Genomic DNA, 228,906 nt, shown 5'->3' with positions numbered 1-228,906 from the left:
GCTCGGCGGCGCGGCGGCCGGCGACGCCGCCGCCTGCGCGCTCGGCGCCGGGGCCACCACCGGCGAGTACCTGATGTTCGTGCGCGGCGACGACGCGCTGCCCGGCTACGCCGTGGCCTACCTCCTCGACTCCCTGGAACGGAGCGGCTCCGACTTCGCGGCCGGCAACCTCTACCGGTTCAACGAGCTGGGCTCCCGGCCCTCCAGCGCCCACCGCAAGATCTTCGACCGGGTCCGCACCGCCACCCACGTGCGCGACACCCCGGCGCTGCTGGCCGACCGGCTGCTCGGCAACAAGCTGTGGCGCCGCTCCTTCTGGGAGAGCCTGCCGCCCGTCGCGGACGAGGCCGACGCCGACCTCGCCGTGCTGCGCGCGCACTTCGCGGCACGCGCCGTCGACGTGCTCCCCGCGCCCGTCTACCTGCGCCGCGACCGCGAGTCGGCCGACGACCTCAGCCGGATCGAGAACCTGAGCCGGCGCATCACCGCCATCGCGGCGCTCAGCTCCTCCCTCTCCGGAACCGACCGCGCCCTCTGGGACGACCACGCCCTGCGCCGCGACCTGCGCCGGGTGCTGCTCCGGCTGGACGACGCCGACCAGGCGGCCCGCGAGCGGTTCCTGGACCTGGTCAACGGCTACCTCGACAGCGTCGACCGCGCCGTCCTGGAGCGCATCGGCGTGCTGCACCGCCTCAACTACCACCTGGTGCGCAAGCGCCGGCTCGACCGCCTCATGGAGACCATCACCTTCCAGAAGAGCGTCGAGCTGAAGAAGGCCCCGGTGGTCCGCCGCGGGCTGCACTATTACATCCGCTACCCCTTCTTCGAGGACCCCGAGACCGGCGTCCCCCGGGAGCTGTACCGGCTGGACGGCGAGCTGAAGGCGCGCCAGAAGACGGAGCACATCGAGTGGCGCGACGGCCGCCTCGTCGTCAGCGGGCGGGTCGGCATCCGGCACCTGCGCGCCGGGCGGCGCTGGCAGCAGCAGCTGCTCGCGTTCGCCGTGAACGCCGACACCGGCCGGCGCGTCCCGGTCCCGGTCCGGGTCCGGCGGGCCGCCGAGTACCGGCTGCCCGATCTCCCCGACGCCGCCCGGCACGACTACGGCGGCTTCGAGATCACTCTCGACCCCGCAAAGCTCCGGCTCTCCGGCCAGTGGCGGGCCACCGACTGGCAGCTGGAACTCGTGGTGGTCAACCGCGGCCTGGTGCGCCGCCGCATCGTGGCCAACCCGGTCTCCGGCCCGCCGGAGCGGCCGCCCTACCACCAGGTCGCCGAAGACGTGTGGATCCGGCCGGCCTGGGACGAGGACCAGCAACTGCGCCTGCGGGTCGCGCCGGTGCGCGCCCGCGTCCTGGGGCACCGGATCGACGTCAACCCCGCCGTGCCCGAGCTGGAGATCAGCGGCGAGTTCGTGTCACCGCCCGCCGCCGAGGCCCGCGTGCTGCGGCTGACCCGCCTGCCCGGCACGGCGGCGCTGGAGTACCCGCTGCAGACGGTCGGCCACCGGTTCACGGCCCGCATCCCCGCCGCCGGGCTGCTCAGCCACATGGTGAACGAGGGCAACGGCGCGCTCCGCCAGGAACGGTGGCGGGCCGAGCTGCGCACCCCTGACGGCACCGCGGTCCCGCTCGTGCTGCCCGACGACGTCGAGCCGGCCACCCACCCCGTCGGCGACGGCTACCACGAAGTCGTCGTCCAGCGCACCAGCGACGGCCACCTGCGGCTGCGCGCCGGGTGGGCGCACCCGGTCGTGCGCGGCGCGGAGTGGGCCGGCCCCGAGGGCCGCGACCTCGTGCTGACCGGGCGGTACGCGGCCGACTCCCACCTGACACTGGTGTTCAAGGCGCGCGGACGTGACGAGGAGCACGAGTTCGGCGTGACCCGTGACGGCGACGCCTTTCGCGCCGTCTTCACCCCCGCGGCCATCGGCACGCTGTCCGGCACCCTCCCGCTGTCGGCCGGCTCCTACCAGCTCTGGGCGCGGGTCCGTCACGAGGACGGCGACGGGACCGACGTGCGCGCCGAACTCGACTCCGACTTCGTCCGCTCCCTGCCGCTGGAGATGCAGACCTCTGAGCGCGGCTACACCTTCGCCGACAGCGGGTTCGACACCCCGGTGCTGCGGGTGGGCAGCGACCTGCGCCCCGACGAGCGCGGCAGCTTCGCCCAGCGCCGGCTGCGTGAGGTGGCCTACCCGGCGATGCGCGAGCAGCAGCCGCGCGAGGAGATCCTGTTCGACAGCTACACCGGCCGGCAGTTCTCCGACAGCCCGCACAGCATCTACGCCGAGCTGCGCGCCCGCGGCGGGCGCTGGGCCGACTACCCGATGTCCTGGCTGGTGCGCGACGGTCAGGTCAACCTGCCGCCCGACCTCACCCGGGTGCGGCACAACGGCCACGACTTCTACGAGTCGCTGGCGCGCTCCCGCTACCTGGTGACCAACTCCCGCCAGCCCGCCTGGTTCGCGCGCCGGCCCGGCCAGACGGTGGTGCAGACCTGGCACGGCTCGATGCTCAAGCGGATCGGCTTCGACATCGAGAACATCCGCGGCAAGTCCCGCGACTACCACGAGAAACTGGCGTGGGAGACGCGGCAGTGGGACTACCTGGTCTCGCCGAGCCCGTGGGCCACCCCGATCCTGCGCCGGGCGTTCCGTTTCGAGGGCGAGATCCTGGAGACCGGCTACCCGCGCAACGACATCTTCTTCTCCGCCGAGCGGGAGGCCATCGCCGAGCGCACCCGGCGCCGGCTCGGCCTGCCGGAGGGCAAGAAGGTCATCCTGTACGCGCCGACCTGGCGGGACGACAAGTACTACACGCGGGGCAAGCACAAGCTCGACCTGCACCTCGACCTGCGCCGGATGTACGGCAAGCTGGGGGAGGACCACGTGCTCCTGGTCCGCCGGCACCCGCGCGTGGTCGACAGCGTGCCCATCGTCGGCGAGAACTTCGTCTACGACGTGTCGCTGTACCCGGAGATCATGGAGCTGTTCCTGATCACCGACATCCTCGTCACCGACTACTCGTCGATGATGTTCGACTTCGCCAACACCGGCCGCCCGATGCTCTTCTTCACCTACGACATCGAGAGCTACCGTGACAACCTGCGCGGGTTCTACTTCGACTTCGAGGAGACCGCGCCCGGCCCGCTGCTGGTGGAGTCCGACGACGTGATCGCGTCCGTGCTCGACGTCGACGAGGTGGCCGGCCGCTACGCCGGCCGCTACCGGAAGTTCGTCGAGCAGTTCTGCCCACTGGACGACGGCAACGCCGCCGCCCGCGTGGTGGACCGGGTCTTCGGCGAAGGCTGAGCCGCGCCGTGCGGAACCGCGGCGCCCGCGAAAGGCGGGCGCCGCACCCGCGCGGCATGCCACCATGGGGCCGTGATCGTCATCACCCGCTACACCGTGGCCCCCGAGGACTCCGACGACTTCGTGGCCCGCGCCGCAGGGGCGCTGGACGCGCTCGGCCAGCGGCCGGGCTACCGGTCCGGAACCGTGGCGCGCGCGGCCGACGAGCCGACCCTGTGGACGATCGTCACCGAGTGGGACGGTCCCGGCGCCTACCGCCGGGCGCTGTCGAACTTCGACGTACGGGTCGCCGCGGTCCCGCTGCTGTCCCTGGCCAAGGACGAGCCCAGCGCCTTCGAGGTGGTCGCACGGCACCCGGACGCCCCCGCCTGACCGGGGGCGCGCCGGGCGTGCCGCCCGTTCACACGCCACGGGAGGGGTCTTCCCGTTCACACGCCAGGGGAGAGGGGTCTTCCCGTTCACACGCCACGGGAGGCTTATCCGGTCGCTCCCGCGGGCCGACGGGCGTAGGGTCGTTGGTGCATGTCGGTGGCCACGCCTGCAATAGGCTGGGCACTTCCGCGAACAGATCCGCGGATTCCATGACACGAGCGTCGCGTTCCGCGATCCGCCGACCGCCAGCCGGATGGAGACTGAGAAGACTATGGCCGTGAAGTCAGAGGCAATGGACACCCTGGTCAATCTCGCCAAGCGCCGGGGTCTGGTCTACCCCTCCAGCGAGATCTACGGGGGCCTGCGCGCCTCGTGGGACTACGGCCCGCTGGGCGTGGAGCTGAAGAACAACGTCAAGCGCCAGTGGTGGCGCTCGATGGTCCAGGAGCGCGAGGACATCGTCGGCCTCGACTCCAGCGTCATCCTGGCCCGCGAGGTCTGGGAGGCCTCGGGCCACGTCAAGGAGTTCGTTGACCCGCTCACCGAGTGCCAGTCCTGCCACAAGCGTTTCCGGGCCGACCACCTGATCGAGGGCTACGCCGAGAAGCACGGCCGCGAGCCCGAGAAGGGCCTGGCCGACATCGCCTGCCCCAACTGCGGCGCGAAGAGCTCCCTGATGGAGCCGCGCATGTTCAACGGCCTGCTGCGCACCTACCTGGGCCCGGTGCAGGACGAGAGCGGTCTGGCGTTCCTGCGGCCCGAGACCGCGCAGGGCATCTTCATCAACTACCTGAACGTGCAGCAGTCGGCGCGCCGGAAGATCCCGTTCGGCATCGGCCAGATCGGCAAGTCCTTCCGCAACGAGATCACCCCGGGCAATTTCATCTTCCGGACCCGCGAGTTCGAGCAGATGGAGATGGAGTTCTTCGTCAAGCCCGGCGACGACGAGGACTGGCACCAGTACTGGATCGACACCCGCCTGCAGTGGTACGTCGACCTGGGCATCTCCAAGGACAACCTGCGGCTGTACGAGCACCCGCAGGAGAAGCTCTCGCACTATTCGAAGCGGACCGTCGACATCGAGTACCGGTTCAACTTCGTCGGCGCCGAGTGGGGCGAGCTGGAGGGCGTCGCCAACCGCACGGACTTCGACCTGAAGACCCACTCGGAGCACTCCGGCGCGGACCTGTCCTTCTTCGACCAGGAGAACAACGAGCGCTACACGCCCTACGTGATCGAGCCGGCGGCCGGTGTGGACCGCGCGCTGCTGACCTTCATGCTGGACGCCTACCACGAGGACGAGGCGCCCAACGCCAAGGGCAAGATGGAGAAGCGCGCCGTCATGCGCCTGGACCCGCGGCTCGCGCCGGTCAAGGCCGCGGTGCTGCCGCTGTCCCGCAACACCGACCTGTCGCCCAAGGCGCGCGAGCTCGCCGCGACGCTGCGCCGGCGGTGGAACGTGGAGTTCGACGACGCGGGCGCGATCGGCCGCCGCTACCGCCGCCAGGACGAGATCGGCACGCCGTTCTGCGTCACCGTCGACTTCGACACCCTGGAGGACGACGCGGTGACGGTGCGCGAGCGCGATTCGATGGGCCAGGAGCGGGTGTCCCTGGACCAGGTGGAGCGCTACCTGCTGGAGCGGCTGCCGGGCTGCTGAGCGGCCCCCGCCCCGCGACTCCGGCGCCGGCCCGGGCACCTCGTGCCCGGGCCGGCGCCGTTCAGCGTCCGGCGCGTCCGGTCAGCCCGCGACGGTGTAGACGACGAACGACACCGCGATGTAGTGGCAGACGTAGGCGGCGACGGTCAGCGAGTGGAAGACCTCGTGGAAACCGAACCAGCGCGGCGCGGGGTCCGGCCGTCGCAGGGCGTAGACCAGGCCGCCGACGCTGTACAGCACGCCGCCGACCAGGACCAGGATCCACGTGGCCGGGTGCGTGCCGCCGACCAGTTGCGGGATGAACAGCACCGCCACCCAGCCGACGGCGATGTACAGGGCGGTGGACAGCCAGCGCGGCGCGTTCAGCCAGCACACCTTGAAGACCACGCCGGCGATGGCGGCGCCCCAGATGAGGGAGATCATCGCCGTGCGCAGGGTGCCGTCCAGCACCAGCAGCACGAACGGCGTGTAGGTGCCGGCGATGATCAGATAGATGTTGGAATGGTCCAGCCGCCGCAGCACGGCGGTGACGCGGCCGGACCAGTGGCCGACGTGGTAGATCGCCGACGTGCCGAACAGCAGCACCGCGCTGGCCGCGTAGACGGCGCTGGCCAGCCGGGACAGGCCGGTGGGCGCCAGGACGACCAGGACGATCCCGGCCGCGAGGGCCACGGGGGCGGTGCCGAGGTGCAGCCAGCCCCGCAGCAGCGGTTTCACCACGCCGTGCAGGACCGCGGAGGTCGTGGTCGGCCGTTCCCCGGCGCCCGGGCTCGCGCCGCCGTCGGCGTGCCGCAGCGTGTCGTCCCTCTGCTCCACTGACACGTTCGCTCTTCTTTCCTCGGAACTCGCTCGGGGCCGGTCGTCCCGCGCATCGACTGTACCTACGCCACCGTAGGTTACTCGTGGGTTGGGCGTGTGTCGCTCGGCACATCACGGCCTCCGGTGGGCGGTCGCGGAGCCGGATTGGATCAGTGCGTGCGGCGGAGCCCGTCCGGGGAGTGTCATGATCCGCTCCGACCTGCGATGATGCCGGTCCAATGGCCCCGGGACGTCGTGGGTGTGACCTGGGTCGCGCCGGCCGATGAAGCAGACCAATGGACTATACCAATCCAGCGCATCTGATCTGCGGAAACGCGGGTATATAGGCGTCCTGAGGAGGTTTTCTTCCTCGGCTGTGTAGAGTCGCGCGCATTCGAGGTCGAGTGGCCGTGAAAAGGAGCTTGCGGTGCCCAAGTACGTCTACGAGTTCGCCGAGGGCAACAAGGACCTCAAGGACCTCCTGGGAGGCAAGGGGGCCAACCTCGCCGAGATGACCAATCTCGGCCTGCCCGTCCCGCCGGGGTTCACCATCACCACCGACGCCTGCCGGTACTACCTGGAGAACGGCCGAGTACCCGAGGGACTCGACACCGAGATCGACGAGAAGCTCGCCGCCCTGGAGGCGGCCATGGGCAAACGCCTGGGACAGGCCGACGACCCGCTGCTGGTCAGCGTACGCTCCGGCGCCAAGTTCTCGATGCCCGGCATGATGGAGACCGTCCTCAACATCGGCCTCAACGACGACTCCGTACGCGGGCTCGCGGCCCAGGCCGGCAACGAGCGGTTCGCCTGGGACTCCTACCGCCGGCTCATCCAGATGTTCGGCAAGACCGTCCAGGGCATCGACGGCGAGCTCTTCGAGGACGCCATCGACGCCATCAAGCAGCGCAAGGGCACCACCGACGACCTCGACCTGGACGCGGGCGACTTCAAGGAGCTCGTTCAGACCTTCAAGGACATCGTCGCCGAGCACACCGGCGAGGGCTTCCCCTCCGACCCGCGCGAGCAGATGCGCCAGGCCATCCAGGCCGTCTTCGACTCCTGGAACGCGCCGCGCGCCGTCCTCTACCGGCGCCAGGAGCGCATCCCGTCCGGCCTCGGCACCGCGGTCAACGTGTGCTCGATGGTCTTCGGCAACCTCGGCATGGACTCCGGCACGGGCGTCGCCTTCACCCGCGACCCCGCCTCCGGCCAGCAGGGCGTCTACGGCGACTACCTGCAGAACGCCCAGGGCGAGGACGTCGTCGCCGGTATCCGCAACACCGTCCCGCTCGCCGACCTGGAGCGCATCGACCCGGCCAGCTACCGTCGGCTCCTCGACATCATGGAGACGCTGGAGAACCACTACCGCGACCTGTGCGACATCGAGTTCACCATCGAGCGCGGCCGGCTGTGGATGCTGCAGACCCGGGTGGGCAAGCGCACCGCGGCCGCGGCCTTCCGGATCGCCAACCAGCTCGTCGACCAGGGCCTGATCACCCTGGACGAGGCGGTCGGCCGCGTCACCGGTGACCAGCTCGCCCAGCTCATGTTCCCGCGCTTCGACGAGACCGCCGAGCGCACCCGGCTCGGGCGCGGCATGAACGCCTCGCCCGGCGCCGCGGTCGGCAAGGCCGTGTTCGACTCCTACACCGCGATCAAGTGGTCGCGCAGCGGCGAGGACGTCATCCTGTGCCGCCGCGAGACCAATCCCGACGACCTCGAAGGCATGATCGCGGCGCGTGGCATCCTCACCAGCCGCGGCGGGAAGACCTCGCACGCCGCGGTGGTGGCCCGCGGCATGGGCAAGACCTGCGTGTGCGGCGCCGAGGAGCTGGACGTCGACACCAAGAACCGCCGGCTGGTCGCCCCCGGCGGCCAGGTGATCGAGGAGGGCGACGTCATCTCCATCGACGGCACCAGCGGCGAGGTCTTCCTCGGCGAGGTACCCGTCGTGGCCTCGCCGGTGGTCCGCTACTTCGAGGGCGAGATCGACCCCGCCTCGGACTCCTCCGACGACCTGGTGCGCGCCGTGCACCGGTTCATGCAGTACTCCGACGCCGCCCGGCGGATGAACGTGCGCGCCAACGCCGACAACGCCGAGGACGCCGCCCGCGCCCGCCGCATGGGCGCGCAGGGGGTGGGGCTGTGCCGCACCGAGCACATGTTCCTCGGCGACCGGCGCCAGCTCGTCGAGCGTCTCATCCTGGCCGACACCGACAAGGAACGCGAGGAATCGCTGGCGGCGCTGCTGCCGCTGCAGCGCGACGACTTCATCGGCATCTTCGAGGCCATGGACGGCCTGCCGGTGACCGTCCGGCTGCTCGACCCCCCGCTGCACGAGTTCCTGCCCGACATCACCGAGCTGTCGGTCCGGGTGGCGGTGGCCGAGTCGCGCGGCGAGAAGCACGAGAACGACCTGCGGCTGCTGCAGGCCGTGCACCGGCTGCACGAGCAGAACCCGATGCTCGGGCTGCGCGGCGTCCGGCTCGGCCTGGTGGTGCCCGGCCTGTTCACCATGCAGGTGCGCGCCATCGCCCAGGCCGCCGCCGAGCGGCTGCGGGCCGGCGGCCGGCCGTGCCCGGAGATCATGATCCCGCTGGTGGGCACCGTGCAGGAGCTGGAGATCATCCGCGAGGAGTCACTGCGGGTGCTGCGCGAGGTCGGCGAGGAGTACGGCGTCACGCTGAACTACCCGGTCGGCACGATGATCGAGCTGCCGCGCGCCGCGCTCACCGCCGGGCAGATCGCCGAGAACGCCGAGTTCTTCTCCTTCGGCACCAACGACCTCACCCAGACGGTGTGGGGTTTCTCCCGTGACGACGTCGAGGCGTCGTTCTTCTCCGCCTACCTGGAGAAGGGCGTGTTCGGCGTCTCGCCGTTCGAGTCGCTGGACGTCGACGGCGTCGGCCGGCTCATCCGGATCGCCGTCGAGGAGGGCCGCCGCGCCCGGCCGGGCATCAAGCTCGGCGTCTGCGGCGAGCACGGCGGCGACCCGGCGTCGGTGCACTTCTTCCACGAGGCCGGCCTGGACTACGTGTCCTGCTCGCCGTTCCGGGTCCCCGTCGCCCGGCTGGAGTCCGGCCGCGCGGCCGCCCGCGGCTGAGGCGGGGCACGACGGGCGTGCGGCGCACATCACGTGCGCCGCACGTTACTTTTCCCGGGGCGCGCGCGGCTGTGCCGCCTCCCGGTGGCCCCTTCTCGTACGATGAGCCCGGGCCGGCCCGAAAGGCCGGTGAGTCCCTTTCGGGGCGGCCCCCGGGACGGCGCCGTCCAGTACGCTGTGCCGGGTCGAGCCGGAAGGGCGGCGGCGTGGAGGGACGCACCCGCGGGTTCCGGCACGCCAGTTCGCAGCCGGGTCGACGGCTCCCGGGCGGCAGGGAAGTCCTCAGGAGGGGTGGGACGTGCGGGTAGCGGACGAAGGACGCGGCGACGAGCCGCGCGAGGGACCCCCGTTCGGCACCGCGCCGGATCTGGAGGCGACGCGCACGTTCGTCCGCGACACCCCGGCCGACGGCGGTTTCGCCGAGACCGGTGGCACCGGCGCGGCCGAGCGCACGCGCGTCTTCACCCGGACGGGGGAGGGGAGCGATGCCGCTTCCGAGCCTGCCGGTGCGGCGCCCGCCACGGCCGACCCGACCCGCACCCTGACCCGGCCGCGCCGCGATCCCGACACCGACCGCCCCGGCCCGGTGGCCGAGCCGTACCCGGAGCCCGCGTACCCCGCCGAGGAGCCTCCGCGCCGCCCGGCCCGCCGCTGGGGCAGACGCATCGCCTCCGCGATCGGGCTCCTCGTCGTGGCCGCCATCCTGGTCCCGTGCCTGACCTGGGCCTGGGTGTGGTACGTGGCCCGCCAGGACGAGCGCCCGCCGTCGGACGCCATCGTGGTGCTGGGCGCGAGCCAGTACAACGGCAGGCCGTCGCCCATCTTCGAGGCGCGGCTGCGGCACGCCGCCGACCTCTACGGGCAGGGCGTGGCCCCCGCCATCGTCACGGTCGGCGGCAACCAGCCCGGCGACGCCTACACCGAGGGCGGTGCCGGCCGCGACTGGCTGATCGCCGCGGGCGTGCCGGCGGAGAGCGTCGTGGCCATCGGCGAGGGCAGCGACACGCTGCAGAGCATCGAGGCGGTCTCGCAGATGTACCGGCAGCAGGACTGGACCTCCGCCGTGATCGTCACCGACCCGTGGCACTCGCTGCGGTCGCGGACCATGGCCGAGGACTTCGGCATCGAGGCGGCCACCTCGCCGGCGCGATCCGGCCCGGCCGTGCTCGAACGGGAGACCCAGCTCTGGTACATCACTCGTGAGACGGCCTCCGTCTGGTACTACTGGATCTTCGGTGACAGTTCGACACTGCACGTCGACGCGGCCTGAGCCGGGCACCGGCCGCCCGCGCGACCATCGCGGACGCGGGCCGGGACGCTATGCCGGCCATCACTGAGCCGCCCCCGCCGCCCTACACCGAGCGGGACCGGGAACGCTGGGCCGCGGAGCCGCCCAAGAGCCGGGCCCGCGGGCCGTTCGAACGCGACCGCGCTCGCGTGCTGCACAGCTACGCGCTGCGCCGCCTGGCCGCCAAGACCCAGGTCGTGCAGCCCGGCGCGAGCGACTTCCCGCGCACCCGGCTCACCCACTCGCTGGAGTGCGCGCAGATCGGCCGTGAGATGGGGCGCTCCCTCGGCTGCGACCCCGACCTGGTCGAGGCCGCCTGCCTCGCGCACGACCTCGGGCATCCGCCCTTCGGCCACAACGGGGAGAGCGCCCTGGACGCGGCGGCGGCCGCCTGCGGTGGGTTCGAGGGCAACGCGCAGAGCCTGCGGCTGCTCACCCGGCTGGAGGGCAAGGTCAGCACGCCCGGGCGGCGCAGCGCCGGGCTGAACCTGACCCGTGCCACCCTGGACGCCACGCTGAAGTACCCCTGGCAGCGGGGCGAAGGCGCCGGCCGCAAGTTCAACTGCTACCCGGACGACGTCGCGGTCTTCGCGTGGGTGCGCGCCGAGGCTCCGGACCAGCGGACCTGCTTCGAGGCCCAGGTCATGGACTGGGCCGACGACGTCGCCTACTCGGTGCACGACCTGGAGGACGGCCTGTTCGCCGGGCTGATCCGGTTCGAGGCGCTGCGCAGCCGGACCGAGCGGGCCGCGGTGTGCGAGCTGGCGGCCCGGGTCTACGCCGACGCCGCCCCGGACGAACTGGCCGAGGCCTTCGACCGGCTGCTCGCCGAACCGTTCTGGCCGCGTGGCTTCGACGGCGACCTGCGGTCGCTCGCCGACCTGAAGAACCTGACCAGCGAGCTGATCGGCCGGTTCTGCCGGTCGGCGGAGCGCGCCACCCGGGAACGGTTCGGCCCGGGCCCGCTCGCGCGCTACGCCGCGTCGCTGGTGGTGCCGCGCCGTTCGCTGCTGGAGTGCGCCCTGCTCAAGGCGGTGGCGGCGCACTACGTGATGGCCCGGACCGAGGCCCGCGACTATCAGGCGCGCGAGCGCGCCGTCATCGCCGACCTGGTGACCGCGGTCCGCCTCGGCGCGCCCGGCACGCTGGAGCCGCAGTTCCGCGCCGACTACCTGGCCGCCGGGGACGACGCGGCGGCGCTGCGGGTGGTCATCGACCAGGTCGCCTCGCTCACCGACACCTCGGCCATGGCCTGGCACCGCCGGCTGGCGGGGTAGCGGGCGAGGGCGATGCCGGTCGCCCATACGGCGCTGTGGCCGCGGCTCATCGGGACGGCGCGTCCCTGAAGCGGGCGGTGACGCGGTCCAGGGTGCGGACGACCACGCCGAGCTGCTCCGGAGGGAGATCGCCGAACAGTTCGCGCGCCAGCGCGTCGGCGTCCCGGTCCATCCGCTCGACCGCCGTCCGGCCGGTGCCGGTCAGCTCGACCGAAACGGCCCTGCGGTCGTCGGGGTGGGCGGTGCGCCGGAGGAAGCCGCCGGTTTCGAGCGCGTCGACGAGCGTCGTGACGTTGCGCGGCGTGACGCGGAGTGCGTCGGCGAGCTGACGCTGGGTCAGGGGGCCGCGGTGGGCCAGCTCGAACAGGACCGTGGCGCGCGTGGTGGTGAGACCGTCGGCCCGCAGCGCCGTGCGCATGTCCTCGGAGATCAGGCTCGCGGCGTCGAGCAGCCGGTCGAACGCGCCACGCGGAGACAGTGTATGTTGTTCATTATCTGGCATATTCATCAATTCTAGTCGCCGCTGAAGGGGAGCCCGCGATGGACACTTCGCCCGAAGGCAACATGGCGCGGCTGCGTGACGCCTACCACGCGTTGCAGGGCGGAGACCTCGACGCCTGTGTCGAGATGCTGTCGCCGGACTTCATCGCCAACATTCCGGGGCTGCCCGGGCCCGTGTACGGCACCGAGATCTGGCGGCAGGGCGCGCGGGCGATGCTGGCGGGCTTCCCGGACCTGCGCATCGACGTCGAGGACATGTTCGGCGCCGCCGACCGGGTGGCGGTGCGCGCCCGCTTCCACGGCACCCACCTGGGCGCCTTCCAGGGCGCGCGGCCCACGGGTGAGCGCGTCGCTTTCTGGAGTCTGGAGATGTACCGCTTCGAGGGCGGCAGGATCGCCGAGGAGTGGGTCGCCCCCGACATGGCGGGCCTCATGCGGCAGATCTCGGGGACCGGGAGCCCCGCCTAGCCCATAGCGGTCCCCGCCGTGACACGACCGGCGGCAGGCCCTCCCGGCTCGAATGCGCGTATCGGCCGGGAGGGCCTGCCGTGTCGGCGTGGTGTGCCACGCGCGGCGGCCGTCGCACGGCGAACGCTCCTCCCGGCCGTGGACCCGGCGGCGGACCCTTGACGCACCGCGATGTTAGCGCTAACAATGTAGCCCACGTCACAGACTTCCAGTGACGCTCACCACATGTGTTGGCGAGGTGGCGATCCCCCATGCCCTCCCCGAACGGCCGCGGACCGGTCATGGCGGACGTCGCCCGGCTCGCGGGAGTCTCCCACCAGACGGTCTCCCGGGTGCTGAACGGTCACCCCAACGTCCGGGACGCCACCCGGGAGCGGGTGCAGGCCGCCATCGAGGAGCTCGGCTACCGGCGCAACTCCTCCGCGCGCGCCCTCGTCACCCGGCGGACCAACGTGCTGGGCGTCATCGCCGTCCACACCACGCTGTACGGGCCGGCGAGCACGCTGTTCGGCCTGGAGCAGGCCGCGCGGGCGGCCGGGTACTTCGTCAGCATCGTCAGCCTCAAGTCGGTCGACACCGCCAGCCTGTCCGCCGCGATCAGGTACCTGGCCGAACAGTCCATCGAGGGGCTGGTGCTCCTCGCCCCCCAGCGGGTGACGGCGGAATCGCTCGCCGCACTGCCGGTGACGCTGCCGGTGGTGGCGGTCGAGGGCGGACAGGCCCCCGACATCCCGGTGGTCTGCGTCGACCAGTTCAGCGGGGCCCGCGCGGCGACCCGGCACCTGCTCGGCCTCGGTCACCGCACCGTGTGGCACGTCACCGGGCCGGACGGCTGGCCGGAGGCCGAGGGCCGGATCGACGGGTGGCGGTCGGCGCTGCGCGCCGCCGGTGCGGCCGCCCCCGTCCCCGTCCCCGGGGACTGGACGCCGCGCTCCGGGTACGCGGCCGGGCTGCGGCTCGCCCGCGATCCCGCGGTCACCGCCGTCTTCGTGGCCAACGACCAGATGGCCCTCGGCCTGCTGCGGGCGTTCAACGAGGCCGGGGTACGGGTGCCCGACGACGTCAGCGTGGTGGGCTTCGACGACATCCCTGAGGCGGAGTTCCTGACCCCGCCGCTGACCACGGTGTGGCAGGACTTCACGCAGGTGGGCGAGCGCAGCATCGAGGTGCTGCTCGCTCAGATCGACGGCCCGGCCCGGCACGGCGGCGAGCCCCCGCGCGTCGTCGTGCCGGCCCGGCTCGTCACCCGCGCCAGTACCGCGCGGGCGGCCGGACCCGCATGACCCGGACCACCAGGTGACAGGTTCGCGACAGGAAGGGATGTGGCAGTGACCGACGACCGGCCGGCGACGGCCCAGCGTGTGAGCGCTCACAACGACCCGGACGCGGTGGTCATCGGCGTGGACTTCGGCACGCTGTCGGGCCGGGCGGTGGTCGTCCGGGTCGCCGACGGCACCGAACTGGCCAGCGCGGTCCACCCGTACCGGCACGGGGTGGTCTCCGCCGCCCTGCCGGGCTCGGACATCCCGCTGCCCCCCGACACCGCGCTGCAGATCCCCGAGGACTACCGGGAGGTGCTGCGCCAGACGGTGCCCAAGGCGCTCGCCGCCAGCGGCGTGCCCGCCGAGCGCGTCATCGGCATCGGCACCGACTTCACCGCCTGCACCGTGCTGCCGGCCACCGCCGACGGTACCCCGCTGTGCGAGCTGCCCGGCCTCGCCGACCGCCCGCACGCCTACCCCAAGCTGTGGAAACACCATGCCGCCCAGCCCGAGGCCGACGACATCAACGCCACCGCGCACGAGCGCGGCGAACCATGGCTGGCCCGCTACGGGGGCCGGATCTCCTCGGAATGGGAGTTCGCCAAGGGCCTGCAGGTGCTCCGGGAAGACCCCGAGATCTACCGGCGCACCGAGCGCTGGATCGAGGCCGCCGACTGGATCATCTGGCAGCTGTGCGACCGCGAGACCCGCAACGTCTGCACCGCCGGCTACAAGGGCATTCACCAGGACGGCGAGTGGCCGTCGCGCGACTACCTGGCCGCACTGCACCCCGAGTTCGCCGGCTTCGCCGAGGAGAAGATCTCCCACCCGCTCGCCCAGCTCGGCGCGCGGGCCGGCGGTCTCGGCGCCCGCGCCGCCGCCTGGACCGGGCTGCCCGAGGGCATCGCGGTCGCCGTCGGCAACGTCGACGCGCACGTCACGGCCGCCGCGGCCCGCGCCGTCGAGCCCGGCCAGATGCTCGCCGTCATGGGCACCAGTACCTGCCACGTCATGAACTCCGACCACCTGGCCGACGTGCCCGGCATGTGCGGCGTGGTCCGCGACGGGATCGTGCCCGGCCTCTGGGGCTATGAGGCCGGGCAGAGCGGGGTCGGCGACATCTTCGGCTGGTTCGCCGACACGGGCGTTCCCGCCGACTACACCGCCGAGGCCGAAAGGCTCGGGATCGACGTCCACGAACTGCTGTCCCGCCGCGCCGCCGCGCAGCCGGTGGGCGCGCACGGCCTCGTGGCGCTCGACTGGCACAGCGGCAACCGGTCCGTCCTCGTCGACCACGACCTGTCCGGGGTGATCGCCGGGCTCACCCTCGCCACCCGGCCCGAGGAGGTGTACCGGGCGCTGGTCGAGGCCACCGCGTTCGGCACCCGCACGATCGTCGGCGCCTTCACCGACGCCGGGGTCCCGGTGCGCGAACTGACCGTCGCCGGCGGGCTGATCCGCAACACCTTCATCCTCCAGACCTACGCCGACGTGCTGCGGCGCCCCCTCAACGTCATCGGCTCCGACCAGGGGCCCGCCCTGGGCTCGGCCATCCACGCCGCCGTCGCCGCCGGCGCCTACCCCGACATCCGCGCGGCTTCGGCCGCCATGGGCAACGTCCACCGCGACGTCTACCGCCCCGACCCGCGGCGCGCCGACCGCTACGACGAACTGTTCGCCGTCTACACCGACCTGCACGACCACTTCGGCCGCGGCGGCAGCGACGCGCTGCACCGGCTGCGCCGGATCCGCAACGCGGCCGCCGCCCGGTGAGCCCGCGCCCCACCCCGGAACCCGCCCCCGCCGGGCCCCGCCCGGCACCCGACCACGGAAGGGACCGATGAGCGCCGACGCCGACCGCACCGTCCGCCCCGACATTCTGCGCCGACTCCGCCGCGAGGTCTGCGACCTGCACGCCGAACTCGTGCGCTGGGGCCTGGTCACCTGGACCAGCGGCAACATCTCCGCGCGGGTCCCCGGCGCCGACCTCATGGTGATCAAGCCCAGCGGAGTCGGCTACGACGACCTCACGCCCGAGTCCATGGTGGTCACCGACCTGCACGCCAACGTGGTCGAAGGCGTCCACGCCCCCTCCAGCGACACCGCCGCGCACGCCTACGTCTACCGGGCCATGGCGAACGTGGGCGGCGTGGTGCACACCCACAGCCCGTACGCCACCGCCTGGGCGGCCCGCGGCGAACCGATCCCGTGCGCCATCACCGCCATGGCCGACGAGTTCGGCGCCGACATCCCAGTCGGGCCGTTCGCGCTCATCGGCGGCGACGACATCGGCAAGGGCATCGTCGCCACCCTCACCGGCCACCGCTCGCCCGCCGTGCTCATGCGCGGCCACGGAGTCTTCACCATCGGTGGCACCGCCCGCGCCGCGGTCAAAGCCGCCGTGATGTGCGAGGACGTGGCCCGCACCGTGCACCTCGCCCGGGTGCACGGCCCGGTCGAGGCGCTGCCCGCCGAGCACATCGACGCCCTGTACGACCGCTACCAGAACGTCTACGGCCAGCGTGCCGCCGACCGTGAGAGAGGAACGGACTCGTGACCGACCGTCTGCCCCGAATCGGTGTCCTCGGCATCATGCAGGCCCTGTACGACCACATGATCCCGGGCATCACCGAACGCCAGGCCGGCTACGCCCAGGAGGTCGCCGACCGGCTCGCCGGTGTGGCCGACTTCGTCGTGGGGCCACCCGTCAAGAGCCGTGCCGACGCCGAGCGGGTCATGCGCGGTTTCGAGAACGACGACCTCGACGGCGTCCTCGTCATCATGCTCACCTACGGCCCGGCCATGCGGGTCGCCCGGCTGTTCAACGAGAACCGGCTGCCGGTCTGCCTGGCCAACATCCAGCCCGAGCCGGCCGTGACCGCCGCCTGGGACATGAGCGACATGACCTACAACCAGGGCATCCACGGCGCGCAGGACACCGCCAACGCCATGGTGCGGGCCGGCCGTGCCTTCGACGTCGTCACCGAGGAGTGGCAGAGCGCGGCCTTCGCCGAGCGGATCGGCCGCTGGGCGCGCGCCGCCCGCGCGGTCACCGCGTGGCGGCGGCTCAAGGTCGGCGTGTTCGGCTACGCCATGAACGACATGGGCGACATCCGGGTCGACGAGAACGCGCTGCTGCGCGCGCTCGGCCCCGAGATCAGCTACGTCGCCCCCGGCGACCTGTGGCGCGGCATGCAGGAGGTGACCGGCGACGCCGTGTCCGCGCTCGCCGCCTGGGAGGACGAGCGCTTCGACGTCGACCCCGCGCTCTCCAAGGAGGAGCGCGAGGACCACGCCCGCATGCAGATCGCCATCGAGCGCATCCTCACCGAGCGCGGGTACGCCGCCTACTCCACGCACTTCGACGCGATCGGGGAGGACGGCAGGTTCGCCCGGCTGCCGCTGGCCGCCGCCTCCACCCTGATGGCCAAGGGGTACGGCTATGGCGCCGAGGGCGACGCGCTCGCCGCCGCCATGGTGTACGCCGGCCACCAGCTCACCGGCGACGGCCACTTCACCGAGATGTACGCCATGGACTTCCCGTCCGACTCGATCCTGATGAGCCACATGGGCGAGGGCAACTGGCGGGTCGCCCGCGACGACGAGCCCGTCCGGCTCATCAAACGCTCGCTCGGGATCGGCCGGCTCGACGACCCGCCCACGTTCCTGTTCCGGGTGCGGCCGGGCGCCGCCACCCTCGCCTCCCTGGTCTCCCTCGGCGGCGAGCGGTTCCGCATGGTGGTCGCCGAGGGCGAGGTTTTGGACGCCCCAGTGCTGCCCGCCCTGGAGATGCCCTACGGCCAGTTCGCCCCCGCCTCCGGCGTGCGCTCCTGCATGGACGACTGGCTGCGGGCCGGCGGCACCCACCACATGGTGATGAACCTCGGCCACGTCGCCGCCGACTGGCGGGTGTTCTGCGACCTCGCCGGGATCGAGTTCCGCCAGGTCTGACCCGGCGGACGCGGGCCGTCCGGCCCGCGTCCGCCACCCCCACCGAGCCCGCGCGGTTCCCGACGACGACAGGGAGACCCCCATGCGCAGCCCCGAGCCCCGGCCCCCGGTGCCTTCCGCGGCGAGCGCCGCCTCCCCGGTCGGCCGGCGCGGCTTCCTCGCCGCCTCGCTCGCCGCGGCCGGCACCGCCGCCCTCGGCGGCTGCGCCGGCCCCGGCCAGGGCGGGCGGCTCCGGCTCAGCCAGTGGAACCTGTTCACCGGTGGCGACGGCGCGCGCATGGTCGAGATGCACGAGCGCTACCAGGCCGAGCACCCCGACGTGGACTTCCGGCCCACCACCTTCCTGTGGGGCAGCCCGTACTACACCAAGCTCGCCACCGGCGCGGCCGGCGGACGCGGCGCGCACGTCGCCACGCTGCACCTGTCCCGGCTGCGCAACCTCGCACCCGGACGGCTGCTCGACCCCATCCCCATGGACCGGCTCGCCGAGCACGGCGTCACCGCCGACGGCTTCCTCCCCAACGTCTGGGACAAGTGCCTGGTGGACGGGCGGCTGTACGCGGTGCCGCTGGACACCCACCCCTTCGTCACCTACTTCAACACCGACATCTGCGCCCGCGCCGGAGTGCTCGACGCCGACGGCCGGCTCGTCGAGACGCACGGCCGCGACGAGCTGTTCGACCTGCTCAGCGCGGTCCGGGACGTCACCGGGCGCTACGCCGTCTCGGTGGACGCCACCGGCGGGTGGCGGCTGTTCTGGACCCTGTACCGCCAGCAGGACGGCCGGATGACCTTCGACGGCGGCCGGGTCGGGCTCGACACCGACAAGGCGCTCACCGCGCTGGAGACCATCGCGCTGCTCTCGGAGCGCGGGCTCGCCCCGCGCACCTCCGACCCGCCCGCCTCGGCCGCCAACTTCGGCAACGCCGTGGCCGGGCTGCTGTGGACCGGCGCCTGGGAGGCCCCCACGTTCGCCGACGCCGGGCTGCCCTTCAGCATGACCCGCTTCCACGACGTGTACGGCAACCGCCGCACGCACGCCGACTCGCACGCGTTCGTGTTCCCGCACCAGCGCGACCCCGACCCCCGGGTCCGCGACGCCGCCGTGGAGTACGTCGCTTTCATGCTGCGCAACAGCGTGCTGTGGGCCGAGGGCGGGCACGTCCCCGCCTACCAGCCGGTCGCCGAGAGCCGGGAGTACCGCGACCTGTACCCGATGTCGGAGTACCGGGACGTCGCCGAGGACATCCAGTTCGACCCCGACATCTGGTTCAGCGGTTCGGCCGCGCAGATGCAACTGGAGGCCAACCAGGCGTTCGAGGCGCTGCACGCCGGAACCATCACCCCCGAGGCCGCGCTCGGCCAGTTCACCCGCGCCGCCCAGCGGCTGCTCGACACCCCGGCCCCGATGTGAGGGAGGCACCCGCCATGTCCACCGCCCCCGCACGCCGGCCGGCCTCCTGGTCCGGAGCGGGGTTCGTGCTGCCGTTCGCCCTCGTCTACGGGGTGTTCCTGGTGTGGCCGACCCTCGCCGGGCTGTGGTCGAGCTTCTTCGACCAGAGCCTCACCGGCCGGCCGGCGGCCTTCGTCGGGACGGCCAACTGGTCGGAGATGCTCTCCGACCCCGCGGTGTGGTCGTCGCTGTGGAACACGGTCGTGTTCACCGCGCTCAGCACCCCACCGCTGGTGCTCACCGGACTCGCCCTGGCCCTGCTCACCCAGCGCGTCCGGCGGCTGGGCTGGCTGCTGCGCTTCTCCTTCTTCGCCCCCTACCTGCTGCCGGTCGCCGTGGTCACCCTGATCTGGGTGTGGCTCTACCAGCCCGGGTTCGGGCTGTTCAACGCCGGGCTCGCCCGGATCGGGCTGCCCGAGGTGGGGTGGCTCAGCGACGAGCGCGTCGCCATGCTCGCCGTGGTCGTCACCACCACCTGGTGGACCGCCGGGTTCAACTACCTGCTCTACCTCGCGGCCCTGCAGGGCATCCCGCGCCCGGTGTACGAGGCCGCCGAGCTCGACGGCGCCGGCGCCTGGCAACGGCTCACCCGGATCACCCTGCCGATGCTGCGCCGGGTCACCGGCCTGGTGGTCGTGCTCCAGCTCGTGGCGTCCCTCAAGATCTTCGACCAGGTGTACCTGATGACGCGCGGCGGTCCGAACCTGGCCACCCGGCCGCTCATCCAGTACGTGTACGAGACCGGATTCGGGGTCTTCCGCACCGGCTACGCCTCGGCCGTGGCCTACATGTTCCTGGCGCTGCTCATCCTCGTCTCCCTCGTGCAGTTCCGCCTCACCGCGACCAAGGAGGACCGGCCGTGACCGCCGCGATCCCCGCCCGGCCGCGCCGCGCCGCCCGCCCCGGCCCGCGGCCCACGACGAAGCGGCGCCGCGTGCGGCTCAGCCCGGCCGGCGTCGCATGGACGCTGGCCGCCCTCGCGGTCGCCGTGCTCTGGCTGGTACCCCTGCTGTGGGCGTTCACCACCTCGCTGAAGCCCGAGGCCGAGACCACGGCGCTGCCGGTCCGCTGGCTGCCCGACGCCCCCACCCTCGCCGCCTACGCCGAGGTGCTGGGCCGCGGCGACATCCTGCGCTGGCTCCTCAACAGCACCGTGGTGGCCACCCTCGTCACCGCGCTCACCCTGGTCTGCTGCGCCCTCGCCGCGTTCGGGTTCTCCCGCACCGACTTCCCGGGCCGCCGGTGGTGCTACGCCGCGTTCCTCGCCGGCATCCTGGTGCCGCCGCAGGTGCTCGTCGTCCCGCTGTTCAACCAGATGAGCGCGCTCGGCCTGGTCGACACCTACTGGGGCGTGGCGCTGCCGCAGGTGGCGGCGCCGGTGATGGTGTTCGTCCTCAAGCGCTTCTTCGACGGCATCCCGCGCGAGTACGAGGAGGCCGCCCGGCTGGACGGCGCCGGCCACCTGCGGGTGCTCTGGTCGGTCGTGCTGCCGATGTCGGTGCCGATCCTCAGCGCGGTCGGGATCTTCACCTTCGTCGCCGCCTGGAACAACTTCCTGTGGCCGTTCATCGTCACCACCGACCCCGACCTGATGACGCTGCCCGTCGGCCTCGGCTCGGTGCAGGGCGCGTACGGCATCCAGTACGCCGAGAACATGGCCGCCGCGGTCCTGGGGGCCGTCCCGCTGCTCATCGTCTTCGCCGTCCTGCAGCGGCACGTCGTCCGCGGCGTCGGGGACGTGGGGCTGCGATGACCCCTCCGCCCGCCCACCGACCCTCCCGTTTCCCCCACCCGGAGGTGCCGAAATGAGAACCGACCGACCGAACCCCCGACCGCGGCGCCGCCGATCCGCGCCGGCCGGAGCGGCCCGGCGGATCGCCGCCGCGCTGGCGGCCCTGCTGCTCGGCGTGCCGCTGGCCGCGCCACCGGCCGCCGCCGAGGCCGCCCCGGCCGGAACCGCCGCCGCGCGCCAGGCCCCGGTCGACCTGACCGGCGACCTCGCCGTGCACGACCCCGCCCTGGTCGCCGGCGGCTCCGGCCGCGACTGGTACGTCTTCTCCACCGGCGACGCGCGGCGCGGCGACGGCAACATCCAGATCCGGGCGTCCGCCGACGGCCGGGACTGGCGCTACGTCGGGACGGTGTGGGACACCAAGCCCGCGTGGCTCGCCCAGGAGGTGCCCGGTGTCAGCAACCTCTGGGCCCCCGAGGTCTACCAGCACGACGGCACCTACTACCTGTACTACTCCGCCTCCACGTTCGGCCAGAACCGGTCCGTGATCGGGCTGGCCACCAACACCACGCTCGACCCCGCCGACCCCGGCTACCGGTGGGTCGACCAGGGCAAGGTCGCGGAGTCGCACACCACCGACGACTACAACGCCATCGACCCCGGCGTCGTCGAGGACGCGGCCGGTACGCCGTGGCTCGCCTTCGGGTCCTTCTGGAGCGGCATCCGCATGCTCCGGCTGGAGTGGCCCAGCGGCAAGCCCGCCGCCGGCCAGGGCGCGCCCCTGCGGATCGCCGACCGCGGGCAGCCGCCCAACGCGATCGAGGCGCCGTACATCCTGCGGCGCGGCGACCGGTACTACCTGTTCGTCTCCTTCGACACCTGCTGCCAGGGCGTCAACAGCACCTACCGCATCGCGGTCGGCCGGTCCACCTCGGTCACCGGCCCCTACGTCGACCGCTCCGGACGGCCGATGCTCGACGGCGGCGGAACCGTGCTGCTGGCCGGCTCCGGCGCGATGGCCGGGCCGGGCGGGCAGTCGGTGTCCGGCGGCCACCTCGCCCACCACTTCTACGACGCCGACGCCGACGGCGCCCCCTCCCTCGGCATCCGCACCATCACCTGGGACTCGGCCGGGTGGCCGGTGCTGTGACACCGCCCGCCCGCCACGCGCGACGAACCGACGCCTGCCTCCGTTCACTCGCCCCAGAGGCTCCGACCCGCAGGGAGAACGCCGCCCGATGCTCACCGCCTCGATCACCCTCGACCCCGCCTTCCGCGTCGCCCCGGTCAGCCGCCGCACCTTCGGATCCTTCGTCGAGCACCTCGGCAGATGCGTGTACACCGGCATCTACGAGCCCGGGCACCCCGCCGCGGACGCCGACGGCTTCCGCACCGACGTCCTCGACCTCGTCCGCGAACTCGGGGTGAGCGTCGTCCGCTACCCCGGCGGCAACTTCGTGTCGGGCTACCGGTGGGAGGACGGAATCGGCCCCCGCGAGTCGCGCCCCCGGCGCCTCGACCTCGCCTGGCACAGCACCGAGACCAACCAGTTCGGCCTGGACGAGTTCGCCCGGTGGACCGCCCGGGCCGGCGTCGAGCCCATGATGGCGGTCAACCTCGGCACCCGGGGCATCCAGGAAGCGCTGGACGTACTGGAGTACGCCAACCACCGCGGCGGCACCGCCTGGTCCGACCGGCGGATCGCCAACGGCACGCCCGAACCCCACGGCATCCGCATGTGGTGCCTGGGCAACGAGATGGACGGGCCCTGGCAGATCGGCCACAAGACGCCCCGCGAGTACGGCCGGCTCGCCGCCGAGACCGGCCGCGCCATGCGGATGATCCAGCCCGACCTGGAACTCGTCGCCTGCGGCAGCTCGCACCTGGGCATGCCGACCTTCGGCGAGTGGGAGGCCACCGTCCTGGAGGAGACCTACGACGTCGTCGACTACGTCTCCCTGCACGCCTACTACGAGGAGCGGGACGGCGACCTGCCCAGCTTCCTCGCCTCCGCGGTGGACATGGACCGGTTCATCGACGCGGTCGTGGCCGCCGCCGACCACGTCCGCTCCCGGCTGCGCAGTTCCAAACGGATGATGCTGTCGTTCGACGAGTGGAACGTCTGGTACCAGAGCGGTGAGGGGAGCCGGCCGCCCAGCGGCGACGACTGGCCGGTCGCGCCACCGCTGCTGGAGGACCGGTACAACGTCGCCGACGCCGTCGTCGTCGGCAACCTGCTGATCTCGCTGCTGCGGCACAGCGACCGGGTGACCACCGCCTGCCAGGCCCAGCTCGTCAACGTGATCGCCCCGATCATGACCGAGCCGGGCGGACGTGCCTGGCGGCAGACCAGCTTCCACCCGTTCGCGCTCACCTCCCGGATCGCGTCCGGCGAGGTGCTGCGCGTCGAGCCGGCCGGCCCGGTCCAGGACACCGCCCGATTCGGCCCGGTCCCCGTGGTCGACGCCGTGGCCACCCACGACGCCGAAGCCGGTACCACCGCGGTGTTCGCGGTGAACCGGTCCACCGGCCAGCGGGTCGAGCTCGACATCGACGCCCGCGCGCTCGGCGCCGGCCGCGTCGCCCGCTGCCTGACCGTCGCCGACGACGACCCGCGCGCCGTCAACACCCCCGACGACCCCGACCGGGTCGTCCCGTACCCCAACCCCGACGCCACCGTCGACGGCGCGCGCGTCCGCGTCGTGCTGCCGCCCGTGTCCTGGACCGTCATCGAGCTCACCGCCGCCCAGGACGAGTGAGACCCGCCGCCCACCCCTTCCATCCCCACCCCACCGAACCCACCAGTGAATCGGCGCCGGCCCGCGCGCACCGCCGGGCGGCCGGCGCCGGAGGGAGCAGACATGAGGACCCGACGACTCACCGCCGCGGCGATCGCCACCGCGGCGCTGCTGATGACCACGCTGACGGCGTGCGCGGTCGGCGACGCCGCCCGCGGCGAGAACGGCATGGTCGGCATCGCCATGCCCACCCAGTCCTCCGAGCGCTGGGTGCTGGACGGCGAGAGCATGGTCGAGCAGTTCGAGGAGATGGGCTACAGCACCGACCTGCAGTACGCCGAGGACGTGGTCGAGAACCAGATCTCGCAGATCGAGAACATGATCACCAAGGACGTGGACGCCCTGGTGATCGCGCCGATCGACGCCGCGGCCCTCACCGACGTCGTCCAGCAGGCCGCCGACCAGGACATCCCGGTCATCTCCTACGACCGGCTGATCCTCGGCAGCGAGCACGTCGACTACTACGCCAGCTTCGACAACTTCCAGGTGGGCGTGCTCCAGGGCGAGTACATCGAGGATCGCCTGGGGCTCGCCGACGGCGAGGGGCCGTTCAACATCGAACTGTTCGCCGGTTCGCCGGACGACAACAACGCCGCCTTCTTCCTCGACGGCGCGATGTCGGTGCTGCAGCCCTACATCGACTCCGGCGACCTGGTGATCCGCAGCGGGCAGACCTCCATGGAGCAGATCGGCACGCTGCGCTGGGACGGTGCCACCGCGCAGGCCCGCATGGACAACCTGCTCAGCGCCAACTACAGCGACGAGCACCTCGACGCCGTGCTGTCGCCCTACGACGGCATCAGCATCGGCATCATCTCCTCGCTGAAGAGCGTCGGCTACGGCACCGAGGACCGGCCGATGCCGGTCATCACCGGCCAGGACGCCGAGGTCGCCTCCCTCAAGTCGATCATCGCCGGCGAGCAGACCCAGACGGTGTTCAAGGACACCCGCGAACTCGCCGGGGTCGCGGCCGACATGGCCGACGCGGTGATCAACGGCCAGGAGCCCGAAGTCAACGACACCGAGAGCTACGACAACGGCGTCCGGGTCGTTCCGGCCTACCTCCTCGAACCGGTCTCGGTGGACCAGGACAACTACGAGGAGGTGGTGGTCGAGAGCGGCTACCACACCGCCGAACAGCTCGCCGACTAGCCGGCCGGAGGCCGCGATGACCGACACCATCCTCCAGATGCGCGCCATCAGCAAAGAGTTCCCCGGCGTGCTCGCGCTGGAGAACGTCGACCTGCGGGTCAGGCGCGGGGAGATCCACGCCCTGATGGGCGAGAACGGGGCCGGCAAGTCGACCCTGATGAAGGTGCTGAGCGGGGTGTACCCGCACGGCTCCTACGGCGGCGACATCCTCGTGGACGGCGAACCGCGGGCGTTCCGCGACATCCGGGACAGCGAGGCCGCGGGCATCGCCATCATCCACCAGGAGCTCGCGCTCATCCCACAGCTGAGCGTCGCCGAGAACATCTTCCTGGGGAACGAGCGTGTCCACCGCTCGGGCGTGCTCGACTGGGGGCGCACCATCGGCGACGCCCGCGCGCTGCTCGCGCGGGTCGGCCTGCGGGAGGACCCCACCGTGCCGGTGGGGTCGCTCAGCGTCGGCCGCCAGCAGCTCGTCGAGATCGCCAAGGCGCTGGCCAAGGACGTCCGGCTGCTGATCCTGGACGAGCCCACCTCCGCGCTCAACGAGACCGACAGCGCCAACCTGCTGCGGCTGCTGCGCGAGTTCCAGGCGGGCGGCCTCACCTCGATCCTCATCTCGCACAAGCTGAACGAGATCACCCAGGTGGCCGACAGCATCACCATCCTGCGGGACGGCCGCACCGTGGAGACGCTGCGCACCGCCGATGGCGAGGTGAGCGAGGAGCGCATCATTCGCGGCATGGTCGGGCGCGATCTCGACCACCGCTACCCGGAGCGGACCCCGAACATCGGGGACGTCCGGTTCGAGGTGCGCGGCTGGACGGTCGACCACCCCACCCGGCTGGACCGCCGCGTGGTGGACGGGGTCGACCTGACGGTGCGGGCCGGCGAGATCGTGGGGATGGCCGGGCTCATGGGGGCCGGGCGCACCGAGTTCGCCATGAGCCTGTTCGGCCGCAGCTACGGCCGTTACGTCTCCGGCACCCTGTACCGGGACGGCCGGGAGGTGCGGATCCGCACCGTCGGCGACGCCATCGCCAACGGCATCGCCTACGTGCCCGAGGACCGCAAGGAGCTCGGGCTCATCCTCGACGAGGACATCCGCCGCAACATGTCGCTGGCCGCCCTGAACCGGGTCAGCCGGCGCTGGGTCATCGACCCCGGGCAGGAGGCGCTGCGCGCCGGCGAGCTGAGCGAGCGGCTGCGGATCCGGAGCCGGGACGTGTTCCAGCGCACCGGCGACCTGTCCGGCGGCAACCAGCAGAAGGTCGTGCTCGGCAAGTGGATGTCCACCGAGCCCGACCTGCTCATCCTCGACGAGCCGACCCGCGGCATCGACGTCGGCGCCAAGTACGAGATCTACCAGATCATCCACCGCCTGGCCGGCCAGGGGAAGTGCGTGCTGCTCATCTCCTCCGAGCTGCCCGAACTGCTCGGAATGTGCGACCGCGTCTACGCCATGAGCGCGGGCCGCATCACCGGCGCGCTGCCCCGCGAGCAGGCCGACCAGGAATCCCTCATGCGGCTCATGACGGCGGATCGCCCCGCCGGGGCCGCTGCCCCCACCACCAGCGAGGCGCGCCACCCATGACAGCCATCCGCGACGCGATACGGAGCAACGCCCGGCAGTACGGGATGGTGATGGCGCTCGCCGTCATCGTCATCCTGTTCGAGATCCTCACCGGCGGCCTGTTGCTCCGGCCGCTCAACATCACCAACCTCATCATGCAGAACAGCTACGTCCTGATCCTGGCGATCGGGATGATGCTGGTCATCATCACCGGCCACATCGACCTCTCGGTCGGCTCGGTCGTGGCGTTCGTCGGCGCGACCTCCGCGGTCATGCTCACCGGCTGGGGGCTGCCGGTGCCCCTGGTCGTGGTGCTCGCACTGCTGACCGGCGCGCTGATCGGCGCCTGGCAGGGGTTCTGGATCGCCTACGTGCGCATCCCGGCGTTCATCGTCACCCTCGCCGGCATGCTGGTGTTCCGCGGGGCGACGATGGTCGTGCTCGGCGGCGAGTCCATCGGCCCGCTGCCGGAGTCGCTGCGCGCCTTGGGCACCGGCTTCGTCCCCGACCTCGCCGGCGGCGAGGTGCACGTGCTCACCCTGCTGCTCGGCGTGGCCGCGAGCGCCGCGCTGGTGGCCGTCCAGCTGCGGGCGCGCCGGCGCGCGCTGCGGTACGGGCTGCCGGCCGGATCCCGCAATCTGTTCGCCGCCAAGTGCGTCGCCCTGGTCGTGATGGTCATGCTGTTCGCCTACGTGCTCGCGATCCACAACGGCATCCCGATCGTCGGCCTGGTGCTCGTGGCGCTGATCGTCGCGTTCTCCTTCGTCATGAACTCCACGACCGTGGGGCGGCGCATCTACGCGGTCGGCGGCAGCGAGAAGGCCGCGATGCTCTCGGGTGTGAAGACGCAGCGCACCACGTTCTGGGTGTTCGTCACCATGGGCGTGCTCTCCGCGCTGGCCGGCCTGGTCTTCATGGCGCGGCTGAACGCCGCCACGCCGCGCGCCGGCACCATGTTCGAGCTCGACGCGATCGCCGCGGCGTTCATCGGCGGCGCGTCGGCCTCCGGCGGTGTGGGCACCGTCGTCGGCGCCGTGGTGGGTGCGCTGGTCATGGGCGTCATGAACAACGGCATGTCCCTCATCGGCCTGGGCGTGGACTGGCAGCAGGGCATCAAGGGCCTGGTGCTGCTCGCCGCCGTGGCCTTCGACATATACAACAAGAACCGCGTCGGCACCTCCAGCGCCGCCCGGCGGCGTGCGGCGGAGCGCCCGGTGCCGCCGCCCGGCGACGACGGTACCGAGACCGGGGCGTCGCCGCCGGCCGCCCGCGCGACCGGGTCCGGCCGGGGATGAGGCGCCGTGCCGTTGCGGGCGTCGGCGGAAAGGGGCGCGTGGCGCGGACCGCGAACGCTCCGGCGAAACCGGCACCGGAAGCGGAACCGAACCCGAAAACCGGAAACAAGGTGAAAAACCTCGGTGAATCGCCGTTTTCATCGACATTCGTAAGCGGTTCGTGATCTCTTTCCGGTGGGCAGCCGGGCGGACCAGCCGCTACGGTCCTGCGAATAACCGGGAACGACGATCGGGCGGTGCGGCGTACCGCCGCACCGCCCGAAAGTCCGGACCCGGTCGACCCCATCCACGACCGGTAAGAGAACGACACATCATGGCCACCTTCGCCAAATTCCATGTCGACGCCCATCCCGATGCCGCCCGAGAGGTGCTGCACACCACCCTGGCCCAGCAGGGGTACCGCTACACCTGGGAGAACCCGCAGCACGGACTCGCCGAGAAGGGCAGCAAGGTCAAGGCGATGCTGCTCGGCGCCTTCGCCATGCACTACCAGTACGCCCTGCGGCTGGACGCCAACCCGGACGGCAGCCACACCGTCGCGCTGGCGCTGAACAACACCGGCGTCTCCGGCGGTGCGCTGGGCATCACCAAGGTGCGCACCCAGCTCGACGAGCTGTACGGCGTGCTGCGGCAGGCGTACACGGCCGCCGGGACGCTGCGCAACTCCGAGGTGGGCTGACGCCGCCCGCCGCCCGGCCCGGAGTCCACAGCCGGCCGAGCGGGATGAAACCAGCGCTCCCGGCGACGTACGCTGAGGGACTGTGGCCGGTCGGATTCGAGACGAAGACGTCGCGCTCGTCCGCGAGCGCTCCCCCATCGCCGACGTCGTCGGTGAGTACCTCCAGCTCCGCAACGCGGGCGGCGGCTCCCTCAAGGGCCTGTGCCCGTTCCACGACGAGAAGTCGCCGTCCTTCAACGTGACGCCGAGCCGGGGGCTGTTCTACTGCTTCGGCTGCGCCGAGGGGGGCGACGTCATCGCCTTCGTGCAGAAGATCGAGCACCTCAGCTTCGTCGAGGCGGTCGAGAGCCTGGCCCAGCGGGCCGGCATCCGGCTCCAGTACGAGCAGGGCGGGTACACCCAGCGTGCCGACCAGGGGCAGCGCCAGCGGCTGCTCGACGCGCACAAGGCCGCGGCCGAGTTCTACGTCGAGCAGCTGCTCACCCCGCGCGCCCAGGAGGGGCGGCGCTTCCTCAGCGACCGCGGCTTCACGCGGGCCGACGCCGAGCGGTTCGGCGTCGGCTTCGCGCCGCCGGGCTGGGAGGCGCTGACCACGCACCTGCGCAAGAAGGGGTTCTCCGACAAGGAGATCATCCTCGCCGGCCTGGCCAGCCAGGGGCGGCGCGGACCCTACGACAAGTTCCGCAACCGGCTGGTCTGGCCGGTCCGCGAGGTCACCGGCGAGGTCGTCGGGTTCGGTGCGCGCAAGCTCGACCCCGAGGACGACGGCCCGAAGTACCTCAACACGCAGGAAACCCCGATCTTCAAGAAGAGCCACCTGCTGTACGGGCTCGACCTCGCCAAGCGCGACATCTCACGGGAACGGCAGGCCGTCGTCGTCGAGGGCTATACCGACGTCATGGCCTGCCACCTGTCCGGGGTCACCACGGCGGTGGCCACCTGTGGCACCTCCTTCGGCGAGGAGCATCTGAAGATCCTGCGGCGCATGCTGCTCGGGCGTTCGGAGTTCGGCGGCGAGGTGGTCTTCACCTTCGACGGCGACGCGGCCGGCCAGAAGGCGGCGCTGCGGGCGTTCGCCGAGGAGCACGGTTTCGTCACCGAGACCTTCGTCGCGGTGCAGCCCGACGGCCTCGACCCGTGCGATCTGCGGCTGAAGCACGGCGAGGCGGCCGTCCGCGACCTCGTGGCCACGAAGCGCCCGCTGTACGAGTTCGCCATCCGCAGCGAGATCGCCAACCACAACCTCGACACCTACGAGGGACGCATCGCCGCCTTCGAGGCCGCCGCCCCCATCGTCGCCGGCATCCGCAACGAGGGCATCCGCAAGTTCTACGGCGTCAGCCTCGACAAGTGGGTCGGCCTCATGGACGAGAGCTACGTACTGCGCCGGGTCGACGAACTCGCCCGCGGCGGCCGTTCCGCCCGGCGCGGCCGTCCCCAGCCGGTGCGCCCCGCACCCGGGCCGGACGGCGCCGGATACGACCGCCGCGACCCGCTGGTGCAGCGCGAACGCCAGGCGCTGAAGATCGCCGTACAGCATCCCGCGCTCGCCGCCGAGTTCGACCGGCTGGACGCCGACGCCTTCACCGTCCCCCAGCACCGCGCGGTCCACGAGCTGATCCGCGCCCAGGGAGGCACCGCGGCGGCCGACGACCCGGCGCGGTGGGCGGCCCGGCTGCGCGACGCAGCGCCCAACGACGCCCAGCGCGGCTTCGTCACCGAACTCGCGGTCGAGCCCATCGAGGTCTATGGAGAGCTCGACGAGCATTTCGCCACCGAAATTCTCGGCGCAATCACAATTCATTCCATCGATCGGCAGATCGCAAACCTCAAATCGCGACTCGGCCGTCTCGACGCGGTCGCCGACGCCGAGGAATACCAGCGGGTATTCGGGGAACTCATGGCCGTTGGCCAGCGCAAACGCCTCGTTCGTGAGCGTGTCACCGGCGGCGCGTAACACGAAGGTGACAATAATAGTTCTCTCCATGCCGCTGCCCGAGCGGGCACAATGTATTCGTGGCTCCTTCGGTGTTGCCCGGCGAGTTGCCGCCCATTCATCAGGTGGTGCGGCTGGTCGCGGGTGAAAAATCCGGTGAACCCGTCACCACCGCCGACGTCGCCGCCGCCCTCGACCGGCTGGACGCTCCGCCGGAGGTCCTCGACCAGGTCGTCAGCGGGCTGGCGCGCCAGGGGGTCGACGTCATCGACCCCGCCACGGACGACATCACCGCGGCCGCCGAGTCGGCCCGCCGGGCGCCGACCAGCGACCTCGTGCGCATCTACCTGCGGGAGATCGGCCGCGTCCCGCTGCTTTCGGCCGCCGAGGAGGTCGACCTCGCCAAGGCCATCGAGGCCGGCCTGTACGCCGACCGCAAGCTCGGCGCGGCCCGGCACCCGGGCGGGCAGCCGGCCGGAGTGGTGCCGCACAGCACGGTCGAACTCCGGGAGCTGGTCGAGGAGGGCGAACGCGCCAAGCGGCGGCTGATCGAGGCCAACCTCCGGCTGGTCGTCTCCATCGCCAAGCGCTACATCGGCCGCGGCCTGCTGCTCCTGGACCTCATCCAGGAGGGCAACCTCGGGCTGATCCGCGCGGTCGAGAAGTTCGACTACGCCAAGGGCTACAAGTTCTCCACCTACGCCACGTGGTGGATCCGCCAGGCCATCACCCGCGCCATCGCCGACCAGGCGCGCACCATCCGCATCCCGGTGCACATGGTCGAGACCATCAACAAGCTCATGCGGGTGCAGCGCCAGCTGCACCAGCAGCTCGGCCGGGAGCCCACCCCGGACGAACTGTCCAGCGAGATGGGGCTCGGCGACGAGCGGGTGCAGGAGATCCAGCGCATCGCCCAGGAGCCGGTCTCACTGCAGGCGCCCATCGGCGAGGAGGACTCCGACTTCGGCGACTTCATCGAGGATTCCGACGCCGTCGTCCCCGTCGAGGCGGCGGCGTTCGTCATGCTCCAGGAACAGCTCGGCTGCCTGCTGGACGCGCTGTCCGAGCGGGAGCAGCGCATCATCCAGCTCCGGTTCGGTCTGGTCGACGGCCACCCGCGCACCCTGGAGGAGGTGGGCCGGGAGTTCGGGGTCACCCGGGAGCGGATCCGGCAGATCGAGTCCAAGACGCTGGCGAAGCTGCGGCACCCCTCACGAGCCCGGATGCTGCGGGACTACCTGGACTGAGAACCGGACGCGCGGCCGGGCGATGGGGCCTGGAATGGCGGATCCAGGCCCCCGGTTGGGCGCGCTCGTGCGGTTGTCAGCCGCTCTGGATGCAGGACTTCATGAAATCGTCCGCCGGGATCTCCTTCACCTTCTCGCCCTTCCACCTGTTGTCGTCGGTGAATTCGACGTCGGCACTGCCGGTCGAGGCGTCGATCACGGCGGCGTCGGAGAATCCCGCCGTGACGATCGAGCCCTGCTGCAGCTTCACCGTCGCGAACAGCATGATGACCTGCTGAAGCGGCCGTATGACGCGGTGGAGATTGTTTTCAAGGTCGAACGCGCACATGGGAGAGGTCCGCGCCGATGCGCGCTGGCTGGGAATGACGTTCTGGTAGTTCTTCGCCCCGTAGTGCGGAACCTGCTCCAGGCCGACGGTGAACGTCCGGCCCGACCTGTTGCGGATGGTCATCCAGTCCGTGATGCCGTCATCGACGTCCCAGTCGTAGCCGGCCCCGACCGGGACGATCTTCCTGCCCTGGCCGAGGTCGATCCCGGTCCGGGTCTCGCCGGTGATGATCGCACCGGCCTGGAACTGCACGTCAGCGAAGTAGGCGTCGTAGTCCTGTTCCCAGCTGACCGTGCTCTGCTGGTAGAAGTTGGGGACGTCCAGCCAGACGGTGGGGCCCTGTTTCGGGGTCGGCTGGTCGGTCTTCACGGCTTTGAACGCGTAGAGGATGAATCCCTGCTTCAGGAGATCGCGGTGTTTCTGGTCGGACATCGACAGATTGACCGCGTACGTGGTCAGAGTGGGCACCGTCATTTCAATTCCCCTGTTGAATCGATGGATGGATGACAAAAAAATAAGCTCATCGAATTCGCCTGTGTCGCCTCTCGTCAACAGCATCTGTGTGGTGGGGTGGGTGGATCAACGATGTGCGGTCAAAATGCCGACCAAGGCGGCCAACTATTGTTTGCCGGTAATTCGGTGCGCGTTGGGCCCCTCGCCGGCCCGGCGCGGCCGGGCGGCCGGGGCGGCGCACGTTCGCGATGGTGGGCACCCTGTCCCGTCGCTTGACGATGTGAGTCGGCCTACGTACCGTCGAAGCGACATCAGACGTCTGACGTCACGGTCGCGAACACCCAAGGGTGTGGAAGGAGGCCCCGGTGGCCCTGTCGGACGAGATCGCTGAGGACCTGCTGACGGCGATCATCGACGGCCGCTACTCCGCCGGCAGCGCCCTGCCGGCCGAGGGGGAGCTGGCCGAGAAGTACGCGGTCAGCCGGCTCACCGTCCGCGAGGCCATCACCGCGCTGCGGGTGCAGAGCGTCGTGCGCATCCAGCGCGGCCGGGGCACCTACGTCAACCCGCCGGACCAGTGGACCGCACTGGAGCCCATGATCCGGGCCGCCGCCACGACCCCGCGCACCAGCGCCGCCATTTCCGACCGGCTCATCGAGGCCCGGCGGCTGATCGAGACCGGCGCCGCCCAGCTCGCCGCAGAGCGGCGCACCGACGACGACCTCGAACAGCTCGCCACCCTGATCGAGGACATGCGCGCCGCCGACGCCGCCGCCGACGTCGAACTGTTCGTGCAGGCCGACATCGCGTTCCACGACGCCGTCATGCGGGCCACCGGAAACGCGTTCGTGCCGCTGCTCTTCGAGCCGTTCGGCCGCCTGCTCGTGGAGGCGCGCCGCGAGACCTCGGCCGTGGCGCAGATCCGGGCGCACGCCATCGGCCACCACGCGGCCATCCTCGACGCCCTGCGGTCCGGCGACCCCGAGCGGGCCCGCGCCGCGATGACGGCGCACCTGGATCAGACCACCGACGACCTGCACACCCACGTGATGGCGCCCCGGGCCGCGGCGGACCCGGCCGCCCGCGACCGCTGACCGGCCGCCCGCGCCGCCGGGCGGACCACCCGTCAAACGGACGGTCAGACGGTCCGACGCCGCCGCTCGCTCCCACCGACAGAAGGAACACCGCCATGTCCCACCCCCCGAAGTCCACCGGGGCGCGCGGCACGGTCCCGCTGGACCGGCTGCTCACCGGCCAGCCGGCCGTCCGCCCGGTCCCGGCGTCCGAGGTCGCCGCCCGCGTGACCGGCGGCCCCCGGCTCGTCGTCCTGGACGACGACCCCACCGGCACCCAGAGCGTCACCGACGTCCCGGTGCTCACGCGGTGGGAGGTGGACGACCTGCGGTGGGGGCTCCGCCAGGACAGCACCGCCCTGTTCGTCCTGACCAACAGCCGCAGCCTCGGCCCGGCCGACGCCGCCGACCGCGCCCGCGCGGTGATCCGCGCCCTGCGCACGGCCGCCACCGCCGAGGGCGTCGACTTCGCCGTTGCCAGCCGCAGCGACTCCACGCTGCGCGGCCACTTCCCGCTGGAGACCGACGCCATCGCCGACGAACTGGCCGCCACCGGCGCCGCCCCGATCGACGGCGTGGTCATCGTCCCCGCCTACGTGGAACCGGGCCGCCTCACCATCGACTCCACGCACTGGATGCGCACCGACGGCGGCATGCTGCCGGTGGGGGAGAGCGAGTTCGCCCGCGACGCGACGTTCGGCTACCGCAGCTCCGACCTGCGCGACTGGGTCGCCGAGAAGATGAACGGCCGCGTGCGCGCCGCCGACGTGCTCGCCGTGACCCTCACCGATCTGCGGGTCCGCGGCCCCGAACACGTCGCCGGGCTACTCGCCGGCCTGCGTGACGGCCGTCCCGCCGTGGTGGACGCCGCCTGCGACGACGACCTTCGGGTCCTCGCCCTGGCCCTGGCCGACGCGGAGGCGCGCGGCACCCGGCTGCTCTACCGGGTCGGCCCGTCCTTCGTCCGCGCCCGCTCCGGCCAGGACGCCCGTCCCCCGCTCACCCGTGAGTCGCTGCACGCCCTCACCGCCGCCCCGGACGGCGACGCGCGGGTCCCGGCCGCCGCGCACGGCCTCATCGCGGTCGGCTCCCACGTCGGCCTCACCACCCGCCAACTCGACCGCCTGCGCAGCCTCGACGGCATCACCGAGTTCGAGCTGCACGTGCCGACACTGCTCGACGCCGACCGCCGCGCCGGCCACATCGCCGACACCGCGGCCGCCTGCGTCGCCGCGCTGGCCCACGGCGAGGTCGTGCTGCGCACCAGCCGCGACCTCGTCGTCGGCGGCGACGCCGACAGCAGCCTCGCCATCGCGCGCGAGGTCTCGGCCGCGCTGGTGGCCTCGGTCCGCGCCGTCACCGCCGAACTCCGCCCGGCCTTCGTCGTCGCCAAGGGCGGCATCACCTCCAGCGACATCGCCACCGAGGGCCTGGAGGTCCGCCGCGCGTGGGCCCGCGGCACGATGCTGCCCGGCATCGTCTCGCTGTGGCAGCCGGTCTCGGGGCCCGGCGCCGGGATTCCGTACGTGGTCTTTCCCGGCAACGTGGGGGACGACGACGCGCTGGCCGTCGTCGTCGACCATCTGCGGAACCTGTGATGCGGGTCCATGTCCGCGGCGTCCTCACCGGCACCGGCGCCGGACGCCACGGTGGGGGCGGGACGGAGCCGTCCGCCCCGAACGTCGGGCGGACACCGCCCTGACGGCGGCCCGGCTCCGATGCCGTCGCTTCCCTGAACCGCCGGACGTGCCACAACCCGGACAACGGAACTCCGGACGCCGCCCCGCCCGGACCCGCCCACACCCGTGCGACGCCCGCGCCGCACGTCCGACACCCGCACGACACAGAGGATCTGAGATGCCCGAACCCGCCCCCTCCGCACCCGCCGGCCCCCGCGTCGCGGTCATTGGCCTGGGCGCCATGGGACTGCCCATGGCCACCCACCTGGTGGCCGGCCTGCCGGTCACCGTCTTCGACGTCGCCGCCGACCGCCGCGCCCTCGTCACCGCGGCGGGCGCGGCCGACGCCGCCAGTCCCGCCGACGCCGCCCGCGCCGCCGACATCGTGCTCGTGGCGGTCCGGGATCAGGCGCAGGTGACGGCCGCCCTGTTCGGCGCCGACGGCGCCGCCACCACGCTGCGTCCGGGCGGGATCGTCGTCCTCACCAGCACCGTCGGGCCGGACGCCGCGCGCGACACCGCCGCCCGGCTCGCCGAGCGCGGCATCCGGCTCGTGGACGCCCCCGTCAGCGGCGGTCCCACCCGCGCCGGGACCGGCGACCTGCTCATCGTCGTGGGCGCCGACCCCGACGCACTGCGGGCGGCCCGCCCGGTGCTGGACCGGCTCGCCTCCACACTGACCGTTGTCGGCCCCGATCCCGGGGACGGCCAGGCGCTCAAGGCCATCAACCAGCTCCTCGCGGGCGTGCACATCGCCGCCGCCGCGGAAGCCGTCGCCCTCGCCCGCGGTCTCGGGCTGGACCCGGCCGTGGTGATCGACAGCCTCGCCCAGGGCGCGGCCGGATCGTTCATGCTCGCCGACCGCGGTCCCCGCATGCTGCAGGCGTACGGCGAGGGCGCCGAGGTCCGCTCGCGGCTGGACATCTTCGTCAAGGACATGGGGATCGTCACCGAGGTCGCCAAGGACGCCCACGTGCCCACCCCGCTGGCCGCGGCCGCCCAGCAGCTCTACCTGCTCGGCGAACGGGCCGGTCTCGGCGCGCAGGACGATTCCAGCGTGGTCACCGTGCTGTCGCCCCGCGACGGCGCCGGGGACCGGTGACGAGGCCCGCCGCGCGTTCACGATCGTGGTGGCCTGCGGGTTCAGGGGGCGGCCGTTCGCGGTGCCCGGCCGCCGCTAGGCTGGCGTTATGGCATGGCTGCGCCGGCACGGACGACCAAGGGACGTGGAGCTTCGGCTCCACCTGCCGTCCGGCGAACGGGCACTTGCGCGCGCCATGACCCCCGAGGGCGAACTCGTCGCCACCACCCGCGCCCTGCACCTGCCCGACGGCCGCGCCGTTCCATGGCAGGAGATCGACCAGATCCGCTGGACCGCCGCCGGCTTCACCTTCGTCGAGGAGGGCGCGGGCGAGCACACCTACGCCGTCACCGAGCCCGGCCGGCTCGCGGAGACCGTCTACGAGCGGGTGACCGCGAGCATCCTGTTCACCCAGCACGTTCCGCTCACCGGTGACCCCGACGACCCCAGGGGCGCCAGACTGGTGGCCCGCCGCCCGCCCGACGGCGAGGACGTGCTGTGGCGGGTCTACTACGACGAGGGCGTGGACCCCACCGACCCGGCGGTGCGCGAGCGCGCCGCCAGGGCGCTGACCGAGGTCCGCGACCAGATGGGGTTGTAGGCCGGTCACATCTTTCCGGTGCCGCGGCAGGCCGGCCAGTTCACCGTGTCCGAGCTCTGGCCGCCGGAGCCGTCGTGAGTCGACTCCACGACACCGGTGCCTCCGCAGACCGGACAGTCCGGTGCCTCTCCGTGCTTGCCCATTCACGTCCTCCGTTCAACAGGGCTGTCGGGCCGGTCCAGCCACACGCGCTGCCCGTCCGGGGTGACGGTCAGCCCGAACCGTTCCGCGCCCGGCTCGCCCCAGCTCACCCAGTCCAGGTACGCGGCGGCCAGCTCATCCCACAGATCACGCGGTCCGCGCTGGGCCACCCGCGCTTCGCCGCCATCGGCTGGCGCCACGGCGATGGCATGCGAGTCACTCGCCAGGTCACGTACGGCGAGCCGGAACGTGCCGTCCACGGGATTCCGCGCGCCGCCGCCCACGGTCACTCCAGGTAGCAGACCGGCCAGAGCGACGCGCAGTCCGGCGCCGCCCTTATCGAGACGGCGCGGGTCCACGGAGGCAGGCGACTCCCGCCGCTCACCGTGGATCGGAACGAGCGGGTCACGCTGGCCGCGCAGCAGCATGTACGTCGCACCACCGTGGAACCGGCCCACCGCGGTGCCGTCGGCCGCGATCACGAACCGGACTTTGAGCCGTGCGCCGGACGCCGACATCCAGGGAGCCACGACCACACCGCCCGGCCGCGTCTGGGCCACCCACGCGTACGGGACCTCCCGCACACCGCAGGTGACGTGTACCCGGTCATAGGGAGCGCGGTCGGCCCACCCCAGCGCGCCGTCGCCGACGATCAGGGTGGGCGCGAACCCGGCGAGTTCGAGGTTCGCGGCGGCCTGCTCGGCGAGCCGTGGGTCCACCTCGACCGAGGTGACATTCCGGTCCCCGACCCGTGCCGAGAGCAGCGCGGCCGTCCAGCCGGTCCCGGTGCCGATCTCCAGAGTCTGGCCCCCGGGGTCGGGCGCCAGCAGGCGGAGGAAGTCCAGGACCACGCCCGGGGCGGAGAGGGAGCAGGTGTAGTTCGCCGTCCGCACCACGGTTTCGGCGGTCAGTTCGGTGGCGCCGTCCTCGATCTGGGTGACGATGGCGGTGTCGCCGTACACCGTCGCCCACCAGGTCTCGGGATCGGTGACTCGGTCGATCCACCGGCGCCGGTCCGCGTCCCAGCCCACGTCCGGCGCGAAGATGTGCCGTGGGGCCGCCCGGAACACCTCCGCCCATTCCGGCGGGAGGGAGAGACCGGCGATCCGGCCACCGATGGGCGGGGGCATGGGGCGACCTTTCCGAGCGGGGGACGCGACGGCGAGGGTATACCGCGCTGCGGTTCCTATCAGCGAAAACGGCGGACTCCGGCCGTCAGGCGGGCGACGGGTCCGTGTCGGGCGGGGTGCGCGCCGGATGCGGCGGGAGGAAATAGAGCCGTCCCCGGTCGCGGCGGGGGAGCGGCGGCGCCTGGCGGGGCGGCCACTCCAGGCGGAACCAGACGACGGGTTCGCCGGGCATGCGGCCCCAGGCGTTCGCGAGGGCGTCCACGAGGAGGAGCCCGCGCCCGCTCTCGGCCATAAGGCCGGGGCTCTTGAGTGTGGGCGAGGTGTCGCCGATCCCCTCGTCGGTGACGTAGACGCGCAGCGCGTGCGGCCACAGGGCCAGTCCGACGCTGAAGGTGCCCGAGTCGCCGCTGGTGGTGTGGCGAAGAGCGTTGGTGGCGAGCTCGCTGGTGAGCAGGACGGTGTTGGCCTGGACATCGTCGGGGACGACGGGGCCGAAGGGGGAGGCGAGCGACCAGGTGAGCCAGGCACGGGCGGCGGCGACGCTTTTGGGGGTGCCCGGGAAGTGGGATACGTGGAGGCGGTGCATGGTCATGCCTGCCCCCGGGAAATGGAGCGGCGGGGCTGGAATCCACGCCGGTGAATTTCCGCCCGGTATGCGTGACAGTCTCGGACATATGTCGCGATAGCATTTGGCATTGCGTCCGCACCTGCTCCCGTCAGGTTGTGGGCCGTAGGCCCCACCGGGTGGCGTAACACCTGGTGGGGCCGTTCTTGTGCTGCGTTCTGGCAGCTCATTCATCCTGGGGGAGCGGTCCGGTCGAAAGCGATGCGGGGCCAGGGGAGGACGACAGATGAAGAGAAGAGTGTTAATAACGAAAGTTCTGTGGCGCAGCTGCGAGTGGCGTGATTTACTGAGGTTATGGTCAAAAACTCTAACGGCGTAGCGTTGAAATTTGGCCGCACACTCCACCAAACCCGACGTTTGGCGGGAATGACCCAGGAGCGACTTGCCCGCGAGGTCGGGGTGAGTTCCTCCCACCTTTCGAACATCGAATGCGGCCACAGGTTCCCGCCCCCTTACCTCGTGGTGTCCATGGATCAAGCCTTGGAGACCGGTGGGAGGCTGCTGCGACTGTGGGAGCAGCTATCCGACAGCGGACGCCCGGCGTGGTTGACGGCGCTGGCGGATCTGGAACGCGAAGCGACGACGATCCTGGATTGTCAGACAACCCTCTTCCCGGGCCTGTTGCAGACAGAGGAGTACGCGCAGACCGTACTCAAGGCTTCGGTCCCGTGGGCGAGTGGTGATCAGATCGTCAAGGGGGTGGAGAGTCGCTTGGAACGGGGGCGACGGTTCGCTGACTCGGAGTCGCCACGCCTCTGGACGGTCCTAGATGAGATGATTGTGAAGCGTTGCATCGGATCGCCCGAGATCATGCGAAATCAGATTGCCTGGGTGGTTGAGCTTGTGGAGCGAGGGAGGGTTACCGTCCAGATCATTCCTATGGCAACACCGAATCACCCCGGACTGAGTGGTCCCTTCAGGGTGATTTCAGCGCCAGCCAACCCGGACGTCGTGTACGCGGAGAGTCTGCACTCTGGGCAGATCATCGACGAGCCGACCCATGTGGCGAACTACCGGCTGCTGTACGGGGTGCTACAGGCTGTCGCGCTGTCTCCATCACAGTCCCTAAGTCTGCTGCGGAAAGAGTTGGAAGGTCTGCAAGATGACTCGTGAACCGAGCTCCCTCCGTGGGTGGCACAAGTCCAGCTACAGCGGCAACATCAACCAGGAGTGCGTTGAGGTGCGGGAGACGCCGACCGCCGCTCTCGTGCGTGACACGCAGAACCGGCGAGCTGGCCATCTGGCGTTTTCCATCCCTGAGTGGAGCGCGTTCATTGTGTCGGTGAAGCGGGACGAGATCTAGGCGCAAGGAGAGGTCTCATGTCGTTGACGTCGGAGTGGCACAAGTCCAGCTACAGCGGTAACAGCCAGCAAGCATGCGTTGAGGTGTGGGGGACGCCGATCGCCGCTCTCGTGCGTGATACGCAGAACCGGCGAGCTGGCCATCTGGCGTTTTCCATCCCTGAGTGGAGCGCGTTCATTGTGTCGGTGAAGCGGGACGAGATCTAGGCGCAAGGAGAGGTCTCATGTCGTTGACGTCGGAGTGGCACAAGTCGAGCTATAGCGGCAACCCGAGGCAGGCGTGCGTCGAGGTACGGGAGACGCCGACCGGCGCCTACGTCCGCGATACGCAGAACCGCCACCAGGGCCACCTCGCCTTCCCTCTGCCCGAGTGGTCCGCCTTTCTTCGTGGCGTGAAGCTCGACCGGCTTTGACGCGGCCCGCGTCCGACGACCCCGGTCCCTTCCGGGGTCGTCGTCTCTCCTCGTGAGCTGAGACAACGCCCGCGTGCCCCAGCTCTCCGGCTACCTGCGCTGAATCCGCCGCACCCCCTGCCCCGGCTTCCACAGCCGGACGACCAGGAACTCGTCGTTCTCCACGGTCGTCACCACCACGTCCTCAAGCAGCAGCCGGAACAGGTGGAACGGCCCCGGCGGCGTCCCCGGGGCGCGGTGGCGTTCGATCTCCTCCGGGTCGGTGACCTCGACCGCCCGCCCCGAGAGCTTGGCGTCGCCGTATTCGGTCATCCCGCTGCCGTCGCCCGGGTTGGCGTGCAGCGCGAACCTGCCGTCGCGCTGCAGGTCGCGCGCCTTGACCGCGCCGGGCATCGATCCCAGCAGCAGGTGGCCCGCACGGAAGTCCACCTCGGTGCCGCTGACGCGGGGCGAGCCGTCGGAGCGCAGGGTGGCCAGCACATGGTGCTTCTCGGCGGTGAAACGCGCGTGCACGGCCGTGGCCAGTTCGGGCTGCTCGTCGGCGAAGGTCTGCCAGCTTGTCATGCGCCCCAGTGTCGTCCGGATGCCTGACATCTCCTGTCAGGAAGCGGTGGGTAGGACGTAACCGACCGACGCGCCGAGGGGAGCGCCCGCCATGCCGACCCGTCCCACACTTCTCTACGACGGCGACTGCGGTTTCTGCACGCGCAGCGTGCGCGTCGCCCTTCGCCTGCCGGTGGCGGTCACCCCGCTTCCGTGGCAGGCGGCCGATCTCGCCGCGCTCGGCGTCGACGCGGCCCGTGCCCGCGGTCAGGTGCTGTTCATCGAGCCGTCCGGCCGCGTGCATGGTGGCGCGATGGCGGTGGCGGCGCTGCTGCGGCGGTCCCGCGGGTTGTGGCCGGTCGCCGGTGCGGTACTCGCGCTGCCCGTGGTCCGTACCGTGGCGGCGGCCGTGTACCGGACGGTGTCCGCCAACCGGCACCGGCTGCCCGGAGCGACCCCGGCGTGCCGGCTCCCGCGCGAACAGTGGCCCGCCCCACGCGAGTGACGCCCGGCCGAACGGGGCGGCGCGGCGCGTCCGCCCCGATCGACCGCCACGGCGCGATCCTGCGCGGCGGGCGGTACCGCCGGGCAGGATCAGCGGTACTCGTCGCCGAGCGCCCGCCCGTTCACTTCGGTGCGCCGCATCTCGGCCTCCTCCTCGGGCGTGGGCCGGGCCAGGAAGTCGCGCAGCGAGGACACCGGGACGCGCTCGCTGACCTTGGTGTAGACGGCCTTCGCCGCGTTGCTGACCTGTGCGCCCACCAGGCCGGCCGTCTCCTGGACGGCCGGGCTGTCCGCGATGCGCCGTGCCGTGCGCGCGATCTGCTCGTAGCGGGCCTTGCCCGCCCGGGCCCCCAGCACGTAACCGACGGCGAGCCCGGCGACGAAGGTGATCCGGTAACGCATGTGGTCCCTCTCGGCGTCGACGATCGATCCCACGCTGCACGTTACCGGTTGCAACTCCACCATCCCGGACGCCGCGCGCCGCCGATGGCGTGCCGCCGCACGCCCCGGGGAAAATCCGTCCCGAGCACTGTGAGTGGTGCGCTAACCTAGTGGATGTCGCCGCGAGCCAGCAGCCCGGAACGGCGGCAGAGCAAGCGATCCCGCGTAGCTCAATTGGCAGAGCAGCCGGCTGTTAACCGGCAGGTTATTGGTTCGAGTCCAATCGCGGGAGCCCGAAACGAACCCCACTGGCAGGCCAGTGGGGTTTCTTGCTGTCCGACCGGAGCGAATGCGATGACACCGCGTGAAAGTACGCTGCGTGTCCGTTAGACCGGTCATCTGCTCAAGGGGCTACCCAGTCCGGGGCCCACACGTCATCCGGGGTTCGCGGCCCTGAGGTGCGCAGATGTTCGCGTAGCGCGGTCAGCACAGGGTGCTGCACTCCGCTGCGGGACAGCAGCACGTGCGGGTAGACCGGGGTCGGATCACGCAACGGGATGCGCCGCAGGTCGTAGGTCTGGGGCCACAGGTACCGGTCCCCGCTGCCGACGAGGGTGGCCAGAGAAGCCGAGTCGGCCAGCGCGTCCATCAGGGCCTCGTCACCGAAGTTGGGGCCGAGCGCATCGATGCTCAGATCGAAGGATTTGGACAGCGCATGGTAGAACGCCGCCCACTCCGTGCCGGGCCTGATCCCGGGGATCCAGATGCGGTGGCCGGCCAGGTCCGCGGGTCTGGCCCGGGGCGCGTCCGCCAACGGGTGGGTGGGCCCGACCAGGAGCTCCAGGGGCACATCCAGGAGTCGTTCGGCGCTGATCCCGGCCGGGACCTGTTCTGCCGGAAGGGCGCGAAAAGACGCGTCGACGGTTCCTTCGAGCACCGCCTGGGCGGCTTGGGCGGCGTTCTCGTTGCTCAACGTGACCGCGTCCAGGTTCATCTCGGGGTGGGAGCGGTAGAACCGGTAGACGGCCTGAGCCGGAGCGATGCGCCGATTGAGGACGTCGACGCGAAAGGGCCGGCTGCCGGGGCGCACGGCCTGCTCGGCCCGTTCAAGGGCCGTAAGGACCTTCTTGGCATACGGCAGGAAAACCTGCCCGTCCAGGCTCAGCCTTGAGCCGCGGGAGGTCCGCACCAGGAGTGTGACATCGAGGTGTCTCTCCAGGGCCGCGATCCGCTTGGAGACCGCCTGCTGGCTGATCCCGAGTTCGTCCGCCGCGGCCTGGAACTGGCCGGTCTCGGTGACGGCCACGAACGTCCGCAGCGCTTCAACATCCACGACTTCAGCTTACTTTCACAACGGCCGGTTGTGCCTGGCGTTTCGTACAGTTGTTTGACCGTGAGTTCCGCGGGGTGGTGGGATCAGTGCATGTCAACCCGCACAGCGCACGTCATGTACGTCCAAACGCCCGAGTTCGCGAGCCACGCGGAGCGTATCGTGGAGGTGACCGACGCGACGTCGCGGCTGAACGTGCTGCCGTTCAGCGACAGCGAAGGTCGTGCCGAACTACTTTCTGTTGTGTTCGGTGGTCGGCTCCCGGAGTCGGTGACGATCTACCCGCCGTTCTTCACCGAGTACGGGCTGAACACGACGTTCGGCGAGAACGTCTTCGTCAACCAGGGATGCACGTTCATGGACAAGGGCGGGATCCACATCGGCAACGGTGTCATGATCGCACCGAAGGTCAGCCTCATCACCGGGGGACACCCGCTGTCCCTCGCCGAGCGCCGCGAGTACCTCTCCTTCGCCCCGATCGTCATCGAAGACGACGTCTGGATCGGAGCGGCTGCCGTGATCACGCAGGGAGTGACCATCGGTGCCGGTGCCGTGGTCGCTGCGGGCACGGTGGTCACTCGTGATGTTCCCGCCCGCACCCTGGTCGGGGGAGTCCCCGCCCGCGTGCTCAAGACGATCGACTGAGTTCGGTCGGGCGACCGGCCCGGGGGTGACGGACAGTCCCTCGTCCGGTTGCCGGGCGACGCCGGTCCTCGGTCCTGGTGTCCCCTCCCCGGGACACCGGGGCCGGCCCCATCCCTAACGCTGTTCGCCGGATGGCGGACACGGGGAGAACAGTCGTCGGCACCGCGCGCACGTTTTCTTGACGCGTGATCTACGGCGATCGGAGGGCGTGGTGCCGGTACTCGCGGGGTGGTGTGCCGTAGACGGTGCGGAAGGCGCGGCTGAAGGCGGCGGGGTGGCGGAAGCCCCAGCGTGCGGCGATGTCGGCGATGGGTTCGGTGGCGAGGGCGGGTTCGGTGAGGTCGCGGCGGGCGTGTTCGAGGCGTTGCCGTCGGATCCAGTCGGAGACGGTGGTGCCGTTGTCGTGGAAGAGCCGGTGCAGGTGGCTCGTTGAGATGTGGTGGGCGGCGGCGATGGTGGTGGGGTTCAGGTCGGGGTCGGGCAGGTGCCGCTGGATGAACGCCTGGACCTGCAGGAACAAGGTCCGCCGGCGCGTTTCCGGCTCAAGTGCGGACTCGTTCTCCAGTTCGTGGGCGAACAGCGCGGCGACCAGGTCGGCCACCGTTGCCTCCAGACGCGGACCGTCGGCCGGCGTGTAGCGGTCGGCGTCCGTCGAGACCTGGGTGAGCAGACCGGCCAGCAGGGCGGCGATGCCGTCGGTGCTCGGCACCGGGCGGCCGATGATCCGGGCTGCCATAGCCGACGGCAGCGGGACCTGGTCCTTCGGGATGACGGTCGACAGCACCCGCATCGGACCATTGCCGTGGTCGAGGTGCATCCGGAACGAGGTCGCCGAGTCGTTCGGGTGGAAGTGACCTGTGGGGAACACCGTCTCTCCGGTGTCACCGGTGTTCTCGGTGATGGCGAGGGTGCCGCGCTGGACCAGGTTGAGGAAGTATCTGTCGGGGTCGGACTGCCGGACCAGCCGGGGCGTCCGCACGATGGTCATCGGCTGGAAGAAGGTGGCGTACATCCTGGTCGTGCCCAGGTTCAGCCTCCGGTATCGCGCCCGATAGCCCGGTGCGTGCTCGCTGGTGGCCCGGAGCGGCGCGAAGGCGTCGACCAGCACCGCGTTCCAGTGGTCGAGCCGTTCGTCACGGGGCAGGTCGTCGGTGTCGATCCACGGTTCGTGCAATCGGGCCCCTGGGCGTCTCTCGATGAACGGTGGCCGTCCGCCGCTCACGCGGACGGTGCCTGCCGCTCCCGCCCGGACCGGTCGGGTGCCGTTCGTGGGAGGAACCACACCATACCGGGATGGATTGTCAGGCCGTCTCAATGGACGCAGGAGCACCGTGATCGGTTGCCGCTCATTTGCCGGACGAGGCCCCGGGAAGTCCGTATCCGGTGCGGAGGCGGAGGCCGCCCATGCACGGCCACGCCGCCCCCGCCGGAGCGGATCCGGTGAGAGCGGCGGGCACCTGAGTGCGGGTCGGGATCAGATCAGCAGGGGCGCAGCGAGGAGGCCTGGTCGTTCTCGCGCGGCGTCACGTTGACCCGGTATCCGGGCAGCATGTCGTGCACTTCGCCCTGGTAGTAGGCGTCGAAGTACCAGCAGTACCGCTGGCCGGAGTCGTTGGCCCACGACGACATCTGGTCGTTGAAGCCGATGTCGCCGAGGAAACCGATCGAGGTGCCGGAGCGGAAGCCGTAGCCGCCGCCCTGGTAGTTGTAGTCCCGGAACAGACAGACGTAGCCGTCGGGGCAGTAGGTCTGGCCGGCCGGGATGCGGATGATGTCGTCCTGCTGGGGGACCGCGGCATGACTGGCGGTGGCGCCTGCGGGGACGAGCGCGGCGACGGCGGCCATGAGCACAGCGAGACGAAGCTTCAACGCGACCTCTTTCAGCGCGGGGGCGGTCGGCTGACCACCCGTTCGTCACACAGTGTGGCAGTGTGATGGCGCTCCGCGCCGGAGGTCTGCGAAGATCGCGTACCCGCCCGCTTCGTGCCGACGATGGTGAAGTGTTGTCCACTTCACGTAGCTGGAAGCCGCGATCCCGGCCGGTGCTGCCCGGCCGGTTCGGACATCGGCTTCACCGGCCCGGCCGGTTGGAGCCGCCCGTGTGTTCGCGTGTGTCAGGCCACGACGTGGACGAGAGCGGCGTGGCGGGCCCGACCGCACCGAAACCGGCGCGCGTACGCAACCGCCGCGATGAGGGCGGTCGCCTGGCGAGATCATCTCCGCCGCCGCTGCCGCCGTGTTCGACGAGCGCGGCGATCCGCGGCTCCCCGAGGCCGGGCCGCAGGACCCCGCCGAAATCTACTGGTCCATGGTCGCTTCCCGGGACGGCGTCGGGCGAATCCAGCCCGAAGACATCCTCGGCTGAAAGGGGCGAACGGGCCGGTCCGGCGCCGATGATCGCCACGCGGGTGTGCGCAGGCCGTCCCCGATCAGCTCTCGTCCGGTTCGGCGAGGACCCGCTGGGCGACGCCGAACGCCGTGTTGGCGGCCGGCACCCCGCAGTAGACGGCCGCCTGGAGGAACACCTCCTGGATCTCCGGCGGAGTGCCCCCAGGGGGCGCCCGGCGATGGGCCGCACGGGCGCGCGTTCCGAACCGGCGCGTTCGGTTCGGCGGTGCCGCCCCGGCTGGGTGTCGTACCGGCCGGGACGTTCCGGACGTAGGTGATGGGTCGGTGTCGATCGGGGGTTCGGCGGCCGATGCATCCCGAGGAGCCGGACCGTCCTTGCGCCGCGCGGCCGGGGCCGCTTCGCCCGGCCGCGCGTCGCACGGCGCCGTCCGGCGGTCCGGCGCTCCCCGGCCAGAAGACCTGGAGCGCCGGTCCGGCGTTGCGTCGGCTCCCCGCTCGATGCCACGAATCCTCACCGTCAGGCGTGCAGCACCACCGCGAGTCCCTGCCCGACCCCGATGCACAGCGCCGCCAGCCCCCAGCCGCCGCCGCGGCGGTGCAGCTCGTGGGCGAGCGTGCCCAGCAGGCGGGCACCGGAGGCGCCGAGTGGGTGGCCGATGGCGATCGCGCCGCCGTTGGGGTTGACGATGCCGGGATCCAGCTCGGGCCACAGCCGCAGGCAGGCCAGGGCCTGCGCCGCGAACGCCTCGTTGAGCTCCACCACGGCGAGGTCGGACCAGCCGATCCCGGCGCGGCGCAGCGCCGTCTCGGCCGCCTCGACCGGCCCGATTCCGAACCGGTCCGGTGGTACCGCGGCAACGCCCCGGCTGACGATCCGCGCCAGCGGCTCCCGGCCGGTCGCCTGCGCACCGGCCGCGTCGCCGATCAGCAGCGCGGCGGCGCCGTCGTTGAGCGGAGAGGCGTTGCCCGCGGTGATGGTGCCGTCCGGGCGGAACGCGGGCTTCAACCGGGCCAGCTTCTCCAGCGAGGTCGCCCGGATGCTCTCGTCCCGCTCCAGCTCCACCTCCGGAACCGGCACGATCTCCGCGTCGAAGACTCCCTTCGCCCACGCGTCCGCCGCGTTGCCGTGGCTGCGCAGCGCGAACTCGTCCTGCTCGTCGCGGCCGATCCCGTACAGCTCGGCCACCTGCTCGGTGCTCTCGCCCAGCGACACCGTCCACTCCGCGGGCAGCGCCGGGTTCACCATCCGCCAGCCCAGCGTGGTCGAGTGCAGCGTCTCGGGCCCGGCCGGGAAGGCGCCCTCGGGCTTGAGCAGCACCCACGGCGCCCGGCTCATCGACTCCACGCCGCCGGCCACGATCAGCGAGGCGTCGCCCACGGCGACCGCCCGGTTCGCGGCGATCACCGCCTCCATGCCCGACCCGCAGAGCCGGTTGACCGTGGCACCGGGGACGCTGACCGGCAGGCCCGCCAGCAGCGCCGCCATGCGGGCCACGTTCCGGTTGTCCTCGCCGGCGCCGTTGGCGTCGCCGAGGTAGACGTCGTCCACGCGCGCGGGGTCGAGATCGGGTGAGCGGCCGACCAGCCCGCGGACCGCGTGAGCGGCGAGATCGTCGGGCCGCACGCCGGAGAGCGCTCCGCCGTACCGGCCGAACGGCGTGCGGACCGCGTCGAGGACGAACACGTCGGTCATTCGGTGTTCCCTCTCTCCCTTGATTCGGACCAGGCAGGGGTGACGGGCCGTCGAGGCTCACCTACCCGTGAGCGAGCGCAGTACCGCCAGCTCCTCGGCGGTGGGCTCCGGAGTGACGGCGAGGTCGGCGGAGACGGCGAGGTCCCAGCCGGTGGCCGCGCGCACGTCCTCCAGCTCGACGCCCGGGTGGACGCGGACCAGTGTCAGTTCGCAGGTGTCCGGATCCGGCTCCAGCACGCCCAGGTCGGTGATGACCCGGGACGGGCCGCCACCGCGCAGCCCCAGCCGTTCCCGCTCGCCCGGGCCCTTGCCGTAGCCGACCGAGGTGACGAAGTCGGCCTCCGCCACGAAGGTGCGCCGGTTCTGCCGCACGACCACCACCACCTCACGGCAGGACGCCGCGATCTCGGGCGCGCCGCCCGCTCCGGGAAGCCGGACCCGGGGCGCGTCGTAGTCGCCGACCACGGTGGTGTTGATGTTGGCGTACCGGTCGATCTGCGCGGCACCGAGGAACCCGACGTCGATCCGGCCGGGCTGCAGCCAGTAGTTGAAGACCTCGGGGACGGAGACGACCGCGTCGGCCGTCTCGGCGAGCACCCCGTCGCCGATGGACAGCGGCAGCGTGCCCGGTGCGGCCCCGAGCGTGCCGGACTCGTAGATGAGCCACAGGCCCGGCGCGTGCGTGCGGCGGGCCAGGTTGGCGGCCGTACTGGGCAGGCCGATCCCCACGAAGCAGGCCATGCCGTCGCCGAGGGAGCGGGCGGCGGTCACGGTCATCATCTCGTCCGCGGAGTAGGGGCGCGGGCTCATCGCTCGACCTCCTCCCGGCCGGCCGGGGTGCGGCCGAAGACCTCCGAGTCCAGCCAGCGCCCGAACGCCGCGCGGTCCCGGCTGACCGCGTCCCACGCCTGGTAGGCGGCGTTGTCGCGTGCGTAGTAGCCGTGCGCGTAGGAGGGGGTGGCACCACCCGGGACCGGGGCCACCGCCGTCACCACGCGGGAGGGCAGCACGACCTGGCCCGGGACCGGCTCCAGCTCGTCCACGATCTCCTCCACCGTCACCAGCGAGCGCCGCGCCGCGAGCACCGCCTCCTTCTGCACGCCCGTGATGCCCCACAGCTGCACGTTCCCGCGCCGGTCGGCGCGCTGGGCGTGCACGATCGTCACGTCCGGATTGATGGCGGGGACGGCGGTCAGCTGCTCGCCGGTGAACGGGCAGCTGACGGTCGCGATGTTCGAGGTCCGGCCGACAAGGTCGGTGCCGGTGTAGCCGCGCAGCACGGCGAACGGCAGCCCGGACGCGCCCGCGACGTAGCGGTTCGCCATGCCGGCGTGGCTGTGCTCCTCGATCTCCAGCGGCCGGGGCCACCCGTTCTCGACCGCGTCCCGGAACCGGTGCAGCGAACCCACGCCCGGGTTGCCGCCCCAGGAGAACACCAGCTTGCGGGCGCATCCGGCGCCGATGAGCTGGTCATAGACGATATCGGGGGTCATCCGGACGAGGGTGAGGTCCCGACGGCGCTGCCGGATGATCTCGTGACCGGCGGCGACGGGGATGAGGTGGGTGAAGCCTTCCAGCGCGACCGTGTCCCCGTCGTGGACGAGGGCGCGGACGGCCTCGTCCAGGGAGGTGATCACGGGCGGGCCGTTTCGTTCGGATAGCGAATGCTCGTTCTCAAAGCGCACAACACGCGTTCGACGGTAATCGCGGGTGTGATCCGGGTCAAGGGGGGGGGCGGCGGGCGGCGGGTGGCTGCGGGCGTCCGAGGGGATGCGACGAGTGCCGTTGTTGCGGCATGATGTCGGGGGCTGGGGCTCCGCTGTGGGACCCGGGACGATCGCGTTTTGGTAACGCCCTTGCTCCACCGCAGGTCGGCAAGGGTGCGCCCCACGTGCGTGGGGATGAACCGTGCGGGCCGCCCTCCCCGAGTACGAGGCCGTGGTGCGCCCCACGTGCGTGGGGATGAACCGCGCAGCGGGACCGGCGTCCGCGCACACGTGGGGTGCGCCCCACGTGTGTGGGGATGAACCGTCCCCGGAAGCGCCAACCTGCTTCCGGGGCGGGCGCCCCTCACCCGCGCGGGGCGCCCCCAGCCCTCCCGCCGCCCGCACGGGTGGCGATCTCCAGGTCCGCCTCGATGCGGGCCGTCGTCGCGAGCAGTGGCGGTAGCAGGTCCCGCCGGATGTCCTCGACCGATGTCCTACTGGCGTGCGCCGAAACGTTCGCCGCGGCGATGACCCGTCCCTCGCGGTCGCGGATGGGGGCGGCGACCGACCGCAACCCCTCCTCCAGTTCCTGGTCCACGATCGCCCAGCCCTGGCCGCGCGCCCGGTCGATCTCGGCGCGCAGCCGGGCCGGTGACGTGATCGTGTACGGCGTGAGCGGCGTGGGCCGCAGCCGCTCCAGGTACGCCGTCACCTCCTCCGGGGCACGCCCGGCCAGCAGGACGCGACCCATCGAAGTGGCGTGCGCGGGGAAGCGGGTGCCGACGTTGATCGATACCGCCATGATCCGTGAGGTGGCCACCCGGGCGACGTACACGACGTCGTCGCCGTCCAGGACCGACACCGACGACGACTCGCCGACCTCCGCCACCAGCCGTTCCAAGTGCGGCTGCGCCACCTCGGGCAGCCCCGCCGACGACAGGTAGGCGAAGCCCAGCTCCAGTACCCGCGGCGTCAGGGAGAACATCCGCCCGTCGGTGCGCACGTAGCCGAGGTCGGCCAGCGTGAGCAGGAACCGCCGCGCCGCCGCGCGGGTGAGCCCGGTGGCGCGGGCCACCTCGCTGAGGGTCATGGCCTGTGTGGACGGGGAGAAGGCCCGGATCACCGAGAGCCCGCGTTCCAGGGACTGCACGAAGTGGTCCGCACGCGGGTGCGCCTCCGCGATCGGGGCGGCGTCGTTCGGTTCGTTGGCCATGGCTGTGCTCCCCCGCCGGTGGTGCCGGTGCGCCGGGCCGCCACCCCGGTCTCGCGGGACGGCGCCCAGCCGTACGCGATGTTCCCATGCCGAACGCGCTGGCGCGGACGGACCATGCCGCCACCGCGCGGACGACGGGACGCGCCCGGCGCCCGGCCTGCCTGGTCGCCTGATCCCATTATCCGGGGAGTGCCGAGCCGAAAAGCGCCCGAAGGTCCGTGGCGGCACGGTCCGGGAACGAGAACGGGTCGGGAACCGTCTCTCGGGCATGGCATCTGCTGGGCGCGGGAATCGGCCGATGTGGTTCGCGGCCGGGTTGCTCCTGTCGGGCGCGGTGATCACCGCCATCGGCTGTTTCGGCCTGCGGGCGATGGCCTCCCCAGGCGATTCCTGGGTGACGCATCCCGTCGGTCCGGCGGTGCCGTGGACCATTGCCGTGGCCGCTCTCGTGACCGCGATCTATGTCTGCCTGGTGGCGACGGTCCGCAGAACGGCGGCGCGTCGCGTGCCGGCGAGTCGTCCACGGGCGCGTCCCCGCAACGCCGGAAGCCACGGTTCGGGGCCGTGCGCTCTTGGTCCGGGGCGTGCGCACTGGTCAGCGGCGTGGCGACGATCTCCGCATGGTCGACCGTGGGCCGGGGACTCGCCGAAGGCGTTTCTTCCCGCAACTGACGAGCTTCGCGCCGGGACGGGCCTCGTGGCGTTCGCGGCACTGTGGCTGAGATGGGCTTCGCCCGTCTCGGGGCCGCGGATCTCCGCGCGCGGAGGGCCGGCGCGGCCGTCGGCCTGGTGGCCGGTGGAGCGGCACTCGCGCTGGTCCTGCAACTCGTCACCACGCTGAGCGTCGACGCCACGACGGCCGGACCGTCCGATGAGCAGGCCGCCGTGCCCAGTGACTTCTCCCGCATCGGATGGACATGGGAGACGCCCGGCGGCCAGGCCGTCGTCGGGGGAGTCAGGGCCGGCGCCGGGGTGGTGGTGCGGTTCGGCGACGGGATCGCCGCCCTGGATTCCGCAACGGGCGCGGAGCGCTGGCACTACCGGCGCCCGGGCGCGACGTCCGGCGAAGTGTTCGCCTCCCCGGACGGATCCACCGTGCTGGCCACGTTCGAGTCGAGCGGCGCGGCCGGGATCGGCGCGTTGCCGGTCGTCGTCGACCCGCACAGCGGCGAGGTCCGTGCCGAGTACCCCCAGGGAGAGTACGTGGTGTCACAGGATCGGCTTGTCATGACCTCCCACTCCTTCCTCACCCTGACGTCCGAAGGCGAGGTGGCGGCCTTCGATCTGGATTCCGGCCGGCGCTCATGGACGTTTTCGGCCCCGAAGCGATGTCACCGTTTGGAGGGGGGCGAGAACCGGCCTACCTGTCCGTGGACGACGTGGTCGTGATGGCGGTGTACTGCCGCGACGGCGCGGCCGGGGCCGAACACGAGGAAGGAGCGCCGGAGGACGACGCGATCCCTCTGCGGGTGGTGACGTTCGGGCTCGATCCCCGCGACGGGACCGGGCTCTGGCGGCACGAACGCCGGGCGGCGATGCTGCGGCCCGGCGAGATGACCCGCGGTCTCGACGGCTCGACGTTCGCCATGAGCTGGCTGCGGGACGAGGAGACCGTGGAATACCTCGTCCTGGACGCGGCGGGGGAGGTCATCGGAGAAGGCGCCGACAGGTCATGGTCCACCGACGGCGTTCCGGTGGATCCGTACGCGTTCCAGAGGACGAGCGCGTCCACGTCACAGGGGCATCTCGTCGGCTCGCGCGCCGAAGACGCCCGGAGATTCGACTCAGTCCGGCGAGTGTCGTACTCGACGACGCGATCCTGGTCTCCTTCGCCACTCACCTGGGCACCGAAGGCCGCACGTTCACCTTGGTCAGCGGGCCTTGGGGCGGTGGGCCGGCGACCGAGATCCCGGTCGAGTTCCGCGCCGGCGTCGAGGCGGACGAACCGGCGTCGGACTCGGCGTCGCAGGAACGCCTGCCCATGGTCGCCCCCGGAGCCGTGGTCCTCGTGTGCAGCGGCGCGGATTCCGTGGTGAGCGTTGTCTGACGGCGGTCCTGAGTTTCGACCGGCACCCGGCAGGGCGGCGCCGCCGTGGACTGATCAGCGTCCCAGCCGGGGGGGCGGCGCCGGGCCTCGGGCCGCCCCCACTCCGCCCTTGTCTAGGGCAACTGCTCCAGGGCCTCCTCGAAGGCGCGGGCGTGTCCCGCCTCGTCCTCGGCGTTGTGCGAGAAGACCCTGGCCGCCTCGGCGTCGCCCGACTCCTCGGCGCGCTCGGCGAAGGCCGGGTACATGCTCTCGGACTCGTACCGCTCACCGGCGATGGCCTTCTCCAGGTTCTCCTCCGTCGTCCCGACGGTCCCCGCGAGCGTGGCCTCTTCCTTGAAGTGCTCGCCCAGCTCGGTGTCGGCCGTCCGGTCGAACAGGTCGGCGACCGACGGCAGCCCCTCCTGCCGGGCCTGCTCCGCGTACAGCCGGTAGGTGGCGTGCGCGAGCGCCTCCCCCCGCATCGACTCGTCGAGGTCGGCGCGGGTCTGCGGGCTCAGGTCCTCGGCGAACGCGCCGCTCACCGGAGTACTGAGAACGAGGCTGAACGCGCCGGTCAGCAGCGCCCGTGTCCAGAACGAAGCCATGAGTCGACCTCCCACTCGGCATGACACTCGGGTCCGTCCCAGCGTCGGCTACCCGGAGCGGCGCCGGTGAACGGCCGAACAGGTAAATCCGCGCACCGCTCACGGCAATGTGCGCGAATCCGGCCCCGCATGACGGAGCCGGACAACGGACGTCCGCACCGGACGGACGTCCGCCCTCGAAGGGCTAGCCCTTTTCCGCGCCCGCGGTCAGCCCCGAGATGAGCAGCCGCTGGGCCAGCAGGAACCCCGCCACCACCGGCACGGTGATCGCGATCGACCCGGCCATCAGGACCGGTGCGGGAATGCTGAAGTCGGCCAGGCGGGCGATCCCCAGCGACACGGTCCAGCGTTCGCGGTCGTCGACCAGGAACAGCAGCGCGAACAGGAACTCGTTCCACGCGATCACGAACACGTACAGCGCCGTGGCCGTGATCCCCGGCAGCGCCATCGGGAGCACCACCCGGGTGATGACCTGGAACCGGTTGCAGCCGTCGACCTCCGCCGCCTCCTCCACCGACGCCGGGACCGCGCGGAAGTAGCCGCGCAGCAGGTACAGCGACACCGGGACCGTCTGCGCCAGGTAGATGAGCACCAGCCCCGGGAGCGTGCCGGTGAGGCCGATCCGGCTGAACAGCACGAACAGCGGCACCGCGAGGACGATGCCCGGGAACAGGTACACGGCCAGGAACACCCCGTTGACCGCGTCCCGGCCGAAGAACCGCAGCCGCACCGCCGCGTAGGCGCCCAGCACGCTGCACGCCACGGCCAGCAGCGTGCTCGCGGTGGCCACCACCACCGAATTCCGCATGAACCGCCCGAGCCCGAACCCGCCGTCGGACTCGTCGCGCAGCGCCGTGCCGTAGGACGTGACGTCCACCTCGCCCGGGCCGGGCAGCGCCAGCGGGTCGGCGACGACATCGGCGAACGGCCGCACCGAGAGCACCACGCCGTACACCAGTGGCGCGACCGCCGCCACCGTCGCGGTCGCGATGACCAGCACCCGGAGCGCGGCCAGTACCGCGCCCTCGGCCGCGTGCCGGTCGAGCGGACGGCGAAACCGCCGCGTGGTGGCCGCCATCAGTCCGCCTCCCGCTCGCCCCGCGACAGCCGGACGTAGAGCGCCAGCGGCACCAGGAGCGCCACCGTCATCAGCACGCCCAGCGCCGACGCCGTCCCGATGTCCGCCCGCGTGACCAGCTCCTGGTACACCCGCACGCCGATGACCTCCGTGCCGCCGGCGCCACCGGTGAGCAGGTAGACGTCGGTGAAGTTCTGGAACGACCAGATGAACCGCAGCAGCGCCAGGAGCAGCAGCACCCCCGAAAGCTGGGGGAGCAGCACGTACCGGAACCGCTGCGTGGGCGATGCCCCGTCGATCACCGCCGCCTCCTCGACGTCGCGCGGCACCGCCTGCAGCCGCGCCGTGATGAACAGGAAGGCCAGCGGAAACGACTTCCACACCTCGAACAGCACCACCACGCCCAGCGCCGCCGGCACCGGCAGCCCCGCGACGTCCACCCCGCGCGTGGTGAGGAAGCTGATCGGTTCCGCCCAGCCGAGGAACCGCCGGCCCACCTCGTTGACCGCCCCGTACTGCGGGTTCAGCAGCGTGGTCCAGACCGTGGCCGCAGCGACGACCGGCAGCACGTAGGGCACCAGGACCAGCGCGCGCAGCAGCCCGCGCCCCCGGAAGGGGCGGCGCAGCGCGAGCGCCAGCGCCAGCCCGGCCAGCACCGACCCGAGCGTGCTGAGCGTCGCGTACACCAGCGTGGTGCGCGCCGCCGCCCAGAACCCTGGGCCGCCCAGGACCCGCGCGAAGTTCCGCAGAGTGAAGTCCAGGTCGGCCGGGGAGAGGAACCGGATGTCGATCAGCCGGACCTGCTGGAAGGCCAGCACGACGCCCGCCGCGAACGGGGCCAGCACCACCAGGCCGACGACGAGCAGCGTCGGCGAGATGAGCAGCCGTCCGTGCAGTTCCTCGCGCGCCCGCCGGGTCAGCCGGCCGGACGGCCGCCGGCCGCGGGACGGCCGTCGCCGGGCGGGCTCCCGCTCGCGGCGCGTCACCACGCTCATGGGGAGCCATCCCCGGCGGCGCCCGCCCCCGGACGGCGGCGTGCGGTGTCACAGGCGGCCGGCCGGTGGCGGCCACCCGGCGAATCGGTGGCGGATCTCAACGGGAACCTCCCGAGCACAACGATCGGCGGCGCGTCCGGGAGCCCCATGGCGCGAGCCGTGGTCCGCACGCGGGCGGGGGAGCGGCGGTCACCCGACATCGGCCCGCACGTCGGCCGCCGCCGTGGCCATGCCGCGGGCGTAGCGGTGCGCGTCGCCCGTAGCGAACAGCGTGCCGAGGTCGGCGACCAGCGTGTTCTGCGCCGAGAGCGCCCCCGCGAGCACGGCGTCCTCGGTGCCGTACCCCCACCTGCGGAAGCCCTGCGCGCCCGAGACGATCGCCGCCACGGTGTCCGCCCCGTAGACCTCCGCGAGCGGCGTGCGGGTGCGCGGGTCCTCGCCCGTGGGCAGCCGCCCCCACGCCTCGGCGAACGCGCCGGGCGACTCCGGCGTGCCGGTCCGCAGCGGCACCCGCCCCTCAGGGGAGACCGCCAGGGACTCCACGTAGCCGTCGCCGAGCAGGAACCGGACGAACCGCCCGGCCGCCTCGGCGTCCGCCCCGCGCGGCACGCCGAGGTTGAGGGTGAGGCCGTACTGGGCCCCGACGTCGTTGTCCGGGCCGGTCAGCGTGGTCACCACGCCGGAGTTCTCAGCCAGGAAACGCGGGTTCTCCCGGCACTCGGGGCAGGTCGGCGGGAAGTCGGGGGCCAGACCGGCGAGTTCGTCGAAGATGTGCGAGCCCCAGAACAGCATGGCCGCCTCCCCGGCCAGGTAGGCCGCGCGGGTCGTCTCGACGTCCTGGTCGCCGCGCACCGAGGCCGCCGCCATCTCCGCGTACAGCCGCAGCCCCTCCACGCACGCGGGCTCGGCCAGCGCGATGGCCCCCGATCGGTCGACCAGCCGGCAGCCGTTGGCGAGCAGCAGCGCCTCCAGCGTCTGCTCACTGAACGGGTCCCCCGGACGGGTCCCCAGCACGATGCCGGCCCGGCCGTCGGTGCGCAGCCTCCGCGCGGCCGAAGCCACCTCGTCCAGCGACTCCGGCGGATCCAGCCCGGCCGCCTCGAACAGGTCCGTCCGGTACACGAGCACCTGCCCCCACCCATCGCTGGGGACCGCCGCGAGCCGGCCGTCGAGGGTGACCATGTCCAGCGCGCGGGCGCTGAACGTCTCCCGGCCCAGGTCGGCGACGACCTGCTCGGCCGTCCCCGTGTCGAGCAGCCCCTGCCGGCTCCAGGTCGCCGCCTGGTCCGGCGCCAGCAGGATGACGTCGGGCACGTCACCGGAGGCCACCCCGGTGACCAGCGCCTGGTTCTGGTCCGCGGCCCCCATCGGGACGACGGTGACCTCGATCCCGGTCCGCTCGGTGAACCGCCGGGCGGTGGCCTCCTGCTGGGCGATCCGGTCCGGCGTGACGTGCGGCGTCCAGAAGGTGATGCCCGCTTCGTCGCGCTCCCGGCCGAACCGGCATCCGGTGGCCAGCAGCAGGGCCGCGACGACGGCCAGCACCGCAACGGCGCGCGGTACGCGGCCACCCCGCCGGTTCCGCGGGTCGTTCGGCACGGACATCGGTCCTCCAGACGGTTACGCCGCGGTTCGCGACTCCGGGACCCGGCGCCGGTGGTGATCGCGTGCGCGCGGTGCGTGATGGTCGCTGGACCCTCGATTGTCAGCCCACCGGGCCGGTTAGGCCAGAGTCCGCGCCGGGCCTGCTTCGGCCATCGCCCCCGGGCGCCGAGCCGATGGAGCGCCCCCCGCGCGCCGTCAGCGCCCACCAGAGGAACGCCGCGGCGCTGAACGCGCCACCGAGCAGGCAGACCGCCGGCCACCCGCCGGCCGCGTAGCCGGCGGTCGCGGCGAGGGCGCCGATGGCGCTGCCGATCGAGTAGCAGACCATGTGACCGGCGATCAGGCGGCTGCCCGCGTCGGGGCGCAGCGCGTAGATGACGCTCTGGCTCGTCACGTGCACGGCCTGCACCGCCAGGTCCAGGACGACCGCGCCGAGCGCGAGCGACCACGGCTAGTGCGGCGCAGCCGCTATGGGCCCCCAAGACGCCATGAGCAGCGGCAGCGCGACGCCGGTGGTCGCTGCTCATCGTCCGCGACGCCTTCGACGGCAGCAGGCGGTTCGGTGAGTTCCAGCGCAGCCTCGGAGTGCCAAGAACATCCTCGCGGCCCGGCTGCGCACGCTGGTCGCGGGCGCCGTCCTGGAGGCCGTGCCCGCGGCCGACGGCGGCGCTCACCGCGAGTACGTCCGCACCGCCAAGGGCCACGCGCTCCTCCCGGTGATCGTCGCGCTCCGGCAGTGGGGCGAGGCGCACTTCTTCGAGCCCGGCGAACCGCACTCCGAGATGGTCGACCACGAACATGGGCGCCCGCTCCGCGAACTGGAAGTGCGCGCCGCCGACGGGCGGACGCTCCGGCCCGAGGACGCGCGGGTGGTGAAGGTCGCGGAGCGAGCGGACACGGCCCCGGCAGAGTGCGCGCCGCCGACGGGCGGGGCGGGCGAGCCGGGGACCCGGCACGGATCTCGACCTCCAGCGTGGTCCAGGCACCGGACTCGGCGTGACCGCGCGCCGTCGGACCGGCGAATCACGACCACGGAACACGACGAGATCGCCGACATCGTGACGCGGTACCAGACCGCGTTCCACACCAACGACGCGAAGGCGCCGCACGCGCTGTTCTCCGATGACGCGATCGTCGTGAACCTCGGCGGCGACCGGTGTTCGGGGCCGAACCGCTGTACCGGGCGCGGGCCCACGTCTCCGCTTCCGGGGGAGCAACTGGCCAACGTCAGTCCGCTACGACGTCGAGAGCATCGTGTTCCGCACGCCCGGGGTGACCGTCGCCCACGCACGGCGGCGCTCGGCCCGCATCCCGCAGATGACGCTGATGCGCGACGCCGAGGACCGCCGGCGGATCCGGGGCGCGCGGAACACACCGGTCACCGCACCACCGATGCGGCCGGACGGCGGCCACCGATCCGGCCGCGCCCTCCTCGGCCGCCGACGTTCGCCCGTTCCACCGGGTGCCCCGAAAACCCGGGCGAAGGCGGGGGACGGGTCCCGCGACCGCTCCGGCACACCCCGACGGGATGCTTCGGCTTCCCGCCCCACCAGCGCCGAATGAAGCGTGTGGCGCCGCTCGTCCCACTCCAGTTGAAGCCGCGCCGGCCAGCGCGTTTCCCCGCTCCCTCCACCGGAGCGGCCGCCCGAGCGCGTGGCCTCACTCCGGTGGGATCGGCAGCGGTCGGCCGTCCAGCGCCGCCAGCGCGATCAGGACGCTCGCCGCCGTGATCGCCAGCGGTGCCACCGCGGCCGGGCGGCCCTCGGCGGTGACCTTCTCGGGCAGCGCGCCCAGCCGGGTCCGCCGCGCGTCCAGCCAGTCGAGCAGGCCGCGGGCCGTCTCCCCGTCTCCGGACGAGGCCGCCGCCATCGCGAACAGCGAGATCTGCGGCGTCCAGGCGGTCGCGGTGTCCGGCCACTCCTCGCCCGGGCGGAACCCCCCGTTGGCGAGCCGGAGCGCGTCCAGCGTCCGCCGCCACGCGGCCACCGTCCCGGGCGTCTGCCGGGCGAACGGCGGCAGCAGGAACGCCACGGACGCGTCCCGGCCGCCGCCACCCGGCCGCCGTGGAAAGTCGGCCGGCGCGAAGTACCGGTCCAGCCCCGTGCGCAGCCGCCGCGCGGCGGCCGCGCACACGCCGGCGGGCGCGACCTCGCCGAGCCGCCCGAGCAGGTCGGCTCCGGCGCGCGCGCCGAGCAGCAGCGGCGCGACGGTGCCCAGCGTCGGTTCCGCGACGTCCTGTTCCCAGTAGTCCTGAGTGGCACGCGGCAGGCCGGTCTCCGGGTCGACCACCGCGTCGATGGCCCGCGTGGCGGCCAGCAGCATCGGGCGAAACCCGGCCAGCGCCTCCTCGCCGCGCGATCGCGGCGCCGTGCGGACCCAGACCCAGGCCGCCCACAGCGTCCAGCCGATGCCGTCGAGCTGGATCCCCCGCTCGTCCGGCACCCGGCCCGACCCGTCCGGCAGGTAACGGGCCTGCCAGGTCCCGTCCGGCTCCTGCATGCGGGCGACATAGTGGATCGCGTCCAGTGCGGCGTCGTGGGCTCCGGCCAGGCTGAGCGCCAGGGCCGCGTACCCCGTGTCGCGCGGCCACACGTACCGCCAGTAGGGGCTGGCGGCGGCGACCAAGGCGCCGTTGGGGTGCCGCAGCGTCTGCAGGTCGAGCAGCGCGCAGTCCGCCATGTCGGCGTACCGCGTACCGCGCGCCGGCGGCCGGGTGGCCGCGAACGCGGTACGCGCCGCCGCGACGGCGTCGGGCGTGGCCTCGGCCGCCCCCTCCAGCGGAGCGCCGGACGGGTCGAGGAGAGCGGTGCCGCTGATGCGGCGCACCTGGGACCCGGGTGGCACCACCAGCGGCGTGCCGTCCGCGCCGACCACGACACCGTCGGAGTAGAGCCGCGTCTCCGGCCGCCACGCGGTGCCGCGGGTGCCCAGCACCCCCGGCGGGTGATGTTCCGGCCCGTCCAGCGTCACGACCCGCATCCCTGACCTCCCCCGGCGAATCGCGGCCCGCACCTGCGAGCCCGTCCCCTTCCAGCTACCCCGACGGCGCGCCCGGCGAACGGGCGGGTCCGGCCGGGCTTGGGCGTGGGAACGAGCGGCGCATACCGCCCGGCCCCGGGCGGCAACGTTCGTCGCAACACCTGACCATCGGGAAGGCGATGAGTGCGGACGGCCCCTGCCGCGATGGACAGGCGCGCGACCCGAGAGCGCCCGCTCTGCCTTGAGCTCGTGCGCTAAGGGGCGACCATCCGAAGTACCCGCCAGATCGCCGGTGTTCATCGCCGGACCGGACAGAGATGGCTGAACACGAACACCGTCGGGCGGTCATTCCAGGGGCGCCCCCATCCCAGAGGGGCGCCCAAGCCGAGTCCGGCCGCTTCCTCAGCGAAGAGAGGGGTCCGCGTCGCCGACCGTCGCCGCGGCCCATCACCGGCGGGCCCATTAGCGGGTTCACCGCCCCCCGCCGCCACCCCGACTACGCTGGCAGTCATGACGCGCCCCTACACGATCCTGAGTTGCGCGATGTCGGTGGACGGCTGCATCGACGACGGCAACCCGGAACGGTTGCGGCTGTCCAACGAGGCCGACTTCGACGAGGTCGACGCGCTGCGGGCCGAATGCGACGCCATCCTGGTCGGGGCGGAGACGATCCGGCGGGACGACCCACGGCTGCTCGTGCGCTCGGCCGCGCGCCGCTCGGCCCGGGCGGCGGCCGGGCGGGCGCCGAGCCTGACCAGGGTCGTGCTGAGCGGCACGGGGAAACTGGAGCCGACGGCCCGGGTCTTCGGCGGCGAAGCCGCGACGCTGCTGTACGTCGGCACCGCCGGCTACCTGACCGCGTCCCGGCGGCTCGCCGACGCCGAGCGGGTCGAGGTCGTGCCAGCCGGAGTGCAGCCGGACCTGCGGTGGATCACCGCCGACCTCGCGGGACGTGGAGTGCGCCGGCTGCTCGTGGAAGGCGGCGGGGCCGTGCACACCGCGTTCCTCACCGCGGGGCTGGCCGACGAGATCCGCCTCGCGGTGGCGCCGTTCTTCATCGGCGACGCCGAAGCGCCGCGGTTCGTCCGGTCCGGCCGCTTCCCGCACGGTCCCGGCCGCCCCATGCGGCTCGCCGAGGCGCGCACCGTCGGCGGCATGGTGGTGCTGCGCTACCTGCTGGACGGCACACCCACGGGGGAGGAGCCGTGACCGGGGCGGCCCTCACCGACGCCGACCGCCGGTGGCTGCGGGCCGCGGTGGACCTCTCGCGGCGGTGTCCCCCGTCGGTGACGGCCTTCTCCGTGGGGGCGATCGTGGTGGCCGCCGACGGCGCGATGCTCGCCGAGGGGTACTCGCGGCGGGACGACCCGCACGACCACGCCGAGGAGGCCGCGCTGCGGGACCTCGCCCCTGATGACCCGCGGCTGGCCGGCGCCACCCTCTACAGCTCGCTGGAGCCGTGCTCGACGCGGGCCTCCCGCCCCCGTCCGTGCACCCGGCTGATCCTGGACACCGCGATCCCCCGGGTCGTCTTCGCATGGCGGGAGCCCACGCTGTTCGTGGACTGTGAGGGCGCCGAACGCCTGCGCGCCGCCGGGCGCACGGTCGTGGAGGCGCCCGAGCTCGCGCACCTGGTCCGTGCGGTCAACGCCCATCTGCCGACCTGACGCGCCGGCGCCCGGACCGGATGGCCGGGGCACCGGCGCGCACTTTCGGCGGGATCCGCGCCGCGCCGTCCCCCCGCTAGGCGACCGACTCGTCCACCTCCAGCGCCTCCAGCAGGACGCGCCCCTGGGCGTCGGCGGGCGGCTCCACGCCGAGCAGGTGGCTGACGGTCGGCGCGACGTCCACCAGCTGCGGTGACTCCAGCGGCCGGCCGACCCCGATTCCGGCTCCGGCGAATCCCAGCGGCGCTCGGGCTTCGCGCGCGCTCGCGTGGCCGCCGCGCGGCAGGCCGTCCACCGCGGCGGGGTCGATGAACGCGTACGGCGGGACCGCCTCGATCGCGAAGTCGCCCTCGTCGGCGGACGCGCCCATGGCGTCGAGTTCGGTCCGGTTGTACACGTTCTCCAGCTCCGGCAGGCCGCGCAGCACCTGCTCCAGCCGGGCCCGCGCCGCCTCCTCGGCCGCCGCGCCGCGCAGGTAGACGTTCGCGGCGCGCGGGCTCGCCGTCAGCACGACCTCGGTGCCGGGGGCGGGCGACTGGCCCGAGTACAGCCGCTGCACCGGGTGCCCGGCCGCGGTGATGGCGCCGAGCACCTGGGGCTCCAGCGACTCGGTGTAGCCGGTCATGCCGTGGTCGGAGACGAACACGAAGGCGGTGCGATCGTGGATCCCGGCCGCGCGGACCGCGTCGACGAGCACGCCGATCCCGGCGTCCATCTCCGCGAGCCGCTCGGGGATGCGGGCGGAGTCGGGGCCCTCGCGGTGGCCGATGGAGTCGATGTCGGCGGCGTAGACGAAGATGCAGTCGGGGATGCGCGGCACGGTGACCTGGGTGCCGCCGGAGTCGACGGGTTCGCCGCGCAGCACCTTGGTGACGGCGCTCAGGTTGTCCTCCCAGGTGTCGCCTTGGGTGTAGAGGGCTTCGGGGTCGCCGTAGGCGGCGCCCTTGTCCTGCACGATGTACCAGCCGGCCGCCAGGAGGGTGCGGTCCTGGCGGCGCAGGCTCTGGGCGATCGTCTCGGCGTTGACGATGCGGGTCTGGCCGACCGCGCGCCCGGTGGCGGGGTCGAGCACGTAGGCGGAGTTGCCGTGCAGCGCCGGCCACGCGCCCGTGGCGAGGCTGGTCCGGTTGGGGTTGGACACCGCCTTGTAGGTGCATCCGGCCACCGCGTCGCTGCCCGACCTCAGCAGTTCCCGCAGGTTGGCCAGGCGCGGGGTATCGAGGTGCCGGTCGAGGTACTGCGGGTCGATGCCGTCCCAGTCGATGAGGACGACGTGATCGACCCGGGGACTCCGGGGGAGGGGCGACGAGGCGCCCCAGGCGGGGTGAGGGTGGCTGGCCGGTCCGAGTACGCCCACACCGATCGCGGAAACCGCGGTGGTGGCCAGAAAGGACCTTCTGCGCATGAGCCGATCGTCTCCTCGCATCCGTGCGAAGTTCACCAACGGGATCAAGCCTGGCGAATCACATCTCATCCGTCCGGACGCGACGTCGGGCTCGCCACAGGCAGTGAATATATCCTCTGAGAGGATTCTTCACCGGTATTGCACGCGGCGGAGGGTAAGCGACGCGGAATGGTTACAGAACGATTGGTTAATGATCGCGGGCGCGGGAATCGGGTTAGGGTTAACCTGCGGCATCGCTGTGCGGTGTCGATGGTTCCAGGAACGAGGCGGCCCTCCCATGGAAAACGACAGCATGAATTGGATGAAGCGTCAACCAAAAGCGGAGTGGGGAAAATTTCCGGAAATTGACACAACTCATCCGAGTGTTATCCGAGTGTACGATTTCCTCCTCGGTGGGAAGGATAATTTCGCCGTCGACCGGGAGGCGGGCCGGAAACTGAAGCAGGTGTCCCCGGAACTGGTGGAAATCGCCCAGGCCGGTCGCGGGTTCGTCCGGCGTGTCGTGCGGTTCCTCACCCGGGAGGCCGGCATCCGCCAGATCGTCGACGTCGGCTCCGGGCTCCCCTCCGCCCGCAAGGTGCACGAGGTCGCGCACGCCGAGGCCCCCGACACCCGGGTCGTCTACCTCGACAACGACCCCGTCGCCCTCGTGCACGGCCGCGCCCTGCTGGCCGACAACCACAACACGAGCTTCATCTACGCCAACCTGCTGCAACCCGGCGAGATGATGGCGGCACTGCGCGACCAGGAGCTCATCGACTTCGATGAACCGGTCGCCATGCTCGTGGCCGGAGCGCTGCACCGGGTCATGCCAGAGCACGACGCTCCCGGGATCGTCCGCGAGCTGCTCGCCCCGCTCCCCGTCGGCTCCTACCTCTGCCTGGCCACCCTGGTCAACGATGGCACGGGCAACGCAGCCAAGGCCGAGGTCGTCGGCAGCGAGACCCTGGGCGGGATGCACTTCCGGCGCAGCCAGGAGGTGCGGGCGCTGTTCGACGGGCTGGAACTCGTCCCGCCCGGTTTCGGGTGTGTGTCCGCGTGGCGGCCGGACGATCCCGAGGCGGTGTTCGACCCGGAGATGATCTGGTGCATGGGCGCGGTGGCGCGCAAGACCCGTCCTTGAGCGCCCGGCGGGGGCCGGTCGGGCGGGGCGGCGCCGAAGGCACGCCCCCGCGGCCGGCCGGCGGTCAGAGCCGGTTCACGTCCCGGATCCGCAGCACGGCCCGGCCCTCCTCGTCGGAAGCGGCGAGATCGACCTCCGCCGAGATACCCCAGTCGTGGTCGCCCGCCGGGTCGTCGAAGATCTGCCGCACCTCCCACACGTCCGCCCGCTCCTCCACGAGCAGCATCCGCGGCCCGCGTGCGTCCGGACCGGTGCCCAGCTCATCGTGCTCGGCGTAGTACCCGGCGAGTGCCTCTTCCCACTCGTCGGCGGTCCAGCCGTCCTCGGCGTCCAGCGCGCCCAGTTCGTCGTAGCGGCGCAGCGCGGCCAGCTCCACCCTCCGGAACAGCGCGTTGCGCACCAGCACCCGGAACGCCCGGAGGTTGCTGGTGACCGGCTTGGGCCGCTCCTCGACGGCGCGCTCGGCCGGATCGTCCGCGGGGTTGACCAGCTGCTCCCACTCGTCCAGCAGACTGGAGTCGACCTGGCGCACCAGCTCGCCCAGCCACTCGATCAGGTCCAGCAGCTCGCCGGTCTTGGCGTCCTCGGGAACCGTCTGGCTGACCGCCTTGTAGGCGCTCGCCAGGTAACGCAGCACCAGCCCCTCCGAGCGCGCCAGCTCGTAGAACCCGACGTACTCGGTGAACGTCATCGCGCGCTCGTACAGGTCGCGCGCCACCGACTTGGGCCGCAGCGGGTGGTCGCCCACCCACGGGTGGCCGCGCCGGTACGTCTGGTAGGCGTGGTCCAGCAGCTCCTCCAGCGGCTTGGGGTGGCTGATCTCCTCCAGCCGCTCCATCCGCTCCTCGTACTCGATCCCGTCGGCCTTCATCTGCGCGACCGCCTCGCCGCGGGCCTTGTTCTGCTGGGCGGCGAGGATCTGCCGGGGATCGTCCAGCGTCGACTCCACCACGGTGAGCACGTCGAGGGCGTAGCTCGGCGAGGTGGGGTCCAGCAGCTCCAGCGCGGCGAGCGCGAACGTCGAGAGCGGCTGGTTCAGCGCGAAGTCCGGCTGCAGGTCGACGGTGAGCCGCGCCGTGCGCCCATCGGCGTCGGGCTCCGGCAGCCGCTCCACGATTCCGCCGTCCAGCAGCGACCGGTAAATGGCGATCGCCTCCCGGATGTGCCGCCGCTGCCTCCGGCGGTCGTCGTGGTTGTCGGTCAGCAGGTGCCGCATCGCCGCGAAACAGTCTCCCGGGCGCGCGATCACGCTGAGCAGCATCGCGTTGCTCACCCGGAACCGCGAGGTGAGCGGCTCCGGCTCGGCCGCGATCAGCTTCTCGAACGCCGTCTCGTCCCACCCGACGAAACCCTCCGGCGCCTTCTTGCGCACCACCTTGCGCCGCTTCTTCGGGTCGTCGCCCGCCTTGGCCAGCGCCTTCTCGTTCTCCACGACGTGCTCCGGCGCCTGCACCACCACGTTGCCGACCGTGTCGAACCCGGCACGCCCGGCCCGGCCGGCGATCTGGTGGAACTCCCGCGCGCTCAGCCGCCGCACCCGGTTGCCGTCGTACTTGCTGAGCGCCGTGAACAGCACGGTGCGGATCGGCACGTTCACGCCGACGCCCAGGGTGTCGGTCCCGCAGATCACCTTGAGCAGCCCGGCCTGCGCCAGCCGCTCCACCAGACGGCGGTACTTGGGCAGCATCCCGGCGTGGTGCACACCGATGCCGTGCCGAACGTACCGGGAGAGGTTGCGGCCGAACCGCGTGGTGAAGCGGAAATTGCCGATCTCCCGGGCGATGGCGTCCTTCTCGGCGCGGGTGCACATGTTGATGCTGGTCAGCGACTGCGCCCGCTCCACGGCCTGGGCCTGGGTGAAGTGCACGATGTACACCGGCGACTCGCGGGTGCCGAGCAGTTCCTCCAGCGTCTCGTGCAGCGGGGTCGTGCGGTAGGAGTAGTAGAGCGGCACGGGACGCTCGACCGAGCGCACCACGGCGGTGCCGCGTCCGGTCCGCCGGTTGAGGTCCTCCTCGAACCGCGTCACGTCACCGAGGGTCGCCGACATCAGGATGAACTGCGCCCGCGGCAGCTCCAGGATCGGCACCTGCCACGCCCATCCGCGGTCCGGCTCGGCGTAGAAGTGGAACTCGTCCATCACCACCTGGCCGAGGTCGGCGTCCGCTCCGTCCCGCAACGCGATGTTGGCCAGCACCTCGGCGGTGCAGCAGATAATGGGCGCGCCGGCGTTCACGCTCGCGTCACCCGTCATCATGCCGACGTTGACGGTGCCGAAGATCTTGCACAGGTCGAAGAACTTCTCCGACACCAGCGCCTTGATCGGCGCCGTGTAGAAGCTGCGCTCGCCGCGCGCGAACGCCGCGAAGTGCGCACCGGCCGCGACCAGGCTCTTGCCGGAGCCGGTGGGGGTGTTCAGGATGACGTTCGACCCCGACACGACCTCGATGAGGGCTTCCTCCTGGTGGGGGTACAGCGTGAGTCCACGCTCGTCGGCCCACTCGGCGAACGCCTCGAACAGGGCATCGGGATCCGGGTCTGCGGGCAGCTGATCGATGAGACTCACGCCCTCCATACTGCCCGCTCCCGGACACCCCCCGATCCATCGGGCCACGGCGGACCGGCCGATCGGCGGCTTCGGGCGCTCGCCTTCTCGCTTCCTTCGCCGTCGACGGGGTGGGGCGTTCGGCGGTGGGCGTCGGCGGCTTCGGAAGCTCGGCGGCTCGCGCTCTGTGCTTGTGGTCGCGTTCGCCTTCTCGCTTCCTTCGCCGCCGACGCGGGTGCGGCCTTCGGCCATCGGCGTCGGCGGCTACGGAAGCTCGGCGGCTCACGCTCCGTGTATCAGCCGATTACGCCGGTCAGGAACTCCAGCCGTCGTTCGTGCCCGGCCACCTCGCCGCCCTCGTGGCCGTTGAACTCCCACAGCCGCATGTCCTTGGGGCCGGCGTAGGCGTTGTACACGGCGTAGCACGTGGAGGGCGGGGTCACCGTGTCCATCGCGGCGGCGCTGAACGCGGCCGGCACGGTGGCCCGGGGGGCGAAGTTCAGCGCGTCGACGTAGGAGAGGGTGCGGAAGACCCGGTCCACCTGGTCGCGGTGCACCCGTAGGTAGCGGGACAGCTCCAGATACGGCCCGTCGCACGCGATGTGCACGGCGCGCCGGAAGTGCGACAGGTACGGCACGTCGGCGACGATCCCCGCGAGATCCGGGACCAGCGCGCCCACCGCCACCGCGAGGCCGCCGCCCTGGCTGGCTCCCATGGCGACGACCCGGTGCGGGTCCACGTCATCGATCCGGCGGGCGGCGGCGACGGCGCGCACGGCGTCGGTGATCAGCCGGCGGTAATAGTAGTCGTGCGGATCGAGCACGCCCTTGGTCATCATGCCGGGGAACTGCGGGTTCGGCGAGGGCACCGGGTCGGGGGTGTCGCCGGTGCGGCCGGTACTGCCCTGCCCGCGCAGGTCCATGAGCAGGTGCGCGTAACCGGCCGATGCGTAGATCAGGGACTCCAGCGGCCTGCTCCGGCCGCCGCCGTAACCGGGGAACTCCACCACGCACGGCAGCCTGCCGGTGCGCGCGCGGGGCAGCAGCAGCCAGGCGCGGATCGGGTGGCCGCCGAAGCCGGGGTACTCCACGTCGAACACGTCGACCGTGGTCAGCGGGGTGGGGTGCGGTGTGACTTTCGGGGCGGCGTCGAAGCGGGCCGACTCCGCGAGGGTGGTCGCCCAGAAGTCGTCGAAGTCGTCAGGAGCGGTGCCCGGCGCGTGGAAGGCGCGAAGCTCGTCGGGGGGAAGGTCGCTGAGCGGCATGGCAGCAGACTACGTACGCCCCGCCCGGCGAAGTGCGGGCGGGGCGTACGAGGCGCTGCCGGAGCGGCCGGAGTGGCCGTCAGATCAGGCCGAGCTTGCGGACGGCGTCGCGCTCCTCGGTGAGCTCCTGCACCGAGGCGTCGATGCGCTCGCGCGAGAACGCGTCGATCTCCAGCCCCTGGACGATCTCCCACCGGCCGTCGCGCGAGACCACCGGGAAGGAGGAGATGAGCCCCTCGGGCACCCCGTAGGAGCCGTCGGAGACGATCGCCGCCGAGGTCCAGTCGCCCTCGGGCGTGCCGAGCACCCAGTCGTGCACGTGGTCGATGGCGGCGTTGGCGGCGGAGGCGGCCGAGGACGCGCCACGCGCCTCGATGATCGCCGCGCCGCGCTTGGCCACGGTCGGGATGAACGTGCCGCTCAGCCACGCCTCGTCGTTCACGGCCTCGGCGGCGTTCTTGCCGGCCACCTCGGCGTGGAAGATGTCGGGGTACTGGGTGGCGGAGTGGTTGCCCCAGATGGTGAGCTTGCTGATGTCGGTCACCGGCACGCCCAGCTTCGCGGCGAGTTGTGAGATGGCGCGGTTGTGGTCCAGCCGCGTCATCGCGGTGAACCGCTCGGCCGGCACGTCGGGCGCGTGCGCCTGCGCGATGAGGGCGTTGGTGTTCGCCGGGTTGCCCACGACGAGCACCCGGATGTCGTCGGCCGCGCCGGCGTTGATGGCCTCGCCCTGCGGCTTGAAGATCCCGCCGTTGGCCTCCAGCAGGTCGCCGCGCTCCATGCCCTTCGTCCGCGGCCGGGCGCCCACGAGCAGCGCGACGTTGGCGCCGTCGAACGCCTGGCGCGGGTCGTCGAAGATGTCGATGCCCCGCAGCAGCGGGAAGGCGCAGTCGTCGAGCTCCATGGCGGTCCCCTCGGCCGCCTTCACCGCCTGCGGGATCTCCAGCAGCCGCAGCTTCACCGGAGTGTCCGGCCCCAGCAACTGACCCGAGGCGATGCGGAACAGCAGCGCGTAACCGATCTGGCCGGCGGCGCCGGTGACAGTGACGTTGACGGGAACTTGAGCCATGACCTCTTCTCCTGACCACTCTCGATGCGACCCGCGATGCTACCTCGCAGCCCACGGCGCCGATCCTGCAGCCCGCCGGTACTCGTGTGTCGCGGAATCCCACCCTAGTGTTCGGCCCGCCGCGCCGCGGGAAGGGGCTCCCGCCGCCGGCGCGGGCGCCGGGGCGGTCCGTCGGCGTGCCAGCCCCGGGGCCGGGCCCCGAAACGGCGAAGCGCCCCGTCCAACCCGGCCAAGCTTGCCAGGGGGACGGGGCGCCGCCGTGGCCCCTACCGAGGAGGATGGGGAGGCAGCCCGGGAGCGCAGGCGGCTCGCCGCCCAGGGGCCACGGGCGACCGCGAAGCCTCGGTGGGGGCCGGGCTCACGCCCTCGTGACGATCCCCGCACTCACGCCGTCGGACTGAGGGGGGCAGTAGACGTAGGAGGTGACCCCGCTGCCCGCGTTTCTCCACACCGGCGCGTTACGTTGCACCAAGGGTCCGCCGCCCCAGGGGTCGCAGACCACAACGGCCCTGTACTGCCCGGAACCCGAATCACACCGTGCCGCGGCGCCCTGGCCTCTCAGCTCGTACCAGCAATCCCCCGGCCACGCCGCGGCCGGAGCCGTTTCCGCGGCAGCCGCCGGAGCGCCCGCGAAGATGCCGGCCGCCAGTGCTGCTCCACCGAAAAGCGAGAACAGTTTCTTCTTCACCATGAAACTCCCCACTGCTCTAATTCGGGGTGACCCGAGTCTGGATGGCGGCGCTCGTGACGCGGCTGTCGCCATTGCAATATGCGATCGAAAGCGCGCCGTCCCAGTTTCTCCACGGCCCGTATCCCCAGGTGACGTCTCCGTCGGACGGGCTGGTGCAGACGGCGACGGCGCGGTAGGAACCCCCGTTGGCGTTGTCGCACCGGGCGTGCGCTCCGTAAGGCTCCGCCACGTTGTAACGGCAGCCGCTCGGCCGGGCCATGGCCTCGATATCCGACGCCGCGCTCGCCGGGCCCGCGAAACCCAACGCGCACACGAACGTCACGCACAATAGCGCTACGAGTCGCTTGAACACAGTGATTCCCCACTCCTTTCTTGTTCGCTCAGAATGGATTACCGGCCTTTGGAATTCCGGCGTCACCAATAGTGGCCGCCCGTCTCTGAACGTGTCCATGACGATCCGTGCACAGAAGCTTGACGGTGCGTGTTCCGGAAATCCCATGGAATCCGGCGCCGGCCGTCGCCGACTGCGGCGAGGACGTCAGGACGCTGCGGTAGCCGATGGCCGCTGTTGCCACGATCGGTCCGTCACGCCGCGAGGTGGTCACGCTCGGCTTGCGTCCGTCGATCCGGAAACCACAGCGGACGCGGGCGTCGAGGTCGAGGCGCCAGGGCCCAGGTCGGCCGAGCACGGACGGAGGGCCGGGCATGGCGGGCGCTTCGCACAGTGGTCGTGTTCCGGGAATCCTCCGCTGTGCGGCCGTCGTGCTTCCCTCGCTAGAATCGGCTACGATCGCATATCCCCTGCTAGACGGGGATACCCGAAGGGGCGGTAGCTCAGCTGGTCAGAGCAGGGGACTCATAATCCCTGGGTCGCGGGTTCGAGCCCCGCCCGCCCTACTGCCCGTGAGCACGAAAAGAGCGCCACTGACCTGCGGTCCAGGCCAGTGGCGCTGACGTGCGGAGTCCGGCTGGTTACGCCTCGATCCGCTCTGTAGAAGGCTCGGGGAATGCCCGTTGAAGTTCCCCGGGTTCCAGCGCCCCGGCGGGGCCTCCGTCGCTAGGAGCGACCGGCTCGGGATGGGTGTTGAGCGCATCGGGCGCTGCGTCACCGTTCGGCCTAGCCCACTCGGTCAGCCGGCGCGCAGAATGCCGCCCGGTCGCGGACCTGCCGCGCGTGCGCCTCCGCTACCCGGCGCGGCCGGTGTCCTCCACGATCCGGGTGAGTTGGTCGGCGGCCGTCCCCCAGCCCTCGGTGAAGCCCAGTTCGGCATGGCGGTTCCTGGTGGCCGGGTCGCCGTGGCGGACGAGGATCCGGTAGTCGGTGCCTTCGGGGTGGTCGCGCAGCGTGACCTCGGCCGTAATCGAGACGGGGGCGGGGGCCGCGGGACGCCAGCCGCTGTCGACGGCGTTGGTGAACACGATGCGCTCGAACGCGTCCACCACCAGGAAGCACGCGTCGACGTGCGGGACGAAGGTGGCGCCGCCGTCACTGCTCATCCGGGTGACGAACGCGCCGCCGGGGCGTACCTCCAGACGTTCGACGCGGCACAGCGCCGGGGCGGGCAGCCACCACTGCGCCAGGGCCGCCGGGTCGGTCCACGCGTTCCACACCAGCTTGCGGGACGCGCGGATGACTCGTTCGATGCCGAGGTCGAGTTCGGGGTTCATGCCGGATGCTCCTTCTGGGAGTCGGTGACGAACTGTTCCAGCCGATCGGTGCGCCGGTCCCAGAGGCGCCGCTGCTCCGCCAGCCAATCGTCGACGACGGCGAGCCGTTCCCGGTTGAGTTCGCACGTGCGCACGCGGCCCGACTTCGCGGTGCGGATCAGCCCGCGGGATTCGAGTGTCCGTACGTGCTTCATGAACGAGGGAAGGGTCATCGTGGCATCGCGTGCCAGTTCCCCGACGCTCGCAGGTCCGCTCCCGAGCCGGTTGATCACGGCTCGTCTGGTCGGATCCGCGAGGGCGAGAAAGACGCCGTCGAGTACCGCCGAACGCTGTTCCATGCGGCTAAGTATTCACCGCGGCAAATACTTAGCGCAAGAGGAAAGTGTTGTGGGGCCGCCGGTCCGGTGCCGAGGTCATGGACGTACCACCGATCGCTGATCCACTCGCCCGTGCGCTCCGCGCCCGCCGAGTGCGGAACTCGGCGGCGCCCGGTCGGGACCCCTAGGCGGGGAACCGAAGACCGCCGTCCGGCGCCGCGGCGGTCCAGGCCGTGGCGTCGATGCCGTGGTGGTGAAGCGGTGGTGAAATGTGCCTTCGCCCGCTGCGCCGGCCCCGTTCCCGAGAGAGCCGCCCGGCGTGTCGCCGCTGTCCAAGGGGGCCTGTCACGTCCGTTCCGGACGGTAAAGGAGAGGAAAAATACTTCTCTCCACTCTCAACGTATAGCGCACCCCGGGGCTTGCGGCAAGACCCGGGTCGTGCCGCAGAATCGTCGGCCGTGGCCAGAGTCCAGGAGGCGGGGGCCGCGCGATGCGCCGGCCGTCGGCGCATGGGGCGCGCGGAGACGTCGAACCGTCGGCGGGACTCGTGGTGCGGAGGTGCGGGCGTGCGCACCGCCGGACCGTGCGGAGCGGCTGGCCGCGCTTCCTCTCGTTGAATGGGCGTTCTCATGATTGACGTGATCGTGGTCGGCGGCGGGCCGACCGGGTTGATGCTGGCCGGTGAACTGCGGCTGCACGGGGTGCACGTTGTCGTGCTGGAGAAGCTGACCGAGCCGACCCGGCAGTCTCGTGGGCAGGGCCTGCACGCGCGCAGTGTCGAGCTCATGGACCAGCGCGGGCTGCTCGACCGGTTCGCCGCGGTCAGCGAGAGGTTCCAGGCCGGTGGCCTCTTCGGCGGCATCATCAAGCCGTGGCCGGACCGGCTGGACACGGCGCACCCGTACGGCCTCGCCACCCCGCAGCCGGTCACCGAGCGGCTGCTCAACGAGCGTGCCCTCGAAGTCGGTGCCGAGATCCGGCGCGGCTGCGAACTGGTGGGGCTGAGCCAGGACGGGGACGGCGTGACCGCCGAGCTCGCGGACGGCACGCACCTGCGTTCCGGCTACCTCGTCGGCTGCGACGGCGGCCGCAGCACCGTGCGCAAGCGACTCGGCGTCGGGTTCCCCGGCGAGCCCAGCCGAGTCGAGACGCTGCTGGGCGAGATGGAGCTGACCGCGGACCCGGCGGAGATCGCCGCCGTCGGCGCGGAGGTGCGCAAGACCCACCTGCGGTTCGGCGCCGCGCCCGTCGGGGAGGGGGTGTACCGCGTGATCGTGCCGGCCGAGGGGGTGGCCGAGGACCGTACGGCCGCACCCACCCTGGAGGAGTTCCGGCAGCGGCTGCGCGCCCTGGGAGGCACCGACTTCGGCGCGCACTCGCCACGCTGGCTGTCCCGGTTCGGGGACGCCACCCGGCAGGCCGAGCGCTACCGGGTCGGCCGGGTGCTGCTGGCCGGCGACGCCGCGCACATCCACCCGCCGACCGGCGGGCAGGGACTCAACCTCGGCGTGCAGGACGCGGTCAACCTCGGCTGGAAGCTGGCCGCCGCGGTCAACGGCTGGGCGCCGGAGGGCCTGCTGGACAGCTACCACGCCGAACGGCACCCGGTGGGCGCCCGTGTGCTGGACAACACCCGCGCGCAGACCACGCTGATGGGGACGGACCCCGGGGCGATCGCACTGCGGGAGCTGTTCTCGACGTTGATGGATTTCGAGGAGGTGAACCGCTACATCACCGGGATGATCACCGCGGTCGACGTCCGCTACGACCTCGGAGAGGGGCATGAGCTGCTCGGCAGGCGGATGCGCGACATCGCCCTGAAACGGGGCCGCCTCTACGCGTTGCTGCACCGTGGCCGCGGGCTGCTCCTCGACCAGACCGGCCGGCTCTCGGTGGCGGGCTGGGCGGACCGGGTCGACCACGTCATCGACGTCAGCGAGGAACTCGATGTGCCGGCCGTGCTGGTCCGGCCGGACGGCCACGTGGCGTGGGCCGGTGAGGACCAGCAGGACCTGCTCGACCACCTGCCGAGGTGGTTCGGCGCCGCCGCCGGCTGAGTACGCGGTCGCGGCCTCGAAGAGCGCGGAGTGCGGGGCGGTACGTGCCGCCCCGCACGGCCGGCCGATGCTGCACGACGTGGCGGGGCCGGAGCGTCGGCGTGCGCTTCGTGCCACCACGTGGGACCCCGTGGGCGCCACAGGGGGAGCGCGAGGGAACCGGCCGTGCCTTCGCCGGGCGGTGCTTGCAGGCAGTGTTTCTTGAACGGGTGAGGTCGCATAGCCGGACGCGGATGGCGGCGAGCCGGACGGTCCCGTCATGGACCGCGGCTCTCTTGCCGTACCCGGCCGCGACCGCCCGGTTCCGCTTGGGCGGGTTGATCGCGCGCTCGACCGTGTTGCGGCCTCGGTAGGCGGCCCGGTCGAAGGCCGGAGCCCGCCGCTCCGGAATCCGTGCCCGCGGCTCTTCTCCCGCTGTCCGCGCGGCCGGGCGATGGCCGCCTTGATGTTGCGGGCTCGCGGTGGGCGCGGATCGCGGCCGAGGAGCAGGCCTTACCGCCGGTCCGCGGCTCGAACGTGAGCGTGTCGCCCCGCTGGCCCGGGCCGGTGGCGATGGCCAGGGGACGGCGGCGGGAGTCGGCGAGCGGGGCGGACCTTGGTGGTCAGCCCGCTCCGGGGACGTCCGAGTGCTTCGGATTCGTCCCTTTCCTGCCGGGGCGCGTTCCCTTTTTCGCGGCCCCGGCGGCGTGGTGGTGGGCGCGCACCATGGCGGAGTCCACCGACACCTCCGGGGGATGGCCGATGGCGGCATCGATGCGCAGGGCCTCGGCGATGCCGTTCCAGGTTCCGTCCAAGAAACAGCGGAGGTGCCGTCCGGCGGCGGTCTCCCAGGGGCCCCGTACCGTTCGGGCAGGTCCCGCCACGGGATACCGGTGCGGGTGCGGAACAGAAGGGCGTTGATGACTCGCCGGTGGTCGGCCCATCGCTTGCCTTTGCGGGGGTGGGCGGGCATGAGCGGGGCGAGCAGGTCCCACTCGGCGCCGGTGAATTCATGCTGCCGGACCCCGTCGAGACAGGGCTCCAGAACACCGGCCCACCCCGAAGACCTTTCAAAACAACAGGACCTATGCGCGCTCGCCTTTTCGCGTTTCTGTGCCGCTGACGCGGGTGGGGCCTTCGGCGGTGGGCGTTGGCGGCTTCGGGCGCTCGTTGGCTCGCCGCCCTGTGCTTGTGGTCGCGCTCGCCTTCTCGCTTCCCTCCGCCGCCAACACGGGTGGGGCCTTCGGCGGTCGGCGTTGACGGCTCCGGGCGCTCGTTGGCTCGCCGCCCTGTGCTTGTGGTCGCGCTCGCCTTCTCGCTTCCCTCCGCCGCCAACACGGGTGGGGCCTTCGGCGGTCGGCGTTGACGGCTCCGGACGCTCGTCGGCTCGCCGCTCCGCTTGTCCCCCGGGCGAGCCACGCGCAGGTGTCCGCCTTGGGGGGACGATTTCCGGACGCCGGATCCGTAGCGTTCAGAGGCGGACGCGGCGCTCCGGCAAGGAACGTGCATTCGGCGCCGAAGGCCTGCCGCGTCGCCCCGCGAACCTGTATCCCCCTCGCCGCCCTGGAAGGCGTTCCCATGAACCACTCGATCAGGACCATCGCCGCGGCCGGACTGTGCGCCACGGCCGTCGTGGGGCTCGCCGGCTGTTCGGCGGCGGGCGGGCCGGACCCGCTCTCCGGCATGGATCTGCCGACGGCCCCCGAGGACTGGTTCTCCGGAACCGAGGAGATCACCGTCGGCGGCCATTCCGTGAACGTCTCCTGCTCCGGCGTCCCGGTGCCGGGGGAACCGGTCATCGTCCTGCTGCACGGCGGGGGCGACGACCTGACCACCATGGCCGACCTACAGGAGACGCTGAGCGCCGACGCCCGTGTCTGCTCCTACGACCGGCTCGGCGCGGGCGCGAGCGACGGGCCGGACGGCCCCCAAGACTTCGAGGACATCGGCGAGACTCTGACCGGGGTGCTCGACGAGGTCGCCCTGGGCGGTCCGGTCGTGCTGGCCGGGCACTCGATGGGCGGGCTGATCGCCGCCCGGTACGCCCCCGACCACCAGGACAGGGTCCATGGCCTGGTCCTGCTGGACGCCACCTCGCCGACCGCGGTCGCCGACCTGGAGGACCGGATCCCCGAGTCCGCCACCGGCCCGGCCGGCGAACTGCGCGCCCAGACCCTCGCGATCTTCGCGGGGGAGAACCCGGAACGGCTCGTCTTCACCGACGGGGAGGTCCGCTCCGCCGGTGACATCCCGGTGCGGGTGATCCAGCACGGGCAGCAGTACCTCGCGGAGGTGCCCGAGTACGGTCCGGGTCTCGAAGAGGACTGGACCGCGGGCCAGCAGGCGTGGCTTGCTGTGTCCAGTGACAGCGAAGCGAGCACCGCCGAGAACAGCGGGCACTACATCCACGTCGACGAGCCCGAGGTCGCCGTCGAGGCCATTGAGCAGGTGGCCGCGCAGGCCGCCGACTGACGTAGGGCCCGGTGGAGCGGCGCCGCGATCACGGAGCAGCGAGCCGACGAGCGTTCGGAGCCGTCGACGCCGATCGCCGTAGGTCTCTCCTGTGTTGGTGGGGGAGGGAAGCGAGGGGGCGGGTGCGACCTTAAGCCCGGAGCGGTGAGTCGCCGAGCGTCTGGAGCCGCTGACGCCGACTGCCGTAGGTCTCTCCCGCGTCGGCGGCGGAGGGAAGCGAGGAGGTGAGTGCGACCTTAAGCGCGGAGCGGCGAGTCGACGAGCGTTCGGAGCCGTCGACGCCGACTGCCGTAGGTCTCTCCCGCGTCGGCGGCGGAGGGAAGCGAGAAGGCGAGCGCGACCACAAGCACAGGGCGGCGAGCCGACGAGCGTCCGGAGCCGTCCACCCCGATCGCCGTAGACCCTTGCGCGTCGGCGGCGATGGGAAGCGAGAAGACGGGCGCGACCAGAAACAATGATCTCAGCCGAAGACGCCGAACACCTGCGCGGCCGGGTCCGCCGCTCCTCCATCCCGGAGGTCGGCAGGACTCCGGGCGGTTCGCACCGGCGTGCGCGCGCTCGCTCGGAAGAACGTGCCGCCGACGCGGTCGGGGTCCCGGCCGTGCGTCAGGGCGTGGTCCACGACGGCCCGGACATCCCACGGAGCCGGGGGCCCGCCATCGGCCGTACCGCCCCACGGCACGACCGCCTTCGACGGCAGGCCGGCCCGGAGCGCGCGGTCGTTCCCGGCCGGCGACCCGGACGCGCAGGTGCGCGCACCTGTGTGGTGCGCGTTCGCCGGTGACGTGCGGGACCCGGCTCCCGCGCGGGCTCGCGTCCGTCCGCGTACGGCCTTCGCGCCCGCTCTGTGCCGCCGCCTCCTCCGCCGCGCGAGCCGGTGCGGGCCGGGCGCGTCCGGCACCGCTACGGCAGGACGGAGCGCACCGATTCCGGGGTCCGGCCGACCACCGCGCTGCCGTCGTCGGCGGTGATGATCGGCCGCTGGATCAGTACCGGGTGGGCGGCCAGGGCCTCGATCCACCGGGCGCGCACGGTCTCGTCCCGCGCCCACGCGTCCATCCCCAGCTCCGCCGCAACGGGCTCGCCGGTGCGGGTGATGTCCCACGGCTCCAGCCGCAGGCGCCGCAGCACGTCCACGAGCTCCTCGGCGGTCGGGGGCGTTTCCAGATACCGCCGCACCGTGTACCGGGCGCCTTCGGCATCCAGCAGCGACAGCGCGGAGCGGCATTTGGAACAGTCGGGATTGATCCAGATTTCCACGAGGCGGCCTTTCGGGTCGGGACGCGGGGTCAGCCGGCGGTGCCGGTGAGCGAGAGGAACTCCGCGCGGTAACGGGCGTCGGCGCGGAGTTCGCCCAGGAACGTGGAGGTCACGGTGGTGGTACCGGTCGCCTGGACGCCGCGCAGGGTCATGCAGGTGTGCTCGGCCTCGACGACGACACCGACACCCCTGGGCGCGAGGTTGCCGTCGAGCCAGTCGGCCACCTGCTTGGTGAGGCGTTCCTGAACCTGGGGACGGCAGGCGAAGTGCTCCAGGACGCGGGCGAGCTTGGACAGCCCCAGGATCCGCGCGCCGGGGAGGTAGCCGATGTGCGCCGTGCCGACGAAGGGCAGCAGGTGGTGCTCGCACACCGACCGCAGCGGGATGCCGCGGGCGAGAACGAGTTCCTCGTAGCCCTCATCGTTGGGGAAGGTCGTCAGGTCGAAGGGGCGCGGACTGAACAACTCGGCGTAGGCGCGTGCCATCCGGCCGGGGGTGCCTCGCAGGCTCTCGGAGTCGGTGCTGATGCCCAGCGCCTCCAGGAACCGCCCGGCGGCGAGTTCGGCGGCGGCCAGGTCCACCCCATCGGTCGGCCGGGCGACGCGGAGGGCGGTACGCCCGGGAAGCGCGGTGCCGTCATCACCGGCACGTTCGGACACGGCGACGGTCGGGGGGCGGGTCACGGCAGATACCGCCCGCCCCAAGCGCCCGCACGCCCGAACGGCTCCGCCTCGCACGCGGACCGGCGGGCGCGGTCGGCCGGCTGCCGCAACGGCGGTCCGGTCATCGCAAGCACCTCCTGCTTTTTCACCAACGTGTGTTGGTCTTATTGTGCCCGATCCGTGGATGTCACGGGACACGGAGGCCCTCGCGAGCGAATGGACCCATGCGATTGGGAGATATCGTTAGGAGGTGGCTTCCGAAACGCCCCGGCCGCCGTCCTCCGGCGACGCCGCCATCGACTCCGTCAGCGTCCTCGGCGAGGAACTGAGGCGGAAGATGTTCGCCTTCGTGCGCCGTGCCCGCCGGCCGGTGACCCGCGACGAGGCGGCCGCCAGCGTCGGGATCTCCCGCAAACTCGCCGCCTTCCACCTCGACAAACTCGTCGAGTCCGGCCTGCTGCGCGCCCACACGCACGGCCCGGACGCCGCCCGCAAGGTCGGCCGGCGGCCGAAGGTGTACGAGCCCGCGGACGCCCAGATCCACGTCAGCATCCCCGAGCGCCGTCACGAACTGCTGGCCGGACTGCTGCTGCAGGCCCTCCTGACCGAAGGCGAGGACGAGACCGGGGCCCAGGCCGCGGCCCGCGTCGCCGAGCAGCGTGGCCGGGAACAGGGCGAGGCGGAGCGTGCACGGGCCCGCCCCGGGCGGCTCGGCGCCGAGCGCGGCATCACCTTGTGCGAGCGCATGCTCGACGAGCAGGGCTTCGAACCGGTGCGCGAGGGGCCGACCCGGCTGCGGCTGCTCAACTGCCCCTTCCACCCCCTCGCCGCCGAAGCCCCCGGTCTCGTCTGCGGCATGAACCACGCCTACCTCACCGGCTACCTCCGGGGCCTCCGGGCCACCGGCGTCCAGGCCGTCCTCGCCCCCCGCCCGGGAGAGTGCTGCGTGGAACTGCGCCGGGCCGACGCCCCTTCCGGCTGACCCGCCCTCACCCGCCCGGCCCCGGCACCGGCCCGAACACCCCTCGCGTCCGCGCGCGCACCGCGCCCCCGCGGTCGTTCTCCGCCGGTCACCACTCGCGAAGCCCCAGGTCACACCGGTTCCACCGGGCCCGCGGCGAACGCGCGCGGCGATCGGTACGTGTCACCGGCCCGCTTCCGGGTTAGGGGGCACGCACCGGCCGTGGCGACGGTGGCCCGGCCGGTCCGGCGGGTCCGCCCGTGGCCGCCGGGCGGGAGGTGAACGCATGGGCGTCCGGCAGTGGCTCGACGCGTGGCCGGTCTACCGGCAGCTGACCGGCGACGATCCCCTCGGGCGGGGCGCCGCCGCCCAGTCCGCGCGCAGCCGCTCGCTGACGGCACGCACCGGGACCGCCGACCGGGTGGTCACCTCGGTGTGCCCCTACTGCGCGGTGGGCTGCTCGCAGAACGTGTACGTGCGCGACGAGAAGGTCGTCCAGATCGAGGGCAACCCGGACTCTCCCGTCAGCCGGGGCCGGCTCTGTCCCAAGGGCGCCGCCTCCCTCCAGCTCACCACCGGCCCCTCCCGCGAGCAGCAGGTGCTGTACCGGCCGCCGTACGCCCGCGACTGGCAGCCGCTCGACCTGGACACCGCCATGGAGATGGTCGCCGACCGTGTCATCGAGACCCGGCGCCGCACCTGGCAGTGGGAGGAGGACGGACGCCGGGTCGCCCGCACGCTCGGCATAGCCAGCCTCGGCGGTGCGACGCTGGACAACGAGGAGAACTACCTCATCAAGAAGCTGTTCACCGCGCTCGGCGTGATCCAGGTCGAGAACCAGGCGCGGGTCTGCCACAGCGCCACGGTCGCCGGGCTGGGCACGTCGTTCGGGCGCGGCGGCGCCACCACGTTCATGCAGGATCTCCAGCACGCCGACTGCATCGTCATCGAGGGCTCCAACTACGCCGAGGCCCACCCCGTCGGGTTCCAGTGGGTGATGGCGGCGAAGGCCCGCGGCGCCGTCGTCATCCACGTCGATCCGCGCTTCAGCCGGACCAGCGCGCACGCCGACCTGCACGTCCCCATCCGCGCCGGCACCGACGTCGCCTTCCTCGGCGGCATCATCAACCACGTCCTCTCCACCGGGAAGTACTTCCGCGACTACCTGCTCGCCTACACCAACGCGGCCACCATCGTCTGCGAGGACTTCCAGGACACCGAGGACCTCGACGGCCTCTTCTCCGGCTTCTCCCCGCAGGACCGGGACTACGACACCGACAGCTGGCAGTACGAGGGCGCGCAGGTGGCGGCGGCCGCCGGGCGGCGCGAGCAGATGTCGCGGCTGGAGTGGGCGCGGCGCGAGGAGAGCCGGCACCGGATCGGCGCCGCGGGACGGTCCGAGCAGCACGGCTCCGGCGGCGCCGCGATCGCCGGTGAAGCCACCTACGACGAGACGCTGGAGCATCCGCGGTGCGTGTTCCAGATCCTGCGCCGGCACTTCTCCCGCTACACCCCGGCGATGGTCCGCCAGGTGTGCGGCATCCCGGAGGAGACCTTCCTGGAGGTCTGCCGGCACCTGACGGAGAACTCCGGCCGCGACCGCACCAGCGCCTTCTGCTACGCGGTCGGCTGGACCCAGCACACCACCGGATCGCAGTTCATCCGCGCCGCGTCCATCCTGCAGCTGCTGCTCGGCAACATCGGCCGCCCCGGTGGTGGCATCCAGGCGCTGCGCGGGCACGCCAGCATCCAGGGGTCCAGCGACATCCCGACCCTGTTCAACCTGCTGCCCGGCTACATCCCGATGCCGCACGCCCACCAGCACTTCGGACTCGACGACTTCGTGCGCGCCGACGCCGCCCGCAAGGGCTACTGGGCGAACATGCGCGCCTACGCGGTCAGCCTGCTCAAGGCGTGGTTCGGCGACGCCGCCACCGCCGACAACGACTACGCGTTCGGCCACCTCCCGCGGCTGACCGGCTCGCACAGCACCTACGACACCGTCATGGCGCAGCTCGACGGCACCTGCCACGGCTACTTCCTCATGGGGGAGAACCCGGCCGTCGGATCGGCCAACGCCCGCGCGCAGCGGCTCGGCATGGCCAACCTCGACTGGCTCGTGGTGCGCGACTTCTCCCTCATCGAGAGCGCCACCTGGTGGAAGGACGGGCCGGAGATCGCGACCGGCGAACTGCGGACCGAGGACATCGGCACGGAGGTGTTCTTCTTCCCGGCCGCCGCGCACATCGAGAAGGACGGCAGCTTCACCAACACCAACCGCATGCTCCAGTGGCACGACGCCGCGGTCCGCCCGCCCGGGGACGCCCGCAGCGACCTGTGGTTCATGTACCACCTGGGCCGCATCATCCGGGAGAAGCTGGCCGGCTCCACCGACCCCATGGACCGCCCGCTGCTGGACCTCACGTGGGACTACCCGCTGGAGCACGGCGACGAGCCCAGCGCGGACGCCGTGCTCGCCGAGATCAACGGCCGCGACGCGCAGGGCCGGCCGCTGACCCGCTACCAGGAACTGCGCGACGACGGCTCCACCAGCTGCGGCTGCTGGATCTACTGCGGCGTGTACGCCGACGGCGTGAACCAGGCCCGCCGCCGCGAACCCGCCGGCCGGCAGGACTGGATCGCCGCCGAATGGGGGTGGGCCTGGCCCGCCAACCGGCGCATCCTGTACAACCGCGCCTCCGCCGACCCCGACGGCCGTCCGTGGAGCGAGCGCAAGGCCCTGCTGTGGTGGGACCCCGAGGAGGCGCGCTGGGCCGGTCACGACATCCCGGACTTCGACGCCACCCGGCCCCCGGACTACCGGCCGCCCGAGGGCGCCACCGGCCCGGACGCGCTCACCGGGACCGACGCCTTCATCATGCAGGCCGACGGCAAGGGCTGGCTGTACGCACCCGCCGGGCTCACCGACGGTCCACTGCCCACGCACTATGAGCCGCAGGACTCCCCGGTCGCCAACCCGCTCTACTCCCAGCAGCGCTGCCCGACCCGGCTCGTCTACCCGCACCCGCTGAACCGCTACCACCCGAGCGGTGACGCGGCGGGCGCGCTCGTCTACCCCTATGTCGTGACCACCTACCGGCTCACGGAGCACTTCACCGCCGGCGGCATGAGCCGGTGGACCCCGTACCTGGCCGAGCTGCAACCCGAGTTCTTCTGCGAGGTGTCGCCGGAACTCGCCGCCGAGCGCGGCCTGTGCCACGGCGAGTGGGCGACCATCATCAGCGCCCGTAACGCCATCGAGGCGCGGGTACTGGTCACCGACCGGATGGCCCCGCTGCGCGCGGGCGACCACGTCGTGCACCAGATCGGGCTGCCCTACCACTGGGGCCCCAACGGCCACAGCACCGGCGACGCCGCCAACGAGCTCTCCTCGATCTCGCTGGACTCCAACGTGCACATCCAGGAGGTCAAGGCGCTCACCGCCGACATCCGCCCGGGCCGCCGCCCGCGCGGCCCCGCCCTGCGTGAGCTGGTCGACGAGTACCAGCGGCGTGCGGGGGTCACCGACACGACCGGCACGGAGGTGTGAATGACCGGCAGCGAACCCGACGCGCACGGCGGCCCCCCGCCCGCGGACCCGGCCGGCGACGCCGGGCACCGCGACCATCCTCCCCGCATGGGATTCTTCACCGACACCAGCGTCTGCATCGGCTGCAAGGCGTGCGAGGTCGCCTGCAAGGAATGGAACGCCGTTCCCGAGGACGGCCTGAACTTCTCCGCGACCTCCTACGACAACAGCGGCGGCCTGGGCGCCGACACCTGGCGGCACGTCGCCTTCGTGGAGCAGCGCCGCCCCCTCGGCCGCCAGCACAGCGGTGTCGCCCGCGACGGAGCGGCGGGCACGGCCACCGCCGACGGCGGTCCGCCGACCGTCGACCTCGGCATGCCGTCCTTCGACCGTCCCGGTGACACCGCAGGCGCCGACGGGCGCACCGAGTTCCGGTGGCTCATGGCCTCCGACGTGTGCAAGCACTGCACGCACGCCGCCTGCCTGGACGTCTGCCCGACCGGCGCGCTGTTCCGCACCGAGTACGGAACCGTCGTCGTTCAGGAGGACGTGTGCAACGGCTGCGGCTACTGCGTGCCCGCCTGCCCGTACGGGGTGATCGACAAGCGCGCCGACGACGGCCGGGTGTGGAAGTGCACCCTGTGCTATGACCGGCTCGGCGCCGGCCAGGAGCCCGCCTGCGCCAAGGCGTGCCCCACCGACTCCATCCAGTTCGGGGAACTCGACGAGCTGCGGGAACGCGCCGGCCGTCGCGTGACCGAGCTCCAGCTCGCCGGAGTCGACTCGGCGCGGCTGTACGGCGAGGACCCCGGCGACGGGGTCGGCGGAGCCGGGGCGTTCTTCCTGCTGCTCGACGACCCCGAGGTCTACGGACTGCCGCCCGACCCGGTGGTCACCACCCGCGACCTGCCCGCCATGTGGCGGCACGCCGGGGCCGCCGCCGCGGTGCTGCTCGCCGGCCTGGCCGCGACGTTCCTGGGGAGGCGCCCGTGAGCACGTCCGACGTCACCCGCGCCGGAGTGCGCGGCGCCCGGCCCGACCGCGACGCGGTGACCGGGTCCGTGCACGCCCGGCCCGACCGCGACGCGGTGACCGGGTCCGTGCACGCCCGGCCCGAGACCCACCCGGCCGCCGGGCACGCCCGCGACGGCGAGTTCCGCTCCTACCACGGCCGCCCGGTGCTCAACCAGGTCCCGTGGGCGGCCCGCGACATCGCCGGCTACCTGTTCCTCGGCGGGCTCGCCGGCTCCTCGTCGGTGCTGGCCGCCGGGGCCCACCTGACCGGGCGGCGCGCCCTCGCCCGCACCGCCAAGGTCACCGCCCTCGGCGCCGTCACGCTGTCGCTCGCCGCGCTCGTCAACGACCTGGGCCGCCCGGCCCGGTTCCTCAACATGCTGCGGGTGTGCAAGCCGACCTCGCCGATGAGCGTGGGCTCGTGGCTGCTCGCCGGATACGCTCCGCTCGCCGGTGCCGCCGCCGTCACCGAGCTGACCGGCCGGCTGCGGGCGCCCGGCACCGCCGCGACGGTCGGTGCAGCGCTGGCCGGCCCGGCCGTTGCCGCCTACACGGCCCCGCTCATCTGCGACACGGCGGTGCCGGCCTGGCACGAGGGATACCGGGAGATGCCGTTCGTGTTCGTCGGCTCGGGCGCGGCGGCCGCCGCCGGGGCCGGTCTCCTCGCCGCGCCCACCGGCGAGACGGCCCCGGCCCGCCGCGCCGCCGTCCTCGGCGCGGTGCTGGAGACGGCCGCGCTGGCCCGGATGCGCCGCCGGTTCGGCCCGCAGCTCGCCGCCACCCACCGCCGGGGCCGCGCCGGGCCGCTGCTGCGTGCGGCCGAGGCGCTCACGGCCGCCGGAGCGCTCGGCGCGGCGACCCTGGGCGGGCGCAGCCGCTGGGCCGCCGCCCTTTCCGGCGCCGCACTGCTCGCCGGCTCCGCCGCCACCCGCTTCGGCGTCTTCCACGCGGGCCTGGCCTCGGCCGCCGACCCGCGGTACACGATCGTCCCGCAACGCCGGCGGGTCCGCGATCGGGCGGGGGCGGGGCTGTCCTGACGGCGCGGACACGAGCGGCCGGCCGGGAGGAGGCGCCGATGTAGGCGCCGCTACGGTGCGGTCATGACCGGTTCCACGCCGCCCCTGCTCTTCCTCGATGTCGACGGGCCGCTCATTCCCTTCGGGGCGACCCGCCACGAGCTTCCCGAGGGTTACCCGGCCTATACGGCCGCGCGCGTGCCGCGCGCGGCCGCGGCGAACCCCCTCATCACGCGGATCGATCCGGCGCTCGGGCCCCGGCTGCTGGCGCTGCCGTGCGCGCTGGTGTGGGCCACGACGTGGATGTCCGACGCGAACGACTGCATCGCGCCGTGGCTCGGCCTGCCGGAGTTGCCCGTGGTGGACTGGCCGGATTCCGCCGACGTCGATCAGGCGGACGGACTGCACTGGAAGACCCGTCCGCTCCTGGACTGGGCGGACGGACGCCCGTTCGCGTGGATCGACGACGAGATCACCGACCGGGACCGCGCCTGGCTGGCGGCCCGCCATCCCGGACGCGCGTTCCCGCACCGGATCGACCCGCGCTACGGCCTGACGGATCAGGACCTCGCCGCTCTCGACCGGTGGCTCCGGCGCCACCCGGGCTGATCGCCTCCCCGGCCGGAGGCGGGCGTCGCCGCCGACCGGGCGGGGAGGCGGGGGAGGACCGGGCGTCAGGCGAAGTGGAAGCCGCCGTTGACGACGATCCGCTGCCCGGAAATGAAACCGGCGTCCTCGGAGGTGAGGTAGGCGACCGCTCCCGCCACGTCATCGGGGGTGCCCCACCGGGGGACCGCCTGGCGGCCCAGCCACCGTTCCGCCACCTCCGGGGGGATGGCGCCGTGCCGCTCCACCGGGATCCAGCCCGGGGCGACCAGGTTGACGGTGATGCCGTCCGTGCCGAGCTCCAGCGCCCATCCGCGCGTGAGACCGAGCAGGGCACCCTTGGCGGCCATGTAGGCCGACCATCCCGGGTCCGCCCGGTCGAACAGGTCGCTGCCGATGTGGACGACGCGGCCCCACCTCGCGGCGCGCATGTCCGGTACCGCCGCGTGCAGCAGGGCGAGGGGGCTCTTGGTGAAGAACTCGAAGTGGCGGAGCATGTACGCCCACGAGAGCTCCTCGACGGGCACCTCGCCCTGGGGGCCGGAGGCGTTGGCGACGGTCACCAGGACCGGGCCGAAGTGCTCGCGAGCCCACTGGACCATGGTGGCCACCTGGGCGGGATCGGTGGCGTCGACGCCGACCGCCAGCGCGCGTCCCCCGGCTCGCGCGATGTCGTCGGCGAGTCCCTCGGCCGCCGCCTGGTCCAGGTCGTTGACGACCACCGGCCAGCCTTCGGCGGACAGCCGGCGGGCGATCGCCGCGCCCAGGCCGCGGCCGGCCCCGGTGACCAGTGCGGTTCCCTTTCTCATCTCTGCTCTCCTTGGCATCGGCCGAAGCCGCGTCGCGGGCGGCTCCGGCGGTTCACAGCAGGTTTCTGCGGCGCAGCGTCGGCAGCACCGGAACGAGGGCGACCAGCGCCGTGGTGAGGGCCGCGACTCCCAGGAACGCCTCTCGCACGCTGGAGGCGTCCGCGAGGAAGCCGACGTAGGCGGGACTGAGCAGGAAGCCGAGGTAGGCCACCGAGGTGATCGCGGACGTCGCGCGTCCCCGGGACCGCTCCGGAACGGACCGCAGCCCGTAGGACACCAGGGTCGGGAAGAGGACGGCGGTCCCCACGGCCGCCGCCGCGATGCCGAGCATCGCCGTCCACAGGGAGGGCGCGGCCACGACGACCACGCCGCCGACGGTCGCCAGCACCGCACCCAGGACCACGGTCGTCATCGGCCGGGTCCGGGCGGTCTCGGCCGCGAGGAAGCGTGTCAGCGCGGCCAGGGCCGCGAACGCCGCAGGCGCCAGCGAGGCCACGGCCGGGATGGCGAGGTACTCGTCGGTGAGCAGCACCGCGCCCCACGACTGGTAGGCGTTCTCGGAGGCGAACGCCAGGGCCCCGATGACGCCCACCGCCAGCAGCGGGACGACGCTGAGCGCCAGTGGGCCCGGGGCGGCGCTCTCCTTCGGGGACTCCGAGGGCGCCGGGCGGCCGCCGGCCCACGCGTGGACGGTGTACGCCAGTACCAGGCTGGCCACGGCGCCCGCGGTGAAGTTGACGAACAGGTTCTCGGTGAGGGTGCCGAGGCCGCCCGCTCCCAGGCTCACCGCGGCGACGGTGAGCGAGAACGCCGCGTGCGACCTGGACACGACCGGGCGCCCCGTGTTCCGCTCGACGGTCGCGGCGAGCGCGTTGATCGCGACGTCGGTGGCCCCGGAGGCGGCGCCGACCAGGAAGATGGCCGCGCACAGTGTGGCGAAGTCGGCCGCCGCGCCGGCCACGACCACGCCCGACAGCCCCAGGATCGCGAGCATCGCGCCCGCCACCCGGAGGCCGAGGACGTCGATGAGCCTCCCGCTGACGAGCATCGCGGGCAGCGCTCCCGCGCCGACGAACAGCAGGGCGGTGCCGAACTCGCCGTCGGTCACCCCGGCCTGACTCCGCAGCAGGGGGAGCGTGGCGCCCCAGATTCCCCAGAAGACGCCCAGACCCGCGAACGCCAGGTACGGCGTCACGTTCCGGGGAGGCGCTGAGCGCGCGTGCGATACCGGCATTGTGTAACGATACACAGATAGGGTCGGTCTGTGGCAAGCAATCGCAGACGCGCGACGCTGAAGGACGTGGCGAACCGGGCCGGGGTGTCGCCGATGACCGCGTCCTACACCTTCAGCAGACCGGACCGGGTCGCACCGGCCACCCGGGAGCTCGTGCGCGAGGCGGCGGCGGACCTGGGGTACCGGCCCGACGCCGTGGGCCGGGCGCTACGGTCCGGGCGCACCCAGCAGCTCGGCGTCGTCTTCGGCGAGCATCTGTCCTACGCCTTCGACGACCCGCAGGCGGCCCAGTTCCTGGCCGGTGTGGCCGAGGTGTGCGTGGCGGAGGTCTTCGGCGTCACGCTCATTCCCACGCGCGGCGACACCGCGGACGTCGACCGGGTCCTGTCCGCGGCGGTCGACGGATACGTGCTGTGGACCACGGCCGAGGACGACCCGGTGCTGGAGGCGGTCGGAGCCGACCCGCGCCCGGCGGTCATCCAGGGCGGGCCGCGGCGCGCCGGCATCGCCTGTGTCACGCAGGACGACTACCGGGCGGCCTTCGCGGTGGTCAGCCAGGCTCTCGGGGAGGAGGACCGCGTTCCGGCCGTGCTCTCCTTCCCCGCCGACCGGTCGCGCCACGATGCCGTCACCACCGGCGCGGATCTCTCCCCGGACGTGCCCTTCCCCGTGACGGCCGCACGGCTGCGCGGCTACCGCGACGCGATCGAAGCCAGCGGGCGGGCCTGGGCCGACACGCTCGTCGCCATCGCGCCGAGGAACACCAGGAGCGAGGGCGCCGCGCTGGCCCGCCGCCTCGCCCCCAGGCTGCCCGCCGACGCCCTGGTCATCGCCATGAGCGACGAACTCGCCCTCGGCGCCTACGAAGCGCTGCACACCACCCACCCGGACGCCGCCTACACCGGCTGGGACGGTTCCCGGCCCGCGCTGGAACTCGGCATGTGGTCGGTGACCAACCCGCTCCGCGAACAGGGGCGGCGCTGCGCCCGGATCGTCGTCGGGGGCGACACGGAGGAATCCGCGGGCGGCGGCGTCCCGTGGAGCGTGCGGCGGGGTGCACGGTCGCGCGAGCAGCGCTGACGGGCCGTTCGCGCCGGTCCGGCCGGCGCGCGTGCCCGTTCTGTGGTGCCGGCGCTCATTCCGGCCGCATTCCGCCGTTGCGAGACGGATTCGGCGGTCCGATTTTTTGATCGATCTCCGGTTCGTCCGTGAACCGCCCTGAAGACTTCGACGTCCCAATGAGGCATCACACGCCCGCGCCGCAGTTTTGAAAGGGATATGTCTGAAATGTCAAAGTTGATGGGTATTCGCGCTACTCAGGGACTCGCTATCGGAGCCACGGTGGCCTCCGCCCTGACCATGGCGGCCCCGGCGGCCTTCGCCGACGACACGTCCGCGGTCGGGACCATGAGCGTCGCGGACTGTACCGCGGCCGACGTGCGGGTCGTCGAGCTGAACCGCGAGGGCGCGGCCGGCAACGTCTACATCGACCTCCTCATCGTGAAGCTGCCGCCGCAGAACCCGTACGCCGACGAAGCGTGCGTGATGTACGGGGAACTGGCCCAGATGTACTGGGGAGACGACCAGGGCGACCGGATCGGCGGCACCGCCGAGCAGGACGGCGACGCCGTCACTCCGTTCGGCCTCTTCCCCGGGGACGAGGCCAGAGTGACCATCACCCGCCCCAACCCGGAGAACTTCAATGCGGCCGAGTGCGAGCCGACCGAGGTCGGGGGCGCGTACCTGTCCTTCGTGAACGACGACGAGACGGTGTACGTGCCCACCGACGGCCGGGACCGCGTGTGCGCCAACCCGGACCTGGGCGCGCCCCGGATCTCCGCGATCACCCCGGCCGGCGCCTGAACGGGCCGAGCCGCCGCTCACTGACCGGCCGGGCGCGCGCACGGGTGCCGCGCCCGGCCGGCTCATGTCGAAGGACGGCGGGACGGCGAGGGCGTCCGACGACCTCGGCGCCTGGCCGTCGAAGAACAATTCACGCGCGCGGCCGGGGATTCCCCCGCGCATTTACCTTCCGATTTCCCGGGGCGCTCCACTTCACCGCGGAATGCGGCCGTTCGCCGCGGTTGCCGCCCGAACTCGTGTGGCGCGCGAAAGAGGTGGGCCTGAGCGGCGGCATTTCGTGCTGGAGGACATCGCGCCGGTGCTGACGGCGAACGAGGGCACCCTGCCGAGCCGCCCGAGCCGTGGGCGGTCGCCCGCGGCGCTCCGCCGCTTCGGCCATCCTGTCGCTCCAGGCGGAACCCGTTGCGGCGCCGCTCTCCCGGGCCTGGTGATACGGCGCGGAGCATCGTGCGAGGGCGATGATGTACGGCATTTCAATGGCCCGCGGATTTCCATATAGAAAACTTCTATAGTTTACAATAAGTATTGATATACATTACATTTAACCGACTATTGAATTCGGTGGTCCCCTCAAGCAGTATCGGGCGATGTGTTGTTGGTTGCGGGAGTTAATTCCGCGACAACTGTGAATTGGACCACGATTTCCGGGGGTGAAAACGACAATTCCTACCCTTGAGAAAGTGTCCTAAACAAGAAAAATTCACAGTCGCCCGACTGTCCAGAGAGGTCCCACCCATGTACCTGCGACCACGCCGCGTTCTGGCAACGTCCCTCGCGGCGCTCAGCGCACTGACCGTCGCCGCGTGCAGCGAGCCCGAGGGAGGGTTCGGAGCCGCCGCCGGGAGCGACACCGAGATCACACTGGTGGAGCAGCCGTGGGAGGACCTGATGGTCGAGAACGCGATCGTCGGCAGGCTCCTGACCGAACTCGGATACGACGTCAGCGTCGAAGAACTCTCCGTTCCGCTCGGCGCCCAGGCGCTGAGCACCGGCGAGGCCGACGCCTACCTCGGCAACTGGTGGCCGAGCCAGGAGGACGTCTTCGCCGAGTACATCGACGCGGGCAGCGTGGAGGTCCTCGGCACGCTCGTCACGGGATCGTCCTTCGAACCCGCCGTCCCCCGCTACGTCGCCGAACGGCTCGACGTGACCTCACTCGCCGACCTGGCACCCAACGCGGCCGAGTTCGGCAACGAGATCCTCGGAATCGAGGCCGGGACGCCCGGGAACCAGAGCATCCAGAACGCCATCGACGGCGACGCCTACGGCCTCGGCGACTGGAACCTCGTCGAATCGAGCACCCCGGCCATGCTCGCCGAGGTCGAACAGCGTGTCGCCGCCGAGCAGCCGGTCGTCTTCCTCGCCTGGGAACCGCACTGGATGAACGTCGAATGGGACCTCGTCTACCTCGACGACCCCGAGGAAGCCTGGCCGGGCGCGGGGGAGATCCGGGTCGCCACCCGCGAGAACTTCGAGGCCGACAATCCCAACGTGGCGCGGCTGCTCTCGCAGATGACGGTGGACGGCGAGACCGCCTCCGACTGGGTGTACGCGGTCAGCCAGGAGAACACCCCGGCGGATGACGTCGCCCGCGCCTGGATCGCGGACAACCCCGACACGGTCGGTACGTGGCTGGAAGGCGTCGAGACCGTGGACGGCGAGCCCGCGGAGGTTCCCGGTGCTTGAGGCCCGCCATCTCACCAAGGTATTCGACCTCTCCCCGTCGCGGGCCCGCCGCGCACTCGGAGCCGGGGCCGACGGGGACCGTGCCCGCGCGGTGCGCGAAGCCGGCGGCGTGCTCGCCGTCGACGACGTCTCCTTCTCGGTGGAGCGCGGGGAACTCTTCGTGATCATGGGCCTGTCCGGTTCGGGGAAGTCCACGGTCATCCGGATGATCAACCGGCTGGTGACGCCGACCGCCGGGAACGTCGTGTACGACGGGACCGACGTCGGCGCCATGACGCCGCGGCAGCTCCGCGAACTGCGGAACCAGCGGATCGGCATGGTCTTCCAGCACTTCGCGCTCTTCCCGCATCGCACGGTGCGGGAGAACGCCGCCTACGGGCTGAAAGCGCGCGGCATGCCCAGACGCGAACGCCTGCGGCGTGCGGACCGTGCCCTGGAGCAGGTGGGGCTCGGCCGGCGGGGGGACGCCTACCCCGACGAGTTCAGCGGGGGCATGCAGCAGCGCGTCGGGCTGGCCCGCGCCCTGACCACGGACCCCGACGTCCTCATCATGGACGAACCGTTCAGCGCGCTCGACCCGCTCACCCGCCGCGCCATGCAGGAGCAACTGCTCGAACTGCAACGGGACTTCCGCAAGACCATCATCTTCGTCACGCACGACCTCAACGAGGCGATGCGCCTCGGCGACCGCATCATGGTGATGCGCGACGGCCGGATCGTCCAGCTCGGCACCGGGCCCGACATCATCTCGCGGCCGGCGGACGGCTACGTGCACGACTTCGTGTCCGACGTCGACCGCACCCGTGTCCTCACCGCGGGCACCGTCATGCAGCCCGCGTGGGTCACCGCCACCGTGGACGAGGATCCCGCCGCCGTGCTGGCCCGGGTGGCGGACTCGCGCGGCCAGGGCGTCTACGTCACCGCCCCTGACGGCGAGATCGCCGGTGTCGCCACCCCCGAGCTGCTGTCCCGGGCCGTCGCGGAACGCGCCGCCGACCTGCGCGACTGCCTCAGCGACGACTACACCGCGGTCCCCGACGACACCCCGCTGGTCGAGTTCTGCCATCTCACGGGCGGGCACGCCGTGCCGCTCGCGGTCGTGGACCGCGACAAGCACCTGGTCGGCGTCGCGCCCCGGGCCCGTGTCCTGGACGCCATCGCCTCCGCCCCCGAGGACGTGAACGCACATGCCTAGGATTCCGGTCGGCACGGTCATCGAGTCGGCGCTGCAGTGGCTGGTGGACAACGCCGGCGGCTTCTTCGACGGCCTCTCCGCGGTACTGCTGTGGGCCGTGAACGCCGTCTACACGGCGATCGCCACACCGCTGCCGTTCGTCCTCATCGCGGTCTTCGGCCTCGTGGCCGCCGTGGCCACCCGCAGCGTGGTCCTGACGGTGTTCACCGTGCTCGCGTTCCTGCTCGTCGACGGCATGCGGCTGTGGACGGAGACCCTGGAGACCCTCGCGGTCGTCATCATGGCCGCCGCCATCTCGGTCCTGGTCGGCGTTCCGATCGGGGTCCTCGCCGCGAACAGCGCGCGGGTGAGCGTCTGCGTCCGGCCGGTCCTCGACTTCATGCAGACCCTGCCGGTGTTCGTCTACCTCGTGCCCTCGGTCTTCTTCTTCGGCATCGGGGTCGTCCCGGGCATCGTCGCCACCACCGTGTTCGCGATACCGCCGGCCGTCCGCCTCACCGAACTCGGCATTCGCCAGGTGGACGCCGAGATCGTGGAGGCGGCCCGGGCGTTCGGTCCCCGCCCCGGGCAGGTGCTCCGCGAGGTCCAGCTCCCGCTGGCGCTGCCGTCCATCATGGCGGGCGTCAACCAGGTGATCATGCTCGCGCTGTCCATGGTGGTCGTCGCCGGCATGGTCGGGGCGGAAGGACTCGGCGGAGTCGTCGTGAGCGGCGTCACCCAGTTCAACATCGGCCTCGCGTTCGAGGGAGGCATCGCCGTCGTCGTCCTCGCCATCTTCCTCGACCGGGTCACGGGCGCCTTCGGCGGATCGCGAACGGTGGGCCGGCGCCTGCGCGCCGCCCTGGAGGCACGGCTCCGGCGGCGGCAGGACGACGAGCCCTCCCGGGAACCCGAGCACGCCGCCGTCTGACGGCCGCCCCCGTCCCGGCACCGTCCCGGCCCGGGACGGCCGTGCCGTCGCCCGCCCGGTGACGGCGAGGAACGAGCACCCGCCCGAGCAACCGCCGACCACGCAAGGCCGGGCGCGCCGCCACCGGCGCGCGGCCAGAAGGGGAGCCTCGATGACCGAACCGCACGTCAACCGGCACCACCTGCCGATCGGGGACCGGCCGCGCCAGCCGGTGACGTCGATCGACGTGCGCGACCAGGACCCGCCGCACACCCCTCCCGAACCGCTGCGGCCACCGAAGGACGCCCCCAACGTCGTGCTCGTCCTCCTTGACGACATGGGCTTCGGCGCGCCCAGCACGTTCGGCGGGCCGTGCCGGATGGCCGCCGCCGACCGGCTCGCCGCGGGCGGCCTCCGGTACACGCGCTTCCACGTCACCTCGCTGTGCTCGCCCACCCGGCAGGCGCTGCTCACCGGCCGCAACCACCACTCGGTGGGGATGGGCGTCACGACCGAGATGGCGAGCGCGGCACCCGGGTACTGCGGCATCCGGCCGCGCAGCGCCGCGACTCTGGCCCAGATCCTGCGCGCCAACGGCTACAACACGGCCGCGTTCGGCAAGTGGCACCAGACGCCCGCGCGCGAGGTGAGCCCGGTCGGCCCCTTCGACCGCTGGCCCACCGGGGAGGGGTTCGAGAAGTTCTACGGCTTCCTGTGCGCGGAGATGAACCACTGGTATCCCGTGCTGTTCGACGGGACCACGCCGGTCGAGCCCGAGCGGCGGCCGGAGGAGGGCTACCACCTCTCCGAGGACCTCGTCGACCGGGCGATCGCGTGGGTGACCGACCAGCGCAGCCTCAGCCCCGGCACGCCCTTCTTCCTCTACCTGCCGTTCGGCGCCACGCACGCCCCCTACCACGTGCCCCGGGAGTACCGGGACAGGTACCGGGGCAGGTTCGACCACGGGTGGGACCGCCAGCGGGAGATCACCCTGCGGCGCCAGAAGGAGCTCGGCGTCGTGCCGGAGGACGCCGAGCTGGCACCGTGGGCGGAGGGCGTACCGCACTGGGACGAACTCTCCGCGGCCGAGCGGCGGGCGGCGGCGTCGCTGATGGAACTGTACGCCGGGTTCGCCGAGCACACCGACGTCCAGGTGGGACGGCTGGTCGACGCGCTGAGCGCGGCCGGGGCCCTGGACGACACGCTGTTCGTCTACGTCCTCGGGGACAACGGGGCCTCGGCCGAGGGCGGTCTGGGCGGCACGCTCAACGAGCACCGCTTCGCCAGCGGCATCCCCGACTCCGCGGAGTTCATCAACGCCCACGCCGACGCCCTCGGCGACGCCACGACCCACGCCCACTACCCGGTCGGGTGGGCTCTCGCGATGAACACGCCCTACCCGTGGACCAAGCAGGTCGCCTCGCACCTCGGGGGGACCCGCGACGGCATGGTGGTGCACTGGCCGAACGGGATCGGCGAGCGCGGCGGGATCCGCCACCAGTACCACCACGTGATCGACGTGCTGCCCACCATCCTCGAAGCCGCCGGCATCCCCGCGCCCGCCATGGTGGACGGCATCGCCCAGCAGGCCGTCGAGGGCACCAGCATGCTGTACAGCTTCAACGACGCCGGGGCGCCGGACCGCCGGCGGCTGCAGTACTTCGAGATGGTCGGCAACCGCGGCATCTACCACGAGGGCTGGCTGGCGGTCACCCGGCACGGCACCCCGTGGGAGATGGTGCAGACCGGGCGCCGCTACTTCGACGACGACGTCTGGGAGCTGTACGACACCAACGTGGACTGGTCCCAGGCGCACGACGTCTCCGCCGAGCACCCCGGCCGGCTGCGCCAGCTTCAGCAGCTCTTCCTCGTCGAGGCCGCCAGGTACAACGTGTTCCCGCTGGACGACCGGATGACCGAGCGGGAGAACCCCAAGGAGGCGGGCCGGCTGGACCTGCACGGCGACCGCCGGACGGTGACGTTCCACGGCCCCGGGCTGCGCCTGACCGAGGAGACCGCGCCGAACGTGAAGAACCGCTCGCACACGATCACGGCCGGCGTCGACGTTCCCGTCGGCGGCGGCGACGGCGTGATCGTGGCCCAGGGCGGCCGCTTCGGCGGCTGGTCCCTGTACCTGCACCGGGGACGGCCCGCCTACGCCTACAACTACTTCGGCCTGCGGGTGGACAAGGTGTCCGGCGGCGACGCTCTGGCGGCCGGGCCGCACGAGGTGCGGCTGGAGTTCGGCTACGACGGTGGGGGAGTAGGCCAGGGCGGAACCGTCACGCTGTCGGTCGACGGAGCGGAGGTCGCCACCGGACGGCTGGCCGCCACCATCCCCTACTACTTCGCCTTCGACGAGACCTTCGACATCGGGGTCGACCGCGCCTCCCCGGTGACGGACGACTATCCCGTCGCCGACAACCGGTTCACCGGGCGGCTGCGGTGGGTGCGCCTCGATCTCGCCGACGACCTGTGCAGCGACGTCCAGAGCGAGGAAGCACGCGCACGGTTCCGGGCCGCCCATGACTGAGCACCACCGGCGCGGCGGGTGCTGTGTCCCATCGGCCGGGGCGCGGGGCGTGCGGCTCCAGGAGACCGTGGTCGCGCGCGCCCCCGGCGCGGGCGGCACCGGCGGGCTGGTCCGCATCCCCGGTGGCGACTTCCTCATGGGCAGCACCGACGAGTTCGCCTACCCGGAGGACGGGGAGGGGCCGGTCCGGCGGGTCGAGGTCGGCCCCTTCTGGATCAGCCCGACGGCGGTGACGAACGCGGAGTTCGCCGCGTTCGCCGACGCCACCGGGCACCGCACGGAGGCCGAACGGTTCGGATGGTCGTTCGTCTTCGCCGGGCTGCTTCCCGACGACTTCCCGCCCACCCGCGGCGTGGCGGCGGCGCCCTGGTGGCGTCAGGTCGAGAACGCGGACTGGCGCCACCCGGCCGGGCCGGGGTCGGACCTGGACGGCCTCGCCGACCATCCCGTCGTCCACGTGTCCTGGAACGACGCCGAAGCGTACTGCGCCTGGGCGGGCCTGCGGCTGCCCACCGAGGCCGAGTGGGAGTTCGCGGCCCGTGGCGGGCTCGCGGGACGCGCCTACCCGTGGGGCGACGAGCGCGAGCCGCACGGCGAGCACCGGATGAACGTGTGGCAGGGGACGTTCCCCCGGGAGAACACCCGCGACGACGGCTGGTACGGCACCTGCCCCGTGGGGGCGTTCCCGCCGAACGGCTTCGGGCTGCACAACATGACCGGGAACGTGTGGGAATGGTGCCGCGACCGCTTCTCGCCGGGCGGTCACCACGGCCCGGCGGCGGATACCCGCCGTAGCCTGCGGGGCGGCTCCTACCTCTGCCACGCGTCCTACTGCCGCCGGTACCGGGTCAGCGCGCGGCAGGGGCTCGCCCCCGATTCATCGATGGGGAACGCCGGCTTCCGCTGCGCCCGCGACGGGTAGGCCCTCCCCCGGGTCCGGGTCCGGGTCCCGGACCGCTTCCGGTTCGCCGCCGTCATGGGGCCAGGCCCGCACGAGGTCGATGAACGCCTGGGCCGTCGGCGAGAGCGCGCCCGGCGGCCAGACGAGGACGCCGCGGCGGGTCAGCGGCGGAGCGAGCGGCACCACCACGGCGCCCAGCCGGCCGGCCTCCCAGGCGAGCCTGCGCGGCAGCAGCGCCGCCCCGGCGCCGCCCAGCACCAGCGGCACGATCGCCGCGCGGTGGGTGGTCTCGACGGCGATCCGCGGCGCGGCCCCCGCGAGGTCCAGTGCGCTGTCGAGGGCGCTCCTGGTGCTGGTGCCGCTCGGAGTGGTGACGAAGTCGAGCCCGGCGAGCTCCTCCAGCCGGAGCGGGTCGCCGGGCACCGCAGCGGCCGGCGGGAACACCGCCAGCAGGTCCTGTTCCGGCAGGTCGAGCAGGCGCATCCCGGCCGCGGCGGTGCCGTGCTCGGTGAGGCCCACCTCGCACCGGCCGCGCCGGACGACGTCGACGACGGCGGCGGTGCTCTCCGCGTCCACGATGTTGAACGTCACCCCGGGGTGCCGGCGTCGGAAGGCCCCGACGAACGACGCGAGCGGATCGACGGCCAGGGTGGTGGTCGCCACGATGTCGAGCCGTCCCGTGACGAGCCCGAGCACCTGCCGGGCCGCCGTCCGCACGAGCGCGAAGTCGTTGATCACCTGCCGGGCGGGCGCGAGCAACGCCTCACCCAGCGGGGTCAGCACCACCCCGCGGCCGACGCGGCGGAAGAGCGGCGACCCCATCTCCCGCTCCAGGACGCTGATGGCGTAGGAGAGCGACGGCTGGGCGATCCGCAGCGAGCTGGCGGCGCTGGTGAAACTCCCGTGGTTCGCGATCGCGAGAAAGTACTCCAGGTGCTTGCGCTCCACATGACCTTCCTACGGTTGGGGGCAGCGGCGGCCGCTCGCCGTCCGCCGGACGCGCACCGCGCGGCGGCCGGCACCCTCCGGGCGCCATGTAGCAGGGTAGGCGGCCGGGGGGCGGCGTCACTCGGCCGGTCCCGCGCCGTGATACCCGCCGATGGGAGCATCAGCGGGTACCCCGGCGTGGGAGCGATGACGATCCGGCCGCGCGGACCGAACACGGTCCGCACCGTTTCGGGGTGACCCCTTCCTTGGGCGGGCCGCCGCGTGCAGTCGGCCGGCCGCAAGCGCGACGCGGTATCGGCGTAGCGCGGCCTGCGAGGTGGTACCCGACCTCGTTCGGCCACTTCGGCGGGCTGCACGCCGTGCGGGCGCAGCGCGCGCCGTGGCCGGCCACTGGCCGAGTCCGGACGCCGACCGGAAGGCCCGCGTGATGGTGCGGGGGCGCACGCCCAGCCGCGACGTTTAAGCGGCCGGCGTCGTCGAATCGGCCGGGTCGACGCGCACGCGGCGACGATGGGAGCCGGCAGTGGGGAGTCCGGTACCCGCAGCGGCGGTTCATGCCGGGCGGCTCAGCACGTCCGACACGATCGCCTCCGTCCTCGCACGCGCATCCGGGGGCGCGGTCCTCGCGGTCGAGCGGGAGGCGCACAAGCGCCCGCGCCGTCAGCCGGACGCGGGCGCCCAGCGGCGGATGGCGTCGATCGTCGTCTCCGGGGAGGTGTTGAAACACAACCGGATTCCGGGTGCCGCCTCGGTCAGGACGTTGACCAGCCGCTCGAAGAGCAGGGTGTGCTCGGGGTCCATCCGGATGCCGCCGCCGATCATGGCGATGCCGAAGCCGCCCGTGGACAGCCGTTCGCGCACGGTCCGCTCGGCCGCCACCGGGTCGGTGCCGACCAGGCACGTCTCCGCGTCGATGCCCGCGCCGCGCAGCGCCGCGTTCCCCTGCTCGATCCGCGCGGTCAGTGTCGCCTCGTCCAGCCCCGGATACCTGTCGTAGTCGATCGCACTCGGGTGCAGACCGATCGTCAGAACCTTCGCCATGTTCGTCGCTCCTGCCGGCCGGGACGGGTTCCGACGAACCCTACAACCGCCCGCCCGCGCCGCGCGGAAGGCGGCTCGGCGGCACTACCGGCGGATGCGGAAGGCCCGGGGCGGGCACGTCCACGACCGGCCCCTGCGATCCGCCTTCTCCTCCAGCCGCAGGGCGACCCCCAAGGCGAAGAAGGTCGGGGCCCATTCGCCCACGAAGATGCCCCACCGGTCGGCGCGCTCGGTGGACTCGGCGCGGGTGGAGGCGATCCAGGACAGGATGCTGAGCCCGATGGAGGCGGCTCCCGCCGTGTAGGCCATGGTCGAGGTGATCCCGATGTCGGAGAGCTTGCTGATCATGTGACCTCCTTGGTGACAGGGGGCCACTGACCCTGACCACGTCAACCGGACCTCCTGCGCGGTTCAGGAACACGAAAGGCGCGGGTCGGCGCGGACGCCGCGGCCGGCCGCTTCCGGTGCCCGGGGATTCGGCGGGGCGGTCGTTTTCGGCCGGGCGTCAGCCGGAGTGCGGAGCACGGTGCCCACGCCGCCAGGTGCGCGTGGGAGCGGGCGGGCGGCGATTCGACAGCAGGCCGGTGATCTCGTCGGCGGAGGAGAGCAGCGTGGGCAGGTGGTCCAGCAGTTCGTCGCCGTGTGCGCAGTGCTTGTTCTCGACCAGGGTCACCGAGCCGGCCGGGCGGCGGCCACCGAAGACGGGCACGGCGAGGGCGCGGGACGAGGCGTCGTACTCTCCCTGGGAGAGCGCGTACCCCTTGGCCAGGGTCTCGTCGAAGAGGGCCTCCACCTCGTGCTCGTCGTAGGGGGTGAGTTCGGAGTAGCGGGCGGAGGGGCGGCCGGCCAGCAGAGCGCGGCGTTCGGCCGGTTCGAGGAAGGCGAAGTGCGCCCGGGAGGTGGCGCCGACGTGGGCCGGGTAGAGCTCGTCGACGAACGGGTGCGACCGTCGCGGTCCCTCCGTGCCGCTGACCGCCGCGATGCAGCGGACATGGGCTCCGTCGGGCACGCAGAACAGGGCGGTGCGGCCGCTGCGCCGGGCGAGGTCGGCGAGCGTCGGCTCCGCGAGGGCGGAGAGTCCGCCGGACCGTTCCCACAGGGCGGCGATGCGCCACACGGCCGGTCCCATGCTGTAGCGCCGGGTGTCGGGGTCGGCGCGCAGGAAGCCCTTGCCCGCCAGGGACGCGAGCAGCCGCTGCGCGGTCGACTTCGACAGCCCGAACTCCGCGGCGAGTTCGAGCACACCCCAGCTGGAGCGGAACTCGTCGAAGCTGAGGAGCACGTCGAGGGCACGGTCGACGGTCTGCAGCGGGCCGGGTCCGTCGTGAGAGCCGGTGGTCATGGCCACTCCCTACGGTGTCCAGAATGTCCCCAGAAGTTAACTTCTGGATTGAAATCCGATCTTAACTCCCAGATAGTGGGAAACAGTTGCCGTCCCGGACTACCGGAATGCAGCCTGGGCAGCGTGCCCGGACGCGGCGGCCCGCGTTCCCCGGCCTCTCACCAGCAACGATCCGCCCGCCGTGGACACGGCCCCTCCCCAAGGACAGACATGGAACCGTCCGTTCGTGGTTCGGCGACCGAACCCCAGAGCCCGGATACCGAACGGCATCCGGGCGCGTTCGAGCCCCTCGTCGTGGTCGTCACCGTCCTGGTGAGCCTGCTCGGCGCCATCATCGGCATCCACATGATCACGACGCTGGGCGTCTCCCCGAACACGAGCGTCATCGGCGCGGTCATCGCCATGCTCATCGGCCGGGTCGGGATACTGGGGCTGCGCGCCTTCCGCAACACCAACCGGCAGAACCTCATCCAGTCGTCGATCTCCGGCGCGACGTTCTCCGCGGCCAACTCCCTCCTCACCCCGATCGCCATCCCGTTCCTCTTCGGCCGGTCCGACCTGGTGTGGCCGATGCTCCTGGGCGCCTCCCTGGGCCTGCTCATCGACGTGTTCGTCCTGTACCGCGCGTTCGGCTCCCGGTTCCTGCCCGCGGACGCCGCGTGGCCTCCGGGCGTCGCGGCGGCCGAGACCATCAAGGCGGGCGACCGGGGCGGCAAGCAAGCGGCCCTGCTGCTCGGCAGCGGCGTGTTCGGGGTCGGCGCGTCCTTCCTCGGGATGCCCATGTCCGCCGCTGGCATCGCGATGATCGGCAACATCTGGGCGCTGCTGATGTTCGCCGTCGGGCTGCTCGTCTCGCAGTACGCACCGGCCGTCATCGGCACCGATCTCAGCGAGCTCTACGTACCGCACGGTGTCATGATCGGCGCCGGTGTGGTCGCCCTCGGCCAGATCGCCGTCATTTTGGCCGGGCGGCAGAGCCGGCGGGAGGCCGACCGGGAGGCCAGGCGGGCGCGGGCCGCGGAGCAGGACCCCTCACTCGCCTACACGGTGAGCCGCAGACGGCTGGGCCGGACGCTGACCTCGGGCTACGTGCTGTTCGTCCTGGGCGCCCTCGTCCTCGCCGTCACCGGCGGCGTCTGGGCGGAAATGAGCTGGTGGGGCATCATCGGCTTCGTCCTCTTCGCAGGGGTCGCCGCCCTCGTCCACGAGCTGATCGTCGGGCTGGCCGCCATGCACGCGGGCTGGTTCCCCGCGTTCGCCGTCACCCTGATCTTCCTCATCCTCGGCCTGGCCATGGACATCCCGGCCGTGCCGCTGGCCCTGCTGGTCGGGTACTGCGCCGCCACCGGCCCGGCCTTCGCCGACATGGGCTACGACTTCAAGGCCGGGTGGATCCTGCGCCGCGACCGCCGCCCCTACACCGCCTTCGAACTCGACGGGCGCCGCCAGCAGCTCTTCTCCTCCATGATCGGCTTCGCCGTCGCCATCGGCATGGTCGCGCTGCTGTGGGAAGGGCTCTTCGAGGACGGCGCCCTCCCGCCGACGGCCGCCGTCTACGCCGACACCATCAAGGCGGGCCTGACCGACACATCGGTCCTCGTCCAGATGGCCCTGTGGGCCATCCCCGGCGCCCTCGTGCAGCTGCTCGGCGGCCCCCGCCGCCAGATGGGCGTCCTGCTCGCCACCGGCCTCCTCGTGGCGACGCCGAACGCGGGGTGGCTCGTGCTCGCCGGGCTCGCGATCCGCCTCGTGTGGGAGCGCCGCCGCGGCGCGAAGGGCGAGCAGGAGATCTCGCTGGTCGGCGCCGGTCTCATCGCCGGCGACTCCGTGCACTCCGTGGGCACCATCTTCAGCCGCTGACCGGAGGAACCATGACACGACTCGGCATCATCACCATCGGCCAGGCGCCGCGTCCCGACCTGACGCCGGAGATCGCCGCCCTGCTCCCGGGGATCGACCTCGTCGAACGCGGCGTGCTCGACGGCATGACGGCCGCCGACATCGCGGCGCGGGGGCCGCGCTCCGGCGAGCACGCGCTCACCACCCGGCTCGCGGACGGGTCCGCCGTCGTCATCGGCGAGTCCCTCGTGGTCGAGCGGCTGCCCGGGCTGCTCGCCGAGGTCGAGCGGGAGACCGACGCGGTGCTGCTGGCCTGCACCGGAAGCTTCCCCGAGCCGGCGCACACCAAGCCGCTGTTCGTCCCGGACCGGATGATCGCTTTCGGTGCCGCCGCCCTGACCGGCGACGGCGGGTGCGTCGGCGTCATCTGCCCGCTGCCCGAACAGCAGGCGGACACGGTCGCGAAGTTCGCCCGGCGGCTGCCGGCCGGCTCCCGGGTGATCACGGACGTGTGCTCGCCCTACACCGGGTCGCGCACCGACCTGGCCGGCGCCGCGCGCAGGCTCGCCGAAGCGGGCGCCGACGTCCTCGCCCTGGACTGCGTGGGCTACAGCGAGGCGATGCGCGCGCAGGTCGCCGCCGAGTCGGGGCTGCCGGTCGTGCTGGCGCGCTCGGTCTGCGTCCGCATCGCTTCGGAGGTCCTGGACTCGCTGCGGGCCGCGACGGCGGTGGCGTCGTGAGGATCGGAGTCATCCGGGTCGTCACCACCGACGACGACGCCTACCTGAACGCCCACGGCGACCTCATCCGGGCCGAGTACGGGGCGGACGTGGACACCGTCTCGCGGTGCATACCCGGCCAGCCGGACGGGGTCCACGACGACGCGACCTTCGCCCGCGCCTCCGTCAAGGTCGCCGACCTCGCCGCGCGGATGGAGCGCGAGGACGCGGTGGACGCCCTGCTCATCAGTTGCGCCGCCGACCCCGGACTCGCGCGGGCCCGCGAACGCGTCCGCGTCCCCGTCATCGGCGCCGGGTCGGCCGCCGCCCGGCGCGCACTGGAACTCGGCGAGCGGGTGGGCGTCCTGGACCTCACCCCCCGGACCCCGGAATCGGTCGCGTCCGTGCTCGGCGACCGCCGGGTCGCCGCGCTCGTGCCCGAGGGCGTGACGAGGACCCACGACCTGCTCGGCCGCGCGGGCGTCGAGGCATCGGTCCGGGCCGCCGGCCGCCTGGTGGAGATGGGGGCGGGGACCATCATGTTCGCCTGCACCGGGATGAGCACCATCGGCCTGGCCGCCGAGCTGGCCGGGCGGATCGACGTCCCGGTGGTCGACGCGGTCCGCGCCGGCGCGGAGGCCGCCCTGGCCGCCGCGGCACGCTGAGGCCGCGACCGGCCGCGCCACCGTCCCCGCGAGGGACGCCCGACCGCCGTCCGCCGCGAACCACGACGCGCCCGCGCGCGGACGGCGACCCACCGACCTATGGAAGGGGAACACCCATGTCCTGGAGCCACGTCATCGGGGCCTACGACCTGCTCGACACCCCGGCGGCCGACGGTGCCGCCGTGGCGGAGTACCTGCGCGCCCACGGGGCGAGCGCGGCGGAGATCGCGGTCGAGACGGTCACCGGCGAGCAGGGCTCGACCGACTTCGTCCGCGTGACCGTCCCCGGCGTGGAGGGGGCCACCGCCGGGGGAACGGCGCCCACCCTGGGCATCATCGGCCGGCTGGGCGGCCTGGGCGCCCGGCCCGAGCAGATCGGCTTCGTCAGCGACGGCGACGGCGCACTGACCACGGTCGCGGCCGCCGCGAAACTCCTGGACATGCGGCGCCGCGGCGACGTCCTGCCGGGCGACGTCGTCCTGGCGACGCACATCGACCCGGACGCGCCGACCCGCCCACACGACCCCGTTCCCTTCATGAGCTCGGTCGTGGACCAGCACGTCAGCAACGAGCACGAGGTCCTCGCCGGCATGGACGCGATCCTGTCGGTCGACACCACCAAGGGCAACCGGGTCTGCAACCACCACGGCATCGCGATCACGCCGACGGTCGTCGACGGCTGGATCGTGCGCGTTCCCGAGTCGCTGCTCGACGTCGTGTCCCGGACGACGGGCCGCCCGCCGGTCGTGATGCCGCTGACGATGCAGGACATCACCCCCTACGGCAACGGCGTGTACCACGTGAACTCGATCCTGCAGCCGTCCACCGCGACGACCGCCCCGGTGGTGGGCGTCGCCATCGTCACCGAGACCGCCGTGGCCGGCTCCGCGACCGGCGCCACGGACCTGGGCAGTGTGGAGACCGCCGTCCGGTTCGTCATCGAGACCGCCAAGGACTTCGGCCGGGGCATCGCCCGGTTCGTCGACGCCGACGAGGTGGGCCGCCTGCGCGAACTCTACGGGAGCATGTCGCACCTCCGGGGCACGGCGACCGCGCACGCCGGCTGAGCCGGGCCGGTGCGGTGGGCGGGCGCCGCCGCGTGCGGGTCCCTCAGCCCAGCTCGGCCAGCCGCCGCACGGCGGGTGCGGCGGTGTCCTCGATCCACCTGGCCGCCTCGTGGGCGGCGGCGGACACGATGACCGTCTCGATGCCGGCCGCCGCGTACTCGGCCATGACGGTGGTGAAGCCGTCGAGGTCGCCGTCGCGGAGGGTGTCCCCGGTGTAGAGGGCCGTCCTGCGGATCTCCGCATGGTCCCGGCCGACGTCGTCGCAGTGGCGGCGCAGGACGTCGAGCTTGTGGCGGAGTTCGGTGGGGGTGCCGACGACCAGGTTGCAGGCGTCCGCGTATTGGGCGACGAGCCGGAGGGTCTTCTTCTCCCCGGCCCCGCCGATCATGATCTCCGGGTGCGGGGTGCTGACCGGCGGCGGTACGCAGCGGGTCTCGGCCAGCCGGTAGTACCGGCCCTCGAACGGGCCGTTCTCCCGTGGGTCCCACATCTGCCGGCAGATCCGCAGCGTCTCCTCCAGGCGCTCGAACCGCTCGGCCGTCGGCGGGAACGGGATGCCCAGCCCGGTGTGCTCGCGTTCGTACCACGCCGCCCCGATGCCGAGGGTGGCCCGGCCGCCGGAGAGGACGTCGAGGGTGGTGACGATCTTGGCCAGCAGGCCGGGGTAGCGGTAGGTGACGCCGGTGACCAGCGCGCCGAGCCGCACGGTGGAGGTGTGGGCGGCGAGGTGGCCCAGGGTCGTGTACGCCTCCAGCATGGCGCTCTCGGGGCCGCCGGCCATCTCCATCTGGAAGTAATGGTCCATCACCGAGAGCCAGCCCACCCCGGCCGCTTCGGCGGCGGCGCCGGCCGCCGCCAGTTCGCCGCCCAGGGCGCCCGGCCCCTGCGGGTGGTCGAAGCCCATGATGTGGATGCCCAGCCGCATGTCCGCCTCCCAGCCGATGGAACAAGGAGCAGGACGTCGACGCGCCCGTCCCGGGACGACCGCACGCGCCCGCCGCGCCGCGTCATGCCCGCCGTCTCCGCACACTACCGCCGGGGCACCCGCCGCGCCCTGTACCGGCCACGGGCGCGTCACGGTGTCCTGGCGACCTCCGACGGCGCCGAGCCGCCGGTTCCCGGTCCGCCCGCAGCACTCCGCCGACGGCATCGACCCCTGGGGCGGCGCCGTCGGTCGCGGGTCGTGGCGGAAGTGCGCCCACGGCTCGGCGGCCGCGCGCCCGTGGCGTCCGTCGTCCCCACCTCACCCTCCTCGCCCTCGATACGCGTGTGGGAGTCCCAGATGCAGAACCGGTCGTCCGCCGCCTGGGTCGCGCTGAGGCCGTTGGCCGGCCGCGACCACACGCGGAGCGCGTAGATCGGATCGGTCGGCCGGTACCCCACCTCGGGGTCGCCGCCGCTGGATGCGATGTACCAGACCCCGGGGTCCCGGGCGAAAGCGGAGGGGACCGGGATGGTCGCCCGCACGTCGTCGTTCCGCTGCGCCGTCCGGCCGGCCGGACGCCCGGCCGGCCGCTCGTCGGTGCCCGGCATGGTCGCATCGCCATCGAGGCGCGGGGCGGCCGGGCTGAACGGGGCGAGCAATGTGGCGGCCGTGACCACCGTCCCGGCCACGAACGGGCGAGGCGACCATGCCGCCACCGCCCTTCGGATCAGGCGGCGCACGCCGGGCGCGGGTGGCCGCCACGGAGGCTACCCTCGGATGTACCCCCCGTTGCCGCACGTCACCGCAGGAGCAGCCCCTCATGAGCCCCGAGAAGCAGCAGACCCCCGCCGCCGCGAACGGGGCGGTCGTGTGCGAGGACGGCCTGGCCCGCCCGCAGTGGGCGGCGGCCGATCCGCTGCTGCGCGAGTACTACGACACCGAGTGGGGCATGCCGGTCCGCGACGAGCGGGGCATGTTCGAGCGCATCAGCCTGGAGGCGTTCCAGGCCGGGCTGTCGTGGGCCACCATCCTGCGCAAGCGTCCCGCCTTCCGGGCGGCCTTCCACGACTTCGACCCCGACACCGTGGCCGCCTACACCGAGGACGACGTGCGGCGCCTCATGGCCGACGCCGGCATCGTGCGGAACGAGCAGAAGATCCGCGCGACCATCGGCAACGCCCGGGCCACCGTGGCGCTGCGTCAGGAGGGCGGTCTGGTCGCGTTCGTCTGGTCGTTCCAGCCGGAGAAGACCCCCGAGCCGCGGACGGCCGCGGAGATCCCCACCCGTTCCGCGGAGTCGGCCGCGCTGTCCAAGGCGCTGCGCGCCAAGGGTTTCACGTTCACCGGCCCCACCACCATGTTCGCGCTGATGGAGGCCGTCGGCATCGTCGACACCCATCTGGTGGACAGCCACCGGCGTGGCAGCTCGGGCGTGTGGCCCACGGCGGGCGCCCGGCCGTGAGGCCGGCGCGGCTCCGGGGCGGGCCCGGCCGCGCCGGGCTCTCACTGCTCGCCGGGCCGACGGGCGGCGGTGACCGGAGGGAACGGCGTTCCGGCGGCGAAGCGGCCGGGACGGAAACCCGCCAGTAGCGCGGCGGGCCGGCCGGTGTCCAGTTCCTCGGCCGCGAGCGCGCCGAGGAGCGGGGCCAGAGTGACGCCGCTGTGGCTGACCAGCACGTAAACCGCCGGGTGGCCGTCCAGCGGCCCCGCGACGGTGAACCCGTCGGCCGGCAGCACCCGGCGGCCGGTGACGACGGTCTCGATTCCGGGCGCCGGACCTCCGGCGAGCACGGCGGCGAGCCGATCGTGGAACGCCGCACCGAGCGCCGGGTCCGGGGCCGCGTCCGGATCGGCGGCGGCGTCCAGCTCCAGCGCCTGGACGAGCAGCCGGCCGCCGGGCCACGGCCGCAGGTTGACCTCGTCGGTCGTGACGACGCCGCGCACACCCGAGTCCGTGGCAGCGGTGACCGCCAGCAGTCCCATGGCGGCGTTGCCGCGGGCCGGAGCGACCATCGGCACCGTGGCGCCGAGCCCGGCCAGCAGCGCCGGGGTGCCGTTGCCCGCGCAGCACACCACCCGGTCGGCGTGGAGGCGTTCCCCCGACGCCAGGACCGCCTCCGCGCCGTCCGTCCGCTCGGTGAGGCCGACGGCCCGCGCGCCGAACCGCACGTCCGCGCCCAGCGCGGCGGCCTCCGCCAGCAGCGCATCGGCCAGCGCGGCGGGGTCGCAGTGCGCCTCCTCCGGGAACAGCGCGACGTCGGCGTCCGCCGGGACCCGCAGCCGCGGCTCGCGGCTGCGGGCCTCGGCCGGGGTGAGCCACCGTACCGGGTAGCCGCGCTCCATCAATCGCCCGACCCGCGTGCGCAGCTCCGCACGGTGCCGCGGGTCCACCGCCCACTCCAGGTGGCCGAAGGGGTGGAACCATGCCGCGTCGCGCCCGTGATCACGGGCCCGGCGGGCCAGTTCGTGGTGCGCGGCCACACCGGCGGCGTTGAGGTCGTGATAGTCCGGGCGGGGTTTCCGGTTGGCGTTGACCCAGGCGAAGCTGGTGCCAGAGGTGCCGGACGCGGCCCGCGGCTCGGCCTCGACCAGGGTGACGCCGACGCCGCGGCGGGCGAGGGCCGCCGCAGTGGCGGCCCCCATGACCCCGGCGCCGATGACCAGGCACTGCATGTCGTCCTCCGCTTCTGACTCGGTGGCGCCGCGGTGGGCGGCGCCGGTCGTCACACGGCGCCGCCGTCGCCGGGGGAGGTGATCGGCGGGATGCCGACCCGCAGCCGGCGCGGTACGCGTCCGTCCGGTGGTGGGTGGTGGGTGGTGGGCTCAGGATCAGTGTGGCCGATCCCCGGTTCCATGGTCGGTTCTCTCGGGCCGGGCGCGGACTGCGGGGGCGGGATGTGTTCGCCGTCGCGGGCACGACGCCCGGGGAGTCGGCGACCGGGACCGGGCCGTGCCCGGGACGGCCCCGGCCGACGCGCGTCTCGTCTTGGTTCTGTCCGCGTACTGAGCGGCGTCCGGGGGGCTTCGGCCAATGACCTAGGGGCGGCGCGGGTGGTTCCACGGTGCTGTTGTCGCCCGGATAGTTGATTGGCGGCATGCCGGGTTCCGCGCCCGTCCGGTGGGGTGGCGGGGGTCAGGATCAGTGTTGCCGATCCCCGGTTCGACGGTCGATTCTCTCGGGCCGGGCGTGAACGGCGGCGCGGTCGGCGCGACGCGTTCCGCCGTTGCGGGCACGGTGCCGGGGGAGTCGGTGGCTGGGACCGTGCCGCGCCCCATGGATCGCGGGGACTGCCCGGGACGCGCCGGCCGACGCGGCGGTCCCGTCTGAGGTCTGCCCGGGTACTGAGCGGCGTCCGGGGTTCTGCGGTCGCTGACTTGGGGGCGCTGCGGTGGGCGGCGCGGGTGGTTCCACGGTGCTGCCGTCGCCGGGGGAGGTTCGGCGGGATGCCGGGTTCCGCGCCCGTCCGGTAGCGGGTGTCAGGACCAGCGTGGCGGATCACTGGTTCGGTGGTCGGTTCTCTCGGGCCGGGCGCGAACTGCGGGACGGTCGGCGCGACGCGTCCTGCTGTTTCGGGCACGGTGCCAAGGGAGTTGGTGACTGGGACCGGGCCGCGCCTGATGGATCGGGGAGTGCCCCGGCCGACGCGCGTCCCGTCTTGGGTCTGCTCTGTACTGAGCGGCGTCCGGGGGGCCTTCGGCCGCTGACTCGCGGGCGCTGCGGTGGGCGGCGCCGGTCGTCACATGGTGCTGCCGTCGCCGGGGGAGGTGATCGGCGGGATGCCGAACCCGCAGCCGGCGCGGTACGCACTCGTCCGGTGGTGGGTGGCGGGTGTCAGGACCAGTGTGGCGGATCACTGGTTCGGTGGTCGGTTCTCTCGGGTCGGGCGCGAACTGTGGGGGCGGGATGTGTTCACTGTTGCCGGCGCGGTGACGGGGGGCGGCGACTCGGGCCGCGGCTGATGGTTCGGGGAGTGTCCCGGCTGACGTGCGTCTCGTCTTGGGTCTGTGCGCGTATTGAGCGGCGTCCGGGGTTCTGCGGTCGCTGACTTGGGGGCGCTGCGGTGGGCGGCGCCGGTCGTCACACGGTGCTGCCGTCGCGGGGGAGGTGTTCGGCGGGATGCCGGGTTCCGCGCCCGTCCGGTGGCGGGCGTCAGGACCAGTGTGGCGGATCACCGGTTCCATGGTCGGTTCTCTCGGGTCGGGCGCGAACTGCGGGACGGTCGGCGCGACGCGTCCTGCTGTTTCGGGCACGGTGCCCGGCGAGTCGGTGACTGGGACCGGGCCGCGCCTGATGGATCGGGGAGTGCCCCGGCCGATGCGGCGGTCTCGTCTGAGGTCGGCCTGTCGGCTGAGCGGCGTCCGGAGCCTTGGGCCGTCTGCACCGGGACGAACTCGTGGGCCTCGGACTCCGATTGCACGGCGTCGCCGCTGCTGCGCGCGATGAGTGTCCCGGCTTTGACCGTGTGCTGTACGCCCGTGTGCAGGGATGACGCCCAGGCGGCCGGGGAGCGGGTGACTAGGACCGGGTCGCGCCTCATGGATCGGGGAGTGCCCCGGCCGACGCGCGTCTCGTCTCGGGTCTGCCCGCCTACTGCACGGCGTCGGGGAGCCTTCGGTCGCCTGCACCGGGACGAACTCCTGGGCCTCGGACTCCGATTGCACGGCCCCGCCGCTGCTGCGCCCGATGTGCGTCCCGGCTTTGACCGTGCGCCGTACGTCCGTGTGCAGGGGCGACGACCAGGCGACCGCGGAGTCGATCCGGTCGACATGAGCGGCACGGGCATGCCGTCGCACGCGATCGCGATTCCGCCCGTGTCCGGTGCACACCGTGCTGAACGGTCCCCCGGCGGCGATCCCCGCGCCTTCGACGTCACGGGGTGCAGAGGCGGACGGCACCGCGCTGGGCGACGGGATCGCCGTCGGAGGTCTCGGTGAGCGTCCCCGCCACCACCAGGTCGGTGGTCCCGGGCACTCGCACCACTGACGTGCGCTCCAGCGGATTGGGGGCGGCGTCGTGATGGACGCGGTCCGGTGGCGCCAGCGCGTCCACGTCGTAGGGGGCCGGCACGCCGTCGGCGCCGCGGTGCACGAGGGTGCCGTCGATGGCGGGGGGATACGGGAGCACTCCGCCATCGCCGCGGGTGATCCACAGGCCGCCGGTGCCGTCGCCGGTCACGCTGAGATAGGAACGGTCCGGATCGTCGAGGGTCACCCGCCACCGGGAGCCGTCCCAGTGTGCGAGGACGGCCCCGTGCACCGAAGAGAGCCCGTCGGGGTTGAGCAGCCGCCCCACCGCCCAGACGTCGTCGGTGGCCTCGGCGTGCACGTCGGTGAACTCGTAGCGGTCACGGTCGCCGGTGCCGGTGGGGAGCGGCTGCTCCGGTACCGGCATCGGCCGCCACTCCGTGCCGTCCCAGCGCTCGGCGGTGAGCTGCCGGCCGTCGGTGCCGACCGCGAAGACGTCGCGCGGGCCGACGGCCGCGAGTTCGTACCCGGTGGCCGGTGCCGCCGCCGCCACCCACTCCGTGCCGTCGAAGTGCAGCACCTCGCGGGTCGCGCCGGGGCCGCCGCGCCCTGACGTCTCGGCGCCGATCTCGGCGACCAGCCACACGTCATCGGGGGCGATGACCTCCAGGTCGGTCACGATGCGCGGCTCGGCGCCCTCGGCGGACCGCAGGGCGGGGTCCAGCAGGTCGGTCAGAACGTACCGGCGCCACCGTGAGCCGTCGTGGTGCATCGCCGTGTACTCGGCCGGATCCGCGATGAACCACTCGGCCCGCTCCACATCCGCGGCCTCCTCGCCGACGACCCACAGGTCGTCGGGGCCGGAAGCGGCGGCGGCCAGCGTCGCGCCCGGCCACGAGGCGGGGAGGTCGAGTTCGTGCCACGCCCGGCCGTCCCAGCGCAGGCCGCGCGGGACGGGATTCGCGTCGCCGCCGTACGGGTCTGTCCCGGCCGGATAGAAGGTTCCGAAGGCCCAGACGTGCCGCGGCCCGCCCGCTGCGACCGCGGTGAAACCGCCGTCGGCGTCCGCCGTCGGCGGCGGATCGATGCGGTCGCAGCGCGTACCCGCCGGGGGACCGGCGTCGGCGGCCAGCAGTGTGGCGACGGCGACCGCCGCCGTGACCGTCGCCGCCAGGCCGCCGGCCGTCCCCCGCCCGCTCAGGGCGCCGTTCCGGGTGCGATCGGTCATGCTCGACGTTCCTCCTGTCCCACCTGCCGTCCCCGCCCCCCGACGCCGCGGGCCGGGGCGGGCGTGCACGGAACCGTACCGGTGACTCCGGACGCTCCCTTCCCCGGGCGGGTCCGAACCTCGCCGGACTGTGTGAGGTGAGGCTATCCTTACTTCATGTCGGCTATGTTCTGGTCACTGACCCTGCTCTACGCGCTCGGGTTCGGCGGCGCTTTCGTCGTGCTCGTCCTCGCCGGGCAGCTCGTCGCCCGCGACGCCCTCCTGCACGACTATCCCCCGGCCATCCAGCAGCGGTACGGCCCGCAGAGCGCACGGGGGCGCCGCGTCGCGCGGTGGACGAGCGCCGGAACGGCGCTGCTCCTGGTGGCCACCCCACTGCTGGGGATGCTCTCCCTGGCGCACCACACCGGCGCCGTCCCGGGTTTCTGGGACGGCTTCGTGTTCGGCACCGTCCTCTTCGCGACCCTGACGGCGGCCGACCTCGTGATCATCGACTGGTGGCTGTTCTGCACGCCCCGATCCCGGCTGTTCGTGCTGCCGGGCACCGAGGGGATGCCCGAGTACACGGACCGGGCCTTCCACCTCAGGGTGCTCGTCCCGGCTCCGGTGCCGTGGCCGCTGCTGGCGATCCCCGGCTACGGACTGGCCGTCGGCGGCGCCGCCGCGCTGGCCGGCGTCCTCCTCTGAGCCCCGGCGGCGACCGTCGCCGACGCGACGCGTTCCCGCTCTGCGGGAGCCCCGGGACCGCCGCGGACGTCGAAGGCGACGCGCGGGCCGTTCCGCGCCGAAGAGCAGGAGTGTGCGACATGAGCTACCCCGGGCCGCCCCCGCCCCCGCCGCACCAGGGAGGCTGGGGGGCTCCTCCGCCCCCGCCGCCGGGCGGGCCCTACGGCGGGCCGCCCGATCCCCCCGCGAGCGCCGGCGGCGCCATCGGCGCGCTGGTCGCCAACGCGCTCGCCCTCTGCCTGTGCTGGGCGCTGGCGCTGCCCGGCGTGATCCTGGCGATCGTCGCCGTGACCCAGGTGAACGACAACCCCAAAGCGGCGCGCGTCTGCACCTTGATCGCCTGGATCCTCTTCGGCGTCGCCGCCGCGGTCGGTGTGCTCTACCTCCTGCTGTGGGGCGGCACCTTCATGTCCACCCTCGTGGACGGCCTCTGACCCGAACGACCCGGCCGCCCGGCACCGCGGCCCATTGGTGGAGGACATGGCGACGAACGAACCCCCCGGAACCCCGACCGCCGCCGAGCGGATCAGCGTGCTGCCCGGCGGCAGCTACGTCGCCCTGGGCGACAGCCTCAGCGCCGGGCTGGAGGACCGTTACGCCGACGGCACCTCGCCGCACTCCGCCACCCCGCAGGGCGGCTACCGCGGCTTCACCGACCTGCTCGCCCTGCGCATGACCGCCGAGCGTCCGGACCTGCGATACGCCAACCTCGCCATCCGGGGCCGGGCGGTGGCGCACATCCTCGGCGAGCAGGTCGACCAGGCCCTCGCCCTGCGGCCCGGAGTCGTCACCATCACGGCCGGTGGCAACGACATCATGGACACCGGATTCGACGCCGGTGCCGTGGCCGCCCGGTACGAGCGTGGCGTCCGGCGGCTGCGGTCCGCGGGTGCGGAGGTCGTCATGGTCGGCCTGCACGACATCGGCACGATGCCCGTCCTGCGGTGGGGGCGGGACAAGGTGCGCGCGCTGAACGAGCGGCTCGCCGAGGTCGCCGAGCGGAACGACTGCGTGTTCGTGGACCTGTACCGCCTGCCCGTGCTGCGCGACCCGCGCGCCTTCGACCCGGACCGGGTCCACTACAACGCGGCCGGTCACCTCATCGTCGCCGCGCACGTCGGCGAGCGGATCGGCCTGCCGTTCCCGCACTCGCCGCACTCCATGGGCTGGTCGGACCCGGCCGCGCTGCTGAACACGAACGGCGCGTGGGTGCGCCGGTACGTGCTGCCCGCGCTGTACCGGAACCTGACCGGCCGGACCACGGGCGACGGCGTGCCGCCCAAGCGCCCCACCGCCGCGCCGCTCGCGAACGCCGGGGAGGGAGCCCGCCTCACGCCGCCGCCCGACCGTCCGGGCCTGCTGCCGGCCGGTGACCCGGAACAGCGGCGGCTGGCGGGCTGGACGGCCCGCGACGTCCGTGCCCGGTCCATCGCGGAGGTGGCGCACCGCTTGCGGGACTCGCCCCGGACGCCGGGTCCGGCGGCGGCCCGATCGCAGACCGCTCGTCCCGCCGGTCCGCAGCGTCGCAGTGCGCGGAGGAGGTGAGGGGCCGCCCCCACCTCGACTACGTGCCGGTCTTTAGCGGGCCGTCAGGCGTTCGAACTCGGCGTCGTTGACCATGTCGAAGAGCTCGTCCGGATCCACTTCGAGCTCGGGCTCGTGCAGGGCGTCGTAGTCGCGGGTGCTCAGCGCAACGCCCAGTTCGGCGAGCCGGTCGGCCAGGCGGGCGAACTCCCCGGGCGGGTCGTCCGTGTAGTAGGCGACGTCCGCGGCGCACGCCTCCGCCAGGGTGCGGCCGCTCATGCGCCAGAAGGTGGACTCGGTGTCGATCTCGACGATCGGCGCGGGCCGGCCCCGCGGTTCGCCGGGATGGGTCCAGTAGCCGATCCAGCCCTTGCCGCCCCTGGCGACCACGTGCAGGTGGCGGCTGACCTCCCGGGCGGCGGCGAAGACGGCCTTCGTGCTGGGAGTGTCCCGTTCGTCCTCGCGGACATAGCTGTCGTCCAGCAGCGGGTGGACCTCGTCCGGTTCCAGCAGGGTGATGTGGAGCAGGTCGGAGAGGTCACTGCGCCCCTCCCAGTGCGCCCACAGCAGGGCACGGAGATCGTCGGGAACGGGGAGGCCGCCCAGTCTCGCGCGGGAGTAGTGCGTGATCCGGTCGTCGAACGTCGGCATGCCCGGAGAGTGCCATGTTCCGGTGACGATTCCGGCGCCCCGGGCCCGTCAAGCGTCATTCGATCGCCCTGCCCGGGCGGCGCGGCAGTCCCCCTGCGGGGGACTCACCGTGGCCACATTGCTCCGCTCCAGGCCGCCGGAGCGGCTGCTCCCGGGCACCGGGTCCCGGCACGTCGGCGACCTCGCGTGCCTCCCTCAGCCTGGACCGGGCCGCTGAGTGTCCGCCGGTGGTGTGGAAGGACGGCCGCCGCACTACGGCGTGGGCATGGCTGGAACGCCCCGGCTCCCTGAACGCCGCACGTGGACCCGGCCATCCCAGGACGGTCCGTTCCCGCTCTGCCCCGAACGCTGCCGGACGTCCCCGCCCTGCCGCTCGGCTACGCCATCCGCGCGCCGCCGGGCCCGGGCGGCGGCGCACCGGGAGCGCCTTCGGGCCGTCGCGGCTCACCGCGGAGCGCACGCCCGGATGCGCGGGTTCTGGCCATGCCGTTCCGCGTTCGAACCGCGCCGTGCCGCACGCCTTCACGGCCGTCGGCGCCGAGCGCGCGATCGTCTACGCCCGCGGCGACGACGCCTACCCCGTCCCGCGGCGGCTGTACGCGTCGATGGGATTCTCCGTCCGGCCCCGCTCTCACACCTACGCCCGGTAGCCGGGCGGCGCGCCCGTGCGCCCGGTGTCCGGGAGGCCGGCAGACCGGCCCCGGACACCGGGCGCGGGATCAGCGGTTCTTGAAGTAGCCGAACAGGTGCTTCTCACGGACCAGCAGCAGCGCGGCGACGGCCCCGGCCTGCGCGGCGCACGCCGCGGCGAGCGGTCCACGGATGCCGATCAGGTACACCTCCAGCCGGTCCGCCGGGTTTCCCACGGTCACGGCGAAGACGAGCGCCCCCGCCGCCAGGGCGAAGGCCGCCAGCGACCACGCCGCCGTCTCCACCACCGTGCTGCCGAGCAGCGCCCGCCGCGAGACCCCGACGTGCAGCGCACCGGCGTACTCCAGGCGGCGCAGCCGGACCGCCACGAAGCCGAGCACCAGCCCGGCCAGGGCGCACGCCGGCAGGCCGAACCGGGTGGCCCGCCCGGTGAACTCCGCGCGGCCGTCGAACGAGGCGCCGAACCGGTTGTTGAGCTGGCCGATGGTCATGTTCGACGTGGTCCCGGGCCGTACCTCGGCCGCGGCGTAGACGAGCGCGTCCGTCGACTCCGACAGCGGCCACACCTCCGCCCAGCACTCGTCGAACGTTCCGGCCGCCGGGCGCGGCACCAGCACCGCGTGCCGGAGTCGGCTGTCCCGGCCGTCCTCCGGGTAGCGGTAGGTGCCGGCCACGGTCAGCGGCCCCGTGGTGGTGGCGAGCGTCTCCCCGGCCCGCACGCCCAGCGTCCGCGCGAGGTCCGCCGGCAGCCACGCCCCGTCGGCGGACACCGAGTGGACGCCCAGCACGCCGGCCATCCCGGGGGTCACCTCGTAGGCGGGGAGCGGGTTGGCCGGCATGGCTTCCAGCACCAGCGGATCGGCGGCGGCCAGCGCCCCCGCGGCGCGCACCCCCTCCACCCCGCCGAGCCGTTCGCAGGACCGGCCGTCGGTCATGCCCTCGGCGACGAGGGTGCGCACGGACGCCCCCGACGCGACGAACTCCGCCGCCCGCTGCTCCAGGGCGACGACGGACCGCGCGTCGGCGACCGCCAGGCCGCCGGCGACGGCGAACAGGGCCAGTGCGAAGACCGCCGCCCGGGTGGTGCCCGACGCCAGATTCCGCCCCGCCTCCGAGAGCACGGCCCGCCAGTTCATGGCGCCGTCCGATCGTGCGCGGCGTAGTCCGCCATGTCGATGACCTGGGTACACGCCGCGCGGGTGTGCGGATCGTGGGTGGCGATGACCACGATCGTGCCCTCCTGGGCGATCGCGCCCAGCGTCGCGTTCACCGTCGCCGCCGTGTTCAGATCGAGCTGCGCGGTCGGCTCGTCCACGAGCAGCAGGTCGGGGGCCGAGCACACGGCTCGGGCCAGCATCAGCCGCTGCGCCTCACCACCCGACAGCGCACGGAACGGCCGGTCCGCCACCGCGGCCAGCCGGAACGTCGCCATGACCTCGCGCGCCCGTTGCTCGGCGTCCGCGCGGGTGAGGCCGCGGGCCAGCAGCGGCAGCGCGACGTGGTCGACGGCCGCGCGGGCGGGCACTCCGTACGGGTTCTGGAACACCCACCCGGTGCGATCGATGCCGGCCTTCTCGATCCGTCCGGCGACCGGATCCAGCCACCCGGCGAGGATGGACAGCAGCGTGGACTTCCCGCATCCCGACGGGCCGCAGATCCCGGTGATCCCGCCTGGGAGCAGCGTGAAGTCCAGGCCCGAGAAGAGGTCGTCGGTGCCGGTGAAGCGGTGGCCGAGCCCGGACGCGCGTACCAGTTTCGGGGTGGCGGTCATGGTTCCCGGCCGCACGTTTCCGCCGTGATCGCCGGTCCGAGATCCACCTCGGCGGGAGGGTCGCCGGCCAGCTCGACCAGCGTCGCGCCAAGGTTGGAACCGACGATCTGCACCGGGTACGCCGTCTCACCGGACTCCACGCATCCGCTACCGCCCTCGATGGCGAACACCGCCGCCGGCGGTACCTTGACGGCCCGCACCGGCGAGGCCAGCCGGATCTCGGCCGTCACCGGGTCGGCGTCCTCGCTCGCGGTGACCTCGCGGAACTCGTCCGTGGCCGCGAGTTCGGCCAGGAACTCCGGGTCGGTCGCCCGCCCGTCCTCGTCCATCGGGCCGGAGACGCCGAGCACCTCGATCGTCCGCTCACCGGGCAGCGCTCCGCCGGGCATCGAGGTCGCGCTGACCGCGGTGAGCTGGTTCGCCACCGTGCCATAGGTCTCCCCGGCGGCGAGGTTGCGGCCCAGCGCGGCCTCGCAGCCGTCCAGGGTGACCTCCTCGGCGGGCAGCCACATGAACCGGTCGACGTCGACCGCGCCGTCCGGGTCGCGGAACCCGGCCTCCTCCTGGAGCGCACGGACCGCCTCCGCCGTCTGCCGGCCGTACGTCCCGTCGGACGCGGCCGGGTGGCCGAGCCGGGACAGCGCGGTCTGCAGTGCGCGGACGTCGCTCCCCCGGTCGCCGCGCTCCAGATCACGGTAGAGCGGGACCGACGTCGCCAGGGCGACGAGCGGAATGTCGTCGATGCGCGCGACGACCTGGCCGGACCGGATCTCGGCGCCGTCCGCGCACCTCGTCGAGGTGACCCGGCCGGCGAAGCCGACCTCCAGTGCCAGCGCCGCCGGGATGTCGAACTCGACCTCCACGGTCCGCTCGTCGGCGAACTCCGCCACGCTCGTGGGGGCGGAGGTGGGGGCATCGGCCTCGGCGAGCTCGGTGGGCGGATCGGCCGGCCGGAGCAGGAAGCCGACGGCGCCGCCGCTGGTGAGCAGGACCAGGCCGGCGAGCAGCGCCGTCCCGCGCGACTCCACGCGCAGCCGCCTCACGACGCGGCTCCCCGCGGTGCGCGGCGGTCACGACCGTCGTGTCCGGCCTTGGGGAGCGTGCGAGCGGTCACGAGGACTCGTCCGTGATCTCGACGTTGTAGCCGCCCCGGACCAGGCACTCCTGCGCGGTGGGGTCCATGGGGTCGAACGGTGCGTCCTCGAACCCGGCCCGGAAGGATTCGTGCAGCTCCTCCACCGTGTAGTCGGCCGGCACGAGGCCCGCCTCGACCAGGCACTGCAGGGTCACCTCGCGGGTGTCCTCCAGCAGGCCGGGGTTGCTGATCTGCGTCCGGTACAGCGCCTCGATCCGCATCGTGGTGCCATCGGCGCACTCCAGGCTGAGGTCCTGGTACCGCTGGCTGGCCGCGTCGTCCTCGAACGGTGAGGGGGAGATCCGGTAGATGCCGTCCGCCTGGCGTTCGTAGGACTCCGCGAGCCCGGCGTCCTGCGCGCACCGCTGGTACCGGCTGAACGCCTCCTCATAGTCCTCGGCGCTGATCTCGCCGTTCTCGATCGCGCGATCGAGCACCTCGCGCTCGAAGTCCGACGTCGCGGTCTCCCGAGCCTGCTCGAACTGTTCCACGAGGGTGAGGTCCATGGTGGCGCCCTGGGCCTCCTCGCCCTCGGTCCGCTCGCCCTCCTGGCCGGAACATCCGGCCAGCAGCGCCACGGCCGCCACGAGTGCGGCGGTCCGCATTCCGGCCCGCACCGGTATTCCCCTTCGCATTTTCCCTCCGAATTCGTGCCGGCACCGATGACAGGCGCGGGGTGGACATCGAATGCCGGCCACAGCCGTTCCGATTTCGAATCCACGCCTTCCCTCGTGGCTCGAATCAGAAATGGCTATGGCCGGTCACCGGTCGGGATTACGAGCGGAACTGGTTCCAGGCGCTGTAGCTCGTGGAGACGCCCGAGTCGGCGCTGGCCCACGAATTACCCGTGTACCAGGCGGTCAGGTAGGACGCGCCGCCGTGCTGCGCGTAGGAGCGGACGTAGTTGTAGGAGGCGCAGGTGTCGACGTAGCCCTCGGCGTAGGAGTAGTAGTAGCCCGCGTCGACGTAGCCGTAGCAGGCGGCCTCGGCGGGCGCCGCGGCGGCGACGCCGGCGGCGAGCAGGCCCGCGGTCAGTACCGCCGCTGCCGCCCCCGAGGACAGCTTGGCGGGAGTGGTGGCCGAAGTGATCCCCATGATCATCCCCAATGATCGAGAAAAGCGACGAATGGGATTATTTTTTTGCCCCGGCCGGTTGGCCGGCCGGCGGGGCGCCGCGAAATCGTCCGGATCGGTTCCGCGTCCCTCCGGCGATCTTCCGGAATTCCGTCGGAGTACCGGAAACATATAGCGAAATTGCGGGCGGCGGTAGATTTCCATGGTGAGTCGGCGGTGACGCTGCGTGATGGTGCGGTCGTTCGTGCAGGTGTCACGCGAAAGCAAATATTTGATTATCGGTAATGGCCGCATCGGGCCAGCGCAGAGAAGTGGTTCCGGTTCGTTTTCTGAGGCGGGCGGGGCGCCTGTCGGGATAAATGGCATTTAGGGGGGATTGCTCAGCGTGAGGGGACGTGCACCGACCGGGCGTGGCCGCGGCACGGCCGACGGGGGAGGATGGAGCCGGAGAATGCCGCGGCAACGAGTGAGCCCGGCGTGACCTGGGCAGATCTGGCTTGAACGGATACGGCGCCCGACGCGGGAGGACAGGGGGCGGCATGAGACTCAGTGAGTTCGCGGTCGCGAAGACACCGCCGGGGGCGCGGCTGGCCGCATGGGCGGTGCGCTGGATCGGCCGGGAGGCGTTCTACGGCTCCAGCAGCCCCGTGGTCCGTGCCAAGGACGAGCTGACCGTGGAGCTGCGGGGGACCGCTCCGGGGGCGACGCTGATCTTCGCGGAGGGGGACCCCCGGGCCCTCGACCTGCTCGACGACGCGCCGGAGTCGGTGCGCCAGGCCGAGACCGGGGGGCGGGTCATCGTGGGAATCGCCTATGAGGCGGAGCGGGCCTGACGCGGCCATGGCCCTGGGATGTGCTGCGGGTCCCGCGCCGCCGTGGCGGGGCGGAGCGGGACCCGGCGGCCCCGGCACCTTCGGGAGAACCGGGGTGGAACCTGAGTCTCATCCGGACCATGGAAGGACACAGGATGACACCGGATCGATTTCGGGAACACTCCGGTGTCGGGCTGGATATCGTCCCCGTTGAGCCCTGTGTCCGACTTTTCGCCTTTTATGAGGCGAGGCGAACACGATATTGACCTTACCTGAACGCGGATGCACGCGGAACGTCTCTGGAGATATTTGAACGGCGGATTGCATCTGTCCGGATGCCCTGGTGAGCCCGTCGCGCACGGGTGACCTGCGCGTTGAGGTCGCGTCCGGCCGAACGAAATCGAACATGAAAGATACCGGCTGTCCCGACTCTTCCTGTTCTTTTCGGATTTCTTCTCCTCCGCGATGAAGTGTCGCGGAGCGGGGTAGTGTGAGGGAACTCCGCGGCCGCCACATGATGACATCGCCCCGGGCGGCTCCGCCTTACCCCGCAACCGCCAGTTGTGCCGGAAAGGCGACGGCACGCGGTGCTTCCCGAGAAAAAGCATCCGGACCACCTATGTCAGATATGCAATCAGATCGACACAGGAGCAGGAAAGAGGACGGCCATGGCGATATTCCCGCGACCGCTCCCCGGAACGACGCCCATCCCGGGCACCCCGAGCCCGGCCCCCACGGCGGCGCGGCCGACCACCCGCGGAGGCGGCCGATGATCCCCTCCGCCGGCCCGGCCACCGGCTTCCGCCCCGACGACCTGTACTTGGACCAGTTGGGGTACCGGCGGATCCGCGCGCTGTTCCGCGCGTCCCTGTACGCGCTCGCCCAATACCCGCAGGGCCGCGGCGACATCGAGGACACGCTGCGCCGTGTCGCCATGGTCGTCCGGGTGCGTCCCACCGGCGCCGAGCGGCTGGCGGACTTTCCCCGGCCCGAGCAGGCCGCCGACGTGGAGGGCTTCCGAGAACTGCTGAGACAGTTGCGGCTCGCCGCCGGGGAGCCCGCGTTCGCCACCCTCGCCGCGAAGCCGCCGGTCGGGTCCGCCTCGACCATGTGGAACGTCGCGGCCGGCACCGGCGCCCCCACCTGGCCGGCCACCCGCAAGTTCGTCCGCGGCTGTCTGGAGGAGGCCGGCATCGACCCCGCGAGCTCCGAGGGCGAAGCGTACCTCTACGACTGGGAGTGCGGCTGGCGCCGCATCCGCTCCCGGCCCGCCGGCGGCCGGCCGGAATCGGCCCCGTCGTCCGGCTAGTCACGTCCACCGATCCGTTGCGGGACCGCCCCGCCGTGCCGCACGGTGCGCGGCGGGGCGGTCCCGCGCCACGCCGTCCGGGCGGCCCGGTCCGCCGGATGACCCGAGCATGACCGCGATTTGGGGTGAATTGGCTGGTAGCTGGCATCCACTGGCCGATGCCCGGCCGCGTTCGCGGGTAGTAACACGCGAGACGGCCCCGGAGCGGCCGCCCCGCGTGCCGACGTGGTCCGGATTCCGGCGCGCGGGTGGGCACACGCGTGACCGTCGGTCGCGGACCGATCGGCGAGGGGGAGAGACACATGATCGACGCCTGGAAGAATCTGGTCCACAGAGGCGCGACCGGTGGAGGCGCGCCCCAGCCCCGCAGGGGCGACGGGGCGCAGAAGAAGGAAGCTGGTGCCGGGCAGCGCCGCGCGACGCTCACGGTCCCCATCATCGCCCCGGAGCTGCGGGTCCACCGGATCCACGTGCCGGCACCGACGGTCCCCAGGGTCAGCGGGGAGGACGTAGCGCGGGCGGGCCGCTCCGTCGCCGAGCATCTTCCGCCGCCGCAGCAGTGCGCCTACTACGCCGGACTCGGCCTGCTGGCCGCCTTCGAGGTCATCGAGTGGCCGGTGGCCGCCGCGATCGGCGTCGGAACGGCGATCGCGCGGCGGACCGGCATCGTCAAAGCGGCCCCGCCCGAAGCCGCGCAGGGCCGCGAGGAACCGGCCCCGCAGGGCCGCGAGGAACCGGCCGCGCAGAGCCGGGAGAAGCCCGCCGCGCAGAGCCGGGAGAAGCCCGCCGCGCAGAGCCGGGAGAAGCCCGCCGCGCAGAGCCGGCCGAAGCAGACCGCCCAGAGCCGCCAGAAAGCGGCCGGCAAGACCGCCGCGAAGCCTAAGAAGGAGACGGCGACGCAGGCCACCAAGCCGTCATAACCGCCGTGGAGGAGCTGCGACCGGGAGCGGTCGCAGCTCCTCCACGTGTGCCCCGTGCCCCCGCCCGATCCCGGAACAGAAAGCACGGTCCATGCTGCTCGGTCACCTGCTCGGTGTCACCATCCAGGTCACCAGGGAACTCTCCGCGATGCCCGCGCTCCGCACGGCGCGCCGCCTCACCCCCGCGCCGGTGCCCACGTCCCGCTGCACCGTCGTCGCACCCGGCCGCACCGACGTCCGGCTGCGCGGCGCGCACGAACCCGGGAACGAGGACGCCTGCCGGGATCTCGAACGCGAACTGCTCAGCATCGGCGGAGTGCACCGCGCCGAGGTCAACGCCGTGCTGGGGCGAGTGCGGATCGACCACGACCCGGAGATACCGGCGGGGGACCTGGTCTCCGCCGTCAAGGAACTGGAGCGCCGCAACGGTCTGCACTCCGCGGGCTTCCTGCCCCACCCGCACCCCGGAGACCTGGGCACCGTGCGCACCGAGGCGCGCAAGGTCGCCGCGAACCTCGCCGGCTGCGGGCTGGCGCTCGCGGCCAAGACTCTCCGGCTGCCCGCGCTGCCCCCGGCGAGCTCCACCGTGCTCATCCTCGCCGACATGACCCCCGCCATCCGCGAAGGCATACGGCGGGCCATCGGCGACCGGGCCACGGACCTGCTGTTCGGCCCGGGGATCACCGCCGCGCACTTGCTCGGCCAGGAGCCGGCGGACCTCGCGATCGACGCGCTGCAGGGGGTGGTGCGCTGCGCCGAGGCCCAGGCCCACAAGCGGGCGTGGGACCGCCGGGCGCCCGACCTCGACGCCGACCTCGACGACTTCCGGGCCCGGCCGCTGGAGCACGAGCGGCGGCCGGTCCCGCTGCCGCCCAGCCCCGTCGAGCGCGCCATGAAGATGGCGCCGGTCACGCTGGCCGCCGGCGGCGCCGCCTTCGCCATCACCCGCAACGCCCAGCGAGCCCAGAGCGTCCTGACCGCCGGGGTCCCGCGCGCAGCGTGGCTGGGCCGTGAGACGTTCTCCGCCTTGTTCGGCGCCGCCGCCGCCGAACAAGGCGTCGTCACCCGCGACATCCGCAGCCTGCGCCGACTGGACCGCCTCACCGCCGTGCTCATCGACGCCTCCGCGCTCACCACCGGCCAGTGGCGGATCGACGAGGTGATACCGGCCGCAGCGGGGGCCACGGCCGAGGAGTGCTACGCGCACGCGCTGGAGCTGATCGACGTCGCCCGGCCGGACCGCCGGCGGACCAGGAAGGGATGGGCGGTGACGCCGCTCGGCGCCGCAGCCGTCCCGCCGCCGGTGCGGGAGGCCGCCGAGCAGTGCCGGCGCCGGGGCGGGCGTCCGCTCGCGCTGCGCCGCCACGGCGAATTCGCCGGCTTCGTGTCCGTGCTGCCGGAGCTCGACCCGCTGGCGGCGGCCCTGGTCGCGGCGGGCCGGCGTGTCGGGCCGGTGGTGCTCGCCGGTCAGGGCACGGGGATCGAGGAGCGGCTTCCCGTGGACCGGGTGCTGCCCGGCGGCGCGGACCTGCGCGCGTCGGTGCGGAAACTCCAGAAGGACGGCCACGGCGTGGCGCTGGTCGGTGGCCGGAGCCCGGAGGCGCTGGCGGTCGCCGACGTGAGCATCGGTCTGCTCGGCGGACCGGACGGGCCGCCGTGGGCCGCCCACTTCCTGTGCGGGCCGGGCCTCGCCGGGGTCTACCTGCTGCTCGACGCGGTGCAGGCCGCGCGGGAGTCGAGCCTGCGCAGCGCCCGCATCTCCGTGGTCGGATCGGTCGCCGGGCTGCTGCTCGCCGCGGCCGGCCCGGCGTACGGGGCCTCCGCGCGGGCCGGCCTCGCGGTGCAGGCGGCGAAGGTCCTGGCCATGGCGGACGGCGCCTGGACCTCGGTCACGCTCGCCCGGCGCCCCGCCCCGGTGCCGGAGGAGCCCACCCCCTGGCACGCGTGGCCGGCCGACGCGGTGCTGAGCACGCTGGACTCCTCGGAGCAGGGGCTGGCCAGTGAGGAGGCGGCCCGGCGGCGCGCCGGCCGTGCGGCCGAGGAGGCGCCGCCACCGCCCGGCTTCGGGCGCATCCTCATCGAGGAGCTCGACAACCCGCTCACGCCCGCCCTGGCGGCCGGGGCGGGCATCTCCGCCGTGCTCGGCTCCGCCGTCGACGCCGCGCTCATCGCCGGGGTGCTCGGGGTGAACGCCGCCATGTCCGGCGTGCAGCGCCTGGGCGTCGACCGGGCGCTGCGCCGGCTGGTCGACCTGAGCGCGGTGCGGACCCGGGTGCGCCGTCCGGAGTCCGAAACGCCGGTGCCGGTCTCCGGGGAGGAACTGGTGCCGGGGGACGTCATCGCCGTCACGGCCGGGGACTCCGTTCCCGCGGACTGCCGGGTGCTGGCCGCCGAGGACCTGGAGGTCGACGAGTCCAGCCTCACCGGCGAGTCGCAGCTCGTCGCCAAGTCGCCCGCCTCCAGCACCGCCGGCGCCGTCGCCGAACGGTCCTCCATGCTGTACCAGGGCACCGTGGTCGCGGTGGGCGAGGCGATCGCGGTGGTGGTCGCCACCGGGGACCGCACCGAGATCGGCCGCACCACCCGGCTGGCGCCCGAGGAGGGCCGCGCCGGTGGTGTGCAGGCCCACCTGCGCCGGCTCACCGACGTCACGCTGCCGGTGTCACTGGGGGCCGGCGTCGTCCTCATGGTCGCCCAGCTGCTGCGCGGGCTGCCGCTGGGCGAGGCGCTGGGCCCGGCGGTCGCGCTCACGGTGGGCGCCGTGCCCGAGGGGCTGCCGTTCGTGGCGACCGCGGCTCAGCTCGCCACCGCGCGCCGGCTGTCCGCGCGCGGCGCACTGGTCCGCGATCCTTCGACGATCGAGCCGCTGGGCCGGGTCGACGTGCTGTGCTTCGACAAGACCGGCACGCTGACCGAGGGGCGGCTCCGGCTGCGCCAGGTGTCCGACGGGGTCACGTCCCGGCCGCTGGACGAGCTGACCCCGCGCATGCGCGACGCCGTCGCCGCGGCGCTGCGCGCCAACCCCGACCACAACGGCGGGCGGCTGCCGCACCCGACCGACCGCGCGATCATGCGCGGCGCCGAACAGCTGGAGATGGAGCCCACCGAGGACGTGGGGGAGTGGGAGCGGGTGGACGAGCTGCCCTTCGAGCCGAGTCGCGGCTACCATGCCGTGCTCGGCCAGACTCCGGCCGGGCAGCTGCTCAGCGTCAAGGGGGCGCCGGAGATCCTGCTGGACCGCTGCTCCCGGTGGATCACCGCGGACGGCGTCGCCGAGTTCGACGCCGCCGTGCGCGAGGCGGTGCACGAGGAGGTGGAGCGGCTGGCGCGCAAGGGGTACCGGGTGCTGGCCGTGGCCGAGCGCCCGGCCTCGGACCGCGCCGACCTGACCGAGTCGCGCATCCGCGACCTGTGCTTCATGGGGCTGCTCGGCATCGCCGACCCGATCCGGCCGACGGCGGCCGAGGCCGTGCGGCGGCTCGCCTCGGCCGGCGCACAGGTCATCGTCGTCACCGGTGACCATCCGAGCACCGCGGAGGCGGTCGCCGCGGAGCTGGGGGTGCTCGACGGCCGGGTGGCGACCGGCGCCGAGCTGGACGCGGTCGATGACGACCGGCTGGCCGAGGAGATCGCGAACGTCGTGGTGTTCGCCCGGATGAGCCCCGAGCAGAAGGCGCGCGTGGTGCGGGCGCTGCGCGGGGCCGGGCGGGTGGTCGCGGTCACCGGCGACGGCGCCAACGACGTGCCGGCGATCCGGCTGGCCGACGTGGGCATCGCGCTGGGCAAGCGCGCCACCTCGGCGGCCCGCGAGGCCGCCGACGTGGTCGTCACCGACAACCGGATCGAGACGATCGCCGAGGCGATCGCCGAGAGCCGCGCCATGTGGAAGTCGACCCGCAACGCGCTGGCGGTGCTGCTCGGCGGCAACCTCGGCGAGGTGGCGTTCACCGTGGGGGCCAGCCTGATCAGCGGGCGCAGCCCGCTGAACGTCCGCCAGTTGCTGCTGGTCAACCTGCTCACCGACATGCTGCCCGCCATCGCCCTGGCGGTCCGCTCACCGCGGGACGCGACCCCCGACGAACTGCTCCAGGAGGGGCCGGAGCGCTCGCTCGGCACGGTGCTCGGCCGTGACATCGGGGTGCGCGCGGCGACCACCGCACTGGCGGCGCAGACCACCTGGCTGCTGGCCCGCCCGCTCGGCACCCGCGCCCAGACCGACACCACGGCGCTGGTCGCGCTGGTCGGCACCCAGCTCGCGCAGACGGTCGCCGCCGGCGGCCGTGATCCGCTGGTCACCGGTGCCGGGCTGCTCTCCCTCGCCGTGCTGGCCGTGGTCGTGCAGACGCCGGGCCTGAGCCACTTTTTCGGGTGCCGGCCGCTCGCCGTGCACGGCTGGGCGGTGGGGCTGGGGACGTCGGTGGTGTTCTCGCTGGTCGCGGCGGTGTTCACCCGCCGGCTCGGGGCGGCGGACGTTTCCGATCGTTCATCTGGCCGTCACCCCCATGATTCCCAACGAACTTCCCAAGCAGCTACGAATGGGGTGTAAGTACGACGTAATGTGTCAAAGCCTCACCAATGGGATTGGTTGTGCCCAACTTCTTGTCGACCCTGCTGGCGAAGGTCGTCCTCATCCTCGTCGAGGCCGTCGTCGCCGAGATCGTCTTCATGCTGGTGAAGTCCCTGCGCGCCCGGCGCGCGGCCACCGCCTGACCCGGTCCTCCCCGCCGGGTCAGGCGGGGACCGAAACGAGCACCCGCGCCCGCGCGCGGGATCGGTCCGCGCCGGGAACCGCCCACCCGTGAACCCCGGTCCTCGGCACCGGCGCCAGGCCGTGCCCTGGGGGCCCGCCCGGCCGGGCGGATCGGGGCGCGGAGATCGCGGATCTCTAACATGAGCGCATGACGAAGTTCCAGCGTGCGCGCAGTGCGGAACAGCGGGAGATCCGGCGCCGGGCCATCCTGGACACCACGGCCGCGATGCTCGACGAGATGCCGGTCAGCGAGATCAGCCTCAACGAACTCAGCCGTCGCGTCGGCCTGGCGAAGTCCAACGTGCTGCGCTACTTCGAGTCCCGTGAGGCGATCCTGCTGGAACTGCTCGATCGGGCCACGAAACGCTGGGTGTCGGAGTTCTCCGGGCTGCTCGCCGCCGAGGGCGGGCCGAACGCCTCGGCCCGCGAGCGCGGCGACAGGTTCGCCGCGGTCCTCGCCCGTTCCCTCGTGCGGCACCCGGTGCTGTGCGACCTGTTCAGCGCGCAGGCCGCCGTCCTGGAGCACAACGTCTCCGTCGAGGTGGTCGCCCGCCACAAGCGTGCGATGCGCGCCAACCTCGTCGCCCTGGCGGAACCGGTCCGCCGCCACCTGCCGGAACTCGGCGCGCACGTGCCGGAGGTGTGCTTCATGGCCGCCATGGCGATCGGTGCGGTCTGGCCGCACTCGCGCCCCTCCGACAGCACCCTCGCCGCCTACCGTGCCGATCCGGAGCTGGCCGTCATGCGCGTCGACTTCGCGGGCGTGCTGGAGGAGATGGTCGCCGCCCTCGTCGCCGGGGTGCTCGCCCGCGCCGCTCCGTGAGCCCGGCCGGAGCGGCCGGTACCGTCGGGCCGCCGCGGTCCGTTCCAGGAAGGCGTTTTCCCGACGCGGCCACCACGGGGGACCTGCGCACCCACCGCTAGGACCAGCTGTCCAGGGACCTTCGGCCGTTGACTCGCCGTGCCCCGCTGTTAGTTTTTCGGGGCGTGCCCGGCGGACACGCGGTCCCCGCGTCGCCGAACCCTCGCTACTTCGGCGGCGCCGCCGACGGCACGTCCCATCCCCCGACATCTGGAGCGATGATGGCCCGCCCCCATCCCACTCCCCGCGCCGTTCTGCTGCCGACCGCCATCGCGTCGGCCCTCATCCTGGCCCTGCTGGCCGCCTTCGCGCCGTGGCGCGAAGGCGGACCCGCGACCGCCGACCTGGCCGCCGCCGACGAGCCCGCCCCGGCCGCCGCCGGACCCGTCGGCGAGTACGGCCGGCCGGAGGTCTGCGGCACCAGACTCTGCGACGAGAACGGTGAGCCGGTCCAGTTGCGCGGCATGAGCAGCCACGGCCTGCAGTGGTACGAGCAGTGCCTGACCGACGGTTCGCTGGACGCGCTGGCCCAGGACTGGCGGGCCGACGTGCTGCGCATCTCGATGTACGTCCAGGAGGACGGCTACGAGACCGACCCGCGCGGTTTCACCGACAAGGTGCACCGGCTCATCGAGGAGGCGACCGAGCGCGGCATGTACGCGATCGTCGACTGGCACATCCTCACCCCCGGCGACCCCAACGCCAACACCGCCGCGGCCCGCACGTTCTTCTCCGAGATCGCCGAACGGCACGCCGGCAAGGACAACGTGCTGTACGAGATCGCCAACGAGCCCAACGGGGTCGGCTGGAGCGGGATCCGCTCCTACGCCGAGGAGATCATCCCGGTGATCCGCGACCGCGACCCCGACTCGGTGATCCTCGTCGGCACGCGCGCGTGGTCCTCGCTCGGCGTCTCCGAAGGGGCCGACGAGCAGGAGATCATCGCCGATCCGGTGCGCGCCGACAACATCATGTACACCTTCCACTTCTACGCGGCCTCGCACGGCGACGCCTACCTGGCCACCCTGGAGCGTGCCGCGGCCCGGCTGCCGATCTTCGTCACCGAGTTCGGCACCGAGTCCGCCACCGGCGACGGCTCCCACGACTTCGACCAGGCCCAGCGCTACATCGACCTGATGGAGCGCGAGCAGATCAGCTGGGTGAACTGGAACTACTCCGACGACTTCCGCTCCGGCGCCGTCTTCCAGCCCGGGACCTGCGAGGCCGGCGGCCCCTGGAGCGGGGCCTCCCTCAAGCCGTCCGGCGAGTGGATCCGGGACCGGATCCGCGAGGGCCGCTGACCGGAGGGCCCGGCCTTCCGATCCCCCACGGCCCGAACCCGGTCCGCCCCCGTCGAAGGGCGGGGGCGGACCACCGCTCCCCGAGGGAGGTGCCCGCCGGACGCCTCCCACATCCCCCAACGAGGAGACAACCATGGCGAAGCGACGCCTCCGAGTTCCCGCCCTGTCGGCACTCGCCGGTGCGGCGGCGTCCCTCCTGCTCGGCACGTCCGTCCTCATCGCGTCCCCCGCCCAGGCCGACACCCCGTCCCGGCTCGCCGGTGCCCCGGTCGAGCCCGCCGCCCCGGCCGGCCCGGTGGTGGCGGCCGAGGACTGGAACCCGCCCGCGAATCTCGTCCAGCCCCTGGACGAGGTGTGGCGGCACGTCGAGTCCACCTACCCCGACCTGTACGGGTTCCGCAACTACGGGTGGGACCAGATCATGGCCAACGGGGGCAGCATCAACTACTGCGTCCGCTGGGACTCCAGCGCCCCGGTCTCGGCCACCCTGCGCGACGAGATCCACGAGGCGCTGACCCGCCAGTTCACCAAGTGGATGGACGTCATGGCGGGCCACAACGAGTGGCCGTACGACGAGGTTCCGGTGAACATCGTCGGCTGGGCCGTCCGCGACCGCTCGACCCTGCAGTGGAGCGACGACTCGGTCGACATCTACGTCAACGACATCAACGAGGGCGCTCCGCAGTGCGCGCCGGAGTGCGGCCGGTTCTTCAACCAGAACGGCGACTACTCCCGCTGCCCGGGCGGCGCGGCCCGGCACTACGACATGTCGCTGTGGCTGACCTCCGGCTTCGGCGGCGGCGCCGGCGGCGACTGGGGCCAGCGCCTGGGGAGCGAGTACTTCGTCAACTCCCGCCACAACGCCGACATCCACATCCTGCTGCACGAGATCGGGCACAGCTTCGGCCTGGACGACTTCTACGACTGGACGCCGTCCGGCGTGGGCGGTTTCCTGATGAAGGCGGGCAGCGCGGCGCGGATCACCGACTTCGACGCCTGGATGTTCCGCGACTTCTGGCGGCACCTGAAGCCCAGGTACGGGCTCTGATCCCGCGTCCCTGAGCACCGGCGCGAAGCGGCCGGCATCCCGGATGGGGGTGCCGGCCGCGGTGCGTCCGGGAGGGGGAACACCCCGCAGAAGGCGCGCAACGCGGCGAAGAAGAACGCCAACGGTAAGGTCGGTCGCGGTCACCGCGCCGAACACTGCCGGGTGACCCAGACCAAGTGAGAGACCCGCGATGAACACCAACGACTCGGCGACCGCTCCCGACCTCTACGAGATGACCATCGGCGTCTACGCCACCCCGGAGGCGGTCCGGGACACCGTTACCCGGTTCGGCGAGCTCCTCGACGCGGAGGCGCGGGCCGGTCGGGCGGTGCGATGGGATGTCGGGGTCGTGGACGCGACCGGTTACGCCGACCCGGATGGGGATCTGCCGCTTACCGACTACCACGACGACCTGCCTGAGCAGTGGCGCCTGGAGAACCCGGGACAGGACCCGGGGAAGCGGGCGGTCCACGAGATCCGGGTGGGGCTGTTCGTGACCGAGGAACGCGGCCACGAGATCGGCGAGCGGCTCACACACGTGCTGTGCCCGGACCACCTCCACTCCGGCGCGTGCCCGATCCCGTGGTCAGCCGGGTACACCGTCCCGGTGGACGACCGCCACCGCGACTACTTGGAACACCGCTACGCCCACGTGCGCCCGAGTGGACAGTGACGGACCGCGCGCTGACGAAACCTTGGGCGCGTATGACGACGGAGGCACCCGGCTTCTGAGGTAGGCCGATGGTCCACCGGAGGGCCGGCTTCCGGCAGCGGGCGATCGGCCTCAAGGTTGCTGACCGCGTCGGCATCGACGACGTGGCCATCGTCCCCGGCCGGACAGCGCCGGCCGGGGACGACGCGCGGTCGCGCGGACTACTCCCAGCGGGACAGCCCGTTCTCCACCAGGAACTTCGCGTTGGTCGCCAGCAGCTCGAACTCGTCCAGCTCCGTGACGTCGATCTCCGCCACGTGCCACGACAGCCCCGGCCCGGCCGCGATCGCCTTCGCGACGTCCACGTCGCCGCTGCCCAGCGGGGTCTGCGGCCGGCCGCGCTCGGCCACGCCGTCCTTGAGGTGCACGGCGACCGCCCGCGGGCCGAGCCGGGTGAGCACCGCTGCCGGGTCGACGCCCGCGACCGTGGCCCAGTAGACGTCCAGCTCCGCGACCAGCCGCTCGTCGGCCAGTGACCAGAAGACGTCGTAGCCGTACCGGCCGTCCGGCAGCCTGGCCCACTCGAACTCGTGGTTGTGGTAGCCGAGCCGGATGCCCGACCCCGCCAGCGTTTCGGCCGCCGCGTTCAGGGTGTCGGCGAAGTCGGCGAGCCGGTCGGCGTCGCCGAAGACGGTGTTGTCGAAGCCGGGCACCAGTTGGGGCACGGCGATGTAGGCGGTGTCGGCGCCCAGCGCGCCGATCTCGGCGGCCAGCGCGCCGAGGTCCTCCGGCAGGCCGCAGTGCACCGCCGAGACGGCGAGCCCGGCGGCGTCCAGGGAGCGGCGCAGCTCCTGGGCACGGGACAGCCGCTCGCCGGCCGGAACACCGGGCGTGCCGAGGCCGAACGGCTCCACGGCGCGGTAGCCGATCCCGGCGAGCCGGGCCAGCGTGGCGCCGGTGTCGGCGGCGAGCGCGTCACGCACGCTGTACAGCTGGACGGAGAGAGGGGCGGGGTTGGTCACGGTCGTACGCTCCTTCGCGGCAGGGCGGCGGGGGAGATGCCTGGGGGAGGACGGAGCCGCGAGGCCGGCGGCTCCGTCTCGCGGTCGTCGGCCGAGTCAGTCGAGGATGAGCGGCCGGAGCGTGCGGTGCGCGACGCGCAGCCCCTGGGTGACGCGCTCGTCGTCCCCGCCCCACACGGGGTCCTCGTGCTCGACGGAGAGCGTGCCGGTGAAGCCGTGCTCGTACAGCCGGTCGACGATCCGCGGCCAGTCGACCTGGCCGAGACCCGGCACCCGGTACCGCCACCAGCCCATGGCCCACGGGTCGGAGCGGTCGGTGGCCGGGCCGAAGTGCCCGTAGCGGTCACGGGCCCGCGGGTCGAGTTCGACGTCCTTGGCCTGGGCGTGCACGATCCGCTCGGCGTAGGGAGCGATGACCTCCGCGGGGTCGATCCCGATCCACACCAGGTGCGACGGGTCGTAGTTGAGGTACAGGCCCAGCGAGAACATCCACTCCCACAACTCGGGGGAGTAGGCGAGGTTGCCCGGGTACCCGTCGGGGTGCCATCCCTCCATGACGCAGTTCTCGACGATGATCCGCACGCCGCGCTCGCCGGCGTACTCCACCAGTTCGGGGAAGATCCGCTCGGCCTCGCGGAGGTTGTCGGCCACCGGCCGGGTCCAGTCCCGCCCGACGAACGTGCCCACGTACGGGACGCCGAGAGCCTGCGCGGCGTCGATCGCGTGCTTGAGGTGGGTGCGGATCTCGGCGCGCCGCTCGGGGTCCGGGTGCAGGTTGTTCTCGTAGTAGGCGAACGCGGACAGCTCCAGGCCGTGCCGGTCGAACAGCTCGCGCGTCTCGTCCACCTCACGGGGGCCGAAGTCGGCCACCGGCAGGTGGCTGGCCACGAAGTCCCGCCCGCCGACCTGCGGCCAGACGGCGACCTCCAGTGCCTGATAGCCGTGCTCGGCCGCCCACGCGGCGATCCGCGGCAGCGGCCAGCCGGGCAGGCACGCGGTCAACATACCGAGTTTCATGGTTCAGATCTCCGTCCACGTGGCGGTGCTTGCGGAGCGGACGGCGGCGGCCACCACCCGGGTGGCGCGCAGGCCGTCCTCGAACGTGGGCAGCCCCTCGGGGGCGGCGCCGTCGATGGCGGCGTAGGTGTCGGCGACGAACGCGTCGAAGCACTGCGCGTAGCCCTGCGGGTGACCGGGCGGCAACACGGAGAGCCGGCGCTGCTCGGGCGAGCCGGTCCCGGGGTCGCGGGACAGCACCCGGGCCTCGGTCAGTCCGCCGAGCCAGACCGTCTCCGGGTTCTCCTGGTCGAAGACGGCGCTGGAGCGGGTCCCGTCCAGCTCGAACCACAGCCGGTTCTTGCGCCCAGCGGACACCTGGGAGACGACCGTGCTGGCGAGCACGCCCGACGCCGTGCGCAGGATCAGCCCGGCGGCGTCCTCGGTGCGCACCGCGGCGGGTGCCGCCCCGGGCGCCGCCGGACGCTCGGGCACGGCGGTCGACATATCGGCGACCAGCCGCGTGAAGCGTTCGCCGCTGGCCCACTCGACCAGGTCGCACCAGTGCGACCCGATGTCGGCGAACGCCCGGGACGCGCCGCCGGCGTCCGGGTCGACCCGCCAGTTCGTGGTGTCGGCCGAGAGCATCCAGTCCTGCAGGTAGCTGCCGTGGATCAGATGCCAGTCGCCGAACTCGCCGGCGATCCGCCGGGCCCGGATCTCGCGGACGAGGGGGTGGTAGCGGTAGACGAACGGGACGGTCGCCACCAGCCCGGAGTCGCGGGCGAGCGCGGTCAGGCGTTCGGCGTCGGCGACCGTGGTGGCGAGTGGTTTCTCGCACACGACGTGCTTGCCGGCGGCGAGGGCGCGCTCGGCGAACCGGGCGTGCGTGGCGTTGGGCGTGCAGATGTGCACGACGTCCACCGTCTCGTCGGCGAGCAGCTCGTCCAGGGAGCCGTAGCCGCGGGTGTGCCACCGGGCGGCCTGCTCGCGCGACCGTTCCGGGGTCGACGCGAGGACGCCGGTCACGACGGCGCCCGCGGCGAGGGCCGATCGCCGGTGGACGGTGCCGATCATCCCGGTTCCGACGATGGCGGCGCCGCGTCCGCCCGGCCGGCCGGGGACGCCCGGGGCGGGTGTTCCCGGGGGTGGAGTGCGGGGTGGGGAGGCGATGACCGAACCCCTTTCTGGTCCAGGAAGTGTGATCTGCACAACGCCGGTTTCGTCCGGGCTCAGAGTAAATCAGGCTTTTTAGGGCGACAAGAGGCTGAATTATGCTTTTTCGCGGCATAATTCTGGTAATTTGACGCCGGTGAGAGCAGCGCACCGCGCGACCGACCCCGCCTCGGCGCCCGATCCCCCCGGTTCCACCCCCCGAGCCCGGCTCAGCCTCCTCGGCCTCCAGGCCCGTTCCAGTCCCGGCACCACCTACAGCCTGCTGACCCGGCTGATCGCCACCGGCTCCGCCGACAGCCGCGTCGACCTCGTCAACGCCACCGGCCTGGCGCGCTCGACGGTCGGCGACCACCTCGACCAGCTGCTCAACGCGGGCGTGCTGGTGGAGGGCGGCGCCGTGCCCCGCGGCGGCCGGGGCCGTCCGCCGCAGCGGCTCGCCCTCAACCGGAGGGCCGCCGTGGTCGGTGTCGCCGCGCTCGGCGCCCGCCACGCCCGGGTGGCCATCGCCGACCTCGCCCAGACCGTGCTCGCCGAGGAGGACCTGCGGCTCGACGTCGCGGACGGACCCCGCCACTGCGTCGATGTCGTCACCGACCGGCTGCGCCGCCTGCTCGCCGCCCAGGGGTACGGGGCGGACGCCATGGGCGCCGTCGTCGTCGGCGTCCCCGGCCCGGTGGACGTACGGGCCGGTACCCCCGTGCGCCCGCCGATCATGCCCGGCTGGGACGAGTACCCGCTCGGCGCGGTGATGTCGGAACGGTTCGGCTGCCCCGCGCTCGTCGACAACGACGTCAACCTCATGGCGCTCGGCGAGGCGCGTACCCTCGACCCCGGCGAGCTGCCGCTGCTCTTCCTCAAGATCGGCACCGGCATCGGCGGCGGCCTGGTCTCGGCCTCGGGCGAACTGCACCGCGGAGCCGACGGTTCCGCCGGCGACATCGGGCACATCCCGGTCCCGGGCGGCGGCGACGTGGTGTGCCGGTGCGGCAACGTCGGCTGCGTCGAGGCCGTCGCCTCGGCCGCCGCCATGCTCGACCGGCTGCGCCGCAGCGCCGCCGACCACCCGGAGACCCCCGCGGCGCCCGGCCGGCGGCCGCCGCGCGACATCGACGACCTGCGCTCCCTGCTACGGTCCGGCGATCCGGAGGCGGTGCGGGTGGTCCGGGAGTCGGCCGGCACCATCGGCGAGATCGCCGCCCTCCTCGTGCACGTGTACAACCCGGCCCGGATCGTCCTCGGCGGCGCGGTCAGCCAGGACAGCGACGACCTGCTCGCCGGGGTGCGCGGTGTCGTCTACCGGCGGGCGCTGCCGCTGGCCACCCGGCACCTGACACTCGCCCCCAGCGTGCTCGGGGCCTCGGCCGGCGTCACCGGAGGCGTCGTGCTCGGGGTCGAGCACATCCTGTCCCCCGACGGCATCTCGGGCCTGATGGCGGCGGGAGCGGCCGGTTGACCCGCACGGGACCGCGCGCCTGCCGCCTCCCGTGGTGCCGCGGTCGTGGTCACGGCGACGCCGTTGCGGCGCGGGAACCATCCGGACTCGCGCGGCGATACCGCGGGGCACGTTCCCGCACGTGTCCCCGGCCAGGACCGCGGGACACGGGCCACTGACCGGCCGGGCCGGGCGGATGGTCGCCGGGCGGCCGAAGCGGATGCGCCAAGGACGCGAAATCGAGCCCGACAGGCGGCAGAGGACGGGCGATGCACACGTCCGGCGCCGGGCGTGGCGGCTTGGGGGCGAGTGGCAAGAACCCGGCCGCAGGGCCGCGGAGCCGTCGGCGCGCCGGCCGCCCGGCACGGAGCAGGGGGAGAGCCTGCGACCGCGACCCCGGCCCGGTCTCGCGAAACGGTGGACCGCTGAGCGTTCGGGGTCATCGGTGTCGCTGGGCGCGGCGCCGTTGTGCCGGTGGCGAGTTGGCGGGAGGTGGTGAGGGCCGCCGGGGTGTGGAGCGGCGAGCCGCCGGGCGTCGGGAGCCGTCGCGCGGCTGGGCGCGGCCCCTCCCGCATCGTGGGTGAGTCGAAGCGAAAGGGGTGAGGGCGACCGGAAGTGTGGAACGGCGGCCGAGCGCCCGGTACGGGGGCCGCCACTGCTGACGGCCCTTTTCGGTCGCGGTGGAGGGGATCGGGCGGCGAGTGCGACCAGGAGCGTCGAGTCGCTGAGCGTCCGGTGCCGCCGTCACACCCGGGCGTGGCCGTGCCGCGTCGGTCGTGGAGGGGCCGGGACGGCGGGCGCGAGCGGTGGCGTGGCGCGGCGAGTCATTCGACGCCGTCGTCCTGTCTCAGCGGCGGCCCGCTCCGTGGCGGAGGGGAGGGAAGCGGCGAGCCCGGCCAGCGCAGGCTTGCGCGGTCGGCACCGGACTCCGGCCCGCTGATCACTCGCGTCACGCGCTATTGACAGGCGGTTGACCCGCTGTTTATATGTGGCCTGTCTCACGACGGCGGTTTCGTCCACCCACACCGTCGGTCGACGCGGCGGCCCTCGACGCCGCCCAGAGGAGACACGTTCATGACCACCTCCCCGCGCGCCCGGATCGGCATCGTCGGAACCGGCGCCGTCTTCCCCGCCTACGCCCGTGGCCTCGCCGCCCTGCCCGGACTCCCGGTGATCCGGGTCGCCGACCTCGACCTGGAGCGGGCCCGGACCGCCGCGGCCGAATGGAACGTCCCCGCCTGGGGCGGCACCGAGGAACTGCTGGCCGACCCCGACGTGGACGTCGTCGTCAACATCACCACCCCCGGGGCGCACGCCGACCTCACCGACGCCGCCCTGGAGGCCGGCAAGCACGTGTACGTGGAGAAGCCGCTCGCCGCCACCACCGAAGAGGCCCGCCGCAACCTCGCCACCGCCGAGCGCACCGGCCGCCTCCTCGGCGGCGCGCCCGACACCTTCCTCGGCTCGGCGGCGCAGACCGCGCGGGCGGCCGTCGACGCCGGGCTGATCGGCCGGCCCTTCGCCGCCACCTCGTTCGTGCGCTCCTCCCGGGCGCAGACCTGGCACCCGGACCCCACCTTCCTGTTCAAGCGCGGCGGCGGCCCGGTCCTGGACTGGGGGCCGTACCACATCGCCGCCCTGGTCAACCTGCTCGGCCCGATCCGCCGGGTCGTCGGCGCCACCGGCAACGCCGAACTGGAGATCCCGGTCACCGCGCCGGAACGGCGGGTGGAGCGGATCGACGTCGAGGTGGCCACGCACGCCACGTCGATCCTGGAGTTCACCTCCGGGGTGCTGGCCACGGCCGTGTACAGCTTCGACATCTGGGACACCGACCTGCCGCACATCGAGGTCTACGGCACCGAGGGAACCCTGCAGGTGCCCAACCCGAACCACTTCGACTCCCCGGTGCGGCTGAAGCGCCGGACCGCCGAGGAGTGGACGGAGGTCCCCCCGGTGCTGCCCCCGTCCACCCCCGCCGACGCGACCGGCTTCTACCGCGGCCTCGGCGTGCAGGACCTCGTCGGCCACCTCGACGGTGACGCGCACCGCGCGTCGGCCGGGTTCGCCTTCCACGTCCTGGACGTGCTGGAGCGGCTGCAGGACGCCAGTCTCGCCGACGGCGTCGCCGAGATCGCCAGCAGTACCGAACGCCCCGCCCCGGTGCGCGGCGCCCGGCCCGTCGTCGGCTGACCCCCACGGCGCGCGGCCGGACGCATCCGGCCCGGCCGCCGCGCCGCTCGGCTTTGAAGACCGGCTCCGCCGCCACCGCACGGCGGCGGCCCCGGTCCCGTCCCCGCCGACGGCGGCCGTGCCGCTCCGCCCGGCACGCGCCGCCCGCTTCCGGCGCCCGTCCCCCTGTCCCGCGGCGGACGCTCACCTCCCGCGGCGCTCGGCGCCGCCTCCCTTCGCGCCACCGCGCGCCCACACCCGAGGACGTGGACATGCCGACCGCGGAACCCGCGCCGTCCGGAACCGGCTCCCCCCGACCGAACACCGCCGACCTGCCCACCCGGATGGCCGAGGCCACCGGGCAGCGGGCGGACACCCTCTTCGTCACCCTGTTCATCCTCGGCCTGGCCGGCCTGTGGACCGCGCTGCTGACCGTCTCCTCGGTGACGCTGTCGCTGCGGGTCGCCGACCTGAGCCCGGACGGAAAGGCCGCCGCGCTCTCCACCATCGCCAGCGCCGGTGCGGCCGTCGCCCTCTTCGCCAACCCGGTCTTCGGGCGGCTCAGCGACCTTTCCGCCTCGCGATGGGGGCAGCGGCGGCCGTTCATGATCGGCGGCGGGCTGCTCGGCTTCGCCGCGCTGCTGCTCATCGGCGTGGCACCCAGCCTGCTGGTCGTCGGCATCGGCTGGTGCCTGGCCCAGCTCTTCTTCAACGCGGCACTGGCCGCCATCACCGCGGTCATGCCCGAGCGCATCCCCGACCACCTCAAGGGCCGGGTCTCCGGGCTCATGGGCATGACCAGCCAGGTCGGCGTGGTCGCCGGCACCTTCATCGTGCAGTTCACCGGTACCCACGGCCTGGGGATGTTCGTGGTCCCCGGCGCCATCGGGGTCGGCCTGCTGCTGGCGTTCGCCCTCCACCTGCGCGAGGTGCCCAGGAGCCGGGCCGAGCTGCCACGGTTCACGCTGCTCGACATCCCGCGCAGCCTGTGGATCAACCCGATCCGGCACCGCGACTTCGCGCTCGCCTGGCTCGGGCGGTTCCTCACCTGGATCGCCGTCAGCCTGCTCACGACGTACAAGACGTACTTCCTCATCGACCGGCTCGGCTACACCAGCGAGTCGGCCGCCCCGATCCTGTTCTGGGCGATGCTCATCCTCGCCGTCACCGTGATCCTCGGCAGCAATGTGGCCGGGACGCTGTCCGACCTGGTGCGGCGCCGCAAGGTCTTCGTCATCGGCGCCTCGCTGATCTTCGGCGCCGGCATGGTGACGGTGGCCGCGGCCGACTCGGTGGAGGCGTTCCTCGTGGGCGTGGCCGTCGCGGGCATCGGCCAGGGCGCCTACATGGGGGTGGACTACGCGATGGTGGCCGCGCTGCTGCCGAACAAGGACACCGACGCCGCCAAGGGCATGGGCGTGTTCAACCTGTCCAGCACGGTCCCGCAGACCATCGCGCCCGCTCTGGCACCGCTGTTCCTCGCCATCGGCGGCGGCGGCAATTACACCGCGCTGTACCTGGGCGCCGGCATCTTCTCGGTGGTCGGTGCCGTGGTCATCCAGTTCATCCGCGGCTCCCGCTGACCCGGGCCCCGCTGGCCCGCCGCCGGGTGGGCCAGCGGGGCCGCGATAGAGCACATCTATCGCCGCCCGATCGCCGATAGCCGGACGATCTTGGACGCCGGGTCACGCCGGGACGTTGAATGGCCGCAGCCCGACGGCGGTCCGGGGCGCCGGTGCGCCGGGAGCCGCCGGGTGGGGGACACCGGCGGATACGGCAGAGAGGTTCGCGTGAGACACCACGACATCGCGGTCATTCCGGGGGACGGGATCGGCACGGAGGTCATGCCGGAGGCCCTGCGGGTGCTGGAGGCGGTCGGCGCCCGCCACGACATCCGGTTCGGGCTGCGGCACTTCGACTGGAGCTGCGAGACCTACCGGCGGACCGGCCGGATGATGCCCGAGGACGGCATCGACCGGCTACGCGAGCACGACGCCATCCTGCTCGGCGCGGTGGGGGCGCCCGGCGTGCCGGACCACGTCTCGCTGTGGGGGCTGCTGATCCCGATCCGCCGGGAGTTCGACCAGTACGTCAACCTGCGCCCGGTCCGGCTGCTGCCCGGCATCACCCCGCCGCTGCGCGACGTCGGTCCCGGCGACATCGACTTCTGGGTGGTCCGGGAGAACACCGAGGGGGAGTACTCCCAGCTCGGCGGGCGGCAGGCCGAGGGGACACCGTCGGAGATGGTGCTGCAGGTGGCGGCGTTCACCCGGCGCGGCACCGACCGCATCCTCCGCTACGCGTTCGACTTCGCGCGGCGGCTCGGCCGTTCGCACGTCACGTCCGCGACCAAGTCCAACGGCATCTTCCACTCGATGCCCTACTGGGACGAGCGCTTCCACGCGATCGCCGCGGAGTACCCCGGCATCGAGGTCGACCAGTACCACATCGACATCCTCGCCGCCCGGTTCGTGATGTCGCCGCAGCGGTTCGACGTCGTGGTCGGCAGCAACCTCTTCGGCGACATCCTCTCCGACCTCGGTCCCGGCGTGACCGGGACCATCGCGGTCGCGCCCTCCGGGAACATCAACCCCGAGCGCGAGCACCCCTCGATGTTCGAGCCGGTGCACGGCAGCGCCCCCGACATCATGGGCAAGGGGATCGCCAACCCGATCGGGCAGATCTGGTCGGCCGCCATGATGCTCGACCACCTGGGCGAGGAACAGGCCGCCGCCGACGTGATGCGGGCGATCGAAACGGTCCTCGGCTCCGGCGACGCGCCGCTCACCCCCGACCTCGGCGGCACGGCGACCACCACCGACCTGGGCGCGGCCATCGCCGAAGCGGTCTGACCCCGGTCCGGCCACCGGGCCACCGGCCGGGCCGGACGGCCCGGCGCCTTCCGGCCGGTGCGTTGCGGTCACGGTGCTTTTTCGTCCAGCTTGCCGTCTTGCCTTCCTTCGCCGTCGATGTGGGTGGCCTGCGGTGATCGGCGTCGGTGGTTCGGCGCTGGGTGTTTCCGGTCGCGCTCGCCGCCTCGCTCCCCTTCGCCGCCGACACGGAAGGGCCTGCGGCGATCGGCGTCGGCGGCTCCGGACGCTCGGCGGCTCGCCGCTGGGTGTTTCTGGTCGGGCTCGCCGTCTTGCCTTCCTTCGCCGTCGATGCGGAGGGCCTGCGGCGATCGGCGTCGGCGGCTCCGGACGCTCGGCGGCTCGCCGCTGGGTGTTTCTGGTCGCGCTCGCCGCCTCCCTTTCCTTCGCCGTCGATGCGGAGGGCCTGCGGCGATCGGCATCGGCGGCTCCGGACGCTCGGCGGCTCGCCGCTCCGTGACGACGGGCGCCGGTGTGAGCGCGCCGATCCGGGTGTCCAGCGGTGAGCTTCCCGGCAGCCCGTCGCCGGGCCGCCACAGGGTGACGTCGGCGATCTCGGCGATCGGTGCGAAGTCACCGCCCGATCGCCGCAGTCGGCCTCGGTACATGGCGGCGGCGTCCGCCGCCGGACACCCCGGGACCGCCGTCACCAGGTCGAACTCCGCCACGCCCGCCAGGTGAGCGGGACCGGTCCGGCGCCCGGTGTCCGCACGCCCGGTCTCCTCATGCGGCTCCCGGTGTGCCGCCCGGCGCGGGGACTCGCCCGGTTCGATCACGCTGCCGGGAAGCTCCCACTGACCGCGGCCGCGGTCGAACACGAGGAGCACCGCGCCCCGGAAGACGGCGACCATCAGCGCTAGGGGCAGTGCGCCGTCTCCGACGGCGTCCGTGATCCCGCCCCGCTGCCCGGTGGAAGCCGACCGGTTCGTTACCGCGTGCGTCGCGGACCGGCGGCCCAGGGATGCGTTCCGCCGTCCCGAAGGTTCCTGCGGACCATCCTCTCGCCGCGGCCATGGCCGGGCGCCGGAAAACGGTGCTCCTGGCCCGCGCCTTGCGGACGTCCGGATTCGGGAGCGAGGGGACCGGTGCATCCCCTCCGCGAACACGCCGAAATGTGACTCTTTGCGGCTTCGGCCCCGTTCTCGTGCCGTGCATTCCGGGCGGGACGCGCGCTTCCTCCCCCTGATGTCCCCACGAATCGCTACAAGCTCCTACAACGCGTTCCTTCGTGACGTTACGTAGTGAAATGACTTCGCGGCGTTTCCAGGATCGAGGGCTCGGGGATTCTGCTGCCGACGCCGGTCTCTCCGCAGGAGGACCGGTGGTCCGCCCCCTGTCCCTCTGGAGGTCTCCGTGGTCCCTGCGATCCCCACCGGTGAGCGCGAGCGGTTTCTCGCCGGCCTGCACGTCGGCGTGCTCGGCGTGGCCGACACCCGCCCGGGCTGCGCGCCGCTGCTGGCACCGGTGTGGTACCGGTACGCGCCCGGTGGCGAGGTCGTCGTGCAGACCGGCCGCGACTCCATTAAGGCCCGGCTGATCCGCGAGGCCGGCCGGTTCAGCATCTGCGTGCAGGACGAGACCCCGCCCTACCGCTACGTCAGTGTCGAGGGCCCGGTGACCGCGTGCCTCGACCCGGCCGATCCCGAAGAGCGCGAGGCCATGGCCGTGCGCTACCTCGGGGCCGGGCAGGCGCCCGCGTACCTCGACGCCACGCGCGACCAGCTCACGGACGACGTCACCTTCCGCATGCGCCCCCAGCGCTGGCGCACCGCCGACTTCAGTGCCTTCGCCGCCTCCTTCAGCTGAGCCGGGCGCGGTGGCCGCTCGGGCGGACTTTTCCGCTCCGCGCGGTCTCCCCGCATCCCGTCAGGACGCAGCCCCGTACCTCCGTACCCCCCCGCCCGCCACGGGCGACGAAGGGAATGACCGCATGACCATCACCCGCCTCACCCCCGGGCATCCGCCGGTGGCGGGCAGACCGGGACCGACCACCGGCTATCCGCGCGACCGCCGCCTGCACGAGCTGTTCGAGGAACAGGCGGCGGCACGGCCCGGCGCACCCGCCGCCCGCCACCACGACGTCACCCTGACCTACCGCGACCTCAGCGTCCGCTCCGACGCCCTCGCCTCCCGGCTGCGCGCCGCGGGGGTGCGGCCGGGCGCCGCCGTCGGCGTCTGCGGGCGCCGCTCCCCGGAGGCGCTGGTCGCCTTCCTCGGCATCCTCAAGGCCGGGGCCGCCTACGTCCCGCTCGACGACGACCACCCGCCCGCCCGGCTGCGCGCCATGGCCGAGGACGCCGACGTGCGCACCGCCGTCGTCCTGCCCGGCAGCACCTGCCGGATCCGGCGGCTGCGCGCCCGGGTGGACCTCGCCCCCGGCGGGCACCTCGCCGGCCGGGCCGCGGTGACGCCGGTCGCCCCCGCTCCCTCCGGCGCCGCCACCGACCCCGCTTACGTGATGTTCACGTCCGGCTCCACCGGGCGCCCCAAGGCCGTCGCCGTCCCGCACCGCGGCGTCGTCCGGCTCGCGCTGTCCGACCCCGACCTGCCGCACCCCGGCCCCGCGGACCGGGTGCTGCACGGCTACGGGCTGTCCTCCGATGCCTCCACCATCGAGATCTGGTCCGGGCTGCTCGGCGGGGCGTGCCTGGTGCTCGTGGACCGGGCGGAACTGCTGTCCCCCGGCGTTCTGGCGGACCGGCTGCGCGCCGAACGGGTGACGATCGGCTACCTCACCACCAGCGTCTTCCACCACGTCGCCCGCACCCGCCCGGCCGCGTTCGCCGGTCTGCGGTTCGTCTCCGCGGGCGGCGAGGCCATGGACCCCGACCTCGCCCGTGCCGTCCTCGCCGCCTGTCCCGGGACCGACGTCGTCAACTTCTACGGCCCCACGGAGAACACCGTCGTCTCCACGCTGCACTTCGTCCGCGGACTGCCCGCCGACGCCCGCACCGTGCCGATCGGCCGTCCGCTCGCCAACTCCACCTGCTTCGTGCTGCGCAGCGACGGCTCCCCGGCCGACGTCGGCGAGGAAGGGGAGCTTCTCGTCGGCGGCGATGGCCTCGCGCTCGGCTACCTCGGCGACCCACAGCTGACCGCCGAGCGGTTCGTCGAGGCACCGGACGGGGAGCGCCTCTACCGCACCGGCGACCGCGCGGCCTGGCGCCCGGACGGCACCCTGGACTACCTGGGGCGGGTGGACCGGCAGATCAAGCTCCGCGGCCAGCGCATCGAACTCGACGAGGTCGAGGCACGGCTGCGCGCCCACCCGCGCGTCGGCGAAGCGGTCGTCGAACTCGACTCCGGCGCCGACCGCGGCGCCACGCTCGTCGGCTACGTCACCCCCGCCACGGCGGGCGAGCCCGTGGACACCGCCGAACTGCGCCGCGACTGCGCCGCGTGGCTCCCGGCCCCCGCCGTACCGTCCCGGATCGTGCAGCTCGCCGGCTTCCCCGTGACGTCGGCCGGCAAGGTGGACCGCCGCGCCCTGGCCGCCGCGGCATCCGGCACCCGCCCCACGGCCGTCCCCCCGGCCGTCGCCTCGCATCCGGAGGTCACCGGGCTGCGCGACTCCCTCGCCGAGATCTGGCGGCTCACCCTCGGCGTGCGCCCCACCGCCGGCGACGGCTTCTTCACTCTCGGCGGCGACTCCCTGCTGGCCGCCGAAGCCGTCACCCGCACCCTCGCCGTGCTCGGAATCGACGCCGTACACGGCAGCGCCCTGGTCCGCGCGCTGCTGGCCGACCCCACCCTGGACGGGTTCGCAGCGGCCGTGCGCCGGATCCGCGAGGGCGGCCCCGCCGGGCCGGAGACGGCGGGCCGCAGCGCCATCGACTTCGCGAGCGAGGCCCGGCTCGGCTTCGACCTGCCCGCCGCCCGTGGGCCGGCGCCCCGCTGGGACCGGCCCGCGGACGTCCTGCTCACCGGCGCCAGCGGCTTCGTCGGCGCCTTCCTGCTCGACCGGCTGCTGCGCCACACCGACGCCCGCGTGCACTGCCCGGTGCGCGCCCGCGACGTCCGGCACGCCCGGCAGCGTGTGCTCGCCAACCTCACCCGCTACGGACTGGACCCCCGCGACGCGGTGGACCGCGTCGTCGCCTTCCCCGCCGACCTCGCCGCCCCCCGCCTCGGCCTGGAGCCCGACCGGGCGGCCGAACTGTCCGAGCGGGTCGACCTCGTCATCCACTCCGCCGCCCAGGTCAACTTCCTGTACCCCTACACCGCGCTGCGCGCCGCCAACGTCGACGGCACCCGCGAGGTCATCCGGCTGGCCGCTCCCCGCCGGGTCCCCGTGCACTTCCTGTCCACCGTCGCGGTGCTGGCCGGCTTCGGCACCGCCGGCGTGCGGGAGGTCGCCGAGGACCGGCCGCTGGAGCACGCCGACCGGCTCACCATGGGCTACGCCGAGAGCAAGTGGGTGGCCGAACGGCTCCTCCACGAAGCGGCCGGCCAGGGGCTGCCGATGGCCGTCCACCGGCCGTACGAGATCACCGGCGACCGGTGGAACGGCGCGTGCAACACCGAGACCGCCATCTGCTCGCTGTTCAAGATGGTCGCCGAGACCGGGCTGGCCCCCGACATCGCGCTGCCGATGGATTTCGTCCCCGTCGACCACCTGGCCGACGCCGTCCTGCACATCGCCACCCGGCATCGCGCCGATGGCCGCGTCTACCACCTCACCAACCCCAGGCCCGGCACCCTCGCCGACGTGCTGGAGCGCATGCGCGCCGCCGGCTGCGCGATCCGCACGCTGCCCTACCCCCGGTGGGTCGGCGAACTCGTGCGGCACGTCGCCCGCAACCCCACCAGCCCCACGGCGCCGTTCGTGTCGCTGTGCGTCGACCACGGCAACAAGGCCGACATCTCGGTGAAGGAGATGTTCCTCGACGGCGTGTTCCCGGCCCTGGACCGCAGCAACACCGAACGCGCCCTCGCCGGGAGCGGCCTGGACTGCCCGCCCGTCGACGCCGCCCTCATCGACCGCTACCTGGAGTACTTCTTCGCTTCCGGCTACATCGAGCGGCCCACGTCGGCGGCCGGCGACCAGAGGAACACCTGACATGAGCATCCAGGAAACGGTCATCGACGTTCCGGCGGCCGAGCCCGGCACCCCCGGCCCCCCGTGCGCCTACGCCCGGCTGCGCGCCGACCGCCCCATCGCCAGGGTCCGCATGCCGCGCGGCGAGACCGCGTGGCTCCTCACCCGCTACGAGGACGTGCGGGCGGCACTGGCCGACCCGCGGCTGGTCCGGCCGCTGATATCGGACTGGCCGCCGAACCCGCACACCACCCGGCGGAGCGACCGCCGCGTCCGCACCCTGCTGGAGATGACCGGCGAACGGCACGCCCACGTCCGCCGGGTGATCGCCCCGCTGTTCAGCCCGCGCCGGGTCGCCGCGCTGGCCCCCCGGGTGCGCGCACGCGCCGACCGGCTGGTCGACACCCTCACGGCCGCCGGGCCGCCGGGCGACCTGGTGGCCGGATTCGCCGCGCCGCTGCCCCTCATGGTGCTCTGCGACGTCGTCGGGTTCCCCTACGAGGAGCGCGAACGCTACCTGCCGCTCACCGACGCCGTGCTGCGGGCCACCGCGCTGCCCCTGGACGATGTGCTCGCCGCGCTCGCGGACCTCCAGGACTACGTCACCGAGCTGATCGAGCGCCGGCGCGCCGAACCCCGGGACGACCTCATCAGCGAACTGCTCACCGGCGTCGGCACCCCGGGCGGCCTCACCGGCGAGGAACTGGTCAGCTTCGCCGCCAGCATGCTCATGGCGGGGTACAAGACCAACATCCAGCACTTCGGCAACGCGCTGCTGACGCTGCTCGCCGACCCCCGCCTCCCGCGCCGGCTCCGCCAGGCGCCGGACGCGCTGCCGGCCGCCGTGGAGGAACTGCTGCGGCACGTCCCCCTGATGAACGCCATCGTGGTCACCGTCGCCACCGAGGACCTGACACTGTGCGGCCAGCGGATCCGCGCCGGCGAGGCGGTGCTGCCGGTCATCGCCTCGGCCAACCGCGATGGCGCCGTCTTCCCCGACGCCGACCGGTTCGACCTCGCGCGCGCCCCCAACCCGCACCTCGCCTTCGGGCACGGGGCGCACTACTGCCCGGGCGGCCACCTGACCCGGCTGCAGTTGCGCGTCGGCCTGGAGACGCTGCTGCGCCGCCTCCCCCGCCTCGAACTCGCCGTACCGGCCGACACCCTCGGCTGGGACGAGGAGAACCCGCTCCGCGCGCCGCTCACCCTCCCAGCCCGCTGGTGACGCGGCACCCCGCCCGCCCCGATCCCGAGGAGAGACCTCCGATGGAGCAGACCGACCGACTGCCGAGATACCCGTTCAGCGACCGCGGCGACCGGCTCGCCCCCGAATTGGCCGAACTCGTCCGCACCTGCCCCGTGGCACGGGTGCGGACCAACTCCGGCGACCCGGCCTGGCTCGTCACCGGCCACGCCGAGATCAGGCGGATCGCGCGCAGCCCGGCCTTCGCCCGTGAGCAGGCCGGCGACCCCGACAGCCCCGTCCAGGACACCCCCATCCTCGCGCCCGAACTCATGGGCGCCCTCGCCTACCTGAGACGCGCCGGGCTGCTGGACGAGGTGCGGCGGACGCTGGGGCGCGAACAGCCCGACGTGCCCGCCGACTGGGTGCGCGCCACGGCCCGCGAGGGTCTGGACGAGATGGTGCGGACGGGCACGCCGGGCGATCTGCAGAAGCACTTCGCCGAACGAGTGGCGGGCCGGGCGCTGTGCCGGATGATCGGCCTGCCCGTCGAGGATCTGCCGCGGCTCGCCGAATGGGCCGACACCGACCTCACCATGAACATCCCCGCCGAGAAGGTCGCCGACAACTGGACCCGGCTGCGCGACCACCTGCTGGACCGCCTCGCCGACCGCTCGCGGCCCCCGCACGACGGGCTGCTGTTCCGGCTCGCCGAGCGCAACACCGGACCCGGACGGCTCGCAGACACCCAGCTCGCCAACATCGTCGCGGTCCTGTTCGTCTCCGGTTACGAGGACCTGGCCAGCCTCCTCGGCGTGGCCGCGATCCACCTGCTGTCCCGCCCGGCCGCCGTGCAGGACCTGCGCGCGCACCCCGAGCGGATGCCCCGCTACGTCGAGGAGCTGCTGCGCGTCAGCGTCGTCCTCGGCAACGGGCTCGCCCGTGTCGTCACCGAGGACACCGAACTCGGCGGGGCGCGGCTCCGCAAGGGCGAGCTGGTGCTGCTCTCCACCGACGCGGCCAACTTCGACCCCGAGGTGTTCCCCGACCCCGAAAGGTTCGACCCCGACCGCGCGCCCAACCCGCACATGCGGTTCGGGCACGGCCCGCACTACTGCCCTGGCGCGTACTTCAGCCGCCGCATCACCGAGCTCGCGTTCGGCGTGCTGCTGGAGCGGCTGCCCGGCGTCCGGCTCGCCCTGCCGCCCGAGCGGATCCCCTGGCACCCGGACCGCATGGCGATCATGCCGGCCCGCGTCCCCGTGCACTGGTGAGCCACCCCTGCCGGGGAGTTCCGCGCGGCCGCTCCCCGTGAGTGGAAGGAGAACCGTATGCCCACCCAAGGCAGGCGTCCCGGCGGACGGCCGGTCACCGGGCGTCCGCCGGCGGCGCCCGGCCGGCTGCGGCGCAGGAGAGGCGCCGTCGGATGAGGACGTACCAGATCAAGGAGATCTTCTACACCCTCCAGGGCGAGGGCGCGCACGCCGGACGCCCCGCCGTGTTCTGCCGGTTCGCGCGCTGCAACCTGTGGACCGGCCGGGAGAAGGACCGGCACCGCGCGGTCTGCACGTTCTGCGACACCGACTTCGTCGGCACCGACGGAGTCAACGGTGGCAGGTTCGGCACCGCCGACGACCTCGCCGACGCCGTCGAACGCCAGTGGCGCGGCGACGGCGACGAGTACCGGTTCGTCGTCTGCACCGGCGGCGAGCCGCTGCTCCAGCTCGACGCGCCCGCCGTCGAGGCGCTGCACCGGCGCGGATTCGAAGTGGCCGTCGAGACCAACGGCACCCGGATCCCGCCGCCCGGCATCGACTGGCTGTGCGTGAGCCCCAAGATCGGTTCGGACCTCGTCGTCCGGCACGGGGACGAGCTCAAGCTGGTGTACCCGCAGGAGAACGGCGACCCCGCGCAGTTCGAGCACCTGGACTTCGGGTCGTTCCGGCTCCAGCCCCTGGACGGCCCCGAACTGGAGGCCAACACCCGTGCCGCCGTGGAGTACTGCATGAGCCGTCCACGGTGGACCCTGTCCCTGCAGACCCACAAGTATCTGGGAATCGCCTGATGTACCACCTCCGCGCGACCGTCGCCCTCCCCGCCGCCGCGCCCCCCGGCCGGGGGAGTGCGCCGTGAACGTCCGCGCCACCTGGCACTCCGTCACCGTCCGGCATAACTTCGAGACCGCCCACCGGCTGCCGCATCTGGCCGGCAAGTGCATGAACCTGCACGGTCACTCATGGTGGGTGGAGTCGACCGTCGCCGCCCCCGCGCTGCGGGACGGCACGGTCGTGGAGTTCGGCCTTTTCAAGGCCGAACTGCGAACCTGGATCGACACCCATCTCGACCACGGCGCCATGCTCGGCGCCGACGACCCGCTCGCCAAACTGCTTCCCGACTGCTCCAGCAAGCTCTTCCGGTTCGGCGCCGCGGCGCCGTCCCCGGCCGAACGATTCGCCGCCGACCTGCCCTACCCCACAGTGGAAGCGGTCGCCGAGCTCCTGGCGCGGGTCAGCGCGGACCTGCTGCTCGGCCTGGACCACGCGCCCGGTGCCCGCGTGCGCCGGGTGCGGGTGACCGAGACCCACGTGAACGCGGCCGAGTGGCAGAGCGGCGGCCTGGACTGAGGCGTCCGCGCGACTCGGCGGCCGTTCCCGCGAGACCGGTCTCCTCTGGCGCGCGGACGGCGGTCCGTCCCCTGGGGCGGAGCCGAGGAACGGCGCGGCGGCACATCGATCGACGTCCGTCCCCCCGATCGGAGGCGACCATTGACCGCCACGACACCCCCCGCACACGTCACCGCCGAAGATCCGGCCACCGCGGGCCGGCCCGCCGATGAGCTCCGCGAGCCGCCCGACGGCGATGCGGACGCCGCCCTGGCGGAGGCCGCGGCGCACGCGCGGGCCATGTTGTCGCTCCTGGGCATGCGGTGCGACACCGAGTCCACCCGTGATACCCCGCGCCGGTTCGTCAGCGCGCTGTCGGAGCTGACCAGCGGGCTGCGCCTGGACCCCACCCGGCACCTCGCGGTCCAGTTCCCCGCGGAGTCGGCCGGGCAGGGCGTCATCGCCGCCGTCGACGTGCCGTTCGTGGCGCTGTGCGAACACCACCTGCTGCCCTTCCCAGGCCGGGCGGCGGTGGCCTACCTGCCGGCGCCCGGGGCGCGCATCGTCGGGCTGTCCAAGCTGGCCCGGGTGCTGCAGGAGTACGGCGCCCGGCCGCAGGTGCAGGAGCGGCTGGGCGAGCAGGTGGTCGCCGCGATCACCGGGCATCTGCGCACCCGGGGGGCCGCCTGCCTGATCAGGTCCGAGCACGCCTGCATGACGCTGCGCGGAGCCGGGGCGCACGGCGCGGCCATGGTGACCGCGCACCTGACGGGGGAGTTCGAGACCGATCCCGGACTGCGCCGCCAGGTTCTCGACCTGGCGCCGACGGCCGCCCGCTGACCGGAGGCCGGGAGCGGACGGCCCGGAAGGAGGTTCGGCCGCCGCCTCGCGGTTCCGGGCGCCGGGGCCGAACCGGTGCGCCGGTGCGCCGCCGTCACGTCAGGCGGCCCGCCCGGCGCAGGGCGGTGATGACGTCCTCGGCCTCGGCCGGCCCACGGTCCCAGCTTCCGTCGCGGATCGCCGGCAGATAGTGCCGGCGGACGTGGTCGGCGGCGTCGGCCGTGGGCGGGCAGCCGTTGGCGACCAGCGCCACCCATTTGCGGGCGCACGGCTTGCACGCGCCGCACTCGGTGCCCTCGGCGGTGGGCGTGTAGCAGGACCAGGTGCGCGATCCGATGTCCGCGGGATCGGCGCCGGCGTCGAGCGCCGCGCGCACCAGCTCGCTCTTGGACAGGTGCTTGACCGGCAGGACCAGGTCCACCGTCTTGCCCTCGGTCCAGTGCTGCGGCTGCCACAGCCAGGTCAGCAGGTGCGAGGTCATGGACGCGAAGGTCGGGGTCTTGTCCAGGACGCGGTCCCCGGCGGTGGCGGCCATGGCGATGGTCTCACCGTACTGCGCGGCCACGCAGGCCAGCATCAGGTTGCGCAGCGGGATGATGCGGTCCTCGGGACGCTCCCACGGCGACAGGTCCAGGGAGGTGGTGCGGGTGGCCGCCGGCGCGTGACCGAGCAGCCGGATCTCCGGCGCGTTGTAACCGGTCCCGAGATCGACGTAGAGGCAGAGGTCCGGCCGCCAGAGCCAGGCGGCGCAGTAGGAGTCGAGACCGGACGAATAGAGCAGAACCCGCGTCACGCGACCGTCCTGTCCTCATCGGGGGGCCAGACCGGCGGGATCGGCCGCCGCCGGCCGGGAACAGCCTAACGGCGGCGGCCGTGTCGGCGCTGGTGGTCGCGGAAATCCCCGCCGCTGGGGGAGACCGACCGGCGGGGCGTGGCCGGATCGGTGCGACGGGGAACGCGGTGGGGAAGCGCTTTCCGTGAGGGCGGCGAAGTCCGCCGCCCCCACGGCTCCGGTCGGGGCCGGAGAGGCGGATCAGATGTTGCCGGGGCCGGCGCCGTTCTGCACGATGCCCGGGATGTTCGCCGCGTTGTCCAGGCTGTAGGAGTACGGCGGAGTGGGCACGTTGCCGTCGGTCTCAGGCTGGCCGGAGTTGTCGAGGAAGTTCCCGCGCGCGGTCAGCAGGCCGGGGTCGGACGAGGCGTAGCCCACGTGGGTGGGGTGGTCGACGTTCTCGAAGTAGTTGTTCTCGACGAGCACGTTGGCGTCCATCGTCGAGGCGACGCCGTACTCGGCGTTGTCGCGGTAGTAGTTGTTGAACACGTGGACGGACTCGGAGAAACGCACCCGCGGGTGGCGGGACCCGGTGCCGTCGAAGAAGTTGTGGTGGTAGGTCACCCGCAGGTGACCGGCGTCCTCGGTGTGGCTGTCGCTGTGGCCGACCAGGGACGTCTTCTCGTGGTCGAAGAAGTGGTTCCACGAGATGGTCACGTAGTCCGACTCACGCTTGACGTCGACCGCGCCGTCGTTGCCGTTGGTGAAGCTGTTGTGGTCGACCCAGACGTTGGTGGAGCCGTCCTGCACGTTGACCGCGTCGTCGTCCCAGTCGCGGAAGTTGAGGTTCTGGATGATGACGTTGCTGACGCCGTCCACGTCGATGCCGCCACCGGTGATGGTGGCGTTGGACCCGACCCCGATGAGGGTCTTGTCGGAACCGATGTCGTTCATGCCGTCCAGCTGGACGGTGCCCGAGACCTGGATGGTCAGCGGGCCCTCGGTCTCCAGGGCGTCGACGAGTGCGCTGCCGGAGGTGACGGTGACCGTCCCGCCGCCCGCGCCGCCGGTGGTGCCGCCGTTCTGGCTCGCCCAGCCGATCGGGCTGCCGACGAGCGGGGCGTCGGTGGTGTCGGAGGCGGCCGGGGCGGCGGCCACGAGGGAGACCCCGGTGGCCAGGGCGGCGACGGCGGCGGGGACGAAGGCCACGCGGTAGCGGCGGACACTGGGGGATTCGTGCGTCTTTCGCATGGTGTGTCGATCCTTGTTGGGAAGGCTCACGCGAACGGAGCGGTGAGTGGGGGACGCCCACCGGGGGCCGGTCGCGATCCGGCGCGCCGCGGTGGTGCTCAGACCTGGCGCTGCCGCGCCAGGCGGTGCCGCCGGAATCGGGCGCGACCCGGTGCGCCGGCGACGGACTCGCGAGTTTGTAAGCGCTTTCCAGGTAGCAAGTTACGTCCGGGTCAAGGCGCTGTCAACGGTCGGTTTCGTACCGTGTCCGACGCCGCTGCTCAGTGCCCGGACGGCCTCTGGGAACGCTCCCGAACGCGGTCGGGTGTTCGGTGCCGCGCCCTGCCGCCCGGTCCGCGGGCAGCACGGCGGGCGGTCCGCCGGAACGCGGCGGACCGCCCGTGCGGTCGCTCAGTGCTACCTGCTCAGCAGTACTGCGCCTCCTTGCCGATCACCCGGTAGGGGCAGTCGGCGTAATCGACGAGGTCGAGCACCGCCTCGCGGTTGCGGGCGGTCTCCCGGTCGATGACCTCGTCGGGCGGGTAGAAGCCGCCGCCGGCGGTGCCGGTGGGGTACATCTCGAACGTGTAGGCGAAGATGCCCTGATCGCCCCACAGCCAGTCGTCGATCGAGCCGTCGGTGATGTACAGGTCGCTCGCCTGCTGCGGGGTGTAGCCGTTGGACTCGGCCATGAGCCGGCCCAGCTCGGCGTGCGCGTCGTAGTCGTCCCGGGTCATACCGGGCGCCACGTCGGCGTAGGTGTAGCCGTACGGCCACAGAATCAGCTCGCCGTAGGTATGGAAGTCGATCGCGATGTTGATCTGCTGCTCGCCGCCGACGACCCGGCTGCGCACGAAGTCGGCCACCACCGCCACCTCGGGCGCGGACTCCGGCGCCGAGCCCCGGTAGGTGGTGCTCGACGGGGTGCCGGACGAGCCGCCGCAGCAGCCCCACTGGTAGTCCCAGTTGCGGTTGAGGTCGGTGCCCACGCTCCCGCCGGGGTTGGGCAGCCGGTTCTTGCGCCAGCTCCGGTATGAGCCGGTGGCGATGTCGTACTCGCCGCCGTCGGGGTTCACGTCCGGCACGATCCAGATCTCCCGGCTCTCCAGCAGTTCGGTGATCCGGGCGTCGCTTCCGTAGCCGTCGGTGAACAGCTCGATCAGGTACAGGGCCATCTCCACCGTCAGGTGCTCACGCGCGTGCTGGTGGTGGGTGAACAGCACCTCGGGCCGGTCGTGGTCGGTCGCCGCGTCGTCGCTGATCTTCACGGCGAGGATGTCGCGCCCTTCGTAGGAGCTGCCGATGACCGTGGTGCTCACGAGCGAGGGGTGGTCGTCGGCCGCCTGCTCGATGGCGGCCATCATCTCGTCGTAATCGTGGTAGTCGGAGTCGCCGGGCGGGAAGTCCAGCGGGCTGGGCGCCGCGAGTTCGGTGGCCTGGAAGCCCAGCCGTTCGACCGCCGCCGCCTCCTGCGGGGTGGCGGTGATGACGACGATGTCGCCCTCGCCCTCCACGCCGTCGATCGCCGCACCGGTCCGCGCGATCGCGGTGCGCTGCTGCGGCGTGTCCGCCCCGGCGACGCGGTACTGCTGTGGCGCCGCGTCCTGGGAGTCGTTCTCCGCGGCGCCCGCGGGCGCGCCGCCGGCGAGGAAGAGCGACGTGAGGGCCAGCCAGGTGACCAGCCTGCGTCCGTTCACAGGGCCTCCAAGGGGGTGGGGGATGAGGCGCTGGGGCCGCACTCGGTTATTAGCGTTCATTCACCGGTGGACGGACGGTGGTGTCAACGTGTCGTTGCGCAAGTACGGTCGGTGTCCTAGATGTCCGGGTGGGAGGTGAGCAGGGCGGGGCCGCCCGCCGGCCCCTCCGGTGCCGTCCGGAAGCGGCCGTTCGGGTTTGGCGGGCCGGCGGGGCGGGAAACCCGCGGCCGTCAGCGGAGTTCGGCGCCCCGCGTCTCCGGCAGCAGCAGGACGACGACGAACGCCACCGCGGCGGCGGCCGCCACGTACCAGAAGAAGGCGATCGACCAGCCCAGCTCCGCCAGCGTGCTGATCACCAGGGGAGCGGTGCCGCCGAACACCGCGACGGTGAGGTTGTACCAGGCGCCGATCCCCAGGCCGCGCAGTTCGGTGGGGAACAGTTCGCTCATCACGGCGGGCGCGACCGACGTCATGGCGGTGTACAGGGCGAGGCCCACGCAGAAGACGACGAGCAGCCCGGGCAGGCCCGGGCCGATCAGCGCCGACAACGGGACGATGAGGATCGCCGTACCGGCCGACCACACCAGGAGCTGGGGGCGGCGGCCGAACCGGTCCGAGAGCGCCCCCATGGGGTACTGCAGCGCCACGAAGAGGGCGGTGCCGATCGAGAGCGCGAGGAAGGTGTCGACGTCGTCGGCGCCCCGGGACCCGGTCGCGAACGGGGTCAGTGCGCTGAAGAAGGTGTAGTAGCACAGCGTCGACAGCATCGTCAGGCCCACGACCTGCCCGACGGCGGCGGGGTGCCGGCGCAGTGTGGTCAGCAGCGGGTGCGGGATGCGGCGGGCCCGGTCGCCGGACCGTTCGAACAGCTCCGTCTCGGCCAGGGAGCGGCGCAGCCACAGGCCGGCCAGCCCGAGCAGCCCGCCGATGGCGAACGGGATCCGCCAGCCGTAGGCGTCCAGCGCGTCGGCGTCCATGAACCGGGCGAGCCCGAAGCCGAGCAGCGACGCGGCGAGGACCGCGGTGCCGGTGGACAGGTAGAAGAACGAGGCGTACCGGCCGCGACGGTCCTGAGGCGCGATCTCGCCGAGGTAGGCCGAGGCGTTGGAGACCTCCCCGCCGATGGACAGTCCCTGGGCGATGCGGGCGAGCAGCAGCAGCGCCGGCGCCAGCCACCCCACCTGCTCGTAGGTGGGCAGCACCGCGAGGACCACGGAACCGCCGGCCATGAGCAGGATCGTCAGGAGCATGGCGGGGCGCCGGCCGCGCACGTCGGCGAGGCGGCCGATGAGCAGCCCGCCGAGTGGGCGGAAGAAGAACGCGAGCGCGAACGCGGCGAAGGTGTTGATCCGCGCCAGTCCCTCGTTGTCGGCGGGGAAGAAGGCGTGCGCGAAGTAGATGCTGAAGATCGCGTAGATGGTCCAGTCGTACCACTCGATGGCGTTGCCGATGCTCGCCGCGACGAGCTTGCGAACCGGAAGCCGGTGGGCGGGTGCCGTTGCGGGGGCGCCGCCGGTCGTCTGATCCATGACGTCCATTGATACCGGGGGCGCGGCCGGGCACACCAGTGGTGGGCGGTGCCGCCGTGGGTGGAAAGATGCCGGTGGGACGGGGAATCCGGGGAAAACCCGCTGGGTGGGGTTGTGTGCCCTGCACCACTTTCCCTAATATCAACTAAAACCATGCTGAAACGCAGGTGATGCCACATGTACGCGGAAGAGCGGCAACGCTCCATCCTTGAGCGTGCCCGGGGTGAGGGACGGGTGGACGTGGCCGCGCTGGCCGCGGAGTTCCAGGTCACCTACGAGACCATCCGTCGCGACCTCACCACCCTGGAACGCCACGGCGTGCTGCGCCGGGTGCATGGTGGCGCCATCCCGATCGAGCGGCTCGGCTTCGAACCCACGCTCACCGCCCGAGACTCCGTCATGACGCTGGAGAAGGAGCGGATCGCCAAGGCGGCGCTCGCCGAACTCCCCGAAGACGGATCGGTGCTGCTGGACGCCGGCTCCACGACCGGCCGGCTCGCCGAGCAGCTCCCCACCGACCGCGAGCTCACGGTCATCACCAACTCGCTCTCCATCGCGTTCACCCTCACGCCCCGCACCAACATCACCCTGATGCTGCTGGGCGGTCGGCTGCGGGCCCGCACCCAGGCCAGCGTCGACGCGTGGGCGCTGCGTGCGCTGGAGGAGACCTACGTGGACATCGCCTTCATCGCCACCAACGGCGTGTCCGTCGAGCGTGGCCTCACGACGCCCGACAGCGCCGAAGCCATGGTCAAGCGCGCGATGCTGCGCTCGGCCCGCAGGGCCGTCCTGCTGGCCGACCACAGCAAGGTCGGCAACGACCACCTCACCAGGTTCGCCACGTTGGAGGACATCGACTGCCTCATCACCGACGCGGGCCTGGCGCCGGAACTCGCCGAGGACATCCGAGCCCGAGGACCGCGCGTGATCATGGCCTGACCGCCGTCCCGACGGCGGCCTCCCACCCCCTCATCCCGTCCCCTCCCGCGGTCTGCCGCCCCTGCCCCGGCGGCAGGCCGCACCTCCCTCGAAGGCCGATCATGACAACCGAGATCAACGACGCCCAACCACCTCGAATCGACCGGATCCGCGCCGGAGTGCAGCGCTTCGGCGGTCACCTCGCCGGCATGGTGATGCCGAACATCGGCGCGTTCATCGCGTGGGGCCTGATCACCGCGCTGTTCATCCCGGCGGGCTGGTTCCCCAACGAGACGCTCGCCCAGATGGTCGAGCCGATGCAGCTCGTGCTGCTGCCCGTCCTCATCGGCTACACCGGCGGACACCTGGTGCACGAGCAGCGGGGCGCCGTCGTCGGCGCGACCGCCACCCTGGGCATCGTCGCGGGCGCCGACATCCCGATGTTCCTCGGCGCGATGATCATCGGCCCGCTCTCCGCCTATCTACTGAAGCTGTTCGACGGCTGGGCACAGCCCCGGATCCGGTCCGGGTTCGAGATGCTCGTCAACAACTTCAGCGCCGGCATCCTCGGCGGGATCATGGCCGTCGTCGGCATGCTCGGCATCGGCCCGGTGGTCGCGGTGATCACCGGCGCGCTGGAGCGCGGCGTCGCCTTCCTGGTCGAGCTGCACCTGCTGCCGGTGGTCTCCCTCGTCGTCGAGCCCGCCAAGGTGCTCTTCCTCAACAACGCGATCAACCACGGTGTCCTCGGCCCGCTGGGCGTCGCCAACGCCGCGGAGAACGGCCGGGCCGTCGAGTTCCTCATCGAGTCCAACCCCGGCCCGGGGCTCGGCATCCTGCTCGCCGTCATGTTCTTCGGCCCCCGGATCTCGCGGGCCTCCGCGCCCGGCGCCGCCATCATCCACTTCTTCGGCGGCATCCACGAGATCTACTTCCCCTACATCCTCGCCCAGCCCAAGCTGCTCATCGCCGCCATCGCCGGTGGTGCCAGCGGCGTCACGGTGTTCATGCTCACCGGGGCGGGTCTGGTGGCACCGCCGTCGCCCGGCAGCATCATCGCCCTTATCGCGATGACCCCCAGCGGCGGGCACCTGTCCGTGCTGGCCGGCGTCACCACCGCCACCATCGTGTCCTTCCTGGTGGCCGCAGCGCTGCTGGGATTCGGCCGTGCCGAGCGCAAGGCCGAGAAGAACGAAACGGAGGTCTCCTCATGACGACCATCAACGGGTCGGATGTCAGCAAGGTCGTCATCGCCTGCGACGCCGGCATGGGCAGCAGCGCCCTGCTCAAGGCGCAGCTGGCCAAGTCGCTCGCGCCGTACTCGGTCACGGTCGTGCACACCGCGGTGAACAAGATCCCCGCGGACGCCGACGTGGTGCTCTGTCACCAGGGGCTGGCCGACCGCGCGCGCAAGAGCGTGCCCGACACCGTCGTACTGCCGTTCCAGATGTTCATCGGCGACCCGGTGTTCGCCAAGCTGGAGGCCGCCATCAAGGCCGGTGAGCCCATTGCCGGCTGACGAGCTGCTGGTCACGCCGGAGGCCGTCCGGCTCGGCCGTAAGGCACGGGACAAGGCCGACGCCATCGACCAGTGCGGGCAGCTGCTGCTCGAACTCGGCGCGGTCGAGCCGGGCTACCTGCCCGCGATGCACGAGCGTGAGAAGTCGGTGTCCACCTACATCGGCGAGGGCGTGGCCATCCCGCACGGCACCAACGAGGCCCGCGCCCTGGTGCGGCGCACCGCGCTCGCGGTCGTGCAGTTCCCCGACGGCGTGGACTGGGACGGCTCCGACGTGCGTCTGGCCATCGGCATCGCCGCCGACGGCGAGCAGCACATGGGCGTGCTGTCCGCGCTCGCCCTCACGCTCGGCCTGCCCGAGCGGGCGGAGGCTCTGCGCACGGCCGAGGACGTGGCCACGGTCGTCGAGCTGCTCCGCCCCATTCCCGAGAACCAGACAGAGGACAACTGATGAAGGTCGCCCGCTTCTACGCGCCCGGAGACATCCGCATCGAGGAGGCCCCCGAGCCGACGGCCGGGCCCGGCGAGATCAAGCTCCGGGTGCGCAACTGCTCCACCTGCGGAACGGACGCCAAGATCCGCCGGCACGGCCACCACCACATCGTGCCGCCCCGCGTCATCGGCCACGAGATCGCCGGCGAGGTGGTCGAGGCCGGCGAGGGCGTGAGCGGGTGGTCGGCCGGGGACCGGGTGCAGGTCATCGCCGCCATCCCGTGCGGCGAGTGCCCGGACTGCCGGCGCGGCTGGCAGACCATCTGCCCCAACCAGGAGTCCATGGGCTACCACTACGAGGGCGGCTTCGCCGAGTACCTCGTGGTGCCCGCCAAGGTGCTGGCCGTCGACGGCGTGAACCGCATCCCCGACGGCGTGAGCTTCGCCGAGGCGTCGGTCGCCGAGCCGCTGGCCTGCGTCCTCAACGGCCAGGAGCACGCCCGCGTCGGTGAGGGCGACGACGTGGTCGTGGTCGGTGCCGGCCCGATCGGCTGCCTGCACGTCCGGATGGCCCGGGCCCGCGGCGCGAAGCGCGTCTTCCTCGTCGAGCTCAACCGCCAGCGCCTCGACATGGCCGCCGAACGCGTGCACCCCGACGCCGCCATCGCCTCCGGCGAGGTCGACGCGGTGGACGAGATCCGCAAGCTCACCGACGGCCGCGGCGCCGACGTGGTCATCACGGCCGCCGCCTCCGGCGCCGCCCAGGAGGCCGCTCTGCAGATGGTCGCCCGCCGCGGTCGGATCAGCTTCTTCGGCGGCCTGCCGAAGGACAACCCGATCATCTCCTGCGACTCCAACCTGGTGCACTACCGGGAACTGACCATCGTCGGCGCCAACGGCTCCAGCCCGGAGCACAACCGCCGCGCCCTGGACCTCATCGCCTCCGGCCAGGTCCCGGTCAGCGACCTCATCACGCACCGGATGCCGCTGGACGACGTCCTCACCGCGATCGACACGGTCACCGAGGGCACCGCCATCAAGGTGACGATCGAACCCTGACCACCACCCCGCCACCTCCCCGGCGGGACACCCCAGGGGGAGGACGGTCTGCCCCCTCCCGGCCGTCCTCCCCCGCCCCATGTCCGGAGTCCGCGGCGCCGGCGGATGCGCGCCGCCCGGCGCCGCGGCCGGGCCCGCAGTCGGCGTCCCCGGGCCGGGATGGTGACTCACCGTCTCACCCGATTCACCGGGATCAGGGGTTGCCCGGTGTCACGCTGCTGGGATGCGGTAGAACGGCGACATGACCGAAACGACCGACACCACGCCCGGGTGGTTCTCCGTCGAGGAGCTGGACGCGGTGCGCGGCCGGCTGCCGATCCTCTACGTCAACGCCGTGCCGGTGCGCATCGACGACTCCGGCACGGTGACGAGTGTGGGGCTGTTGCTGCGGGTCGCGCCCGACGGAAGTATCAGCCGTGCGCTGGTCTCCGGGCGGGTGCTCTACCACGAGCGGATCCGTGACGCGCTGCTGCGGCACCTGGAGAAGGACCTCGGGCCGGTGGCGTTGCCGCGGGTGCCGATCTCGCCGCAGCCGTTCACCGTCGCCGAGTACTTTCCGACTCCGGGGGTGACCCCCTACCACGATCCGCGGCAGCACGCGGTGTCGCTGGCCTACGTCGTTCCGGTGGCGGGGGACTGCCGGCCCCGGCAGGACGCGCTGGACCTCGTGTGGTTCACGCCCGAGGAGGCGGCCAGTCCGGAGGTTCGCCAAGAGATGTCCGGTGGGCAGGACGTGCTGCTGCTCCAGGCTCTGGCGTACGCCGGCCGGCTGTTCTGAGGCGCGGCGCCCGCGGGTGTGGGGCGCGGGGGTTCGTCACATCCGGGTCAGCGGCCCGAAGGCGGTGGAGCCGGCGGCCTCGATGGCCTCGCGGGCGCGGGCCAGCGCGTCGGTGACCGCGTCCTGCACCTCGGGGGAGCAGCGCGCGCTCGGGATGGAGCAGCTGACCGCGTCGATGGCGGGGCGGTCGTAGCGGAGGGCGAGCCCGACACAGCGCAGGCCGACGACGTTCTCGCCGTCGTCGGTCGCGTAGCCGCGGGCGCGGATCGCGGCGAGTTCGGCGAACAGCGCGGCGCGGTCGGTGATGGTGGCGTCGGTCAGGGCGGGCAGCGGATCCGGGAGCAGGGCGTCGACCTCGGCGTCGGTGCGCTCGGCGAGCAGGGCCTTGCCGAGGCTGGTGCTGTGCGCGGGGAGCCGTCGGCCGACCCGGCTGAACGGCCGCAGGTAGTGGCGTGACTCGCGGGTGGCCAGGTAGACGACGTCGGCGCCGTCGAGCCGGGCGACGTGCAGCGTCTCGCCCAGCTTCTCGGCGAGCGTGTCCAGGTGCGGCGACACCAGGGCGAGCCGCGGGTCGGCGTCGATGTAACCGGTTCCGGCGAGCAGCGCGCGGATGCCGATGGTGTACAGCGAACCGGTGGTGTCGGTGCGGACCCAGCCGCGGCCGACGAGGGTCTGCAGCAGGGCGTACAGGCTGCTGCGCGGCACCTCCATGCGGTCGGCGAGCCGGCGCAGGGTGAGCGGGCCGTCGGAGGTACCGAGGATCTCCAGCAGCTCGACCGTGCGTGCCGCCGACTTGACCTCCCGAACGCCGCCCGACTCCGCCATGCGGACCCTCCTCCCGATCGGTGGACATCCCGGGCACCTCGGCCCGCCGCGCGCCGCCGGACGCCCAGGTGGCCGGACGCGGTCGGCGGCGCTGCTTGGATGCTATCCACAGCGGGCCGCTGTCCGTGCTGTCCGGATTCGCGGCATATCGAATCTATGACATAAAGGCGGATGGTTGCGGACGGCTAAGACGATCACCGCCAAGCCCCGCTCGGAGTGCCCACCCGGCCCCGAACCGCTGCGTGACGGCGACGACGGTGGCGGGGGTGGCCACGGCCTCCGCCTCGGCCGTCCGGGGGGAAGCAGCGGTCGTACCGCCGCCCCACGGGAACGTCGGCGTAGCCGAACGACAGAAAGAGCCACACCTCGTTCCGGCCGCGCGGGGGAAGACGGCCGCCCCGGCTCGCGAGAGCTCAGGGGCCGGCCCGGCTCTCGACCAGCAGGACCCGCTCCCGCAACGGAAAGTGCCGGCCTCGGCCCGCGCCGTGCCGCCTCACCCGGCTCAGCGGCGCCCGCCGACCAGGCCCGGCCCGGCCTCGGCCGGCGCCGCCGGCCGCACCCCGCCCGGCGGAACGACCGGCAGGCCGGCGGGGGCGCCGCGTTCGATGAGGCGGAGCAGGGCGTCGGTGTCCAGATGGCCGGCCACCAGGTCGCCCAGTGCGTCGAGGCGAGCGGACCGCTCGGCGGCGAAGTCGGTGTCGGGGGCGGGGGTGAAGTCGCGCCCGGCGTGGGCGGCGACGTCGGCGAGGAACGCGCGGCGGAACGCGTCGTTCTCCAGCGCGCCGTGCCACGTGGTGCCCCACACCGCGCCGACGTGGTGGCCGTCCAGGAAGGCGACGCCCGCGGCCCCGTCGTCGCGCGTGGTGATGCCGTGGTGGATCTCGTAACCGGCCACCGGATGCCCATAGGCGGTGCCGCTCGGGCGCCCCAGCGTCTTCTCCGGCGCGAACGCGACCCGGGTGGGCAGCAGCCCCATACCCGGCACCCGGCCCGCGCCGGACTCGACGTCGTCGTGGATCTCGCGGGCCAGCATCTGGTACCCGCCGCAGATGCCCAGCACCGGCCGCCCCGCGGCGGCCCGCCGCGCCACCGCGTCGGCGAGGCCGCGCTCCCGCAGCCAGGCGAGGTCGGCGACCGTCGCCTTGCTGCCGGGCAGGATGACCAGGTCGGCGTCGTCGAGCTCATGGGCGTGCGTCACGAACCGCACGTCGACACCCGGCTCGACGCCCAGCGCGTCCACGTCGGTGAAGTTGCTGATCCGCGGCAGCCGGACCACCGCCACACGCAGGCTCTGCGCGCCCGTCGGCGGCCGGGCGGGGCCGCGGTCGGCCGCCAGGCCGAGCGAGTCCTCGACGTCGATCCACCGGCCGTCCAGCCACGGCAGCACACCGTAGACGGGGCGGCCGGTCAGGTCGCGGAGCATGTCCAGCCCGGGCGCGAGCAGTTCGGGCGCCCCGCGGAACTTGTTGATGACGAACCCCGCCACCAGCGCCTGGTCGGCGGGCTCCAGGAGCGCGAGCGTGCCGTGCAGTGCGGCGAACACGCCGCCACGGTCGATGTCGCCGACGAGCAGGACCGGCAGGCCGGCGGCACGGGCCAGCCCCATGTTCGCGATGTCGCCGGCCCGCAGGTTGATCTCGGCGGGGCTGCCGGCGCCCTCGCAGACCACCACGTCGTACGCGGCGCGCAGTTCGGCGAGGCTGTCGAGGGCGACCTCGCGAAGCGCCTCCCGGTAGCCGCGGTAACCGACGGCGTCCGCCTCCCCGATCGGGCGCCCGCGCACCACGACCTGGCTGCGGCGGTCGCTGCCCGGCTTGAGGAGGATCGGATTCATCGCCGCGCTGGGTTCGATGCCGCACGCGGCGGCCTGCATGGCCTGCGCCCGGCCGATCTCGGCGCCGTCCGGGGTGACCGCCGAGTTCAGCGACATGTTCTGCGCCTTGAAGGGCGCGACTCTGACCCCCTGACGGGCCAGCCAGCGGCAGATCCCCGCCGTGACGACGCTCTTGCCCGCGTCGGAGGTGGTGCCGGCGACCAGCAGCGCGCCGCCCGCCGTCCGTTCACCATCGCGCGGGCCGTCCGCGCCGTGTGCTGCGCGCATGGACCGAAGCCCCTCTCGTGATGTGCTGCCGCGCCGGCCGCCCCGCTGCCCGGAAACGGGGGAGCGGGAGCGGCTCAACGATAGCGGGCCCGCGCGGCGGCGGCCCGGCCGCGAGCAGGGCGGACCCGCGCGCCGCGGGCGAGCGCGAGGCTTCCGGCCGCCGCGAGCAGCGCCGCGGTCGCGTGCACAGCCCGCGACAGCCGCACCGCGCGCCGGATGTCATGGGCACCGGGTGCGCGGCCGGTGCCGAGCCGCGGGCGGTGCTCGACGCGGTTCCCGTAGACGTTGGTGCCGCCGAGCCGCACATCGAGGGCCCCCGCGAAGGCGGCCTCGGCCTGGCCGGCGTTCGGGCTCGGATGCCGATGGCCGTAACGCCGGACGGCCCGCCACGCGCGCGACGGGCTGCCCCCGACGAGGGGCGCGGCAGCGGCGGCGATCGCGGCGGTCAGCCGGGCGGGCGCCCAGTTGGCGACGTCGTCCAGCCGGGCGGCGGCCCAGCCGAACCGCGCGTGCCGCGGCGAACGGTGGCCGACCATCGCGTCGAGCGTGTTGACGGCGCGATAGCCGAGCAGACCCGGGAGCCCGAGCAACGCGCCCCACACCAGGGGAGCGACGACGGCGTCCGAGGTGTTCTCGGCGACGGACTCGACGGTGGCGCGCGCGATGCCCGCCTCGTCGAGCGCGGCGGGGTCGCGTCCGCACAGGTGCGGCAGCCGGTGGCGCGCCGCGGCGGTGTCGCCCGACTCCAGCGCGTCGGCGATCAGGTCCGCCTCGCGGCCGAGCATGGCGCCGCCGACCACGGTCCAGGTCGCCGCACCGGTCAGCGCCGCCCGCTGCCAGGGGCGGGCGCGGTGCTGCAGGGCGGCACCGGCGAGCATGACGGGGAGGACGGCGCACACGACGTACCCCGTCCCCCGGAGCCGGGAGGGTGCGTGCATCCGCCGCTCCAGCGCTCCCGCGGCCCGTCCGAACAGGGCGACCGGGTGGCCGCGCTCGGGGTCGGGGAGCACGTGGTCGAGCACCGCTCCCGCGAGCAGCCCGAGAGCGGCCGGCCAGGCGGGAGCGGGACGGGTCGGTGTCACGGCCCAACCGTAGCGCCGCCGGTCACCGAACCCGCAGTAAGACGCCAAATCTGGGCAAGACGCAGCATGCTTCGTTGATCCGGGCGAGGGGCCGGTCCTATACCTGTTCCACCCGGCGGCCGGTTCGGCCGACCGCCGAAGGAAGGGGGTGGTGTCGATGTTGCTCGCCGTGGTCCTCCTGGCCCTCGGACAGTGGTGGACGTGGTAATCGCCGTTCCGTCGCACCCACGGCGTCGTCCTCGGGCGGACCGTGTCCGGACCCGGCCACCGCGTCGGCGGTCCCGGGCGTTCTCCATTCACCGGCCGGGCCCTGCGCCGCCCGCGCTTGCGAGCGCCGATCGCCGCTGTCACGGCGCATACGGTGGTGCGGCCGTGCCCGGGGCGGCACCGAACGTGTTCCGCGCTCGCCCGCGTGGCAGCGAGCGGCGTTCGTGTTTCGCGTGATACTGCGCGAACATGGTGATCGTGCCGCGAGAGCGCGTGATGGTTTCGGGTGATCTGTCGCGGGACGCGCGATCGGCGGACCGCGGTCCTGGTGCCGCCGCCGAGAGCGGACATCGGTCTCCCCGCAGGTCAGTGAGTCCCACGGATCCTGTACTGACACACCGATGTGCAAACCCGGTAAAATCGTCCCGGACTGGTAAAGTGCCTGGTCTGTAACGACCAAGCCAGGCGCCCGTAGCTCAGTGGATAGAGCACCGGACTTCTAATCCGACGGTCGCAGGTTCGAATCCTGCCGGGCGCGCCCTGCTTGACCTGCGCATTCCGGTCGGTGGCGCTCGACGGGATCCGGTAGGGAGCGGGTCCCCGTCTCATCAGTGCACGAGTGCCGCGGCGAGTTCAGCCGGAACGGTGTCCGCGTGCGCCGCCCCGTGACTTCGGGCGCGGCCCCGTGCGGGCGCCGGGGCCGCGCGGTGTGCTACTGGACGGAGACGCTGGCGCCGGCGACCGTGGTCTGGCCTGGTTCGACGAACCCGCGAATCGGTCCTCCGCATCCGGGCAGGCCGTGGACGATGACGACCTGGTTCGTCCGGTTCTCGATCCGCAGCGGTCGCGGCTCGGAGTCGTAGCAGCCCTGGGGGTTGGCGATCGCACGGCCGTTGAGGATGAGTGTGCCACTGGCCGCCTGAGCGGGGCCCGCGGCGGTCAGGGCGAGGCCGACGGCGGCGAGGAACACGGCGAAACGCTCCATAGCGCTCCCATTACCTACGGTTACGGATTGACGGGGTTCATTGCACCTCCCCGGCCGGCCGCCGACAACCCCGACCACGTCGCCTACGCCCGTTGCGACCTGGCCGTATATTGAGATCACCCGAAAGATCCCCCGGTCGGCGACAGGAATCCACGGCGGATGCGGACGTCACCCCGCGTCGAGGGCGGTCACCAGGGCGTCCAGGCACTCCTCCCAGCCACGGGAGTAACTTTCCGCGTTCGTGGCATCGGCGAAGACGTGGGTGAAGACCAGCAGGCACCCCTGGGCGTCGGGGTGGAGTTCGATGCGGGCGTGGTCATTGAAGGCGCGGCCCCGGCCCTCGGGGTCGTGCTCGTCGAAGGCGAAGAGGCGGGGCGGTTCGAAGTCGGTGATCTCGCCGGTGATGACGCCGTCCGCTCCGTCGTCGAAGACGAGTCGGCCGCCGGGGCGGGGATCCAGTTCGGTGACCCGGAGGGGGTACCACTGCCCGAGTTCGGCGGGGTCGGTGACGGCTCGCCAGACCCGCTCCGGGGGATGCGGGAGACGCCGTTCGAAGCGCAGGGCGGGGCGGCCGTCGATGGTGTGGATGGTCATGAGGTGTTCCCCTCGGTCGTCGGTGGTTCGGGATCGGTGGTGTCCGGCGTGGCGGCCAGGTGCCGTTCGAGGGCGTCCAGGCGGTCGTTCCACAGCCTGCGGTAGGGGGCCAGCCAGGCGTCCAGGTCGGCCAGGGGCTCCGTGCGCAGTTCGTAGCGGCGCTGCTGGGCGTCGGGGTGGGCCGTGACCAGGCCGGCCTCCCGCAGGACCCGCAGGTGCTTGGAGACCCGCGGCTGGCTGATGGCGAGTTCCTCGACGAGTTCGCCGACGTATCGCGGGTGGTCGCGGAGCAGGTCGAGGATGCGCAGCCGGGTCGGGTCGCTCAGTGCCTGGAAGGCGGCGGCGGGTGGGGCGGACACGCAAGTGAATATAGCCGAACGGTTATATACTGGCAAGGGTATATAAACGAGAAATGCTGGCGGCCTGTTCGCGCGAGCGTGCCGTCAGGGGGAGCGGGAAAACCGGGGAACGCACTGGATTTCCGGCTACGCAGCGCGTACAGTCGGTAACCGTCAGCGGTCGAAGGATCGTGGGGCCGTGGTCCGGAGGTACGCCGGTCCGCGGGAGCACCAGCGTCGCCAGCCCACCAGGTGAGTGCACCGCCGTTCGTCCCGGCCATCCGGCTGTGGGCGTCCTCGTTCTGTCGCGATCCGCACAGGAGGCTCCGGTGAGCAGCACCGCCCTGTCCGAAACTCCGTCCACCCCTGCGACCACGGCTCCGGCCGCCGACGGCCGGCGGCATGACGTCGTCCTCTCGCTCGACCCACGCACCCACGCCGAGCTCCAGCGCGCCGCCGGCGGCCAGGGGGTGCAGTGTTACCTGCGCGTCCTGGCGGGGCGCCATGCCCGCTGGCTGGAGACGCGCGAATGGCTGTTCCAGCTCGAAGCGGCCTATGGCAAGCTGCCGCCCGAGGCGCTGGAGAGCCTGCACCGCCGGATGCTCGGTCTGGGGCGCACGCCGCCGGACGGTGCGCGCTCGCTGACCATCACGTTGGACGCCGAGGAGGCGGCCGCCCTCGCCGAGCGGGCGGGGGACCAGCCGCTGGCACCCTACGCCCGTCACGTGCTGATCGACCATCTCACCGGCGATGCCGGGCGGGACCCGGCCGGGGCGGCCGGGCCGGAGTAGCCGCGCGGCCGCGGCGGCCCGAGCCGGGTGCGGGACCGCGTTCCCCTCCGTGGCCCCGCATCCGCCGGCCGGGCGCCGGCGCGGTCAGTCGCCGGCCAGCAGCGAGTCGCCCTCCTCGATGAACCCCTCCTCCACCATCCAGTCGCGCGCCACGAACACCGGGTCCTGCCCTTCCTCGTCCACCCTGGCGTTCAGCCGCATGATGGTCTCGTTGTCCAGCCGTTCGGCGATCGGCGCGAAGATCTCGGTGAGCTGCGGGTACCGGTCCGCGAACTCCTGCCGGACGTTCACCGCCGGGTTGTAGATCGGGAACGCCTGGCGGTCGTCCTCCAGCATGGTGAGACCGAGCGCGTCGATCCGGCCGTCGGTGGAGTAGGCCGAGCCCAGCGTGCACGAGCCGCGGTCGACGGCCGAGTACACCACGCCGGACGTCATGACGTCGCCGCTGGACGGGAACTCCGCCTCGGTCAGGTCGTAGTCGTCCCGCAGTGACGCCAGCCCGTCGTCGCGGTTGAAGAACTCGGTGTCCATGCACAGCGACCGTTCGGCGTACGGGATGTTCTCGATGTCGGAGACGCCGGCCAGGTCGTAGCGCTCGGCGGTCTCGGGGGTCACCACGATCGCGTAGGTGTTGTCCAGCGGCGCCGGCGGGTCCAGCCAGACCATGCCGTTGCGCTCCAGATCGAGGTCCCTGATTCGCTCGTACTGCTCCCGTGGGTCCTTCAGCACCTCCTCCTGCCCCTCGTAGATCAGCCACGCGGTGCCGGTGTACTCCCACATCAGGTCGCTCTCGCCGGCGAGCATGGCGCGCCGGGCGTTGTCGCTGCCCTGGATGTTGGTGCGGTCGACCACGTCGAAACCGGCGGCGTCGAGCGCCAGCACCGCGATCTTGCCGAGGATCAGCTGCTCGGTGAGCTCCTTGGAGGCCACCCGGACCGCCACGCCTTCCAGCTCCGGGTAGTACCGGATCGAGCCGGGCTGCACGTCGGGGATGTACTGGGAGGCGGCCTGCAGGCCGCAGCCGCCGGTCAGGGTGGCGACACCGAGGGCGGCGGCGAGTAGCCGGGTGCCGCGCGCGTGCGCGCTCATGACAGTCCCTTCGGTCGCAGTGCGGCGGTCACGACTCCGGCGATCCAGTCGACGAGCAGCGCGAGCAGCGCGATGAGCAGCGACCCGACCACCAGCGTGGCGACCCGGCTGGTGTTGACCCCGGACACCACGAGTTCGCCCAGGCCGCCGCCGCTGATGAAGGCGGCGAGCCCGGCGACCCCCACGTTGTGCACCAGGGTGGTGCGCACGCCGGCGAGGATCACCGGGACCGCGAGGGGCAGTTCCACCCGCAGCAGCGTCCGCCACGCCGACATGCCGATTCCGCGGGCGGCCTCGACCAGCGCCGGGTCGACCTGCTGCAGGCCGACCATCGTGTTGCGCAAGGCGGGCAGCATGCCATAGAGCACCAGGGCGGCCACCGCGGGCCAGAAGCCGATGCCGGCCGCGATCGCCAGCAGCACTATCACGCCCACCGGCGGGGCCGACTGACCGATGTTGGCCACCGCCAGCACTCCCGGCGTCGACCACCGCATCCACCGGCGACTGGTGAGCACCCCCAGCGGGACGGCGATCGCGAGCACCAGGACGGTGGACACCGCGGTCAGCCCGATGTGCTCCCACGTCTTGACCGCGATGTGCGGCAGATTGAGGGATCGCGCCTCCGTCGAGTCGAGGTCGGCGGTCTGGGTGTAGGCCACCACGGCCAGGCCGATGAGCAGGATGCAGGCGGGGGTGAGCAGCGCCCGCCGGCCGGCTCCGAGCGGTGCCGCGGCCGGTTCGCCGCCGGTGCGCGCCGCGGGCGCGTCGACCGCGCTCATCGGGCGTCCGCCCGGTCCGGCCCGTCGGCCTCGCCCGCGGCGGCCAGCGCCACCGAGTCCGCCGACGGCGCGCCGGTGTCCGGCGCGGGAGGCGTTCCGGCCGCCGTCGTGCGCCCGGGCCGGGGTGGCCGTCGCCGCTCTCTGACCTCCTGCACCGCCTGCCGTACGGTCGTCAGCGTCACGGCGCCCACGTAGCCGCCGTGGGCTCCGGCCACGGGGACCACCTCCCGGTCGGCGTTGAGCAGCGCCTCGACCGCCTCCTGGAGTGTCGACCCCGCGGAGAGCACGGTGTCGATCCGGCCGTCCGGACCGGGCGGAAGCGCGCCGACCGGGCCGGAGCCGCCGTCCAGGTCCGCGCGGCCCACCCAGCGGATCGGGCGGTCGTTCTCGTCCAGCACGATGGCCCACTCGGCCCCGGCGTCGCGCAGCCGGTGCCGCAGGCCGGCGACGTCGTCGCCGGTTCCGGCGCGGACCTGGTCGTCCAGGACGACGTCACGGACCCGGGTCAGCCCGAGGAGCTTCATGGCGGACCTCCCGCCGAGGAACTGCTCGACGTGGGCGTCGGCCGGATCGGCGAGGATCTCCTCGGGGGTCCCGTACTGCACGATCCGCGATCCGGCGCCGAGAATGGCGATGCGGTCGCCCAGCCGTAGCGCCTCGTCCACGTCATGGGTGACGAACACGATGGTCTTGGACAGCTCGCCTTGCAGCCGCAGCAGTTCCTCCTGCAGGTTCTCGCGGGTGATGGGGTCGAGCGCGCCGAACGGCTCGTCCATGAGCAGCACCGGCGGGTCGGCGGCGAGCGCCCGCGCGACGCCGACCCGCTGCTGCTGGCCGCCGGAGAGCTGACGAGGGTAGCGGTCGCGGTACTCGCCGGGGGCGAGCCCGACGAGGTCCAGCAGTTCATCGACCCGCCGGGCGGTGCGCCGCCGGTCCCAGCCGAGCATCATCGGCACCTGCGCGATGTTGCCGGCCACCGTCATGTGCGGGAACAGCCCGGCCTGCTGGATCACGTAGCCGATGTGCCGGCGCAGCTCGTCCGGCTGCTGGGCGCGGGCGTCCAGCCCGCCGATCAGGATGCGGCCGGAGGTGGGCTCGATCAGCCGGTTGATCATGCGCATGGTCGTGGTCTTGCCGCAGCCGGACGCCCCGAGCAGGACGACGATCTCGCCGGCCGGGATGGTCATGGTGAGGTCGTCGACGGCGGGGGCGGCGGAGCCGAACCGCTTGGTCACCCCGATCAGTTCGATCGGGACACCGGCCGTCCCGCCTCCGTCCGCCGCGAGTGCGGCCAGGGACTGTGGGTGGTCAGTGGTCTCAGGCATGACTGCGGATCCCCCGTGAGGTGGTCAGCTTGCCGATCAGGACGAAGAGGGCGTCGAACAGCAGGGCCATGAGCACGATGCCCAGCGTCCCGACGAGCGTGGCGTTGAGGGCGTTCGCGGCGCCGATGCGGGCGAGCCCGGAGAAGATCTGGTCGCCCAGTCCCGGGCCGGAGACGAACGCGGCGATGGCGCCGATGCCCATGGCCAGCTGGGTGGCCACCCGCAGCCCGGTGAGGATGACCGGCCAGGCGAGGGGCAGGCGGACGCGGACCAGTACCCGCGATCGGCTCATGCCGATGCCGCGCGCCGCCTCCACGAGCGCGGGGTCCACGCCGTTGAGGCCGACGATGGTGTTGCGCAGGATGGGCAGCAGCGCGTACAGGACGATCGCCGTGACGCTCGGCGCCACTCCGAGTCCGAGTGGGGCGATGAGCAGGCCCAGCATGGCGAGCGAGGGGACGGTGAACAGGACGCTGGTCGCGCCGGTGGCGAGCGCCGCCGCCCGTGCGTCGCGGTGCACGAGGATGCCCAGCCCGATGCCGAGCAGCGCGGCGACCAGGACGCACTGGGCGACCATGCTCGCGTGCTGGACGGCCTGGAAGACCAGCATGTCGAAGCGGCTGGCGATGTACTCCGGAAGCGTCACGGTGTGGCCGCCTCCCGGGGCCGCACGGACTTCGGAGCTGCGGTTTTGGTCATGCGCCGCTTCCTTACCGGTGCGCGGGCGCGTACGCGCATCCCGGGATAAGGGTGACGCTTTTGTTACTAAAGGGGGCGTGCTGTCCGGTTCGCGGTGGCATGGCCGAACCCGGCGCGGCCGGAGGTGCACGCGGTTCGCCCCGGGGCGGGTCATGGCCGGGGCGGACTCCCGCGGAGGGGGGCGGCACGGGGCCGCTCCGCGGAGTCCTGCCGCCCCTCGGCGCGGGGAGGACGGGCGCCGCAGGTCGCGCCGTCCGGTCTCAGGGCGGTCGGGCGGCGCACCGCGTCGCGGCGACGCGCGCCCCCCGGCTCACGCGCCGGCGGCCACCGACCGGATGTAGTTGAAGTTCTGGTGCACCTGGTTGACCTGCGCCTGGCTGTGCACCGGGATCTGTGTCACGTGGTAGTGCTGCCCGCTGCGCACCGCCACCTGCACGGTGCCGGAGACCCGGGTCTCCTTGACGAGCAGGAAGAACAGGCTGAACACACAGATGAACAGGAAGCCGAGCAGGGCGAGCAGCAGCGCCCAGGTCGGCATCTTCTGCTCGCTCTGCACCAGGTTGTTGATCGTCCAGGTGCTGCCGCGGAGCGGGAACGTCCCGCCCGGCGTGATGATCTGCGTCTGCGTCACGGTGATGTCGCCGATGGTGGTCAGCGTCGGATCGCCGCCGGGCGGGGTGGTCTGGTACCCGGGAGGCGCCTGCCAGCCGCCGGTCTGCGGGGTCTGGTTGTAGGGCACCAGCCCGCCGGAGGGATGGCCGCCGGAGGGATGGCCGGAGGCGAAGGGGTCGCCACCGGTCTGGTGGTGCGGATCGCCTGATCCCATGGGCGGCTCGGGGTAATGGGTCATGGCTACGAATTCTCGCAAAGGTTTCCGGCGGCAGAGTCGCTTCCGGGTAACAGAATGCCGTCAGGCCGTGCCCGGCCAGACGGCCCGACGGCCCGGAACACGCCGTCCCGGTGGCGCGGAACCGCCGGTCACCCGGCCCGGCGCCGGCGCAGCAGGGCCGTCGCCGCGCGGATCGCCGGCGGGTCGGCACCGCGCAGCAGCACATCACCCATCCAGGCGGCGACCTGCCGCAGATCCTCCTCGGTCAGGCCGCGCCTCGTCACTTCTTGGGTGCCGATCCGCAGGCCCGAGTCAGGCTCGGCCGTCGCGGCGCCCGCCAGGCCGGCGGCCGACAGGTACACGCCCGCCTCGGCGAGCCGCCGTGCCGCCGCGCGCCCGCCGCCCAGCGGGCGGGCGTCCACCACGATGTGGTGCGACCGGGTGAAGCCACGGTCCGCCGCCAGAACCTGGAAACCCTGCTCGTGCAGCGCCGCCGCGAGCGCACGGGCGTTGGCCAGGCAGCGATCGGCGTAGGACCGCCCGTTCTCCAGCGCCTCGGCGGCGGCGATCGCCAGAGGGGCCAGCCGGGACGGGTCGAAGTTGGCGGTGAGGGTCGGATACACGGCCGCCGAGACCCGTTCGGCGAGCGCCGGATCGTTGGTGCAGATCACGGCGCCGGGCGGCCCGCCGAACGACTTGTAGGTGGAGCCGTCGAAGATGTCGGCGCCCTCGGCCAGCGGGTCCTGGAACCGCCCACCGGCGATCAGTCCCGCCATGTGCGAACCGTCGTACAGCACGAGGGCCCCGGCGTCGTGCGCGGCGGCGGCGATGTCGGACAGCCGGTGCGGGAAGAGCATCACGCTCGCGCCGACCACGACGAGCCGGGGTCGGTGCCGGTCGAGGAAGGCCGGGAGCGCCGCGACATCGACGTCGAAGTCGTCCGGTGCGTAGGGCAGATCGACCACGTTGAGGCCGCGCACGCCGGGCGCGCCGGGCGCCCGGTGGCTCATGTGACCCGCCGCCGCGGGGGACAGCGCGGCGATCGTGTCCCCGGGCTCGGTGAAGGCCGTGTAGACCGCCAGATTGGCGAAGGTCGCGCTCTGGATGCGCACCTCGGCGTAACGGGCCCGGAACGCCTGGGCCGTCAGGCGCTGGGCGAGGGTCTCGATGACCTCCAGGTGCTCCAGCCCCGTCTGCCGCTTCTCGCCCGGCCAGCCCATGCTCGGCCGTCCACCGAGCGCGGCGCTGTGCACCGCGGCGGCGCGCGGGCTCATGGCGTTCGTGCCCGCGTACAGCATGATCCCGGTGTCGTCCACGGCGTGCCGGTGCCCCGCCAGCCGCTCCCACACCATCGCCTCGACGGCGTCGACCGAGAAGCCGGTGAAACCCGACTCGATCTCGGCCAGCCGGGCCTGGATGTGGGGTGCCGCCCATGGGACGAGTGGATCCGCCATGGTGTCGCCTGCTCTCTGCGTGGGTGCCGGTGGCGCACGGCGTGCACCGTGCCGCGTCGCCGCGCCCTGATCACGTGGCGACCTGTCCCGTTATACCGATCTTCGTCCCTCTTGTTAACCACGATGCGGAAGTTAATTTCCTCGAAGAGGAAAGCTGTGGCGGTCTGGAACAGTGCGATCCCCACCGCCCCGCCCAGCGGGTGGCGGAGGCGCGCCGGGCGCCCGCGAGCAGGGCGACGGCGATGGCGGCGGGCAGCGAACCCAGGCTGACCGCGAGCAGCAGAGTGTGGTCGGCGGTGCGACCGGGTTCGCCGCTCGCTTCGCCGCTGGACAGGGCGAGGAGCAGCAGCGCGAGCGGCATCGCGCCCAGTGCCAGGCGCTCGCCCGGGGTGATCGGTTCGCCGGACGGCAGGGCCGCCACCAGCAGGCCGGTCGCGACGCCGCCCGCGAACGCGGGCTGGACCACCGACACCGGCGCCGGACCCAGCGACACGATCAGGCCCACGCCGCCACTCGCGGCGAGGACGCGACCGCCTGGCGACGTGGTCCGTGCCCGCCCGCGGTCGGTCCGGAGAGGCCGCTCTGCCAGGATGGGACCCGGCGACCGAAGGAACACGGTGCGAATCCGTGGCTGTCCCGCAACTGTCAGGGAGGAGCCCGCCTCACCAGGGGCCACTGCCGCGCGAGCGGTGGGAAGGCCGGGGCGGGTGGCGAGACCCGAGCCAGGAGACTTCGCGGCGCCGCGCACGTTCCGTCCCGGGGCGAGGACCCCGACAGGGAGTGAGGACCAGGCATGGCCACGATCCTGCTGCTGTCCACCGCCGACACCGAGCTGCTCGCCGCCCACGCGGCCCGCGCCGGATACCGCACCGCCAACCCCGCCCGGACCGGCCCGGCCGACCTGCCCGCCCTGCTGGAGGGGGTGGACGTCGCCGTCCTCCGGCTCCTCGGCGGTCGCGAGGCATGGCCGCAGGGCCTCGACGCGCTCCGCGCCAGCGGCGTTCCCCTCGTCGCCCTGGGCGGCGAGACGACCCCGGACGCCGAGCTCGTGCGGCTGTCCACGGTGCCGTCCGGGGTCGCCGCCGACGCGCACGGCTACCTGCGCGAGGGCGGCGTGGCGAACCTGCGTGAGCTCGCGCGGTTCCTCTCCGACACGGTGCTGCTCACCGGCGAGGGCTTCGAGCCGCCGCGGCCCATGCCGGAGTACGGGGTGCACGGTGCACCGGCCGCGCACCCCGGCCGGCCCACCGTCGCCGTGGTCTTCTACCGCGCCCACGAGCTGGCCGGCAACACCGCCTTCGTCGACACGCTGTGCGCCGCGATCGAGTCGGCCGGCGGCGCCCCACTGCCGATCTTCACCGGCTCGCTGCGCGGGGTGTCCCGCGATAGCCACCCGGGGCTGTTCGACCTGCTCGGCCGGGCCGACGCCGTCATCACCACGGTGCTCGCCGCCGGCGGTGCGGTGGCCGCCGACGCCAGCGGCGGCGGCGACGAGGACACCTGGGACGCCGGGGCGCTCGCCGCGCTGGACGTCCCCATCCTGCAGGGCCTCGTCCTGACCTCCGGCCGGGCGGCCTGGCTGGCCTCCGACGCCGCGCTCACCCCGATGGACGCCGGAATGCAGGTCGCCATCCCCGAGTTCGACGGCCGGCTCATCACCGTCCCGTTCTCCTTCAAGGAACCCGACCCCGCCACCGGCATCTCGGTGTACGCCGCCGACCCCGAACGGTGCGCCCGCCTGGCCGGCATCGCGGTGCGGCACGCCCGGCTGCGCGCCGTCCCGCCGGGCGAGCGCCGGCTCGCCGTGGTGCTCTCCTCCTACCCCACCAAGCACGCCCGGGTCGGCAACGCGGTCGGGCTGGACACCCCGGCCTCGGCCGTGCGGCTGTTCCGGCGGCTCGCCGCGCGCGGCTACGACCTGGGCGGCGACGACCGCCTCTGGCGCCCGCCCGCGGCCGGGGAGGACCGGCGCGAGGACGACGGCGATCCGCTCATCCACGCGCTGATCGCGGCCGGCGGCCACGACGTCGAGTGGCTCACCGAGGACCAGCTCGCCCAGGCCCCGGCGCGCGTGCCGCTGGAGGACTACCGCCGCTGGTTCGGCGCGCTGCCCGCGCCGCTGCGCGACGGCATCACCGAGCACTGGGGTGAGCCACCCGGGGAACTGTACGTCGATGAATCGTCCGGCCGCCCGGAGATCGTGCTGGCCGCCCTGCGCTTCGGCAATGTCGTGCTGATGATCCAGCCGCCCCGCGGCTTCGGCGAGAATCCCATCGCCATCTACCACGACCCCGATCTGCCGCCCTCCCACCACTACCTGGCCGCCTACCGGTGGCTGGAGACCCCGCGCGAGGCCGGCGGCTTCGGCGCGGACGCCGTGGTCCACCTCGGCAAGCACGGCACGCTGGAGTGGCTGCCCGGCAAGGGGCTGGGGCTGTCCGCGGAGGACGCGCCGGACGCCGTCCTGGGCGACCTGCCGCTCATATACCCGTTCATCGTCAATGATCCCGGCGAGGGAACCCAGGCCAAGCGCCGCGGCCACGCCACCGTCGTGGACCACCTCGTCCCGCCGATGGCGCGCGCCGACACCTACGGCGACATCGCCCGGCTGGAGCAACTGCTGGACGAGTACGCGCTGGTCAGCGACCTCGACCCCGACAAGGCGCCCACCCTGAGGGCTCAGATCTGGACGCTGATCAAGGCCGCGGAACTCCATCACGACCTGCACACCACCGAGATGCCGGGGGACGAGGAGTTCGACGAGTTCGTCCTGCACGTCGACGGCTACCTGTGCGAGATCAAGGACGTCCAGATCCGGGACGGCCTGCACGTCCTCGGTGTCGCGCCCGAGGGGGAGGCGCGGGTCAACCTGGTGCTCGCGGTGCTGCGCGCCGCTCAGGTGTGGGCCAACCAGGCGGGTGCGCTGCCCGGCCTGCGGGCGGCGATCGCCGCCCGATTCGGCCTGGACGAGCGGGCGCTGCTCGCCGAGCCCGGCGCTCCCGTCGCCGTGCCGGCGGCGCTCACCGAACTGGTCGAGGGCCCGGCCCGGACCGGTTCGGACGCCCTCGACCTCGTCGACACGCTGGCCCGCCGCGCGGTGGAGCGGATGGAGGCGCTGGGCTGGGTCGCGGACAAGGCCGGCACGGTGCTGGGGGAGGTGCTCGGCCGGCCGGCCCCGGACGCCGAGCGGGTGCTGGCGTTCGCCGCCGAGGAGGTGGTGCCCCGGCTCGCGGCGACCGGCGGGGAGGTCGAGGCCGTGCTGCACGCTCTGGACGGCGGCCATGTGCCGGCCGGGCCGTCCGGGTCGCCCACCCGTGGCCTGGTGAACGTGCTGCCGACCGGCCGCAACTTCTACTCGGTGGACCCCAAGGCCGTTCCGTCCCGCAACTCCTGGGAGGTCGGCCAGGCGCTCGCCGACTCCCTGGTGCGGCGCCACCTCGACGACACCGGCCGGTACCCGCGCTCGGTCGGGCTGACGGTGTGGGGCACCGCCGCCATGCGGACCCAGGGCGACGACGTCGCCGAGGTCCTCGCGCTGCTCGGGACCCGGCCGACCTGGGACGACGCCTCCCGCCGGGTCACCGGGTTCGAGATCGTGCCCGCCGCCGAACTGGGCCGGCCGCGCATCGACGTCACCCTGCGCGTCTCCGGCTTCTTCCGCGATGCGTTCCCGCACGTCATCGGCCTGCTGGACGACGCCATCACCGCCGTGGCCGAGCTGGACGAACCGCCGGAGGTCAACTACCCGCGCGCCCACGCGCTGGCCGACCACGCGGGGCACGGCGACTGGCGGCGCGCCACCACGCGCATCTTCGGCTCCAAGCCCGGCGCTTACGGCGCGGGCCTGCTCCCGCTCATCGACGCCCGCAACTGGCGAGACGACGCCGACCTCGCGGAGGTCTACGCGGTGTGGGGCGGCTACGCGTACGGCCGCGGCCTGGACGGCCGCGCGGCGCGCGCCGACATGGAGGCGTCCTTCCGCCGCATCGCGGTGGCCGCCAAGAACCAGGACACCCGCGAGCACGACATCGTGGACTCCGACGACTACTTCCAGTACCACGGCGGCATGGTCGCGATGGTCCGCCGCCTCACCGGTGCCGACCCCGCGGCCTACGTCGGCGACTCCGCCCTCCCCGACCAGGTGCGCACCCGCACTCTCGCCGAGGAGACCCGCCGGGTCTTCCGCGCCCGGGTGGTCAACCCCCGCTGGATCGCCGCCATGCGCCGGCACGGCTACAAGGGCGCCTTCGAACTGGCCGCCACGGTCGACTACCTGTTCGGCTACGACGCCACCGCCGGAGTCGTGGACGACTGGATGTACGCCAAACTGGCGGAGAGCTACGTCTTCGACCCGGAGAACCGCGCCTTCCTGGAGCGGTCCAACCCGTGGGCCCTGCGCGGCATCACCGAACGTCTGCTGGAGGCCGCCGACCGGCGGCTGTGGGAGCGGCCGGACGAGCGGACGCTGGACCGGCTGCGCGCGACCTATCTCCGGCTGGAGGGCGACCTGGAGGGCGAGGGCTGAGACCGGCGTGGTGCGCGGGTCCGCGCACCACGGCTCGTGGACGTAGCGTCAAGAACCCGGATACGCCGTGCCAACGACATTCCGTCCGTTTCCCGCGATCCTGCCGGTGAAAAGAGTCGGCCCAGCGCTTCTGGCACGGAAACGAGAACAGGATGAGTGCACGATTCTGGCGGAGTCTCACGGCGGTGGGACTGGCCGTGGTGGCGGCGGCCACCGGAGCCGTCGCGACCGCGGCCCCGGCCGGGGCCGCCGCCTACGGCGGACAGTGCGGTGCGGGGTACGAGTGGATCCAAAGCCGGTTCCTCGACGGCGGAACGGTCTACCTGACCTACAACGCCTCCAACGGCTACAACTGCGTCGTCACCATTCGTGACGACCCCGGCTCCGCCGTCTACATGAACGCGTTCGTCAAGCGGAGCACCGAGGACGCCTGGGTGCGCGATCCCGGCAACTACACGACCTACGCGGGCCCGGTGTACACCTACGCGCGATCGCAGTGCGTGGACTGGGGCGGCACCATCTACGGCGTCAGCAACCAGGTCGTCGTCACGCGGTCCGCGTGCGGCTGAGCGACCAGGGCTCTTCCCATCAGCGCTTTCAGCAAGGAGACAGCCATGTCCATGTGGCGGAACCTCACCGCGGCGAGCCTGGCCGCGACGGCGGTGGCGGCCGGAGCCGTCGCCATGGCCGCGCCCGCCTCCGCCGCCGTGTACGGCGGCCAGTGCGGCGCCGGCTACAGCGTCGTCGACAGCACCGGCATCCGTGACCTCGGCACCGTGTTCCTGACCTACAACCCGGGCAACGGCTCCAACTGCGCCGTGACCATCCGTAATGAGGACGCCCCGTCGGGGAGCGTCTCGGTGTACATCGGACCCTGCGGTGGTCCGGTCCGCACGGTGACCGTCAACGGGGGCAGGTCCGCCGGTCCGGTGTACGCCACCGTCTCCGGCCAGGAGATCAACTGGGGCGGCGCCATCGATGGTCCGGTGCGCCGGCTGCCGTGCGGTGTCAGCGGCGCCGCCACGGCCGCGTAACCGGTCCGCGCGGCTGGCCGCAACCGGCCATCCCGGTTGCGGCCGGCCCTGCCGCACGTGCCGGACGGGCGTCGCCGCCGCTACCAGCGGTCCCGCTCCGCGTCGTCGTCAAGGCGGACGGCCGGGCGGCGAGTACGGGTCAATGTGAAACTCTTTCGGAAATCCGGCCCCGCTGCGTAACCTGCCCACACCCCCGCGTGAACGAGGTGTGTGGACATGCTGCGACACCCCCGATGGCGCGCGGCCGTTGCGGCGGGAACGGCGGTCGTCTGCGTGACGACAGGGGTGGCCACGGCCGCCCCGGCCGCCGCCGAACCCGACGACGCCCTCGACGCCGGCCGGCTCATGGCCGCCGTCGAGGACTACTGCGGCGACGGCTGCCACGACATCCTCCCGCCCGGCCAGAACGGCAACGCCACCCTCATCGAGATCCTCGGCCACCAGCTCTTCGGCACCCGGCCCGAGCACTCCGACACCCAGCTGCCGCGCTACGACGGCCTGCTGCACGGCTACGACGACCTCACCGACGCCGGTATCGACGACCATTTCCTGGACGCCTCGTTCGGGGTGCCCGAGTCCGAGATCGGCACCCAGGAGCAGCCGCGCGACGACGTCACCATCATCCGCGACCGCGAACACGGCATCCCGCACATCTACGGCACCACGCGTTCCGGAACCATGTACGGGGCCGGCTACGCCGCCGCCCAGGACCGGCTGTTCCTGATGGACCTGCTCCGCAACCTCGGCCGCGGCCGGCTCACCCCCTTCGCCGGCGGCGCCGAGAGCAACCGGGCACTGGAGCAGAGCCTGTGGCGCGGCGCCCCCTACACCGAGGCGGACAAGCAGGCGCAGATCGACCGGGTCGCCGCGAGCGGCGAGCGCGGCGCGCAGGCGCTCGCCGACGTCGAGAGCTACCTCGACGGCGTCAACGCCTACATCGACCGCGCCGAGGACCGCCGCGACTACCCCGGCGAGTACGTGCTCACCGGCCACAAGGACGCCGTCACCCAGGCCGGCGAGATCGAGCACTTCAGCACCACCGACGTCGTCGGCATCGCGGCGATGGTCGGCCTGCTGTTCGGCGGCGGGGGCGGCGACGAGGTGCGCTCCGCGCTGGTCCGGGCCGGATTCTGGGACCGGTACGGCCCCGAGGAGGGCGAACGCGTCTGGCGCACCTGGCGCATGGAGAACGATCCGGAGGCCATCGTCACCGCCGAGGGCGAGTTCCCCTACGGCCAGACCCCCGGCGAACCGGTGGGCGAGGCCGCCCCCGACCCCGGCTCGGTGGTGCCCTACGACATCGTGCGGGACGCCACCGGAACGGCCGCCGGCGGCGACCAGGCCCCGCCCCGGTCCGGCGGCACCGAGGGCAGCGGCACCGGGACCGGCACGGTCGACGACCTGCCCGAGGCGGACCGCGACCGGCTCGCCGACCTCGCCGCGGACGGCGACCTCTCCGCCGCCGAGGGCGTGTTCAACGACGGACTGCTCCCGGGCGACCTCCTCGGCGGCCCGCCGAGCATGTCCAACGCCATCGTCGTCTCCGGCGAGCACACCGAGAGCGGCCACCCCATCTCCGTCTCCGGGCCGCAGACCGGCTACTACCTGCCGCAACTGCTGCTCGTCCAGGAACTGCAAGGCCCGGGCATCAGCGCACGCGGCGCCTCGTTCCCCGGCGTGAGCTTCTACGTGCAGATCGGCCGCGGCGCCGACTACGCCTGGAGCCCCACCTCCGCCGGCCAGGACATCACCGACACCTTCGCCGTGGAGCTGTGCGAGCCCGACGGCGGCACGCCCACCGTGGAGTCCCGGCACTACCGCGACGGCGCCGACTGCGTCGCGCTGGAGGAGCTGAGCGTCCACAACGAGTGGCGGCCCACCGTCGCCGACCAGACCCCCGCAGGCTCCTACACGCTCACCGCGCTGCGGTCCAAGTTCGGTCTCGTCGACGGTTTCGGGACCGTCGACGGCGTGCCGGTCGCCTTCGCCACCCGCCGCTCCACCTACCTGCGGGAGGTGGACTCCATCATCGGGTTCCAGAAGTTCAACGACCCCGGCGCGATCGGCTCGGCGGCCGACTTCCAGAACGCCGCCATGGACATCGGCTACGCCTTCAACTGGCACTACGTCGACGACGAGCAGACCGCCTTCGTCAACTCCGGCGCCAACCCGGTGCGCACCCCCGGCACCAACCCCAACCTGCCGATCCGCGCCGACTCCACCGCCGGGTGGGCCGGCTGGGACCCGGAGACCAACGGCGCCGAGTACACCCCGCTCGCCGAGCACCCGAACTCGCGCGGCGCCGACTACTACGTCAACTGGAACAACAAGCCCGCCGCCGGCTACACCTCCGGCTACGCCACCGGGTCGGTGCACCGCGGCGACCTGCTCGACGAACGGCTCCGCGCCCTCGTCTCCGCCGACGAGCCGGTGACCCCCGCCGCCGTCGTCCGCGCCATGCAGGAGGCCGCCACCGTCGACCTGCGCGGCGACCAGGTGCTGCCCGAACTGCTGCGCGTCCTGGACGCCGCCCCCGTTACCGACCCCGGCCTCGCCGCCGCCGTGGCGGAGCTGCGCGCCTGGCAGGAGGCGGGCGCGCCGCGCCGCGAGACCGGGCCGGGCAGCGGCGAGTACGCGCACGCCGACGCCATCCGGATCATGGACGCCTGGTGGCCGCTGCTGGTCCGCGCCCAGTTCGAACCGGGCCTCGGGCCCGACCTGTACGCGGCGCTGACCGGCGTCGCGCAGATCGACGAGTCGCCCTCCGGGCACATCGGCGGCGGCGACCCGGGCAGCGTCAACCAGGGGCAGACCCACAAGGGGTCGAGCTTCCAGTACGGCTGGTGGTCCTATGTCGACAAGGACCTGCGCACCGTCCTCGGCGACGAAGTCGCCGGCCCGCTCGGCGCCGCCTACTGCGGCGGTGGTGAACTCGACGCGTGCCGGACGGTGCTGCTCGACAGCCTCGCGGAGGCGGTGGCCACCCCGGCCGCCGAGGTCTACCCGGGCGATGCCGAGTGCGCGGCCGGCGACCAGGTGTGCGCCGACTCGATCGTGCACGCGCCGCTGGGCGGGATCACCGTGGATCGCCTGCCCTGGCAGAACCGGCCCACCTACCAGGCCGTCCACGAGTTCCACGACGGCCGGGGGTGACCGGCCGGCCGCCGCATGACGGGGCGGAGCGGACCGCCTGCGGGCGCCGCTTCGCCCTCCCCGCCGGTGATCCGGGTCCACGATCGCGTGCTGTTCGTCACATCGCCGGGTACTTTTAGGAATACCCGCCACAGGACGGGAGGGCGGTCGATATGCCGTTGTGGATTCTCTGGATGGTCGCGGCGGTGGCGCTGGGTGTCGCGGAGATCTTCACCCTGACGTTGTCCCTGGGCCTGCTCGCCGTCGCCGCGCTGGTCGCGGGCGTCACGGGCGCCGTGGGCGGCGACGTCGTGTTCCAGGCCCTCGCCTTCGTCGTCACCTCAGCCGCCGGGCTGCTGGTGGTGCGGCCGATCGCGCACCGCCACCTGCGCCAGCCGCCACCGTTACGTTCCGGAACCGCGGCCCTCGTCGGCCGGTCGGCCGTGGTCGTCGAGGAGATCAGCGGGGAACGGGGCCGGATCAGGCTGTCCGGCGAGGAGTGGACCGCCCGCTCCTTCGATGAGAACCAGGTGATCCCGGCCGGGGCCCGTGTCGACGTGATGGAGATCCAGGGCGCCACCGCGGTGGTGTACCCGCACGAGTCGCTGCCGTGACCGTGCCCCGGCCGGCGACCAGGTACCGATGACAAGGCAGGCGAGAGATGCTCGGGTTTGAAGTCGTGTTCTTCGTCCTCGCGATCATCGTGATCGTCGCGGTCATGTCCATGGTGCGGATCGTCCCGCAGGCCCGCGCCTACAACATCGAACGGTTCGGGCGGTTCCTGCGCACCCTGCAGCCCGGCCTGAACTTCATCATCCCGGGCGTGGACCGGGTCAACACCAAGTTCGACCTGCGGGAGCAGGTGTTCTCCTCGCGGCCGCAGCCGGTGATCACCGAGGACAACCTCGTGGTGAACATCGACACCGTGCTGTACTACCAGATCACCGACCCGCGGGCGGCGGCGTACGAGGTGGCGAACTACCTGCAGGCCATCGACCAGCTCACCGTCACCACGCTGCGCAACGTCATCGGCGGCATGGATCTGGAGCGCACCCTCACCTCCCGCGAGGAGATCAACTCGCGGCTGCGCGGCGTCCTCGACGAGGCCACCGGCAAGTGGGGGATCCGGGTGAACCGGGTCGAGATCAAGGCCATCGACCCGCCGCCCACCATCAAGGAGGCCATGGAGAAGCAGATGCGCGCCGAGCGCGACAAGCGCGCGGCGATCCTGCACGCCGAGGGCGCACGGCAGTCCAAGATCCTCACCGCCGAGGGCGCCCGTCAGCAGGCGATCCTGGAGGCCCAGGGCCAGCAGCAGGCCGCCATCCTGCGCGCCGACGGCGAGGCCAAGGCCATCGAACGCGTCTTCCAGGCCGTGCACCGCAACAACGCCGACCCCAAGCTGCTGGCGTACAAGTACCTGGAGACGCTGCCGTCCCTGGCCAACGGCGAGGGCAACACCTTCTGGGTGATCCCCGGCGAGCTGACGCACGCGCTGCAGAACGTCACCGACGCGTTCGCAGGCAAGGCCGGTGCCGCAGCGCCGCGCGAGCGCGAGGGCGAGGAGGGGCAGCAGGAGGAGACCCGGCAGCTCACCTCCGGCGACGAACTGCTCAACCACGAGGCGACGCGCGCGGCCGACGAGGCCGCCGAACGCGCCGCCGAAGCGGTGGCCAGCGCCAAGGCCGAGGCGGAGGCGGCGGCCTCGCCCACCGGACTGCCAGGTCAGCGCCCGCAGTCCTGACGGCGCGACGAGGGCGCGGCGGCACGCGCCGCGCCCCCGCGCCGGGCAGGCCATGGCCCCGGGCGGTTCGCGTATCCGGTCGCGCTCGCCGTCTCGCTTTCCTGCACCGGCAACGCGGATCGGCGTTCGGTGGGTGGCGTTGCCGGTTGCGGACGCTCGGTGGCTCGCCGCCCGTATTTCTGGTCGCGCTCGCGGCCTCGCTTCCCTCCACCGGCAACGTGGATCGGCCTTCGGCGAGTGGCGTTGCCGGTTCCGGACGCTCGGTGGCTCGCCGCCCGTATTTCTGGTCGCGCTCGCCGTCTCGCTTTCCTGCACCGGCATCGTGGATCGGCCTTCGGCGGGTGGCGTTGCCGGTTCCGGACGCTCGGCGGCTCGCCGCTTCGTGTTGTTCCTGGTCGTCTTCCGCGCGCCGGGTGGGTCAGATCAGTACCAGCTTGCCGGTGGTCCGCCGGCTCGCCAGGTCCTCGTGGGCGCGGCCGGCGTCGGCCAGGTCGTAACGCCCGCCGATCCGCACGTCGAGTTCGCCCGCCGCGACCAGGCCGAGGACGTCGGACGCGCGGGACAGCAGCTCGGCGCGGTCGGCGATGTAGTGCGTCAGCATCGGCCGGGTCAGGTAGACCGAGCCGGCGGTGTTGAGCCGCTGCGGGTCCACCGGCGGCACCGCGCCGCTGGACTGGCCGAACAGCGCCAGCACGCCGCGCGGGCGCAGGCTGGCCAGGCTCGCGTCGAAGGTGTCGGCACCCACGCCGTCGTACACCGCCGCGACACCGGCGCCGCCGGTCAGCGACCGCACGGCCTCGGCGACGTCGGTCTCGGTGTAGCGGATGACCTCGTCGGCGCCCGCCTCGCGCGCCAGCCGCTCCTTCTCCGGTGTGGAGACCGTGCCGATGACCCGGCCACCGCGCAGCGCCGCCATCTGGGTGATCAGCAGGCCGGTACCGCCGGCCGCCGCGTGCACCAGGACCGTGTCGCCGGGCTGGACCGGGGCGGTCGAATGGGTGAGATAGTGCGCGGTCAGGCCCTGCAGCAGCACCGCCGCGGCCTGCTCACCGGTCACCCCGTCGGGGATCGGGACGGCCCGCTCGGCCGGGACGACGGCGCGGTCGGCGTAGCCGCCCGGCACCATGACCCAGCCGACCCGCTGGCCGACGTGCAGATCCGTGACGCCCTCGCCCACCGCGCTGATGCGGCCGGCCGCCTCGACGCCGGGCGTGTAGGGGAGCGGCACCGGGTAAGCGCCGCCGCGCTGGTAGATGTCGATGAAGTTGACCCCGCGCGCCTCGATGTCGACGAGGACCTCTCCCGGACCGGGCCGCGGGTCCGGCACCTCCGCCGGTTCCATGACCTCGGGTCCGCCCTGCTTCTCGATCACGATCGCGCGCATGGTGCTGCTCCTTCGGTTGTTCGTCGGTTCCCGCGGCGGGGATGTCCACCCGTCGCCCCGCACCCCGGCCGGCGTGCGGGGCGCGGCGGTCAGCTGGCGGCCGGGTCGGGCTCCGCACCGCCCAGTTCGTGGATGGCGAAGTTGTCGAAGAACACGAGCGCGTCCGCGCCACCGCCGCCGCCGCGCTGCACGGTGAAACCGGCCTGCCGGTTCTGCGGATCGCCCGGCAGCGGTTCGCCGTCCACGGCCTCCAGCACATGCCGGTCGTTCACCCACAGGTTGATGGTCATGTTCCCGGCGTCGGCGTCCAGCTCGCACGACATCGCGAGGTTGTTGACCGCGCCCTCGTCGGTGTCGAAGCCGGGGACGGTGTCGGAGGCCGCCAGCTGGGTCGCTCCGTTCTCGCCCGCGTCGCGGCGGATCTGCGCTCCGGTGCCGTCGAAGCGCACCAGCGCCTCGTAGCGGGTCTCCACCTCGGCGTCGGTGCGGAAGCAGCGCAGGCCCAGCAGGCTGTAGGCGGGCCCGGTCTGTGTCACGGCGTCCACGCTCACCAGCAGGTGGTCGGGGGCCGCGTTCCAGGGGGCGTACTCGCCGCGGCTCTGCTGTTCGGCCGACGCCCGCAGCGCGAACTGCTCCTCGTAGTAGCCGGCGTCGGAGTTCTCGTCGTCCGGGTTGTAGACGGTGTTGGAATACCAGCCGGTGTCGGTGCGCAGGAAGTCGTCGCCGTAGACGAACGAGCCGTCCGGGACCCCCGGGCCGGCGAGCAGCCGCAGGCCGCCGACGACCGCCACCCCCAGGACGATGACGGCGAGCGCGCTGGCGCCCACGAGCATGACGCCGCGCCGCGCACCGCCGCCCCGCTCGCCACCGGGCGCGGGACCGCTGAAGGCCGCGGTGCCGCCCCCGGGCGGCGTGGCGTACGCGAAGCCGGGGGTGCCGCCGCCGGGCGTGGCACCGAATCCGGCCTGTGGCCCGGAGGGCGCGCCTCCCATCGCCCGGGCGTCCGCTCCGCCGAGGTCCGCGGTGGAGACGCCGTCCGGCCCGCCCGGGCCGACGGGCGCCGTGGCCGCGCCGGCGAGCCCGGCGGCGGCGAGATCGGCCGGCCGGGCGGTCGACGGCGGTGTCCAGGACCGCACCACGGTCTGGTCGACCACGGCCTCGGCCGGATCCTCCTGCCCGACCAGCCTGTTGAGGAGCTGCTGCGAGGTCGGCCGCCGGCCCGGCTCCTTGGCCAGCGCCGCGAGCACGAGATCGCGCAGCGCGGGGTCGAGCCCGTCAAGGACAGGTTCGGCGGAGGAGATGCGGTGCAGGACCGCCGGGACGGTCGGCGCGTCGAACGGCGCCCGCCCGGTGCCCGCGTAGGCCACCAGGCAGCCCCAGGAGAACACGTCGGAGGCCGGGGTGACGTCCTGGCCGAGTACGAGCTCGGGCGCCAGGTAGGCGGGGGTGCCCATGAGCTGGCTGGACCGGGTGACCGCGCTGTCGTCGTCCATGGCGCGGGCGATGCCGAAGTCGATCACCTTGGGGCCCACCGAGGACAGCAGCACGTTCGCCGGCTTGAGGTCACGGTGCACGATCCCGGTTCCATGGATCGCCACCAGCGCGGCGGCCACGCCCATGGCCAGGCTCTCCAGGGTGCCGCCGCGCATGGGGCCGTCGTCGGCGACCGCCTGGGCGAGGTTGGGGCCGGGCACGTACTCCGACACGATGAACAGCGGATCGCCGTCCAGGCGGGCGTCCAGCACGGCGGCGGTGGAGAACCGGGCCACCCGGCGGGCGGCCTGCACCTCGCGCGCGAACCGGCGCCGGAAATCCTCGTCGTCGCTGAGATCCGGATGGATGAGCTTCACCGCGACGAGCCGCTCCGCCGGGTCCCGGGCCAGGTAGACGGTGCCCATACCGCCTCGGCCGAGCCGGCCGAGGAGCCGGTATTCGCCCAGCTCGCGGGGGTCTCCGGTGCGGAGGGGCTTGGCGTGCTCGTGCCCGTTGGACGTCACAGTGGTCGGTTCCTTCGTGGGGTCGCGTGATTCGCGCCTCATAGCGTACCGAGCACTTCGGACCCGTCACCTGGCCGGAACCGGTACGGGAGGCGGCGCCCGCGCGTGCCGTCGCGCGGCCGGTGCGCCGGTGCGCCGGTGCCCGGGGCGCGGCCACCGCCCGTCCGGCGACGTCCACGGCTATAATGGGTACATACGTTCGAAGAAGTTCCCGATTCTTCTTCGCCCGCTCCGCGGCCGTCAGGCCCGGCGGGCGCTGTCCGCATGCGCGCGGTCCATGCGATCCGTGCGCGGGGTCACGGTCACCAGGTCACCGATCGAGGGAGTTGCGGTGGGGCGGGTCTACGGCGTGCCGATCACGGTCTGGGAGAGCGACGGGCGGCCCACCCGCTTCCAGTGGGACGGGCGGATCTACACCGTCCAGCGGATCCTCGACCACTGGGTCACGCTGCGCGCCGACTGGACGCCGGCCGCCGACGGCGGGCTGCCGGAACGTCGGCACTGGCGGGTCCAGGCCGGGTCGGACCGCTCGTTCGGGGTCTACGAGATCCGGCATGAGAGCACGAGCGGCGCATGGCTGCTCGCCCGGGTGTGGGACTGAGGGGCGGCGGCCCGGGTTCGCGGGGTGGTTTCGGCGGCGCCGCCGAAACCACCCCGATGTCGGTCCGCCACCTCGTCCGGCTCGCGGCGCCCGGGCCGGCGGCGGCCGGACTCCTTTCCGTTCACCGCCACGGAGGTTGGTCTTCTCCGTTCACCGCCACGGAGGCTGTGCTGTTCCGTTCACCGCCACGGAGGCTGGTCCTCTCCGTTCACCGCCACGGAGGCTGCCAGACGTTCTTCGGCGTCGGGGCCCGGTGCCACTCGCGGCAGCCGCCACAGCAGCACGGCCCCCGCCAGCCACCAGGTCCCCATAATGATCCACTCGTACGGCCAGGACAGCGCCGCGGGCATCCCCGGCAGGTACAGCGTGGCCAGCGCGAGGCTGAGCACCAGCGCCAGCGTGCCCACGAAGGTGCCGGCCGGCACCCGGAACGGCCGGGGCATCCGCGGCTCCCGGCGGCGCAGCGCCAGGAACGACAGCGCCACCACGACGTAGGACACCACGATGTTGATCCCGCCCGCGTTCACCAGCCAGGACAGCATCTGATCGCCGAACAGCGGGGCGAGCACCGACAGGCCGCCGATGAACAGCAGGGCGTTGGACGGGGTACGGAACCGGGGGTGCAGCCGGCCGAACCAGCCGGGCAGCATCCCCGAGACCGCCATGGCGTACAGCAGGCGGCTCGCGCCGATGAGGAAGGCGTTCCAGCTGGTGACGATGCCCGCGATCCCGCCCAGCACCAGCACGGTGCCCATGAACTCGCTGTCCCAGAGCGCCGCCATGCTGTCGGCCGAGGCGAGCTGGGAGGCGGCCAGCGCGTCGGCGGGCAGCGCCGAGCCCACGGTGAGCATGATCAGCACGTACCACGCCGTCGCGCAGCCGACCGACAGCACCAGCACCGCACCCACCTGGCGGTACGGCAGCCGGATCTCCTCGGCCGACTGCGGGATCACGTCGAACCCGACGAACAGGAACGGTGTCGCCACCAGCACGGCGATCAGCCCGGGCGCGCCGCCCTCGAACAGCGGGCGGAGGTTGGCGGCCGAACCGCCCACGGCCGAGCCGAGCAGCAGGGCCGCGCCCACGGCGACCAGGAACAGCACGGCGACCGTCTGGAACACGCTCGCGGGGCGGATGCCGACGTAGTTCACCGCGGTGATCGCGACGGCGGCGACCACCCCGATGGCCGCCCATGAGGCGTGCACGTCGTCGCCGGCGACCGTCCACAGGTGGCCGGCCTGCAGGCCCGGGGCGAGGTAGCCGACCGTCTCGGGCAGCGCCACCGCCTCGAACGCCACCACGGTGAGGTAGCCGAGGACGATGCCCCAGGAGGCGACGAAGGCACCGCGCGAGCCCAGGCCGCGCAGGGCGTAGTGGTGCTCTCCGCCGGCGCGCGGCATCGCCGAGACGAGTTCGGCGTAGGTGAGTCCGACCAGGGTGACGATGCCACCGCCGATCACGAACGCCAGCGCCGCGCCCAGGCTGCCGGCGCCGCTGATGAAGTCGCCGGTGAGCACCACCCAGCCGAAGCCGATCATGGCGCCGAAGGCGAGTGCGAGCACGTCGGCGCGGCCGAGGACCCGGACGAAGCCGTCGCCGTCCCTGCTGCTGTCCGTACTCAAGGGGGACCTCCCTAGGCGGGGTGCGGGTTGGGACAGGGTCCCCGACACGGGCGCGAAAGGGAAGAGGGAGGGCGGCCGTGATCCCGGGAATCCCGCCGCCGCAGGACCGGACGCGGTCCCTTCGGCGCCCGGTCGGCCCCACTCCCGCGAGCCCGGCCACGGCCGCCCCCTGACACCCGCCACCATCCGCGCCCGGCACGGCGCGACAGCCGTGCAACGTCCTGGTGGACACAGCCAGGACCCTGCCGCCTCACCTGAAGCGCTCGCTGACCAGGGCTCGGAGATGGCCGCTCACCGGGCCCTCACCCTGGCCACCGGCATCCCGGTGTTCTGCTGCGATCCGGCCGGTCCCTGGCAGCGCGGCTCGAACGAGAAAACGAGAACACGAACGGGCTGCCGCGCCAGTACCTCCCCAAGGGCACGGACCTGTCGAAGCACTCCCGCGAGGACTTGGCGGCGGTGGCCGCCGAGCTCAACGCACGGCCGCGAAAGACGCTCGGCCGGGATACCCGGCCGAGCGCCTCGCTAAGCGCCGAGAAGCGCACGGCAACCAGCAGCGGTGGTGCAACGACCCCTCGAGTTCGCCATGCCGGGGGCGACGTCCGCCCGGCCGGGCCGCGGCCGACCGGCGCCCCTGGCCCGGTCCGCGTACCGGTCACACCGGGTCCCACGGCCCCGGGTGCCGGGCCGCGATGGCCGCGGCCCGCTCGGTGATCAGTCCCCTCAGGTGCGGATCCCCCCCCGGCGTGTTCGTCCGAATCCCGAGTTCCGCCCGGGCTCGCCGCGCCGCCGACACCCGGCGGTGGAAGTGCCGCACCGCGTGCACATCGAAGCTGAGGGAGTCCTAAGGCTCGGCGCAGTCCTCCCCGTGGTACCAGAACCACCCGACCCGGCCGATCTCCACCGCCCAGTTCCGCAGGGTGGCCGGCTCCGCCGCGACGACCACGAGTCCGCCCCGCACGGTCGGCCGGGGTTCGGTGTGCGGCGCCGGCCGGTACCGCACCCGCGTGGGCCGGCCCGCCCACCGATCGCGGCTGCGGGTGATCCGCTCGTCGAGTGCCGCGGCGTAGCTTCGTGCGTTCATCGTGACGGACCCTTCGGGCCGTCGCCGGAACGCTTGCGGCGCAGCCGGCGGGCGGCGGCGGTGTCGACGGTGCACAGAGGGCTGAGCACGACGGCGATCGGCGGGCTCGGCCGCCCGGTGTGGGGGTTCGGCACCAGGTGCGGCGGGTCGATGACGAACAGGGTGCCGGGGCAGCGCTGGTAGGACGGCCCCCCACAGCATCCGCGCCGGCACCCGCGTCCCGCGCAGATCGGAGGTCAGCATCGCGCACCCGTCGACCGCCCTGGATTCCACCGCGAATCGGACCGGATCTCCGGGGCGCGGGGTCAGGACGCGGTAGCCGTGCCGGTCGTGCCGCACCGTGCGCGGTGCGGGCGCGGCCGGTCGTGCGCCGGCGAGGGGCTTTCCGACGGCCATGGTGGCTCCGGTGTCGACAAGGAGGGCGATCGTGCCGAATTCGCCGGGGACGCGCACCGCGTTTCCGGCGCCGGGGCCGTGGCAGCGTCAGGACAGCGGCGGCCGGCGCCGCCCGAAGCCGGTCGCCTGCTCGAAGGCGTGCCCCACCTCCAGCACGAAGCGATCGGCGCGGTGCGGGCCGACGATCTGCAGTCCCACCGGCAGTCCCTCCGGGGTGAACCCGGCGGGGACCGACAGCGCCGGGCCGCCGGTGACCGTGATGTGGTAGGCGGACCGCATCCAGTCCAGGTAGGTGGCCTGCGGGACGCCGTCGATGTCGGCCGGATACTCCAGGCGGGCGTCGAACGGCACGACCTGGCTGACCGGGAGCAGCAGTACGTCGTAGTGCTCGAAGAACTCGCGTACCCGGTGGAAGATCTCCGTGCGCAGCCGTTCGGCGCGGGCGATGTCGGGGCCGGCGAGCTTGCGGCCCTCCTCGATGTTCCAGGCCAGACTCGCCTTGAGACGCTGCGGGTCGGCGTCCAGCAGGTGGCCGTAGGCCGACTCGAACGTCCACGCGCGCAACGTCCGGAAGACCTCGTCGGCGCCGGTGAGGTCCGGGGCGGTCTCCTCGACGCGGCAGCCCAGCTCCTCGAACACCCGCACGGCGGGCGCCAGCACCTCCAGCACCGCTCGCTCGGCCTGGAAGGCGCCGCCCAGGTCGGGCGTCCAGGCCACCCGGAGCCCGGTCAGGTCGCGGTCCAGCGGTGCCGCGAACTCCCGGCCGGGGGTGTCCAGCGCGATGGGGCTGCGCGGGTCCGGCCCGGCCATCACCGAGAGCAGCAGCGCGGTGTCGGCCACGTCGCGGGCCATCGGGCCCTGGACGGACAGCGTCGACCAGCCGAGCGGGGCGGGGTACGTGGGTACCCGGCCGGGGGACGGCCGCAGCCCCACCACGTTGTTGAACGAGGCCGGGTTGCGCAGCGAGCCGCCCATGTCGGAGCCGTCGGCGAGCGCGTGCAGCCCCGCGGCGAGCGCCGCCGCGGCGCCGCCGCTGCTGCCACCGGCCGAGCGGGTGGTGTCGTAGGGGTTGAGGGTGGCGCCGAAGACGGGGTTGAAGGTGTGCGATCCGGCGGCGAACTCCGGCACGTTGGTCTTGCCGATGGTGATGGCGCCCGCCGCGCGCAGCCGCTCGATGACGAGTTCGTCGCGGTCGGGCACGTTGCCGGTGAGGAACGGCGAACCGTAGGTGGTGCGGATCCCGGCCGTGTCGTGGGTGTCCTTGTGAGCCATGGGCAGACCGTGCAGCGGACCCACCGGCGCGCCCGAGGCCAGGCGCTCGTCGGCCGCGGCGGCCTCCTCCAGTGCCCGATCGGCGCTCAGCGTCACCACCGCGTTGATCGCGGGGTTGACCGTGGCGATCCTGGCGAGGTGCGCCGCCAGGAGTTCGCGCGCGGAGATCTCGCGGCGCCGCAGCATGTCGGCCATCTCGCGAGCCGGTCGAAAGGCGATCTCGTCATACATGGCGGGCGTGCTCCTCTTTCAATGTACGGCCGGCCGGTGGCCGGGCGACGGCGCCGGCAAGGGCCGTCCGCGCCATTCCAGCGCCGCACCGGCCGCGATGCAACGGCGGAACCCGCCTATTCCCGCGCGCGGCCCGGCGAATCGCGCGGCCCGCTTCCGGCTCCTTCGGGATCCGGGGAACCGCTGCGGAGCCGAGCGGGGCTTCGCTACGGTGACGGTCGTGACGGAGCAGGTGGCCCTGGCGGTGGAGGACGGCAACGCGGAGTTCTGGGCGCTCGGCGGTGAGACGCGCACGGTGACCGGGGCGCGGTGGATCCGCAACCGCGAGGCGCCGCTCGTCGGGCGCTGGAACGCCATCACCCGGCTGGTGGGCGACGACCCCGACGAGATCCGGCAGGTGCTCGCCGAAGCGCTGGACTGGATCGGCGCCCCGGCGGCGCGACTGTACGCGGGCCCGGCGATGTCCCAGGCGACCGAGGCCGCGCTGGCGTTCGCGGGATGGCGTCTCCGGGAGCAGGTGGTGGAGATGGTGGCCGCCGGCCCGCTGGCCGTGCCGCGGCGACCCGAACCGGCCACCGTCCGCCGGGTGGACGGCGACCCCGACTGGGACGCCCTGCATACACTGCTGCGGCTCGACCACGAGGAGGAGGACCGCGCCGAGGGGCGCCCGCCCAGGGACGAGGAGTACACGCGGCAGTGCGTGCTCGCCCACCGGATCCGGTCCGCCCACGTCAACTACTGGCTCGCCTGGGTCGACGGCGACCCCTGCGGGTTCTTCTCCTCGTGGCCGCGGCCGGAAGCGATGGCGGTGGTGGAGGACCTCTACGTCCGGCCCGACCGGCGCGGCCGCGGTGTGGCGTCCCAGTTGCTCCGGCACGCGGTCGCCGACGCGAGGTCGGCCGGGGCCGGGCCGGTGCTCATCCGCGCCGAGGTGGACGACTGGCCCAAGCACTTCTACCGCCGCCACGGCTTCCGGCCGGTGGCGGTCACCCGCTGCTACGAGCCGGGTCCCGGCGACGTGCGGTGAGGAGGGCGTGCGGCCGGGGAGACGAGCGGCACCGGCCGGTGGCGGCGCCCGTCGCGTGGGCGGGCCCGAGGGGCGCCGGTCCGGCGGCGCGCGAGCGGTGACCGCCGCACTCGGTGCCGGTCCGGGCGGCCCTCGGGGTGAGTCCGGCCGGAGGCGCTGAAGGGCTCGCGCGGACGCCCTGCCCACCCGGAACCGCGGCTCTGGGCATCGGGGCCGGATCCGGCACGGGAAGCCGCGCCCCGCCGGGTTCCGGCGGCGGCCCACCGGGAATCGGGAACAGGGAAACCGATGGGGCGCCCGCCGCGTCCTTTCACCGAAGGGCAACGCGGCGTCGCGCGCCGCGGCGTGGCCGCGGTGCCGCCCTGGACGACACCTGTGGTCCCCACGGGAGCACGTCTCCGCGGCGCGAGCGGAGCACGAGGAAGCGGGAGGCCCATGAAGACCGCGTCGATCCGGATGCCGCGACCCCCGCATCCGGGCCAGTGGGACGCGCGCGTCGGCGCGTCCGCCGACGCGCCGACGACGTCTCGTGCGGCGGCGGCCCGGGCGCGGCCCGCCGGCTCCGCCGCAGGCCGCTGCCGGGAACGCGTCCGCCGCAACGGGAACGCCGATAGGCCGGATGTGGCCATTGTCAAAGGTTGTCGCGTTGCCGACGCCGCGACTCGCCGTTCGCGCCCACGGCACGGCCGTCCGTCGTCGCCACGGTCGCGGAGCGTCGCCGCAGTTCAGCGTGCGAGCGCTTCGGTGGCCGCGACGCCGGGGCCGCCGTGCGGTGGGCGAGCAGCGCGCGGATCGTCGCTGTACCGGGCGCTGTGGCGCGATGGCCGGAGCGGCCGATTGTCGCGTGAGTCAGTATCATCACGGGCATCCACAATTCTTCCTTGTCGCTCAGCCGCAATTCGGGCTCCGAACCCGAATGGGACCGGCTTCCTCCGAATCGGGCACCGACCGCGAGCGACCGCCGGTGACAGTCACGTAGCGCACACGGACGGGTTCACGACAGTGATGATCGCAATGGCTCCGCCATCGGGGTGGCCGCGTGCGCTTCGCCGGGGTGCGGGCGCCGTGGCGCGCCGCGCCGGACGGGCGGAGGAGCGATGAGCTACGGGGTCCAGCTGACACCGCACCAGAACCGCGTCAGCATCGTCATCGCACCCGACGAGCGCAGCGCGCGGGTCGTCGTCGAGGGCACCGAACGGCGCGTCGCCGGCGACTCCCCGAAGGAGACCCGGCGTGCCGCGCTCGACATCGCCGCCGACTACGCCGCGCGCACCGGGCGGCCGGTGGTCATCGACGCCCGCGACAACCACAGCGTCTGGGAGCTCGTCGCCAACCCGAGCGGCGTCATCCGGGCGGCGCCCGCCGCCGGCGGCCGTGGCGCGCCGCCGCGCCCGCAACGGGCTCCGCGCACCCGTGGGCCGGGCTCCGGGGCCGGACGCCGGATCGCCCTCGTGGTGGCGGGCGGTGTGGTCGCGGTCGCCGTCCTCGTCGGAGGCGGCTACGCCGCGGTCCAGTACCTGCCGGACACGCTCGGCATCGGCCAGGAGGAGCCGCCGGTTCCCGAGGCGGCCACGTTCGATAGCCGTCCGGTGCCGCCCGGGTTCACCGACCAGGCCGCGTGGCGGCTCGCCATGGCCCCCGGCACCCGGCCGGCGGTCGCTCCGGACGGCAGCGCGGTCGCGTTCGTCAACGCCGACGAGCGGCTGGCCGTCGTGGGAGCGGACGGCGTCGAGCGGTGGTCGGCGGAGCTGCCGGTCGCGCTCGGCGACATCGACCAGCAGCCGCGGATCGTGCGCGCCGGTGAGTCCCTCCAGGTCCTCCTCGGCGGCGACGGCACGCTGTGGCTGTGGCCGATCGGCGGCGGCGACCCCGAGGAGGTGGAGCTGCCCGCCGGAGCCCAGGTGAGCTACGCCGGGCGGGCCCCGCTGGTGGCGGCGGGCGACGGCGCGTTCGTCCCGTCGGGCGGCGAACTCGCGCCCGTCCCGCTCTCGGAGGGCCAGGGAGCGCTGGCCGCCGACGGCGAGGCCGTCCTCGTGGCCGCCGCGCGCGGACCGTGGGCGTGGGCCGCCGAGGGCGCGGATCCGGCGGAGGTGGAGCCGGCAGAGCCCGACGGTGCCGAGCGCCTGGACCGTGTGCTCACCGCGTCGGCCGAGCACGTGCTCATCCGCTGGACCACGGAAGACGAGGACAGCGTCGTGCTCGGTGTGCACGACGCGCATGATGGCTCGGTCGTGGCCTCGGCCGCGATCGCACCGGGAGAGTTGACGGACGCCCGCTGGGTGGCCGGTGACACCATCGCCGCCTACGGGCCGGTGGTCGTCGACCTGGCGGCCGGTGCGGCCCGGGTCGTGCCCGGCTTCACCCCCGTGACCGCCGTCGGAGGAACGCTCTTCGGTGAACTCGACGGCGCTGAGGTGGCCGTCGAGGGCGACGGCGATCCGGAGGAGCTGGAGCCGGACACGGCGCAACCGTGGGGGCTGCTCAACGGCCACGCGGTCGTGGTCGCCGGCGACGGCATCTACGCCCTCACTCCCGAATGACCCCCGCCCCCTCAAACTGAAAGGAGAAGGATGTCCCGTTCAGCACGCGCGGTCGGCATAGCCGCCGCGGGTCTGCTGGCCTTCGGGTTCTCCGCGACGCCGGCGTTCGCCGACACCGTCGAGGAGACCGAGGCCGCTCCGGCCGTGCAGTCGGACACCACTGCGGACCGGGAGTCCGGTCCAGGTCTGGGGCTCGACCTCGACCTGAACCTCCCGCCGCTGTTCCCGGAGGACCCCACGCCTCCGGACGACCCCGACCCGACCCCTCCGGACCCGGACCCCACACCTCCGGACCCGGACCCGACTCCGCCCGACCCCGATCCGACGCCCCCGGACCCGGACCCGACACCTCCGGACCCGGACCCCACGCCGCCGGATCCCGACCCCACCCCGCCCGACCCGGACCCGACTCCGCCCGACCCGGACCCGGAGCCGACCCCGCCGGACCCCGACCCGGAGCCGACGCCTCCGGGCGAGGACCCCGATGACGGTCAGGGCCCGGGCAACCAGCCGCCGTCCCAGAGCGGTGCGCAGCCCGTCGCCAGCAGCGCGACCCAGGCCGAGGACGAGCCTGCGGAGACGCTGCCGGTGACCGGAACGGACGTGTCCGGCCTGCTGTACGGCGGCCTGCTGGCCGCCGGTCTCGGCGCGGTGACCGTGTACGCGGCTCGCCGTCGTCCGGCTCAGGAGAGCTGACACCCGGGGTGACCCCGACCCGGGCGGCCGCCGCGAGGTGGCCGCCCGGGTTCTGTGCGTTCAGGGGTCGGTGTGCGGATTCCGGGCCGGGACCGCTCGTCACGACCCCGGCGGTCCCCCGCCGTACTTCCAGCCGTCTTCGGCCAGCCGCACCACGGCCGGGTGCCGACGCGCGTGGCGCTCCGGCCGTGGCGCCAGTCGGTGCCAGCCGAACCAGTGCTGCCGGACGCCCAGCCACAGCACCAGCCAGCTCAGCGTCCAGATCCACGGGAAGATGATCTGCCACTGGTCGGCCCAGGGTTCTCCGCTCAGATTCGAGCCCAGCATCAGCACGGTGGGCAGTCCGGTCACCAGCGCCGATCCGGCGAATATCCAGCGGGTCCACTTTTCGATCACGTGGCCGCTCATGCACCGCTCACACCGCGGAACGTAGGCCGTGGTGGTCGCCCACCGGGTGTGCAGCGCGATGACCAGAGGGGTGTATCGCACATCGCGGTGCATACCAAAATGCAGGTATTCGCCGTTGCGAGTCGGGGTGGCGCAGAACCAGCACTCGTTGGCGCTCATGGGGGCAGCGTAACGATCAATCAGCGACCAATCGGATTGATCAGAATGTTTCCGGTGAATTCCACAAATGGAAAAGCGGCCCGCGCCCGCTGCTCCGGCACCGGCCGGAAATGGTGCGGTCACGGCGGCCGCACCGCCGCCTGATCCCGCCCCGGACCGGTGTGCGATGCTGAGGGCGGTGCCGGCCCGGTGGCGCGCGGCCCCCGCCGTTCGCCGCCGACGCAGGAACCCGGTGTGAATCCGGGGCGGTCCCGCCACTGTCACCAGGGAGCGAACCCGCAACGACGCCACCGCCGGCCCCGGCCGGCGGGAAGGCGCGGGGGAGCGGCGATCTGGGAGCCAGGACACTGCGCGGCGCCATGGCCAACCCCTGTGGGCGTGGACTCCCGAGGAAGGACGGACCCGCGTGAGCGCTTCCGCTCGCTATCCCTTCAGCGCGGTCGTCGGCATGGACGACCTCAAACTCGCTCTCCTGGTCAACGCGGTCGCGCCATCGGTCGGCGGCGTGCTGGTGCGCGGCGAGAAGGGCACCGCGAAATCCACCATCGTGCGCGCCCTGGCGGCGCTGCTGCCCGGCATCGACGTGGTGACCGGCTGCCGTTTCGCCTGCGACCCCGGCGCTCCGGATCCCGACTGCCCCGATGGCCCGCACACCCCCGACGCGGCCACGCGCACCCGCCCGGCGCGGCTGGTCGAACTGCCCGTCGGCGCGAGCGAGGACCGGCTGCTCGGCTCGCTGGACATCGAGCGGGCCCTCACCGAGGGCGTGAAGGCGTTCGAGCCCGGGCTCCTGGCCGCCGCGCACCGCGGTGTGCTCTACGTCGACGAGGTCAACCTGCTGCACGACCACCTCGTGGACCTGCTGCTGGACGCCGCCGCCATGGGGACGTCGCACGTCGAACGCGAGGGCGTCTCGGTCCGGCACGCGGCGCGGTTCCTGCTCGTCGGCACGATGAACCCCGAGGAGGGCGAGCTGCGGCCGCAGCTGCTCGACCGGTTCGGGCTGACCGTCGAGGTGGCCGCCACCCGGGACCCGGCCGAACGCGCCGAGGTCGTGCGCCGCCGCCTCGCCTATGAGGACGCGCCCGAGCGGTTCGCCGCCGGCTACGGCGACGCCGAGGCCGCCCTCGCCGCCCGGATCCGCGCCGCGCGGGGCCGCCTGGCCGAGGTGGAGCTGTCCGACGCCGCCCTCCGCCAGGTGACCGCCGTCTGCGCCGCCTTCGAGGTGGACGGCCTGCGCGCCGACCTGGTCACCGCCCGCACGGCCATGGCGCTCGCCGCCTGGCGGGACCGGGTGGAGGTGACCGCCGAGGACGTGCGCGACGCGGCCCGGCTCGCCCTGCCGCACCGGCGGCGACGCGACCCCTTCGACGCCCCGGATCTGGACGAGGACCGGCTGCGGGAGGCGCTGGACCAGGCGGGTGATGCGGACCCAAAAGACCCTGACGGCGGTCCGGACGCCCAGGGAGAGGGCGACGGGCCCGGCCGCCCGGACGGGGAGAGCAAGGGGCCCGGCGATCCGCCGGACACCGGGCCACCGGAGGACAGCGGCACGGCTCCGTCAGAGGCGAGCCGAGGTGAGGTGGACGGCGGGGACCAGCAGGCCGGGGAGGGACGGCCCGGTGAGGGGCCGGCGCCCGAGGGCGGTGTCGCCGACCCGGGCGAGACCTACCGGCCCCGGCTGCTCCGGGTCCCCGGGCTCGGCGCCGGCACGCCCGGCCGCCGGTCCCGGGCGGAGACACCGTTCGGCCGGACCTCCGCCGCCCGCCCGCCGAGCGGCCACCGGATCGGCTCCGTGCACCTGGCGGCCACACTGCGCGCCGCCGCCCCGCACCAGCGCGCCCGCGGGCGGACCGGCCGCGGGCTACTGCTGTCCCCGGCCGACCTGCGGGAGTCGGTGCGGGAGGGACGTGAGGGCAACCTCGTGCTGTTCTGCGTGGACGCCAGCGGCTCCATGGCGGCGCGGCAGCGGATGCGGGCCGTCAAGGGGGCGGTGCTCAGCCTGCTGCTCGACGCCTACCAGCGGCGGGACAAGGTCGGCCTGGTCACCTTCCGGGGCCGGGACGCCGAACTGGCGCTGCCCCCCACGTCCTCGGTCGAGGCCGGCGCGCGCCGGCTGCGCGAACTGCGAACCGGCGGCCGGACCCCACTGGCGGCCGGCCTGCTGCGCTGCGCCGACGTACTGCGCGTCGAGCGCACCCGTGACCCGCGACGGCGGCCGCTGCTCGTGGTGGTGACCGACGGCAGGGCGACGCACGGCGGCCTGGACGCCGCACTGCGCGCCGGTGCCTGGATCGGCGGCCAGGGGATCGAGAGCGTGGTCGTGGACTGCGAGTCCGGCCCCGTCCGGCTCGGTCTCGCCGCACAGCTCGCCGCGGCCCTGCGCGGGGAGACGGTCCGCCTGGCCGACCTGCGGGCGGAGGCACTGACCGGCCTGGTCCGGCACACCCGCCGCGCCGCCTGACCCCCGCCCGTCCCACCTCACCCGACGACGAGGAGACTACACCCATGCCGAAGGGGCGACCCGCCTACGTGCCCGACGACGGCCTCACCACCCGCCAGCGCCGCAACCGGCCGCTGCTCATCGTGCACACCGGGGAGGGAAAGGGAAAGTCCACGGCCGCCTTCGGCCTGGCCACCCGCGGCTGGGCGCAGGGCTGGAACATCGGCGTCTTCCAGTTCGTCAAGTCCGCGAAGTGGCGCATCGGCGAGGAGAAGGCGCTGCGCGTCCTCGGCGACTCAGGAGAGGGTGGCCGGGTCACCTGGCACAAGATGGGAGAAGGCTGGTCCTGGATCCAGCGCCCGGGCACCGAGGCCGACCACGCCGCCGACGCGGCGGAAGGCTGGGCGCAGATCCGCCGCGACCTCGCGGCCGAGACGTACCGGCTGTACGTGCTGGACGAGTTCACCTACCCCATGAAGTGGGGGTGGGTGGACGTGAACGAGGTCGTCGAAACGCTGCACTCCCGGCCGGGCACCCAGCACATCGTCATCACCGGCCGGGACGCCGACCCGCGGCTGCTGGCGGCGGCGGACCTGGTCACCGAGATGCGCAAGGAGAAGCACCCGATGGACGCGGGGCAGAAGGGGCAGCGCGGGATCGAGTGGTGACTGATGGCAGGGAGGTCCATCCGGAGGAGCGCGCCCGTCAGCCCGTCCGAATCGAGCACCATGACCCACCAGTGTCCGCGTCAGGTGATGGGGTGTTGGTGTTTGAAGGTGTAGCGGTCGGCGGCAACGAGCTGGCGGGTGACCTGGACGGGTCGGTTGTCGGAGTTGTAGGAAATGCGCCAGCGGCCGAGGAGCGGCGTGCCTTCGGCGATGTACATCTGCTGGCGCTGGTCGGGGGTGGGCATGGTCGCGAAGACGGTCTCGTCGTAGCTGGCCAGGTTGAGTAGTGGGCGGATGGTGCCCGAGTCATAGTGGCTGGCCTCGGCCAGAGGGGTGTCGCGCGCAATGTCGGCAGGGTAGTAGGACTCGATCAGCCCAGCAGGGACGTCGTCGAGTCTGATGAGCCGGCGCCGAACGATGACGGGCTCGCCGGCCTCGCTGCCCAGCCGGTCGGCGACCTCGGCGGGAGCAGGGATCTCGGCGACCTCCAGCAGATCATGGCTCTCGGTGCCGGTGCTGGGGACGGCTTTGCCCTGCTTGACGAAGGTGCCCGATCCGCTGCGGCTTTCCAGAATGCCGGAGCGTTTGAGCTGGGCGATGGCGGCGGTGACGGTGGGGTGGCCGACTCCGTAGTGGGCGGCGAGCGCGCGGGTGGATGGAAGCCGCTCCCCGGGGTTATAGGTGCCGTCCTGTACAGCGCGCCAGATGGCGTCAGCGACCTGGTCTTTGAGCGGTCTGGGGTCGCCCGGGTTGATGGTCATAGTCTGCCTCCACTGGTTGCCCCTACAATGCGTTAGCGTACAAGGACACCGCGTAGGTTGCCGGAGTCTCCCCTTGATTTCAAGAAACCGTACTTGGATACTTGGTTGCAAGGATTACGATGGGCCCCTCGAAGGGCACTCCCCCATGCTCAACCGACAGCCTTGATCCACCCACCTTCGCGTGTGAGTACAAATCCGCTGCCGCCTACCTCGACCTGGCGGCCAACGCGCACGGCGCGGAGAAGGGGCATCTGGTCCACCGAGCGCTGGAACGCATCCCGCACGACGCTCCTCAGGTGGTCGAGGTCGGGCCCGGTGGTGGAGCAGCGATCAGTTTCCTGGCCGCCCAACTCGCCCGCGACCGTGCTCCCGGCCGGTCGGTTCACCTCACCCTCATCGAGGCCCCCGGTGTGGCCTCGCAGGCTCTGGCGCAGGCGATGGAGGAGTTCGCAGAGGTGGGCGCGTGTACGCTCACACAGGGACTTGCCCAAGATATTGGCGCTCTCCTGCCCCAATCGGTGGACGTCATCGCGGCGTCAGCCTTGCTGCACGAGGTGTACTCCTACGGCGGCGGCTACCGTGGCCTGCATGCGATGATGCGAACCCTGCCCACAGTGCTGAACCCGGACGGCTTCTTTGCCTACCGGGACGTCTATGCGGTCCAAGCATCGTCGCTGCATGAACGTGTTGTGCAGTCCTACGGCGCACAATCGTGGCTGCAGTTCCTTCGCATGTTCATCCCGCAGTACCTGAACAGAGGAATACACCCGTACCATCACCACGACGACGAGATCCTGGCTCGCCAGAACTCTCGCATCATTCCCATCGAAGAGTTGGGAACGCATACGTCGACTTTCGTCGCCGCGCCGGTCGGAATGTTCCGGGAGATCCAGCGGCACTACATCACATTCCGCGACCATGTGTGGCGCTCAGGCGCACTGGGGTTCACCCCCATTTTGGAAGGACAGCTCTCGCATGACTGGATTGACCTGAGGGCTGGGCACAAGCGCGTGCACTATCGGTTCACTGAAACCGACTGGTTGTCTCTAACTCGGAAAGGGACGCTGCTGGCTATCAGCGAGCCTTACGCCGACCACTACACCATCGACGGTGACATCTTCGATGAGGTCACCGAGGTCGCGCTGACCGCCTTTCTGGTCGCCGTAGAGCAGGGGGACGTGGGCTGTGCGCAGGTCTGGTCGTCTTGGCTGGAGCGGGAAGGCCGCGAGACCTATGCCTACCTGACCATTGACGAGCTGCTCACCGCATTCGCCGTCAACTCCATCGAATCCGACAACCCGCGCCCAACCGTCCTGATGCCCGCCCAGAAGAGCGACATCCTTCGCAAAGAACGAAACTATTACAACAGATTCCTTGCGAAGAGGGTTGCCAACCCTCTAATCGATGCCAAGCAGCTCGTGCTGTTCCAGAACATATCCCTTGCTGATGGCGAAAAACTCGACCAGGCGCTGGAGGCGATTCAGGGATTCTGCAGTAAACCTAACCTCGCCCGAATCTACGCGGCAGTCAACTCTCGGAGGTAACCGCATCATGTGCACCACTGAAGTCGAACGGAAACGCCAACTCTCAGGCATTGAAACGGGCGCTGTGGCGGCTCGGCTCGCCGCGTTGGGCTTCCACGGGAAGGGTTCTTTCACCGAGAGGGACACCTACTACAGCAGGCCCGACACCGACTATCTGGAAACCGCGGAGTGTCTGCGGGTACGCCAGCGTGACGGCTTCGCCGAGATCACCTACAAGCCCGCCTCGACCAGTGCCACCCATCGCCATGAGGGCATCATCGCCAAACCCGAGACCAACGTGATCCTGGCCGGCGTCGACCAGGCCGAGGCCGCCGACCAATTGCTGGTCGCCATCGGCATGATCCCGCTGGCGCGGGTGGAGAAGTCGCGGGCGCTGTACCGCCACCCTGACTTCGAGGACACCACCATCAGCCTTGATGTCATCACTGGCCTGGGAGTCTTCGTCGAGACCGAGGTGACCGCGGCCGACGCCATTGAGGCCGCCGCGCGCCTCGAACGGCTTGAGCAGCAGTTGGGTCTCACAGCCTGTCCTATCGTCAGCCTGCCCTACCGCGACCTCGTCCTCCAACACGCGTCGCACGTGCCGTAATTCGCCATTCGCGGAAGCATCGTGATCGGGCAGGTTCGCAGAGGCTGGCCGCGTCGTGGCGGATGTGCGCAGCGCGATTCCCCGTAGCCGAGTTGGGCTGTAGAGCGCGGTACCCGGCACTTCATCCGCCCGGTCAGCGTGGCATCCAGGCATCGTGCGCCCTGACCTCCGCATAGGCTGATCCGTCGAGGAAGGGCGACAAGAGGAGAGAACGCGTGTCCAGCGTGCCCCGGATCGTCATCGCGGCTCCGGCCTCGGGGAGCGGGAAGACGACCATCGCCACCGGCCTCATGGCCGCGTTGACGGCCAGGGGCGCGCGGGTCTCCGGGCACAAGGTCGGTCCCGACTACATCGACCCCGGCTACCACGCCCTCGCCACCGGCCGGCCGCCGCGGAATCTGGATCCGGTGCTGTGCGGCGAGGACCGCGTCGTCCCGCTGTTCCGGCACGGCTCGGCCGGGGCCGACATCGCGGTGATCGAGGGCGTCATGGGGCTGTTCGACGGCGCCGCCGAGCCCGCGCACTTTCACGGGCCCGGCGACTTCGGCTGCACCGCGCACGTCGCGCACCTGCTGGGCGCGCCTGTTGTCCTCGTCGTGGACGCCGCTCGCGCCGGCCGGTCCGTCGCGGCGCTGGTGCACGGCTTTCGGAGCTACGACCCGCACGTCCGCGTGGTCGGCGTCATCCTCAACCAGGTCGCCTCCGACCGCCACGAACGCCTGCTGCGTTCCGCACTGGAGGACGTCGGCACCCCCGTCCTCGGCGCGGTTCGGCGCACCGGCGCCGTCGTCACCCCCTCCCGGCACCTCGGCCTGATTCCGGCCGCCGAGCGGGCCGCCCAGGCGCGGGCGGCGGTGGCGGAGCTCGGCGCGCTGGTCGCGGCGTCCTGTGACCTCGATGCCATCGTCGCCGCCGCCCGATCCGCGCCCCCGCTGGCCGGGGACTCCTGGGACCCGGCGACGGAGGTGGCACGGCCGGAGGGCACGGCACCGCGGATCGCGATCGCGGGCGGCCCGGCGTTCACGTTCGGCTACACCGAGAACGCCGAGTTGCTGCGCGCGGGCGGCGCCCAAATGGTCACCGTCGATCCGCTGTCCGACGAGAAGCTGCCGGACGGCACCTCGGCCCTGGTCATCGGCGGGGGCTTCCCCGAAGTGCACGCGGCCGACCTGTCCGCCAACGAAGCCCTCCGGAACGCGGTCGCCGCGTTCGCCGCCGGGGGCGGGCCCGTCGTCGGTGAGTGCGCGGGACTGCTGTACCTCTGCCGCAGCCTGGACGGCGCGCCCATGTGCGGGGTGCTGCCCGCCGACGCCCGCATGACGGACCGGCTCACGCTCGGCTACCGCGCCGCCGTGGCCGTCCGCGACTCCGTGCTCGCGGCGGCCGGGACCCGGGTGTCCGGGCACGAGTTCCACCGGACGGCCGTCACCCCGGCGCACGGCGCGGCGCCCGCGTGGCAGTGGCGCGCCGGAGCACCCGCCGGGTTCGCCGGGCCCGCCCTGAACGCCTCCTTCCTGCACCTGCACTGGGCGGGCGCGCCGCACCTGGCGGCCCGGCTGCTCGGGGCAGCCCGCGCGTACGCGGGAAGGGAGACGGTATGACCGACCCGAGCGCCGTGTTCCCGATGGTGATCCTGGAGACCGACCGCCTGATCATGCGGGCGTTCACCGACGCCGACATCGAGGACGTCTACCTGACCGTGTCCCACCCGAGCACCCAGACCTGGCTGCCGCTTCCCGCCCCCGGCCGGACCTACACGCTCGCCGACGCCACCGAGTGGTGCCGGGTGGAAGCACCCGCGGCGCGCGCGAGCGGCGACGGCCAGCAGTGGGCGGTGCTGGAACGTGGCACGGGGGACTTCGTGGGCGCGTGCGGCCTGGTCCGGACGCTGTGGCGGGCCCAGGTCACCGAGGTGGGGTACTGGGTGGCGCCGTGGCAGCGGGGGAAGGGGTACGCCCCGGAGGCGGTCACCGCGGTCGCGCGGTGGACGATGCGCGACCTCGGCTTCCAGCGCCTGGAACTGAAGGCGGCGGTGGAGAACACGGCGTCCCGCCGGGTGGCGGAGAAGGCGGGCTTCGTCTACGAGGGGACGGAGCGCAACGCGATGCCGCTGCACGAAGGGCGGACGGATCTGGCGGTGTACAGCCTGATTCCGGCGGATGTGCGGTGGTGACGGTGGACGACGCGGGGGAGCGCGGCCCCGCTCACCGGCGGGCTCTCCTCCGTGACGTTCCCACCAGCTCTGCCGGTGCACCGCCGAGCAGCACGCCCTGAACGGTGATGAACTCCGCGGTCGCCAGGGCCACCGAGGCCCGGCCCGCGGCGCCCTGGTCGAGCAGGGCGCGAGCCACCATCGCGGATCCGCGGTGCGACGGCGGTCGCCGGTTCCCGCCGCGCACCGTCCATATCCCCGGCCGCCCGAACACGCCGTTTTCCAGGGATCGCAGCCACTCCGGCAGTTCCGCGACCGCGCACGCGGTGTAGAGCTGCCGACACATCAGCAGCGCGATTCCTTCCCGCAACGAGAGATCGGGGTGGTCGGATTCGGCGATGAGCTCGCTCGTCGTGACCTCGAACGCCGGAACCGTGCCGCCGCCTCGGGTCACCTTCAGGCGTGCGTCGGTGGGGAGAACGAGGTCACCGCCGGGCAGCGTCAACGGGGCCCGGACCGGCAGCCGGCCCATCTCGGCCTCCAACTCCTGACACACGCGGACGAGTTCGCCGAGCGAGCGCAGCGGGCGAGACGTTTCGTCGCGCGGACCGAACAGGAGGGAGAGCTTGCCGAGGAGCAGCGGGGTTTCCCCGCGCAGGTGGAGCGCCTCGTCCGCCCAGCCCGTGACCCGCAACCTGTAGTGGTGTGATCCGACCTCGCCGTCCAGCTCGATCGGCCGGCGGTAGCGCTCCAGCGAGCCCGGATCCGGACCGGGCGGCGCGAGAGCGAGTACCCCGGCGAGTCCGGCGAGCAGCCGCCGCAGATCCCGGCCGTCGCGCAGCCGTGCCGGAAGCGGCCAACGCTGGGCGCGGGGCATGAGCACCTTGACCCAGTCGGCTCGCGATCGGTCGCCCGGTGTGGCGCGCAGGCACCAGTGGTCGGGCGTGCTCGCGGTGAATTGCACGCTCGGCACGTGGTCGCCGGCCAGTTCTGCCGCCAGCTCCGGCACCGTGCCGACATGGGTGTTGGAGATCGTCTGCGTGTAGGGCGAATGGTTTCCCGGGGCATCGTGATGCCATACCTTCTCGCCGCCGCGCTGGATCTGGAACTTTCCGGGACTCGCGTCGAAGCGCCGGAGGAGGCCGGTCAGCCATTCCGCAAGCCCTCCCGCGCCGGTGTGCCAACTCAAGAGGTCCACGCGGATCCCTTCGTGCCGGGAAGTCGGCATTCTATGGCTGGAACGTTCTGATCGCGGTGGTGTGCGCCCCGCGCGGTCGGTGGCGGCGGCCGCCCCCGCCCACTCGCCCGGGCGCCCCCGCCGATACCCTGATCCGGCGGACACGGCAGGCGGCAGGAAGCACGGTGGCATGGACCCTGGCGCGGGAACGGGCAGACGGCTGGTCGGGGTCGGAGTCGGCCCGGGCGACCCGGAGCTGGTCACCGTCAGGGCCGTCCGGCGGCTGCGGGAGGCCGACGTCGTCCTGGTGCCCGTCATGGCCCCGGACGAACCGGGCCGGGCCGAGGCGACCGTGCGGTGCTATGTGCCCGACGACCGGATCGAACGGGTGGTGTTCGCCCTCAACGACCGCGGCGGCGGACGCAGCGCCCGCCGGGTCCAGGCGTGGGACGAGGCGGCGCGCACCGTCGTCCGGCACTTCGACGCCGACGCGGCGACCGTCGCGTTCGCCACCATCGGCGACCCCAACATCTACTCCACCTTCGGCTACCTCGCCCGGACCGTACGTGAGACGGCGCCGGGCGTCGCGGTCGAGACCGTCGCGGGCATCACCGCCATGCAGGACCTCGCGACACGCTCCGGCACCGTGCTCGTCGAGGGGACCGAGCCGCTGACCCTCCTCCCGGTGACCGCCGGGGTGCGACGGCTGCGCGCGGCGCTGGAGACCGACGCCACCGTCGTCGCCTACAAATTCGGCCGCCACGCCCCGGACGTGCGGGAGGCGCTGCGCGCGACCGGGCGGCTGCCCGACGCCGTCCACGGCTCGCGGCTCGGCCTGCCGGACGAGCGGATAGCGCCGGCCGCCGAGCTCGACGGCGAGCCGCTGCCGTACCTGTCCACGTTGATCGCGCCCGCCCGGCGCGGCGAGCGGGGAGGGAAACTGTGACCGGGAAGGTCACCTTCGTCGGCGCCGGCCCGGGCGCGGCCGACCTGCTCACCGTGCGGGCGGTCCGCGCGATCGAGGCCGCCGACGTGGTGGTCTGGGCGGCCAGCCTCGTCCACCCCGACGTGCTGGACCACGCCCGGCCCGGCGCCGAGATCGTCGACTCCGCCAGGCTGCCGATGGAAGGCGTACTGCCCTACTACCGCCGGGCCGCGGAGGAGGGCGTCCACGTCGTGCGGCTGCACTCCGGGGACCCGGCCCTGTGGGGCGCCATGCAGGAGCAACTGGAACGCTGCCACGAGCTGGGCGTGCCGACCGAGGTCGTCCCGGGAGTGTCCAGCTTCAGCGCCGTCGCGGCCCTGGTCCAGCGGGAACTCACCGTCCCCGAGGTCGCCCAGTCGGTGATCCTCACCCGGCTCGGCGGCGGCAAGACGCCGATGCCCGGCGGCGAGGAGGTGCGGGAGTTCGCGCGGCACGGCACCACCATGGCGCTGTTCCTCTCGGCCGCCCGATCCGGGCAACTGCAGCAGGAACTGCTCGACGGCGGCTACCCGCCCGAGACTCCGTGCGTGGTCGCCTTCCAGGCCACCTGGCCCGACGAGCTGGTGCTGCGCTGCCGGCTCGGCGAACTGGCGGCCACGATCAAGCGGCACCGGCTGTGGAAGCACACCCTGGTCCTGGTCGGTCCCGCTCTGGAAGCGGGCGGCACACGGTCGCACCTGTACCACCCGGGGCACTTCCACGAGCACCGGCGCGCCGACCGCGAGGCACGGCGCGCCCTGCGAGGGGACCGGCGGGCATGACCGACCCGGCCGGGCCGGACCGGGCACGCGCCACGGCCCCGGACCTTCGCGAGCCGGACCTCCCCCGCACCATGAAGGTGCGGCAGCAGGCGCTGCGGACCGGCTGGACCACCGGCACGTGCGCATCGGCCGCGGCCAAGGCGGCCGCGCAGGCGCTGGCCACCGGCCGCCCGGTCGAGGTCGTGGACGTCGCCCTGCCGTCCGGACGGCGCGTCACCTTCGCCACCGAACGCTGCGAACTGCTGACGGCGGACCGGGCCGAGGCGGTGGTCGTCAAGGACGCCGGTGACGACCCCGACGTGACCCACGGCGCGCACATCACCGCCACGGTCACCCGCCGCCCCGGGCCCGGCCTGGAGCTCGACGGCGGCGTGGGCGTCGGGGTGGTGACGAGGCCGGGCCTCGGTCTGGAGCTCGGCGGCCCGGCCATCAACCCGGTGCCGCGCGAAATGATCACCCGCGCGGTCCACGAGGTCGTGGACACCGGGGCCGACGGGCTGCGGGTGGTCATCAGCGTCCCGGAGGGCGAGCGGATGGCCCGCAAGACGACGAACGCCCGGCTCGGCATCATCGGCGGCATCTCCATCCTGGGCACGACCGGGATCGTGCGGCCGTTCTCGACGGCGTCGTGGCGGGCCAGCGTCGAACAGGCGGTCTCCGTCCTCGCCGCGCAGGGCGAGTCCACCCTGGTGCTGTGCACCGGCGGCCGGACGGAGAAGGGAGCGATGCTGCGCCATCCGGAACTGCCGCCGGTGTGTTTCGTGGAGGTCGGCGACTTCACCGGTGCCGCCCTGCGCCGCGCGGTCGAGCATGGGGTGCGCCGCGTCGTCTTCGTCGGGATGGCCGGCAAGCTCACCAAACTCGCCGACGGAATCCTGATGACGCACTACACCAGATCCAAGGTCTCCACCGAACTGCTCGCCGAGATCACCCGCACGGTCGGCGGCCCGGCGGCCCTGGCGGACGAGGTCGCCGCGGCGAACACCGGCCGGCACGCCTACGAACTGTGGGAGAGGGCCGGGCTGCTGCCGACGGCGGGCGGCGAGCTGTGCCGCCGGGTCGGTGACGTGCTCACCCGCTTCGCCGAGGGGACGGTGGAGGTGGCGGTCGCGATGGTGGACTTCACCGGGCACCGGGTCGTGGCGGAGTGGCCGGGACCGGGGGACACGGCGGCCTCCCCGGAACCGAGGCGGCGGCGACCGCGTCGAAGCGAGCCGGAGAAGGTGGAGCGGCCGGACGAAGGAGCGGACAGGTGAGCTGGTCGAGAGTGCTCCAGTGGGTCCTCAACCCCACGCGGACGTTCGTGCTCGGCGGCTCGGTGATCCTGCACGGCGTCATCTTCCTGGCCCTTGGCCTGCAGAACTACACCGACCACACCGAGCGCGTCCAGGCCACGGTCGTGGACCGCGAAATCCGCACCTCAGGCCGCGGCGGCAGCCCCACCACCACCGTGTGGGTGAGCTACCGGGCAGAGGGTGCCGAGTTCCCGCGCGTGGAACTCGACGGCGTGGAGACGGCCGACCTGTACGTGGACGACGAGGTCACCGTCGCCTACGCACCGGAGGAACCCGAGCACGTCGTCACGCTGGCGAGCACCGAGCGCGGAGTGTACGCGGTGTGGGTGTACCTGGGCATCGGCCTGCTGGTGGCAGGCGCGGCGATCACGGCAGGCGGCGTCGGGTACGTGCGGCGACGGCGTCGCGGCAATCCACACGTTCGGCGGAATTTGTCCTGGCTGCCGCCGGAGTAGGCCGGGGGGAGGGGCCGCGATCGGGTCTTCCACGACGGGGAGGTGCGGAGCGCCGACCGGTTACCGACGCCGTCATTCGTGCCGGATTCCGCTGCGGGATTCTCCCGAGGGGGCCATGCTGGTGATCACGTCAGTTGTCCCGCGAGGTGGTGGAAGCGCTGCACATGCGCGAAGGCGACGAAATCGAGTTCATCAGTGCCGGCCGCGATGCCGTGCCGCGCGATCCCACCGTGGTGGCCACCGATCAGGCGTGGTTCTGGGACCGTGGCTGGCAGGCCGGTGAACGCGCGGCCAGCGAACAGATCGCGAGGGGACGGGCCGAAGAGTATCCGGACGCGGAGTCGATGTTCGATGCCCTGGAAGAGGAGGGCTGAGAACGTCGGCCACGGGGGCGTCGTGAAACGGTCGAGCCGCGAGCAGGCGGAGCGCTAGGTGGGTGGCCACGACCGTGTTCATCTGCCACGAACCGTCCGACAGGCTCACGAGCCCGTGTGGGGCGGCCACGTCGGGTGGATTCGATGCGACTCGGGCGCGCGACGAAGGCGCGACCTGGCGGTACGGGGACGAGTGGATTCTCGGAAGGCCGCACGTGATCAGGCGCGCAAGCTCACGCCGTCATCAGTCCTGGCCCACCTTCAATGAATTCGAGAAGGGCCATCCCGACGGAGAACCGTCGGGACTTCTTTTCCTTCGTGCTCGCGACCGGACCCAGTGCCCTGGCGGCGTCCGATGCTCCGCCGTTGTGAGGCGATTCTGGCGCGCGGCATTCCGCGATCCCGTCGAATGACGAGCGAGGTCCAGATCCGCCGTGCCGCCGCCGTTGGCAGTGGGCAGGCCGAGCGCAGACGCGGTCCTCGCGGCGAACTCCGTGCGGCACTGTCCATGTCGGGCTTGGCCCCGCATGCGGGGGGCACTTAGCTGCCGGCGAGGCTCATTGCCGCGCGCGGAGCGTAGGCGTGGGGGTACGTCAAGATACTGACGCACCGCGGCTCATTCCCGCGCGCCGGGGCGCACTCTACAGAAGCTCGCCCGGCGCGTACCCCAACGGGCTCATTCCCGCACGCGCGGGGCGCCCTGGGCGGTGCTCACCCCCGAGCACTGGGAGGCGGGCTCATCCCCGCACGCGCGGGGCGCACTCCGCACCGGCCCCAAGGACGCCCCGGACCACAGGCTCATCCCCGCACGCGCGGGGCGCACTGACGATTTCCGCCACCACGGTGCCTACGGCGGGGCTCATCCCCGCACGCGCGGGGCGCACGTCGAAGCGCTCTTGGCGCGGGTTCGGTTGGCGGGCTCATCCCCGCACGCGCGGGGCGCACTCTTACTGACCTGGGACGTCACCAAGCCCGGCCCAGGTTTTCGACCACTTTACCCGCCCCGTCCAAGCCCGCAGTCCGGCACGCGGAACCGAATACGCCCGCCCCTCCACGCGCATGCAATAGTGGCCGATGTGATCGGACGCCTGTTCTCCCTCGTCATCGACTGCCCCGACCCCTCCGAGCTCGCGACCTTCTATGAAAGCCTCCTGTCGCTGCCGCGGGCCGAGGAGAGCCCCGAGTACGTCGTCCTGAAGAGCACGACCGGTACCGAGATCGTGATGTTCCAACGGGTCGCCGACTTCCGGCCGCCGCAGTGGCCCGATCCCGCTCGGCCGCAGCAGATGCATGTCGACGTCCTGGTCGATGACCTGGACGAGGCGGAGGCCAAGGTGCTCTCGTTGGGCGCGACGCTTCTCGACGGCTCGGACAAGCCGATCGGCTACCGGGTGTACGCCGATCCGGTCGGTCACCCCTTCTGCCTTGTCACCCCCGAAGCCGTGGCGTCCAGCAGCTGACGGCCCTCTCCGAACCGGCAGCCATCGCGCCGGATGCCCACCAATCGGGCCACAGGGCGTAATCCGCTGATCTCAGGATTCTGCGATCCTGTGGTGCCATGAGCGACATCCAGATCCGCCGCGCCGTCGCCGCCGACGTCCCCGACATCGTCGCCATGCTGGCCGACGACGAACTCGGTTCCACCCGCGAGGCTCCGGACGACCTGGCCCCCTACCTGGAGGCGTTCGCCGTGGTCGACGCCGATCCGCGCGAGTTCCTGGCCGTCGCCGAGCGTGATGGGCGTATCGTCGGCACCCTCCAGCTGACCTTCCTGCCGGGACTGTTGAATCGGGGCGGGACCCGGGCGCAGATCGAGGCGGTTCACGTCGTCGCGGACGCGCGCGGGCTCGGGCTGGGGACGGCGCTCGTGTCGTGGGCGGTCGAGGAGGCTCGCCGACGCGGGTGCTGGACGGTGCAGCTCACCTCCAACGCCGTCCGGGTGGATGCGCGCCGCTTCTACGAGCGGCTCGGGTTCACCGCGTCGCACGTCGGCTTCAAGCTGCCCCTTCCGGACGCGGCCGGATGATCACCCTGGTCGGGCTGGACGGCGGGCCGCTGGAGCCGCGTGCCGCTGCCGCGCTGGCCGGGGCGTCCTGCGTCGCGGGGGCGCTGCGGCACCTCGCCGCGGTGCCGGTCCCGGCGGGGGCCAAACGGGTGGTCGTCGGCGATCTCGGTGCCGCGCTGCGCGAAGTCGCCGAGCACGACGGTCCCGCCGTGGTGCTCGCGTCGGGGGACCCCGGGTTCTTCGGGGTGCTGCGTGCGCTGCGGGAGCGAGGGGTGCGCCCGGACGTGGTGCCGGCGGTCTCCTCGGTCGCCTTGGCGTTCGCCCGGATCGGGGTGCCGTGGGACGACGCCGTCGTGGCGTCCGCGCACGGCAGGTCCGGGCGGGGGCGTTCCGTCCGCCGGGCTCTCGCGGCGGCGCTCGCGCACCCCAAGGCGGCCATTCTCACCGCGCCGGTGAGCGCCGAACCGCGCGCGTTCCTGCCCGCGCTGCTGCGCGCCGGGCGCGACGTCTACGTCGCCGAGCGGCTGGGAGCCACCGACGAAGCGGTCGTGCGGGTCACGGACCCGGCCGACGCCGGACGCGATCGCGCCCACCCCAACGTCGTCATCGCCGTCGACCCCGAGCGCGCCGTCGCGCCGGCCGCGGCGTGGCTGCCCGGCCACCAGGGGGCTCCGGACGGCTGGGCGCTCGCGGAGGCCGACTTCGCGCACCGCGACTCCATGATCACCAAAGCCGAGGTGCGCGCCGTCGCGCTGGCCCACCTCGCGCCGCGGCCCGGCACCGTGGTGTGGGACGTCGGAGCGGGGAGCGGATCGGTGGCCGTGGAGTGCGCACGGTTCGGCGCGCACACGGTCGCCTTCGAGCGGGTGGCCGCGGACTGCCGGCGCATTCGCGGCAACGCGGCGGCGCACGGCGTGAGCGTGCAGGTGTGCGAGGGCGAGGCTCCGGGCGTGTTCGACCGCGCAGGTGCGCTGCTGACCCCCGACGCGGTCTTCGTCGGGGGCGGCGGGCCGGGTGTCATCGCCGCCGTCGTCGAGCGGTACCGTCCCGAGCGCGTCGTGGCGGCCCTCGCCGCGCTCGACCGGGTCCGCGCGGTGTACGACCTGCTCACCACCGCCGGGTACGCGGTCGAGGGCACTCAACTGCAGGCGTCCCGGCTCGCCACGCTCCCGGACGGGGGGCTACGGCTCGCGGCGGCCAACCCGGTCACCCTGCTGTGGGGACTGCGCGGTGCGGGCGGCGCGGCGTCCGCACCGGACCGTCCGGCGCCGTGACCGGACGCCTCCCCCTACGCCGGTTCCGCCCGCCGTCAGCGCGACCGGGCGGGACGGTTGCGATCGCCGTCGGCGGGTACTCCAGGGCCGAACAGCGCCGCAACCGGCGGCGGCCGGTCAGGGAGCGCGCATGATCGACGGTCCGGTCGGCATCGTGGAGGCGGCGTTTCGCCACTACCGGGCGCAGGACCGCGAAGCGGCCCTCCCCCTCTACGCCGATGATTTCTCGTTCACCAGTCCGCAAGACGACCACATCGACAAGGCGACCTTCTTCGAGCGGTGTTTCCCGACGGCCGACCGGTTCACCGAGCAGCGGCTGCTGCACGTCGTCCCCGCCGATGACGGGCTCGTCCTCGTCTACTACGAATACGAACTCGTGTCGGGTGACCGATACCGGAACATGGAGGCGATCACCGTCCGCGACGGACTCATCCGGCAGGTGCGGGTCTTCTTCGGCGGCCGGGTGTGACGAGGACGCGGACCCGCCGGCGGACCGCGAAACGCTTCCACCGTGGCGGCCGAACGGCTGGCGCGCCGCCGCGCGCGGGAGCCCGGCCGGGCCGCCGAATATCGGCTCGGGAGCCGGCACCAATATGAATTGACCGCCAACGGGGCGCCTGCCAAGCTTCACCGCATCATGGACATCCTCTTCCTGGTCCGGACGCTCCTCGTCATGGCTTTCGGCCGTCCGGCGAAGACCAAGTACCGCACACCACTGACCACCCACCAGCTCTGGATGGTCTCCCTCGCCGGCATTCTCGCCGAGCGCACCCCGGGCAGAAGCCACACGCTGCTGTACCCGACGAGACGGATCGACCGCCGTAATCCGAAACTCCGGCTCTCCGAGAGCTGGGACATCACCGACCAGGCGTCGATGCTCGCCACCCTGGACTTCCTGGCGACCACCGGCCACCGTGGCGCCTACGCCGCCCGGATCGGCCACCCCCCGCTCGCCTGGGACATCATGCGCTACGCCGACATCACGCGGTACGGGTTCGCCGCCGGGTACATCGACGAGCCCACCGCCTGGCGGCTGCTCGCCCGCGTGGCCGGCCCGGCCGCCCAGACCTACCCGTCCTGGCAGGCCTACGCCGACGACTTCCTGCGCGGGCGTCAGGTGTGGCTGGGCGGTCTGGTCGGCGGCAAGTACGAGGACTGGGCGGTCTCCCAGCAGGAGACGGTGGACGCGGCGCGCAAGCTCCTCGACCCGGCCAACACCGACAGCCCGTGGCAGCGGGTCCCGTGGGAGGCCATCTATCGGCCGGACGCCCCGCTGCCGCGCTAGCGGGCGGCCCGGAACGCCGGAACCGCTCGGCGCCCGGCGGCCGGGAAATGCGGTTGCCCGGTGCCGCACCGGCCCGGCACGCTGGCGATATGACGCCCGAGCACGGTCCGACCGCTGACGTGGTGGCCGACGTGGTCCGGTCCGCCCTGGGAGAGAACACCATCCCGCCCGTCCGGCCCATCGGGGAGGGCGGGGAGCACTCCTCCTGGCGGATCGGAACCCGGCACGTCGCGCGCTTCGCCCTCGACAGGGACGCCTCCGCACGCCAGCGGCGGGAGATCGCGCTGCGGGACCTCGTCCGCCCGCACGTCGGCATCCCCCTCCCGCGGAGCGTCGCCGTGGGGGAGTGGGCGCCCGGGCGCACCTTCACCGTCGACGCCGCGATACCGGGCGCCTCTGGCGAGGACCAAAGTGTCAGCACGGCGGGCGAGGCGGACCTCGCGCGGCTGCTGGCCGGCCTCCGCTCGGTCCCCGTGCACGCGGCGGCCGCCGTCGGCGTACCGGCGGCGGAACCCCCGGACGTCGCCGCCCTGAGCCGACGGGCGGGCACGGCCGCGGATTGGCTCGCCGCGCACGGCCGGTTCGACGTCGGCCTGCTGCCACGACTCGTCCCACCCGCCCTCGCGGCGAACGGGCCGGCGGCCCGCGTCCTCGTGCACAACGACCTCAAGGGCGAACACCTCCGGGTGACCGGAGACGGCAGGGTCTGCGGCGTACTGGACTGGACGGACGCGGAACTCGGCGATCCGGCCGCCGACGTGGCGGGCCTGGCAATCTCGGTGGGCGCGGCGGCGGCCGTTCGCGTGGCCTCGGCGGCCGGATACGACTCCGCCGTGTGCGTCAGGGGGGTCCACCTCGCCCGCTGCGGCACCGTGCTGCTGCTGGCCGACCGGCTCCAGGGGAGGGACGACAGCCCGCTGGCGCTGCTCCGGACCCAGCTGGAGCGCGCGTGGGAGGTGCGAGGTGCGGACGCGCGGGCCCTCGGCGCCGGTGGGTGACCCGGTGCCGCAGGCCGTCCCACGACAGGAAACGCTGCCGTTCCCGCTACTGCCGCCCGCGAAGCCGGTGGCGGAATGTCAGAAGATGGCGACGCTATGTAAGGGACGGAATCTCGACGGGAGCAGGTGCCGACGCAAGCGGCGGTTCCCTCCCTGCCACAGCCACACCACCAAGGCCCTGACCGCGCGTGCGCTGCAGCAGCGGTTGCGGCTGCGGCGCTCCCTGGGAACGGCTGCGGGCAGACGCGGCTGGGTGCGCGTGCCGCCGGATCGGCGCGGCACCCCGCCGCTGTGGACGGCCGTACCGAAGACCGACGTGCGCACCGTCCACGAGGTGTGGGCCGGCGAAGGCCGTGCCGCCATCGCCAGGGGCATGGGCCGGGTGCTCGACCGGCAGGGGTGGGAGTTCCTGGTCTCCGACGGCGATTCGGCCGACTGCGTGGTGTTCGACGTCCTCGCCGAGCTGTGCGACGCGGTGCGCCCCGAGGCGGCGGAGCCGGTACTGAAGGACATGGCGACCGGCCTGTCCGTCCGCGTGCGCGTCGGCCGACGGGCCTTGGCCGTGTTCGCCCAGCTGGCCCGTCATCGGCGTGATCTCCTGACATCGCTGTTCGCTCCCGCCGGACTGCTGCCGGCCGACCAGCTCCGCGTGCTCTCCGTGGGGCTGCGGCTGCTCGGCGTCCAGATCTGCGCCATGCGCGGGCGACTGGACGTCTGCCCCTGCCTGGAGTCCCTGGTCCGCCAGGAGGGTGCCGACCGCGTCCCGCAGCTGCTGCGGCACGCGGCGGACGACTGGCCGCCGCTCCCCGGCAACCGGTGAGGGCGAGCCGGGACCTACTCCAACGCCGGGCGGGGGTACACCCCGCCCGCGTCCACCAGTTCCGCGAGCCAGGAACGGAGGTCGCCGGTGTGCAGGTGGAACGGCCGGCCCGAGGTACGCATGGTCGACGCACAGTGGTACACGCTGGGCTCCCGGTCGCCGGAGACGCTGAACGCGAAGTCGTGTTCGTAACCGTCCACGAGCCGGCCGTCGCGGATGTCGTGGTGGACGCACTACGCGAACACCAGGCGTCCGTCGCCGTCCACGACAGGGCCGTCCATCTCGGCGAAGTCCGACGACGCCTCCGGGAAGCCGAAGACGTCCACGAGCCGGGCCGCCTCGGTGTCTTCGATCGAGGCACCCGCGTACCGCTCCAGGAACTCCACATGGCCGCGGTCCGCCCGCAGCGCCGGGTGCTCGGCGAGAAAGCCCGCGAGCCGCGGCCGCAGCCGTGGATCCGGGTGCTCGGGACGGCCGGAGCCGCTGCCCACGGCGGAGCCCCGAATCAGTCGCAGCCGCGCCACGAGGTCGTCGATTCCGCACTCCACGGCATCGCCGCCGTGCGCGCCGCAGCCGTCCGGGCTATCCGGGCCGCCCGCGCGTCAGCGCCCATGCCCATGCCCGTGGCCGTGGCCATGTGCCGGGTCGTCCGGGTGGTGGTGCGGGGTCTGGGGCGCGCCCACCCGGTCCTCGAAACCCGGCAGGGCGATCCGGTAGACGCAGGTGTCGCAGTTCATCCGGATGTCGCCGAGCACCGCCTCGTCGTACCGCTCGGTGATCACATCGGCGAGGCCGTCGCAGTCGTCGATCACCGGGGCGCACCGGACATCGAGTTCGGGGTGCGCCGCGGCGTACTCCAGCGACTGGTCGACCACCCGGTCGGGCAGGACGCCCGCGAACAGGAAGTACGGCAGCACCACCACGCGGCGCGCGCCCAGGCGGCGGATCCGCTCCAGGCCCTCCGGAACGCCCGGCCACGCCAGCGAGATGAAGGCCGGCTCCACGAACGCGACGCCGCGCCCGCGGGCGTGCCCCTCCTGGAGCAGCCGGGCCACCTTCACCACCTCGGCGTTGGCGTCGGGGTCGGTGGAGCCGCGCCCCACGAGGAGGACGGCGGTGTCCGGCTGCTCGGCGGCCGGCGCGTCCAGCACCTCGTCCAGGCGCTCGGCGAGCAGCCGCAGCACGGTGGGGTGCGGGCCGAGCGGGCGGCCGTAGACGTAGCCGAACCCCGGGCGCCGCTCCTTCTCCCGCGCCAGCGCACCGGGGATGTCGCCCTTGGCGTGCCCCGCGGCCACCAGCATCATGGGGACCGCCACCACCCGGCGGTGGCCCAGCTGGTACAGCTCGCCGACGGACTCCGTGAGGGGCGGCGGCGAGAGCTCGATGAAGCCGCCGGCCACGTCACGGTCGGTGAGCCGTCGGCGGAGGCGGTCCACGAACGCGGTGAATCCGGCGACCCCCTTCTCGTCACGCGTGCCGTGTCCGACCAGGAGCAGGGGCGGCTTCATAGGCGTCCTTTCACGGGGCTGGGGGGCGGCCGTGACCGGCCGGAGGGCGGTCAGCGCGCGGCCGGGCGATCCGGCGGTTCCGCCGGGACGGGCTCGTACAGCAGGGCGTTGACCGCCGCGGCGGCGACGGCGGACCCGCCCTTCTCGGACACGTTGCTGATCTGCGGGAGGCCGCTGGCGCGCAGCGCGGCCTTGGACTCGGCGGCGCCGACGAAGCCGACGGGCAGGCCGACCACCAGCACCGGGTCCACGCCGAGCGCGATGATCTCCGCCAACGCCGTCGGCGCGCACCCCACGACCCACACCGCGCCGGGGCCCACGTCGGCGAACGCCAGCCGGACGGCCGCGGCCGAGCGGGTGATGCCGGTGCGTTCCGCCAGCCGGGCCGCCTCCGGGTCGTCGATACGGCAGTGCGGCCGCCGGGCGGTGATCCCGGCCGCGACCATGGCGACGTCGGTGACGACGGGCGCGCCGTCGGCCAGTGCGCGGGCGGCGCTCTGGGCCGCCGGTTCGTCGATGACCAGATCGGCGGCGTACCCGAGGTCGGCGCTGGCGTGGACGACGCGTTCGGTGACGGCCCGGCTGTACGGGGGCAGCCCGGAGAGGTCGATCCGGGAACGCAGGATGCGGTAGGACTCCGCCTCGATCGCGTGGACCCGCCGGCTCATGCGGCGTGGCCTCTTCCGTTCCGCAGCCGCTCGGGCTGGACCCCGCTCCGCAGCCGCTCGGCCCTTTTCCCGCTCCGCAGCCGCTCGGGCTGGACCTCCACGACGGCGTCGGCCGGGCAGACCTCCACGCACTCCAGGCAGCCGGTGCAGCGGTCGGCGAGGATCACGAGCGGCCGACCGTGCGGCCGGATGGCCCGTTCGGGACAGGTCAGCAGGCAGGCGCCGCATGCCGTGCAGGCCGTGGTGACGGCGACCGGCGCCACCCTCCAGCGGGTGTCGGACACGTTCCGTGACCTCCTTCGGCCGGAGCTTCGCCGCCACGGCCCCGCCCCGAGGCCGGAACCAGCGTACCGGCGGGCGATCCGTGGCCCAGCGCCGGGTCTGGGGACCCCGGTTCGGCCCTTCGAAAGCGCGGCCGAACGTCGTGCCGTTGTCACAAATTGTGACGCCTATGGCGCAAGGTGTAACCGGAAGACCATTCGCAACGGACACCACCGGCGCGGCCGGTGGTCCACATCGGAAAGGCCGGGATGATCGAAGAACCTGCGCACCCACCGGCGAAAGGCACGAAGCGGCGATCCGCCCTGATGGGCGTCCTCGGCACCGGGGTACTCCTCGCCGCGTTGATCCCGGCGGCGGACGCCGCGGCGGCGCCGGCGATCATCGGCGGCTCGGAGGCCGCCGACGAGTACCCGTTCATGGTGAGCCTGCAGGCCGACCGGGGCACGCACTACTGCGGGGGAACGCTGATCGACCCGGAATGGGTGGTGACCGCGGCCCACTGCGTGACGCACGGGAAGCGGTCCACCGTGCGCGTCGGCAGCAGCGACCGCACGACCGGGGGGACCGAGCGGAACGTCGTCCGGATCGTCGTGCATCCCGACTATAGCCCGCCCCCCTTCTGGGCGGCTGACATCGCACTGGTGCGGCTGGACCGGCCGGTGGCCGAGCAGCCGGTCGAGATCGCCCGCAAGGCCGGCGAACCGGGCACGTCCGTGCGCATGCTGGGGTGGGGGATGGCCTGCGAGTCCGGCGACGAATGCCTCTCGCTGCCGACACGGCTACAGGAACTGGACTCCAAGATCGTCGCCGGTGACCGGTGCGGCGGCTTCGATGACGCGACCGAGATCTGCGTCGATCACCCGAGGGAGTACGTGCAGGCCTGCAGGTTCGACTCCGGCGGACCGCTGCTCAAGGGCGGCCCCGGACGATGGCGGCTGGTCGGAGCGACCAGCCGCGACGGGGACACCGATCCGCGCTGCGCCTCCGGTCCCGCGGTCTGGACCGACGTCACGGTCTACACCGACTGGATCGAGCGGACGATCGCGGGCTGATCGGCGGCCCGCGCCGACGGTTTCGCCGCGTCGGTCGCCGTGGCCGTTTCCATGGCGCGGCATCATCGAGCGGGGACGGTGAGCGCCGCGCGGGCCTGGCGTCCGCGCGGCGTCCGTGTTAGTGTCCGCGCAGGTCAGGGCCATGTCGGAGTGGTCGCGAACGAACGGAACCCCCTGTGTCGCGGCCATCTCGCTCCCCCCTCCGTGGCCGCGTAAGCGGACGTCGGCACCGCCGAATTCGCACGGAGACCACCCCACCGGCATGGAGTCTCCTGGCCGGAGAGGTCAGAAGATGAACGACACACCGAAACGGCAGCGCAGCCTGGCCCGGGCCTCCGCCCTCACGGCCGCGCTCGGCGCCGGCGTCCTCCTCACCGCAATGGCCCCCGCCGCCCACGCCGACGGGCGGCTGCACATCGTCGGCGGACAGGACGCCGCCGACTCCTACCCCTTCATGGTGAGCCTGCAGAACGGCCAGGGCGAGCACGGCTGCGGCGGAGCGCTCATCGACCCGGAATGGGTGGTGACCGCGGGGCACTGCGCGGCGATGAAGGCGCCCCAGGAGATCGACGTCCGTGTGGGCAGCAACGACCGCACCACCGGCGGGACCGTCACGGGACTCTCCGACATCGTGGTTCATCCCGAGTTCCGCTACGGCTACTCGTGGGCGGCCGACATCGCGCTGCTCAAGCTGGACCAGCCGGTCGCCCAAGAGCCGATCGAGATCGCCCCGGAGGCGGGCGAAACGGGCACGCCCGTGCGCATGCTCGGCTGGGGGATGACCTGCGACGACGGCAACGAGTGCCCGACGCCGCCGGTGACGCTCCAGGAGCTCGACGCGGAGCTGGTGGCCCCCGAGCGTTGCGTCGACGCCGACGGGTCCAGCGAACTGTGCGTCGAGCATCCCACCGAGCAGGCGCAGGCATGCTCCGGCGACTCCGGCGGTCCACTCGTCCAGGGCGGCCCCGGACGGTGGCAGCTCATCGGGGCGACCAGCCGCGACGGTGACGGCGACGACGTGTGCTCCACGGGCCCCGGGGTCTGGACGGACGTCACCGTCTACAGCGATTGGATCGAGCGGACGATCGCGGGCTGACCACGGCCGCCCGCCGTTCCGTTGCCGGCCGTCGTGGCCGAGGTCGCGGCGGCCGGCAACGCAGGGCGGGGGCGGTGCTCCGCATGGACGCCGTGCCGGGGGTGTCGACGTCCGTCTCCCCGGCACGGTGATCCGCCGCTCCTCGGCACCGGGAACGCGGCGAAACCCGCTACTCCCGCCACCGGTACCCGCGCGGGGTGACGAACCGGCCCGCCACCGCCCGGCTGGTGGAACCGCCGACGAGGACCACCGTGAACATGTCCACCGCGGCCGTCTCACCGGCCCGCATCGCCGCGAGCGTGGTCAGCACGGTGCGTTCGCCCTCCCGCGAGGCGTTGCGGACGTAGCCCACCGGGGTCTCGGGCGGCCGGTGCTCGGCCAGGATGTCCAGCGCGCGCGTGAGCTGCCAGTCGCGGTTGCGGCTGCGCGGGTTGTACAGGCACACCGTGAAGTCGCCGTTCGCGACCGCCCGGATCCGGCGCTCGATCACCTCCCACGGCGTGTGCAGGTCGGACAGCGAGACGTAGGCGTGATCGTGACCGAGCGGCGCGCCGAGCAGGCCGGCGGCGGCGACCGCCGCCGTGATGCCGGGCACGCCGACCACGTCGATGTCGGGGCCGGCCAGGTCGAGCGCCGGACTGGCCATGGCGTACACCCCGGCGTCACCGGAGCCCACCAGCGCCACCGCGGCCCCCGCGCGGGCCTCGCGCACGGCGGTACCGGCCCGTTCCTCCTCCCGGCCGAGGCCGCTGGCCAGCACCCGGGTGCCGGGGCGCAGCAGGTCGCGGATCTGCGCCACGTACTGGTCCAGGCCCACCACGACCGAGGCCCGCCGCAGTTCGTCCACCGCCCGCGGCGGGAGGAGGTCCCGCGCGCCCGGGCCGAGTCCGACCACGGCGAGCCGGCCGCGCGGGTGCAGCCGGGCCACGGCCACCGTGGCGTTGGCGGACTTGCGCTTGGGGACGACGAGTTCCGCCGCGCTCCCCAGGTCGGTGGCCGCCCGCAGCGCGGCGGCTTCGGCCACGCTGGGCGTGCCGACCTCCGCGCGCACCACCTCGCTCGGATTCGGCACCGCGACGGCCGCCAGTTCGGCCGCCGGGTAGTCCAGCACCGGCAGACCGCGCGCCTCGGCCGCGGCCAGGATGCCCGGCTCTGCGGACTTCAGGTCGATGGTCGCCACTGCGCGGACCGATCGCGGGGCCAGCCCCGCGTCGGCGAGCGCGGCGTCGACCAGCGTCCCGACCTCCTCGGCCGGTACATCCCGCGCGGAGCCCACGCCGACGACCAGCGACGGCGGGTGGTACACGACCGTGGGGACGCCTCCCCGCGGCGCCGCGATGCGGTCGGTCACCCTGATCACGGCCGCGGGGTGCGGGACGTCCGGCCCGACGTTCTCCGGCAGCGGCGGCAGCGGCCACCCGGCGGCCCCCTCCAGCCGGACCGGATCGCCGGAGAGCACGGCCGCGCCCACGGAGGCGAGCGGTGCCGGGTCGGCGACGGTGAGACCGAGGTCGGCGCCGTAGGAGTCGAGGGGCGTGGCGGCCACGGTGTCGCTGGCGGTGGTGACCACGGGCGTGCAGCCGAGCACCGCGGCGACCCGGTGGGCGAGGTCGTTACCGCCATGGTGGCCGCCGAGCACCGCGACGGCGAAGCGCAGCGACTCGTCGACGCAGACGACCGGCGGATCCGTGTGCTTTCCGGCGAGCAGGGGCGCCAGCACCCGCACGGTCGCCCCGACGGCCAGGAAGCTCACCACGGCGGAGTGCCGGGTGAACGCGGCGCGCAGCGCGTCGGCGGGCCGCTCGCCGGAGACGGCCTCGGCCTCGTCCGGCCAGGCGGCCACCAGCCGTCGCGCGGCCGCCCGGCCGCTCGCCGTGACCGCGATGACGCCGATCCCGCCCATGCCCGCCCTTCGGTCGCCGATGCGCCACGGCCGGCCGTCGGCGCGGCGCCGAGTCTAACGAGGGCGGACGGTTCCGGCCCGCGACGGGGTGCATGGCCGGTGACCGCTCCGGGACGGCTGGGCCGGGGCGAGAGCATGGGTGAATTGCCCCGGATGTCGTCTATGGGGAAAATCAGCGCATGCCTAGTGAACCGGCCGTGAACGGGGTCCTTCCCGCTGGGAACCGGCCCGCGGAGCCGTTCGTCCTGAAGTCCGACCCCGGTAAGAGATGGCCCATCCTGATCGCCCCGACCCTGGCCGCCGTTCTGGTCACGGCCGGGTCGGCCGCCAAGGCGCCCGCGCTGCTGGTGTTCGGCGCTCCCGTCCTCGCGGTGCTGCTGGCGCTGGCCTGGGCCAACCTGTACATGTCCCGCACCGTCGTCACGGCGGACGAGATCATCATGATCGGTTCCTGCTACCGCCTCCGCCGGTCGTGGCGGGGAGCCACGAGGGTCGTGCGCGCGACCGTCGTCGCGCCGCGGGGCCCGAACCCTGACACGGTGTTCGTGCTCGACGAGCGCGGCCAGGTCCTCGCCCGGTTCTACGGCCACTTCTACACCCGCGAGGACATCGACCGGCTGGTCGGGCACCTGCGGCTCCCCGTGAGCGGTCCCGGAGCCCCGGTGACCGCCAGGCAACTGGATCAGATGTATCCCGGGATCGTGCCCTGGTACGAACGGCAGCCGCTTTTCCTCGCCGGGCTGCTGGTCGGCGTCATCGCCGTGATCGTCGTTGTCGTGGGAGTGGGAGGGGCGATCGGCGGATTGTGGTGATCCGGCTGCTCGCGGCGGTCCGCCCCGCCGTGTCCGCGATGCCGGGACCGACGTGGCGGAAGGGTCGCTAGGCGCCGTACCTCGGGAGATCGGAGGTGTCGATCTCGATGCCCTTGAGCGGTCCGGACAGTTCCAGGATCTCCCCGAACTCGATGTCCTGGTGGGCGCGGTAGGCGTTCTTCGCGGGGTCCCAGTGCAGTCGCACCGTTCCCTTGCGCGGGTCGATGAGCAGGTAGAGGGGGATGCCCCAGGACGCGTACTCCTCCGATTCGATGACCGTGTCGTTGAGGGCGTTGTTCGGCGAGACGACCTCCATGACGAGGTCGACGGCATCGGCGGAGAGGAGCCAGCCTTCCTCTTCCTCCACCGAAGCGGGGACCACCGCCAAGTCGGGAGCCATGTAGTCGTCGCCGTTGAAGGGTGAGGCGATGGAGACGACCTGTAGCGCCACGCTGTCCCCAGAGAGTTGGGGGGCCACCTGGTCATAGATTCGGCGAACGATCGCCCCGAGCTTGACCGATGGCGTCGGCGAGATAGTGATCGTCCCCCTGACGATCTCAGTGCGAAAACCCTTGGGGACGTCGAGATGGGCGGCAAGTTCCCGCAATCCGGTCCGGAGCTCCTCGGACCGCACGTGGACGGGCCGTTCGTGCACGGCGGCGTTCATCGACGCTCCTCCCTGTCGAATCGTCATCCTAGAGACCTCCCAGGTCAGGCGTCGGGTCGTTCCGTGATTCTCCCTCCACGATCTTCGGTCGCCGGACGGTATGACCGCGAGCGTCCACGACGCACCGTCCGCTGTGCCCCGCGATCGGCCGGTCAGCGACGATCTCCGGTGTCTCGCGGTGAAACGTATAGTTCCTGCTGTTTGTCGCATTCATCTGACTGGGGGAGCACCTGGTGGCACCGGAGCCGGACGTCGACCTGCGGCACCACGGGGACGCCGAGGTCGTCCCCGGGCTGCTGGACTTCGCGGTCAACGTCCGCACCGGCACGCCGCCACCGTGGCTCGCCGAACGGATCGCCGCCAGCGTCGGCGACCTCGCCGCCTACCCCGACCCCGGGCCGGCGCGCGCCGCCGTGGCGCAGCGGCACCGGCGCGACCCCGGCGAGGTGCTGCTCACCGCCGGTGCCGCCGAGGCGTTCGTGCTGCTCGCCCGCGTGCTGCGGCCCCGCCGGGCGGTCGTGGTGCATCCGCAGTTCACCGAGCCCGAGGCGGCGCTGCGGGCCGCCGGGCACCCGGTGGAACGTCTGGTGCTGCCGCCGGACTTCGTGCTCGACCCCGCCGCCGTCCCCGCCGACGCCGACCTCGTGATGGTCGGCAACCCGACCAACCCCACCTCGGTGCTGCACCCGGCGGCGACCCTCGCCGCACTGGCCCGGCCCGGCCGGACGCTCGTCGTGGACGAGGCGTTCGCCGATTGCGTCCCCGGCGAGCCCGAATCCCTGAGCGCCCGCGCCGACCTTCCCGGGCTCGTGGTGATCCGCAGCCTCACCAAGACATGGGGGCTGGCCGGACTGCGCGCCGGTTATCTGCTGGCCGCCCCCGACGCCGTGCGCGCCCTCGCCGATGCGCAGCCCCTCTGGTCGGTGTCCACTCCGGCTCTGGTGGCGGCCCGGGAGTGTTCGACGCCACACGCCGTGGCGGAGGCGGACGCCTGGGCCCGCCGACTCGCCGCCGACCGGGCCGGCTTCGCCGCCGCGCTGAGCGGCCTCGGCCTGCGGGTCACCCCGGAGGCGGCGGCGTCCTTCCTCCTGGTGCGGTTCCCCGGCGCGCACCGCCTGCGCGCTGACCTGCGGGATCGCGGCATCGCCGTGCGCCGGGGCGACACCTTTCCCGGGCTGGGAACCGACTGGCTGCGGATCGCGGTCCGAGACTCCGAGACCAACTCCCGGATGACGCGAACTCTGGCAGAGTTGCTCTGAGTCATGGTGAGGAGATCGGCCGTCGCCCGGCCCGAGCGGGGGAACCGCCCCGGCGGCGCGGGTGAACGGCCACGACCACGAGGGAGAGACGTGCCGGGACCTGCCCGAACGCAGCGACGCGTGACCGCGCCCGTGGCTCCCGTCGCGATCCGACCGGACGTCCGTGTGCCGCCCGCCGGCACACGGCCCCGACGCACCCGCCGACCACGCTCCGCAGCACCGGAGGTTCGCCATGGCCGCTGACGACGCCACCTCAGACACCGACCGCACCGACGACTCCGGCCGCTGGGCCGCCGTGCGCCGCGACCCACCGGCCGCACCGTCTCTCGGAGGCGGCCTCCTGGACGACCTTCCCGAGCAGGGACGCGGTGCCGGGTCGCTCGTCCCGCCGGCGGAACCGGCGCGCCGCAATCCGTTCCACGCGGCGCCGACGCGGCCCATCCGCGGCCGGGCCGGAAGCGGCGACATGCTCGCCGATCCCCCGGCCGGGAGCCCGCCCCCGCCGCTGCGGACGGAGGCGGTGCGGCCGGAGCCCGCCGACACCGATCCCACCGAAGCGGAACCCGCCGCCGACCCCGGGCCGGCCCCGGCGAGACCGGCCGCCCCGCTGACGCGCCGCGAGACGGACGGCACCGGCACCACAACGGAGGAGACGGACCCGGCCGACACGGACACCGTCGCCGAGCCCAACGTGATCCCGTTCCGCGGGGCCGGGCAGGACCGCGGCGCAGGCCTGGCGGCGGCGAGACGCCCGCCCGAACCGGGCGCCGCCGCGCCGCAGCGCAGAGACAAGGGGGCCCCGGCCCCCACCACAGTCCGACCGCCAGACCCCGAGCCACAGGGCGATTCCTCGAACGTGAACGCACACGCCGCCGCTCCGCTTCCCGAGCATGACGACCTCGCCGCGACTCCGTCCGCCGATGAGGCGGCCCCCGCCCCGGCCGCGGACCTGCCGCGTGCCGACCGGCACGCCTACTCCGAACCGGCCCGTGCCGCCGTCTACCGGGCGATCCAGGACCGCCGCGACGTCAGAGTCGGGTTCCGCTCCGATCCGGTACCGGATGAGGTGCTGACCCGGGTGCTGTCCGCCGCCCACCAGGCACCCTCGGTGGGCTTCTCGCAGCCGTGGGACTTCGTCGTCATCCACGACGAGGGGCTGCGCGGCCGCGTCCAGCAGCTGGTCCAGCGCGAACGCGAGGAGTACGGGCGCGCACTGCCGGGCGCGCGGGCCCGCGCGTTCTCCGGCCTGAAGGTCGAGGCGATCCTCGACACCCCGGTCAACATCGTCGTCACCGTCGACCCCACCCGCGGCGGGCGGCACACGCTCGGCCGGCACGCCCAGCCGCAGACCGCCGGCTACTCGACCGCGCTCGCGGTGGAGAACTTCTGGCTGGCGGCCCGCGCCGAAGGGCTGGGGGTGGGCTGGGTCAGCTTCTTCGCCGAGCGCGACCTCGCCCGCGCGCTCGACCTGCCGCCGCACCTGGAGGTCGTCGCCTACCTCTGCGTGGGCTATGTCGACGAGTTCCCCACCGAGCCGGAACTCGCGCTCGGCGGGTGGGCCCAGCGGCGCCCGCTGTCGTGGGCGGTGCACCGCGACCAGTACGGCCGCCGCGGCCTGCCCGGTGAGGAGCCGACCAGCCTGCTGGAGGAGACGATCTCGGCGATCAGGCCGCTGAACCAGCGGGCGATCGGCGAGGCCCGGGACCGCCAGTCCCGCATGACCACCCCGCCGGGCGCGCTCGGCGTCCTGGAGGACATCGCCGCACAGCTCGCCGGGCTGGCCGGCGAGGCACCGCCGCCCATCCCGGAGCCGGCGGCCGTCGCCGTCTTCGCCGGCGACCACGGCGTGCACGCCCAGGGCGTCACCCCGTGGCCGCAGGAGGTCACCGGACAGATGGTGCGCAACTTCCTCGCGGGCGGCGCGGTCGTCAACGCCTTCGCCGGCCAGGTGGGCGCGGAGGTCACGGTCGTGGACGTCGGCGTCGTCGACGACCTGCCCACCGTGCCCGGCCTGCTGCCGCGCAAGATCGCGCGCGGCACGGCCGATTTCACCCGGGGTCCCGCCATGACGCCCACCCAGGTGGGGTACGCGGTCGAGGCCGGGATCGAGGTCGCGCGCGACCTCGTCGCGGCCGGGAACCGGTGCCTGGTGACCGGCGACATGGGGATCGGCAACACGACGCCCTCGGCCGCGCTCATCGCCGCGTTCACCGGGCGGGACCCGGCCGAGGTGACCGGCAGGGGCACCGGCGTCGACGACGCCATGCACGAGCACAAGATCGAGGTCGTGCGCCGGGCGCTGCGGGCCAACCCGGTCGACCCGGCCGACCCGCTCGGGGTGCTCGCCGCCGTGGGCGGGCTGGAGCACGCCGCGCTGGCCGGCTTCATTCTCGGCGGTGCGGCGCTCCGGGTGCCGGTGGTGCTGGACGGCGTGATCGCCGGGGCCGCGGCGCTCGCCGCCGCCGCGCTCGCCCCGGAGTCGATGAACGCCTGCGTGGCCGGCCACCGCTCCAGCGAGCCGGGGCACACCGCCGTCCTGGAGCACCTGGATCTGCGCCCGCTCGTGGACCTCGAACTCCGGCTCGGCGAGGGGTCGGGTGCACTGCTCGCGGTGCCGCTGCTCCAGGGCGCGGTGCGCGCACTGCGCGAGGTCGCCACCTTCGACAGCGCGGGCGTGACCGAGCGACGGTGACCGGCGGCCGAAAGAGCGGGGGCGGCGGGCGGCGACCCGCCGCTCCAGCTCCCGTGGCCGCGCCACCCCGAAGCGTGACCAAAGCGTTAGCGCACCGCCCGAGACGTGCCCGCACACCGTCTCCCCCTGGCCGGGCCCGCCCCGGTGGCCGGTCGCGGAGACCGGCATCCGCCACGCCGCCGGGTGTCCGGGCGCGGCCGACCCGTGCTGATGAACGGGCGGTCGGCCCGCATCCCTGCCGACGCGCGCCGGGTGAGCCGGGGCACACGGCCCACGGGTTTGCCGCGTCCCGTAGCCGCACCACCCGTTTCACACGGTATTTTTTGGGGCATTGACGGAACCCGCGCGCTGTTGATCATGTTGCCGCGAATCGGGCAGGGTGCACACGTCCCCTGGGGTACACCACACGGGAGCCGACCCGGCGGGGCAGGCGTGCGGCGGAGCGCCAACGAGCCCTGACGCAGCAGTCACAATCGGGATCGGGAGGG

200 protein-coding genes, 3 tRNA genes, 4 pseudogenes, 1 CRISPR repeat array and 2 riboswitches (1 of these 210 cut by a window edge) are annotated in these 228,906 nt (G+C 72.9%); of the genes and pseudogenes, 125 read left to right on the top strand and 82 right to left on the bottom strand.

The annotated features are described in order from the left end of the window. From ACFQRF_RS14645 to ACFQRF_RS14635, 3 genes are all read left to right on the top strand, one after another. Positions 1–3,313 carry the 3' portion of a bifunctional glycosyltransferase/CDP-glycerol:glycerophosphate glycerophosphotransferase gene (locus ACFQRF_RS14645; protein WP_379871631.1) on the top strand. The gene continues 374 nt to the left of window position 1, outside the view, so 3,313 of the gene's 3,687 nt are visible here — the last part of the coding sequence; the start codon falls outside the window, past its left edge; it ends in the stop codon at positions 3,311–3,313. Positions 3,314–3,385: 72 nt separating this feature from the next. Continuing rightward, positions 3,386–3,685, top strand: coding sequence for an antibiotic biosynthesis monooxygenase family protein (locus tag ACFQRF_RS14640; protein WP_379871630.1), 300 nt, complete (start codon positions 3,386–3,388; stop codon positions 3,683–3,685). A gap of 271 nt (positions 3,686–3,956) precedes the next feature. Then, positions 3,957–5,345 (top strand): glycine--tRNA ligase, encoded by a 1,389-nt coding sequence (locus tag ACFQRF_RS14635; protein ID WP_379871629.1) that lies wholly within the window; start codon positions 3,957–3,959, stop codon positions 5,343–5,345. 81 nt (positions 5,346–5,426) lie between these two features. Here ACFQRF_RS14635 and trhA read toward each other — a convergent pair whose 3' ends face one another. Next, complete coding sequence (gene trhA, locus ACFQRF_RS14630) at positions 5,427–6,167, bottom strand: PAQR family membrane homeostasis protein TrhA (protein WP_379871628.1); 741 nt, start codon at positions 6,165–6,167, stop codon at positions 5,427–5,429. A 403-nt stretch (positions 6,168–6,570) separates the two neighbouring features. Between trhA and ppdK the strand changes: the two genes are divergently transcribed. The 3 genes from ppdK (at position 6,571) to ACFQRF_RS14615 (ending at position 11,814) form a co-directional block, all read left to right on the top strand. Further along, the gene (gene ppdK / locus ACFQRF_RS14625; RefSeq protein WP_379871627.1) at positions 6,571–9,249 is read left to right on the top strand and encodes a pyruvate, phosphate dikinase; all 2,679 of its coding nucleotides are present in this window, start codon (positions 6,571–6,573) and stop codon (positions 9,247–9,249) included. Between the two features lie 298 nt (positions 9,250–9,547). Then, positions 9,548–10,519, top strand: a complete 972-nt coding sequence (locus tag ACFQRF_RS14620) for a YdcF family protein (RefSeq protein WP_379871626.1) — start codon at positions 9,548–9,550, stop codon at positions 10,517–10,519. A gap of 50 nt (positions 10,520–10,569) precedes the next feature. Beyond that, positions 10,570–11,814 carry a deoxyguanosinetriphosphate triphosphohydrolase gene (locus tag ACFQRF_RS14615; protein ID WP_379871625.1) on the top strand — a complete coding sequence of 415 codons (1,245 nt, stop codon included), beginning with the start codon at positions 10,570–10,572 and terminating at the stop codon, positions 11,812–11,814. Positions 11,815–11,860: 46 nt separating this feature from the next. On the opposite strand, the gene ACFQRF_RS14610 is transcribed toward ACFQRF_RS14615, so the two are convergent. After that, entirely contained in the window at positions 11,861–12,316 is a 456-nt protein-coding gene (locus ACFQRF_RS14610; protein WP_379871624.1) for a MarR family winged helix-turn-helix transcriptional regulator, read from the bottom strand. Positions 12,317–12,354: 38 nt separating this feature from the next. Here ACFQRF_RS14610 and ACFQRF_RS14605 point away from each other — a divergent pair, with 38 nt between their 5' ends. From ACFQRF_RS14605 to rpoD, 16 genes are all read left to right on the top strand, one after another. Continuing rightward, positions 12,355–12,783 carry an ester cyclase gene (locus tag ACFQRF_RS14605; protein WP_379871623.1) on the top strand — a complete coding sequence of 143 codons (429 nt, stop codon included), beginning with the start codon at positions 12,355–12,357 and terminating at the stop codon, positions 12,781–12,783. 251 nt (positions 12,784–13,034) lie between these two features. Beyond that, on the top strand, positions 13,035–14,066 hold the full coding sequence (locus ACFQRF_RS14600) for a LacI family DNA-binding transcriptional regulator (RefSeq protein WP_379871622.1): 1,032 nt from the start codon (positions 13,035–13,037) through the stop codon (positions 14,064–14,066). Between the two features lie 105 nt (positions 14,067–14,171). Continuing rightward, positions 14,172–15,818, top strand: a complete 1,647-nt coding sequence (gene araB / locus ACFQRF_RS14595; RefSeq protein ID WP_379871759.1) for a ribulokinase — start codon at positions 14,172–14,174, stop codon at positions 15,816–15,818. 67 nt (positions 15,819–15,885) lie between these two features. Continuing rightward, positions 15,886–16,602: an L-ribulose-5-phosphate 4-epimerase gene (locus ACFQRF_RS14590; RefSeq protein ID WP_379871621.1), complete on the top strand. Its 717-nt coding sequence runs from the start codon at positions 15,886–15,888 to the stop codon at positions 16,600–16,602. A gap of 35 nt (positions 16,603–16,637) precedes the next feature. Next, entirely contained in the window at positions 16,638–17,996 is a 1,359-nt protein-coding gene (locus tag ACFQRF_RS14585; protein ID WP_379871758.1) for an L-fucose/L-arabinose isomerase family protein, read from the top strand. An 82-nt stretch (positions 17,997–18,078) separates the two neighbouring features. Then, the gene (locus tag ACFQRF_RS14580; RefSeq protein ID WP_379871620.1) at positions 18,079–19,410 is read left to right on the top strand and encodes an extracellular solute-binding protein; all 1,332 of its coding nucleotides are present in this window, start codon (positions 18,079–18,081) and stop codon (positions 19,408–19,410) included. Positions 19,411–19,424: 14 nt separating this feature from the next. Further along, a complete protein-coding gene (locus tag ACFQRF_RS14575; RefSeq protein ID WP_379871619.1) occupies positions 19,425–20,312 on the top strand; it encodes a carbohydrate ABC transporter permease in 888 nt (295 codons plus the stop codon). Next, complete coding sequence (locus ACFQRF_RS14570; RefSeq protein ID WP_379871618.1) at positions 20,309–21,202, top strand: carbohydrate ABC transporter permease; 894 nt, start codon at positions 20,309–20,311, stop codon at positions 21,200–21,202. Before ACFQRF_RS14575 ends, ACFQRF_RS14570 begins: the two co-directional genes overlap by 4 nt. A gap of 52 nt (positions 21,203–21,254) precedes the next feature. Then, positions 21,255–22,331 (top strand): arabinan endo-1,5-alpha-L-arabinosidase, encoded by a 1,077-nt coding sequence (locus tag ACFQRF_RS14565; protein WP_379871617.1) that lies wholly within the window; start codon positions 21,255–21,257, stop codon positions 22,329–22,331. A gap of 88 nt (positions 22,332–22,419) precedes the next feature. Further along, the gene (arfA, locus tag ACFQRF_RS14560; protein ID WP_379871616.1) at positions 22,420–23,940 is read left to right on the top strand and encodes an arabinosylfuranosidase ArfA; all 1,521 of its coding nucleotides are present in this window, start codon (positions 22,420–22,422) and stop codon (positions 23,938–23,940) included. A gap of 102 nt (positions 23,941–24,042) precedes the next feature. Next, positions 24,043–25,131 carry a multiple monosaccharide ABC transporter substrate-binding protein gene (chvE, locus tag ACFQRF_RS14555; protein ID WP_379871615.1) on the top strand — a complete coding sequence of 363 codons (1,089 nt, stop codon included), beginning with the start codon at positions 24,043–24,045 and terminating at the stop codon, positions 25,129–25,131. Positions 25,132–25,147: 16 nt separating this feature from the next. Continuing rightward, complete coding sequence (gene mmsA / locus ACFQRF_RS14550; protein WP_379871614.1) at positions 25,148–26,722, top strand: multiple monosaccharide ABC transporter ATP-binding protein; 1,575 nt, start codon at positions 25,148–25,150, stop codon at positions 26,720–26,722. Beyond that, complete coding sequence (mmsB, locus tag ACFQRF_RS14545; protein WP_379871613.1) at positions 26,719–27,996, top strand: multiple monosaccharide ABC transporter permease; 1,278 nt, start codon at positions 26,719–26,721, stop codon at positions 27,994–27,996. The genes mmsA and mmsB overlap by 4 nt, the downstream gene beginning before the upstream one ends. Before the next feature lie 313 nt (positions 27,997–28,309). After that, positions 28,310–28,675, top strand: coding sequence for a hypothetical protein (locus tag ACFQRF_RS14540; RefSeq protein WP_379871612.1), 366 nt, complete (start codon positions 28,310–28,312; stop codon positions 28,673–28,675). A gap of 82 nt (positions 28,676–28,757) precedes the next feature. Next, positions 28,758–30,632, top strand: coding sequence for a DNA primase (gene dnaG, locus ACFQRF_RS14535; protein ID WP_379871611.1), 1,875 nt, complete (start codon positions 28,758–28,760; stop codon positions 30,630–30,632). 71 nt (positions 30,633–30,703) lie between these two features. Further along, entirely contained in the window at positions 30,704–31,858 is a 1,155-nt protein-coding gene (gene rpoD / locus ACFQRF_RS14530) for an RNA polymerase sigma factor RpoD (protein WP_379871757.1), read from the top strand. 76 nt (positions 31,859–31,934) lie between these two features. On the opposite strand, the gene ACFQRF_RS14525 is transcribed toward rpoD, so the two are convergent. Continuing rightward, a complete protein-coding gene (locus ACFQRF_RS14525) occupies positions 31,935–32,660 on the bottom strand; it encodes a hypothetical protein (RefSeq protein WP_379871610.1) in 726 nt (241 codons plus the stop codon). Positions 32,661–33,004: 344 nt separating this feature from the next. On the opposite strand from ACFQRF_RS14525, the gene ACFQRF_RS14520 reads away from it, so the two are divergent. From ACFQRF_RS14520 to ACFQRF_RS14505, 4 genes are all read left to right on the top strand, one after another. Further along, positions 33,005–33,733 (top strand): FadR/GntR family transcriptional regulator, encoded by a 729-nt coding sequence (locus ACFQRF_RS14520; protein WP_379871609.1) that lies wholly within the window; start codon positions 33,005–33,007, stop codon positions 33,731–33,733. Positions 33,734–33,828: 95 nt separating this feature from the next. Next, positions 33,829–35,310 (top strand): four-carbon acid sugar kinase family protein, encoded by a 1,482-nt coding sequence (locus ACFQRF_RS14515; RefSeq protein ID WP_379871608.1) that lies wholly within the window; start codon positions 33,829–33,831, stop codon positions 35,308–35,310. A 259-nt stretch (positions 35,311–35,569) separates the two neighbouring features. Further along, positions 35,570–36,493: an NAD(P)-dependent oxidoreductase gene (locus ACFQRF_RS14510; protein ID WP_379871607.1), complete on the top strand. Its 924-nt coding sequence runs from the start codon at positions 35,570–35,572 to the stop codon at positions 36,491–36,493. An 88-nt stretch (positions 36,494–36,581) separates the two neighbouring features. After that, complete coding sequence (locus ACFQRF_RS14505) at positions 36,582–37,073, top strand: hypothetical protein (protein WP_379871606.1); 492 nt, start codon at positions 36,582–36,584, stop codon at positions 37,071–37,073. 143 nt (positions 37,074–37,216) lie between these two features. Here ACFQRF_RS14505 and ACFQRF_RS14500 read toward each other — a convergent pair whose 3' ends face one another. Then, positions 37,217–38,344: a methyltransferase domain-containing protein gene (locus ACFQRF_RS14500; RefSeq protein ID WP_379871605.1), complete on the bottom strand. Its 1,128-nt coding sequence runs from the start codon at positions 38,342–38,344 to the stop codon at positions 37,217–37,219. A gap of 85 nt (positions 38,345–38,429) precedes the next feature. Further along, the gene (locus ACFQRF_RS14495; protein WP_379871604.1) at positions 38,430–38,936 is read right to left on the bottom strand and encodes an ATP-binding protein; all 507 of its coding nucleotides are present in this window, start codon (positions 38,934–38,936) and stop codon (positions 38,430–38,432) included. A gap of 327 nt (positions 38,937–39,263) precedes the next feature. On the opposite strand from ACFQRF_RS14495, the gene ACFQRF_RS14490 reads away from it, so the two are divergent. From ACFQRF_RS14490 to ACFQRF_RS14475, 4 genes are read left to right on the top strand one after another with little or no spacing between them, the layout of a single operon-like run. After that, a complete protein-coding gene (locus ACFQRF_RS14490) occupies positions 39,264–40,082 on the top strand; it encodes a helix-turn-helix domain-containing protein (protein ID WP_379871603.1) in 819 nt (272 codons plus the stop codon). Then, complete coding sequence (locus ACFQRF_RS14485; RefSeq protein ID WP_379871602.1) at positions 40,072–40,272, top strand: DUF397 domain-containing protein; 201 nt, start codon at positions 40,072–40,074, stop codon at positions 40,270–40,272. Before ACFQRF_RS14490 ends, ACFQRF_RS14485 begins: the two co-directional genes overlap by 11 nt. 17 nt (positions 40,273–40,289) lie before the next feature. Beyond that, positions 40,290–40,478, top strand: coding sequence for a DUF397 domain-containing protein (locus tag ACFQRF_RS14480; RefSeq protein ID WP_379871601.1), 189 nt, complete (start codon positions 40,290–40,292; stop codon positions 40,476–40,478). Between the two features lie 17 nt (positions 40,479–40,495). Further along, positions 40,496–40,684: a DUF397 domain-containing protein gene (locus tag ACFQRF_RS14475; protein WP_379871600.1), complete on the top strand. Its 189-nt coding sequence runs from the start codon at positions 40,496–40,498 to the stop codon at positions 40,682–40,684. 90 nt (positions 40,685–40,774) lie between these two features. On the opposite strand, the gene ACFQRF_RS14470 is transcribed toward ACFQRF_RS14475, so the two are convergent. Then, a complete protein-coding gene (locus tag ACFQRF_RS14470; protein ID WP_379871599.1) occupies positions 40,775–41,248 on the bottom strand; it encodes a pyridoxamine 5'-phosphate oxidase family protein in 474 nt (157 codons plus the stop codon). A 91-nt stretch (positions 41,249–41,339) separates the two neighbouring features. Between ACFQRF_RS14470 and ACFQRF_RS14465 the strand changes: the two genes are divergently transcribed. Continuing rightward, the gene (locus tag ACFQRF_RS14465) at positions 41,340–41,732 is read left to right on the top strand and encodes a thiol-disulfide oxidoreductase DCC family protein (protein WP_379871598.1); all 393 of its coding nucleotides are present in this window, start codon (positions 41,340–41,342) and stop codon (positions 41,730–41,732) included. A gap of 89 nt (positions 41,733–41,821) precedes the next feature. Here the strand turns inward: ACFQRF_RS14465 and ACFQRF_RS14460 are convergent, their stop codons facing one another. Continuing rightward, positions 41,822–42,133 (bottom strand): hypothetical protein, encoded by a 312-nt coding sequence (locus ACFQRF_RS14460; protein ID WP_379871756.1) that lies wholly within the window; start codon positions 42,131–42,133, stop codon positions 41,822–41,824. Positions 42,134–42,331: 198 nt separating this feature from the next. Here ACFQRF_RS14460 and ACFQRF_RS14455 point away from each other — a divergent pair. Continuing rightward, positions 42,332–42,404, top strand: a tRNA-Asn gene (locus tag ACFQRF_RS14455). Positions 42,405–42,515: 111 nt separating this feature from the next. On the opposite strand, the gene ACFQRF_RS14450 is transcribed toward ACFQRF_RS14455, so the two are convergent. Next, entirely contained in the window at positions 42,516–43,445 is a 930-nt protein-coding gene (locus ACFQRF_RS14450; protein ID WP_379871597.1) for a LysR family transcriptional regulator, read from the bottom strand. A gap of 90 nt (positions 43,446–43,535) precedes the next feature. Here ACFQRF_RS14450 and ACFQRF_RS14445 point away from each other — a divergent pair, with 90 nt between their 5' ends. Then, complete coding sequence (locus ACFQRF_RS14445; RefSeq protein ID WP_379871596.1) at positions 43,536–44,087, top strand: sugar O-acetyltransferase; 552 nt, start codon at positions 43,536–43,538, stop codon at positions 44,085–44,087. 190 nt (positions 44,088–44,277) lie between these two features. Here the strand turns inward: ACFQRF_RS14445 and ACFQRF_RS14440 are convergent, their stop codons facing one another. Both ACFQRF_RS14440 and ACFQRF_RS14435 read right to left on the bottom strand, forming a co-directional pair. Next, on the bottom strand, positions 44,278–45,261 hold the full coding sequence (locus ACFQRF_RS14440) for an AraC family transcriptional regulator (RefSeq protein WP_379871595.1): 984 nt from the start codon (positions 45,259–45,261) through the stop codon (positions 44,278–44,280). A 305-nt stretch (positions 45,262–45,566) separates the two neighbouring features. Next, entirely contained in the window at positions 45,567–45,956 is a 390-nt protein-coding gene (locus ACFQRF_RS14435) for a peptidase inhibitor family I36 protein (RefSeq protein ID WP_379871594.1), read from the bottom strand. Positions 45,957–46,323: 367 nt separating this feature from the next. Between ACFQRF_RS14435 and ACFQRF_RS14430 the strand changes: the two genes are divergently transcribed. Next, a complete protein-coding gene (locus ACFQRF_RS14430; protein ID WP_379871593.1) occupies positions 46,324–46,452 on the top strand; it encodes a hypothetical protein in 129 nt (42 codons plus the stop codon). Positions 46,453–46,516: 64 nt separating this feature from the next. Here the strand turns inward: ACFQRF_RS14430 and ACFQRF_RS14425 are convergent, their stop codons facing one another. The 5 genes from ACFQRF_RS14425 to ACFQRF_RS14405 form a co-directional block, all read right to left on the bottom strand. Next, a complete protein-coding gene (locus ACFQRF_RS14425) occupies positions 46,517–46,951 on the bottom strand; it encodes a carboxymuconolactone decarboxylase family protein (RefSeq protein ID WP_379871592.1) in 435 nt (144 codons plus the stop codon). 2 nt (positions 46,952–46,953) lie between these two features. After that, positions 46,954–48,129: a thiolase family protein gene (locus tag ACFQRF_RS14420; protein WP_379871591.1), complete on the bottom strand. Its 1,176-nt coding sequence runs from the start codon at positions 48,127–48,129 to the stop codon at positions 46,954–46,956. Between the two features lie 57 nt (positions 48,130–48,186). After that, the gene (locus tag ACFQRF_RS14415) at positions 48,187–48,939 is read right to left on the bottom strand and encodes a CoA-transferase subunit beta (RefSeq protein ID WP_379871590.1); all 753 of its coding nucleotides are present in this window, start codon (positions 48,937–48,939) and stop codon (positions 48,187–48,189) included. Beyond that, positions 48,936–49,766 (bottom strand): CoA transferase subunit A, encoded by an 831-nt coding sequence (locus ACFQRF_RS14410; RefSeq protein ID WP_379871589.1) that lies wholly within the window; start codon positions 49,764–49,766, stop codon positions 48,936–48,938. Before ACFQRF_RS14410 ends, ACFQRF_RS14415 begins: the two co-directional genes overlap by 4 nt. A 433-nt stretch (positions 49,767–50,199) precedes the next feature. Beyond that, entirely contained in the window at positions 50,200–51,048 is an 849-nt protein-coding gene (locus ACFQRF_RS14405; RefSeq protein ID WP_379871588.1) for an IclR family transcriptional regulator, read from the bottom strand. A gap of 723 nt (positions 51,049–51,771) precedes the next feature. On the opposite strand from ACFQRF_RS14405, the gene ACFQRF_RS14400 reads away from it, so the two are divergent. Further along, the gene (locus ACFQRF_RS14400) at positions 51,772–52,437 is read left to right on the top strand and encodes an outer membrane protein assembly factor BamB family protein (RefSeq protein ID WP_379871587.1); all 666 of its coding nucleotides are present in this window, start codon (positions 51,772–51,774) and stop codon (positions 52,435–52,437) included. 771 nt (positions 52,438–53,208) lie between these two features. Here ACFQRF_RS14400 and ACFQRF_RS14395 read toward each other — a convergent pair. From ACFQRF_RS14395 to ACFQRF_RS14375, 5 genes are all read right to left on the bottom strand, one after another. Next, a complete protein-coding gene (locus ACFQRF_RS14395) occupies positions 53,209–53,679 on the bottom strand; it encodes a rubrerythrin family protein (protein ID WP_379871586.1) in 471 nt (156 codons plus the stop codon). Positions 53,680–53,863: 184 nt separating this feature from the next. Next, entirely contained in the window at positions 53,864–54,757 is an 894-nt protein-coding gene (locus tag ACFQRF_RS14390; protein ID WP_379871585.1) for a carbohydrate ABC transporter permease, read from the bottom strand. After that, positions 54,757–55,752, bottom strand: a complete 996-nt coding sequence (locus tag ACFQRF_RS14385) for a carbohydrate ABC transporter permease (protein ID WP_379871584.1) — start codon at positions 55,750–55,752, stop codon at positions 54,757–54,759. Before ACFQRF_RS14385 ends, ACFQRF_RS14390 begins: the two co-directional genes overlap by 1 nt. A 189-nt stretch (positions 55,753–55,941) precedes the next feature. Next, positions 55,942–57,357 (bottom strand): ABC transporter substrate-binding protein, encoded by a 1,416-nt coding sequence (locus tag ACFQRF_RS14380; protein ID WP_379871583.1) that lies wholly within the window; start codon positions 57,355–57,357, stop codon positions 55,942–55,944. A gap of 100 nt (positions 57,358–57,457) precedes the next feature. Then, positions 57,458–57,757: a hypothetical protein gene (locus tag ACFQRF_RS14375; RefSeq protein ID WP_379871582.1), complete on the bottom strand. Its 300-nt coding sequence runs from the start codon at positions 57,755–57,757 to the stop codon at positions 57,458–57,460. A 119-nt stretch (positions 57,758–57,876) separates the two neighbouring features. Here ACFQRF_RS14375 and ACFQRF_RS14370 point away from each other — a divergent pair. Next, positions 57,877–59,087 (top strand): annotated as a pseudogene (locus tag ACFQRF_RS14370) (winged helix-turn-helix transcriptional regulator). Here ACFQRF_RS14370 and ACFQRF_RS14365 read toward each other — a convergent pair. Continuing rightward, positions 59,017–60,336 (bottom strand): glycoside hydrolase family 15 protein, encoded by a 1,320-nt coding sequence (locus tag ACFQRF_RS14365; RefSeq protein WP_379871581.1) that lies wholly within the window; start codon positions 60,334–60,336, stop codon positions 59,017–59,019. The pseudogene ACFQRF_RS14370 and the gene ACFQRF_RS14365 sit on opposite strands and share 71 nt — an antisense overlap. 510 nt (positions 60,337–60,846) lie before the next feature. Between ACFQRF_RS14365 and ACFQRF_RS14360 the strand changes: the two genes are divergently transcribed. Further along, positions 60,847–61,545, top strand: a complete 699-nt coding sequence (locus tag ACFQRF_RS14360) for a RibD family protein (RefSeq protein ID WP_379871580.1) — start codon at positions 60,847–60,849, stop codon at positions 61,543–61,545. Continuing rightward, a complete protein-coding gene (locus tag ACFQRF_RS14355) occupies positions 61,542–62,003 on the top strand; it encodes a cytidine/deoxycytidylate deaminase family protein (RefSeq protein ID WP_379871579.1) in 462 nt (153 codons plus the stop codon). Before ACFQRF_RS14360 ends, ACFQRF_RS14355 begins: the two co-directional genes overlap by 4 nt. Before the next feature lie 76 nt (positions 62,004–62,079). Here the strand turns inward: ACFQRF_RS14355 and ACFQRF_RS14350 are convergent, their stop codons facing one another. Then, a complete protein-coding gene (locus ACFQRF_RS14350) occupies positions 62,080–63,408 on the bottom strand; it encodes an alkaline phosphatase family protein (RefSeq protein WP_379871578.1) in 1,329 nt (442 codons plus the stop codon). Between ACFQRF_RS14350 and ACFQRF_RS14345 the strand changes: the two genes are divergently transcribed. Further along, positions 63,407–64,531 carry an SAM-dependent methyltransferase gene (locus ACFQRF_RS14345; RefSeq protein WP_379871577.1) on the top strand — a complete coding sequence of 375 codons (1,125 nt, stop codon included), beginning with the start codon at positions 63,407–63,409 and terminating at the stop codon, positions 64,529–64,531. The two genes, ACFQRF_RS14350 and ACFQRF_RS14345, sit on opposite strands and share 2 nt — an antisense overlap. A 64-nt stretch (positions 64,532–64,595) precedes the next feature. Here ACFQRF_RS14345 and ACFQRF_RS14340 read toward each other — a convergent pair whose 3' ends face one another. The 3 genes from ACFQRF_RS14340 to ACFQRF_RS14330 form a co-directional block, all read right to left on the bottom strand. Then, positions 64,596–67,106: a DEAD/DEAH box helicase gene (locus ACFQRF_RS14340; RefSeq protein ID WP_379871576.1), complete on the bottom strand. Its 2,511-nt coding sequence runs from the start codon at positions 67,104–67,106 to the stop codon at positions 64,596–64,598. 266 nt (positions 67,107–67,372) lie between these two features. After that, positions 67,373–68,341: an acetylxylan esterase gene (locus tag ACFQRF_RS14335; protein WP_379871575.1), complete on the bottom strand. Its 969-nt coding sequence runs from the start codon at positions 68,339–68,341 to the stop codon at positions 67,373–67,375. Between the two features lie 79 nt (positions 68,342–68,420). After that, positions 68,421–69,410 carry a malate dehydrogenase gene (locus ACFQRF_RS14330; RefSeq protein WP_379871574.1) on the bottom strand — a complete coding sequence of 330 codons (990 nt, stop codon included), beginning with the start codon at positions 69,408–69,410 and terminating at the stop codon, positions 68,421–68,423. Between the two features lie 1,514 nt (positions 69,411–70,924). Between ACFQRF_RS14330 and ACFQRF_RS14325 the strand changes: the two genes are divergently transcribed. Next, positions 70,925–70,998: transfer RNA gene (locus tag ACFQRF_RS14325), tRNA-Ile, on the top strand. Between the two features lie 288 nt (positions 70,999–71,286). Here ACFQRF_RS14325 and ACFQRF_RS14320 read toward each other — a convergent pair. Further along, entirely contained in the window at positions 71,287–71,769 is a 483-nt protein-coding gene (locus ACFQRF_RS14320; protein WP_379871573.1) for an SRPBCC domain-containing protein, read from the bottom strand. Then, positions 71,766–72,107 (bottom strand): ArsR/SmtB family transcription factor, encoded by a 342-nt coding sequence (locus tag ACFQRF_RS14315; protein WP_379871572.1) that lies wholly within the window; start codon positions 72,105–72,107, stop codon positions 71,766–71,768. The genes ACFQRF_RS14320 and ACFQRF_RS14315 overlap by 4 nt, the downstream gene beginning before the upstream one ends. Before the next feature lie 608 nt (positions 72,108–72,715). On the opposite strand from ACFQRF_RS14315, the gene rox reads away from it, so the two are divergent. After that, the gene (rox, locus tag ACFQRF_RS14310; protein ID WP_379871571.1) at positions 72,716–74,143 is read left to right on the top strand and encodes a rifampin monooxygenase; all 1,428 of its coding nucleotides are present in this window, start codon (positions 72,716–72,718) and stop codon (positions 74,141–74,143) included. 214 nt (positions 74,144–74,357) lie between these two features. Here rox and ACFQRF_RS14305 read toward each other — a convergent pair. Further along, a pseudogene (locus tag ACFQRF_RS14305) lies at positions 74,358–75,167 on the bottom strand (IS5 family transposase); the annotation flags it as partial. A 533-nt stretch (positions 75,168–75,700) separates the two neighbouring features. On the opposite strand from ACFQRF_RS14305, the gene ACFQRF_RS14300 reads away from it, so the two are divergent. Continuing rightward, positions 75,701–76,594, top strand: coding sequence for an alpha/beta fold hydrolase (locus ACFQRF_RS14300; RefSeq protein ID WP_379871570.1), 894 nt, complete (start codon positions 75,701–75,703; stop codon positions 76,592–76,594). A 903-nt stretch (positions 76,595–77,497) separates the two neighbouring features. On the opposite strand, the gene ACFQRF_RS14295 is transcribed toward ACFQRF_RS14300, so the two are convergent. After that, complete coding sequence (locus ACFQRF_RS14295) at positions 77,498–77,854, bottom strand: arsenate reductase family protein (protein WP_379871569.1); 357 nt, start codon at positions 77,852–77,854, stop codon at positions 77,498–77,500. A 29-nt stretch (positions 77,855–77,883) separates the two neighbouring features. After that, positions 77,884–78,537 (bottom strand): GTP cyclohydrolase I, encoded by a 654-nt coding sequence (folE, locus tag ACFQRF_RS14290; RefSeq protein ID WP_465262336.1) that lies wholly within the window; start codon positions 78,535–78,537, stop codon positions 77,884–77,886. Between the two features lie 229 nt (positions 78,538–78,766). Between folE (ACFQRF_RS14290) and ACFQRF_RS14285 the strand changes: the two genes are divergently transcribed. The 5 genes from ACFQRF_RS14285 to ACFQRF_RS14265 all read left to right on the top strand — a co-directional run bounded on the left by ACFQRF_RS14285 (position 78,767) and on the right by ACFQRF_RS14265 (position 85,645). Then, positions 78,767–79,498, top strand: coding sequence for a helix-turn-helix transcriptional regulator (locus tag ACFQRF_RS14285; protein ID WP_379871568.1), 732 nt, complete (start codon positions 78,767–78,769; stop codon positions 79,496–79,498). A 265-nt stretch (positions 79,499–79,763) separates the two neighbouring features. Continuing rightward, complete coding sequence (fdh, locus tag ACFQRF_RS14280; protein WP_379871567.1) at positions 79,764–83,027, top strand: formate dehydrogenase; 3,264 nt, start codon at positions 79,764–79,766, stop codon at positions 83,025–83,027. Between the two features lie 87 nt (positions 83,028–83,114). Beyond that, entirely contained in the window at positions 83,115–83,999 is an 885-nt protein-coding gene (locus ACFQRF_RS14275; protein WP_379871754.1) for a 4Fe-4S dicluster domain-containing protein, read from the top strand. Then, positions 83,996–85,057 (top strand): NrfD/PsrC family molybdoenzyme membrane anchor subunit, encoded by a 1,062-nt coding sequence (gene nrfD / locus ACFQRF_RS14270; protein WP_379871566.1) that lies wholly within the window; start codon positions 83,996–83,998, stop codon positions 85,055–85,057. Before ACFQRF_RS14275 ends, nrfD begins: the two co-directional genes overlap by 4 nt. Positions 85,058–85,120: 63 nt before the next feature. Further along, positions 85,121–85,645: an HAD domain-containing protein gene (locus ACFQRF_RS14265; protein ID WP_379871565.1), complete on the top strand. Its 525-nt coding sequence runs from the start codon at positions 85,121–85,123 to the stop codon at positions 85,643–85,645. A 65-nt stretch (positions 85,646–85,710) separates the two neighbouring features. On the opposite strand, the gene ACFQRF_RS14260 is transcribed toward ACFQRF_RS14265, so the two are convergent. Further along, positions 85,711–86,451, bottom strand: coding sequence for an SDR family NAD(P)-dependent oxidoreductase (locus ACFQRF_RS14260; RefSeq protein ID WP_379871564.1), 741 nt, complete (start codon positions 86,449–86,451; stop codon positions 85,711–85,713). Positions 86,452–86,503: 52 nt separating this feature from the next. Continuing rightward, positions 86,504–87,646: an MFS transporter gene (locus ACFQRF_RS14255; protein WP_379871563.1), complete on the bottom strand. Its 1,143-nt coding sequence runs from the start codon at positions 87,644–87,646 to the stop codon at positions 86,504–86,506. A 69-nt stretch (positions 87,647–87,715) separates the two neighbouring features. On the opposite strand from ACFQRF_RS14255, the gene ACFQRF_RS14250 reads away from it, so the two are divergent. The 7 genes from ACFQRF_RS14250 (at position 87,716) to ACFQRF_RS14220 (ending at position 96,773) form a co-directional block, all read left to right on the top strand. Next, entirely contained in the window at positions 87,716–88,765 is a 1,050-nt protein-coding gene (locus ACFQRF_RS14250) for a LacI family DNA-binding transcriptional regulator (RefSeq protein ID WP_379871562.1), read from the top strand. A gap of 261 nt (positions 88,766–89,026) precedes the next feature. Beyond that, positions 89,027–89,548 (top strand): DUF4232 domain-containing protein, encoded by a 522-nt coding sequence (locus ACFQRF_RS14245; RefSeq protein WP_379871561.1) that lies wholly within the window; start codon positions 89,027–89,029, stop codon positions 89,546–89,548. 735 nt (positions 89,549–90,283) lie between these two features. After that, on the top strand, positions 90,284–91,234 hold the full coding sequence (locus ACFQRF_RS14240; protein ID WP_379871560.1) for an ABC transporter substrate-binding protein: 951 nt from the start codon (positions 90,284–90,286) through the stop codon (positions 91,232–91,234). Further along, positions 91,227–92,429, top strand: a complete 1,203-nt coding sequence (locus ACFQRF_RS14235) for a quaternary amine ABC transporter ATP-binding protein (protein ID WP_379871559.1) — start codon at positions 91,227–91,229, stop codon at positions 92,427–92,429. Before ACFQRF_RS14240 ends, ACFQRF_RS14235 begins: the two co-directional genes overlap by 8 nt. Next, a complete protein-coding gene (locus tag ACFQRF_RS14230; RefSeq protein ID WP_379871558.1) occupies positions 92,422–93,339 on the top strand; it encodes an ABC transporter permease in 918 nt (305 codons plus the stop codon). The genes ACFQRF_RS14235 and ACFQRF_RS14230 overlap by 8 nt, the downstream gene beginning before the upstream one ends. 151 nt (positions 93,340–93,490) lie before the next feature. Next, the gene (locus ACFQRF_RS14225) at positions 93,491–95,851 is read left to right on the top strand and encodes an arylsulfatase (RefSeq protein WP_379871557.1); all 2,361 of its coding nucleotides are present in this window, start codon (positions 93,491–93,493) and stop codon (positions 95,849–95,851) included. Next, complete coding sequence (locus ACFQRF_RS14220) at positions 95,844–96,773, top strand: formylglycine-generating enzyme family protein (RefSeq protein ID WP_379871556.1); 930 nt, start codon at positions 95,844–95,846, stop codon at positions 96,771–96,773. Before ACFQRF_RS14225 ends, ACFQRF_RS14220 begins: the two co-directional genes overlap by 8 nt. Here ACFQRF_RS14220 and ACFQRF_RS14215 read toward each other — a convergent pair. From ACFQRF_RS14215 to ACFQRF_RS14200, 4 genes are all read right to left on the bottom strand, one after another. Next, positions 96,729–97,700 carry a LysR family transcriptional regulator gene (locus ACFQRF_RS14215; protein ID WP_379871555.1) on the bottom strand — a complete coding sequence of 324 codons (972 nt, stop codon included), beginning with the start codon at positions 97,698–97,700 and terminating at the stop codon, positions 96,729–96,731. The two genes, ACFQRF_RS14220 and ACFQRF_RS14215, sit on opposite strands and share 45 nt — an antisense overlap. 660 nt (positions 97,701–98,360) lie before the next feature. Next, on the bottom strand, positions 98,361–98,741 hold the full coding sequence (locus tag ACFQRF_RS14210; protein ID WP_379871554.1) for a hypothetical protein: 381 nt from the start codon (positions 98,739–98,741) through the stop codon (positions 98,361–98,363). An 84-nt stretch (positions 98,742–98,825) separates the two neighbouring features. Beyond that, entirely contained in the window at positions 98,826–99,089 is a 264-nt protein-coding gene (locus ACFQRF_RS14205) for a hypothetical protein (RefSeq protein ID WP_379871553.1), read from the bottom strand. A gap of 157 nt (positions 99,090–99,246) precedes the next feature. Then, entirely contained in the window at positions 99,247–100,083 is an 837-nt protein-coding gene (locus tag ACFQRF_RS14200; protein WP_379871552.1) for an IclR family transcriptional regulator, read from the bottom strand. A 210-nt stretch (positions 100,084–100,293) separates the two neighbouring features. On the opposite strand from ACFQRF_RS14200, the gene ACFQRF_RS14195 reads away from it, so the two are divergent. The 4 genes from ACFQRF_RS14195 (at position 100,294) to ACFQRF_RS14180 (ending at position 104,373) form a co-directional block, all read left to right on the top strand. Next, a complete protein-coding gene (locus tag ACFQRF_RS14195) occupies positions 100,294–101,943 on the top strand; it encodes an OPT/YSL family transporter (protein WP_379871551.1) in 1,650 nt (549 codons plus the stop codon). Between the two features lie 11 nt (positions 101,944–101,954). Continuing rightward, on the top strand, positions 101,955–102,662 hold the full coding sequence (locus ACFQRF_RS14190) for an AroM family protein (protein ID WP_379871550.1): 708 nt from the start codon (positions 101,955–101,957) through the stop codon (positions 102,660–102,662). Continuing rightward, positions 102,659–103,306, top strand: a complete 648-nt coding sequence (locus ACFQRF_RS14185) for an aspartate/glutamate racemase family protein (RefSeq protein WP_379871549.1) — start codon at positions 102,659–102,661, stop codon at positions 103,304–103,306. The genes ACFQRF_RS14190 and ACFQRF_RS14185 overlap by 4 nt, the downstream gene beginning before the upstream one ends. Before the next feature lie 116 nt (positions 103,307–103,422). Next, a complete protein-coding gene (locus tag ACFQRF_RS14180; protein ID WP_379871548.1) occupies positions 103,423–104,373 on the top strand; it encodes a DUF1177 domain-containing protein in 951 nt (316 codons plus the stop codon). A gap of 43 nt (positions 104,374–104,416) precedes the next feature. On the opposite strand, the gene ACFQRF_RS14175 is transcribed toward ACFQRF_RS14180, so the two are convergent. Further along, positions 104,417–105,298 carry an LLM class F420-dependent oxidoreductase gene (locus tag ACFQRF_RS14175; protein ID WP_379871547.1) on the bottom strand — a complete coding sequence of 294 codons (882 nt, stop codon included), beginning with the start codon at positions 105,296–105,298 and terminating at the stop codon, positions 104,417–104,419. Between the two features lie 820 nt (positions 105,299–106,118). Here ACFQRF_RS14175 and ACFQRF_RS14170 point away from each other — a divergent pair. After that, positions 106,119–106,760, top strand: a complete 642-nt coding sequence (locus tag ACFQRF_RS14170) for a DNA-3-methyladenine glycosylase I (RefSeq protein WP_379871546.1) — start codon at positions 106,119–106,121, stop codon at positions 106,758–106,760. A 41-nt stretch (positions 106,761–106,801) separates the two neighbouring features. On the opposite strand, the gene ACFQRF_RS14165 is transcribed toward ACFQRF_RS14170, so the two are convergent. Together ACFQRF_RS14165 and ACFQRF_RS14160 are read right to left on the bottom strand one after the other, a co-directional pair. Then, entirely contained in the window at positions 106,802–108,025 is a 1,224-nt protein-coding gene (locus ACFQRF_RS14165; RefSeq protein WP_379871545.1) for an NAD(P)/FAD-dependent oxidoreductase, read from the bottom strand. 2,143 nt (positions 108,026–110,168) lie between these two features. Further along, complete coding sequence (locus ACFQRF_RS14160) at positions 110,169–111,491, bottom strand: hypothetical protein (protein ID WP_379871544.1); 1,323 nt, start codon at positions 111,489–111,491, stop codon at positions 110,169–110,171. A gap of 156 nt (positions 111,492–111,647) precedes the next feature. Here ACFQRF_RS14160 and ACFQRF_RS14155 point away from each other — a divergent pair, with 156 nt between their 5' ends. From ACFQRF_RS14155 to ACFQRF_RS14145, 3 genes are all read left to right on the top strand, one after another. Then, a complete protein-coding gene (locus ACFQRF_RS14155; protein ID WP_379871543.1) occupies positions 111,648–112,178 on the top strand; it encodes a hypothetical protein in 531 nt (176 codons plus the stop codon). A 119-nt stretch (positions 112,179–112,297) separates the two neighbouring features. Then, the gene (locus ACFQRF_RS14150) at positions 112,298–112,651 is read left to right on the top strand and encodes a hypothetical protein (RefSeq protein WP_379871542.1); all 354 of its coding nucleotides are present in this window, start codon (positions 112,298–112,300) and stop codon (positions 112,649–112,651) included. A 46-nt stretch (positions 112,652–112,697) separates the two neighbouring features. After that, positions 112,698–113,762: an SGNH/GDSL hydrolase family protein gene (locus ACFQRF_RS14145; RefSeq protein WP_379871541.1), complete on the top strand. Its 1,065-nt coding sequence runs from the start codon at positions 112,698–112,700 to the stop codon at positions 113,760–113,762. Between the two features lie 33 nt (positions 113,763–113,795). Here ACFQRF_RS14145 and ACFQRF_RS14140 read toward each other — a convergent pair whose 3' ends face one another. Further along, a complete protein-coding gene (locus ACFQRF_RS14140) occupies positions 113,796–114,392 on the bottom strand; it encodes a hypothetical protein (RefSeq protein ID WP_379871540.1) in 597 nt (198 codons plus the stop codon). A 509-nt stretch (positions 114,393–114,901) separates the two neighbouring features. Here ACFQRF_RS14140 and ACFQRF_RS14135 point away from each other — a divergent pair. After that, positions 114,902–115,042, top strand: coding sequence for a hypothetical protein (locus ACFQRF_RS14135; RefSeq protein ID WP_379871539.1), 141 nt, complete (start codon positions 114,902–114,904; stop codon positions 115,040–115,042). A 69-nt stretch (positions 115,043–115,111) separates the two neighbouring features. Here the strand turns inward: ACFQRF_RS14135 and ACFQRF_RS14130 are convergent, their stop codons facing one another. The 5 genes from ACFQRF_RS14130 to ACFQRF_RS14110 form a co-directional block, all read right to left on the bottom strand. Beyond that, positions 115,112–116,179: a hypothetical protein gene (locus tag ACFQRF_RS14130; RefSeq protein ID WP_379871538.1), complete on the bottom strand. Its 1,068-nt coding sequence runs from the start codon at positions 116,177–116,179 to the stop codon at positions 115,112–115,114. Next, complete coding sequence (locus ACFQRF_RS14125; RefSeq protein ID WP_379871537.1) at positions 116,176–116,814, bottom strand: ABC transporter ATP-binding protein; 639 nt, start codon at positions 116,812–116,814, stop codon at positions 116,176–116,178. The genes ACFQRF_RS14130 and ACFQRF_RS14125 overlap by 4 nt, the downstream gene beginning before the upstream one ends. Continuing rightward, entirely contained in the window at positions 116,811–117,857 is a 1,047-nt protein-coding gene (locus tag ACFQRF_RS14120) for a peptidoglycan-binding domain-containing protein (RefSeq protein WP_379871536.1), read from the bottom strand. Before ACFQRF_RS14120 ends, ACFQRF_RS14125 begins: the two co-directional genes overlap by 4 nt. Positions 117,858–117,924: 67 nt before the next feature. Then, the gene (locus tag ACFQRF_RS14115; RefSeq protein ID WP_379871535.1) at positions 117,925–118,554 is read right to left on the bottom strand and encodes a hypothetical protein; all 630 of its coding nucleotides are present in this window, start codon (positions 118,552–118,554) and stop codon (positions 117,925–117,927) included. A gap of 169 nt (positions 118,555–118,723) precedes the next feature. Beyond that, entirely contained in the window at positions 118,724–119,044 is a 321-nt protein-coding gene (locus ACFQRF_RS14110; RefSeq protein ID WP_379871534.1) for a hypothetical protein, read from the bottom strand. Between the two features lie 518 nt (positions 119,045–119,562). On the opposite strand from ACFQRF_RS14110, the gene ACFQRF_RS14105 reads away from it, so the two are divergent. The 9 genes from ACFQRF_RS14105 (at position 119,563) to ACFQRF_RS14065 (ending at position 130,698) form a co-directional block, all read left to right on the top strand. Beyond that, positions 119,563–119,856, top strand: coding sequence for a hypothetical protein (locus tag ACFQRF_RS14105; protein ID WP_379871533.1), 294 nt, complete (start codon positions 119,563–119,565; stop codon positions 119,854–119,856). A gap of 748 nt (positions 119,857–120,604) precedes the next feature. Beyond that, a complete protein-coding gene (locus ACFQRF_RS14100; RefSeq protein ID WP_379871532.1) occupies positions 120,605–121,144 on the top strand; it encodes a hypothetical protein in 540 nt (179 codons plus the stop codon). A gap of 302 nt (positions 121,145–121,446) precedes the next feature. Then, on the top strand, positions 121,447–122,064 hold the full coding sequence (locus ACFQRF_RS14095) for a hypothetical protein (protein WP_379871531.1): 618 nt from the start codon (positions 121,447–121,449) through the stop codon (positions 122,062–122,064). A 91-nt stretch (positions 122,065–122,155) separates the two neighbouring features. Next, positions 122,156–126,610 carry an HAD-IC family P-type ATPase gene (locus tag ACFQRF_RS14090; RefSeq protein WP_379871530.1) on the top strand — a complete coding sequence of 1,485 codons (4,455 nt, stop codon included), beginning with the start codon at positions 122,156–122,158 and terminating at the stop codon, positions 126,608–126,610. Between the two features lie 41 nt (positions 126,611–126,651). Continuing rightward, positions 126,652–126,774 (top strand): hypothetical protein, encoded by a 123-nt coding sequence (locus ACFQRF_RS14085; RefSeq protein WP_379871529.1) that lies wholly within the window; start codon positions 126,652–126,654, stop codon positions 126,772–126,774. A 188-nt stretch (positions 126,775–126,962) separates the two neighbouring features. Continuing rightward, positions 126,963–127,637 carry a TetR/AcrR family transcriptional regulator gene (locus ACFQRF_RS14080; protein ID WP_379871528.1) on the top strand — a complete coding sequence of 225 codons (675 nt, stop codon included), beginning with the start codon at positions 126,963–126,965 and terminating at the stop codon, positions 127,635–127,637. Positions 127,638–127,897: 260 nt separating this feature from the next. Beyond that, positions 127,898–128,977: a glycoside hydrolase family 5 protein gene (locus tag ACFQRF_RS14075; protein WP_379871753.1), complete on the top strand. Its 1,080-nt coding sequence runs from the start codon at positions 127,898–127,900 to the stop codon at positions 128,975–128,977. Between the two features lie 133 nt (positions 128,978–129,110). Further along, on the top strand, positions 129,111–130,025 hold the full coding sequence (locus ACFQRF_RS14070) for a hypothetical protein (RefSeq protein WP_379871527.1): 915 nt from the start codon (positions 129,111–129,113) through the stop codon (positions 130,023–130,025). A gap of 190 nt (positions 130,026–130,215) precedes the next feature. Continuing rightward, positions 130,216–130,698 carry a hypothetical protein gene (locus ACFQRF_RS14065; RefSeq protein ID WP_379871526.1) on the top strand — a complete coding sequence of 161 codons (483 nt, stop codon included), beginning with the start codon at positions 130,216–130,218 and terminating at the stop codon, positions 130,696–130,698. 200 nt (positions 130,699–130,898) lie between these two features. On the opposite strand, the gene ACFQRF_RS14060 is transcribed toward ACFQRF_RS14065, so the two are convergent. The 3 genes from ACFQRF_RS14060 to ACFQRF_RS14050 all read right to left on the bottom strand — a co-directional run bounded on the left by ACFQRF_RS14060 (position 130,899) and on the right by ACFQRF_RS14050 (position 133,787). Further along, complete coding sequence (locus ACFQRF_RS14060) at positions 130,899–131,699, bottom strand: sugar phosphate isomerase/epimerase family protein (protein WP_379871525.1); 801 nt, start codon at positions 131,697–131,699, stop codon at positions 130,899–130,901. A gap of 96 nt (positions 131,700–131,795) precedes the next feature. Then, positions 131,796–132,716, bottom strand: coding sequence for a sugar phosphate isomerase/epimerase family protein (locus ACFQRF_RS14055; protein WP_379871524.1), 921 nt, complete (start codon positions 132,714–132,716; stop codon positions 131,796–131,798). A 3-nt stretch (positions 132,717–132,719) separates the two neighbouring features. Then, on the bottom strand, positions 132,720–133,787 hold the full coding sequence (locus tag ACFQRF_RS14050; protein WP_379871752.1) for a Gfo/Idh/MocA family protein: 1,068 nt from the start codon (positions 133,785–133,787) through the stop codon (positions 132,720–132,722). A 220-nt stretch (positions 133,788–134,007) separates the two neighbouring features. On the opposite strand from ACFQRF_RS14050, the gene ACFQRF_RS14045 reads away from it, so the two are divergent. From ACFQRF_RS14045 to ACFQRF_RS14030, 4 genes are all read left to right on the top strand, one after another. After that, positions 134,008–135,324: an ROK family transcriptional regulator gene (locus ACFQRF_RS14045; protein WP_379871523.1), complete on the top strand. Its 1,317-nt coding sequence runs from the start codon at positions 134,008–134,010 to the stop codon at positions 135,322–135,324. A 1,053-nt stretch (positions 135,325–136,377) separates the two neighbouring features. Further along, the gene (locus ACFQRF_RS14040) at positions 136,378–137,496 is read left to right on the top strand and encodes a Gfo/Idh/MocA family protein (RefSeq protein WP_379871522.1); all 1,119 of its coding nucleotides are present in this window, start codon (positions 136,378–136,380) and stop codon (positions 137,494–137,496) included. Positions 137,497–137,747: 251 nt separating this feature from the next. Then, entirely contained in the window at positions 137,748–139,058 is a 1,311-nt protein-coding gene (locus ACFQRF_RS14035; RefSeq protein ID WP_379871521.1) for an MFS transporter, read from the top strand. Positions 139,059–139,265: 207 nt separating this feature from the next. Beyond that, positions 139,266–140,327: a tartrate dehydrogenase gene (locus ACFQRF_RS14030; RefSeq protein ID WP_379871520.1), complete on the top strand. Its 1,062-nt coding sequence runs from the start codon at positions 139,266–139,268 to the stop codon at positions 140,325–140,327. A 68-nt stretch (positions 140,328–140,395) separates the two neighbouring features. Here ACFQRF_RS14030 and ACFQRF_RS14025 read toward each other — a convergent pair whose 3' ends face one another. Continuing rightward, complete coding sequence (locus ACFQRF_RS14025; protein ID WP_379871765.1) at positions 140,396–141,013, bottom strand: hypothetical protein; 618 nt, start codon at positions 141,011–141,013, stop codon at positions 140,396–140,398. 27 nt (positions 141,014–141,040) lie between these two features. Beyond that, positions 141,041–141,196: pseudogene (locus ACFQRF_RS14020) on the bottom strand (NUDIX domain-containing protein); the annotation flags it as partial. A gap of 502 nt (positions 141,197–141,698) precedes the next feature. Here ACFQRF_RS14020 and ACFQRF_RS14015 point away from each other — a divergent pair. The 7 genes from ACFQRF_RS14015 (at position 141,699) to folE (ACFQRF_RS13985) (ending at position 150,009) form a co-directional block, all read left to right on the top strand. Beyond that, positions 141,699–142,151, top strand: coding sequence for a pyridoxamine 5'-phosphate oxidase family protein (locus ACFQRF_RS14015; RefSeq protein ID WP_379871519.1), 453 nt, complete (start codon positions 141,699–141,701; stop codon positions 142,149–142,151). Between the two features lie 124 nt (positions 142,152–142,275). Next, positions 142,276–145,404 carry an amino acid adenylation domain-containing protein gene (locus ACFQRF_RS14010; RefSeq protein WP_379871518.1) on the top strand — a complete coding sequence of 1,043 codons (3,129 nt, stop codon included), beginning with the start codon at positions 142,276–142,278 and terminating at the stop codon, positions 145,402–145,404. Position 145,405: 1 nt separating this feature from the next. After that, positions 145,406–146,608 carry a cytochrome P450 gene (locus ACFQRF_RS14005; RefSeq protein ID WP_379871517.1) on the top strand — a complete coding sequence of 401 codons (1,203 nt, stop codon included), beginning with the start codon at positions 145,406–145,408 and terminating at the stop codon, positions 146,606–146,608. A gap of 41 nt (positions 146,609–146,649) precedes the next feature. Beyond that, positions 146,650–147,840 carry a cytochrome P450 gene (locus ACFQRF_RS14000; protein ID WP_379871516.1) on the top strand — a complete coding sequence of 397 codons (1,191 nt, stop codon included), beginning with the start codon at positions 146,650–146,652 and terminating at the stop codon, positions 147,838–147,840. A gap of 152 nt (positions 147,841–147,992) precedes the next feature. Continuing rightward, positions 147,993–148,631 carry a 7-carboxy-7-deazaguanine synthase gene (queE, locus tag ACFQRF_RS13995; RefSeq protein WP_379871515.1) on the top strand — a complete coding sequence of 213 codons (639 nt, stop codon included), beginning with the start codon at positions 147,993–147,995 and terminating at the stop codon, positions 148,629–148,631. A gap of 64 nt (positions 148,632–148,695) precedes the next feature. Then, on the top strand, positions 148,696–149,190 hold the full coding sequence (locus ACFQRF_RS13990) for a 6-pyruvoyl trahydropterin synthase family protein (RefSeq protein WP_379871514.1): 495 nt from the start codon (positions 148,696–148,698) through the stop codon (positions 149,188–149,190). Positions 149,191–149,331: 141 nt separating this feature from the next. Then, a complete protein-coding gene (gene folE, locus ACFQRF_RS13985) occupies positions 149,332–150,009 on the top strand; it encodes a GTP cyclohydrolase I (RefSeq protein WP_379871513.1) in 678 nt (225 codons plus the stop codon). Between the two features lie 94 nt (positions 150,010–150,103). On the opposite strand, the gene ACFQRF_RS13980 is transcribed toward folE (ACFQRF_RS13985), so the two are convergent. The 4 genes from ACFQRF_RS13980 to ACFQRF_RS13965 form a co-directional block, all read right to left on the bottom strand. Next, complete coding sequence (locus ACFQRF_RS13980; protein WP_379871512.1) at positions 150,104–150,802, bottom strand: 7-cyano-7-deazaguanine synthase; 699 nt, start codon at positions 150,800–150,802, stop codon at positions 150,104–150,106. A gap of 240 nt (positions 150,803–151,042) precedes the next feature. Then, a complete protein-coding gene (locus tag ACFQRF_RS13975) occupies positions 151,043–152,032 on the bottom strand; it encodes a pectate lyase family protein (protein ID WP_379871511.1) in 990 nt (329 codons plus the stop codon). A gap of 404 nt (positions 152,033–152,436) precedes the next feature. Further along, complete coding sequence (locus tag ACFQRF_RS13970; RefSeq protein WP_379871510.1) at positions 152,437–153,708, bottom strand: M14 family metallopeptidase; 1,272 nt, start codon at positions 153,706–153,708, stop codon at positions 152,437–152,439. A gap of 230 nt (positions 153,709–153,938) precedes the next feature. Then, positions 153,939–155,237, bottom strand: coding sequence for an MFS transporter (locus tag ACFQRF_RS13965; protein WP_379871509.1), 1,299 nt, complete (start codon positions 155,235–155,237; stop codon positions 153,939–153,941). Positions 155,238–155,414: 177 nt separating this feature from the next. Between ACFQRF_RS13965 and ACFQRF_RS13960 the strand changes: the two genes are divergently transcribed. The 6 genes from ACFQRF_RS13960 to ACFQRF_RS13935 all read left to right on the top strand — a co-directional run bounded on the left by ACFQRF_RS13960 (position 155,415) and on the right by ACFQRF_RS13935 (position 159,943). Continuing rightward, a complete protein-coding gene (locus tag ACFQRF_RS13960) occupies positions 155,415–156,176 on the top strand; it encodes a DeoR/GlpR family DNA-binding transcription regulator (RefSeq protein ID WP_379871508.1) in 762 nt (253 codons plus the stop codon). 101 nt (positions 156,177–156,277) lie between these two features. Beyond that, the gene (gene mtlA, locus ACFQRF_RS13955) at positions 156,278–157,369 is read left to right on the top strand and encodes a mannitol-specific PTS transporter subunit IIC (RefSeq protein WP_379871507.1); all 1,092 of its coding nucleotides are present in this window, start codon (positions 156,278–156,280) and stop codon (positions 157,367–157,369) included. Further along, positions 157,366–157,674 carry a PTS sugar transporter subunit IIBC family protein gene (locus ACFQRF_RS13950; RefSeq protein WP_379871506.1) on the top strand — a complete coding sequence of 103 codons (309 nt, stop codon included), beginning with the start codon at positions 157,366–157,368 and terminating at the stop codon, positions 157,672–157,674. Before mtlA ends, ACFQRF_RS13950 begins: the two co-directional genes overlap by 4 nt. Then, complete coding sequence (locus ACFQRF_RS13945) at positions 157,664–158,125, top strand: PTS mannitol transporter subunit IIA (protein ID WP_379871505.1); 462 nt, start codon at positions 157,664–157,666, stop codon at positions 158,123–158,125. The genes ACFQRF_RS13950 and ACFQRF_RS13945 overlap by 11 nt, the downstream gene beginning before the upstream one ends. Then, positions 158,125–159,165, top strand: coding sequence for a zinc-dependent dehydrogenase (locus tag ACFQRF_RS13940; protein ID WP_379871504.1), 1,041 nt, complete (start codon positions 158,125–158,127; stop codon positions 159,163–159,165). The genes ACFQRF_RS13945 and ACFQRF_RS13940 overlap by 1 nt, the downstream gene beginning before the upstream one ends. A gap of 241 nt (positions 159,166–159,406) precedes the next feature. Further along, a complete protein-coding gene (locus ACFQRF_RS13935) occupies positions 159,407–159,943 on the top strand; it encodes an NUDIX hydrolase family protein (protein WP_379871503.1) in 537 nt (178 codons plus the stop codon). 36 nt (positions 159,944–159,979) lie between these two features. Here ACFQRF_RS13935 and ACFQRF_RS13930 read toward each other — a convergent pair whose 3' ends face one another. The 3 genes from ACFQRF_RS13930 to ACFQRF_RS13920 all read right to left on the bottom strand — a co-directional run bounded on the left by ACFQRF_RS13930 (position 159,980) and on the right by ACFQRF_RS13920 (position 163,951). After that, positions 159,980–160,768 (bottom strand): IclR family transcriptional regulator, encoded by a 789-nt coding sequence (locus tag ACFQRF_RS13930; RefSeq protein ID WP_379871502.1) that lies wholly within the window; start codon positions 160,766–160,768, stop codon positions 159,980–159,982. 502 nt (positions 160,769–161,270) lie between these two features. Beyond that, positions 161,271–162,869: a cobyric acid synthase gene (locus tag ACFQRF_RS13925; protein WP_379871501.1), complete on the bottom strand. Its 1,599-nt coding sequence runs from the start codon at positions 162,867–162,869 to the stop codon at positions 161,271–161,273. A gap of 74 nt (positions 162,870–162,943) precedes the next feature. After that, positions 162,944–163,951: a cobalamin biosynthesis protein gene (locus tag ACFQRF_RS13920; RefSeq protein WP_379871500.1), complete on the bottom strand. Its 1,008-nt coding sequence runs from the start codon at positions 163,949–163,951 to the stop codon at positions 162,944–162,946. Positions 163,952–164,623: 672 nt separating this feature from the next. Between ACFQRF_RS13920 and ACFQRF_RS13915 the strand changes: the two genes are divergently transcribed. Beyond that, positions 164,624–164,696, top strand: a tRNA-Arg gene (locus tag ACFQRF_RS13915). A gap of 174 nt (positions 164,697–164,870) precedes the next feature. On the opposite strand, the gene ACFQRF_RS13910 is transcribed toward ACFQRF_RS13915, so the two are convergent. The 3 genes from ACFQRF_RS13910 to ACFQRF_RS13900 form a co-directional block, all read right to left on the bottom strand. After that, positions 164,871–165,143 (bottom strand): hypothetical protein, encoded by a 273-nt coding sequence (locus ACFQRF_RS13910; RefSeq protein WP_379871499.1) that lies wholly within the window; start codon positions 165,141–165,143, stop codon positions 164,871–164,873. 168 nt (positions 165,144–165,311) lie between these two features. Then, positions 165,312–165,737 (bottom strand): SRPBCC family protein, encoded by a 426-nt coding sequence (locus ACFQRF_RS13905; RefSeq protein WP_379871498.1) that lies wholly within the window; start codon positions 165,735–165,737, stop codon positions 165,312–165,314. Continuing rightward, the gene (locus tag ACFQRF_RS13900) at positions 165,734–166,096 is read right to left on the bottom strand and encodes an ArsR/SmtB family transcription factor (protein ID WP_379871497.1); all 363 of its coding nucleotides are present in this window, start codon (positions 166,094–166,096) and stop codon (positions 165,734–165,736) included. Before ACFQRF_RS13900 ends, ACFQRF_RS13905 begins: the two co-directional genes overlap by 4 nt. Positions 166,097–166,404: 308 nt before the next feature. Between ACFQRF_RS13900 and ACFQRF_RS13895 the strand changes: the two genes are divergently transcribed. Then, a complete protein-coding gene (locus ACFQRF_RS13895) occupies positions 166,405–166,866 on the top strand; it encodes a hypothetical protein (protein ID WP_379871496.1) in 462 nt (153 codons plus the stop codon). 84 nt (positions 166,867–166,950) lie between these two features. Here ACFQRF_RS13895 and ACFQRF_RS13890 read toward each other — a convergent pair whose 3' ends face one another. The 7 genes from ACFQRF_RS13890 to ACFQRF_RS13860 form a co-directional block, all read right to left on the bottom strand. After that, on the bottom strand, positions 166,951–167,955 hold the full coding sequence (locus ACFQRF_RS13890) for a glycine betaine ABC transporter substrate-binding protein (RefSeq protein ID WP_379871495.1): 1,005 nt from the start codon (positions 167,953–167,955) through the stop codon (positions 166,951–166,953). Next, positions 167,952–168,734 carry an ABC transporter permease gene (locus tag ACFQRF_RS13885; protein ID WP_379871494.1) on the bottom strand — a complete coding sequence of 261 codons (783 nt, stop codon included), beginning with the start codon at positions 168,732–168,734 and terminating at the stop codon, positions 167,952–167,954. Before ACFQRF_RS13885 ends, ACFQRF_RS13890 begins: the two co-directional genes overlap by 4 nt. Continuing rightward, entirely contained in the window at positions 168,731–170,059 is a 1,329-nt protein-coding gene (locus ACFQRF_RS13880; protein WP_379871493.1) for an ABC transporter ATP-binding protein, read from the bottom strand. The genes ACFQRF_RS13885 and ACFQRF_RS13880 overlap by 4 nt, the downstream gene beginning before the upstream one ends. Then, positions 170,052–170,705: an ABC transporter permease gene (locus tag ACFQRF_RS13875; RefSeq protein WP_379871492.1), complete on the bottom strand. Its 654-nt coding sequence runs from the start codon at positions 170,703–170,705 to the stop codon at positions 170,052–170,054. The genes ACFQRF_RS13880 and ACFQRF_RS13875 overlap by 8 nt, the downstream gene beginning before the upstream one ends. Before the next feature lie 363 nt (positions 170,706–171,068). Continuing rightward, positions 171,069–171,608, bottom strand: coding sequence for a hypothetical protein (locus ACFQRF_RS13870; RefSeq protein ID WP_379871491.1), 540 nt, complete (start codon positions 171,606–171,608; stop codon positions 171,069–171,071). 128 nt (positions 171,609–171,736) lie between these two features. Further along, a complete protein-coding gene (locus tag ACFQRF_RS13865) occupies positions 171,737–173,041 on the bottom strand; it encodes an aminotransferase class I/II-fold pyridoxal phosphate-dependent enzyme (RefSeq protein WP_379871490.1) in 1,305 nt (434 codons plus the stop codon). A gap of 70 nt (positions 173,042–173,111) precedes the next feature. Beyond that, entirely contained in the window at positions 173,112–173,546 is a 435-nt protein-coding gene (locus ACFQRF_RS13860) for a hypothetical protein (RefSeq protein ID WP_379871489.1), read from the bottom strand. A gap of 102 nt (positions 173,547–173,648) precedes the next feature. Beyond that, positions 173,649–173,774: riboswitch (cobalamin riboswitch) on the top strand. 60 nt (positions 173,775–173,834) lie between these two features. Here ACFQRF_RS13860 and cobN point away from each other — a divergent pair. The 6 genes from cobN to ACFQRF_RS13830 all read left to right on the top strand — a co-directional run bounded on the left by cobN (position 173,835) and on the right by ACFQRF_RS13830 (position 183,476). After that, complete coding sequence (gene cobN, locus ACFQRF_RS13855) at positions 173,835–177,566, top strand: cobaltochelatase subunit CobN (protein ID WP_379871488.1); 3,732 nt, start codon at positions 173,835–173,837, stop codon at positions 177,564–177,566. 152 nt (positions 177,567–177,718) lie between these two features. Next, the gene (locus tag ACFQRF_RS13850) at positions 177,719–178,135 is read left to right on the top strand and encodes a spore-associated protein A (RefSeq protein WP_379871487.1); all 417 of its coding nucleotides are present in this window, start codon (positions 177,719–177,721) and stop codon (positions 178,133–178,135) included. Positions 178,136–178,180: 45 nt separating this feature from the next. Further along, a complete protein-coding gene (locus ACFQRF_RS13845) occupies positions 178,181–178,600 on the top strand; it encodes a spore-associated protein A (protein WP_379871486.1) in 420 nt (139 codons plus the stop codon). Positions 178,601–178,816: 216 nt separating this feature from the next. Beyond that, on the top strand, positions 178,817–181,753 hold the full coding sequence (locus tag ACFQRF_RS13840) for a penicillin acylase family protein (protein WP_379871485.1): 2,937 nt from the start codon (positions 178,817–178,819) through the stop codon (positions 181,751–181,753). 152 nt (positions 181,754–181,905) lie between these two features. Next, positions 181,906–182,346, top strand: a complete 441-nt coding sequence (locus ACFQRF_RS13835) for an NfeD family protein (RefSeq protein WP_379871484.1) — start codon at positions 181,906–181,908, stop codon at positions 182,344–182,346. A gap of 47 nt (positions 182,347–182,393) precedes the next feature. Continuing rightward, positions 182,394–183,476 carry an SPFH domain-containing protein gene (locus tag ACFQRF_RS13830; protein ID WP_379871483.1) on the top strand — a complete coding sequence of 361 codons (1,083 nt, stop codon included), beginning with the start codon at positions 182,394–182,396 and terminating at the stop codon, positions 183,474–183,476. Between the two features lie 418 nt (positions 183,477–183,894). Here ACFQRF_RS13830 and ACFQRF_RS13825 read toward each other — a convergent pair whose 3' ends face one another. Together ACFQRF_RS13825 and ACFQRF_RS13820 are read right to left on the bottom strand one after the other, a co-directional pair. Then, positions 183,895–184,860: a quinone oxidoreductase family protein gene (locus ACFQRF_RS13825; RefSeq protein WP_379871482.1), complete on the bottom strand. Its 966-nt coding sequence runs from the start codon at positions 184,858–184,860 to the stop codon at positions 183,895–183,897. 89 nt (positions 184,861–184,949) lie between these two features. Further along, complete coding sequence (locus tag ACFQRF_RS13820) at positions 184,950–186,857, bottom strand: serine/threonine-protein kinase (RefSeq protein WP_379871481.1); 1,908 nt, start codon at positions 186,855–186,857, stop codon at positions 184,950–184,952. A gap of 331 nt (positions 186,858–187,188) precedes the next feature. Between ACFQRF_RS13820 and ACFQRF_RS13815 the strand changes: the two genes are divergently transcribed. Continuing rightward, positions 187,189–187,458 (top strand): DUF6504 family protein, encoded by a 270-nt coding sequence (locus ACFQRF_RS13815; protein ID WP_379871480.1) that lies wholly within the window; start codon positions 187,189–187,191, stop codon positions 187,456–187,458. Positions 187,459–187,637: 179 nt separating this feature from the next. Here ACFQRF_RS13815 and ACFQRF_RS13810 read toward each other — a convergent pair whose 3' ends face one another. Further along, positions 187,638–189,080, bottom strand: coding sequence for an APC family permease (locus ACFQRF_RS13810; RefSeq protein ID WP_379871479.1), 1,443 nt, complete (start codon positions 189,078–189,080; stop codon positions 187,638–187,640). Between the two features lie 236 nt (positions 189,081–189,316). Between ACFQRF_RS13810 and ACFQRF_RS13805 the strand changes: the two are divergent. Next, positions 189,317–189,610, top strand: a pseudogene (locus ACFQRF_RS13805) (IS30 family transposase); the annotation flags it as partial. A gap of 314 nt (positions 189,611–189,924) precedes the next feature. On the opposite strand, the gene ACFQRF_RS13800 reads toward ACFQRF_RS13805, so the two are convergent. Both ACFQRF_RS13800 and ACFQRF_RS13795 read right to left on the bottom strand, forming a co-directional pair. Further along, positions 189,925–190,164 (bottom strand): hypothetical protein, encoded by a 240-nt coding sequence (locus ACFQRF_RS13800; protein WP_379871478.1) that lies wholly within the window; start codon positions 190,162–190,164, stop codon positions 189,925–189,927. Positions 190,165–190,647: 483 nt separating this feature from the next. Continuing rightward, the gene (locus ACFQRF_RS13795) at positions 190,648–192,063 is read right to left on the bottom strand and encodes an amidase (protein WP_379871477.1); all 1,416 of its coding nucleotides are present in this window, start codon (positions 192,061–192,063) and stop codon (positions 190,648–190,650) included. Between the two features lie 220 nt (positions 192,064–192,283). On the opposite strand from ACFQRF_RS13795, the gene ACFQRF_RS13790 reads away from it, so the two are divergent. The 3 genes from ACFQRF_RS13790 to ACFQRF_RS13780 all read left to right on the top strand — a co-directional run bounded on the left by ACFQRF_RS13790 (position 192,284) and on the right by ACFQRF_RS13780 (position 196,326). Further along, a complete protein-coding gene (locus tag ACFQRF_RS13790) occupies positions 192,284–193,090 on the top strand; it encodes a GNAT family N-acetyltransferase (RefSeq protein ID WP_379871476.1) in 807 nt (268 codons plus the stop codon). Between the two features lie 1,097 nt (positions 193,091–194,187). Then, a complete protein-coding gene (locus ACFQRF_RS13785; RefSeq protein WP_379871475.1) occupies positions 194,188–195,630 on the top strand; it encodes a hypothetical protein in 1,443 nt (480 codons plus the stop codon). 30 nt (positions 195,631–195,660) lie between these two features. After that, positions 195,661–196,326: a hypothetical protein gene (locus ACFQRF_RS13780; protein ID WP_379871474.1), complete on the top strand. Its 666-nt coding sequence runs from the start codon at positions 195,661–195,663 to the stop codon at positions 196,324–196,326. 99 nt (positions 196,327–196,425) lie between these two features. On the opposite strand, the gene ACFQRF_RS13775 is transcribed toward ACFQRF_RS13780, so the two are convergent. Next, entirely contained in the window at positions 196,426–196,893 is a 468-nt protein-coding gene (locus ACFQRF_RS13775) for a hypothetical protein (RefSeq protein WP_379871473.1), read from the bottom strand. Between the two features lie 222 nt (positions 196,894–197,115). After that, a riboswitch (cobalamin riboswitch) is annotated at positions 197,116–197,243 on the top strand. A gap of 56 nt (positions 197,244–197,299) precedes the next feature. Between ACFQRF_RS13775 and ACFQRF_RS13770 the strand changes: the two genes are divergently transcribed. Beyond that, positions 197,300–199,357, top strand: a complete 2,058-nt coding sequence (locus ACFQRF_RS13770) for a putative cobaltochelatase (protein ID WP_379871472.1) — start codon at positions 197,300–197,302, stop codon at positions 199,355–199,357. A gap of 44 nt (positions 199,358–199,401) precedes the next feature. After that, positions 199,402–200,004 (top strand): cob(I)yrinic acid a,c-diamide adenosyltransferase, encoded by a 603-nt coding sequence (gene cobO / locus ACFQRF_RS13765; RefSeq protein ID WP_379871471.1) that lies wholly within the window; start codon positions 199,402–199,404, stop codon positions 200,002–200,004. Between the two features lie 80 nt (positions 200,005–200,084). Here the strand turns inward: cobO and ACFQRF_RS13760 are convergent, their stop codons facing one another. After that, positions 200,085–200,765 (bottom strand): GntR family transcriptional regulator, encoded by a 681-nt coding sequence (locus ACFQRF_RS13760; protein ID WP_379871470.1) that lies wholly within the window; start codon positions 200,763–200,765, stop codon positions 200,085–200,087. Between the two features lie 119 nt (positions 200,766–200,884). Between ACFQRF_RS13760 and ACFQRF_RS13755 the strand changes: the two genes are divergently transcribed. The 4 genes from ACFQRF_RS13755 (at position 200,885) to ACFQRF_RS13740 (ending at position 205,071) form a co-directional block, all read left to right on the top strand. Beyond that, the gene (locus ACFQRF_RS13755) at positions 200,885–202,309 is read left to right on the top strand and encodes a methyltransferase domain-containing protein (protein ID WP_379871469.1); all 1,425 of its coding nucleotides are present in this window, start codon (positions 200,885–200,887) and stop codon (positions 202,307–202,309) included. 7 nt (positions 202,310–202,316) lie between these two features. Next, positions 202,317–202,898: a class IV adenylate cyclase gene (gene cyaB / locus ACFQRF_RS13750; RefSeq protein ID WP_379871468.1), complete on the top strand. Its 582-nt coding sequence runs from the start codon at positions 202,317–202,319 to the stop codon at positions 202,896–202,898. A 233-nt stretch (positions 202,899–203,131) separates the two neighbouring features. Continuing rightward, entirely contained in the window at positions 203,132–204,499 is a 1,368-nt protein-coding gene (locus ACFQRF_RS13745) for a cobyrinate a,c-diamide synthase (RefSeq protein WP_379871751.1), read from the top strand. After that, positions 204,496–205,071 (top strand): GNAT family N-acetyltransferase, encoded by a 576-nt coding sequence (locus ACFQRF_RS13740; protein WP_379871467.1) that lies wholly within the window; start codon positions 204,496–204,498, stop codon positions 205,069–205,071. Before ACFQRF_RS13745 ends, ACFQRF_RS13740 begins: the two co-directional genes overlap by 4 nt. A gap of 31 nt (positions 205,072–205,102) precedes the next feature. Here the strand turns inward: ACFQRF_RS13740 and ACFQRF_RS13735 are convergent, their stop codons facing one another. Beyond that, positions 205,103–206,248, bottom strand: coding sequence for a hypothetical protein (locus tag ACFQRF_RS13735; protein ID WP_379871466.1), 1,146 nt, complete (start codon positions 206,246–206,248; stop codon positions 205,103–205,105). Between the two features lie 169 nt (positions 206,249–206,417). Here ACFQRF_RS13735 and cobI point away from each other — a divergent pair, with 169 nt between their 5' ends. From cobI to ACFQRF_RS13675, 12 genes are all read left to right on the top strand, one after another. Further along, positions 206,418–207,173: a precorrin-2 C(20)-methyltransferase gene (cobI, locus tag ACFQRF_RS13730; RefSeq protein ID WP_379871465.1), complete on the top strand. Its 756-nt coding sequence runs from the start codon at positions 206,418–206,420 to the stop codon at positions 207,171–207,173. Continuing rightward, on the top strand, positions 207,170–207,973 hold the full coding sequence (gene cobM / locus ACFQRF_RS13725) for a precorrin-4 C(11)-methyltransferase (protein ID WP_379871464.1): 804 nt from the start codon (positions 207,170–207,172) through the stop codon (positions 207,971–207,973). The genes cobI and cobM overlap by 4 nt, the downstream gene beginning before the upstream one ends. Next, the gene (locus ACFQRF_RS13720) at positions 207,970–209,229 is read left to right on the top strand and encodes a cobalt-precorrin-5B (C(1))-methyltransferase (RefSeq protein ID WP_379871463.1); all 1,260 of its coding nucleotides are present in this window, start codon (positions 207,970–207,972) and stop codon (positions 209,227–209,229) included. The genes cobM and ACFQRF_RS13720 overlap by 4 nt, the downstream gene beginning before the upstream one ends. Next, complete coding sequence (locus ACFQRF_RS13715) at positions 209,226–209,723, top strand: DUF3592 domain-containing protein (RefSeq protein WP_379871462.1); 498 nt, start codon at positions 209,226–209,228, stop codon at positions 209,721–209,723. Before ACFQRF_RS13720 ends, ACFQRF_RS13715 begins: the two co-directional genes overlap by 4 nt. Positions 209,724–209,872: 149 nt before the next feature. Then, complete coding sequence (locus ACFQRF_RS13710; RefSeq protein ID WP_379871461.1) at positions 209,873–210,097, top strand: AbrB family transcriptional regulator; 225 nt, start codon at positions 209,873–209,875, stop codon at positions 210,095–210,097. 673 nt (positions 210,098–210,770) lie between these two features. Then, positions 210,771–211,042: a CRISPR direct-repeat array (repeat unit 28 nt; unit sequence GGCTCATCCCCGCACGCGCGGGGCGCAC). A 131-nt stretch (positions 211,043–211,173) separates the two neighbouring features. Beyond that, positions 211,174–211,557 carry a VOC family protein gene (locus tag ACFQRF_RS13705; RefSeq protein ID WP_379871460.1) on the top strand — a complete coding sequence of 128 codons (384 nt, stop codon included), beginning with the start codon at positions 211,174–211,176 and terminating at the stop codon, positions 211,555–211,557. Between the two features lie 98 nt (positions 211,558–211,655). Beyond that, a complete protein-coding gene (locus ACFQRF_RS13700; RefSeq protein WP_379871459.1) occupies positions 211,656–212,123 on the top strand; it encodes a GNAT family N-acetyltransferase in 468 nt (155 codons plus the stop codon). After that, positions 212,120–213,376 carry a precorrin-6y C5,15-methyltransferase (decarboxylating) subunit CbiE gene (gene cbiE, locus ACFQRF_RS13695; RefSeq protein WP_379871458.1) on the top strand — a complete coding sequence of 419 codons (1,257 nt, stop codon included), beginning with the start codon at positions 212,120–212,122 and terminating at the stop codon, positions 213,374–213,376. The genes ACFQRF_RS13700 and cbiE overlap by 4 nt, the downstream gene beginning before the upstream one ends. 130 nt (positions 213,377–213,506) lie before the next feature. Then, positions 213,507–213,845 (top strand): nuclear transport factor 2 family protein, encoded by a 339-nt coding sequence (locus ACFQRF_RS13690; RefSeq protein WP_379871457.1) that lies wholly within the window; start codon positions 213,507–213,509, stop codon positions 213,843–213,845. A gap of 168 nt (positions 213,846–214,013) precedes the next feature. Next, positions 214,014–214,661 carry a DUF1266 domain-containing protein gene (locus ACFQRF_RS13685; RefSeq protein WP_379871456.1) on the top strand — a complete coding sequence of 216 codons (648 nt, stop codon included), beginning with the start codon at positions 214,014–214,016 and terminating at the stop codon, positions 214,659–214,661. 89 nt (positions 214,662–214,750) lie between these two features. Then, positions 214,751–215,659 carry a phosphotransferase family protein gene (locus tag ACFQRF_RS13680; RefSeq protein ID WP_379871455.1) on the top strand — a complete coding sequence of 303 codons (909 nt, stop codon included), beginning with the start codon at positions 214,751–214,753 and terminating at the stop codon, positions 215,657–215,659. Between the two features lie 85 nt (positions 215,660–215,744). Next, positions 215,745–216,479 carry a hypothetical protein gene (locus ACFQRF_RS13675; RefSeq protein ID WP_379871454.1) on the top strand — a complete coding sequence of 245 codons (735 nt, stop codon included), beginning with the start codon at positions 215,745–215,747 and terminating at the stop codon, positions 216,477–216,479. A gap of 14 nt (positions 216,480–216,493) precedes the next feature. On the opposite strand, the gene ACFQRF_RS13670 is transcribed toward ACFQRF_RS13675, so the two are convergent. From ACFQRF_RS13670 to ACFQRF_RS13650, 5 genes are read right to left on the bottom strand one after another with little or no spacing between them, the layout of a single operon-like run. Continuing rightward, positions 216,494–216,679, bottom strand: a complete 186-nt coding sequence (locus ACFQRF_RS13670) for a hypothetical protein (protein ID WP_379871453.1) — start codon at positions 216,677–216,679, stop codon at positions 216,494–216,496. Positions 216,680–216,712: 33 nt separating this feature from the next. Continuing rightward, positions 216,713–217,027: a hypothetical protein gene (locus ACFQRF_RS13665; protein ID WP_379871452.1), complete on the bottom strand. Its 315-nt coding sequence runs from the start codon at positions 217,025–217,027 to the stop codon at positions 216,713–216,715. Between the two features lie 54 nt (positions 217,028–217,081). After that, positions 217,082–217,987, bottom strand: a complete 906-nt coding sequence (locus ACFQRF_RS13660) for a sirohydrochlorin chelatase (RefSeq protein ID WP_379871451.1) — start codon at positions 217,985–217,987, stop codon at positions 217,082–217,084. Positions 217,988–218,037: 50 nt separating this feature from the next. Beyond that, positions 218,038–218,655 carry a precorrin-8X methylmutase gene (locus ACFQRF_RS13655; RefSeq protein ID WP_379871450.1) on the bottom strand — a complete coding sequence of 206 codons (618 nt, stop codon included), beginning with the start codon at positions 218,653–218,655 and terminating at the stop codon, positions 218,038–218,040. Further along, a complete protein-coding gene (locus tag ACFQRF_RS13650; RefSeq protein WP_379871449.1) occupies positions 218,652–218,939 on the bottom strand; it encodes a 4Fe-4S dicluster domain-containing protein in 288 nt (95 codons plus the stop codon). Before ACFQRF_RS13650 ends, ACFQRF_RS13655 begins: the two co-directional genes overlap by 4 nt. A gap of 246 nt (positions 218,940–219,185) precedes the next feature. Between ACFQRF_RS13650 and ACFQRF_RS13645 the strand changes: the two genes are divergently transcribed. After that, entirely contained in the window at positions 219,186–219,989 is an 804-nt protein-coding gene (locus ACFQRF_RS13645) for a S1 family peptidase (RefSeq protein WP_379871448.1), read from the top strand. Positions 219,990–220,281: 292 nt separating this feature from the next. Further along, on the top strand, positions 220,282–221,085 hold the full coding sequence (locus ACFQRF_RS13640; protein ID WP_379871447.1) for a S1 family peptidase: 804 nt from the start codon (positions 220,282–220,284) through the stop codon (positions 221,083–221,085). A 169-nt stretch (positions 221,086–221,254) separates the two neighbouring features. Here the strand turns inward: ACFQRF_RS13640 and cobJ are convergent, their stop codons facing one another. Further along, positions 221,255–222,988, bottom strand: a complete 1,734-nt coding sequence (cobJ, locus tag ACFQRF_RS13635) for a precorrin-3B C(17)-methyltransferase (RefSeq protein WP_379871446.1) — start codon at positions 222,986–222,988, stop codon at positions 221,255–221,257. Between the two features lie 179 nt (positions 222,989–223,167). On the opposite strand from cobJ, the gene ACFQRF_RS13630 reads away from it, so the two are divergent. Next, positions 223,168–223,800: a hypothetical protein gene (locus tag ACFQRF_RS13630; RefSeq protein WP_379871445.1), complete on the top strand. Its 633-nt coding sequence runs from the start codon at positions 223,168–223,170 to the stop codon at positions 223,798–223,800. Between the two features lie 67 nt (positions 223,801–223,867). On the opposite strand, the gene ACFQRF_RS13625 is transcribed toward ACFQRF_RS13630, so the two are convergent. Next, entirely contained in the window at positions 223,868–224,494 is a 627-nt protein-coding gene (locus ACFQRF_RS13625) for a Uma2 family endonuclease (protein WP_379871444.1), read from the bottom strand. A 191-nt stretch (positions 224,495–224,685) separates the two neighbouring features. On the opposite strand from ACFQRF_RS13625, the gene cobC reads away from it, so the two are divergent. Both cobC and cobT read left to right on the top strand, forming a co-directional pair. Beyond that, positions 224,686–225,726 carry an Rv2231c family pyridoxal phosphate-dependent protein CobC gene (gene cobC, locus ACFQRF_RS13620; RefSeq protein WP_379871750.1) on the top strand — a complete coding sequence of 347 codons (1,041 nt, stop codon included), beginning with the start codon at positions 224,686–224,688 and terminating at the stop codon, positions 225,724–225,726. A gap of 232 nt (positions 225,727–225,958) precedes the next feature. Further along, entirely contained in the window at positions 225,959–228,418 is a 2,460-nt protein-coding gene (gene cobT, locus ACFQRF_RS13615; protein ID WP_379871443.1) for a nicotinate-nucleotide--dimethylbenzimidazole phosphoribosyltransferase, read from the top strand. The last annotated feature ends 488 nt before the right edge of the window (positions 228,419–228,906 follow it).

This window comes from Marinactinospora rubrisoli, from assembly GCF_042664915.1.
GTDB lineage: Bacteria > Actinomycetota > Actinomycetes > Streptosporangiales > Streptosporangiaceae > Marinitenerispora > Marinitenerispora rubrisoli.
The sequence above is the reverse complement of the archived record's forward strand: the minus strand, read 5'-3'. Positions and strand labels throughout refer to the sequence as shown.

Bases quoted from the DNA above. Each gene is read 5' to 3' on its own strand.
- ACFQRF_RS13795 (WP_379871477.1), bottom strand. From the start codon at position 192,063: ATGTATGACGAGATCGCCTTTCGACCGGCTCGCGAGATGGCCGACATG.
- ACFQRF_RS14115 (WP_379871535.1), bottom strand. From the start codon at position 118,554: ATGCGGACCGCCGCACTCGTGGCGGCCGTGGCGCTGCTGGCCGGATGT.
- ACFQRF_RS14470 (WP_379871599.1), bottom strand. From the start codon at position 41,248: ATGACAAGCTGGCAGACCTTCGCCGACGAGCAGCCCGAACTGGCCACG.
- ACFQRF_RS13630 (WP_379871445.1), top strand. From the start codon at position 223,168: ATGCCTAGTGAACCGGCCGTGAACGGGGTCCTTCCCGCTGGGAACCGG.
- ACFQRF_RS14390 (WP_379871585.1), bottom strand. From the start codon at position 54,757: ATGGCGGCCACCACGCGGCGGTTTCGCCGTCCGCTCGACCGGCACGCG.
- ACFQRF_RS14365 (WP_379871581.1), bottom strand. From the start codon at position 60,336: ATGCGGGTCGTGACGCTGGACGGGCCGGAACATCACCCGCCGGGGGTG.
- ACFQRF_RS14155 (WP_379871543.1), top strand. From the start codon at position 111,648: ATGTCGGCTATGTTCTGGTCACTGACCCTGCTCTACGCGCTCGGGTTC.
- ACFQRF_RS13940 (WP_379871504.1), top strand. From the start codon at position 158,125: ATGAAGGTCGCCCGCTTCTACGCGCCCGGAGACATCCGCATCGAGGAG.
- ACFQRF_RS14405 (WP_379871588.1), bottom strand. From the start codon at position 51,048: ATGGCCAACGAACCGAACGACGCCGCCCCGATCGCGGAGGCGCACCCG.
- ACFQRF_RS14515 (WP_379871608.1), top strand. From the start codon at position 33,829: ATGTCCCACCCCCCGAAGTCCACCGGGGCGCGCGGCACGGTCCCGCTG.
- ACFQRF_RS14465 (WP_379871598.1), top strand. From the start codon at position 41,340: ATGCCGACCCGTCCCACACTTCTCTACGACGGCGACTGCGGTTTCTGC.
- cobJ (WP_379871446.1), bottom strand. From the start codon at position 222,988: ATGGGCGGGATCGGCGTCATCGCGGTCACGGCGAGCGGCCGGGCGGCC.
- ACFQRF_RS13660 (WP_379871451.1), bottom strand. From the start codon at position 217,987: ATGAAGCCGCCCCTGCTCCTGGTCGGACACGGCACGCGTGACGAGAAG.
- ACFQRF_RS14080 (WP_379871528.1), top strand. From the start codon at position 126,963: ATGACGAAGTTCCAGCGTGCGCGCAGTGCGGAACAGCGGGAGATCCGG.
- ACFQRF_RS13975 (WP_379871511.1), bottom strand. From the start codon at position 152,032: ATGCGAAAGACGCACGAATCCCCCAGTGTCCGCCGCTACCGCGTGGCC.
- ACFQRF_RS14170 (WP_379871546.1), top strand. From the start codon at position 106,119: ATGAGCCCCGAGAAGCAGCAGACCCCCGCCGCCGCGAACGGGGCGGTC.
- ACFQRF_RS14495 (WP_379871604.1), bottom strand. From the start codon at position 38,936: ATGACCATGCACCGCCTCCACGTATCCCACTTCCCGGGCACCCCCAAA.
- ACFQRF_RS14005 (WP_379871517.1), top strand. From the start codon at position 145,406: ATGAGCATCCAGGAAACGGTCATCGACGTTCCGGCGGCCGAGCCCGGC.
- ACFQRF_RS14320 (WP_379871573.1), bottom strand. From the start codon at position 71,769: ATGAACCCCGAACTCGACCTCGGCATCGAACGAGTCATCCGCGCGTCC.
- ACFQRF_RS14635 (WP_379871629.1), top strand. From the start codon at position 3,957: ATGGCCGTGAAGTCAGAGGCAATGGACACCCTGGTCAATCTCGCCAAG.
- cbiE (WP_379871458.1), top strand. From the start codon at position 212,120: ATGATCACCCTGGTCGGGCTGGACGGCGGGCCGCTGGAGCCGCGTGCC.
- ACFQRF_RS13655 (WP_379871450.1), bottom strand. From the start codon at position 218,655: ATGAGCCGGCGGGTCCACGCGATCGAGGCGGAGTCCTACCGCATCCTG.
- ACFQRF_RS13910 (WP_379871499.1), bottom strand. From the start codon at position 165,143: ATGGAGCGTTTCGCCGTGTTCCTCGCCGCCGTCGGCCTCGCCCTGACC.
- ACFQRF_RS13865 (WP_379871490.1), bottom strand. From the start codon at position 173,041: ATGGCGGATCCACTCGTCCCATGGGCGGCACCCCACATCCAGGCCCGG.
- ACFQRF_RS13885 (WP_379871494.1), bottom strand. From the start codon at position 168,734: ATGAGCGCGGTCGACGCGCCCGCGGCGCGCACCGGCGGCGAACCGGCC.
- ACFQRF_RS14500 (WP_379871605.1), bottom strand. From the start codon at position 38,344: ATGCCCCCGCCCATCGGTGGCCGGATCGCCGGTCTCTCCCTCCCGCCG.
- ACFQRF_RS14260 (WP_379871564.1), bottom strand. From the start codon at position 86,451: ATGAGAAAGGGAACCGCACTGGTCACCGGGGCCGGCCGCGGCCTGGGC.
- ACFQRF_RS14340 (WP_379871576.1), bottom strand. From the start codon at position 67,106: ATGGAGGGCGTGAGTCTCATCGATCAGCTGCCCGCAGACCCGGATCCC.
- ACFQRF_RS14345 (WP_379871577.1), top strand. From the start codon at position 63,407: ATGAGCCGATCGTCTCCTCGCATCCGTGCGAAGTTCACCAACGGGATC.
- ACFQRF_RS14475 (WP_379871600.1), top strand. From the start codon at position 40,496: ATGTCGTTGACGTCGGAGTGGCACAAGTCGAGCTATAGCGGCAACCCG.
- ACFQRF_RS13740 (WP_379871467.1), top strand. From the start codon at position 204,496: ATGACCGACCCGAGCGCCGTGTTCCCGATGGTGATCCTGGAGACCGAC.
- ACFQRF_RS14275 (WP_379871754.1), top strand. From the start codon at position 83,115: ATGGGATTCTTCACCGACACCAGCGTCTGCATCGGCTGCAAGGCGTGC.
- ACFQRF_RS14145 (WP_379871541.1), top strand. From the start codon at position 112,698: ATGGCGACGAACGAACCCCCCGGAACCCCGACCGCCGCCGAGCGGATC.
- cobN (WP_379871488.1), top strand. From the start codon at position 173,835: ATGGCCACGATCCTGCTGCTGTCCACCGCCGACACCGAGCTGCTCGCC.
- ACFQRF_RS14100 (WP_379871532.1), top strand. From the start codon at position 120,605: ATGATCCCCTCCGCCGGCCCGGCCACCGGCTTCCGCCCCGACGACCTG.
- ACFQRF_RS14130 (WP_379871538.1), bottom strand. From the start codon at position 116,179: ATGAACTGGCGGGCCGTGCTCTCGGAGGCGGGGCGGAATCTGGCGTCG.
- ACFQRF_RS14265 (WP_379871565.1), top strand. From the start codon at position 85,121: ATGACCGGTTCCACGCCGCCCCTGCTCTTCCTCGATGTCGACGGGCCG.
- mtlA (WP_379871507.1), top strand. From the start codon at position 156,278: ATGACAACCGAGATCAACGACGCCCAACCACCTCGAATCGACCGGATC.
- ACFQRF_RS14385 (WP_379871584.1), bottom strand. From the start codon at position 55,752: ATGAGCGTGGTGACGCGCCGCGAGCGGGAGCCCGCCCGGCGACGGCCG.
- ACFQRF_RS13930 (WP_379871502.1), bottom strand. From the start codon at position 160,768: ATGGCGGAGTCGGGCGGCGTTCGGGAGGTCAAGTCGGCGGCACGCACG.
- ACFQRF_RS14505 (WP_379871606.1), top strand. From the start codon at position 36,582: ATGGCATGGCTGCGCCGGCACGGACGACCAAGGGACGTGGAGCTTCGG.
- ACFQRF_RS14540 (WP_379871612.1), top strand. From the start codon at position 28,310: ATGGCCACCTTCGCCAAATTCCATGTCGACGCCCATCCCGATGCCGCC.
- ACFQRF_RS14000 (WP_379871516.1), top strand. From the start codon at position 146,650: ATGGAGCAGACCGACCGACTGCCGAGATACCCGTTCAGCGACCGCGGC.
- ACFQRF_RS14205 (WP_379871553.1), bottom strand. From the start codon at position 99,089: ATGATCAGCAAGCTCTCCGACATCGGGATCACCTCGACCATGGCCTAC.
- ACFQRF_RS13965 (WP_379871509.1), bottom strand. From the start codon at position 155,237: ATGGATCAGACGACCGGCGGCGCCCCCGCAACGGCACCCGCCCACCGG.
- ACFQRF_RS14400 (WP_379871587.1), top strand. From the start codon at position 51,772: ATGGGCTTCGCCCGTCTCGGGGCCGCGGATCTCCGCGCGCGGAGGGCC.
- ACFQRF_RS13845 (WP_379871486.1), top strand. From the start codon at position 178,181: ATGTCCATGTGGCGGAACCTCACCGCGGCGAGCCTGGCCGCGACGGCG.
- ACFQRF_RS14040 (WP_379871522.1), top strand. From the start codon at position 136,378: ATGACCACCTCCCCGCGCGCCCGGATCGGCATCGTCGGAACCGGCGCC.
- ACFQRF_RS14035 (WP_379871521.1), top strand. From the start codon at position 137,748: ATGCCGACCGCGGAACCCGCGCCGTCCGGAACCGGCTCCCCCCGACCG.
- ACFQRF_RS14445 (WP_379871596.1), top strand. From the start codon at position 43,536: ATGTCAACCCGCACAGCGCACGTCATGTACGTCCAAACGCCCGAGTTC.
- ACFQRF_RS14395 (WP_379871586.1), bottom strand. From the start codon at position 53,679: ATGGCTTCGTTCTGGACACGGGCGCTGCTGACCGGCGCGTTCAGCCTC.
- mmsA (WP_379871614.1), top strand. From the start codon at position 25,148: ATGACCGACACCATCCTCCAGATGCGCGCCATCAGCAAAGAGTTCCCC.
- ACFQRF_RS14490 (WP_379871603.1), top strand. From the start codon at position 39,264: ATGGTCAAAAACTCTAACGGCGTAGCGTTGAAATTTGGCCGCACACTC.
- ACFQRF_RS13760 (WP_379871470.1), bottom strand. From the start codon at position 200,765: ATGACCATCAACCCGGGCGACCCCAGACCGCTCAAAGACCAGGTCGCT.
- ACFQRF_RS14230 (WP_379871558.1), top strand. From the start codon at position 92,422: ATGCCTAGGATTCCGGTCGGCACGGTCATCGAGTCGGCGCTGCAGTGG.
- ACFQRF_RS13690 (WP_379871457.1), top strand. From the start codon at position 213,507: ATGATCGACGGTCCGGTCGGCATCGTGGAGGCGGCGTTTCGCCACTAC.
- ACFQRF_RS14095 (WP_379871531.1), top strand. From the start codon at position 121,447: ATGATCGACGCCTGGAAGAATCTGGTCCACAGAGGCGCGACCGGTGGA.
- cobI (WP_379871465.1), top strand. From the start codon at position 206,418: ATGGACCCTGGCGCGGGAACGGGCAGACGGCTGGTCGGGGTCGGAGTC.
- ACFQRF_RS14220 (WP_379871556.1), top strand. From the start codon at position 95,844: ATGACTGAGCACCACCGGCGCGGCGGGTGCTGTGTCCCATCGGCCGGG.
- ACFQRF_RS14610 (WP_379871624.1), bottom strand. From the start codon at position 12,316: ATGCCAGATAATGAACAACATACACTGTCTCCGCGTGGCGCGTTCGAC.
- ACFQRF_RS14415 (WP_379871590.1), bottom strand. From the start codon at position 48,939: ATGAGCCCGCGCCCCTACTCCGCGGACGAGATGATGACCGTGACCGCC.
- ACFQRF_RS14110 (WP_379871534.1), bottom strand. From the start codon at position 119,044: ATGGGGATCACTTCGGCCACCACTCCCGCCAAGCTGTCCTCGGGGGCG.
- cobO (WP_379871471.1), top strand. From the start codon at position 199,402: ATGCCGAAGGGGCGACCCGCCTACGTGCCCGACGACGGCCTCACCACC.
- ACFQRF_RS13925 (WP_379871501.1), bottom strand. From the start codon at position 162,869: ATGCGCGCAGCACACGGCGCGGACGGCCCGCGCGATGGTGAACGGACG.
- fdh (WP_379871567.1), top strand. From the start codon at position 79,764: ATGGGCGTCCGGCAGTGGCTCGACGCGTGGCCGGTCTACCGGCAGCTG.
- rox (WP_379871571.1), top strand. From the start codon at position 72,716: ATGATTGACGTGATCGTGGTCGGCGGCGGGCCGACCGGGTTGATGCTG.
- mmsB (WP_379871613.1), top strand. From the start codon at position 26,719: ATGACAGCCATCCGCGACGCGATACGGAGCAACGCCCGGCAGTACGGG.
- ACFQRF_RS13840 (WP_379871485.1), top strand. From the start codon at position 178,817: ATGCTGCGACACCCCCGATGGCGCGCGGCCGTTGCGGCGGGAACGGCG.
- ACFQRF_RS13720 (WP_379871463.1), top strand. From the start codon at position 207,970: ATGACCGACCCGGCCGGGCCGGACCGGGCACGCGCCACGGCCCCGGAC.
- ACFQRF_RS14055 (WP_379871524.1), bottom strand. From the start codon at position 132,716: ATGAAACTCGGTATGTTGACCGCGTGCCTGCCCGGCTGGCCGCTGCCG.
- ACFQRF_RS14565 (WP_379871617.1), top strand. From the start codon at position 21,255: ATGAGAACCGACCGACCGAACCCCCGACCGCGGCGCCGCCGATCCGCG.
- ACFQRF_RS13905 (WP_379871498.1), bottom strand. From the start codon at position 165,737: ATGACCATCCACACCATCGACGGCCGCCCCGCCCTGCGCTTCGAACGG.
- ACFQRF_RS14160 (WP_379871544.1), bottom strand. From the start codon at position 111,491: ATGACCGATCGCACCCGGAACGGCGCCCTGAGCGGGCGGGGGACGGCC.
- cyaB (WP_379871468.1), top strand. From the start codon at position 202,317: ATGTGCACCACTGAAGTCGAACGGAAACGCCAACTCTCAGGCATTGAA.
- ACFQRF_RS14485 (WP_379871602.1), top strand. From the start codon at position 40,072: ATGACTCGTGAACCGAGCTCCCTCCGTGGGTGGCACAAGTCCAGCTAC.
- ACFQRF_RS14585 (WP_379871758.1), top strand. From the start codon at position 16,638: ATGCAGGCCCTGTACGACCACATGATCCCGGGCATCACCGAACGCCAG.
- ACFQRF_RS14315 (WP_379871572.1), bottom strand. From the start codon at position 72,107: ATGGAACAGCGTTCGGCGGTACTCGACGGCGTCTTTCTCGCCCTCGCG.
- ACFQRF_RS13700 (WP_379871459.1), top strand. From the start codon at position 211,656: ATGAGCGACATCCAGATCCGCCGCGCCGTCGCCGCCGACGTCCCCGAC.
- ACFQRF_RS13780 (WP_379871474.1), top strand. From the start codon at position 195,661: ATGTCCCGTTCAGCACGCGCGGTCGGCATAGCCGCCGCGGGTCTGCTG.
- ACFQRF_RS14195 (WP_379871551.1), top strand. From the start codon at position 100,294: ATGGAACCGTCCGTTCGTGGTTCGGCGACCGAACCCCAGAGCCCGGAT.
- ACFQRF_RS14335 (WP_379871575.1), bottom strand. From the start codon at position 68,341: ATGCCGCTCAGCGACCTTCCCCCCGACGAGCTTCGCGCCTTCCACGCG.
- ACFQRF_RS14090 (WP_379871530.1), top strand. From the start codon at position 122,156: ATGCTGCTCGGTCACCTGCTCGGTGTCACCATCCAGGTCACCAGGGAA.
- ACFQRF_RS14125 (WP_379871537.1), bottom strand. From the start codon at position 116,814: ATGACCGCCACCCCGAAACTGGTACGCGCGTCCGGGCTCGGCCACCGC.
- ACFQRF_RS14605 (WP_379871623.1), top strand. From the start codon at position 12,355: ATGGACACTTCGCCCGAAGGCAACATGGCGCGGCTGCGTGACGCCTAC.
- ACFQRF_RS13680 (WP_379871455.1), top strand. From the start codon at position 214,751: ATGACGCCCGAGCACGGTCCGACCGCTGACGTGGTGGCCGACGTGGTC.
- ACFQRF_RS14150 (WP_379871542.1), top strand. From the start codon at position 112,298: ATGAGCTACCCCGGGCCGCCCCCGCCCCCGCCGCACCAGGGAGGCTGG.
- ACFQRF_RS14510 (WP_379871607.1), top strand. From the start codon at position 35,570: ATGCCCGAACCCGCCCCCTCCGCACCCGCCGGCCCCCGCGTCGCGGTC.
- ACFQRF_RS14525 (WP_379871610.1), bottom strand. From the start codon at position 32,660: ATGACGGTGCCCACTCTGACCACGTACGCGGTCAATCTGTCGATGTCC.
- ACFQRF_RS13755 (WP_379871469.1), top strand. From the start codon at position 200,885: ATGGGCCCCTCGAAGGGCACTCCCCCATGCTCAACCGACAGCCTTGAT.
- ACFQRF_RS14300 (WP_379871570.1), top strand. From the start codon at position 75,701: ATGAACCACTCGATCAGGACCATCGCCGCGGCCGGACTGTGCGCCACG.
- ACFQRF_RS14225 (WP_379871557.1), top strand. From the start codon at position 93,491: ATGACCGAACCGCACGTCAACCGGCACCACCTGCCGATCGGGGACCGG.
- ACFQRF_RS13960 (WP_379871508.1), top strand. From the start codon at position 155,415: ATGTACGCGGAAGAGCGGCAACGCTCCATCCTTGAGCGTGCCCGGGGT.
- ACFQRF_RS14600 (WP_379871622.1), top strand. From the start codon at position 13,035: ATGCCCTCCCCGAACGGCCGCGGACCGGTCATGGCGGACGTCGCCCGG.
- ACFQRF_RS14240 (WP_379871560.1), top strand. From the start codon at position 90,284: ATGTACCTGCGACCACGCCGCGTTCTGGCAACGTCCCTCGCGGCGCTC.
- ACFQRF_RS14010 (WP_379871518.1), top strand. From the start codon at position 142,276: ATGACCATCACCCGCCTCACCCCCGGGCATCCGCCGGTGGCGGGCAGA.
- ACFQRF_RS13625 (WP_379871444.1), bottom strand. From the start codon at position 224,494: ATGACGATTCGACAGGGAGGAGCGTCGATGAACGCCGCCGTGCACGAA.
- ACFQRF_RS14075 (WP_379871753.1), top strand. From the start codon at position 127,898: ATGGCCCGCCCCCATCCCACTCCCCGCGCCGTTCTGCTGCCGACCGCC.
- ACFQRF_RS13825 (WP_379871482.1), bottom strand. From the start codon at position 184,860: ATGCGCGCGATCGTGATCGAGAAGCAGGGCGGACCCGAGGTCATGGAA.
- cobT (WP_379871443.1), top strand. From the start codon at position 225,959: ATGGCCGCTGACGACGCCACCTCAGACACCGACCGCACCGACGACTCC.
- ACFQRF_RS13685 (WP_379871456.1), top strand. From the start codon at position 214,014: ATGGACATCCTCTTCCTGGTCCGGACGCTCCTCGTCATGGCTTTCGGC.
- ACFQRF_RS14190 (WP_379871550.1), top strand. From the start codon at position 101,955: ATGACACGACTCGGCATCATCACCATCGGCCAGGCGCCGCGTCCCGAC.
- ACFQRF_RS14200 (WP_379871552.1), bottom strand. From the start codon at position 100,083: ATGACCACCGGCTCTCACGACGGACCCGGCCCGCTGCAGACCGTCGAC.
- ACFQRF_RS14065 (WP_379871526.1), top strand. From the start codon at position 130,216: ATGAACACCAACGACTCGGCGACCGCTCCCGACCTCTACGAGATGACC.
- ACFQRF_RS13675 (WP_379871454.1), top strand. From the start codon at position 215,745: ATGGCGACGCTATGTAAGGGACGGAATCTCGACGGGAGCAGGTGCCGA.
- ACFQRF_RS14070 (WP_379871527.1), top strand. From the start codon at position 129,111: ATGGCGAAGCGACGCCTCCGAGTTCCCGCCCTGTCGGCACTCGCCGGT.
- queE (WP_379871515.1), top strand. From the start codon at position 147,993: ATGAGGACGTACCAGATCAAGGAGATCTTCTACACCCTCCAGGGCGAG.
- ACFQRF_RS13835 (WP_379871484.1), top strand. From the start codon at position 181,906: ATGCCGTTGTGGATTCTCTGGATGGTCGCGGCGGTGGCGCTGGGTGTC.
- ACFQRF_RS14460 (WP_379871756.1), bottom strand. From the start codon at position 42,133: ATGCGTTACCGGATCACCTTCGTCGCCGGGCTCGCCGTCGGTTACGTG.
- ACFQRF_RS14210 (WP_379871554.1), bottom strand. From the start codon at position 98,741: ATGGCGAAGGTTCTGACGATCGGTCTGCACCCGAGTGCGATCGACTAC.
- ACFQRF_RS13640 (WP_379871447.1), top strand. From the start codon at position 220,282: ATGAACGACACACCGAAACGGCAGCGCAGCCTGGCCCGGGCCTCCGCC.
- ACFQRF_RS14175 (WP_379871547.1), bottom strand. From the start codon at position 105,298: ATGCGGCTGGGCATCCACATCATGGGCTTCGACCACCCGCAGGGGCCG.
- ACFQRF_RS14360 (WP_379871580.1), top strand. From the start codon at position 60,847: ATGACGCGCCCCTACACGATCCTGAGTTGCGCGATGTCGGTGGACGGC.
- ACFQRF_RS13870 (WP_379871491.1), bottom strand. From the start codon at position 171,608: ATGACCCATTACCCCGAGCCGCCCATGGGATCAGGCGATCCGCACCAC.
- ACFQRF_RS14575 (WP_379871619.1), top strand. From the start codon at position 19,425: ATGTCCACCGCCCCCGCACGCCGGCCGGCCTCCTGGTCCGGAGCGGGG.
- ACFQRF_RS14480 (WP_379871601.1), top strand. From the start codon at position 40,290: ATGTCGTTGACGTCGGAGTGGCACAAGTCCAGCTACAGCGGTAACAGC.
- ACFQRF_RS13645 (WP_379871448.1), top strand. From the start codon at position 219,186: ATGATCGAAGAACCTGCGCACCCACCGGCGAAAGGCACGAAGCGGCGA.
- ACFQRF_RS13950 (WP_379871506.1), top strand. From the start codon at position 157,366: ATGACGACCATCAACGGGTCGGATGTCAGCAAGGTCGTCATCGCCTGC.
- ACFQRF_RS14420 (WP_379871591.1), bottom strand. From the start codon at position 48,129: ATGACCGACGTGTTCGTCCTCGACGCGGTCCGCACGCCGTTCGGCCGG.
- ACFQRF_RS14615 (WP_379871625.1), top strand. From the start codon at position 10,570: ATGCCGGCCATCACTGAGCCGCCCCCGCCGCCCTACACCGAGCGGGAC.
- ACFQRF_RS13785 (WP_379871475.1), top strand. From the start codon at position 194,188: ATGAGCTACGGGGTCCAGCTGACACCGCACCAGAACCGCGTCAGCATC.
- ACFQRF_RS13800 (WP_379871478.1), bottom strand. From the start codon at position 190,164: ATGAACGCACGAAGCTACGCCGCGGCACTCGACGAGCGGATCACCCGC.
- chvE (WP_379871615.1), top strand. From the start codon at position 24,043: ATGAGGACCCGACGACTCACCGCCGCGGCGATCGCCACCGCGGCGCTG.
- ACFQRF_RS13830 (WP_379871483.1), top strand. From the start codon at position 182,394: ATGCTCGGGTTTGAAGTCGTGTTCTTCGTCCTCGCGATCATCGTGATC.
- ACFQRF_RS14105 (WP_379871533.1), top strand. From the start codon at position 119,563: ATGAGACTCAGTGAGTTCGCGGTCGCGAAGACACCGCCGGGGGCGCGG.
- ACFQRF_RS13935 (WP_379871503.1), top strand. From the start codon at position 159,407: ATGACCGAAACGACCGACACCACGCCCGGGTGGTTCTCCGTCGAGGAG.
- ACFQRF_RS14580 (WP_379871620.1), top strand. From the start codon at position 18,079: ATGCGCAGCCCCGAGCCCCGGCCCCCGGTGCCTTCCGCGGCGAGCGCC.
- ACFQRF_RS14380 (WP_379871583.1), bottom strand. From the start codon at position 57,357: ATGTCCGTGCCGAACGACCCGCGGAACCGGCGGGGTGGCCGCGTACCG.
- ACFQRF_RS13890 (WP_379871495.1), bottom strand. From the start codon at position 167,955: ATGAGCGCGCACGCGCGCGGCACCCGGCTACTCGCCGCCGCCCTCGGT.
- ACFQRF_RS13775 (WP_379871473.1), bottom strand. From the start codon at position 196,893: ATGAGCGCCAACGAGTGCTGGTTCTGCGCCACCCCGACTCGCAACGGC.
- ACFQRF_RS14330 (WP_379871574.1), bottom strand. From the start codon at position 69,410: ATGGCTCAAGTTCCCGTCAACGTCACTGTCACCGGCGCCGCCGGCCAG.
- ACFQRF_RS13850 (WP_379871487.1), top strand. From the start codon at position 177,719: ATGAGTGCACGATTCTGGCGGAGTCTCACGGCGGTGGGACTGGCCGTG.
- arfA (WP_379871616.1), top strand. From the start codon at position 22,420: ATGCTCACCGCCTCGATCACCCTCGACCCCGCCTTCCGCGTCGCCCCG.
- ACFQRF_RS14140 (WP_379871540.1), bottom strand. From the start codon at position 114,392: ATGCCGACGTTCGACGACCGGATCACGCACTACTCCCGCGCGAGACTG.
- ACFQRF_RS13880 (WP_379871493.1), bottom strand. From the start codon at position 170,059: ATGCCTGAGACCACTGACCACCCACAGTCCCTGGCCGCACTCGCGGCG.
- ACFQRF_RS14350 (WP_379871578.1), bottom strand. From the start codon at position 63,408: ATGCGCAGAAGGTCCTTTCTGGCCACCACCGCGGTTTCCGCGATCGGT.
- ACFQRF_RS14180 (WP_379871548.1), top strand. From the start codon at position 103,423: ATGTCCTGGAGCCACGTCATCGGGGCCTACGACCTGCTCGACACCCCG.
- ACFQRF_RS14590 (WP_379871621.1), top strand. From the start codon at position 15,886: ATGAGCGCCGACGCCGACCGCACCGTCCGCCCCGACATTCTGCGCCGA.